Raw genomic sequence first — 171329 nt, forward strand, 5'->3', positions numbered from 1 at the left:
AACACAAAAAAACCGCAGAGTCCTAAAACGCAAAACCAACGCCAAACCCTAGGGATGGAGTCACGCGGCTGCCTTAGGCTTTGATCAGCGGGCTATTTGCCATCTTGGATCCATAACGCTCAACACTCACCTCTAAGTACAAGGTGCTACGCTCAGTCATTGCATATGCCAGACCCAAATTGATCGTCGCGCCCTTATATCCGCCGGGGGTAGTATAGGCTGCCAGCACGGTCGCTCCCGACAGTCCCATTCCTTGAAGACCTGCTACTGCCAAGCGGCACCCCGTGACTTTACCTGCTTACCGCGGCAAAAGTCGTTTCCCGCGCAACATCAAAAGACCGCAAATTACGCCCAGATAGATTAAAGGCTCCGCTTCCCAGACCTTTTGGATCAAAACGTAATGCACCCCGCCCAGCAGGATCGCCGGATAGGCCAGCTTATGCAGCCGTTGCCACCTCAGCGGCCCAAGCCTGCGGATCATTGCGTTGTTTGAAGTGATTGCCAAAGGGATCAGTGCCAACAGCGCAACCATGCCGATGGTAATATAGGGGCGCTTAAGAATGTCCGACCAAATCTCACCCCAGCGGAATTGCAGGTCCAGCCCCAGCCAGACGCCCAGATGCAAGACAACATAGAAGAAGGTCAAAAGCCCCAACGGGCGGCGGAACTTGATCAACTTCAACCGAAACCAATCGCGCAGCACTGATATCGCCATGGTAGCAATGAAGAACTGCAACGCCAACTCGCCCAGCCAATGCTCGATGGTTTTGGCCGGATCAATGCCAAGGCTTTTACCAAACAAGTCATACGTGCCGCTTAACGCCAGTGCCAATCCCAACATGATATAAAGCCCCGGCAAGGCCCCCACTATATAGACCAGCCATATCGGGATTGGCCGCAGCACCGCGTTGATCCGCTCGGATAGGGTCAGCGCGTGGGTCATACCTTGGATTGTGCCTGCCGGATAATGGCCGCGACCAAGATGCCGACAAAAACCAGCAGCATCGGGAACAACACGGCGTCCACCCATACAACATAGGCACCAAGGCCGATGGCCCCCATTGCCAGCGCGGCAACCGGGGTGAAGCAGCAGATTGCTGCAAAGATCGAGCCTGCAAGCCCGATCCTGAACCATTTATCCGTGAACATTAGAAGTTTTCCGCAAGGTCCATGCCGTCATATAGCGACGCCACTTCGTCACCGTAGCCATTGAACTTCAACGTCTCCACCCGTTTGGCGAAAAGCCCGCCGCCCACTTGCCGTTCCGAAGCCTGCGACCAGCGCGGGTGATCCACCTCTGGGTTCACGTTACTATAGAAGCCGTATTCGCGCCCATTGATGGTGTTCCAGCTGGTTTCGGGCTGCGTATCGGTCAGGGTGATCCTGACAATGGATTTGATCGACTTGAAGCCGTATTTCCACGGCACGACTAATCGCATCGGCGCGCCGTTTTGATTCGGGAGCGGTTTGCCATAGATGCCCGTCGCCATAATGGTCAGCGGGTGCATGGCCTCGTCCAGCCGCAACCCTTCACGGTAAGGCCACGGCACGAAGTTGCGCTTCTGGCCCCACATCTCCTCGGGGCGCAGCAATGTCTCGAACGATACATACTTAGCGCCCGACTGGACGCCCGCCATGTTCAACAGGTCCGCCAACTCAAAGCCGTTCCACGGGATAACCATCGACCACGCCTCGACACAACGGAAACGGTAGATGCGCTCCTCGATAGTCATCGCTGCCATGATGTCCTTAAATGAATACGCGCCGGGCTTGTCCACCAAGCCGTCGATCTGCACTTCCCACGGGTCGGTGGTCAAAGCGCTGGCATATTCAGCCGGATCGGTCTTGGCTGTCCCGAACTCGTAGAAGTTGTTGTACTGAGTAATCTCGTCCCACTCGTTAGGCGTTTCCTCAGTAGAGTACTGTGACGCCAGCGCAGGCCCCGCGATGCCGGTCATGGCCAAGGCCGACGCGCCAGCCATAAAGGCCCGGCGGTTCACAAATACGCTCTCAGGCGTGGCATCGCCCCATGTCAGATCAGATTTGTACCGATTGGCCATAGTATAAATATCCTCACTTTTGCTGACCCACGTATGACCTAGCCTCACGGCCTCGCAAAACTAAATAAGGTCTACTCACGAAACTGTGGGGTAGATGTTACCACATTCTAAAGCTCTCGCAGCATGCTCCTCAGGTCCGCAAAATGCATAACTGCAAATACCCTCTCTGCTCGTCACCTTTCACCAAGCAAAATCCATATCACAATCAAACAAATCAAACCGACACGCATATACATCCTGACCCAAGCGCCCGGTGGCACTAACATAGGTCAGAGCAAGGTCAGTCTAGAAACGGCTCAACCATGTGGCGGTTACCAAGGGTGAATGCATCAAGAACCAGTGTCATCGGCCTCAAATCAATGTCCGAGCCCCCGCACGTCACCAGCTCCGACATGCGCGCATAAAGACGCTGGTACTCCCCGCCTAGCGGGGCGGATTCATTGGCCAAATGACGCGTCCCTTCAATTTCCAACGTCGCGCCACCATCCGATAACTTCAAGCCGCCCTTGTCAGTCTCCACGTCTATCTCCCAAATCTGATCCCCCTCTTCGCGCCAGTCGAATACCGCAGAAATATCGGCTCCTTTCGGGTGAATGAACGACAGAGATGCTGCAATCGGGGTCGCTTTATTTAGCGGAAATAGCAACTCCGCCGCCCCAAGGTGGATCGGCTGATGCAGAATTTCAGTCAAAATGGACAGCGCATTAATGCCTGGATCAAAAACGCCCAACCCGCCAGCCTGCCATATCCATTCCTGTCCGGGATGCCAGCGCCGCACATCTTCCTTCCAAGTAATCGTGACGCGCTTTAGGTCTTTGTCAGCAAGCCAGTCCTTCGCCGCTGATACTTTTTCCGCCTCACGGGAGTGCCAAGTCGTGAACATGCTAACCCCCGCATCACGGGCAAGGTCTCGTAAAATATGGACCTCTGATAATGTAGCACCGGGGGGTTTTTCCAACATTAGATGCCGCCCAGCCGCGATGACGTCCTTTGCGTACTCGAACCGAGGCACTGGCGGAATGCACAGTGATACAACCGAAATGTCGGGCCGATTACGCAGCATTTGGTTTAGGTCCGTGTAGTTCTCCACCCCGTCAACAGATGCGTTACGAGAAACAGTCGCCGCGAGGTCCCATTCTGCGGACGCATTAATCGACGGGATGTGCTGATCAATCGCAATTTTTCCAATGCCAACGATGGCGATTTTAGTAGTCATCTGTGTCAATCCTTATCAGCCGCAGGGCCACGGCATCCTGTGAGAAAATCAAAGCAACTTTTCTGGGGAACCTGTCATGCCCCTACAAAACCGGAACTTGTTTGGCTTTGTTTTGTGCGGGAACTTCGTGCAATATGTTGCGTAAAGGCAGTCCAAAAATCGGGGACTGAACTTCGATCACATCACCAGGTTGGAGCATAGCGTCGTCAGAGGCAGGCATCGCTGCGCCTCCAAACAGATGCACATGCACATCACCGGGCTGGCAGGAATCTCTGCGCTTAAAGTGGTGATCCTCCAAGCTCGTTAAAGTGTGGGACATGCCCGTCTTGCCCGTGGCAAAGGGCTTCTCGCAAAAGACCTTACCTTCACGCAATATTCGCGAGGTCCCCCGTATATCAACAGGCAATTCCCCCACCAAAATCTCAGGGCCAAACATACCGGGTAGCTTGTTTCCCAGTGCGAATCCGACCCGAAACGGGGTGCCATCCTTTGAGATCACATAAACACCAGCAATTGCAGGGGGGGCCTGCGTTGCCCAAGTCAGATGCATATGGGCCGGATCAGGGTGGTGTATAGGCAAAAGAATGGTGCCGTCATTATACTCCTGAGGCAGATCAACAGGGGCACCAAATCCGTGTCGGACTAAACATGCAATGAGACTAATTCCACTCTCCATTGCTTCTTCAACCAAATCCAAAAGGCTGGCCGCGTCCTTCACAATATAGGCCTCTGGCCCATCTCGCGCTACGACTTCTATCGCCTCACCCCCACGGCTGATTTGAGAGACAAGCATCGCATTACCCCTGCTTGTTCTTGTTATAGACGTCAAAAATAACCGCCGCGAGCAAAACAAGACCCTTGATAACCTGCTGATAATCAATGCCAATCCCCATGATCGACATCCCGTTATTCATCACACCCATGATAAAGGCCCCGACAACGGCACCGATCACCTTGCCAACGCCGCCGGACATTGAGGCCCCGCCAATGAAGACCGCCGCGATCACATCTAACTCCACAGCGAAGCCCGCTTTAGGTGTGGCCGTGTTCAACCGAGCGGCGAAAATCAAGCCCGCCAAAGCTGCCAACATCCCCATATTCACGAAAGCAATAAACGTCAGGCGTTGGGTTTTAATGCCAGAAAGTTTGGCCGCTTTCTCGTTGCCGCCCACGGCATACATACGCCGCCCAATCGTGGTTTTTTCAGTCAGGAACGTGTACACGACCGTCAGTACAGCCATCGTAATCAGCACATTTGGCAGGCCGCGAAAGGCCGATAGTTTGTAGCAAACGAACAGCAACGCGCCGATCACCACAGCGTTGCGCCCAATGAAAAAAGCAAACGGCTCGCCTGAAATTCCATAACTCCGATCACGGGCACGGCCTTTCATACCCAGCCAAAAAATCACCGCAGACGCAATGATCCCCGTCGCCAATGCGCTGACATTGATCCTTCGCGCACCAAACATCTCGGCCAGTTTTTCACCAAGACCCGTGGGAAATAAGTCGGGTATAAAACCCGTGGATAGCGCTTGAAACTCTTTGGGAAACGGGCCAACCGATTGCCCTTCCAGCAGCCACAGCGACAGCCCCCGAAAGACCAGCATCCCGGCAAGGGTCACGATAAACGGCGGAATACTCCAATAGGCCACCCAATACCCCTGAGCCGCGCCAATCAGCGCGCCAGCAAGCAAACACAACGGAATCGCCTGCCATGTTGGCATGTCCCAGTTCACAATCATAACCGCCGCTAAGGCCCCGACAAACCCCATGACCGAACCAACAGACAGGTCAATATGCCCCGCTACAATGACCACCAACATACCCAGCGCCAAAACAATGATGTAACTGTTTTGCAAGAATAAATTGGTAATATTGACCGACTTCAGCAGCACGCCTCCGGTCATAATCTGAAAGAATGCCATGATGGCTAAAAGAGCCAGCAACAGCCCGTATTCGCGCATATGGCTTGCTAGATAGGCCCTGATTTCCTTGCTCATCCCACTCTCCTCTAATCGGTCACAATGAACGACATAATCCGTTCTTGGCTTGCATCTTGCGCGCTTAACTCGGCGACAATTTCACCCTCGTTCATCACGAAAATGCGGTCGCACATGCCCAACAGTTCCGGCATTTCTGACGAGATCATCAACACCCCGCGCCCTTGGGCAACAAGGTCGTTCATGATGCTGTAAATTTCAAATTTCGCACCGACGTCGATACCCCGTGTTGGCTCGTCCAAAATCAACACCTCGGGGTCTGCGAACAGCCATTTCGCCAGCACAACTTTCTGCTGGTTTCCCCCCGAAAGATTGACCACCTTTTGGAAAATACTAGGGGTCCGGATATTCATGGCTTCGCGGTATTTTTCCGCAACGGCTTGCTCTTCAACATCCGATATGATGCCATTCGTGGAAACCGCATCTAGGTTGGCCAACGTGGTATTTCGCGCAATTGTCTCGTCAAGAATAAGGCCCAGCTCCTTGCGGTCCTCGGTGCAATAGGCCAGCCCCGACGTGATCGCGCGGTCAACGGTACTTAGATCAAGAACCTCACCGCGCAGTCGCGCGTGGCCCGAAATATTGCGCCCGTAGCTTGCCCCAAACAGGCTCATAGCCAGCTCCGTGCGCCCCGACCCCATAAGGCCGGCAATCCCGACGATCTCCCCCTCGCGGATGTTGAAATTCGCGTTGCGGATCACCTGTCGGTCGCGATGCTCCGGATGCCAGACATTCCAGTCTGAAACCTCGAAAAGAGCGCCCCCGATATTGCGCTCCCGATCTGGATAGCGTTGTTCCATATCACGCCCAACCATGTCGCGAATGATGTCTTCTTCGCTGATCTCATCGGTACGGCAATCAAGGGTCGAAACGGAGGCGCCATCGCGGATAACAGTAATCCGGTCAGAAACCTGACGGACCTCATTCAACTTATGTGAAATCAAAATAGAGGTGATGCCCTCGCCCTGAAGTTCGGTAAGCAACGCCAACAGCTTTTGACTGTCGTTCTCCTGCAAGGCAGCGGTTGGCTCATCAAGGATCAAAAGCTTAACGTCTTTGGCAAGCGCCTTGGCGATCTCTACCAGTTGTTGCTTCCCCACCCCAAGCTTCCCGACAAGCGTGGAGGGGTCTTCCTCCAGCCCGACTTTGGCCAAAAGTTCCCCGGTTTTTTGGTACATCTCAGGCCAGTTTAAAACCCCGTTAGTCGCAACTTCATTCCCCAGAAACAAGTTCTCGGAAATGGAAAGTAACGGCACAAGCGCCAGCTCTTGATGAATAATAATGATCCCCAGATCTTCACTGTCAGAGATGCCTCCAAACTGGGTCACTTGATCTTCAACGACGATCTCACCGTCATAAGTACCCGCAGGGTAAACTCCGGAAAGCACCTTCATCAGCGTAGATTTGCCCGCGCCATTTTCGCCAACAAGCGCGTGCACTTCCCCTTTTTCGACACGCAGGCTTACGTTGTCTAGCGCCTTTACTCCGGGGAACGTCTTGGTAATCGCGCGCATTTCGAGAAGAGGTGTCATAAAGCAGCCTACAGCACAGAGCCCGCCCACGAACATGTGGGCGGGCTGGACACAATTGAGTTGGTTACTTGATTTGATCCATCGTGTAGTAACCCGATCCGATCAGCACATCTTCCCAGTTGGACACATCAACCGAAACCGGCTCCAACAGATACGATGGCACAACCTTGACGCCATTGTCATAGGTCGTCGTGTCGTTGATCTCCGGCTCGGTGCCGCCCAGCAAAGCTTTCACCATGCCAACAGTTACTCCGGCCAGCGTCCGCGTGTCTTTGAAGACGGTGGAATACTGCTCACCGGCAAGCATTGATTTAACCGATGGAACTTCCGCATCCTGACCCGAAACGATCGGCATCTTCACATCGCCAGACCCGTATCCAACACCCTTCAAGGAAGACAGGATACCAATGGACAAACCGTCATACGGGCTCAGAGCCGCATGCAGATCAACGTCGCCGTAATAGGCCGACAACAGGTTATCCATGCGAGACTGCGCAACCGCACCATCCCAACGAAGGGTCCCCACCTTGTCCATGCCAGTTTGCCCAGATTGGATAACAATAGTCCCGTCCGCAATCAGCGGATCAAGAACGGACATCGCCCCGTTGTAGAAGAAGAACGCATTATTATCGTCCGGTGAGCCGCCGAACAGCTCCACATTGTAAGGCCCGTCACCGAACCGCTCCTTAAGACCCGCAACCAGTGACGAGGCTTGCTGAACCCCCACTTTGAAGTTATCGAAAGTCGCATAGTAATTGACGTTGCCGCTTTCCCGGATCAGTCGATCATAGGCAATAACACTGATGCCAGCCGCAGCCGCATTTTCCAGCGCATTCGATAGGGTCGTCCCGTCAATCGCTGCAATCACCAAGACATCGACGCCTTTGGTGATCATGTTCTCGATCTGCGCTAACTGGTTCGGAATATCGTCCTCTGCATATTGCAGGTCCGTGTCAAACCCGGCCTCCTTAAACTGGGACACCATGGATTCGCCGTCCGATATCCAGCGTGCGGATGATTTTGTCGGCATCGCGATCCCAACGGTTTCAGCGGTCGCTTGACCTGCCAAAAATAGCGTCGCAGTCGCAAATACCGCGGCTGTCTTTTTCAATACGTTCATATTTCCCTCCCAGGAGTACCTTGTTTAGGCACGTTATGATCCATTTTTAAGCGGCAAAAAGATCCTCCGCAAAGTTTAAGATAGAAGGGGGGTCGCATTACCGTCAAATCATTATACAGTATGATACTATATCAATATTGGTATAGTAATGCTTTGTAAAACCGGCCATCCATCATGCACCCGCTAAAATCAGACAGCTTCCTCACCCGTGGCCTCAAACTAACGCACCTGCAATTGATCGTCGCTCTCGACGCCACCGGCGGGGTGCAATCCGCCGCGAACCAACTCGGAATATCACAACCTGCCGCGTCTCGACTGGCCGCTGAAATAGAGCGCATTGTCGGTCAGAAAATTCATCAGCGCGCCGGAAAAGGCGTAGTACTCACTCCGATAGGTCATGCTTTAGCAAAGCGCGCCACCCGTGCATTGCGCGAAATTGAAGACGCGCAAAGCGATATATCCCAGATCGCTAAAGGTCTGGTTGGCAATGTGCGCATCGGCTCGGTTACCGGTCCCGCCATCGAATATATTTTGCCACTTTTGCAAAAAGCGCGACTGGCGATGCCCAATGTGTCAATCTCGGTCGAAGTCTCAACAAGCGATGTGCTGGGCGGCCATTTGGCTCGTGGTGAGCTTGATTTTGTCTTGGGTCGATTGCCCGTGGGCTACCCACCCAGCTTATTTGAAGAACTCCCCATCGACATAGAGCCGCTAAGCTTTATCGCACGCACCGATCACGCCCTGCTGCGACGTGACTTCGTAGCCGCCGAGCAGTTGCTGGAATTCGACTGGGTGATGCCGTTCAAAGGCACCATTTTGCACCGCGCCGTTGAGGCCGCATTGCGCCAGCACAAATTGCCGACACCAACACGGACATATAACACCTCATCATTCTTGCTCACCCTTGCCTTGGTGCGGCAATCAAATGCGATTGCCCCGATTGCAACCTCGGTAATGAATGTTTTCGCTCCAGATAAAAACAGCAGCCCCCTGAAAGAAATCAACACCGACTTAAAGATTAATGTTGAAAAGTTCTCATTCCTGAAGCTGGCTGACAGCGTTTTCACCCCGGCAACCCAAACTGTTTTTGAGATGGCGCAGGAAATCGCAAAACGCTCTGCATCTGGTAAAAATTCTGCTTCAACAGCTTAGGCGGCAGCTTATTGCCCTTGCATTTAATGTTGCGGTTACGCGTCACCCCAAAGGGGCGCCCAAGCCGACCTTTAGGGTGCTCTCACGACAAACTTAACGCGCCGCCCCAAGGCGTCGCCACCGTGTTGCGCGTTGCTCGATCACACCGATAACGCCATATTCCAAGACCAACATCAGCGCGACAAAACTTAGCGCATAGGCCAGCACATATCCGGTCTCGAACAGCTGAAAATACAGATGTATTTGAAACCCGACACCGTCGCTACGCCCCAAAAACTCCACCACCAGAACAATCTTCCAGATAATCGCTAGCCCATTGCGCGTACTCGAAACCAAGTAAGGCCAGAGCTGCGGCAAAACCACATGGCGCAGACGGCTGGTAGCATTCATCCGGTAAGACTGCGCCATCTCCGCCAGTTTTGGGTCCAACGCATGCACCCCCTCGCGCACGGTCACGGCAACCATGGCCGTCTTGTTCAATGCAACGGCCGTAATCGCCGCCACCTCGTTCAACCCGATCCACAGATAGCACAGCACAATCACCACCAAGGCGGGCACATTCAACAGCACCACCAGCCACGCGCCAAACCAGCGGTTCAGGCCGGGCCACGATCCCAACGCTATCCCGATCACCACGCCCATGCTCAACGCCAAAGCAAACGCCAGGATCACTCGCCGCAAGGTCGCCAACATGTGGCGCGCCAACTCGCCCGACGCAGCCTCGCCCAATACAATTCCCCAAACGTCACGTGGGCTGGGCAGCACCGTCGGGTCCGCCCCCCACCACGCCACAACGGCCCATAGCGCGACCAATCCCATAAGAGAAATGACCACAATCGGGGCCTGTGTTTGGGGCAATGTCTGTCTCGAGGTTCGGGCCATGGTAGCAGACTGTCACGATAAACCCGCCGCACCCAAGCCAAATCCACCCGCTTGATACCTAAGTCGAATAGGGCCAATCTTTATGCGGGCCTAACCTGCCCCAATGTTGGGAGGCAAATCAGTCACCGCGCTTATCTGGGGTGCGATCCTTTGGGTCGCCTTAGCCCTGCCCAGCCTTGCGCAAACCTTGCCCCGAGACACCATCGCGCCCTATATCGTCGCCCCCATGGCCTTGGGCGAGCAAATCAACGATCAAGGCGTCTGGCAGTTGCTCAATTCCGGCGGGGCCGAGGCAGGTTACGTCTTCGAGACCACCCCGATGGCCCCCCTCCCCGGCTTTTCTGGCGCCCCTATCAACATGCTTGTCATCCTTGACCTTGAGGGGCGCTTTATCGACGTCAAACTGATCTCCCATAACGAACCGATTTTTGTCTCTGGCTTGGGCGAGGCCCCGTTTCACAAGTTTTTCGAGCAATATCGCGGGCATTCCATCGCCGACAGCCTTGTTGTCGGAACGCCCTATGGTGGCAGTAACGGAGGCTCCGCACTGGTCTATTTGGACGGTGTCACCAAGGCCACTGCCTCAGTGCGCATTGCCCATGAAAGCCTGCTTGCTGCGGCTCTTAAGGTGGCTCGTGAGAAAATGAGCGGCATATCAACCGGGCCACCCGCGTCCCCCATTCTCGACTATAAAGAAGCCCTCGACTGGGACACCCTCGTGGCCCAAGGCATCGCCAAACACAAACGTGTCACCAACGCTCAGGTTGATGCCGCCTTCGATGGCACCCTTTGGGAAGACGACGACCCAGAGGCCCAGAACAACCCCGACGCCCCCTATCTGGATTTGTGGGTGATTGACCTCGGGCCACCCTCGATCGCACAGGCGGTGTTGTCCAAAGACAGCCTCAACGAGTTGCGCGCTTTCATGGCGATCTCCACCACCGACGAGCCGATCTTGCTGATTGAAACCGCCCGCCACGGGCTGGTCACTGACGACTTCGTACGCAACACCTCTCCCGATTTAATCAGTGCCGCGCAGGGCGGCTTCCCCGTCGCCTTCCGCGACGCCGACATCTACGTCGAAGTAAACAGCAACCTGCCAGGCGCCCTCCAAAACGGTGCGGCTCTGATCTTGCGAACGGACCGCCGCCTTGGGTTTGATCCGAGCGCCGACTGGACCCTGCACCTCAAAGCCCTGCGCGCGCATGGGGTTTTTCAGCCACAAATTGGTGCCACCACACTAGAGGTCACACTGGCCACACCCGCCCGATTTTTCACGCACCCAGAGGCCATCAAACCCACGCCCCCATGGGTCGACGCCCTGCGCAATCGCGCATCCGATCTGATCGTGCTGGCGATCTTCCTCATCGGCCTCATCGCGCTGCTGGGCTTGCGTCTGAACCGTCTCGCCGCGCACCGCCACTTCACCCCGATCCGCCTCGCCATTTTGACCTTTGTCATTGGCTTTATAGGCTGGTGGGGCCAAGGTCAGCTATCCATCGCAACCCCGCTGGCAATCATTCGTACGCTCAAGGACGGCGGCACTTTTTCCTTCCTCCTCTACGACCCATTCTCCCTTGCCATCTGGGCCGCAAGCCTCATTGGCTTCCTTGCATGGGGCCGCGGCCTGTTTTGCGGCTGGCTCTGTCCATTCGGCGCAATGCAGGAACTTTTCCACCACGTAGGCCGCCTGCTACACCTCCCACAAATAGACCCTAATCCAGCGTGGGACCATAGATTGAAGTGGCTAAAATACCTTGTCCTTGCGGGCCTTGTCGCCATCATATTCACCGCCCCCGTCCGCCTAGACAAAGCCATCGAGGTGGAGCCCTTCAAGACTGCCATCACCACCTTTTTCCTGCGCGAATGGTATTACATCGCCTATGCAGTGGGTCTTTTGCTCACCTCCACGGTGCTGTTCAAAGGCTTCTGCCGCTACCTTTGCCCCCTAGGGGCCGTCATGGCAATTGGCGGGTTACTCCGAGGACGCGACTGGGTTGCGCGACGTGCAGAATGCGGCTCCCCATGCCAGCTTTGCCGCGTTAAATGCAGCTATGGTGCGATCAAGAAAACCGGCGAAATCGAATATTCCGAGTGCTTCCAATGCCTCGACTGCGTAACAATCCACGACGATGCAACCCAATGCGTCCCCCTGATCCTCGCCACAAAAGGGCGTAGAAATGAGCAGGCCCCACAATGATGCTAAACCGTCGCCGATTCCTCACCATTTGCGCAAGTCTCGCGGCTTTTCCGGCCCACTCGGGCACCCATAGTTGGCACGGTCGCGCGCTCGGGGCGCAGGTCAGCCTCACCATCCATGGCCCCCGCACCTTGGCCAGTGCTGCCTTGTCTGAAGCTCGTAAAACCATCCGCGAGATCGAGCAACTGTTCAGCCTTTACGACCCTAACTCTGCCCTATCGCGCCTTAATGCCACGGGTCAGCTCTCCCATCCAGATCCGCGCTTTTATGCACTGATGCAATCGGCAGACCACGCCTATAACTTGACCCACGGCCTGTTTGATCCAACCGTCCAGCCCCTCTGGCACGCCTTGGCAAACAACACGGATACGACACTCGCAAAAGCCGCCATCGGCTGGGACCGCGTTCAGTTTACCCCCGCAAAAATCACCCTCGACACAGGCCAATCCCTGACCTTCAACGGCATCGCTCAGGGTTTTGCAACTGACCTGATAATGAGCGCCCTTAGCACACGTGGCTTCACGGATATGCTGGTCAACATAGGTGAATACCGCGCCACTGGCGGCCCTTGGGTTTTAGGAATTTCAGACCCTAAATATGGCCATATGGGTACTCGAACCCTGACCAGCGGGGCCATTGCGACCTCCAGCCCTTCCGCATTAAGCTTGGGTGATCACACCCATATTCTACACCCCACGGCACGGCCAAAATGGTCAACCGTTTCGGTCGAGGCCCAAACTGCGACGCTGGCTGATAGCCTTTCCACCGCCCTGACACTGGCGGATCGCAGCATGGTGCGCACCATCGCCCGGCGCGCAAACCTGCGTAAAGTCACGCTGGTGGATATGGCGGGCGACCTTACCAGTCTCTAAATTGCACGCTCAACGAAAAAGGCCCCGCCAATGGCAGGGCCTCTTCCAGAATCTTAAGTCAATCTAAGCCGCAGCAGTTACCGCGCGACCTGTCATCACCCCGATGAGATGCGCACGGTACTCGGCAGAGCCGTGCAAATCCGAGATCAGATCATCCGCGCTTGCGCTCAACCCGTCCAGCGCACTGGCCGAGAAATTGTCAGCCAGTGCGGCTTCTGCCTCGCTCCAGCGGAACACGCCCTCGTTCGATGCACCGGTGACTGCGACGCGCACGCCGCTTGCCGATTTGGACACGAACACACCCACCAGCGAGAATCGCGATGCAGGCTGCACGAACTTCTGGTAGTTGGCCTTTTCCGGTACTGGGAACTTCACCGCAGTAACGATCTCGCCCTCTTCTAGGGCTGTTTCGAACATCCCCAAAAAGTAGTCATCCGCCGCTATTTCACGCGCGTTGGTCACGATCGTTGCCCCGGACCCCAACGCCGCCGCTGGATAGCAAGCCGCCGGATCGTTGTTGGCGATGGATCCGCCAATTGTGCCACGGTTGCGCACCGCCGGATCACCAATTTGCCCCGCCAGTGCGGACAAAGCCGCATAGTTTCCGTCGGCTTCCACTTCCGCGTGGGTTGTGCCCCCGCCAATGGTCAGCACACCGCCTGCCGATGAAATCCCTTTCATCTCGGCAATGCCACTTAGCGAGATCAGCTTTTCAGGGCTGGCGAGGCGTTGCTTTAGCGTTGGGATCAGGGTTTGCCCGCCCCCTAGCGCCTGCGCGTCCTCGTTGGTTAATGCCGCTACTGCCTCGGCCACGGTTGTCGGACGCTCTATGTCAAATGCATACATGTGCTCTCTCCTCTCAAGCGTTCTGCATGGCCGACCACACACGATGTGGGGTCACGGGCATGTCGATATGGGTGACATTCTTGCCCCCCGATTGCAGCGCGTCAATCACCGCGTTCACCACTGTCGGCGGCGATCCAATCGCCCCCGCCTCGCCGCACCCTTTCACACCCAACGGGTTGTGTGTGCACGGTGTGCCTTGACTGTGGTCGACCGTGTAGAACGGCAGATCGTCAGCGCGCGGCATGGTGTAGTCCATGTAGGACGCGCTTAGAAGTTGGCCGTCCTCATCATAGGTGGTGTTTTCCAACAGCGCCTGACCAATGCCCTGACCCAAACCGCCATGCACCTGACCAGTGACGATCATCGGATTGATAATGTTTCCGAAATCATCCACGGCAGTGAAGCGATCTACCCGTACTTTGCCTGTATCAGGGTCTACTTCGACCTCGCAACAGTAGGCACCAGACGGATAGGTAAAGTTGGCTGGGTCGTAAAACGCAGTCTCCTCCAGCCCCGGCTCGATGTCCTCAATCGGGAACTCATGCGGGATGTAGGCTTTCAGCGCGACATCACCGAAGGTCACGGATTTATCCGTCCCCGCAACCGAGAACACGCCATCCGTCAGCTCGATATCCGTGTCCGAGGCCTCCAACATATGGGCCGCGATCTTCTTGGCCTTGTTGATGATCTTCTCAGTGGCCCGCACCACGGCAGAGCCGCAAACCGCCAATGACCGAGACCCGTAAGTCCCCATCCCGAACGGAATTTTAGAGGTGTCACCATGCACGATGTCAATGGATTCAGGATCAATGCCCAGCATCTCCGCCACCACTTGCGGGAAAGCCGTCTCGTGGCCTTGCCCGTGACTGTGCGCCCCCACCATAACCGATAAATTGCCAGTGGCATTTACCCGAACAGTGGCCGCATCATACAGGCCGACACGAGAGCCTAAAACACCCACAAGGTTAGACGGTGCAATGCCGCAAGCCTCGATATAGGCATTCACGCCAAAGCCGCGCAGCAGGCCTTTGGCCTCGCTGTCTTTGCGACGTGCTTCAAAGCCCGCGATGTCCGCGACATCTTCCATTTTATCCATCAACGCATCGTAATTGCCTGAATCGTATTCCAACCCTGCCGCCGTGGCATAGGGGTACTGATCCGGCTTAATGAAGTTTTGGCGACGCAACTCAATCGGGTCACGGCCCAGCTCACGCGCGGCCATATCGATAACCCGCTCAATGGAATACGACGCCTCGGGGCGACCTGCCCCACGGTAGGCGTCAACTGGCGCGGTGTTGGTGAAGACCGCCTTCACGTTCACATAAATCAGCGGAACCGCATAGTTGCCGCCCATCAATGTGCCATGCAGGAAAGTCGGCGTCGCGGTCGAAAAGTTCGACAGATATGCGCCGACATTGGCCATGGTCTCAGTACGGAACGCTAAGAAATTCCCCGCCTCGTCCAGCGCCAATTCGATCTTAGTTACGTGATCGCGCCCATGAGCATCCGTCAAGAATGCCTCGGAGCGATCGGCAGTCCATTTCACCGGACGGCACAGCTTTTTAGCCGCCGCAAGCACCAAGGCTTCTTCGCCATAGTGATAGATTTTCGAGCCAAAGCCACCACCCACGTCGGGGGCAATCACCGTCAGTTTATTCTCTGGAATGCCCATCACAAATGCCGAGATCAGCAGCCGCGACAAGTGCGGGTTCTGGCTGGTTGTGTGCAGCACATAGGAGTCATTGGCGCGGTTATATTCGGCCATGGAACACCGTGGCTCCATCGCGTTCGGCACCAAACGGTTGTTAACTAAATCCAACGTGGTGACGTGATGCGCGCCTTTGATGGCCGCATCCGTGGCAGCGCGATTGTCCTCGATCCAACCCCAGTCAAAGCACTGGTTGGTCTCGATCTCATCATGCACATAATTGGTGCCGGCCAATGCGTCAGCCATGTTCACCACGGCAGGCAACTCTTCAATGTCGGCCTCAATAGCCTCCACCGCGTCTTTGGCTTGCTCGACAGTCTCCGCAATTACGGCCGCATAGGCGTCGCCTACGTGGCGCACTTTCCCATGCGCCAAAACGGGGCGCTTCGGCTCTTTCATCGGCTCGCCATCGCGCGAGTTGATCAGCCAGCCTGCGGGGTTGCCGCCGACCTCCACGAAGTCCTCTCCGGTGAAAATCGCCAACACACCGGGCATGGCGGCGGCAGCCGTCGTGTCGATGCTTTTGATCACCCCGTTTGCCACGGTCGAGCGTGCAAACACTGCCGCTGCCTGACCGTATACAGTTATATCATCGCAATACTGACCGGTGCCGGTCAGGAAGCGAACGTCTTCGCGGCGTCTTGTCGACGCGCCAATTCCACCATCTTTAGGCATGAAATTTCCTCCCTAATTCTACTATTCTGCGGCGATGGCGCTGACGTCCTGCCCGGACGCGGCCAAAATCGACTTGACGATATTGTGGTAGCCCGTGCAGCGGCAAATATTGCCCTCCAAGTGCTCTCGAACTTCCGTTTCGCTTGGCTTGGGGTTGTCTTTCAACAGGGCCGCCGTGGTCATCACCATGCCGGGGGTGCAAAAGCCGCATTGCAGCCCGTGGTGTTCTTGGAACGCCGCCTGGATGGTGTTCAACGTGCCGTCTTCGCTGGCTTGCCCCTCAATCGTGCCCACTTCCGCGCCGTCGGCTTCTACCGCAAACATGGTGCATGATTTCACCGCGCGCCCGTCCACATGCACGACGCAAGCGCCGCATTGCGAGGTGTCGCAGCCGATATGAGTGCCGGTCAATCGCAGGTCTTCGCGCAAGAAGGTGGACAGCAACGTGCGCCCCTCTACCTCTCCCGAGACCGACTTCCCGTTGATGGTCATGTTTACTTTCGTCATTCTACCCTCCCTTGGATATTCTTGTGCAGGTCACGGTCCCTCAGCTTACCAGCCGCTTGAACCACCCTTTTTTCTTTGTCTCGCCTTCTCCATCATCCGCCTCGCCGCCCTCAACAGGTGCGCCAACGGCATCTTGGAAATTGGTGAAAAACTGATCCGCCATCTTTTTGGCAAAACCGTCAATAATGCGCGAGCCAAGCTGTGCCAGCTTACCGCCAACCTTGGCCTCGACTTCGTAGTGCAAAACGGTGATGACGCCCTGCGCCTCTAGCCGCACATTCGCGCCGCCCTTGGCAAAGCCCGCAGCACCACCCTTGCCTTCGCCGGAAATCACCATGCTTTCCGGCTCGACCATATCGCTCATCTGAACTGCGCCCTTAAAGGTCGCTTTCACTGGCCCAACCTTCTGCACCACAGTGGCCTCAAACCCCTCAGCGGCGGAGCCAGCCATTTCCTTACACCCCGGCACGCAGGCCATAAGGACTTCTGGGTCCAATAACGCAGCCCAAACAGTGGCCACGTCAGCATTGATCTCACGACTGTCACTCAAATTCATGGCAGATTCTCTTCCCTTGTATTGGCTAACCTACGATCCGGCATTCCCGTCGCCTATGCGACTAAGGGTGTAAATGCAGGTGCAGCATTAGCGTGTCGGCGGCTGAAAACTCAGCCCGTAATTTTCGTATATCTTGGCGATACGCCCGTCTTGCACAGCACCATTCACCGCGTCGTCCACGGCATAAGATAAGGGCCGGTAGCGAAAATTAACCGCAACCCCCAATGTCCATTTACTCACCGCAAACCCGGCCAATGGCGGCTGGTGCACCTCTAAGCCATCCGATAGCCCAAATTCCAACTGCCCCAGCGGGCCCATGGCCGCCTTCACATCCCCCGCCTCTAGCGCCTCCATCGCGGCGCCCATATCTGGATAGTGACGCACACCCGCTGCAAGTTGGCCACCCGCAAATGACGACAAGTAGAAATCCGCAATCGAATCCGTTTCCACCGCAACTGCATCAAACCTAAAATAGGCTGGCACAGGTTTGTCATCAGGATAGCTGGCCTTGTCATAAGCAATCGCAATCGCCTCAGAGGCATATTGCCCCGTGAACACAACCTGCTCCACCCGACATTTGAACGCGCTGTCATATGGCACACGCATCATCACATTGGACACTCGACCGCTGACAATCGGCCCCTTCCAGATGTTATTCAGCAGATCTGCCTCTAGGTTTTCGCCCGCTACGACAAGGTTAAACCGTGCCTCAACGCCCAAATCCTGCGCAATCAGACGCGCAATATCAATGTCCACACCACGCGGCTTGCCGCCCTCTTGCCAGCTATAAGGCGGGTAATTCTCGTAAACCGCGAACAGCATGTGCCCCTGCTCTTGCAGCGTATCCAGCTCTTGCCCGACAATGTTGCGCCCAGTATTTTGCGGCCTCTCTTGTGGGATGTAATCCGCGCAAGGATCGCCTGCAAAGGCTTGCCCCGCCCAAAGAAAGCCTAGCATTAACCCAAGGTATCCAGCGCGCATCTGCATTTAGTGGGCAGCAGACAGGCCGATGGTCAGGGTCTCTGCCGCCGTCTTATAGGCCGCGGGGGTTCCGTCGATCACCTTGGCTGCCCGGTACGCCACTGAATCCGCCACCGGTGCACCCGATAACGTCTCTATTCCACCTGCAATTGCATTTAACTTCACCTTCAGCGCCTGCGCATCCGCCCCGCTGGCATCTGTGGCGTAGCCTGCCAACTCGTCGCGCAGCGCCTTCAATTCATCCGAAACCGCGTCCATTGCGTCACTGTCTGGGCGGGTCTCAATATAGGTTCGGATCGCCCAAGCTGCATCTTGCCCAAGCAACTCGCCAAAGGCCGGCATCTTGGTGATACCGTTTTGAGTATAGCCCGTTTGGAACCGTTCCACGAACCACTCATCGCCGTATTCTTCAGCTTCCAGGAAGCGCAAATCGGGGGCCAATCCGCCCGACACAACCTGAAGCCCGTGACATCGCGCGCAGTTTTGGTTGTACCCAGACGAGCCGATCTCAATCGCTTTCTCCCAGACCTCTTCGCCCGCAGCCGCAGCGCGATACGGGTTCTCGGTCAACCACTCCTCGCCGTTTTCCGGCAAGCCTGCGGTATCCACTGGTTGCGGGTTCACATCTCCATGCGCGTGAACCAATGTGGTCGCCGCAAATACGGCCCCAGCCGCCATGATCCCTTTGAACGATATGTGGTACATGCTTGTTCTCCCCTGAGCGCAATTTCGTGACGCCCTTCTAAGGCAGGGCTACGCATTGGCGATATTGTACTTTGGTTGTGGTCCAGTCCACTTCGAGACCAAAGTCCTATTCAATCAGCCCCGACCCGCTTGCTAGCCTCCACCGCATGGCCAACAAATTCCTAACCCTGATAACTGCCGCCGCTATTGCGCAGATAGCTCACGCAGATGTGGCCCTCAATGTGGCCTACCTCAGCGTGCAAACGCCCCAGCCGCCAACCCTGTCCAATCTGGATAAAGCCCCCGACAATCTCGGGCTCGCCGGGGCACAAACTGGCCTGAAGGACAACCAAACCACGGGTAAGTTCCTCGGCCATAGCTATACTCTCACGCATGCCGTCGCCCCGCATGGCACGGACCCGCTCACCGCAGCGCGCACACTGCTGGCAGACACCAAATACCTGATCCTTGATGCCCCGCCAAAGACCCTCACCGCCATCGCTGACCTCCCCGAAGCACAAGGCGCAATCTTGTTCAATACCTCCTCCGGCGAGTTAACCTTGCGCGATACCGAATGCCGCGCCAACTTGCTGCACAGCCTGCCCTCGGATGCCATGCGCACCGACGCGCTGGCACAAACCTTCGTGCAAAAACGCTGGCGTGATCTGGTGATGATCTCTGGCGCTCACCCGCGCGATGGCGCCTACGCACGCGCCATGCGCCGCTCCCTCATCAAATTCGGCCTAAAGCTGTCGAGCGAAAAAACATGGGACTTCACCGCCGACTTACGCCGCTCCGCCTCGCAGGAAATCCCCCTGTTTACCCAAAGCTTTGGCGATTACGACGCCCTGATCCTTGCCGACGAGGTGCACGATTTTGGCCGCTACGTCCTCTATAACACATGGGCCGCGCGCCCTGTTGCTGGCTCCGAAGGGCTGTCCGCCGTCACTTGGTCCCCGGTGATCGAGCAATGGGGTGCCGCGCAATTGCAAAGCCGCTTCACCGACCAACACACCCGCGACATGGCCCCACAAGATTACGCCGCCTGGGCCGCAATCCGCACCTTGGGCGAGGCCGTCACGCGCACAGGGTCCAACGCCCCCACCACCCTGCGCGCCTATATCCTATCCGATGCGTTCGAGTTGGCAGGTTTCAAAGGCCGCCCCCTAACCTACCGCGCATGGAACGGCCAATTGCGCCAACCCATCGCCATAACTCATCCCCGCGCGCTGGTCGCCTCCGCCCCGATCGAGGGCTTCCTGCACCAAACCAACGAGTTGGACTCCCTCGGCCTAGATGCCCCCGAATCCCAATGTAAGGCTTTCCAATGATCCGCCCCCTTTTTGCACTTCTCTTACTCACCACCCCGCTCTGCGCAGGTGAAGTTTGGGTAACAAACGAAAAAGACGATACCGTCTCTGTTATCTCCGAAGATACGCTGGAGGTCATTCACACCTACCCCACCGGAGAGCGTCCGCGCGGTATCACCTTCTCCAAGGACTTTTCCCGCGTCTACATCTGCGCCTCTGATAGCGACGCGGTGCAGGTCATGGACCCTAACACCGGCGAAATCCTGCACGACCTTCCCTCTGGCGAAGATCCGGAACAATTCGTGCTGCACCCTGATGACCGCCACCTCTATATCGCCAATGAAGACGACGCGATCACCACCGTGGTTGATACCCAAACCCACCGGGTCGTCGCGCAAATTGACGTCGGCGTGGAGCCAGAAGGCATGGCCATCTCTCCCGACGGAAAAGTCGCAATCACCACCTCCGAGACCACCAATATGGCCCATTGGATCGACACCGAAACCCAGCAGCTTTTCGCCAACACGCTGGTCGATAGCCGTCCCCGCCATGCCGAGTTTGTGCATGACGGCATGCAAATGTGGGTCAGCTCGGAAATCGGCGGCACCATCACCGTATTCGAGACAGCAACCCAAACCGAGAAAGCTAAAATCACCTTTGAGGTTCAGGGCGTCCACCCCGATCGCGTGCAGCCTGTTGGCTTTGAGTTCACCCAAGACGGTGCCTACGCCTTTGTGGCGCTCGGGCCCTCCAACCACCTTGCCGTGGTTAACACCCAAACTTACGAGGTCGAAGATTACATCCTCGTTGGGCGCCGCGTTTGGCACATGGCCTTCAACGCCGACCGCTCGCGGCTGTTCACCACAAATGGCATCTCAGGTGATGTGAGCGTCGTTGATGTTGCCTCTCGCAAAGCGCTCAAATCCATTAAAGTCGGGCGCTTCCCATGGGGTGCCGCCTACCGCCCGTCCCCCTAAAGGTACAAATCCATCACTATTCGGTACGTTCTGTACGCCTTGTACAAATTATCAAAGGAAACCTAATGCGCGCACTTCTTCTCTCTCTGATTTTCGCAACATCCGGTGCTCACGCCGAAGATTTTGGCCCTGCTGGGCTTTTGTCTGGCAAGAATAAGCAAGACCTTCCCCCGATCATGTTATCCGCAGTCGACCCTTTATCCAGCGCCCCTTGGGTGCTGAAATCCGGCACCTATTATGAGTTTGAAATTCAGGGAGATGGCTCTCAGGAATTAGGTTTGGTTGGGCCAGAGTTTTTCCACGCGATCTGGATCGACGAGATCGTGGTCGGAGGCTTGGAAATTCGCCCTCTCGGGCTTGATAGTATCGAGTTTGACGAAGCCGGAGAGATGGAAATAGGCTTCATTGCCCTTAAACCGGGCCGCTATTACATGAAAGTCCCTGGCACCACCGGAGAGACCCAACGCATTGAAATAACAATAGAATGAGCGGGTTGCGCATTTCCAACCTTAGCTACAATCATGGGTCAAAGACTGCCCTTGATGATATTAGCTTCGCGGTAGAGGCTGGGGAGTTCTGCGCCTTACTTGGCCCCAATGGCGCCGGTAAATCTACGCTGTTCAGCCTGCTGACACGCCTTTTGGTGTCGCCTGTTGGCAGCATTGAAATTGCCGGCTTCAACCTGCGTAAATCCCCCCGTTCGGCGCTGGCGAAACTCGGAATTGTTTTCCAACAAACCACCCTCGATCTTGACCTTACCGTGCGCCAAAATTTGCAATATTTTGCCGCCCTCCATGGCCTGTCTGGCCGTAATGCGACCCGGCGTATTGATGCTGCATTGGATAGGCTCAACATGCTGGATCGCGCCCACGAGAAAGCCCGCGCGCTGAACGGGGGCCACAAGCGTCGCACTGAAATTGCCCGTGCGTTGATCCATAACCCACTGGTTTTACTACTAGACGAGCCAACAGTCGGGCTGGACACTGCCACCCGCACTGCCATCACCGATCACGTTCACGACCTCGCCGCCGACGGCACCACCGTTTTATGGGCCACGCACCTGACCGATGAGGTCCGCGCCCACGACCACCTTGTGATCTTGCACCAAGCCCGCATCCTTGCCGATGGAAAAACCCACGAGGTTTGCGGTGATATATCGTTACAAAACAAATTCTTAGACCTGACATCGGGGACAGTATGAACCCCTATCTCACCTCTCTGCGCGCCATCACCACGCGCGAGGCTCTGCGCTTTATTCATCAGCGAGAGCGCTTTATCGCGGCCCTTATCCGCCCGCTTGTCTGGCTTTTGGTCTTTGCCGCTGGCTTTCGCGCAGCCCTTGGTCTCAGCATCATCCCCCCCTATCAAACTTACATCACCTACGAGACATATATCGTGCCGGGGTTGTGTGGAATGATATTACTTTTCAATGGGATGCAGTCTTCTCTGAGCCTTGTCTACGATCGCGAAGTGGGGTCGATGAAGCTGCTGTTAACCAGCCCTCTGCCCCGTTGGTGGTTGCTGTTTTGCAAGCTCATAGCCTCCACCACAATTTCGGTTCTGCAAGTCTATACCTTCCTCGCCATCGCCGCCGCATTTGGCATCACGATGCCCGCGCTTGGCTACATTACCGCCCTTCCCGCGCTCGTCGCATCGGGCCTTATGCTAGGTGCCCTCGGACTTTTACTATCAAGCCTTATCAAGCAACTGGAGAATTTTGCAGGCGTAATGAACTTCGTCATATTTCCAATGTTTTTCCTGTCTTCCGCCCTCTACCCCCTGTGGAAAATGGCGGAAAGCTCCGAGCTGTTGCATAGAATTTGCACACTCAACCCTTTCACTCACGCGGTGGAGTTGATCCGTTTCGCCCTCTACTCCAGCTTCAACCCCTCCGCCCTGCTCTGGACCCTGATAGCCACCACCGCGTTCACCGCCGCAGCCCTCTGGGGCTATGACCCATCACGGCCTCAAATGCGTCGCAAAGGCTGACCTTTTCTACGACCATAACACTGGTGAAATTGCGACCCACATCCGCTATAATCCTGCTATCAAACGGAGATACCCAAATGATTAAGCCCATTTTTATTGCCGCCTTCATGCTCGTCCCGGCCACCAATGTAACGGCCGAAGCAATCCCGCATACCGTCGACACCCTGCACGGCACCCTCAATCCACAAGACACAGGCATCAGCATGCTCAAGCGCAAGATTGAGCTAGGCATGACCGACACCGTTACCTGTGCGATGGGATATTATATCACCAAATCTGGCAGTCATGCTTTGGCTCGCAAGTTTTTCGAGCAATGCGCGGCGGCAGGGTATACTGGCGCGATGACGTGGATGAGTCAGCTCGAAAACAATGGCTTAGGTGGGGATTATAGCCCTGATGCCGCAGCGGAATGGGATAAACGCGCCGCAGATGCCGGTGACCCTATTGGCAAATTCAACTACGGGCTTGACCTAATGCGCGGCCATGGTGTGGCCAGTAATTCCGCGCTCGGGCGTGACTACGTGGACCAGGCCGCCCGCGAAGGCTTGGCAATCGCCAAACGATTGCAAGGCGCAGATTACGACTTGGACGAAGTAACACCGGACGCTGACAACTGGAAATATGCGCCTTTGTTCTGAGTATCACTAATCACTTGGGCGGGGCTCCCGCCCAAGGTCACAATGCGGCTTGCTAGTTTCTTCGCCTCGTCCTCAACATGCGTGACAAGGATCGTCGTGACACGGTGCGCCGCACGGAGTTGTGCAAACAAAGCCATCATTTCCTCGACCAATATAGGGTCCAGTGAGACAAACGGTTCATCCATCAACAGTAAGTCAGGCTTAACAACAAAGGCCCGCGCCAGAGACAAGCGCCGCTGCTGCCCCAATGACAGTTGCGACGGGAAATCATTCGCCCGCCCAGCAAGTCCAACGTCCTCAAGCACCTGTTGCGCCTGCCCCAGCGAAGCCCCGGTGGGAATTCGGATATTCTCGACCGCCGTGCGCCAAGGCAGCAAGGTAGGCTCTTGGAAGAGCATCGCAACCCGCCCCGTAATGGCGCACTGTCCTTGATATCCTTGCTCCAGCCCCGCGATGATACGAAGCACTGAAGTCTTACCCACCCCAGAGGGACCAATCAGAGCCAAGGTTTCGCCAAGCCCGACATTTAGCGCAAGTTTGCCAAGGATTGGCGCGTCGCCATAAGCCAAAGAGGTAATACGTAAATCTAAAGCCGAGCCTGATGTGTTGTTCAAACCTTAGCTTCCGCTTTGCAAGAATGTACCGCTTGGCAGTGTCGTTGCCTTGCCCAGCAATTCCTCGCCACCGAGTTCCACCATCAAGTGCAACATGCGCGCGGCGGCCTCTTCATCAACCGGACCCGGCGCGGGAATTCCTGCGCGAAAGCCAGCTTTCAGCGCCTCGAACTGCGCATCCGTCTTGACCTTCATATTGGGCCGCAATCGATTCCATTCAGCATTATCACCGGCCAGCATTTCCTTGGCTGCACGCGATGCCGCAGCCAACCCATTCACCAGATCAGGCATCTCGCGCAGCATTTCACCTTTGACGACGTAGCCCAACAACGGCGTCTCCGGATCTAGCCCTAAGTCGCGGGCCGCTTCCGATACATCAACCAGCTTTCGCATACCGGACGCTTCCATTTTCGCCATGAAGTGCCAAAAGTTTATCGCAGCACCTACCTCACCCGAGAGGGCGGATTTAAAGATCAGGGGCGGGGCGCCATAGACCTGCTCCGTCTCGTTTGCCAAGTCCACGCCATAGGTTTTTGCAGCATAGGCCTGCAAAATCAGCCAGCTCTTATCCAAAGGTCCGCCCGCGATGCCAATTTTAGCACCCTTCAAGTCCGCAAGTGATTGAGCAGGGCTATCCTTACCAACCATCATGCCACCTACGGCTTTGGAATAAGGGATAAAAACGTAATCCTTGCCCGCCGCACGTTGGCGTGCCACCCACAGCCAATCCGAGACAATCACATCCGCAGCCCCGCCTTGAAAGGCCACCTTAGCCGCGGCACCTCCGGCCATACCTTGGACTTCAAGGGTAAAGCCATTAGCCGCATCAAAACCATGATGCTTGATTGTGTTCAGTTCCCAATTCACCGTGCCGAACTTCAAAACTGCCGCGCGCAGAGTTGGCGTCTCGGCCCAACTGGCTGTCGTCAAAAGGGCCGCGATCACAGCGCGGCCAAGTAGTTTAATGAACATCCATGAACCTCCCAGTTTTGCTACAGACTAGCAATTTTAGGCCCCGCGAAAATACGACCAAAGGCCTGCCTTGGACCCGAAACCAAAGCGGGCCAACCCTTTGTCAAGCGCCTTAAGGTCGTACGACCAATGTTCAATATCTAGAATTCTCCTTTGTCAGAATACTCGCCCTCGGGTCGGGATGCGCCCTAATTTGGTGCGCGGCCTTAATGGAACGGCAAAGGGAGGAACCCAAATGAACAGGTTCATAATGGCCGTGACAGCTGCGGTTTTGGCAACAGGAGTTGCCCACGCAGAAGTCACCGAGGAAATGCTTCTTAACGACACGGCGTCCACAGGCGACGTGCTCACCAACGGCATGGGGCGTCATCTGCAACGCCACTCACCGCTGGAAACACTGAACAAAGAAAACGTCAAAAATCTGGTCCCCGCATGGGCGTTTTCGCTTGGCGGCGAAAAGCAGCGCGGACAGGAAACCCAGCCGCTGGTACATGACGGTGTGATGTATATCACTGGCTCCTACTCGCGCATGTATGCAATCGACGTGAAGACCGGAAAAGAGCTTTGGCAATATGACGCACGCCTGCCAGAAGGCATCTTGCCTTGCTGCGACGTGGTTAATCGCGGGGCCGCAATCTTTGGCGACAACATCTATTTCGGCACGCTCGACGCACGCATAGTAGCCTTGAATGCCAAAACGGGTGACGTTGTTTGGAACAAGAAAATTGCCGACTATAAGGCCGGTTACAGCTACACTGCCGCACCTTTGATCGTCAAAGGTTTGGTTATCACCGGCAACTCTGGTGGTGAATTTGGCATCGTTGGCGAAGTGCAAGCCCGCAATGCCGAAACGGGCGATCTGGTTTGGACCCGCCCAGTGATCGAGGGTCATATAGGCACGCTGAACGGCGAAGCCTCCACCATGACCGGAGAGCTGAACGCGACATGGCCCGGCGACATGTGGAAGACCGGCGGCGGGGCCACCTGGCTTGGCGGATCTTATGATGCAGACACCGATACTTTGGTGTTTGGCGCAGGCAACCCTGCACCTTGGAACAGCCACCTGCGCAACGCAGGCCAGCCAGTTGAGGGCAATAAAGGCGACAACCTCTATGCCGCCTCCCGCATCGGCATCGACCCTGCAAATGGCGAGATCAAGTGGCACTACCAGACCACGCCTCGCGAAGGTTGGGACTATGACGGCGTGAATGAAGTCGTGGCCTACACCGATCGCACAGGCAACAAGCGCTTCGCCACTGCGGACCGGAACGGCTTCTTTTATGTGTTGAACCGCGAAGATGGTAAGTTTGTCTCTGCGGTGCCTTTCGTGAAAGACATCACTTGGGCAGAAGGCATTGATGACACGGGCCGCCCGATCTTTAACGAGGCTGGCCGACCCGGTGATCCGTCCGCAGCAGCAGATGGCAAGAAAGGCGAAATTGTTTTCGCGTCGCCGTCCTTCTTGGGTGGTAAAAACTGGATGCCGATGGCGCACTCCCCCACCACTGGGTTGTTCTATGTCCCGTCCAACGAATGGGGCATGGACATCTGGAACGAGCCGATCACCTACAAAAAGGGCGCGGCATACTTGGGGTCCGGCTTCACGATCAAGCCAAACTACGAGGACCACATCGGCAGTCTGAAAGCCATCGACCCAGACACAGGCGAGACCAAATGGGAGTTCAAAAATGATGCTCCGCTTTGGGCTGGCGTGATGACAACTGCGGGTGGTTTGGTGTTCACTGGTACGCCTGAGGGCAAGTTCATCGCCTTTGACGATGAAACCGGCGAAGAACTTTGGTCCTTCCAGACCGGCTCCGGCATTGTCGGGCAACCCATCACTTGGGAACAAGATGGCGAGCAATACGTCACCGTGATTTCCGGCTGGGGTGGTGCTGTTCCACTTTGGGGCGGGGAAGTGGCCAAAAAAGTAAATTACCTTAACCAAGGCGGCCTGCTTTGGACATTCCGTTTACCTGCGCAAATGGCTTCTAATTAAGACATAACCTCCTCTCCAAGAAGCCTAAGGCGCCCCCAACTTCAGGGGCGCCTTTATTTTTAGCACTAAGACCTTTTGCCAAGTGACCATCAGCGCCTTCTCACGCTATCATCAGCCCATGACACCACATAAAATGCCCACACCTGACCTGACAAACCCGCATTTACCACAGGGCTGGGCGCTCATTATTGACGACCATCCGTTATTTTGCGACGCGCTAGAGTTGACGCTAAAATCCGTGGCAAGCTTTACCGAAGTAAGCACCGCAGACTGCCTTGAGGCCGCATTATTGCGGCTTGAGAACCAAACACCACCATCGTTGATCCTTCTTGACCTGAACCTACCTGATGTCAGTGGGTTGGACGGGCTTATCCGGCTCAAGCGGCGTGTCGAGAAGACGCCGATCATTATCGTATCTTCGATGACAGACAATTCGATCATCAATGCCGCAATCACAGCTGGCGCTTCGGGGTTTGTTCCCAAACACAGCCGCAGATCCGTTTTCAAAGAGGCTATCGCCCAAATCACAGAAGGCGGTGTCTTCAAGCCCTCCGGGTTCATTGAGGGGAATGCCAACACGCAAACCCACGAAACTATTTCCCGCCTGTCGTCTTTGACCAACCAGCAAGCGCGCATTTTGGAGTTGATCTGCGAAGGCAAGCTGAACAAGCAAATTGCCTATGACCTGTCGATTGCCGAGACAACCGTAAAGGCACATGTGACGGCGATCATGCGTAAGCTAGGTGTGCAAAGCCGAACCCAAGCGGTGCTGGTCGCACAGGACACAAAATTTGCAAGGGTCTTGCCAAGCTCTGAGTGAGCATCCTATCCTCACCGGCAGGGAGAAAAATTGACATGTCGGCGGATGGTGGGCTCGAAAAGTTAACCGCGCAAGCAAAACCTGTGCAGCCAGAAATTCTGCGCACAGCGCAAGTCTCGTGGGCAAACACCTCGCCCGTTGCGCAGCTTAAGAAAGACTTGGGGGACACTCCTCTGGAGCTGTTATCGTTATTCGTCACGCCCCGTGCTGATTTTACCGCAGTGGTTGCTGAGGCAAGCAAACTTTTCCCCGGCATTGACGTCTTAGCCTGCACCACTGCCGGAGAGATTGGCGGAGCAGGCTACGAGGAGGGGGTAATTGTTGCGATCGGCTTCCCATCCTCGGGATTTGCTACACACTCTCTATTGATTGAGAATGTGAATGATTTCAATCAACAACCCGTGGTTGACCGTATCGCGCTGGAGCGCGTCGCACTGCAAGACCTCAACCCGGATATGGATGACAGCTTTGCCTTTCTTGTCGTGGACGGGTTATCCCTAAGTGAAGATACCCTGGCCGCAACCATCGCCCCCGCGTTGCGTGACACGCCTATCTTTGGTGGCTCTGCTGGTGACGGCACGGACTTTCAACAAACCTTAGTGGCGCTGAACGGGCAGGTTGCTGAAAATGCTGCCGTGTTAACGCTGTTACGCAGCCATTATACCGTCCGCGTCTTCAATCTTGACCACCTTGTTCCAACCGAGCAACAAATGGTTGTCACCGGTGCTGATCCGGGTCGCCGCATTGTAAAATCAATCAACGCCGAACCCGCCGCCCGTGAATATGCACGCATTGTAGGCAAAGACCCCGAACAACTCGACCGGTTCACCTTTGCCTCCCATCCAGTTGTCGTGCGCATTGGCGGAACGCATCATGTCCGTGCCATACAGCAAGTGAATGACGCAGGTGAATTGGTGTTTTTCTCGGCCATTGACGAAGGCATGGTTCTGACCGTGGCAACTCCTCAGAATATGGCGGACCACTTGAGGACAGAAATGGCGAAACTATCTGAGGGTGCCGCCCCCGCCAACATCATTGGGTGTGATTGCATCTTGCGTCGCATTGAGGCCGAACAAACCCAGATGAGCCGGGAGTTATCCGATATCCTTTCAGAAAATAACGTGACCGGATTTTCTACTTATGGCGAGCAAATCGGCCCTCTGCATGTGAACCACACAATGAGCGGCGTGGCCTTCTATCACCCAAAACCGACTGACACGCGGTAGAAGATATGTCTCTAATTAACCCAGATGACACGATAGAGCGGCAGAACGAGAAACTGGTCCAAATCGCCCAGTCCCTTATGCGGCGGGTTGAACAAAAGACCGAGCAATCCGGCCTTGCTTACCAACAATTCGAGCGCGCAGCCTTGCTTGAGACCCAAGTCCGAGAGCGCACCCGAGAGCTAGAGCGTACATTGGACTTGTTGCAGGATTCGAACGCTCGCCTCGAGGTCGCCAATACCGAAACGGAAACCGCGCGCTCGAACCTGACCGAAGCCATTGAAACGATCAATGAAGGGTTCGCGCTGTTTGATACCAATGATCAACTGGTCTTATCCAATAGCCGGTTCTGCCGTGACTTATTGGACATCGAGGCAGGGCTGGTCGCAGGTCTATCCTTTGAGAACTACGTGACTTTGATTTCTGGCAGCCGGTTTTTGGCCCTCCCAGACACCACCAGCCCGCAGGACTGGGCAGCCCAACGCATGAAGCGGCACGGCGATGAGCACGTTGTTTTTAACGTGAGCCTTCTATGGGACCGGTGGCTTCAGGTCAGTGAGCATCGAACCGGGCAGGGTGGCACGGTAATTTTGCAAACAGATGTCACCGAGATCATTCGAATGGAGCGGCATGAACGCGACAAAATGCGCGACCAGCAGGCCAAAATATTGCAAGCAACATTGGACCATCTCAATCAGGGGGTTTGCATTTTTGATCACAATCAGACCCTTGTTGGCTGGAATAAAAAGATGGATGGGTTGCTCACTTTACCGCGGGGTCACGATGCGCTTGGCTTAAGCTTTTCAGCCCTCCTTGGCCGACTTCGTGATGAGTTGGTTTTCCACGATGGGTTTGATGCCGAACACCTTAGCAAATGGGCGGACCACTCGATCCAACGCCGCCCCATGGCCTTTGAGATTAGTCGTGATGGCGTGCAATTTTTCAGCGTTTTTGCTCAGGAAATGCCCGACCGGGGTTTTGTGATCAGCTTTACTGATGTCACCGCAGAGCGTGAATCCGCCCGCGCGCTTTACGAGATGAACGAGTTTCTAGAACGTCGCGTTCAAGACCGAACCAAAGAGCTTGGGGTGGCACTTGCAGAGGCCGAGCGTGCGAATGCGTCCAAGTCCCGGTTCGTGGCCGCAGCCAGCCATGATCTGCTGCAACCCCTATCTGCCGCAAAACTTTTCATCTCCTCACTGGCGGATAAAGTCCCCGACCCGGAGGCTCAAGAAGTTATCGCCAAAACCGAAACTGCCCTATTTGGCGTGGAGCAAATTATTGAGGCTTTGCTCGACATCTCAAAGCTGGATGCAGGCAAGGCCACGTTCAACACCCAGCCGTTGAAACTCTCTGATATCTTCTCCCCTTTGCGAAATGAATTGACCCCAATCGCCGCCAAAAAAGGGATCGAACTGCGCATTCTGTACAGCAGTCTATCGGTAAAAAGTGACCCCGGTTATTTGCGCCGGATCATCCAAAACCTGCTCTCCAATGCAATCCGCTACACCGATACTGGCCGCGTTATCTTAGGCGTGCGGCGTAGTGGAAAATCTGCGCGCATTGAAGTTTGGGACACAGGCTGCGGCATCGCGGAGAATGATCAGCAAACTGTATTCCAAGAGTTTGAGCGCATTAACCCTACCAATTCCGATGGCGGCTTGGGCTTGGGTTTGGCCATTGTGGAGCGGGCCTGCAAAGGGTTAGAGCATGAATTAGGGCTGTGGTCTGAACCGGGAGTGGGAAGCTGTTTTTCCCTCAATGTACCGATTAACACTGCTGCGCCACGCACCCCGAACAAGTCAAACGATGTTGCTCAACTAAGGCCCCCGACTTTAGAAAATCTACTCGTCATGTTGGTTGAAAATGACCCCCCTCTTGCGACAGCAATGACGATGATGATCGAGGGCTTTGGAGCCACCGTCATTCATGCCTACACCGCAGAAGAAGCCCTGACATTACTTGATGAAATTCAATTGGTGCCAGATGCATTTTTATTGGATTATCAGCTTGGTATTGGCGGTACAGGCACCGATCTTTATGCTGAAATACAAAAGATATATGGCTATGTTCCAGCCGCAATCGTGTCGGCCAATAGAACCAAAGAATTACGCAACAGCTGCAAAAAGCTGGCTCTGCCCCTTTTGGCTAAGCCGATTGATCGTGATCGGTTGCAAGAGTTTTTAGAAAGCACTTCAAAAGCGCATCAAAGTTAAGTCCCGTACCACCACCAATAGGCCGTGGTACGGGTGTCTTTACGCCAGCTTAGCGGACCACATAGACCGAGCATTTTGCGTGCCTGACAACACGCGCGGCATTGGGGCCAAGTAGGTAGTCAGTCAGGTCTGCTTTATGCGACCCGACCACAATCAAGGACGGCTTGGATTTCTCAGCAAGCTTGAGAACCTCCTCATAAGCACGTCCTGTCGCGATAACATGGCGGACCTTTTTATTTCGGTCCTCATCCAACGCAGCTACAACCAACTCATTGAGATGCAACTTTGCCTCGGCCACCATTTTATCATGGTGATCCTTGCCAAAGAAACTGCCCACCGTGCTCATTCCAAAGTCCGGAACAACGGCGACAACATCCAACCCTACCCCATCCAAATCCGCCAAACGGGCAGCGGCTTGGATGATTTTCAAGTCTTCTTGGCCATTGCTGACATCTACAGCACACAGAACCGGATTGGTCATGTAACAACTCCTTCACGTGAAATGCGGGCGCGTTGTATGAACGCAATGAACGCTAAGAAAAGCAGCGCGGGCAGGAAGATGATCTCCTTGGGCATTTGATCCGCCGGAGCTTGAACCGATGCGATTTGCACTGGTTCGTCACCGTAGAAATCAAAGCTTCCCAATGCGCCAGAGAACGGAGACCCAAAGGCAGGCTCGTCCATTTTCACAACGCCGTCTTCCTCCAGAAGCAACATGCCAAATTCGCTCAGACGTTCATCGCTGGTCCCTGCTCCTTTGATCGGCAACACCAAAGTCGTTTCCTTGGTTTCTCCGCTATCAAAGTCTGGGCCAGATACGATCATCCGTAACTCTTGACCATCAGCCGCATTTCCAAGGGCCGTTGTGAAGCCTGCGGGTTCAACCACCTCGAAAGGCGGCTGGATACGATCCATTACAAAGTCAGGACGGAACAGTGCAAAGGCGACCAGAACCAAAGCCACGCTCTCATAAATGCGGCTTTTGGTCAGGAAGTGCCCCATGGTGCCCGCTGTGAAGGCAAGGATCGCGATAGAGGCGGTTATGAACACCAATATCCCCTGTATCCATGTCACGTTAATCAGCAACAAGTCGGTGTTGAAGATGAACACAAACGGCAGTGCCACGGTGCGCAGGCTGTAGAAGAATGCCACGAAGCCTGTTTTGATTGCATCCCCACCAGAAACGGCGGCAGCGGCAAAACTTGCCAAACCAACGGGCGGTGTCACATCGGCCATGATGCCAAAGTAGAACACGAACAAGTGCACCGCGATCAGTGGCACGATCAAGCCGGACTGCGCGCCCAACTCTACCACAACGCCCGCCATCAATGACGACACCACGATATAGTTGGCCGTGGTTGGCAAGCCCATACCTAGCACAAGGCTAAGAAGCCCAACCATGACCAGCATCAAGATCAGATTACCGCCGGACAGAAGCTCCACCAGATCGGCCATAACTTGGCCCACACCCGTTAGGGTAACAGTGCCCACAATCACCCCGGCAGTTGCCGTGGCAAGACCGATACCGATCATGTTGCGTGCGCCGTCAATCAGCCCTTGGGTAAGATCAACCAGACCCTCTTTAAGCGTGTTGGCGTAGTCAGATTGGCCTCGAAAGATTGCCTTCAGCGGGCGCTGCGTCAGCAAGATCACAAACAATAGCATCGTGGCCCAGAACGCCGACAGACCGGGGGACTTTTGCTCAATCATCAAGAAGTACACAAGCACAATGATCGGCAGCAAAAAGTAGAGACCGGATTTGTAGATCTCGCCAACAACCGGCAACTCTACCTCTTCAGCATTCGGATCGTCTGGCTCTAGATCTTCCACGGTCGAGGCCAAATACAATAGACCAGCATAGGCCGCGAAAATCAGCAACGACATCACTATGGCAGAGGTCCCTTCCGGAACCATCGCAGCAACCCATCCGACAGGGTATTGAACCCCGTAACACAGAGCTGCAAAACCAGCGAAGAAAGCAGCCATACCGCCGACGGTTTTACCCATCGACACAACGCGGTTGCCCAGCGTCGGCATGTTGTTCTTCACCGCTTCCAGATGCACGATGTAGACCAGCGCGATGTAGGAAATGGTGGCTGGCAGGAAGGCGTGGGTGATCACTTCAACATAGGAAATGCCCACATATTCAACCATCAAGAAGGCCGCAGCCCCCATAACTGGCGGCATGATTTGACCGTTAACGGAGCTGGCCACTTCGACCGCGCCCGCTTTTTCGGCAGAGAAGCCAACACGTTTCATTAAGGGGATCGTGAACGTGCCGGTTGTCACCACATTGGCAATCGAGGAGCCAGAGATCAGACCGGTTGCGGCAGAGCCAACAACAGCAGCCTTTGCTGGCCCGCCCTTGAGATGGCCCAACGCGCCAAACGCCATTTTGATAAAGTAGTTCCCTGCGCCAGCTTTATCCAGCAAGGCGCCGAACAAAACGAACAGGAACACAAATTTAGTAGACACCCCAAGCGCGATGCCAAACACACCCTCGGATGTGATCCACATGTGGCTCATGGCTTTCTTCAGCGATGCGCCTTTCCAGCGAATAACGTCTGGAACCAACTCGGACGACCCGAAGAACACGTACCCTAAGAAGATCACCGCGATGATTGCCATTGCAGGGCCAAGCGCGCGACGTGCGCCCTCGAACAAGATCAGCAGGCCTGCAAGTGCGAACCATTTGTCCATGTCATCGGCCAAGCCGCCCGCATCAACGATCTTTTGGTAGAAGAAAAAGCCATACATGGCGATGAACGCGCCAAGCAGGCCAAGAACCCAATCCGCGATCGGGATGTATCCGCGTGGGCTGGATTTGAATGCAGGGTAGGCCATGAAAGCCAGGAAAACCGCGAAGGCCAAATGCACTTGGCGCGAGTTATTAATAACGTCGCCCGGCAATACGTAATTGGCCAAAGGGGACGCCAATAGCACCTGAAATAGGGACCAAACGACGGCGACGACGGCCAGCAAAGTGCCGACTGCCCCCACAGGATTTCGCGCGCCCGCGTCGGAAGATGCAACAAGATCTTGCAGCTCCTCCTCGCTTAGCGGTCGGTTTTCTGGTGAATTTTCAGCCATGATCTAGTCCCCTGAATTACAGAAATAACTGCTTATTATTGATTTTAAACGTAATGAGGAGGGACGGCAGGCGCCCCTCCTCCAAAAGTTTGACTGATTTTATTCGATCAGGCCAGCTTCTTTGTAATATTTCGCAGCACCGGGGTGCAGCGGAGCGGACAAACCGGCAGTTGCCATCTCTTTTGGCTCAAGGTGAGCGAAGGCTGGGTGCAGCTTGCGGAAATCTTCGATGTTTTCCATTACCGATTTCACAACTGTGTAAACCGCCTCGTCCGACACATCAGCCGACGTCACGAAAGTCGCGCCAACGCCAAACGTTGCGGTGTCACCATCATTGCCACGGTACATGCCACCGGGGATGTTTGCCGCGCGGTAGAACGGGTTGTCACCGATCAGGCTGTCAACTTCTGCGCCGCTAACCGTTACCAAAACGCTATCGCATGCGGTGGTTGCCTCTTGGATCGAGCCGGACGGGTGGCCAACGGTGTAGACCATTGCATCGATTTGGTTGTCACACAAAGCAGCGGACTGCTCGGCAGCTTTCAACTCTGTTGCCAGCGCGAAGTCATCAGTAGTCCAGCCTTTAGCCGCGAGCAGAACTTCCATCGTGCCGCGCTGACCGGAGCCAGGGTTACCGATGTTTACGCGCTTACCTTTGAGATCATCAAAGGTTGTAACACCCGCATCGGCACGCGCCACAACGGTGAACGGCTCTGGGTGTACGGAAAACACAGCGCGCAGGCCTTCAAATGCACCCGCTTCTTCGAACTTCGAAGTGCCGTGGAAGGCGTGGTGTTGCCAATCAGATTGAGCCACACCGAACTCCAATTCGCCTTCGCGAATGGTGTTGATGTTATAGACCGAACCGCCAGTGGATTCGACCGAGCAGCGGATACCGTGCTCTTTGCGGCCTTTGTTGACCAAACGGCAGATTGCGCCGCCCGTTGGGTAATAAACGCCAGTAACGCCGCCAGTACCGATGGTGATGAACTCCTCAGCGAACGCTGCTGGGGCCATCATTGCCCCCATTGCGAAGGCCGCGACGGACAGTTTCAAGTTTATGGACATCAATGTCTCCTTTGGTTGATGTTAGGTGGGTAACTCAGCCGTCCCAAACGTCATTGAGGCGGCGATTTCGGGTTTCGACCTCGGCGATGCGATCGCGAGCAGATGGCCCCGCGCGACCGGCTAACATGCCGATCATGATCTCACTGAGCACAAGAGTCGATGCATAAGACGAGAAGAAGTGTTGGCTCTCGGTTGGTACAGTAAAACTGGCAGAGGCATGTATCAGCGCCGGGCATGTATGGGTGTCGGTCAGCACGATAACAAAGGCCCCAGCCTCGCGGGCCTCGCGGGCGGCCAGTATCGACTTAGAGGCAAAGGGCGGCTTGGTGATGACGATCAAAACGTCTTGTTCGCCTAATCCAACCAGACCGCTTGCTAAAGATGCCCCCATCCGGCTTGCCATAGACCAGTTATCAGCGATGAAACTGGCCATATACGTAAGGTATTCCGCGACCCCAGTTGAGCCCAAGGCCCCAAGAACCAACACACGGCGGGCGCGGTGAAGGCGCTCAACGCAGCTCTCCATCAGATCGGCATCTATCACGTTGCCGAGGTCCTGCAAGTTGGCGGTGCAATCATGGATGTGGCGGGTCAGAAAGCTCTCGCGCCCCTCGTCATGACGCTGCTGCATGGCCTCGACACGATGCGAAAACGTATCTGCGCGGTGCTCCATCGCGTAACGCAGCACATCGCGCAGGTCTTCATAGTTGTCGTAACCCAAAGCCGCAGACATACGCGAGAACGTGGCAGGGGACAGCTTTGCATCCTTGGAGATCGTCCGCAGACTGCGCGTGGCAACATCAACCGGGTTCGACACAACAAAATCCGCCGCTTCTTTCAGCTTGGCACTAAGCAAGGCATATTTGCCTGATAGTTGCTGTTCAAACGACGGCTGCAAAATCTTCTCCCCCCAGAGGTATTTCAATCCGAGGACCGTTTCATTTGTTTCACACCTAGTCAACAAAAGAATCGTATGTTTCAGTGGGCCCGCAAATACTCACCACAGGAACAATGTAGTGTCACATATATTTCCAAGACATACCAAGGCGAACCTCCCTACAATCTCTAGGGGAAAAGGCGTTTATCTATATGATACTACTGGAAAAGAATACTTTGACGGCTCAGGTGGCGCAGCCGTTTCCTGCCTTGGGCACGGTGACGTGGACGTCACCAACGCAATTAAGGCCCAACTTGATAGCGTAGCCTTCGCACACACCAGTTTCTTCACATCCGATTCGGCAGAACGTCTCGCTGACAAGCTGATCCAACACGCCCCTGACGGAATTGATCGGGCATATCTCGTCTCCGGCGGATCCGAGGCAATGGAAGCCGCCTTGAAGTTAGCCCGGCAATATTTCGTCGAAATCGGCCAAGACCAACGGCGCCACGTCATTGCCCGCAAGCAAAGCTATCACGGCAATACGCTAGGCGTATTGGCAACCGGCGGCAATGAATGGCGACGTGCCCCCTTCAAGCCATTGATGGTCGAAACCACACATATATCACCATGTTTTGAATATCGCGGGAAGCGGGAAGAAGAGACCTCGATCGAATACGGCCTTCGGGTTGCGAACGAACTTGAAACAGAAATTCAACGGCTGGGGGAAGACACTGTTTTTGCCTTCGTGGCAGAACCAGTCGTCGGGGCAACCGCCGGGGCGGTTCCCGCAGTTGAGGGATATTTCAAACGTATTCGCGAGATCTGTGATCAATACGGTGTCTTACTTATCCTTGACGAGGTCATGTGTGGCATGGGTCGCACTGGCACATTATTCGCCAGTGAACAGGAAGGCATCTTTCCCGATATCGTCGCCGTCGCCAAAGGGTTGGGAGCCGGATACCAACCAATCGGGGCGATGCTGTGCTCGGATAAAATTTACGCCGCAATCGAAGCTGGGAGCGGATTTTTTCAACATGGCCACACCTATGTCGGCCATCCAACCGCAAGCGCCGCTGCCTTGGCCGTTTTGGAAAAGCTAACCGATGGAGGTTTGGTAGAGCGCTCCGCCCTTATGGGAGATCGCTTGCAAGCGGCCCTGATACAGGCCTTTGGCCAGCATCCCAATATCGGGGACATCCGGGGGCGCGGCCTGTTTCGCGGGTTAGAGTTCGTCGAAGATCGTGAAACCAAGCAGCCTTTTGCACCTGAACGCGCCCTTCACAAAACCCTGAAAAGAGAAGCCTTCGAGGCAGGGCTAATTTGCTATCCGATGGGGGGGACAATCGACGGCAGGCGGGGCGATCACATTCTGCTGGCACCACCGTTTATTCTTGATGACAACCACATCGACGAAATTATCACCAAACTCCAAACGGCCATAGGTCGGGCTTTGTAACCGCAGATACCCCCTCATGGCCGTGTATTTGACGCCACGCGCAAGACTGCCCTGAGCGGTCTGCCTACTGGTTTAAAATAGTCATGAGTTGATGAAACTTCTCACCTTGAACAGCCACATGCTGGCGCAAAATTTTTGCCGCCAGCTCTGCGTCGCCCTTAGCCAAGGCCTCAACTATGGTCTCATGTTCGGCCATGGATTGAGCCATGCGCCCGCGAAGCCGAAGCTGGACTTTACGGTAGGGCTTCAACCGATTTTGAAGGCGCAACGCCTCCTTCTCGAGGAATTTATTTGCTGCGCCTTTGTAAATCGTCTGATGGAAAGTTTCGTTCTCTGAATAATACTGACCAATGTCTTGACCTTCGACCGCCTCATGACATCGCAAGCTCGCGTTGCGGAGGTTTTGCAATCCCTCCTCGCTCATCCTTACCGCTGCAAACCGCCCGCACGCAGCCTCCAATTCGGCCATTGTCTCGAACATCTCCATTAACTCCACAGGGCCGGGCTGGCGTACGAATACACCACGGCGCGGAATTTGCTCGGCCATTCCCGACAAGACCAAGCGCTGCAATGCCTCCCGGATTGGGGTGCGAGACACACTAAACTGGTCAGCGAGCTTTATCTCGTCCAACCTCTGCCCATCCTTGTATTCCCCTGTGAATACAAACTCTTCCAGAGTATCGGCAATTTGTTCTGAGCGGCTTATTTCCATGGGTATAGCGTAATAAGGGGAAGTAATTTATGCAAGCATCTAGTTATTGTATACAAAAATATTGACCCGGCATGCAATCCATGGAACGATCCTCAAATTCGGCCAGAGGACTCTGAGCCGATACCTTAGGGAGGAAACTATGAAACTGAAGTTTTTAACGACGGCTGCTGCCGTTGCGATGATTGGCCTTTCCGCTACGGCCAATGCCACTGAATTACGCCTGTCACACCAATGGTCCAACAAAGACGTTCGCCATAAAGTGGCACAGATCGTTGCCGATGGCGTGGCTGAGGCTAATGTTGACCTAGATATCAAAATCTTCGGCTCAAAGTCTTTGTTTAAACCCCGTGAACAATACCGCCCCTTAAGCCGCGGACAATTGGACATGACCGTACTACCGCTAAGCTATGCGGGCGGCCAACAGCCAGCCTACAACCTGACACTTATGCCCGGCATGGTTAAGAACCACGATCACGCCGCCCGCCTCAGCGCATCCCCATTTATGAAGGCCTTGGAGGCCAAAATGGCCGAAGATGACGTGATGGTTCTGGTGCACGGTTACCTAGCAGGTGGGTTTGTCGGCAAGGACAAATGCATCACCAAACCCGAAGACGTCAAAGGTCTGCAAACACGCGCCGCTGGTAAGGCGTTTGAACAAATGCTGGCCGGAGCAGGCGCCTCTATCACCTCGATGGCGTCCTCGGAAATATACAACGCGATGCAAACCGGCATCCTGAACGCTGCCAACACCTCGTCATCATCCTTCGTATCCTACCGGATTTACGAGCAGGTAAAATGCTACACCCCCGCAGGCGACGTGGCGCTTTGGTTCATGTATCAACCATTGCTGATGAACAAATCTACGTTCGAGGGCCTGACCGCTGAGCAGCAAGCCGCACTGAAAGCGGCATCCGAGAAAGCCCAAGCCTTCTATCTGGAAGAAGCCAAAAAGCAAGACGCAGCATCCGCAGAGGTCTTCAAAGAAGCTGGCGTCGAGATCGCGGAAATGTCTGCCGAAGACTTCGAAGCATGGCGCGCTCTGGCGCAGGAAACTTCCTACAAAGCCTTTGTAGAAGAGGTTCCTGATGGGCAAGCTCTGCTCGATATGGCGCTTGCCGTAGAATAAGCACCACTGGCGGCAGCGTGTAACGCGCTGCTGCCCCCACTCTTTACACATGACTATTTTGAGGACGACCTAATATGGCTGGCCAAAGTTCAGCCGTTACATCACGCGCGGGAAATAACCCGTTTTTGCGTGGAGTGGCGGCCCTTTCTACTCTTGCTGGATGGTGCTCAGCCGCCATGATCGTGGCCGCTGTTGGCCTGACCTGCCAGATGATTTTTGTCCGTTTTGTCTTGAACGGATCAACCACATGGCAGACCGAAGCGGTGATTTATCTCGCCATCGGCTCCACACTCATCGGGCTGCCCTATGTCCAGAAACTACGCGGCCATGTAAACGTTGACCTGATCCCCTTGTTTCTACCCAAGCGGGCCCGCTTTGTGCTGTATCTGGTAACCATGTCGCTATCGATTACCATGGTGGCCGTGATGCTTTGGTACAGCTTTGAGCATTGGCACCTGACCTATGAGCGCAACTGGAAGTCCGACACCATCTGGGGTGTCCGGTTGTGGATACCCTACCTCGCTCTGCCCTTAGGATTTGGGTTGCTTCTTTTGCAATTAATCGCGGATCTCATTGCCGTTTTATTGAAAATTGATACGCCGTTCGGCTTGGAGGAGGTGTAATGGACCCGCTATTCTTAGGCGCAATTATCGCCATCTGCACAATCCTTATTCTCTTCTCGGGGGTCTCTGTCGCCATCGGTTTGCTGATCGTCTCGACAGGGTTTTTGTTGATTTTTGACGGGATGCGCTCTTTAGAATTGCTGCCTGAAATCTTCTTCGGCAAACTCGACAACTTCGCCCTGCTCTCCATCCCTATGTTCATCATCATGGGGTCATCCATTTCATCCACCCGTGCAGGCGCGGACCTCTATGAAGCGTTAGAGCGTTGGTTAACGCGTGTCCCCGGTGGCTTGGTAATCTCGAACCTTGGGGCCTGCGCCTTGTTTGCGGCCATGTCAGGATCCAGCCCCGCCACCTGTGCCGCCATCGGCAAAATGGGCATCCCGGAGATGCGCAAACGCGGCTACCCTGACGGGGTTGCAGCAGGCTCAATCGCGGCGGGCGGAACGCTGGGCATTCTTATCCCCCCATCTGTCACGATGATCGTCTATGGCATCGCAACCGAGACCTCTATCGGCCGGTTATTCCTCGCGGGTGTCATTCCCGGCTTGTTACTGGTGTTTTTGTTTATGGCATGGTCGTTGTATTCGACATGGAAATCCGGCGACAAGGAATTGCTGGCCTCAGGCAGCTACACTTGGAAAGAGCGCTTCGAAATTCTGCCCCGGGTCGTGCCCTTTTTGCTCATCATTTTGGGCGTATTATATGCCATGTATGGCGGCATCGCGACACCATCCGAGACCGCAGCCGTTGGCGCATTACTTTGCCTGATCATCGCGATGGTAATCTATAAACTCTGGCACCCGAAAGACTTGTGGGTCGTCTTGCGTGACAGCACCAAAGAAAGCGTGATGATCTTGTTCATCATCGCCGCTGCTGGCGTGTTCTCCTACATGCTTTCCAGCCTCTATATCACCCAATCCATAGCCGAGTGGATCGCCACGTTAGACGTCAACCGCTGGGTGCTCATGGGGGCCGTAAACATCTTCTTGCTGATCGCCGGATTTTTCTTACCGCCTGTCGCCGTTATCTTGATGGCTGCCCCGATTTTGCTGCCAATCATTATCACCGCAGGGTTTGATCCGATCTGGTTTGCAGTGGTTCTGACAATCAACATGGAGATCGGCCTGATCTCCCCGCCAGTGGGGCTAAACTTGTATGTCATCAACGGCATCGCGCCTGACATCTCTCTTAAAACCATCCTGACAGGCTCCTTACCTTTTGTCGCTTGCATGATCTTCGCCATCTTTTTGCTCTGCGTCTTTCCGGGCTTGGCAACATGGTTACCGGATGCTGTGATGGGGCGTGCGATATGAGCTTCTTTGGCGGGTTAATCTCCACCGTTTTTGAGCGGCGATACCAAGCGCAAACCACGAGTGATATCGACAACCGAACCACATCAGAGCTGTGCAGCGCCCTCCTTGGGAGCCATGGCGAGGTATCTGGTATAAGCTTGGCGCGGGTCATTTTGGACCGATATGTCGACATGAACCAAGCGCAAAAACAGGCGTTTTTTGCCTATTTAGCCCATGATCTGGAAATCATACCCGATGACGTAACGGCCACACTTCACGCCTATCGCGATACCCCGTCAAAGGCGTCTTACCAAGCTTTCGCCAGTGCTTGTGAGCCTGCGCGCCAAGAACTGGCACGCCGCCTAAACCAAGTCCCCGGCGCAACTGAACGTCTTGTCACCATGCGCAAAGATCTTCTGGAGCTGATGCAAGATGCACCTGAACTGGGGCCTCTCGACGTAGATTTCCGCCACCTCTTTGCATCTTGGTTTAACCGTGGATTTTTGGTCCTGAGGCCTATTAACTGGGATAGTCCGGCCAATATCTTAGAGAAGATCATTGCTTATGAAGCGGTTCATTCCATTGAGAGTTGGGATGACCTGCGCCTCAGATTGAAGCCCTCAGACCGGCGTTGTTATGCGTTTTTCCATCCTGCCATGCCGGACGAACCTCTTATCTTTGTTGAAGTCGCTCTAACCAAAGGTATACCTTCTTCGGTGCAAACCCTTCTGGCGAATGAACGCGACACAATCGACGCGCAGGACGCGGACACGGCAGTGTTTTATTCCATTTCCAACTGCCAAGCAGGCCTTGCTGGCATCTCTTTTGGCAACTCATTGATCAAGCAGGTCGTCTCAGACCTTGCGCGCGACCTGCCGAACCTGTCAAATTTCGTCACCCTATCGCCAATACCCGGCCTGACCCGATGGATGGCCCGCGACGACACGGGCGACTTCACTGGGGTTGAGCCAGATGCGCTTGCGGCCCATTACCTGCTAGAAGCCAAAAGAGGCGACGGCACGCCCGCAGATCCCGTAGCCCGATTTCACCTAGGGAATGGCGCGATGATCCACGCCGTTCACGCAGGCGCCGACCTGTCACCAAATGGGCTGAAACAATCGAACGGGGTTATGGTGAACTATTTATATGACCTGTCACAAATATCCACTAACCACGAAAATTTCGTATGTGAAAAGGCGGTGACCGCCTCTAAGGAAGTACGCACGCTTAGCGCAACAGTGACACCCAAAGGTTCCGGAGATTAACACAATGGCCAACCCACTCTACGACACTTTGTTTGCGCCACACCAAGGCAAAGATACACCCTTTCTGCAACTGGCCGACAGTACGACAATCACACATGGCGCCTTCCTAGAGCTTGCCGCCCGCTATGCCCATGTATTTTGCGCACTTGGATTGCAGCCCGGAAACCGCGTCGCGGTTCAAATCGCAAAATCGCCAGAGGCCCTTGCGATTTATGCTGCCTGCGTACAGGCTGGGTTGGTTTTCCTGCCGCTCAACACCGCATATACTCCTAACGAGGTATCCTATTTCGTAGAGAACAGCGGGGCCAAAATCATCCTGTGCGACAGCTCCAAGCTCGTGACGCTAACGCCCGTTATGCAAAGCCTCGGGACAACAGTGGAAACGCTGGACGCAGATGGCAGCGGAAGCATTTCGACCAAGGCGGCTGAAATGGCACCGACCTTCCCGACAGTTACTAGAACCAAGGATGACCTAGCGGCGTTCCTCTATACATCTGGCACCACGGGCCGCTCAAAAGGCGCGATGCTGACGCAGAAAAACTTGCTGTCCAACGCCGAGGTTCTGGCAAAGGAATGGCGTTTCACAAAGAGCGATGTGCTGCTGCACGCTTTGCCGATCTTTCACACCCATGGCCTGTTTGTAGCGTCGAACATCATGCTTCTCACCGGTGGCACAATGCTGTTCTTGCCTAAGTTCGACATCGACGAAGTGCTCGCCCTATTGCCAAAAGCCACAACAATGATGGGCGTTCCGACGTTCTATACCAGATTATTGGGCGACGACCGTTTCACCAAGGACCTAACACAAAACATGCGCCTGTTTGTTTCTGGCAGCGCACCACTTCTGGCCGACACGCATGTGCAGTTCGAGGCCCGAACTGGGCACCGAATTCTGGAACGCTACGGCATGACCGAGACCAATATGAACACCTCAAACCCCTATGAAGCCGAGCGACGTGCCGGCACCGTCGGCTTCCCGCTGCCCGGAGTTGAGGTGAAAATCACTGACAGCACCACCGGCGAAACTCTACCGCAAGGAGCCATCGGAGAAATCGAGGTCCGTGGTCCCAATGTCTTCAAAGGGTACTGGCAAATGCCAGAAAAAACCGCCGAGGAGCTGCGCAGTAACGGGTTCTTTATTACAGGTGATTTGGGGCAAATTGACGAAGACGGCTATCTGCATATCGTCGGCCGCAACAAAGACCTGATCATTTCTGGCGGGTACAATATCTATCCCAAAGAGATCGAGCTCCTGTTGGATGAAGAGGACGGCGTATTGGAAAGTGCCGTCATCGGCGTGCCTCACCCTGACTTTGGCGAAACCGTGGTGGGGGTTCTTGTAGAAACCGCGTCCGGCACCGCAAATATTGACGCGATCAAAGAGAATATCTCGCCCTCGCTTGCGCGATTTAAACAGCCTCAAAAGCTGATCATCCTTCCGTCACTTCCCAGAAACACAATGGGCAAAGTTCAAAAAAAGGCTTTGCGCGAACAATTCGGAGACCTCTTTACCGGCGACACTTAAAACCACCGACAGAGAGCCCTCAAAAGGGCTCCCTATTCTAAACTTATTGGATCACAGCATCCTCGGGCGGTGGCCTGTGTGACACACTCACGCGTCCCCCGACCAACAAGCCATCAGGCCCGGCGCTCACCTCTATGATGGCCCCGTCATTGACCTCGCCTGCAAGGATCATTTCAGCCAGCGGATCTTGGATCGCACGTTGAATAACCCGCTTTAGCGGCCTTGCACCAAACACCGGATCATAGCCCTCATCGGCCAGCCATGTCTTGGCGTCCTCGCCCAGTTGCAACGTGATTTTACGCCCTGCAAGACGTGCATCCAGCAGCCCAAGTTGAATGTCCACGATCCCGTCCATGTCATCGCGTGCCAAACGATCAAAGATGATCGTCTCGTCCAATCGGTTCAAGAACTCAGGCCGGAAATGCGCACGCACCGCGTCCATCACATCACGCTTAGCATCCCCCGCACTCGCGCCATCCGGCAACATGCTTAACGCCTGCGCCCCAAGGTTCGAGGTCAGGATAATCAGCGTCTGCTTGAAGTCCACCGTGCGGCCTTGGCCATCCGTCAGAACCCCGTCATCCAGCACTTGCAACAGCACATTGAACACATCGGGGTGCGCTTTTTCAACCTCGTCAAACAGCACCACCTGATAGGGTTTGCGCCGCACAGCCTCGGTCAAAACACCGCCCTCGTCATAGCCAACATAACCGGGGGGCGCACCGATCAGGCGCGACACCGCATGCTTCTCCATGAACTCCGACATATCGATGCGCACCATCGCGCTGTCATCATCAAACAAGAACTCCGCCACCGCTTTGGTCAGCTCGGTTTTACCTACGCCCGTTGGTCCAAGAAACAGAAAACTGCCCAATGGCCGGTTCTCGTCGTTCAGCCCAGCGCGCGCGCGGCGCACCGCGTTCGAGACAGCATGAACCGCACTATGTTGCCCAATAACACGACGCCCAATCTCGTCCTCCATGCGTAGCAACTTATCGCGCTCACCTTCCAGCATCTTAGAGGTCGGAATACCCGTCCACCGCTCAACAACGCTGGCAATTTGCTCAGGGCGCACAGCTTCTGCAACCATCGCCGTCTCGTCACGGCTCTCCGCATCCCCCAGCGCTTTTTCCAGCTCAGGGATCACGCCATAAGACAGCTCTCCAGCCTTGGCTAAGTTGCCGTCACGCTTGGCCATATCCAACTCAGCGCGCGCCTGCTCCAACTTCTCTTTCAGCCCGCGTGCGCCTTCCAACTTATCACGCTCTGCTTGCCAAGTTGCCGTCATCTCCGACGACTTCTCTTGCAAGTCACCCAGCTCTTTTTCCAAGGTCTCTAGCCGGTCTTTCGATGCTGCATCATCCTCTTTTTCCAAGGCAACAGCCTCGATCTGCAATTGCATAATCTGGCGGTCCAACGCATCCAACTCTTCTGGCTTGCTGTCCACTTCCATGCGCAACCGCGATGCGGCCTCGTCCATCAAATCAATGGCTTTATCTGGCAAAAACCGGTCGGTAATATAGCGGTGCGATAACGTCGCTGCCGCCACCAAAGCACTGTCCGATATCCGCACACCATGGTGCAATTCGTACTTTTCCTTGATGCCCCGCAAGATCGAAATCGTGTCCTCAACCGTTGGCTCCTCGACCAATACAGGCTGGAACCGCCGCGCCAAAGCCGCGTCTTTCTCAACATGTTTGCGGTACTCATCCAACGTAGTAGCACCCACGCAATGCAATTCACCGCGCGCCAAAGCTGGCTTCAACAGGTTCGACGCATCCATCGCCCCATCACCTTTGCCAGCCCCCACAAGCGTGTGCATCTCGTCGATAAACAAAATGATCTCGCCAGCCGCAGACGTCACTTCTGACAGCACCGATTTTAAGCGCTCCTCAAACTCACCACGGTACTTTGCCCCCGCAATCAGCGCGCCCATATCCAGCGACATCAGCTTCTTATTGCGCAGACTTTCGGGCACATCACCACTGATGATGCGCAACGCCAAGCCCTCAGCAATCGCAGTTTTACCCACACCCGGCTCCCCGATCAAAACCGGATTGTTCTTGGTGCGCCGCGATAGCACTTGCATCGTGCGCCGAATTTCCTCGTCTCGGCCAATAATAGGGTCTATTTTGCCCTCACGCGCGGCCTCAGTCAGATCTTGCGCGAACTTCTTCAGCGCCTCATATCCATCCTCTGCCGTCGCACTATCAGCCGTGCGCCCTTTGCGAATATCATTGATCGCAGCATTCAGTTTTTGCGCCGAGACAGCCCCCGCAACCAACGCATCCTTGGCCGGACTTTTCACCAACGCTAACGCACATAAAACCCGCTCCACAGGCACAAAACTATCGCCTGCTTTCTTCGCTAGCTTCTCAGCCTCATCCAACACTTTACCGGTTTGGCTATCCATATAAACTTGCTGGCCAGAGCCGGTGACTTTGGGAATTTTACCCATCGCCAAATCAACCGCTTCCAACACCAATTTAGGTGCGCCACCCGCACGCGAAATCAAGTTGGACGCAAGCCCCTGCTCGTCATCCATTATCGCTTTAAGCAAATGTTCAGGGGCAAGACGCTGGTGATCCTCGCGCATTGCAATCGTTTGTGCAGCTTGAATAAATCCGCGCGCACGCTCTGTAAATTTTTCCAAATCCATGGAGACATCCTTTCATTAAAGCCTTTGCCCGGTAAGCAGCCCGCGAGGCGGCACCACTCTTTGGCAAATCTCTATCTATAAATGGGGATCAGGGGGCCCGCTCTCAAGAGGCAGCCACACGATTTCGTGCACTTTAAAATTTCCACCCAAATGCCCCCGCAGCCCTTGCTGGCTTGACGGCACAGGGCTGGACGGGCAATGAAGTGCAACTCCACCCATGAAAGGCCGCCCCCCATGTCTGATGATCGCCTCATCGTTGCAATTGATCTGCCCAACGCACTTGAAGGAATGAAGCTCAGCCAGACCCTTGGTGACAGCGTCAACTTCTATAAAATCGGGCTTGGGATGCTGACAGGCGGCGGCTTAGCGCTGGCAAACGAGCTCAAGGACGAGCACGACAAACGCATCTTCCTAGACCTGAAACTGTTCGATATCGGTGCCACCGTCGATGCCGCCGTGCGGGGCTTGGCCCAGTTCGGCCATGACTTCCTAACCGTCCACGGTGACCCCCATGTCGTGCGCGCTGCCAAAGAAGGTGCATCAGGCAGCAAGATGAAAATCCTCGGCGTCACCGTGCTAACATCTCTGGATCGCGCCGACCTTGATGCAGGCTGTATCAAACCCGGCGATATCCACGAAATCACGCTAGAGCGCGCCGCTTTGGCCCTCGAAGCAGGTGCCGATGGCGTCATCGCCTCCCCGCAAGAGGCCGCCATGATCCGCGCCCTACCGCAAGCCACAGACCGCCTCATCGTCACCCCCGGCGTGCGCCCAACAGGGGCCGCACTAGGCGATCAAAAGCGCGTCGCCACGCCTGCCAACGCCATCAAAGACGGGGCCGACCACATCGTTGTCGGTCGCCCGATCTGGCAAACCAGTGACCCGCGCAAAGCAGCACAAGCGATCCTACGAGAGCTTCCCGATGCTTGACGCAAACGCTCTAAGGCGGGCCTCATAATCCGCCCGCTCACGATCAGCTACCAATCAAACGGCCCAAAAGAGAACGTGGCTTTTTCGCTGACGCTTCTGCGACTGGTGTGATTGGTGGCAGCGCTGATGCCTTTTGCGCCAACGGGGCTGTCCGCATCTCTTCAATAGCCGGAGCCGTGTTGTTCACAGGCTCAGGTTCGGCCGCGACTGGATCCTCACAGGGCTGGTCAGGGGCTTGCTGAGTTTCGGGCTCAATCGACGAAGAGCGCATCATAGGTGTTTGTGTAGCCGCCGAACCTTCCTCGGCAAGCAACTCCGAGATCGTTTTCATAGTAAAGGCGGTCTTCTCGCGGCCCGAGGCGCCTTTAATCGGTTTTAAACGTAGGTGTTCCATTTTCCTGGTCTCCAAATATTAAGCAAAATAGTTAAAATACATGCGATTTTTCTCCACATGGCTGGAACCATATGGGTCAAATATGGCAATATCGCGAAACTGACAGGGAAAATTGATGTGGCCTGCACTGCAAAAAACCCTTCAATTTAATATGACGGGCTCAACAAAAGATCATAGAGATATTACAAAAGCGGAAGCAGACGAGCGGACGGCAAGCAGGGAAACTCTATCGCCATGTGTCGTTTTCTTGATGAAACGGTAGGGTTGTGAAAATTTCAGACCTACGTTTGATCGCTTTATCCCCAGCAAGTTAGCACCGCTTTTATAACTTGGGAAAACCAACGTGACCTCGTTGGCTGCCGCGCAAATGTCTTGACTGGAAAATACCCGCTGAGGGGTTCCACGAGAAAATGACGGAAGAAATCCCACCCCTACCTTCGACCGCAACAAGAATAGCACTTCAAGTGTCGCTCACAATATTTCTTTGTCCGATGTCATCAACCATTCACCAAACGAAGCTCCGTTGGGAAATCGGCTCGGTCTTAATCGCCTTTCTTTGGCAAGTATGATGCTTCAACGAAGGGTCGTATTGGTATTTTCAAGCAAGGGCCGCAGCAATTTTTGAGGTAAGGTTTCCCAAACCAGTGCATCTAGTCTCTAAAGCGGTGCGGCAACACTGGAGGATTCAAGCGGCTCCAAGGGCACAGTAAAAGTGTTCGTTGCGTCATGTTACTTCGCAAAGATCACAGTACCTGCAGCGCGACCACGGGCATCAATCACCCTCACCGACACATATCCCCGCCCTCGAAGCATTAGTTGCGCTTGGCGATCCCAGCTATTTGTCAACACAGGAGTACCATCTTGCAACCATGTAAATGGTGCAATCCCATCGCGGATTTGCACTGTAATTGCACCATTTCGCCGCGCCACGCGCGCACCATCCGGTGGAAAGGCAACCTTGGGGTGATCTTGCTCTATCCCCTGTTGCTGCGCCCTGCTGATGAAGCGCCGCAATGGCTGCGGCAGACCCGCATTGCCTAACAGAAGTGCATCCCCGGGCGGGGCAGGCAACGGGTCAGATTGCGACTTCACGCGGCTGAACGCCTCAAACATCAGCGGCGCGGCCAACGCACCGCCAAACGCACCGGGGATCGGAGTTCCATCCGCACGCCCCATCCAAACCCCGATAACATGACGACCATCATACCCAATCGCCCATGCGTCACGGTGCCCGTAAGACGTCCCAGTTTTAAACGCCACATCGGAATTGGCGGCAGTTGATGGACGTGGAACACCCTTGAGAATATCCCCGACATACCAACTCGCACGCCGCGACAGAACTGGCGCAAGCGGCAGGATTTGACTTTGCATCGCCCCCAGAATTTTGGGGGCATTTGGTTGCGCCAGAACGCCATAAAGCTGAACCAATTCCTGAAGGCTAAGACCCAATCCACCAAGCGCTATCGCCAAACCGGGCTGCCCTCCGGGTATCTGTGGTGATGCCCCTGCTTGGCGAAGCTTAGTCACCAAGTTGGATGGCCCAAGCCTGTCCAACAAGCTAACTACTGGCAGGTTCAAAGATGCCTGCAAAGCTTCCCTCACCCGAAGATTACCACGAAATTGCCCGTCAAAGTTCTGCGGCGCGTAAGAACCAAACTGCATCGGGCGATCTGAAATCAGCGTTTCAGGGTGAATTAGACCCTGATCAAAGCCCATTCCATAGATCAATGGCTTCAACGTAGACCCCGGAGATCTGCGTGCCTGCGTCATATCAATAAAACCACCACGCCCGTCATTTTCGTAGTTCGCAGACCCAACAGACGCGATGATTTCCCCTGTATGGTAATCGGCGGCAAGAATGGCCACGGACATATGCTGCACATCCCGAACAACGGCTTCACGGGCAAGCCGTTCCATCCCAAGTTGCACATGAGCGTCAATTGTTGTCTCGATAACTTGCGCCTCATTGGCCGCGCGCAAACGATCGCTTAGATGCGGAGCCAGAGCAGGAAATTGACGCCTCTTTGCCTGCAAAGGTTGATCAGCCGTAGCCTCGCGCGGCAAATCCCCGGCCAGCACAAAGCGGCCGATAATCCTGTCGCGTGCTTTGTGAGCCTTGTCGGGAAATCGATCCGGTCTACGGGTCTCTGGGGCTTGCGGCAAAGCAATCAACAGAGCCGACTGCGACACCGTCAGCCGCCGTGGCTCGGTTCGATAGTAGGCAAGGCTTGCAGCCCGAAGCCCTTCCAGATTGCCGCCATAGGGGGCGCGCGCCAGATAAAGCGACAGGATTTGATCCTTACTTAAGCGCCGCTCTAACGCCAATGCCAACCTGATTTGGCGCAGCTTTCCACGCCAAGTGCCCGTGCCACTTTCCTCCATGAGGCGCGCCACTTGCATCGTCAAGGTAGAGCCACCAGACACCACCCGGCCACTCCAGGCCGCCTGCCCAATCGCGCGTACCATGGCCGTGAGATCAACGCCCGCATGCGAGTAGAACCGTTTATCCTCAAACCTAATCAATAAGCGCAAAAACTCCGGGTCCACATCCGCCACAGAGGTCTGCAAACGCCACCGATCGTCAGACGTTTGAAAGGCCCGCAGCAGATCGCCATTACGGTCTAAAACCTCGACGCTGGTCTCGATTGCCAAAACCGGCATCTTTGTATGGCTCACCCATGCGTCAAAACTGTCACGACCAAAGGCCGCCGCCCACAACGCAATGGTAAATACCCCAAAAATGCGAGCCCAATTCACGGTTGCACGACCCGTACACGTCCCTCACTTGTGCGCGCCCTAAAGAAGGGGCGGTACATGTCTTCAACACTGGCCGCTGGGTGGTGATAATCCCCCGGTGCCACTGCGCGAAGAATATAAGCAAGCTGGAATGACGCATTTCCATAGTGATCCACAGCCGCAAGGAACCGATCATCTCTGAACTCTGTGTTGCGCACATTCGCCTTAGTCTTCAGCCATGACAATGCCCGCACATCACCGCTGCGCAGCAGGTTGGGATTGTCGATCTCAAAGCCTGCGGGCAGAGGGTCGTTAACCATCAAACGGGCTTGGTGCTTGTCAAACGGAGTTACCGTTATCACCGCCACCAACCGCGTCCCGGATTCTACGGCACTGATATTCACGGAGTTCCCGTCCAAGTCATAGTAATCGCGCGTGATGCGGTAACCATTTCCGCCCGCCGCCACTGGCGCGTCAGACACACCAAAAGCAGTCAACGTAACCACTGTCTCCTCCACCGAGGTGTTCTCAATTCTCACAGGTTCCTGAGCGTCTTCCTCCAACACCTTTACCAAGGGTCCATCAACAGCTTGCCCATTCAAGGTCAGGCTGCTTCCCTCACGTTGCAACAAGGCGTTGGCAGCCAGCAATGTCCAAACAGATTCCTGTGTGGACCGCCCGATAACATCCCCAACCTGAGGCGCTATTTGTGCGCCCATTTTCGCGATATTAAGTACTTTAGAGCCTGATTCAACGGCCAAGGTCAGCACCGCAGCAGTATCTCGCAGATGTGATCCATAGTCAGAACGCCACCTTTTCTTGTCACTGTCAGCGCTTTTCAACTTCCTATCTGCGATCCTGAACATGGCATCCGCCCGAGTTGAATCCCCATAGAATGACAGCGCTGCGCCAAGCTGGGCAACGCCAAGCGCCGTGGCAAACTCATCGGCTTTCACGTCAGCATAGTAGCGCAAATCCCCAATTGAGGCCGCACCTTCCCGAGCCAAAACCAACATTGCATAGGCCAGTCCTTCGCCGCCTTCCTCAAAATCAGCGGCGCTATTTACCTGATTGCGCAGATTGTCCAATGCCTGCCTGAACGCGATTTGCGGCACCACATGACCCTGCGCACGGGCACGGCTCAGGAAATCTGTGACATAGGCATCCAGCCACAAATCGCCACGGCTTGGTCGCCACAATCCAAATGCTCCGTTCGAGGACTGGTTGGTCAGGACCAGCGAAATCGACTGGCTAATCCGCCCTGAAATCCCATCATGACTTTCCAAGCTCATCGCCTGTGCGACCTGATCAAGATACAGCAACGGCAACGCCTTCGACGTCACTTGCTCGGTACAGCCATAAGGGTAGCGATCAAGTGCGTTCAACAAACCCGGCGCATCGAAACGTGCCAGAGGCCCAGCGGCCAGCGTCACCGAAGCAGACCCCGACGCAAAGCCTGCGAAGGCATTTTCGTCCAGAGTAAAGGTACTGCCAGCCGCCAGTGCAAACTGACTTCGGCGCTGAATAACGGGATCATTGCGGCGTACATCTATGTGGTGTGTTTGAGTCAAAATCCGCCCATTTGGCAAGGTTAGAGCCACATCAATCGTAACAGATTCGCTACCGACCACTTCAAACGGCACGTTTAGGCGGACGGTTTCCTTATCCCCTAGAACAACAGAAGCAGGCGTTTTCCCAAGAAGCGCCGCACCCGTTGCCTTCACCGAAAGCGGCATAGTTCCGCTAGGACCATCAGCATGGACAATTTCTAGCAACAATTGGCTTTTATCCTTGGGCGCAAGGAACCTTGGCAAGGTCACAGTGGCGACCACCGGATCGCGGACTAATACTTCCGCGTCAGCCTCACCTACCCCATCCTTGGACCAAACCACTGCCATTAAGCGCACGGAACCATTGAAGGCGGGAAGCTTAAAATTTGCCTCCGCGATACCGTCAGCATCCACTTTAATCGGGCCGGCAACATAGGCCACTAAATCCTCGCGGGGTGGCGGAGATTTAGCGCGGAGTTGCGAGGTTGCATCGCCGCCCGAGCGAACCGTCCCCAACGCCCCAGATGTGCCATCAATAAGCCGCCCATAGACGTCGCGAATCGCGATGCCCAGCTTGCGCTGCCCGAAATAATGCTCTGACGCCTGAGGCGGTGTGAAGCCGGTTAGGTTCAAAATACCCTGATCTACCGCCGCAATCATCACATAAGTTTCCGTGCCGCCTGCGTTTTCTACCTTCAGGCGCGCATTCAGCGGGCCGCGCGGTGCCGCTTCGCCAGAAGTCATGAACGTCGCCACCAACTTGGCACTTCCGGGATCAATTTCAGCATGAGACAAGCCCAGCGCCCGTGCAGGGTTTTGACCACGCTCCGCATCCATCGGCCGAATAACAGAAGCGGAAACATATGCACCACTGCCCCATTCATCCGTCACAGGTAGGGTAATCAGGTTCTCACCCTCGGACACCTCCACCGCCTTCATATCAATCAGACGGTTCGACAACACAGTGACCAGCGCCGTACCCGCATAACGGGACACAATACGCAAAGTTGCCGTATCACCGGGTCGGTAGCGCGGTTTATCTAGTGACGCCTCTAACAAGTCAGGCGTTTGCGCCGTATCGGCGCTGGCGTACCAGCCTGCATAAAAAGACATGGAGGTGGCGACATATGGACCGTCCAAACGCTCCACCTTGATTTCATATTCGCCCCACTCAACCGGTGTGGAGACACGAAGCGGATCACCGACCGAAACCAAAGCCTCGTCGGACGCCACACGGGTGCGCGTCGTAATCGGATCCCAATGCCAGTTGCCGTAATCGGAATACCATTGATACTCGGTTCGAACACGGTTGATCGTCCAACGCACTTTCATCTCTTGGCGGGTCAGGTCAGGCGCAAGAGCGATAACCTGGAAGTCCGCATTACTGCCCTCAGATAGGGTATCCTTGAACCCCGGCTTCACCCCGATCAACGACGCTCCCAAAAGGAGGGACCGCTTGATCCGGCGCTCAATCGGGCGGTTAGAGCCTTCGCGAACCCGCACGATAATCTCAGCCTCGAGAGGCTGCATAACCTCAGTCAGGTCCGGCAGCTCCAGCGTGGCCTTTGCAGTTCCATCCACATTGGTCCGAATGCCAGAAGCCAGCCAACCCCGTTGAGTGCGAAACGGCTCGTCATAGCGGCCAAAACGATAACCATTGAAGCCCTTTAAAGAAGACGTAGCACGCAAGATCACGTCACCATCAACGGCCAAATCCGCACCGGGCGCACCGAAAAGATACCTCGCCTCAATGCCAAGGGATGGTGTCGCGCGGGCGGTCTCTATCGGGCCTTCAGGCAAGGTTAGGGTCGCATCAATACGTTCTGGTAAGAAATCTTCAACCAATATTCTCTGGGTTGACAAGGCAGGGGCATCAGGGTCGGCAAAGATAGCCAATGTCCAAGTTCCGCGGGAAACATCAGGGGATAGGGGCAGCGCAAACATGCGTCCACCAGCACCCGCGTCTTGTTGCGTTACACGAGAATATTCCACACCATCAGGCCGCCTGAGAGTCGCCGTAAGTGCAAGGTTTTCGATCGCTTTTGACGTGTTGCCACGAGCCAGCGCCAAGACATTAATCACCTCGCCGGGACGATATGCTCCACGCTCGGTCGTAACGAACAAGTCTACCGGTAAGGCAGGGGGGCGTCCTTCAACGCCACGATCCGACAAATCGAACTCTGGATCTCGCAGCGACAAGAAGGCAAAGTCTTCCCCCATTTGAGCGGTCAAAAGTCCCGGGGCCGCGGCACCAACTCCTCGCGTCAAACCGGGGGCAAATAGGGCATACCCGCGCGCGTCAGTCTCGATCGTTTCCAGAACCTCATTTGCACGAGAAATAAGGGACACAGATACCCCCTCACGCGCACCAACATCAGACAGGCCACGCACAAAAACATGCAAGCCATCCACCCCTTGCAGGCTGGTCAAACCCAAATCAGTGATCACGAACCATTGCGTGGCAGGCAGGCTTTCATCAGTATCAGCGCCTTTAACGGCGGCCTTCAGCGCATAAACGCCGGGGGTCATTTTGCCCACAATTTTTGCCATGGGCAGTCGCGTGGTAATGTCTTGATTAATCTCGGATTGGACCTCTCCGGTTCCTTTCCAAATCTCGACCCCAACAGAGCGGCGGAATTCCCGCTCTCCATAATAATTAAGTGGTTTGGAGAAAAAATCATTCTCCATAGTACGCAATATGTTGCGATCCGTGACTTTAAACAGCGTCAGATCCAGCGTGTCAGCATTTACCGCAATGACAGGCAGGGCTGCGTCCCCACTGCTTGGCAAAATATACGCCCGACCGGGAAACCTGACGGAGGGTGTGCGATCACGGACGTATTGGGTAATTTCGACAGGCTTGCGCAAAATCTCACCAGACGCGGCGGGCATCCCTTCTCTGAACGTAATGGAATAGCGTTCACCATGGTTCAGTCCGCCCACGCAAATCTGGCGCCCCTGCACCTCGATGCTTACCCCCTCAATCTGAGACTTCACATATGGGGCATAATCGGTGGTCTTGGACAAGGCCTCGGAAAAACTCACACAGATACGCGGCTCAAGGTTATCGCTTTGAACGTCTGTATCGGCCAAGTTGAACCCATACAAGCCAATCGCGCGATCAAGGCTTTTGGCAATATCATCTCGGGGATGAAGCAACTGAGCCAGCCGAAGCGGCGCAATCATTTCACGCCCGCGCCCATTCCTCTCGTAGGCGTCAGCAACAAGGCTTAATGCCGTTACCGACATCGGAGCGTTTGGTGCCCTTAGATAAGCGTTGATTGCCGCCTTGAGGTAAATCGCATTGAACGTACGGCGCTTGCTTTTGTCCTGTTTAGCGGTCGCTGCCGCGTCACGGGCAAACTGTGCCCATAAGTCCGAGCGGTCATCGACAGTAAGTGCAGCGCCAACAAACCGCATGGCTGTATCCGGCTTTTTATCATTTCGCGCATCAGTCGCAGCAACAACAAACTGATCAGCAGAGTAATCATTCGCGGCATAAGTTTTTGCCATCTTAGAAGCATACCTGAAGGCATCCAAAACATCAGAGTCGCGCAAGAAGTCGGCGTCAGCACGACGCACCTGTGCCTGCGCCAATACAGATTGCGCAACCTCTGTAACCTTCACCGAGGTTGCGCCCTCAAACGGCTCAGCCTTGGTGATCTTTGACTTGGGAAAGCAGGCATTGGATTTAGTGTTAAACGTAAAGGCCTTACATGAACTATTTGCCAAACAGGCCCGTGTACACGCATCAAAAGTGGTGTCGAAAATATTGGTCAGGTCGCTTCCATAGAAATCCATATCACGCGACATCGTCATTCGCCGCTCTGGGATCAAACCATCTGCAAAGGAAATGGAGGCGAAAGCCACAAGAACAAAGAATAGCGAAGCTGTGCGTAAAAACATTATGGAAACCTTTTCGTCTTAAATCATGATCAGGCTCGCACGGCTGACATGAGTCGGGCAAGCCAAAGGCGTTAAGCCTGTTTTCACATAGTTCCGTGATTCTGTAGCGCATATAGAAGCGATTCGAAGTTGGTGGGCCACGCGTTGAAAAATCAGGAACTGATTCAGGAAAGACGCGCTCGCCTCGCGGCGGAACGGCTTTTGGAGCAAAAGAAGACAGAACTGGTCGCCGCCAACCGCAAGCTATCCGCCCATGCTTTGGACTTGTCAGGGCAGATCGTTGATCAACGACGCACAGTGCAGGAACTTGAGGGGCACAACACCCGAGTGGTTAAAGACCTTGAGGTGGCTAACAATAAGGTCACTGTAGTTGAACGCCTGCTCTGGGACGCTATCGACACTATTCAGGACGGTTTTGCACTGTTCGATGCAAAGCAGAACTTAATCGCGGCCAACCCCCCATATTTGACAGTGTTTGAGGGCGCAGCAGGTGTCGGACCGGGAACCGGGTACGATACTATTTTGGATTTATGCATTGACGAAGGTATTGTTGATTTGCGCGGTCAATCCAGTGAAGAGTGGCTGGATATGATGCATGCGCGCTGGGACGGTGACCAAATAGAATCCGTGACACTCCGGTTCTGGAATGGCGTCTATGTCAAGATGGTCGACCGCCGAACCCTGGACGGTGGCATCGTGTCTTTAGTCCTCAATATCACTGAAGATATCCTGCGCGAAGAGGAGTTGCGGGATGCACGTGATAAGGCTCAGGCCGCTGATCGCGCCAAATCCGCGTTCCTTGCCAAGATGAGCCATGAGCTTCGCACGCCAATGAATGGCGTTGTTGGCATGGCCGACTTACTGCTTGAGAACAAGCTTGATGAGGAAAGCTTGCTTTATGCGCAGACGATCCGAAATTCCGGCGAAGCGCTGCTAGAGATCATCAATGACGTCCTCGATTTTTCCAAAATCGAAGCGAACAAGATTGAGCTCAAGCCACAGCCGTTCGATTTGGAAAAATTAGTGCAAGAAGTCGGGCTGATTGTTGAACCAACGGTTCAGCAAAAAGGCCTCGACCTCCAGATAGATTACGATCAGTTTTTACCGGCTGAATTTATCGGAGATTCCGGCCGTATCCGTCAAATATTGACTAACCTTGTCGGCAATGCCGTTAAGTTTACGGATGAAGGCCACGTTATGGTTCGGGTTGTCGGTATCGTCGACGACAGCTCTCAAACTTGCCAGTTACACTTCACCGTCGAGGATAGCGGCCTTGGTATTGACCCATCCATGGCTGAGCACGTCTTTGGCGAATTCAATCAGATCGAGGATGAAGCAAACCGTAAATATGAGGGCACAGGACTTGGCCTTGCGATCACGCGAAAACTAATTGAGCAGATGGGCGGGGAAGTATGGCTGAGCAGCGTTAAAGGCGAAGGGGCGTGTTTCGGCTTCCAAATTTCGCTTCCTCTGGTAGCGAAAGCTGAAGCCCCCTCAAACATGTTGCCCCCTGAGCTCCAGCAGGCCTTTGTTATCGAATCCAACGCCATGGATCTCGACATTTTTACCCGCCAGATGGAGCTATTAGGCTTGCCAGTTTCCGTTCTCACCAATGCGAATGACGCGCGGAATACTCAGCCACCAGACGTAATTTTTATCGGCCAGCACAGCGATGACACCTCTATCATAGACGCGGTGCGCGAAATTTTTCCCAACACACCGCTGGTTGCAATGGTTACACCTGCGGAGCAAACCTCTGTTCCTGCTGGCGTCGTAACACTAAAGAAACCGTTCCATCGACAAGATCTATTCGATGTCTTGTTGGCTGTGAGCAACGCCCCTGCACAGCCCAAGCCTATACGCCTACTTCGTATTTTGGCAGCCGAGGACAACAAGACCAATCAATTGGTGTTCAAAAAAATGTTGCGCGATGTCTCAATGGAGCTCACCTTAGCTATGAATGGCGTTGAGGCTGTCGATGCTTTCAAAAGTAATGAATTCGACCTTATATTTATGGATATTTCCATGCCTGTAATGGACGGGATGGAAGCAACCAAAACTATCCGGAAAGTGGAGCAGGAGCGGGGCTCTGAGCCAATCCCCATTATCGCAATGACCGCCCATGCCATGGATGGGGACGAAGAACGGATCAAAGAAGCCGGCCTTAGCCACTATCTGACCAAGCCCCTTAAAAAAGCAAAAATTCATCAGCTGATCGAGGAGTTGTCCCCCTCTGATACAGAGCCTTTCTCAAATCTGGATGAAACCGGGACTTAGGCGCATATGTCCTGTGTTAATCCCATTCCAGTTCCGAATCGGCCCATGCAACCGCTTAATCGCCATCGGATGAGTCGCATCAAGCACCCCGTATTTGACGAGCAGCCCCGCCATCGCGCATTCAGCCGCTCTGGTTCCTCCATCAGCAATCTTAATCGCCATGCCAAGACCCTGCTCTGGCAGAATGGCAACAAACACCGCCTCTGCCCCAGTTTTTATCACGACCTTACCGCCCATTGCGCGCATCAACTCTGTGCAAGCGCGCCCTTCACCGGCAACCAAATCGGGGTGTGTGCGCATTGCATCAACCAAACGGGTCGACGCTTTGGCGCGCGCGCCCGACCCAACCGGGGCCGCCATACGCGCCATGGCGCGTGCCAAGCCTGTCACTGAGGTTGAGTAATTTGGAGCCGAACACCCATCAATGCCATATCCGGCAGAAGTCTCTCCGGTCATTTCCTGAAACACGTCACGAGCTGCTATTTGAACCGGATGATCAACCTCGATATACTCCGGTCCACCGCTCAAATGCTTGTTTAACGTCAAGAATCCGCTGTGCTTGCCCGAGCAATTATTGTGAATTTGGCATGGGGTTTTACCCGCAATAATTAACGCTTCATGGGCATCCTTGTCAGAAGGTTTTTGCACCCCACAGCGGAAATCGGCAGGAGACAACCCAAGCTCTTTCAGCCAAACACTGACCCGATCTGTGTGAATGGCCGCGCCCTGATGCGAAGCACAAGACAGCGCCAACTGTTCAATACCAAGCCCATAAGCATCCGCCGCGCCACTTTCTATCAACGGCAAGGCCTGCAACATTTTGCATGAGGACCGCGGGTAGATCACCTTTTCGGCGTTTCCCCACGCTTCTATCACTTGCCCCGAGGCGTCGCAGACAACTGCATGTCCTAGATGTTGTGATTCCAGCAAGTCTCCCCGCCAGATTTCGACCATTGCGATGGGTTGTGTCATAGACGCCTCCTTAAAAGGCGAAAATCCGCCAATGGGCCTTCCCCAACACATGCATTTTAGGTTATCGTTTGGCAATCGAGATAATAAACGTTGTGCCGATATAAATCGAATCCGCAAAGGATCACTCGGCGCACAAGAGGCAAAGACAGCTGGAGCTGTAATTAATATGAATAAAATGCTGCAAAGCATGGCCGTGAGCGCGGCCTTAGTTCTGGCCGCTGGCCCCCTTATTGCCCAAGAGCAATCAACCAATCGCGTCGCGTCCAAGACCGACTGGAGCGTGTTCGTTGAGGATAACCCCACGCAGTGTTGGATCGTCTCCAGTCCAAAAGAGACCGTGAACACCAGGGACGGTCGCGTTGTAGCCGTAACCCGAAGCGAGACGCTAATGTTTGTCAGCTATTGGCCCGGAGCCAAGAAATTGGGCGAAGTTTCCTTCACTGGCGGCTATCCCTATCCTGACGGCGCAACCGTAAACCTGAAAATCGGTGATGGCGCTTATGAGTTGTTTACCAGCGGCGAAACCGCTTGGGCGCCGACACCCGGTGACGACAACAAAATAATCTCGGCTATGAAACGGGGCGCAAAGGCTGTGATCACGGGCACATCCAAGCTGGACACGACAACAAAAGACACATTTTCACTGACCGGCTTTACGGCCGCGCTGGAAGACGCCTCTAAGCGTTGCGGCGGATAATAAACAAAAATCTAGGTTAAGGGATCGGCTGCCAAGGTCCCTTAACTCCAACCACTAAGACCGGGATAACCCGGCCAACAGGCAGCATTATATGACCCTCTCTATACACAGCCCGATCAAACTACCCGCCCAAAAAACCACCGGAACTGTCAGACTTTCCCCTGCGGGCCTAAGCGTTGGCACCCCTGTTATGACCAATCTAGGCGAGCGTTTTATCGAGGAACTTAAGTCCGGCGATCGCGTATTAACCAAAGACTATGGAATGCAGACAATTAAATGTATCGCTTTCCGCGATGCAGACTTAACGCGGTCACCCGAAAAATCCCCTATCTATATTCCCGCAAACACCTTTGGATGTGATCGCCCCGGCACCGATCTCTATCTTGCTCCGACTCAACGCATTGCTCTGAAACACCAAATGTTCGACATGCTATTCGCTGCGCGTGAGGTCCTTGTCTCGGCCAAAGACTTAATTGGGATAGGTGATGTCCGCCGCGTTGAGGGCCTGCGCGCCGTGACTTACGTGTCACTAGGTTTCGTACAACACCACTTACTGTATTGTGGAAATCTTGCTGTGGACCTTGGCCCAAACAACAAAAGCACCAGCAGGCCATCACTCTCTACTGAGGAAGCACGCCTTGCGTGTAGTCTTGTACGGCCCCAAGTGCTGCCCACCCAAAAACCCATTGGTTTCCCTTTGCACTGATTTAGTGTATTCGGCGGCCTTCCGAACCCCTCGTGAGGCCCAGATGTCCGCTACTGCACCGATCACCCAAGACCTGATAACCATTCCTCGCAAGCTGCCCGACAGCGACCGAGTGAATTTGGTTGGCCTGACCCGCGATGGCCTGCGTATAGCTTTGGTTGAAGCTGGCACCCCTGAGAAGCAATCGAAAATGCGGATGGGGCAAATTTGGCAATGGATATACCAAAAAGGGGTGCGCGATTTTGAAAGCATGACCAATTTGGGCAAGGACTACCGTGCTCAACTAGCCGAGAAATTTGAAATCACGCTCCCCGAAGTCGTCACTCGTCAAGTCAGCACAGATGGCACGCGAAAATACCTGGTGCGGATCGCTGGCGGCCACGAAGTTGAGGTCGTCTACATCCCCGAAGAAGATCGCGGCACGCTTTGTATTTCCAGCCAAGTTGGCTGCACTTTAACCTGCTCATTTTGCCACACAGGAACCCAAAAACTGGTTCGGAACCTAACAGCAGGTGAGATTATCGGACAGGTTATGCTGGCCCGTGATGATTTAGGAGAATGGCCGGAACCGGGCCGCAATCCAAATGACGAGGCCCGCCGAAAACTGTCCAATATTGTGCTGATGGGCATGGGCGAGCCACTGTATAACTTCGACAATGTGCGTGACGCGATGAAAATTGCGATGGACCCCGAAGGCATTAGCCTGTCTCGACGACGCATTACCCTGTCCACATCTGGCGTCGTACCGGAAATTGCAAAAACCGCTGAGCAGATCGGCTGTCTTCTAGCGGTGTCTTTCCACGGCACCACAGATGAAATTCGAGACAAGCTGGTTCCGATTAACAAGCGTTGGAACATTGAAGAACTTTTAGGTGTGCTGCGCACTTACCCCAAGGTATCCAACAGCGAGCGGATCACGTTCGAATATGTGATGCTGAAAGACGTGAATGATAGCGACGAGGATGCGCGCCGGTTGGTGGAGCTGATCAAAGGTATCCCTGCCAAAATTAACCTGATCCCATTCAATGAATGGCCGGGTGCGCCATACCAGCGATCTTCAAACAACCGCATCAGAGCCTTCGCAGAGATCATATATCAGGCAGGCTATGCCTCACCGATACGCAAACCGCGTGGCGAAGATATCATGGCGGCTTGCGGCCAATTGAAATCCGCAACAGAGCGTGAGCGAAAATCTCGAAAGCAGATTGAAGCTGAGGCCGGCTTACCTAAAATCTAAAGCTTTAGCTAAACTACCAACACCCAAACGCAGAAAAGGCGGCCAATCGCTTGGCCGCCTTTTCCAAAATTCAATGTCGCTAAGACTTAGCTAGATGCAACTGCTGCGATCAGAACCAAAGCCAACAGTGGGACCAAGATGCCACCAGCTGAAGAAGAAGTCGCTGCTTCGATGATCGGCTCTTCGATGATCGGGTCAGACAGACCGCCAGCGAAAGCAGAAGAAGCGGCCAGCGTGAAAGCTGCGGCAAGTACGATTTTTTTCATCTTTATATATCCTTCCAAGATACGCCCGCTGAACCTAGACTATCTGGTCCATCCACGGACACCCAAGACAGTATCTCGTGGGACCGTATAACCAGCTATAGCCGCTCAACACAATGCCACGACCCTTGGGGTCGAAATCAACTGTTCAGAATGTCGTCAAATTAGCAACACTTGAGTGCCTATATTTGCCTTTGAGAACACCTCTGCGATGTGCTCATTGTACAAACCAATGCAGCCATTCGACGAACGGCGGCCAATTTTGCGCGTGTCGTGGGTCCCATGTATTCGGTAATAAGTCCAACCTAGATACAGCGCGTGTGTTCCCAAAGGGTTGTCAGGGCCAGCAGGCACGAAAGCCGGCCATTCCGGGTTGCGCTTTTTCATCGCAGGGGTCGGGCTCCATGTCGGGCCATCTACCTTGCGAACGATGCTAGTGCGCCCCCGGCGAGTCAGATCCTCAGACAGCGGCACAGAGGACGGATACAGCTTATAGCCACCGTCTTCGGTCCACATATGTAGGGCGCGGCTGTCTATATCGACCAAAATAGCGCCTTTATTAAGATTGCTGAAGTAAGGTTGCCATTCCAATGATCGGAAACTGGACACATTGCGACGGACCACTTCGGTCAGATCGCGCTCTACTTCAGTAGTCGCACCACTATTCTGCGCAATTGCTGGTGCAGCAAGGCCCGTGGCCGCAGCACCAGCGCTCAGCAGGAAGCAGCGGCGGTTCAAACCCGTAAAAATCTTATTGCTCATGGAACATTCCCTCCTTGAGTAAGTCATGGCCCCTTATTATGGTGAGAAAGCCTCAATCACAAACCAAACAATGATGTGATCGGCCATTTTTCACCAGCGTGTTTGAACAGCCTCACAGTTCTGGTTAAACAACTGTAAATTTTTAAGGAACAATTGGTATGGCCAGACTGCTTCTCATCTTGATCACCGCGCTGTTTGCGCTTTCAGCTTGTACACCTGTCGGCCCCCAGGTTGGCCCCGACGGTAGACCCCTTCCGAAAGTTTACCGGATCAAATCCGGTGACACCGCCAAAATCCAGTTCCGCATGTTGGATTCGGTTAACGCATTGCGCGTATCCGCTGGTAAAAACCCACTAGAGCTTGATGGTAAACTCACTGCCGCCGCCGCTACACACTCGCGGGATATGTCAGTGCAAAACCGCCCATGGCACTTTGGCTCTGACGGCTCCTCCCCGCTCGATCGCGTCGCGCGCTCTGGTTATATAGGTCAAATGGTTGGTGAGAACATCTCGGAAACCTATGAGAACGAGTCCGAGACTTTGGCCGCATGGATGCAAACCCCATCAACGCGTGAAGTCGTTCTGGCGCAACGCGCCCGCAAAATGGGTCTGTCTTGGTTTCAAGAACCAAACGGAAAAATCTGGTGGACCATGGTAACGGGCAGTTAGGGCTGCCCGCTTACGGGAAGACGTCAATGACAGTTCCGTTTTTCACCATCGCATAGATTTGACGTATTTCGCGATCCTTAACCGCGATGCAGCCCGCCGTCCAATCCGGCCCGTTACGTTTGCGCCCGATATTTGGCTGGCCGTGGATGAATATTTCACCGCCCGGAGACTTGCCTATTGATCGCGCATATGCGCGGTCAGCCGCATTAGGATAGGAAATGCCGATCGACAGGTAGAACGAGCTGTTAGGGTTTCGTCGGTCAATTGTGTATCGGCCCTCTGGCGTGCGGCCATCACCTTCAACTTGTTTATGGCCGCGCGGACCGAATCCCAAGTCAACTTTATAGGTCTTTAAAACCCGGTTGCCATGGAACAGTCGCAAAATGCGCTGGCCTTTGTGCAATTCAAGTTTGGTCACTTCCGGCCCGTTATAAGTTATGAATTTCGAAGAGCAGGCCGACAAGGCCAGCAAAGCGACCAAGAACAGACCACGCAAAAGCACTGTACGCATATTGTTTACCATTCCATTTTTTGGCAACTATAACGAAAAACCTATATCACCGGAATCTACTTATTTTATCGTCACAAATTTGTGTTTACTGGCTTCATCCGCCAAAAGGGCCTGCAATCCGGCTCGGTAATTTGGGTAGCGCAGCGTCACACCCAACTGATCTTTAATCCGGTCGTTTTTAACCCGCTTTGACTCAACGTAAAAACTACGAGCCATGAACGACATCTCCGCCGTTTCGAATTCTTCCGCCACCGGAAGGGGCAATCCCAACAACTCCGCAGCATAGCCAATCACATCTTGCGGAGGGGCGGCATCATCATCGCACAGGTTGTAAATCGCACCCGGGTTAGGTTGACGAATTGAAGCCTCTAATACTTGCGCAATATCTTCCACATGAATGCGGCTAAACACTTGATCTTTCTTAATGATACGCCGCGCGGTTCCACTTCTTACTTTAGCAAATGGACCTCGGCCCGGGCCATAAATTCCTGCAAGCCGGAAAATATGAAGCGGCAAGCCTACATCTGCCGCCAATCCCTGCCATTCCGCTTCGGCTTTGACCCGAAGCTGTCCACGTTTAGTAGATGGGGTAAGCGGCGTGGCTTCATCAACCCATCCGCCCTGATGATCCCCATAGACACCCGTCGTAGACAAATAGCCAACCCACTTTAGGCGATTGGAAACCTGTGAAATTTGTTCGAGAAATTCTGCTAGAACCGGATCGCCATCCTCTGTTGGCGCGGTTGAGATCAATAGATGTGTGGCACGCGATAAAGGTACGGTAATGTTTGGGCCAGACCAAATCAAAGGGTGAACGCCCTCATCGCTCAATTCTTTAGCCTTCTGCACTGATCGAACCGTTCCAGTTACGTTCCAACCCTTTGGCAACAACCGCTGACTTAAGGCGCGCGCCGAGTATCCATGACCGAAGCTTAATAAATGCGTCATATTCGCTCCAATGCCCACCGCGCAGCGTCTGCAATAGCATTATCCGGGGCATCCACGTGAGCGCGGGCCGCCTCAGCCAAAGATCGATCTGCTGAATTTCCAATGGCATAGAGAACATTACGGACAAAACGGTCCCGCCCGATGCGTTTTATTGGCGAGCCAGAAAACCTAGCACGAAAGGCGGTGTCATCAAGCGCAGCCAGCTCGGTTAATGAGGGCGCGCGTAAGTCGTCGCGTGCGGCATAGCGTAATTCTGTCGCATCTTGGGCAAACTTGTTCCAAGGGCAAACCGCAAGGCAATCATCGCACCCGTAAATTCGATTCCCCATGTTGGCACGTAAATCTTCATCAACAGGCCCTTTGTGTTCAATCGTCAGGTATGAAATGCAGCGACGTGCATCTAACTGAAACGGGGCCGGAAATGCCTTGGTTGGACAGATGTCCAAACATGCAGTGCAGGAGCCACAATTGTCAGTTTGGGCGGTGTCAGGCTCTAATTCAACGGTAGTAAAGATTGCACCGAGAAAAAACCAACTGCCCAAATCACGTGACAAAACGTTGGTGTGTTTTCCTTGCCATCCAAGCCCCGCAGCTTGTGCTAAAGGCTTTTCCATAACCGGTGCCGTGTCCACAAAAACCTTGATCTCAGTGCCCTCACCTTGATCAATCAACCAACGCCCAACCCGTTTCAGGCGCTTTTTAACCAAATCATGGTAATCTCGGTTTTGCGCGTAAACAGAGATCGCAGCCCGATCTCTCTGCTTTAGAGTCTCAAGCGGGTCATGGTCCGGCGTGTACACTTCCGCCAACATAATAACAGATTTTGCCTGCGCCCACAGCGCGGTCGGGTCTCCACGCCATACCATGCGCTCCGCCATCCATTCCATCTGCCCATGCCGCCCCTCATCAACATAGGTGGCCAAGCGCGCAGCGGCTTCAGGGATAGAATCGGGCCGGCAAATGCCCATTTTTGTGAACCCTTCTGCCAGCGCTTGCGCGCGCAAACGGTCCTTCAGATTCAAAAATCCAGATCCGCATAATGCGGCGGCTGAATAAAGCCCGGCACCTGATCTGCTAGGATTGAGCGAAAAGCGGGGCGCGATTTGATCTTGGCGTACCAATCTTTAACGTTCGCGTTGCGGTTCCAATCCACGTCACGGATATAATCAAGGCAGGAAAAATGCGCGGCAGCGGTAAAATCCGCCAAAGTCAGTTGATCACCAGCCAACCAGCGGCGCTGATCCAGCAACCACCCCATGTAATCAATGTGATACTTTATACTTTTCGCGCCCAGCTTTACGTTTCGACTTTCTGGATACCCTTGCCCCATAAGTTTCTTATTCACCCGCTCGTACAGCAGTTTTGATGTCACCTCTTGGTGAAACTTATCGTCAAACCAAAAAACCAAACGCCGAACCTCAGCGCGATCTTCTGGCTTTTTAGGCAGCAAAGGTGGGTCAGGCAGCACCTCTTCAAGATATTCGCAAATAGCCTGACTTTCACTCAAGGTTTGGCTATCAATTTTCAGGATTGGAACCTTACCTGCTGGATTTCGCTGCATGAAATCGGCATTTTTCTCCCAATACCGCTCCTCCACCAACTCAACTTCAACCTTCTTTTCTGCCAGCACTAGGCGCACCTTACGGCAAAATGGGGAAAGCGGGGCGTGATACAGTCGATTCATTGTGGCGTCCGATGGGTGAATTCTACCCACCTGTCATCGCAATGTTGAGCAGAATTTTCAACCATCGAAACACCCATTGCGCCCATCCGCGCGGATCGTAGCCGCACCGGATGCAATAGAGCGCGCGCGTTTTTGTATATATGCAGTGGGGCGCTTGGCGGATCGACCTTTGGGATTTGGCAGAACTGCCGCCAAAAGTGCCGCTTGGCGCGGGCTTATATCTTTGGCGTCCACACCAAAATACCAAGGGGCAGCAGCACCCACCCCAAAAATACCTTCATCAAACTCAGCCACATTCATATAGACCTCTAGGATACGGCGCTTAGTCCAGACCGCCTCCATCACTGGCGTTATCGCAGCCTCCAATGCCTTTCGAACCCAGTTACGCCCGTGCCAAAGAAACACATTCTTCACCGTTTGTTGTGAGATTGTCGAAGCCCCACGCCCGCCTCCATCCTCTAGTGCATCCCGGATAGCCGCCATGTCAAAACCCCAATGATTGCAAAAATTGGCGTCTTCTGCGGCGACAATTGCATGGGGCATATGCGGTGAAATAGACTCGAAATCACGCCACTCCCGGCGTGTCTCATCCAGCCGCCAAGTCTCTGATATAATGTAGATCGTGCTGGTTGGATTAACGACAGTATAGAGCACAACTATGAGCAGCACAAAAACTGCTGCCGCCGCCACCAAACGCCATGCCCAGCGCACCGCCATGTACGGCACAACACCAATCCACCAAAACACCGAGCGTTTGGGTTTTGCCGATCTGGTTTTCTTTGAAGATGTTTTTGCCGCTTTCGCCATTATGCGGTTCTACCCTGATTATGAGGGCTGGCAAAGGCTAGACATGAAAGATCTAAGCGGGATGCCCAAGGCCTAGTTTACCAAACATTAGCGACAAGTAATGCTGGAAATACGATTTGACGTGTCGATGTCGATGGTCAGCCGATCAGGGCTAAAATCCAAGGTAATCACGTCCTCAGGACGTAGCACACGCGCCGCGCGAGGTAACTTAACACCCTCTAGCGCCGACGCCTTCTTACCCAGCAGGTAAAAATAATCTTCCGCACCACAGCGTGGTTCGCCATCGTAATCATCAAGATTGGCAGGTTGGCCACCACAGGCAGACAGCACAAAAAGGCAGGGTAAAAGGAATCGCATAAGAGATGTTTAAGGAGTTGGCGTCGCTTGCGCAAATCTTTGGCAATTGATTTCACTGGTCCGATGCGCAAAGTTGGCCGCAACACCTTAGGAAGGAACACAATATGCGCACCACTGCTGCCGTCGCTCTTGAAGCAGGGAAACCTCTGGAAGTCATGGAGGTAAATTTGGACGGCCCACGCGCTGGCGAAGTTCTGGTCGAGATGAAGGCCACCGGAATTTGCCACACGGACCAATTCACCTTGTCAGGAGATGATCCAGAGGGCCTGTTCCCCGCAATTCTTGGTCATGAGGGTGCGGGCGTGGTGGTCGAGGTTGGGCTCGGAGTGACTTCTCTGGAAGTCGGAGACCACGTTATCCCGCTCTACACTCCTGAGTGTCGTGAATGTGAATATTGCCTTAACCCTAAGACGAACTTGTGCCAGTCGATCCGCACCACACAAGGGGCCGGGCTTATGCCGGATGGCACCTCGCGGTTTTCTATGCTCGATGGCACGCCTATTCTGCATTACATGGGGTGCTCCACCTTTGCCAACCATACTGTTCTGCCCGAGATAGCGCTGGCCAAAGTCCGCAAAGACGCGCCTTTCGACAAGATTTGCTACATCGGGTGTGGTGTCACAACCGGCATCGGAGCCGTTATCAACACCGCCAAGGTTGAGATAGGATCGCGCGCTATCGTGTTTGGTTTGGGCGGCATCGGCCTAAACGTCATCCAAGGGTTACGCCTTGCCGGCGCAGACCAAATCGTCGGCGTTGATTTGAACTCGTCCAAAATTGAAATGGCAACACGTTTCGGCATGACCGACTTTGTGAACCCCTCCGAGGTGGATGGGGATTTAGTGGCCTACTTGGTGGCCCTCACCAAAGGCGGCGCGGACTACACATTCGACGCCACCGGAAATACCTCCGTCATGCGCACCGCGCTTGAAGCTGCACATAAAGGATGGGGGGAATCGATCATCATTGGTGTTGCCTCCGCTGGTGCGGAAATCAGTACGCGTCCCTTCCAACTTGTCACTGGCCGAAGCTGGCGCGGCACTGCCTTTGGCGGTGCGCGTGGCCGGACTGATGTGCCAAAAATTGTGGATTGGTACATGGATGGCAAAATTGAGATCGACCCAATGATCACTCACACCATGGGCTTGGAGGACATCAACAAAGGGTTCGAGTTGATGCACGCAGGTAAGTCGATCAGATCCGTGGTTGTTTACTAAGGGCTAAACTCCGTAGCGAGCCAAAAACATATCGACTGCGCCGTCAACGACGCGGTTGATTTCTGCCGTTGTAGGCTTTTCGATCATGTTGAACACCAACTTGACGAAAACATCCGCCTTCAGCAGGGATTCAAACTGCTGGGCAGCAAGATTGATGTCCTCAATCTTTAACTCGCCACGCTCACACGCGTGAACAAAATACTTTGCAAGCTGCTCTTCCATCACTTGTGGCCCAGACGTGTAAAACTCGCGACCCAATTCCGGAAACCGCTCAGATTCAGCGACGCAAATACGGAAAATCCGCTGCGCAAAATCTGACGTCAGGATATCCATAATCTTATGCGACATATGCGTGAGCATCTCACGCGCAGGGGTGTCAGGCGCATCAATTTGAATGCCAAGGTCCGCTTGCTTTGCACACTCTTGCTTAGCAACCTCGATAAACAAAATCCGCTTGTCAGGAAAGTAGCTGTAAAGAGTGGCCTTGGATACGCCAGCTTCCCGCGCGATTAGATCTACGCTAGCCCCTTCAAATCCTTGCGCTAGGAAAACGCCTCGCGCACCCGCTACGACTTGTTCATATTTACGGCCACGCTTAATTTCAGGCGAATTTACGTTCAATTTGGAGTCCCCCAGCACTGCAACCGAGACTATAGACCATACAGTTCAGTTTCGGCAAGATTTTGCCGAGATGCAAAGGGCGAGCCGTTTAGGCTCGCCCTACACACGACATGATTAGGGGGAGCTAATCGTCGTGGGCCAACTTGCGTTTCACCAGCTCATCACGAGACAAAGTGCCACAAGTATTGGGTGGAACGCCTATAGAGCGCTCCAAAACGGTGCATTTAGCCGCAAGAGAACCTACAGCGGGGGTATCAGCCTTTGTCACTGGCTCTGCCTGAGACGGGAAAGTCAAATTCGGCAGGTACGGAAATGCCGGGACACCGCCAGCCAAGGCAGGGCTAGATGCAACAATAACGGCTACAATCAGCGCTGGTTTGAGAATGTTCATAGCTTTGATCCTTCAATGGTGAGCGACTCGGCTCTTACCTTTAACTAAACTGATCGGTTTAGTTATTCAAGTGCAAACTGAACCGATCAGTTCATTTATTTAATACTTGAATTACTGGCCATTTACACTAACTTAGAATCATTCTAATAAAGAGACTGTCATGCTCCCTACCGTCACCTTCCGTCGCCGCTTCTCGGACTTAACCGAGCAAGAAGTTCTCGCTCTAGCGATTTCTTCAGAGGAAGATGACGCCCGCATTTATCGCGGGTATGCGGAGCGACTACGCGAAGACTTCCCCGGCAGTGCCGAAATTTTTAAAACAATGGCCTCAGAAGAAGACACCCATCGGCAGCTACTAATCGAGTTGCACAAATCCCGCTTTGGCGACGTAATCCCGCTTTTACGCCGCGAACACGTTGCTGGCTTCTATGCGCGGTCACCCATTTGGCTAATCGAAAATCTGGGACTAGACAAAATCCGCCAACAAGCCGGCCAAATGGAGCGCGACGCCCAGCGCTTTTATGAGCTTGCCGCGAAACAAACGACAGATGCCAATACGCGCAAGTTACTTGGGGATCTTGCCGCCGCCGAAGCCGCCCACGAGCAAAAGGCCACTGACCTCACCGCAGCCCTCGACGGTAAAACTCTTGAGACTGAAGATTCAGAGGCCGATCGCCAGTTCTTATTAACATGGGTCCAGCCCGGCTTAGCGGGGCTTATGGATGGATCGGTCTCAACTCTGGCCCCCATTTTTGCCGCTGCTTTTGCAACCGGAGACACCTGGCAGACCTTCCTCGTTGGCCTTGCTGCATCCGTCGGGGCAGGCATATCCATGGGATTTACTGAAGCCGCATCGGATGACGGGCAGCTTTCCGGCCGAGGGTCCCCTTGGAAACGCGGATTTTCGTCCGGCATCATGACCACAATCGGTGGCTTGGGGCACGCACTGCCTTACCTGATCACCGACTTTTGGACCGCCACAAGCATCGCGGCTGTGGTGGTATTTATAGAACTCTGGGCCATTGCCTGGATCCAGAACCGCTTTATGGAGACCCCCTTTTTTCGAGCCGCCTTGCAAGTCGTATTTGGCGGGGCCCTTGTCTTAGCTGTCGGTATTCTGATCGGTAGTGGCTAAGTCACTGTCACAACCTCCGTCGCCGTGGTAACGGGGTTTGAAATGATAGAAATTTTTCTGAAAACCATTCCATTTTTCGCCATCATCGGTGTGGGATATGGCGCTGGGCGTACTAACTTCTTCTCCCCGGAAGCCACCAATTACCTCACCAAGTTCGTCTTCTACTTCGCGTTATCAGCCATGCTGTTTCGGTTCTCGGCCAACTTGTCACTGGCTGAAATTCTCGACTGGACCTACGTTCTTGCCTACTTTTGGGCTACTGCCATCATCTATTTGGTCGTCACGGCTGTCGCATTGCTACGCCGACGATCCATTGAGGAGGCCGCGATTGAGGCCCAATGCGGTGTCATCGGCAATGTCGGGTTTTTGGGCGTCCCCATGCTGGTTTTACTTTTGGGCGAACGTGCAATCGGGCCGGTCATGATGACCTTAGCCGTCGACTTGATCTTCTTTGGGAGCCTCGTAGTCATCTTAATCGTCGGTTCGCGCGATGGAAGAATGTCCGCCGGAGTTCTGAGAACCGTAGGGGTCGGATTGCTCAAAAACCCCATGATAGTCTCAATTGTTCTGGGTTTCGCATGGTCCGCATCAACCTTACCACTCCCCGAACCATTCAACGAATTCCTATCAATTCTGGGTGGGGCCGCAACACCCGGAGCAATGTTCGCCATCGGGGCCTCGCTCGCCTCCAAATCAGCGGAACGTCTTGAGGTTGCATCATGGTTAGCATTCTCGAAGCTAGTGCTTCATCCTGCCACCGTCGCGGTGTCAGCTTTATGGTTGTATCCGGTTGAGCCTTATGCCGCTTCGGTCATGATCGCCGCGGCTGCCCTTCCCGTTGCAGGCAATGTTTATATGATCGCACAGCATTATGGGGTTGCCCCGACCCGGGTATCCGCGAGTATCCTCATTTCAACTGCCGCCAGCATCTTAACCGTTTCGCTGGTCATCGGATGGATTAGTTAAAGGAGACCACATGGAAACGATTTCCCAAAACGCATGCTTTGGCGGAGTACAAGGTGTCTATTCTCACCGCTCTGACAGTTGTGATTGCGATATGACCTTTGGGCTTTTCCTGCCCGTCGAAGCGCAAGACGGCCCGGTTCCAGTCCTATGGTTCTTGTCAGGCCTGACCTGCACCCACGAAAACGCCATGGTCAAAGCAAATGCACAATCTTGGGCCTCCGAACAGGGCATTGCCTTGATCTTCCCAGACACTTCCCCGCGCGGTGAAGGCGTGGCAAATGACGAGGCCTTTGACCTTGGACAAGGCGCGGGCTTCTACGTGAATGCGACGCAAAGCCCTTGGGCCTCACACTTTCAGATGTATAACTACATCACAAAGGATTTAACCGATCTGGTGTTCTCAAATTTTGCGCTGGACCAATCGCGACAGGCCATCACAGGCCATTCCATGGGCGGGCATGGCGCACTCACCATTGCGATGCAAGAGGCTGGGCGCTTTGCCAGCGTTTCTGCCTTTGCACCTATTTGCAATCCGACCAAATCCGACTGGGGCCGCAAACAGTTCACCGCATATTTCGGCACCGATGAAGCAAAATGGGCCGAACATGATGCCAGCCAGTTAATGGCAGAGCGCGGTTTTGATGGGCCAATACTGATCGACACCGGGACGCAGGATCAATTCCTCGATCTATTAAAGCCAGAAGCACTAGCGCAGGCTGCAGCCGCGCGGCGGCAGCAAATCACCTTCCGAATGCAACCCGGATACGACCACTCATACTTCTTCATCTCAACCTTTATGGAAGACCATATCACCTTCCACGCGGAGGCCCTTTACGCATGATTAAGGCGGTAATTTTCGACATCGGCAATGTATTGATCGAGTGGCAACCCGAGCGGTTTTATGATCGCGCCATTGGCAAGGACCGTCGCCGCGCGATGTTCGCAGACGTCGACCTCCACGCCATGAATGACCTAGTTGATCTTGGCGGGCCATTCAAAGAAACGATCTATAAGGCGGCTGAATCCTACCCTGAATGGCGAGCCGAAATTGAAATGTGGCACGATCACTGGATCGAGATGGCCGCACCTACCATCGAGCACTCTGTCAAGTTACTGCGCACATTACGTGCCAAAGGCATACCTGTTTTCGCCCTGACCAATTTCGGCATCGAGAGCTTCGACTACGCAGAAACGATCTATAGCTATCTGGGCGAATTCGACCGACGCTACATCTCGGGCCATATGAAGGTCATTAAACCCGACCCCACGATCTACCAAATGGTCGAAGACGACTGCGGCTTAGCCCCCGAAACATTGCTTTTCGCCGATGACCGGCATGATAATATCGAAGTCGCACGCGCGCGCGGATGGAACGCTCACCTGTTTGAAAACCCACAGGGCTGGGCTGACTGCCTAGTATCCCATGGGCTCTTGACCGCCGAAGAAGCCGCCGCGTGACCATTGAGGTCATCAGCTATGACGAGGGCTCATCTGTCATAAGCTGGGACGGGTTAACGACTGCTCTTGCAAAGGGCCATTCCCTTCCCAAAGCCGAAATCGGTGACACTTTTCTGTACCGCGGCGCAGATACTTTACTGTCACGCTCTGCTTGGATCGATGGCTTGGGGCTGGCCGTCAAGTCAGCAACAATTTTCCCCAAGAACAAGGACAGTGGCAAACCTGCGGTCAATGGCTCTGTCTCATTATTCTCGGACACAACTGGCGAGCTGGAGGCCCTGATTGACTTCCACTTGGTCACTAAATGGAAAACCGCAGGCGACAGCCTTTATGCGGCAAAGTTGTTGGCTAACCCCGATCCCCAAGTCATCCTAATCATTGGAACAGGCACCGTCGCGGGCAACATGGTCGATGCATATCGCAGCGCCTTCCCCCACGCAAAGTTCCTTGTGTGGGGCAGAAATACCACCAATGCTGCCAACTTTGCTAAACTTCATCAGGCAACCCACGAGGACGACTTAGAGGCCGGAGTTGCACAGGCACAAATCATCTGCACCGCTACGATGGCGACCAACCCGATCTTGAAGGGAGAATGGTTGCAGCCGGGCCAACACCTTGACCTCATCGGGGCCTATCGGCCCGACATGCGCGAAGTAGATGACTTGGCGTTGCAGCGCTCCAAGCTATTTGTGGACAGCTTCGCCACGACCCTGAACCACATAGGCGAATTGAAGGCACCACTCGCTTCAGGCGCCATCTCCAAAGACCACGTGATTGCAGATTTCTATTCTCCAAACGCGTTTACACGTGCGCAAAATGACATCACTATTTGCAAGAATGGTGGTGGAGCGCATTTGGACTTAATGACTTGCCGCTATATTTTGGACCAATGGAGAACCCGATGATTACCGCTCAGCAAATTACAGATTTTCAGCGTGATGGGGCAGTTGTTGTCCGCTGCATCTTCAAGGATTGGGTCGCAATCATGGCCGAAGGCATCGAGCGCAATATGCGCGAACCGGGCAAGTACGCATCGGAAAATGCCGTAACCCAAGGGCGGTTCTTTGATGACTACTGCAATTGGCAGCGCATCCCAGAATTTGATAACGTTATCCGAAATAGCCCCGCAGCAGAACTTGCTGCACGCGCCATGGAGTCAAATACCGCCCAGATATTTCATGATCACGTTTTAGTCAAAGAACCGGGCACCCCAAAGCCCACGCCTTGGCATCAGGATGCACCTTACTATTTTGTTAAAGGATCGCAAACTGTTAGCCTTTGGATTCCATTGGATCCGGTTCGGGAGGCCAGCCTACAATTCATAGCAGGCTCCCACAAATGGGACCGATTGGTGCGGCCAGTTTCATGGGCCGACAACAGCGATTTTTACGCCTCGAATGACGAGTGGATGGACGTGCCAAGCCCGTCGGACAGTGAGGTTCTCGGGTGGCCCATGGAACCGGGTGACGCAGTGCTGTTCGACTACCGAACGGCCCATGGTGCACGCGGCAATGAAACAAACAACCGACGCCGCGCGCTATCACTGCGTTTTTTGGGGGATAATGCACGATATATGGAGCGACCCGGCCGAACCTCGCCGCCATTTCCCGGACACGGCATGTCTACAGGCGAAAAACTGCGCAAGGACTGGTTTCCAGTGGTCTATACTGGTTGAGCGGACCACGGTTTTTCCCGCACGGGAAGGTGTACAATCGCACTGAACGCGCCGACACCCACCCCAATCCACCACACCAAAGTGTAATTTCCTGTGAGGTCATAAAGCCGCCCACCAAGCCATACACCCAAGAACGACCCCAATTGATGAGAGAAAAATACGATCCCATAGAGCGTCCCCATATAGCGCAATCCATAAATATGGGCCACTAAACCTGACGTCAGGGGCACAGTTGCAAGCCATAGGCTGCCCATAGAAAGACTAAAAATGATGACCGTGGTCGGCGTCATTGGTACTAAAATAAACCATGCGGCAATTACCGTTCTGCCAGTATAGATTGCCGCTAGCAGATACTTTTTGGAATACCTCTTGCCCAAATAACCGGCCAAGACCGTGCCGCCTATGTTTGCCGCGCCAATCAGTGCGATGGATAATGCCCCCAAAGAAGAGGTCGAAGTAATACCCATTCCAGCCAGTAACCCGCCCGCAGAGATCGGGCCACATATCTCAGTAATGAAAGCTGGAAAATGAGCCGTAATGAAGGCTAGCTGGTATCCGCAGGAAAAGAATCCAAGGAAAATCATCGTGAAGGACGGATCTTTGAAAGCCCGTTTCAGGACGGTGCCTAAGCTTTCTTCTAGTCCTTCCCGCGACACGGTTGGGGCGCGCATAAAGGGCAATGCAAACAGCGACAACAACATAACAGCGGCAAAGATAAGAAACACTATTTGCCACGAAAAAACACCCAAGAGATATTCCGCGACGGGGGCACCAAACACCTGCCCCGCAGACCCGGCCGCGGTCGCAATACCTAGCGCCATAGAGCGGTTTTCATCCGAAGATGCGCGCCCAACCATCGCCAAAATAACTCCGAAACCCGTACCCGCAATCCCGAAACCCACCAGAATTTCATACAGTTGATGCGCCTCCGGTGTGATTGCAAAAGAGGACAGAACTAAGCCCGCTGCATAGAAAAGCGCGCCCAATACGATAGCTTTTCGATCCCCTAATTTCTCGGCGATTGCTCCAAATATCGGTTGCCCAATACCCCATGCCAGATTTTGTATCGCAATCGCCAAACTGAAATCTGCGCGCGGCCAGCCAAACTCTTCACCGATGGGGATTTGAAAAACCCCAAAACTTGCTCTGATCGAGAACCCCAGCATCATAATAATGCAGCCTACAACTAAAACCGGGGTGAATATTGGTGTGCGTGTGTGTGTCATTTTGCGAACTTCTGTGAATTTCCAGTTTGCGTCAATTCAAGAATATTGCGACATCAGGTAAGCAATAGTGATGAGACAGAATTTATGCTCCTGACGAAAGCCTACGAGGCAAAGATCAAAGCCGGCGAAATAACGTCAGACCCGGCCCAACAAGCTGTGTTGCCTTTGTTTGATGACATTGCGGAACGCATGGCACAAAGCACGGGCAAGAAAAAGCTGTTTGGATTGTTTGGGACTGATGAAGTCCCTGTAAAAGGCCTGTACATTTGGGGCGGTGTTGGCCGGGGCAAGTCCATGTTAATGGACCTTTTTTACGACTACGCGCCAGAGCCACGGAAGCGACGGGTTCATTTTCATGCGTTCATGCAGGAAGTCCACAACGCGATGCATGAAGCTCGCAAAGCTGGTGTGGATGACGCCATCAAACCAGTGGCAGAGGATATCGCGCGTAATGTGCGTTTGCTGTGTTTTGATGAGATGCAGATATCGGATATCACCGATGCGATGATCGTGGGGCGGTTGTTTCAAAATTTGTTTGCGAGCGATGTGGTGATCGTGACAACGTCGAACAGAGCGCCGGATGAATTGTACAAAAACGGGCTGAATCGCAACCTTTTTGTGCCATTTATTGAATTGATAAAAACTCGGTTAGACGTGCATGAATTAGCGTCCGAGAACGACTATCGCCAAGATAGACTAGCGGGTGAGCAAGTCTATTTCTCTCCTACAAATGCTGCTGCGAAGGCAAAAATTTCTAATATATGGCAAAGCCTTACTGGTGGAGAAGCCGAGCCGTTGGTGCTGCGCGTTAAGGGCCGGGATGTCTCCCTTCCGGCTTTTCGCAATGGCATAGCGCGGGCCAGTTTTTTTGACCTTTGCGGCCAACCTTTAGGGGCTGCGGACTACCTAGCTTTGGCCGACGCTGTGCGGGTTTTGGTACTAGAAGATATTCCCCGTCTGTCACGAGATAACTTCAACGAGGCCAAGCGTTTTGTGACGTTGATTGATGCCTTGTATGAAGGGAAAGTCCGGCTGATTTGCTCGGCTGCGGATACGCCAGAGCGGTTGTATTTAGAAGGCGAAGGGGTGTTTGAATTTGAACGGACCGCATCCCGTTTGCGCGAGATGCAGGACGTTGAATGGGGTGCCGAGTAGACGTCAGCTTTATGTCAGAAAAAATTAGCCGTTTTGACGCAGCACCCCACCCGCCAGATAAAGTGACCCGCAAATCAGAATGCGTGCGTTCGGGCCCTGCGAGGTAATGTGGTTAATCGCACTAAGGACAGTCTCTGCCTCAAACGCTTTCAGTCCCACATCACGCGCAGCGCTGGCGGTATCAGCGGCAGACAAAGTAGCCTGCTCTCCGGGAATTGGCACCGCGTGAAGTGTGGTGGCAACTTTCGCCAGTGGCGCCATGTAGCCGCGCACATCTTTAGTATTGAGCATCCCGCAAACCAAATGCGTCGGTTTTGGCGGCAAGGACTGGAGCAGTGCGCTTAGCGCCTTACCAGCGGCGGGATTATGCCCACCGTCAAGCCAAAGCTCTGCCGACACAGCGGCCTCAATCAATGGACCCGTTTTTAAACGCTGCATTCGAGCGGGCCACTCGGCGTTCAGCATGGCTCCCTCACAAGCCGTATCACCTATGTTCAAATGGCGTAGAACGGCCAAAGCGGCCCCAGAATTTTGGATTTGATGAGCACCAAGAAGCGTCGGTAATGGCAAGTCCATCAAGCCGCGTTCATCATGGAAAACCAGACGGCCTCGCTCCTCGTACACATGCCAATGTTGACCATAGGCCAGCAACGGCGCGCCAAGTTTCATAGCTTGAGCCTCGATCACATCCATGACTTCTTCAGGTTGCGGACCAACGACACATGGAACGCCGCGCTTGATAATTCCGGCCTTCTCGAACGCGATCTTTGCATGGGTGTCGCCCAAGAAAGATTCGTGGTCGATTGAGATAGGAGTGATGACGGATATGGCCGGATTACCAATCACATTGGTCGCATCTAATCGTCCGCCAAGGCCGACCTCTAGAAGAGTATAATCGGCTCTAACACGGCTGAAAGCCAGCATGGCAGCAACAGTTGTAATCTCGAAGTATGTGATCTGTTCGGGACCATTGGAAGTGTAGCATTCATCAAGTACTTCACTCAGATACTCCTCAGAAATCAGCTCTCCGGCTAAGCGAATACGCTCATGAAAGCGCGCCAGATGTGGCGATATATATGCATGGACGGACTTGCCAGAGGCTTCCAACCCAGCACGGATAAACGCCTGCGTAGAGCCTTTTCCATTGGTCCCTGCGATATGGATTACCGGCGGCAACTTTGCTTCCGGGTGGTCTAAAATTTCCAACAGCCGGATCATGCGGTCCAGCGTCAGGTCAATAATTTTAGGATGAAGCGCCATCATCCGGTCGAGGATGGCGTCGCTACTTTGGGTCAACCTGTGGTGTCCGCTGCTTTAGCGTCTGCTTCAGCCTCAGGTGCAGGCAAATCACCCTTCACCGCAGGGGCTTGGCCCATGAGCATACGAATGATGGTCACCAGCTCGTCTTTCATATCCTTGCGGTGGGTCACGCGATCCAACATGCCGTGATCCAATAGATATTCTGCGCGCTGGAAGCCCTCGGGCAGCTTTTCTCGGATGGTTTGTTCAATTACGCGCGCGCCTGCAAAGCCGATTAACGCGTTTGGCTCTGCAATTTGAACATCACCCAGCATCGCGTAGGAGGCCGTGACCCCGCCGGTTGTCGGGTGGGTCAAAACGACGATATAGGGCAAGCCCGCCTCTTTAAGCATTTCAACAGCAATCGTGGTGCGCGGCATTTGCATCAGGCCAAGAATACCTTCTTGCATGCGCGCGCCACCAGCGGCAGAAAACAGCACCAGCGGGCGGCCCAATACTACAGCGCGCTCGGCTGCGGCGATGATAGCGTTGCCAACATACATGCTCATGGACCCGCCCATGAAACTAAAGTCTTGAGCAGCGGCTACAATGGGCGTGCGAAAAATTTCACCCTCGGCCACCAACATGGCTTCTTTTTCGCCAGTCTTTTTGATCGCGGCCTTCATACGGTCAGGATATTTCTTTTGGTCACGGAATTGGAGCGGATCAGCAACTGGTTCTGGTACGTCCACCTCGGAGAAAATTCCGCCGTCGAACAGTGTTTTGAACCGATCCCGCGCGGTGATGGCCATGTGATGGTCGCAATTACTGCACACGTTCAGATTGTCGGACAGTTCCCGGTGAAACAGCATCGTGCCGCATTCATTGCATTTGGTCCAAAGGTTCTCTGGCACCTCGCGGCGTGAGAAAAGTGAATTAATGGTCGGCCGGACGTAGTTGGAAATCCAGTTCATGAGGGTCTGCTCCCGTTGCTTATGTCCAGTTAATCGTGGTGCGGCGGAAATGCAATCAACGTAGCGCGCGGCGGGCTATTAACCAAATGACAACAAGCACCACCGTGCCGATAACAACATGAGGTAGCATTTTGTCAGTATCATGTATCGAAATGCTTGAATGGAAGAGCGCCAGACCCGACATTTTATCAGGCGTAGCGACAATCAGCATGGCCACGAAGTTATTCGCAAAATGAAGTCCCATTGCGGCAGCCAAACTACCCGTTTGTCGGGTCAAGTCGACGGCAATGATTCCAAATATTACTGTTGAGAAAACCAAAGCTATGGCAAGAATAGGGTCTATTGAAGGGTCAAAATGGCCAAGGCCAAATATTACGGATGGCAGAACCATCCACCAAATTGGGCTTTTAAATCGCGATGCCAGCTGTTGGACCAAGAAGCCGCGAAACACCAACTCCTCTGCCGTGATTTGTATGAGCAGCAAGGGCACGACCCACGCCAAGTTCCAAGCCCATGTCGCCAACGGCAGATGGGGAGCCAGATCATCGGCCCCAAAGACCCTGACAAGGGCAAAATAAAGCATATTGAATGCTATTATAATCGCCGCCGCGATAACAAAATAGCGCAAGAAATTTTTCCGCGGGCCAAACAATGACATGGGAGAACGGCCATACAAAATGACCATCAACATCGCTGCACCCACCATGGGAATGAACGTCGCAAGGAGCATTGCCATTTGAAGCGGCGTTGCGCCCAACTCCACTCCCTCAACGATTCGCATCGTGTCAGGCAAACCATACCGGCCACCCAAAATCACTCCAACGCCAAACAGCAAGATCGCGCTCCAGAAAAGGTAGACCACAATCCCACCCAAGAAGGTGACACCCGTACGCCACAAAGCGAAATCGTCCTTAGCTGGGGAAATGAACGCGTTGAAAGCCTCGTTACGGTGCATCTGCTACTGCCTCTTTCGATTTTTGTGGAACGCTACCCCTCTCGTCAATCCTGCGCAATCGCGCTTGTACCTATGGGGCTTGGGTATTATTCCATTCGCAACGCTTTTGAGGGAGGCATCCATGCTGAAGAAACCCACCGACAAAACCAATCTGCCCAGCCGCCATGTAACTGAGGGGCCATCGCGCGCGCCGCACCGGTCGTATTTCTATGCGATGGGCCTTGGGGATGAGGAAATTCACCAACCGTTCGTGGGTGTCGCCACCTGCTGGAACGAGGCCGCACCTTGCAACATTTCACTGAACCGTCAGGCGCAGGCGGTAAAACTAGGCGTTAAACAAGGCAGCGGCACGCCGCGCGAGTTTACCACCATTACTGTGACCGACGGCATCGCAATGGGCCACGAAGGCATGCGGTCCTCATTGGCATCGCGCGAAGCGATTGCCGACACGGTTGAGTTGACCATGCGCGGCCACTGCTACGACGCGATTGTGGGTCTGGCTGGGTGCGACAAGTCACTGCCCGGCATGATGATGGCGATGATCCGCTTAAATACGCCGTCGGTGTTTATTTACGGCGGGTCGATCTTGCCGGGTCGGCTGAACGGCAAAGATGTGACTGTGCAAGATGTATTTGAGGCTGTGGGCGAACATCAGGCGGGCAATATGTCCGACGAGGCATTGCGCACTTTGGAACGCGTTGCCTGCCCGTCCGCTGGTGCGTGCGGTGGTCAGTTTACGGCCAACACCATGGCTTGTGTTTCCGAGGCTATCGGCTTGGCCTTGCCAAATTCCGCCGGTGCCCCTGCGCCATATGAAAGCCGCGACCACTACGCGATTGCGTCGGGTCAGGCCGTGATGAACCTGCTAGAGAAGAACATCCGTGCGCGTGATATCGTGACGCTGGAAAGCTTGCAAAATGCGGCGCGGGTTGTGGCGTGTACGGGTGGCTCGACCAATGCCGGTCTGCATCTTCCTGCAATGGCACATGAAGCTGGCATTGATTTTGATCTGGATGACGTATGCGAAATCTTCCGCGACACGCCATATTTTGTCGATCTGAAACCGGGTGGCCAATATGTGGCCAAAGACCTTTATGAAGCAGGAGGCGTTCCTGTGATCATGAAGGAGCTGCGTAAAGCGGGTCTAATCAACGAGGATTGCATGACCGCGACGGGCTATTCCATCGGCGAAGAAATCGACCGCGTGGAGCTGGAAGCTGACGGCAAGGTAATTTATTCCATCAGCGAGCCACTGTCTAAAACCGGCGGTGTTGTCGGCTTGAAGGGTAACCTTGCGCCAGAAGGCGCGATCGTGAAGGTCGCAGGCATGGAAGCTCAACACCAGATGTTCACCGGCCCTGCGCGGGTATTTGAATGCGAAGAAGAGGCTTTTGCAGCCGTTCAGAAGCGTGAATACAAAGAGGGTGAAGTGCTGGTTATCCGCAACGAGGGTCCCTCAGGCGGGCCAGGTATGCGCGAAATGCTAGCAACCACCGCAGCTTTGTCCGGTCAAGGCATGGGCAAAAAAGTTGCTTTGATCACCGACGGGCGTTTTTCCGGCGCAACACGCGGGTTTTGTGTCGGTCACGTGGGGCCAGAGGCGGCACACGGCGGGCCTATTGCCATGCTGCAAAATGGCGATGTCATCACGCTGAACGCCCTAACCGGCGAGATCAACGTCGCATTAACGGATGATGAATTAACTGCGCGTAAAGCCGATTGGAAAGGCCCACGCGAGACGATTTATGCTTCGGGTGCTTTGTGGAAATATGCACAACTGGTTGGCTCTGCCAAACTGGGCGCGTGTAGCCATCCCGGTGCCAAGATGGAAAAACACATCTACATGGATCTCTGAATATATGCCACTTCGGGGAATACTAACGGCACTGGTTTTGCTATGCGTTACGGCTTGCGGGGATGACCCGCTGGCCGGGTTTAGTGCAGGGAATGGTGTCTACAAATCGCAAAGCGAGATCATCGTAACATCGGACCGCGTTGTTTTACGCGGGCCAACCGGGTTTTGCGTTGACCCCAAATCATCCAAGCACCGCCCAAGCCAAGCCTTTGTAGTCTTCGGAAACTGTGCCGCAATCACCGGGGACAAGGAGCTGCCACAGCCCTTTGTCAACGCTATCGCCACCGCAACAGTGCTACCATCGGGGCGTCAGGTGCCCTCCATCGCAGACTCGGGTGTCGCGCTATCGACGTACTTTTCCTCTGACGCTGGCAAGGCTGCACTAAGCGCAACGGGGGATGCAAAAAGCATCGAAGTGCTAGACAGCTTTACTCGCAACGGAGCGTTCTTCATTCATGCCCGTGAGAAAGGGCAGCCAGTGCTACCTGGAACTGCGAACACATACTGGCGCGGCTACTTTGACGTGAAAAATTCAATGGTGGCACTGTCGGTGATTGGCCTGAAAGATGCCCCCCTGAGCAGCGCCGATGGGCTGCAAACCTTATACGACTTCGGTAAATCCATTTTGGAGGATCAAGCTCCAGAGCAAGACCCGAAAAAGGTCGACAACCCGAATGCTGTGTCTAACACGGGACTCTTGCGGCGTTTATTTGGTTGAAACCATTGTTTGCAATATAGAAACAATGGTAGCGCTGTAAGACGCAAAATTTAAGGCAGTTAAAGCACTCATGATGGATCGGTTGCGAGAATTCGTACGGAGGCGGCTACATCACCGCTCCTTGCGCCGATGGGAATCAGCCGTGCAAGATGCGGAAACTATTGACTTATCTCTACTTCGTCATTTGCGCACTCAGGCTCGTCAAATGCGCCGCCGCGTTGATCAGGTGACCCATGTGGCCGACGCGCGACTAACACTACCCCGAATCGGCTCAAACGCCATACGCAAGCCCGCCCAGTCAGATTGGGCCCACAGACCTGAACTGTGGCGCGGTCCAGTATCCCCAATCGGCATCGCTGCCGTAGAAAGTCGCACTCGAATTGGCAACGTGGCAACACTATACCATGACTGTCAGATATCTGAATTGACCCTTCGCCAAGTTCGTAACACCCGTGAAGGCGATTTGGCCCCGTTTGGATTGCGCATGGATGTTTTCAAGTTCGATGGAAGCTTTCTGAGCCTTGTTTTAGACTTGCCCGAAAGTGCCACCAACGGACTACGAAAAAACCACATTTTGCGTATGGAAACCGAAGTTGAAAGCGAAAAGCCGCTGGAGATTTTTGCACGCCTTAATATTAAATATGGCCCGAACGTGGAGCAGGTTGTACGTGAATTGCCGCTGGATGGATCCGAAATGGTGGTGGAATTCGATCTAGCCCATACTAAGCTTAGCGAGCGACGCTTAGAGCGCATATGGGTAGACCTAATTTTTGAAGGCCCGGAGATGAATGAAATCAACCTGCGTGACATCACTTTCAGTCGCCGCCCCCGCGCTGATTTCTAGGGAGCCAACCTGATGAGCAACGTAATCCTAACCAAAACCCGCATTCAAGCCGGCATTTATGAAGCCGTACTAAGTGCGGAGACGGAAGAAAATTACCATCCTGAGTTGGTAATCGTGCATCTGGAAAAAGAGCTAAGCGGGCTGTCAGTGACCGAAGACACAAGTCTCGGCAATACGTGGCATGTTCGTTTTCACATCCCCGCAGATATTTTAACTGATGGCGTGCAAACATTTCTAGTTGTGGAAAGCTCCACAGGCGCCACGTTGGACAGTTTTACTATTTTAACCGGTGAAGTTCTCTCCGACGATATCCGCGCCGAAATTGATCTGCTTCGTGCGGAACTGGATATGCTCAAAAAGGCCTTTCGGCGTCATTGCGTCGAAACTGGGTAAAATTTTTGCTCTCCTTTCGGGAGAATTCAATCAGATGGGACCGCATGACGTTGCGTTTTAGGTGACGTAGACACCTGCCTAGGTAAAGCTTCACTTAACTATGGAGAGTTTTATGACCCCCTACCCGCATCTGTTTACCCCCTTAGACCTTGGCTTCACCACGTTGAGAAATCGCGTCCTTATGGGATCAATGCACACTGGACTGGAGGAAACCAAAGACTGGAACCGCGTGGCAGAGTTCTATGCAGAGCGCGCGCGTGGTGGAGTATCCTTAATGGTCACAGGCGGCATGGCCCCAAACCGCGAAGGTGGCGTATTCCCCGGTGCGGCGGGGCTATTCACGGACGAAGACATTACCAATCACAAAATCGTGACAGACCGCGTTCACGACGCTGGTGGCAAGATTGCTATGCAAATCCTACATGCTGGTCGCTATGCCTATGGGCCGGAGTGTGTGAGCGCATCGGCCATCAAATCCCCGATCTCTCCGTTTCCCCCAAAGGAGCTGGATGAGGACGGTATCGAGAAACAAATCTCTGACATTGCCACCGCCGCCGCGCGCGCGCGCGAGGCCGGATATGATGGCGTCGAAATCATGGGGTCTGAGGGGTATTTTCTAAACCAGTTTCTAGTGACCCACACTAACAAACGCGAGGACCGTTGGGGTGGGTCCTATGAGAACCGGATGCGACTGCCGATTGAAGTGGTGAAACGAGTTCGCGCCTCTGTGGGTGACAATTTTATTGTTATTTTTCGGTTGAGCATGATTGATCTCATCCCGAATGGATCCAGCTGGGATGAAGTCGTGATACTTGCCCGCGAGGTCGAGAAAGCCGGTGCGACGATCATCAACACCGGCATTGGGTGGCATGAAGCGCGTATTCCCACCATTGCGACTTCCGTGCCGCGCCGCGCATTCACTTGGGTAACCAAGAAGTTGATGGGCGAGGTCTCAATCCCTGTAATCACCTCGAACCGGATCAACACCCCTGACGTAGCCGAAGCGGTTCTGGCGGATGGCTGCGCCGACATGGTGTCAATGGCGCGCCCCTTTTTGGCTGACCCACACTTTGTTGCGAAAGCCGAGGCAGGATGCGCCACCGAAATCGCACCCTGCATTGCCTGCAATCAAGCCTGCCTTGATCACACCTTTGGTGGGAAAATGAGCACCTGCCTCGTGAACCCTCGCGCCTGCTTTGAGACAGAGTTGCTGATTGAACCTGCGAAACCCATCAAAACTGTTGCTGTCGTCGGTGCAGGCCCCGCGGGGCTATCGACGGCCCTGGCAACGGCAGAGCGTGGCCATAAAGTGACTTTGTTCGATCGAGCCGATCAATTGGGTGGCCAGTTGAATATGGCCAAAAAAGTTCCCGGTAAGGAGGAATTTATCGGGTTAGTGGATTGGTACAAAACGATGGTCGCAAAAAGCACGATCAAAGTGCGCCTTGGGGTCGAAGCAACGCCAAAACTGCTAGACGGGTTTGATGAAGTTGTAATCGCCACGGGCGTCGCACCGCGTGATCCTCAAATCGACGGGCAAAATGGTCCAAATGTACTCTCCTATATAGATGTGCTGCGTGGAGGGGCCAAAGTTGGCCCACGAGTGGCTATTATTGGCGCGGGCGGTATTGGGTTTGATGTGGCCGAATTCTTAGTGACCGATGCCAGCCCCACCGTGGATCTTGATGCTTGGATGGAAGAATGGGGCGTGACCGATCCAGAAGTTAAACGGGGCGGCTTGGCGGAAGGCGGCCCTCAACCCGAAGCCCCCGTTCGCCATGTCACGTTGCTACAACGCAAGTCTGAAAAACTAGGCAAGCGGTTGGGTAAAACTACTGGCTGGATTCATCGCGCGACACTTCAGATGAAAAACGTGCAGATGATTGGCGGCGTGAACTACGATAAAATTGATATGCAGGGGCTGCATGTCTCGGACGGTGAAGCCCACGAAAACCCCCGCGTGATCGAGGTTGATACGATTGTTCTATGCGCAGGGCAGGTTCCACAGCGTGGGTTAGCGGATATATTAGAGCAAGCTGGAAAATCCCCCCATGTGATTGGCGGGGCGGATGTGGCTTCAGAATTGGATGCAAAACGAGCCATTAACCAAGGGACACGGCTTGCAGCATCCCTATAGGTAAAAAGTAACCAACTATTGGAAACGCTTGTTTCAGTGTTTCCATGCCATGAACGATCCTTATAGAAACCCCTGAATCGTCTCACCTACATCCCATTCTTGCCCCAATTGGACCCGATAACAGCTCAAACGTCATGAGTAGTTGAGGAATCCGAATGGACCGACTGACAGAAATGGAAGCATTCGCCACCGTGGTGGACCAAGGGGGCTTTACCGACGCTGCCCGTAAGATGGGGATCTCGAAATCCGCCGTCTCTAAGCACGTCTCATCCCTTGAATCCCGCCTTGGAGCACGATTGCTGAACCGCACAACACGGCGCGTCAGCCCAACCGAAATTGGCCTTGCCTATTACGACCGGGCTCGTCGCGTATTAAATGATGCCGGCGAAGCGGATGCGTTGGTGTCCTCCATGCAAAGTGCACCTACTGGCTTGTTGCGTATCTCTGTGGCGACAGATTTTGGTGTGAACCATATGTCCCCCATATTGGGCGACTTTCTGGCGGACTACCCTGATATTACCGTAAACATGGTACTCAATAACCGCTTTGTGGAATTGATCAGCGAAGGTTTCGATTTGGCCATTCGTATTGGCGAGATGGAAGACAGCTCGCTCCGAGCACGGAAACTAACTGAAACATCAAAACGCCTGATCGCGGCCCCCGGCTACTTCAAACAATTTGGCCGTCCCGAGAAGATTGACGACCTGAATGATCACAAGTTGCTACATTATTCCAACCAATCGGCTGGCAATGTATGGAAACTGACCGCCCCATCCGGCGAGAAGCGCCAAGTGCGCACCCAAGGTTGGTTGACGGTCAATGACGGTCAATCTTTGCTGAACGCCTGCGTGTCTGGCTTGGGCATCGCCTACTTGCCGAGCTTCCTTTACGCTGACGCCCTGCGCCAAGGCCTGGTTGAAGAGGCCATGCCAGAGCTACCTAAGGAAACACAAGGCATCTATGCGGTGTATCCTCCGGGGCGCTATACCCAGCCAAAGGTACGCACGTTCATCGACTTCCTTGTCGAAGCCTTCAAAGAAAAAGGCCCAGACACCTGGAGCAACTGAACGACATAATTTCCCCGATGCTTGGCAGCATCAACTTTGGGTCGAGGTGATTATCACCTCGACCCTTCGGTTTAAAGCACGGCCTTCCTTAGAAAGGTTGTTAGCGCGCGGTGCAAGGTAGCCAACACCATCCGCTTCAACCTGATTTTTGGGAATTCCGAACTCAGAAACTAGCCGCGCCGCAACAGATTTTGCCCGCTTGCGCGATAAGTTTATATTTCCTTGAAGCGAGCCTTCAGAATCGGTGTGCCCGACCAAGGCAATCCGAATTTCCGGGTTTTCTTTAAGGTATTTCGACAAATCCAAAAGAGACAGGAACTTACCGTCCCCCAATGCCGACGATCCCGTCTTAAACTGCAAGTCATCCAACACAGCACTACCATCATGGAGCAGCGTTTCAACAACGGATCCAAACGCGATATTAGGAATGGTTGGAGCAATCTGCGCCACTTTTCCACCAGACTTTGCCGTTAAATCTATATCATCCGGGCTGCCGACAAGTATCATTTGCACAAAGGCACTGTCAGCCCCACGGCTGACAAAAAGACTAACGTACTCTGGCAAAGTATTGCCTAACCTCTGCGCCGACAGGAAACGAAAGTCACCCAAATCAACGTGCATGACAGGCTCGGGTAGCACCACTGTTGTGAACCGGAAATCAAACCCACCACACACGTTCGTTGTACATTCATAAAGCAACTCGAACCCAGATGCCTCAAGTTGCTGGCGCAGGTTATCCATCACGAGCAATGACGTGCCTGCGCCAATATCAACACGCCAAGATTGGGTGATTTGCTGCCCCTCTGCCACCAACGTTTGCACGAATCCGTCCGCGTATGGGCCAATCGGCAGCTTGTAGCTGGCAAAACTTTCCGTCTTCGAGGAAGTCTGTGTTGCCGACCCCGGAAAGGTCAATTCCAGCTTTGCGAACGCTGGAATGGCAAGCGTAAGGCTCACCAAGCAAAGGGTGAGCGCAAACCTCATCTATGGGCCGCGTGATACTCTGGATTAGGCCGCATATCGATGGCCGAGGCCATACGGTTCGTCATATTAAAGAAGCTGGCGACCGCCGCAATGTCCCAGATGTCGGCGTCAGTAAACCCGACGATACGCAACTTCTCGCGGTCAGCTTCCTCAATGCGATAGCTGGCCTCGGTCATCTGCACCGAAAAGTCGAGCATCGCCCGCTGACGCACATCAATCGGAGCCACGCGGTAGTTCATCACCAACGCCTCGCCTAGCTCCGGAATACCAGAAAGCTCACGAACTGCCGCGCCGTGGGCCACCATGCAATAAAAACATTTGTTCACTGACGAGACTGCAACGGCAATCATCTCGCGCTCTAGCTTTGATAGGCTACTGTTACCCAGCATCAAGTCATTATACATGCCCGAAAAGGCGTTCAGTTTTTCAATGTCGAAAGCATAGGCCTGCAAAACATTTGGAATCATGCCCAGCTTTTCTTGGCAAATATCAAAGAACTTTTGCGTAGATTCTGGTAGCGGGTCGACCATCGGCAAATCAAGTGCGGTCACGGTTGGCTTTGTCACGGTGCAGGGCCTTTCATGGTTTCATTCGGTAATGATACCGCCCAACAACCGACAAGCCCAGAGAGCTGTACAGTGATTGGGCAGCTAAATTTTCTTCAGTCGTCACCAGCGAGAACTCCGTCGCACCTTGGGTCATTGCCCACCGCGCAGCTGCATGCATCATTTGGCGCGCCAAGCCTTTACGCCGATGATCCGCCAAGACTTCAACCGCATGAACCATGGCCGTGGCTCCGTGCATAGCGACAAACGCCACACCCGCGGCCCGGTCATCAACCCGCCCGAGGATAGCGGTTTTCGGCCCCTCAACACGGTCCATCACAGCAATACGTGCCGGACCGATGCCGCCCTCAGACCAAATATCTTTCATAATTTGCATAGGCGGCCAGATGTTAAATGCTGTTACCGGTGCAACCTCGGCATTGAAGATAGGTCCACGAAACAGAAGAGACGGGTCAAGCACTTCATAATTTTTTTGAGCCAAAATAGTGTCTAATATAGCATCTTCTGACTTTAGAGAGAACAATGCTGGTTGGCCAAGTTTCTCCATTTCAACAACAGCCAAGTCGATTTCATCTACAGCCGCGGGACCAGTTGGCGTTGCAGCAGAAACCCGCTTACCTCCACCCTGGCTGTCCCGAATTAGCCACGAACCGACTTGGTTAACTGACGCTGGGGGCCATGTAGCCTCAACCACTTCAAATGTATCAAACATTTTCAACACCCAGTGCCTTTGCCAATTCAACCACAACTTCAACCAACTGCCCTGCATCTACTCCGCGAACAACAAGGTTACTGCCGTAGACCCCGTTTTTTTGGAACGGATACGACCCGAAAGAAAGATCCGAATATTTCTGTGCCACCGCGGCAAGCGGGCCAGCGATATCTCCTTCGCCAATATGGACACGCAAGGTTCTGGATTGCAACGGCTCGCCACCCGTTAATGTTGCTAAAACTGTCTCCACCATTGCGTAAAATACCTTCGGCACCCCCGCCATAACATAAACATTCGCGATGCTAAAACCAGGCGCGATCGAAACTGGGTTATCAATGAGGGTCGCCCCATCAGGAATGCGAGCCATACGCTTTCGCGCATCGTTAAAGTCCATTCCTTGCTGCTTGTAGTGAGCCGCAAGCAGCGTTCTTGCGTCCGCACGCACATCGACATTTACACCGAAAGCGGCCCCGATGGCGTCGGCGGTGATATCGTCATGTGTTGGGCCAATACCACCTGAGGTAAACACATGGTCATAATCCCCACTCAGCATTTGGACGGCGGACACAATTTGATCGTGCTCATCCGAGACAACGCGCGCTTCTTTCAAATCAATGCCAATGTTGGTTAGTGCGCACGCCAAATGGTTGGTGTTGGTATCTTTCGTGCGTCCCGACAGAATTTCGTCCCCAATGACAAGCATGGCTGCGGTGGGATTGGACATCGGCGGCTCCTTGATTGATGGCTGCCTTTCGGTATAGGCCCAGCCCATGCGCTTTCAAACCCCGCTTATCCCCGCCCGGCTGATCCGCCGCTACAAACGCTTTTTGGCGGATGTAATATTGGAGGAAACCGGCCAAATAGTCACCGCCCATTGCCCTAACCCCGGAGCAATGTTGGGCTTCAATGCTGAAGGAATGCGAGTTTGGCTAGAGCCAAATGATGACCCAAAAAAGAAACTGAAATTTGGATGGCGCTTGGCTGAATTTAAAGACGGGCATTACGCCTGCATAGACACAAGTTTACCCAATCGAATCGTCAAAGAAGCTTTGATATCGGGACAAGTTTCGGAGGTATCAACTTACCGAGGGATAAGACCTGAGCTTCCTTACGGGGCCAACAGTAGAATTGATTTCATGCTCTCGCAGGACGGCTTTCCCGACGCATATGTTGAGGTAAAAAGTGTAACTTTACACAGAAACGATAACTGGGCCGAATTTCCTGACTGCGTTACCACGCGTGGTGCAAAACATCTGCATGAGTTGTCTGAGGTCGCGCAAGACAGTAAGCGGGCCATCATGCTGTATCTGGTTGGCCGCTCAGATTGTAATCGGATGAAGATTGCTAGTGATATAGACTCTAAATACGCCCAATCCTTTGATTTTGCCCGTGCCTGCGGGGTTGAAATATTATGTTACGGCACCCGTATTACGCCGGAGGGGATATGGCTCACAGACCCCCTCCTTGTTGACAATAAAAAGCAATGGCAAGGGACTGACAGGCTGGCATAACCCCAAATGCCGCACTATATATGCGAAAAGAGATTATCGGAGTAACCTGTGGAAGACTCAACGCACCAAGGCCGCATTACTAAACAAGGTATCCGTATCTATGATGATGCGGACTTTGCCGGGATGGCCAAGGCTGGGAAGCTGGCCGCACAAATACTTGATGACATCGCCGCAATGATCCTGCCCGGCGTCACCACAGAGGCAATCGACACCCGCATCACCAAGATGGTCGATGATGCCGGAGCCAAATCCGCCACTATTGGGTACAAAGGCTACCAGCACGCCAGCTGTATCAGCGTGAATCACGTTGTCTGCCACGGCATTCCAGCTGGCAAAGTGCTAAAAGAAGGCGATATTCTAAATGTCGACGTTACGGTTATTGTCGATGGTTGGTTTGGCGATACCAGCCGAATGTATGTTGCTGGCAAGCCAAACCGCAAGGCAGAGCGCTTGATCCAAGTAACCCATGACGCACTAATTAAGGGTATTGAGGCCGTGAAACCCGGCAATACCTTTGGTGATATTGGGAATGCCATCCAGAAATTCGTAGAAGGTCACCGCATGTCCGTGGTTCGCGATTTTTGCGGACATGGCTTGGGACGCGTCTTTCATGCGCCACCGAATGTTTTACACTACGGTCGCCCCGGCACTGGCCCGGTATTGGAAGAAGGCATGTTCTTCACGATCGAGCCAATGGTGAACCTAGGTCGCCCCGAAACCAAAGTATTGGCCGACGACTGGACAGCTGTGACACGGGATAAATCGTTATCGGCTCAGTTTGAACACTCCATTGGGGTAACCGCTGATGGGTGCCAAGTGTTCACTCTGTCACCAAGTGGAAAATTCCACCCGACTTCATAGAGGGGCTTTAACCAGCAATTAAGTCGAATCGTCTGAAACTGATTCCATGACACAGCTTCAGATAAATTCTCTTGGTGCTGCTTTACCGGGCTTCCTCCCTCAAAAAGCTTCCCCGCGCCCACCTTCAGAAACGCATCGGCACCGCCAAAAGGTTAGGAGCCGGTTTTTAATGCTTGGATCTGATTCAACTCCAGATGTTGAACTGCTGGAGCTTGTCTTATTTCGCGCTATTTCCCAACGCGATGCCCGCAGATTAGCTCACCGACTAATGAACACCTTTAGTGACTTCAACGCAGTTATTTCCGCCTCTCCCAATAGCTTAGCTGCAGTACAGGGTGTTGAAGACAGCGTCATTCAAGAGCTAAAGATAGTTGAAGCCGCTACTCAAGCAATGACTCGGGTGAAAATAATGCACCGAGATGTTCTGTCGTCATGGGAGGCCTTACTAGATTACTGCCGAACTAAGATGGCATATATGGAGCGCGAACAATTTCGCGTATTGTTTCTAGATCGAAGGAACTACCTTATTGCCGATGAGGCCTTACAAACGGGTACAGTAGATCATGTGTCAGTCTACCCGCGTGAGGTAATGAAACGAGCGCTGGAGCTGAACGCCTCTGCACTGATCTTAGTTCACAACCACCCATCAGGAGATGCTTCGCCCTCCAGTGAGGATATTTCGATGACTGAACAAGTCCGAAAGGGTGCTGAGGCGTTGAGCCTTACTTTGCACGACCACCTAATCATCGGATCAGGTGGCTGCTATTCTTTTCGCAGCCATGGAATTTTATGACACCAGTGCACAGATTATTTAACCCAAACTTCAACACGGCGGTTGATCGCACGACCCCAATCTGTGTCATCACAAGCCATTGGTAAAGCTTCACCAAAAGCATCAACTTGCAACTTAAAGCGTTTAAAGTTCGCTACTGGCGCCGCTTCATGCAAAAGGCGCTTCACCGTTTTAGCCCGCTTTTCAGAAAGGGCTAAATTTGGCGTAGCCAAGCCCTCACCATCAGAAAACCCAACGAGCAACAACTCACGACCATCAAAGACCCCCGCTTCCAGTGCATGTGCCAAGCGGATGATATTTTCTTGAGATTGCACATCAAGACGTGTCCCCCCCGTGAACCTGAATGTCGTCGATAACCGGTCCCGGTCCCGCAAGGCATTTACCATATTCTGCAAATCACCCAGCGTTATTTCTGGTCCTGCTTGAGAAATCGCATGCGCCAGTCGATCACCCTGATCATCAAAGCGAGTGGTTGTAATTGCTTGATCCACAAACCCCGCACGTCGGATCACAAAATCTGCTGTGGACCCTTGAGTGAAATCTAAAAACTCCCGCGCCATAAGTGGCAACCGCCGTGCCGGCGTATAAAGCATCAGCGGCAGGGTCAAAGGATAGTCCTCCGATCGCAGAGCCGCCAAGGTTGCGTTAGTCTCAAACCCGCAATTACCGGCTATTCGCAACGGTACAGCATTTCCAACCTCGCTCAATGTTGTCAGGCCAATAGCAAACGGATCCTCAGCCACCTCATCAGCCAAGGCCTCCAGTGAAGCATGACCTGTGAAGCCCGCCAAAATTTTCTTTTTTGCAGGCGCCAGAACTCGATCCTCAAACACCTCGACCAAACCCGACTCTGGCTCAGGAAGGTGCCTGACCAATGGAATATCCGCGCCCCCAATATCAGACCAGCGCTCGGCCTCACCCGCTACCGCAACTGCCATTTGATCTAAAGTCAGTTTATGAAGTGGCTGGCCCGGAGCAGCAATTACAACAACCCCATCTAGCGCAACCACACGGGCACGACGACCTTTCAACAAATCGCCCGACGCCGCAGAACGCGCCATCACCACTTCGCCCCTGTTGGGTTCACGAAGGACCAGTGCGATGTCAGCCTCCTCAGCGATTAAGTCCGCATAACCTTCGGCTGTGGTGCTTGAATGCAAAAAGAATCGACCATGTATCCGATCTTTATCTCGCAAAACAAATGTGGACCGCCAATCATCCGCAACCTCGCGCGTTACCGCGTAATCATTGCTTGTGGCATAAGCTTGGATCAGTGCTGGGATCAAGACTTCAGCCATGCGGTGCGACCCTGACAGCCTGATGTTCGCAACAAATGCATTAAGGTCTGGGCATCCAGGCCCGTTGCATGTGACGCCTTCACCATCCAATGTAAGCGGACCGTAGGTGGTTTCGACACGGTAGAACTCACCATCGTAGGTCAGTAGCGTTCCGTCGATTTGAATTGTGCCATCCCGAGACGTAAGGCGCACATCATCGCCCAGCGCAGCCAAAGTTGATGCGCAAAGCAAAAGTGTCGTCCAGAGGATGCGTCCGAAAGAAAACAAGTTATTACCCGTGTCAGTTCTGGTTAAGCTTCAGGTCTTGGAGAACATTATTCAACTCAAGAATTTGACCGACAGCCCCACAACCCGGTCCTGACATCGTGATATCATAGCTAGACAGCACCACACCTGAAACTATTTGGCGCACACGAGCGGCATGCCCTACACTGCAATTAGCCAGAGTGACCGGGGCTCTTAGCGACAAACGCACCACACCAGATGCCTGCAAATTATTTATTTTACTTGAGAAGACAGATAGTATCTTTCCGTTCCTATCGTTCGATTCACCAAGCTGGATGACCTTACCACTCAAAGACTTAGGAACCCGGGCAATAAGTGTGCCGGGATCTTTGCCATCCCACTGAAGGGCTACCCGAGCAAAGTGTCGAGTGTCTGGAACAAATACATCCGCTGACAATGTTGTACCATCAGACAGAGTAGCTTTAAGACGCGCCCTATCCGAGAGCGCCGGTAAGGTAAAAGACAGCTCTCCGGTCATTGTTAAAGGCGCCGTGAAAGCCATACTTTCATGCTCAAAATCAACAGTATCGTAGGGCAAGCACGGTGCGAAAATTTGCACATCAAGCATCGCATCATTTAGCACATTAACATCCATAGAGGGCTCGCAAGCCGTGCCGAAGTTTGAAATATTTGCTTGTCGCGCTACAATATCAATGAGGTCCGCAGTCTCTTCAATCACCTCGATACTGAGTGGTTTAAACGGAGCCGGCAGCTGCTTGTTCAGTGGAAAATCAGGCGTCTTCGAAGATGGAAAGGGAATAGGTGGGGTGATCACAGCCACCAACCCGTCTGCAAAACTTGAAGAGGGAATGCAAAAACACGCAGCCATCACCGCGTTCTTTAAAAAACTGCTCATTTACCTGCCTTGCCGAGTATTCTCGTTGCAATAGAGCTCTACCATAGCAGGAAATTTAGCACGAAGATACCGCGCTAAATATTGAGCCGTTACATAATCTCACCATGGCAATGTTTGAATTTTTTACCGGAGCCACAGGGGCATGAAGAATTGCGGCCAGGGGTCCCCCAGGTGCCTTTATCCTTCTCATCAAAGCCTTCCAAAACAACACCGGCTTGGTCCTCTTCAACCGCAAGCGGGGCCGCTTGCCCCCCATTTTGCTGAGCCATGAATTGCGCCAGCATTTGCTGTTGCTCTTCTTCACTCAGTGGGCGCACCTTGGACAGTTTTTCTGTCACATCGACGCGCAGACCATCCAGCATGCCTTCAAACAACTGGAAGCTTTCGGTTTTATATTCATTGAGCGGATCTCGCTGAGCATACCCGCGAAAACCAACAACAGAGCGCAGATGCTCCAGCTTCAAAAGATGGTCGCGCCATTTGCCGTCGATAGTTTGTAGCAACAATTGCTTCTCAATGTTGCGCATCTGGTCAGGGCCAAAATCAACGGCTTTCTTCGCCATAAACTTATCTGACGCATCGTAGAGGCGCTCACGCAGATCGCCATCATCAACACCTTCTTCTTCGGCCCACGCAATAACTGGCTCATCAATGCCCAGCGTTTCAAGAACGGCCACATACAGGCCTTGCGTGTCCCACTGATCCGCATAGCTTTTGGCTGGAATGTATTGATCCACCAAGTCGTCGATCACCTGATGACGCATATCTTGCGCAATTTCACCGATTTCTTGCGCTTCCATGATTTCCATACGTTGGCCAAAAATTGCCTTGCGCTGGTCGTTCATCACATCGTCAAATTTCAGCAATTGCTTGCGGATATCAAAGTTACGACCCTCAACTTTGGCCTGCGCTTTTTCCAGCGACTTGTTTACCCAAGGGTGCGCAATGGCTTCACCTTCTTTCATGCCCAACGTGGACAGCATTTTATCCAGACGCTCGGACCCAAAGATACGCATCAAATCGTCTTCCAGCGATAGAAAGAAGCTAGAGCGACCCGGATCACCTTGGCGGCCAGAGCGGCCACGCAACTGATTATCAATACGACGAGATTCATGGCGCTCAGTGGCTAAAACATAAAGACCACCAGCGGCTTTAACTTCATCCTCGGACTTAGATTGCTCTTCCTCAATACGCGCGCGAATAACCTCTGGATCACCTTCAGGGTCAGCCTCTAGAGCAGCCATGATTTTCATCTCAACATTGCCGCCAAGCTTAATGTCTGTACCGCGGCCAGCCATATTGGTCGCAATAGTCACTGCACCCAAAGTGCCTGCATTGCCGACAATCTCGGCTTCTCTCTCGTGCTGCCGCGCATTCAAAACATTGTGCGGCACATCTGCTTTTTGTAGCAATTCAGACAGGTATTCAGATTTTTCAATAGAGGTTGTACCGACCAAAACGGGCTGGCCAGTGGCATGAGCCACCTTGATTTCCTCAACGATAGCCTCGTATTTTTCCCTTGCTGTGCGGTAGATCGCATCATGCTCATCAATCCGAATGATGGGGCGGTTTGTGGGCATTTCCACAACGCCAAGCCCGTAGATTTCAGCAAACTCTTCTGCCTCGGTCACAGCCGTACCTGTCATGCCGCCAAGCTTATCATAGAGGCGAAAATAGTTCTGAAAGGTCACCGATGCCAACGTGATATTCTCAGGCTGAATAGCACAACCCTCTTTGGCCTCAATCGCTTGGTGCAGGCCGCCGGACAGCCGACGCCCCGCCATCATGCGGCCAGTAAATTCGTCAACAAGTACAACTTCATCGTTGCGGACCATATAGTCCTTGTCTTTGTGGAATGACTTATGAGCCTTCAACGCCTCGGTCACATGGTGGACAAGGGACGTGCTTTCCGGATCGTACAGTGATTGCTCTTCAGGCAGCAGCTCCATTTCACGCAGACGTTTCTCGATAAAGTCGTTGCCCTCATCCGTGATCGTAACCACACGGGTTTTCTCGTCGAGCTTGTAGTGCTCGTCGGTAATCTCAGGGATCAACTTATCGATGGTGGTGTACAACTCGGAACGATCATCAGACGGACCAGAAATAATCAACGGGGTCCGCGCCTCGTCGATCAGGATGCTGTCTACCTCATCTACAATCGCAAAGTTATGGCCGCGCTGGCCCATCTCTGACAGGTTGGAGCGCATATTGTCGCGCAAGTAGTCAAAGCCCAATTCATTATTGGTCGCATAGGTAATATCTGCCGCGTATGCGCCTTTTTTCTCGTCGTCTGGTTGCTGCGGATAAACCACGCCAGTCGTCAGCCCCAATGCCGAATAAACTTTGCCCATCCATTCAGCATCACGTTTAGCAAGGTAGTCATTCACAGTCACGATGTGCACGCCCTTGCCGGACAGCGCATTCAGATAGGCCGGGAAAGTCGCGACAAGGGTTTTTCCCTCGCCAGTTTTCATTTCCGCAATGTTGCCTTGGTGCAGAAAAATGCCGCCCATGATTTGCGTATCAAAGGCGCGAAGGCCCAACGCACGGCGTGCAGCTTCGCGCACATTGGCAAAGGCTTCTGGCAGCAGATCATCAAGGCTTTCACCCGATTGGGCACGCACCGAGAGCGCCTCTGTACGCTGTTTAATTTCCTCATCGCTAAGTGCTTCAAACTCTGGTTCAAGTGCATTCACTTCTTCGACCAGTGGACGGACAGCTTTCACTTTGCGGTCATTCGGCGTCCCGAAAACCTTTTTCGCAATAGTACCCAAACCCAGCATATTTCCGCGCCTTATGTGATGGCTAACAATTATGTGTGAAGGTTTACCTTGTCGTATAGGCCGTCGCATCTTATCTCGACAGCCAAGACGAGATGCGCCCTCAACCTCTTGGCGATGTAAGGGGCGCCTATGATAGTGTCAACGCCGCACCCACCCGCGGCCACTTTGGAGACTGGTATATTGGGCAAATTTTCAACACTTCTGCGTGCAACTGGCTTGGCGGTAACTGTCGCTATGCCCGCATTTGCACAAGACGCAACAACGGTTTTGGTCACAGTCAATGGCACCGACATCACTCTGGGACACATGATCGCGCTACAAGAGCGGTTACCTGAGCAGTACAAAAAACTCGAGGATAACGTATTGTTTGACGGAATTTTGGAACAATTGATCCAACAGACCGCCCTGAGCCAAGAAATGGAAAAAAACCTAACAAGTGCGGTTGAGTTAAGCAAAGAGAACGAAATACGAGCGTTTTTAGCTGCCGAATTACTTACAAAGATTGGCATGTCAGACGTAGAGCAAGCGCAGATTGAAGCGGTATACAAAGAGCGCTTTGCTGTCGGCGAGTCAGAAATGGAGTTCAACGCCTCCCACATTTTGGTGGAAACTGAAGAAGAGGCCAAAGAGCTGATTTCTACCCTAGAACTGGGCGCCGATTTTGCTGAGCTAGCAAAAGAGAAATCCACCGGCCCCAGCGGACCAGGCGGTGGATCACTTGGCTGGTTTGGCAAGGGGGCAATGGTCCCCGCCTTTGAAGAAGCCGTGATTAAGCTCAAAGACGGGGCCGTGGTGACGGAACCCGTTCAAACACAGTTTGGTTGGCATGTGCTTAAGCGCAACGACAGCCGCGTAAAAGAAGCCCCATCATTGGACGAAACCCGTGACGAAATTGAACGCGAATTGCGCGCCAAGACCATCGAAACAGAAATTACTCGCTTAACAGACAGCGCCGAAGTGGTGCGAAGCGAGGTTGAGGTTGATCCCGCCGCCATCCGCAATGTAGGCCTGTTGTCGAAATAAACGGCACAAAGGGCCTACATCATGGCTACGATTACCAAAGTATCCCCCCTTGCACCTAAGGGGGGCTTTCCCAAGCTACCCATGATTGACGGCGTACGATTTTGCGCCATCGCCGCCGGGGTTAAGTATGCTGGACGATCTGACGTCATGCTGGCTGAACTTGCTCCGGGCAGTGCAGTGGCCGGGGTGTTTACCCAATCCTCCACACGGTCTGCGCCGGTACTGGATTGCCAGTCCAAGATGGGCAGCGTTGAAGATAGCTCTAAGGGGTTCGCGTTTTTAGTAAACTCAGGTAATTCAAACGCCTTCACTGGACGGGCGGGGGTTGAAGCCGTTGAGGCCATTACCGAAGCAACCGCGGGTATACTGAAGATACCAGCAAGCCATATTTACACCGCATCAACCGGCGTAATTGGCGAGCCTTTGCCCTTTGCTAAAATTACCAGTGTATTAGACCAGCTTTCGGCAGGGCTAGACCCCAATTCCATTGAAGACGCCGCACGCGCAATCATGACAACGGACACCTTTGCAAAGGGCGCCGAGGCCACCTGTCTGGTTGATGGCATTGAGGTAAAGATTGCGGGTATCGCCAAAGGCTCCGGCATGATTGCACCAGATATGGCAACCATGTTGGTCTATATTTTTACTGATGCCGCTATCAGCCAGCCTGCGCTGCAAGCAATGGTCGCAGAGTTGAACAAGGGCACCTTTAATTCCATCACGGTGGACAGTGATACCTCAACTTCTGACAGTTTATTGGTTGCGGCAACTGGCGCCTCTGGCGCGCAGGTTGAAGACAACGAGACGTTCGAGCGCAGTTTGGCCGTTGTGATGAAAAGCCTTGCCCACCAAGTGGTGCGTGACGGTGAAGGCGCAACCAAATTTGTCGAAGTTCGTGTGGACGGAGCGGTGAGCGATGATGATGCCCGCAAGGTTGCAATGTCCATCGCCAACTCGCCCTTGGTCAAAACTGCGATTGCCGGTGAAGACCCCAACTGGGGTCGCGTTGTGATGGCTGTCGGAAAATCAGGCGCACAGGCTGACAGAGACAGGTTGTCGATCTGGTTTGGCAATGTGCTTGTTGCCGAAAATGGCTGGGTGTCGCCCAACTATCGGGAGGCTGACGCCGCCGAACATATGAAAGGCGAAGATCTTTTGATCCGCGTCGATCTTGGGGTTGGCCGATCAAGTACAACTGTTTGGACCTGCGACCTAACGCATGGGTACATCGAGATTAATGCGGATTACCGCTCGTGAAGATTGTTTTAGTGTCAGCTGTCGCACTGATTGATGTAGACGGCCGCGTACTTTTGGCCCAGCGCCCCGACGGCAAATCAATGGCAGGCCTGTGGGAGTTTCCGGGCGGAAAAGTAGAGGCGGGGGAGACCCCAGAGCACGCTTTGATCCGCGAATTAGAAGAAGAGTTGGGCATTAACACCTGGAAAAGCTGCCTTGCGCCGTTAACTTTTGCCAGCCATGCCTATGAAGATTTCCACCTGCTCATGCCACTGTTTGCCTGTCGTAAGTGGGACGGAATTCCAACGCCGCGTGAAGGGCAAACATTGGAATGGGTCCGACCAAATGCCTTGAAAAACTACCCAATACCACCCGCAGATATTCCGCTGATCCCAATTTTACGTGACTGGCTATAGGTTTAGAGAAACTTCATCCAGAGGGGATTTTTAGGTGGATTATCTGGTTACCTACCGTAAACTAAGGTCACATTACCTTGGGGGAGGTTACAATGCTTCGCACAGTCACCATCGGCAGCTGCGTGTCCATACAGGGCATTTTCGTTAAAGTTCTGGAAAACGGTCTAATTCGCATCAAAGTAGACGACCGCATTTTTGACGGCCACCCTATAACACCACGCCTAAACTAGACCCAGCCTTTTAGGTTTTCGTCAATGATCTGCGACAACGCATCAATATGCGCTGCGCTGTCGTTGAGGCACGGAATGTAGGTAAACTGCTCGCCGCCTGCATGCTCAAAGCTTTCTTTGATCTCTTCGTTGATTTCTTCCAGCGTCTCGATGCAATCCGCAGAAAACGCGGGCGCGATCACTGCGATCTTTGTTTTCCCATCTTCTTTGGGTAAGCGCGCAACCTCGTTAACAGTGTAGGGCTTCAACCACTCCTCAGGGCCAAAAACAGACTGGAAAGTGGTCGTGATATCCGTGTCATCCCACCCCAAACGGGCTTGCAAAAGGCGCGTCGTTTCACAGCATTGCAAGTAGTAAGGATCACCCTCTCTCAAGTACCGCTCTGGCATACCATGGTAGGAGCAGACTAAGATATCCGGGCGCTCTTTAATCTTCGCATAGGCATCCTCGACCGACTGAGCCAGCGCGCTGATGTAAGCGGGGTTCTCGAAATATGCGGGAACGATACGAGCAGATGGCTGCCACTTCTCTTCCATCAATGCCCGGAAAAACTCATCATTGGCCGTAGCAGAGGTAGCACCTGCATAATGCGGATATAGCGGAAAAAACACGATCTTATCGCAGCCTTTGGCAACCATCTCCTGCACCTTGGATTTGGTTGACGGATTTCCGTATCGCATACAAAAATCTACCTCAACATTATCGCCATATTTAGACGCCATCGCCCGCGCAATTGCCGCGGTTTGATCCTTCGTGATGGTGAGCAAGGGGCTTTCACCCTTATCATGGTTCCAAATGCTTTTATAAGCCGCGCCGGAAGCAAAGGGCCGCTTGGACAAGATAATAAGCTGTAGCAACGGCTGCCATTTCCAAGACGGGTAATCGACGACACGCTTATCGGACAAAAACTCGCTCAGATATCGGCGCATGGGCCAGTAGGTATAATCATCCGGCGTGCCAAGGTTGGCCAACAGCACACCTACTTTACCTAAAGTTGTAGGGTGATCAGTATTGGCATGCGGCAAGGAGTTTGAGTTCATCTCGTCCATCATTCGTTATCCTCGTCCCCAGTAGCGGATTTTACATCCTGCCCCAACTCGGTTGTGTTTAAGAAGTCTGCCAGCCGCGTCGTCGCTGATCCGGGCCGAAGGGGTTTTTGCTGCATATCGGAAGGCGCCCAACCTGTCAGGAAAATAAGTTCAAACGTCGCTGACACCCGGTCTGGGCCAGATGAATAGTGATCTTTGTATATTTCAGACATGCGCGAAAACAGCTCACGCGGAGGTGCCTTTTTGTACCGATCCGCCAGTGCATTTCCTTCGCCCATCGCACGAAGATCACGCAACAATGCCATAGGGGAGGAATAGCTCACGGTTCGCTTGGCACTGTCCGCAACTGGCAAAGCCAGCCCAGCGCGCTGTAACAAACCGCCAAGATCTCGAATTTCACCCATCGGAACAATACGCGGTGCAAGCCCACCGATTAATGAAACCTCCGCCTCCGACAGCGCAGCGCGCAACTCGACCAAAGTTTGCCCTCCAAGAGCTACAGCAAGTAACAACCCATCGGGTTTTAGCGCCCGACGGCACTGCACGAGCTGGCCAACCGGATCATTCGCCCAATGCAAGCACATGGCATGGATCACCAGGTCATGGGCCTCAGGTTTCAACGCCAAAATGTTCTCATCAGGCACAATCAGGGCATTTGGGAAGGCTTCCCGCCAAAAATCAGCATGCCCGGTGACAATCGCAACCGATGTAAACTCTCTGTTAACGTCAATCAGTCTTTCCTGAACCTCAAACACCGCTTCGTCATGCAAAAACATGGCAGCCCCTTGATGCTGCGCCCGCACGCGCTGGCGCAGCAAAGCTGTACGGTCGGTCAAAGGGCGTGGCTGTGGCAAAGGAAAACTCCTACGGCTGAGATGCCGTTACTTAGAGGAATGGCATGAAATTACAATCTGCACTTAAGCTGATCTACCCGTCACAGTGTCTCACCTGCGGTGCTGCGGTCGAGGATGATCTGTCCCTTTGCGGGGAATGTTGGCGCGAAGCGCACTTCATCCAAGGCTTAGCATGCCAGACCTGCGGCGTGCCCCTGCCGGGGGAAGACAGTTACGAAATACAGTGCGACGACTGCATCGCCATTGCCCGACCATGGCACAGAGGGCGAGCGGCGCTCATGTATCGCGGCAAAGGGCGCGAGCTTGTTTTACGCCTAAAACATGGGGACCGCACCGATCTGGCAAAACCTGCGGCGCTTTGGATGGCGCGTGTAGCCCCCGAGGTTGACCCTGACGCAGTAGTGGTGCCCGTGCCATTGCATTGGCTGCGTCTGTTGAAACGGCGCTATAATCAGTCAGCGCTCTTGGCAAAAGTCGTGGCAAAAGAGTTGGGGTTAAAGTACCTGCCCGACCCACTACATCGCCCACGCGCCACCGAGGTAATGGACGGTAAAACCCGCGACGCACGGTTTGCTTCACTGGAAGGTATGATCGTGCCACATCCCAAAAGAGGGGCCGCCTTAAAGGGACGCTCGGTTCTATTAATTGATGACGTGATGACATCCGGGGCCACCTTGGCGGCTTGTACTGAGGCTTGTGTTTCAGCCGGAGCACGGCAAGTTGACGTACTGGTTCTGGCAAGGGTGGCAAAAGATGACTAGATAGGGTGCAAACACAGACATGACCAAGGAGCCACCCCATGGCAAAAGTTGAAATCTACACCTCGTCGCTTTGCGGCTACTGCCACGCAGCCAAACGCCTGCTAACGTCTAAAGGTGCAAGTTTTAGCGAAACCGATGTAGGTCGCGATTCCAGCAAGAAATCCGAGATGATCCAGCGCGCCAATGGTGGCCGGACCGTGCCGCAAATTTTCATCGACGGCAAACACGTCGGCGGCAGCGACGAGCTACATGCGCTAGAACATGCTGGCAAACTTGACACGCTGCTCGCATGAAGATTGGCCTGCTCCAACTGAACGTCAGCGACGACCCTGCCGCCAATCTGGTGACCACCCTATCACTGATTGAAGACGCGGCGGTTGAGGGGGCAGAGTTCGTTTTGACGCCGGAAGTGACCAACTGCCTATCAAATAGCAAGCGCCACCAAGATACCGTCCTGTGCCGCCAAGACGACGACCCAACATTGGCGGCGCTTCAGCAAGCGGCCGCCAAGTTTGGCATCTGGCTACTTATTGGCTCTCTCGGGCTGAAAACAGATGATCCAGACGGGCGCTTTGCTAATCGGTGCTTCTTGATTAACCCCACTGGGGAAATCGTCGACTGGTATGATAAAATCCACATGTTCGATGTTAAAATATCCGAATCCGAATCTTATCAGGAAAGTGCTGGCTACCGTCCGGGCACCCGCGCTGTGGTTGCAGATGCAGGGTTTGCCAAGATTGGCATGACTATCTGCTACGACATGCGCTTTCCTGTGTTGTTTCGCGATTTGGCACAAGCTGGCGCGCAAATTATCACCACCCCCGCCGCCTTCTCGCCCGTTACCGGCGAGGCACATTGGGAAAGCCTACTTCGCGCCCGTGCGATTGAAACCGGCTGCTTCATCATTGCCCCTGCGCAAACAGGAACCCATGCTGCATTAACAGGCAAAGAGCGCTCTACTCATGGCCATTCGCTGGTTATCAGTCCTTGGGGCGAGGTTCTTCTGGACGCAGGGCGCGATCCGGGTATGGTCTGCCTCGAGATTGATATGGATGACGTTGCGAGGGCGCGACAGCGTGTCCCCTCTTTGAACCATAATCGTCCCTATACGCTGTGACTTATGTCCGAGATCGAAGATTCAATTGCCATATCGCTGTTTAGCGAGCTGTTTATGGTGGACCACCTTGCACGTAGCAAGCTGAGCAAAGCTTTGCCAAAAGGCATGGAGTTGTCACATTTTTCCGTGCTCAATCACCTGTATCAGCTAACCGAGCCGCGTACGCCCGCACAGCTGGCTAAGAGTTTCTCGCTTACCCGCGGGGCGCTGACCAATACGCTGTCCAAACTCGAGTGGGCCGGGCATATTCACATCTCGCCAGATTGGGATGATGCGCGCCGCAAACAAGTGGTAATCAGCCCTGCAGGCCGTCGTGCCCGTGACGCCGCGTTGGCGACTATTACGCCAATGATCAGCAATATTATTGAGCGTGTTGGCCACGAAAAAGTGTATGATACCGTGCCTGTATTGCGCGAATTACGTCTGGCCCTGATGAACGACTAGACCACTTTCACACTGGATGTGACATAGTTCACCGACAAGTCGCGATCGGACAAAGACCAGCTCCAAGCAATTGGGTTAAACACAAAGCCCTTGCGATCGACCGGCTGCAAACCTGCATTTGTGATCAACTCAAACAGCTCGTCTGGCGTGATAAACTTGGACCATTCATGAGTGCCTTTGGGCAGCCAGCGCATGATATGTTCCGCACCGACGATGGCGACCATAAAGCTTTTTGGATTGCGGTTTAGAGTTGAGCAGACCATCAACCCACCGGGTTTGAGCAATTGCCGACATGCGGTCAGATACGCCAACGGATCCGAGACATGCTCAACCACTTCCATGTTCAGCACGACATCGAACTTCTCACCCGCGTCGGCCATCACTTCGGCAGAGGTGTGGCGATAATCAATTGTCAGGCCGGACTGTTCTGCGTGAACTTGGGCAACAGGGATATTCCCGCCAGCCGCATCGGCACCTACAACATCCGCCCCCAGTCGCGCCATTGGTTCTGACAGCAATCCACCACCGCACCCAATATCGAGAATGCGCAGGCCGTTAAACGGGGCGGGCGCATCTAGGTCGCGATCAAATTCAGCGGCTATTTGGCTGGTGATGTAGTCCAACCGACAGGGGTTGAGCATATGCAGTGGCTTGAACTTGCCGTCCAAATCCCACCACTCAGCGGCCATGGCTTCGAACTTGGCAATCTCGGAGGGGTCAACGGTGGTGGTCATGGGCGTGCTCTTCTTTGATTTCGTCGTTTTCTGGCATGGTGCCTGACGATTAACAGATTATATAGGTCTCTATGGACAGATCGTCAGGACAAAACCGCGCGGTGTCGCACCTTTACCCGCCAATAGACCCCTTCGACCAGCGCATGTTGGATGTGGGCGACGGCCACCGCATCTATGTTGAGCAATGTGGCAACCCCAATGGCATTCCAGTTGTTGTATTGCATGGCGGCCCCGGCGGTGGGTGTTCGCCTACAATGCGGCGATATTTTGATCCTGCTGTTTATCGTATTTTCCTGTTCGACCAGCGCGGTTGTGGTCGCTCGCGGCCCCACGCCAGCATCGAGCATAATACGACTTGGGACCTGATTCGTGATATCGAGTTGATCCGCGAGAAATTCAACATCAGCCGTTGGATTGTGTTTGGCGGCAGTTGGGGCGCAACGCTGTCTTTATTGTACGCACAAAGCCATCCAGACCGGGCGGCACAACTTGTGCTTCGGGGCGTGTTTTTAATGACCCAAGCCGAACTGGACTGGTTCTATGGCGGCGGCGCTGGTCAGTTTTTTCCGGAACAATGGGCGCGGTTTTCAAGCCTAATACCGCAAGACGAGCAAGACGACATGATTGCGGCCTACCAAAAGCGCCTGTTTTCCGGCGATATTCCGATTGAAACCAAATATGCCCGCGCTTGGGCCGGTTGGGAGAATGCCCTAGCAGCTTTGACCGTCAGTGATATGCGCGGTGAAAGCCCTGCTGAATATGCCCGCGCCTTTGCGCGGCTTGAAAACCACTATTTCACCAACAAAGGCTTTCTAGAGCACGACGGTCAGATCATTAAAAACCGCAGTACAATCGAACATATTCCAGCGGCGATTATTCAAGGTCGCTATGACATGATCTGCCCCCCAATATCGGCCTATCAGTTGGCAGATGGCTGGGGAAAAGCCGACTTGCGCATGATCAAAGCGTCAGGGCATGCGTTGTCTGAGCCTGCAATTACCGCTGAACTTGTCCAAGTAATGGATGGATTGCGGGGAATCTTGCCGGCGTTAGGCTTGTAACACTCAGAAATTGATGAATTTACCCACGATGGGTTTACAGATAAGTTTCAGTCGTTACCTTCTGCCACTCTGGAAATTTCTGGGAGACATCTAAGCCTGTGGCCGGATTACTGCGAATCATTTTGCAACGACTGTTCCTTGGGCTTGTAACCTTACTCGCAGTTTCTGTTATTATCTTTATTGCGGTGAACGCGCTGCCGGGTGACTTCGCACAGGCAATTTTGGGGCAAGGAGCAACCCCAGAGGCGGTCGACGCCATCCGCGAGCAGCTAGGCCTAAATCAAAACAGTTTCACGCGATATTTTAACTGGTTAGCTGGGGCCGTGCGTGGAGACTTTGGCGTGCCTCTCAGCCAAGCACTATTTGCAGGCAATTTTGGCACAACTGCCGTTGGCACCGATGTCACCACCGTTGTGGATCAAATTGCGCCACGCCTAAAGAACACTTTGTTTCTTGCCAGCGTCAGCGCTGCGATCTCTGTTCCGCTGGCCGTGGGTCTTGGCATCTTGACTGCACTTTATCGCAACAGCGCCTTTGACAAAGTAATGAACGTCACCACGTTATCCGCAATTTCCAGCCCCGAGTTTTTTCTCGCCTATATCTTGATCTTATTCCTTGCCGTGCTGAACCCAGTCTTCCCATCACTCAGTAATATCTACCCTGATATGGCATTCAGCGACCGCCTCAGCAAAACCATGCTGCCTGCCCTGACTCTGACTTTGGCCGTCACCGCCCAAATGATGCGTATGACGCGCGCCGCAATCATCAACCTTCTGGCCTCGCCTTATATTGAGATGGCCCGCCTTAAAGGTCTCAGCCCGATGCGGGTAATCGTGAAGCACGCGTTGCCAAATGCGCTGGCTCCGATCATCACTGTCGTTGCCTTGAACCTTGCCTTTCTCATCACTGGCGTGGTGGTGGTCGAGGTTGTTTTTGTCTATCCGGGCATCGGTCAACTTTTTGTGGATAGTGTTAAAATTCGCGATATCCCTGTGGTGCAAGCCTGCTGCCTGATCTTTGCGGCTGTGTATATTTTGCTGAATCTGACCGCTGATATTCTATCTATCATATCCAATCCACGTCTGAGGCATCCGAAATGAACGCGCTTATCTGGATCTCCGGCGCGCTTATTGCCTTGTTGGGCCTGGGATGGGTTTTCCGTCTTGCCGCCCAAAAAATCACCAATAACAGGCCCTACTTTCGCGACATGTCCTTAGGTGTGGCTTTTGGTTATATGGTTGCTACCGCAGCTTTAATTTTTACGCTTTGGTACTACTTTCAATCCCAATATATTAACGATGTGCCACAGGCAGGTGTGATATTCTTCCGCTGGGCCGTTCAGGGTTTGTTAATGTTTTCTGCAGCGGCTTGGGTATTTCGCACCGCATTCCGCAATATAGGCAGCGAAACCACAAAGAAGTTGTTCAGATCTATGCCTCTGACTGCCGCTTTCGGGATCATGGTTATTCTTGCCTATGCAATCGTATCGATCTTCGCAGGTTTTATCGCGCCTTACGGGCAAGAAGAGGTCCTTGCCTCAGCCAATATTGTGGCGGGTGGAAACCCAGCGCTGGGTGGCGATCCAAAATATCCACTTGGCACCGATCAAATTGGCCGCGATCTGTTAAGTCGGCTGATCTATGGCGCACAAAACACCGTAGGTATTGCATTTCTCACAACCTGTTTAGCCTTCTTCATTGGCGGATCTTTGGGGTTTTTGGCCGCAACCTTGGGTGGTTGGTTGGACCAATTGCTAAGCCGAATGGTGGATGCGCTCATGGCAATTCCCGCGCTAATTTTCTCACTGCTGCTGATGACCATCGCAATGGCATGGGCCGGGAGCGAGAAATGGCAAGTCACCATCTACATGATCATCATTATCGCAATTATTGACTCTACGCGCGTTTTCCGCCTGACGCGCGCAGTGGGGCAAAGCATCGTGGTTATGGACTACATTGAAGCCGCAAAGCTTCGCGGCGAGGGTCTACCCTACCTGATCTTCCGCGAAATGCTGCCTAATGCTTACGCCCCTCTTTTGGCCGAGTTCGGGCTTCGGTTCTGCTTTGTATTCCTAACCATCGCGTCGCTGTCTTTCCTCGGTGTTGGCATCCAGCCACCGCTGGCCGATTGGGGTACGATGGTAAAAGACCTTGGCCAGTTCATCAACTACGCAGCCTTTGCGCCCAACGCAGCCGTTACACCTTTGCTGGCGGCAGGTGCCATCGCATTGTTGACCGTGGGCATCAATTTTGTGGTCGATTGGATGCTGCACAAATCATCGGGGCTGAAAGAATGACCGAGCCACTTCTAAAAATTCGCAACCTAACAATTGAAGGTCGCGCGGATGAAACTTGGAATCCGATCATCAATGGTGTGAGCCTTGATTTGAAGAAAGGTGAAGTTCTGGGGATGATCGGGGAATCCGGTGCCGGTAAATCTACCATTGGACTTGCCGCTATGGGCTACACCCGAGATGGCGTTCGGATATCCAAGGGCTCGGTTGAATTTGATGGCGTTGATCTGGTGACAGCCTCCGCCTCGGTTAAGCGCAGCTTACTGGGCAAACGGATTGCCTATGTGGCGCAGTCCGCCGCTGCCAGTTTCAATCCGGCGCATAAAATAATCAACCAACATACAGAGGGTCCGGTCCAGCATGGTGTTTCCAGTCGCCGCCAAAGCGAAGAAGACGGTGTAGAATTATACCGCCGCCTACGCTTACCAAACCCGGAAGAAATTGGTTTTCGATACCCCCATCAGGTCTCTGGCGGGCAATTGCAACGCGCCATGACAGCTATGGCCATGGCGTGTCGCCCCGATTTGATCATTTTTGACGAGCCAACTACCGCCTTGGATGTCACCACCCAAATCGAGGTTCTTGCCTCGATCCGCGACATCGTGGAGCAATTCAACACAGCCGCAATCTACATTACCCATGACCTCGCCGTTGTTGCGCAGATGGCTGATAAAATTAAAGTTCTACTTAAGGGCGATGAGATTGAGGAGGCCGATACCCGCACCATGCTGTCCTCTCCGAAAGAGGAATATACGAAGTCGCTTTGGGCGGTGCGCAGTTTCGAGCGCCCGGCAAAACCTGCAATCAATGTGCGGGCCACGCCAGTTGTTAGCGTCCAGAACGTGACCGCAGCCTATGGCAAAATCGACGTTTTGCATGACGTTAGTTTCGACATTCATGAGGGGCGCACAGTCGCCGTTGTTGGGGAATCCGGCTCGGGTAAATCCACCGCCGCGCGTTGCATCACGGGTCTTTTGCCGCCACGGATTGGGCATATTGAGTTTGGTGGTGAAATTCTTCCACTCGATTACAAAAAGCGCAACAAATCGCAGTTACGGCAAGCGCAGATGATCTACCAAATGGCTGACACCGCGCTGAACCCGCGCAAAAGCATCGGGGAGATCATCGGGCGCCCGGTTGAGTTTTATATGGGCCTAAAAGGTCGTGACAAACGCAAGCGTGTGGATGAACTTCTAGCCGAGATTGAGTTGGAGCCGACTGAGTATTTCAACCGCTTGCCCTCAGAGCTGTCCGGCGGTCAAAAACAGCGCATCGGCATCGCCCGTGCGCTGGCAGCTGAGCCGAAATTCATCATCTGCGACGAGGTGACCAGTGCGTTGGATCAACTTGTGGCCGAAGGTATTTTACGCCTGCTGGCCAAGCTTCAAGACGAGTTAGGCCTCAGCTATATGTTCATCACCCATGATCTGGCCACCGTGCGCTCTATCGCGGATGAGGTGGTTGTCATGAAGGACGGACAAGTCGTGGAGCAGGGCGGCAAGGTCGAAATGTTCCAGCCACCGCATCACCCATACACCGACCTTTTACTGTCCTCTGTACCAGAAATGGACCCAGACTGGCTAACAAATCTGCTAAAGAATCGCGGAGTTGATAACATCGGCGATGCTGCTGTTGATAAGATGTAACAAGATTCGCCCCATAAGGGCCGATATAATGGCGGATAAACCGCCTCAAATGAAACCAACTGGGAGACGATATATGTCACAAATTTCAAGACGCAGCCTACTCAAGACAGGTGTTGCCGCAGGTGTTCTATCCGCCACTGGCCTGCCCCTTCGCGCGCAAGCCAAAAAGGGCGGTCGCTTACGGTTAGGCCTTGCTGGCGCCAACACGTCCGACAGCTGGGATGGGCGGACGCATTCTGACAGCTACATGATCATGTGTGCCCATGGTGCCGTGTTTGATTGCCTGACTGAAGTGGGCGCAGATGGCCAGCTAAAGGGTGAGTTGGCTGAAAGCTGGGAAGCTTCTGCTGATGCCAAAACTTGGACTTTCAAGCTGCGCCAAGGCGTGACTTTCCACAATGGCAAAGCTTTTGGCGCTGACGATGTAATTGCCTCGCTGGAAATGCACACTGCCGAGGGGGCCAAATCTGCCGCTAAACCTATCGTGTCCGCGATCTCCGAGATGAAAAAGATCAACGATCACGAAATTGAAATGACATTGGCGGCTGGCAATGCCGACTTCCCGTTCCTGCTCTCAGATTACCACATCTTGATGTTCCCGGCCGGCCAAATTGACGAGGCCATCTCCAAAGGGATCGGTACGGGTCTCTACCAAGTTGAGTCCTTCGACCCCGGTGTTCGGTTTGTCGGCAAGCGCGTTGCAAGCCACTACAAAGGTGACGACGCAGGTCATTTCGACGAGATTGAAGTTATCGCGATTAACGATTCCTCTGCACGGATGAATGCGTTGATGACAGGTCAGGTTGACGCCGTTAATCGGGTTGATGTCAAAACCGAGGCGCTTCTAAAAGCCAATCCAATGGTTAATATTTTAGAAGTCACTGGCAACCAGCACTACACTTTTCCGATGCTGACTGGCACAGAGCCGTTCAATGATATGAACGTGCGCAAAGCCCTTAAGCACGGCATCAACCGCGAAGAACTTGTTGATAAAATCTTGCAAGGCCACGGCAAAGTTGCAAATGACCACCCGATCGGTCCAGCAAACCAATATTACGCCGCCGATCTGGAACAAAACTCCTACGATCCCGACAAGTCCAAATTCCACCTCAAAGAAGCAGGTCTCGATAGCTTGGACGTGGACCTTTCAGCCGCCAATGCTGCCTTCTCGGGCGCGATTGACGCATCACAGCTTTATCAGGCCTCGGCCAAAGCAGGTGGCATCAACATAAACGTGGTGCAGGAACCCGATGATGGCTACTGGTCCAATGTCTGGCTGAAAAAATCGTGGTGTGCTTGCTATTGGTCTGGCCGCGCAACTGAAGATTGGATGTTCTCCACCGCCTATGAATCCGGCGTTCCATGGAACGACAGTGGTTGGGAAAATGCACGCTTCCAAGAGCTGCTTTTGTCGGCTCGTGCAGAGTTGGATTCGGCAAAACGCAAAGAGCAATACTATGAAATGCAAATGCTGATGTCTTCCGAGGGCGGCACCGTCATTCCGATGTATGCCAACTACGTGGACGCGCATTCTAGCAAGCTGACCAATTCTGGCACCACGGGCAACGTGTTCCAAATGGACAGCTCACGCTTCATGGAGCGCTGGTGGTTCGCTTAAGCGGCACCCGCTAGAGAAACGAAAAACGCCCCGTCCAATTGGCGGGGCGTTTTTCATTCACGTTACGGTTTGCCTTATGCGGCAGCACGCTCCGCGTTGCGTTTTTTCCATGTGCGGTTCATCGCTACATACATAATTGCCACGCCACACAGAAATGCACCGCTGCTAACCGAGGCCACGAGACCCAAAGTATTCATATCCATTTTTTGCTCCATTCTTGAATTAACTAAGAACTGGTTAATTTCAGAATAGGGCCGTTTTTGGACCTGATTGCGGCTACTCTCAGTCACATGCCAATCATCTCTTGCAGACTCATCCACCTTCCCCTATATCCCCCTTAACAGCGGCGCGCTGGTCTCCACCCCCAGCGCCCACCGGGAAATACCAACGGGCCGCGCGCCCGTTTTTTTGTGCTTAAGGACCCTATGTCTGATCTAATCGCCAAAGCTGCTATCGACCGCCGTCTGGCCGAGATCGCCTTACCCGTTATTGAGGGTTTGGGTTATGAACTCGTGCGGATGCGTTTGTTAACTGGCAAGCAAGATATCGTGCAAGTCATGGCTGAAAAGCCTGAGGGTGGCATTGAGGTTGATGATTGCGCCAAGATTTCAACAGCTTTATCCGCGACCTTTGATGTCGAAGACCCAATTACAGGCGAGTACACCTTAGAAGTGTCTAGCCCAGGTATCGATCGGCCATTAACGCGTCTTAAAGACTTTGAGATGTGGGATGGCTATGAGGCTAAGATTGAGACTGAAGAGCTGATCGACGGCCGCCGCCGCTTCAAGGGCCAATTGGCCGGTGTTCAAGGTGAAGAAGTCCTGATCGTGATCGAAGAAGGCACGATTGGCCTGAAGTTTGAGTGGCTCACAGACGCCAAACTGGTGCTGACTGACGAGCTAATCCGCGACGTTTTAAAAAACCGCAAAGATGCGGGCGAAATTGACGAAACACAATTTGACGAAGTTCAACAAATCGTCGATGGCGAAGAATAACGCCCCTTTGGCGTGATGGTGAGGAGACCGAAGAAATGGCTATTACATCTGCCAACCAGCTAGAGCTGCTGCAAACCGCAGAAGCCGTAGCACGCGAAAAGATGATCGACCCCGGGTTGGTCATCGAGGCAATGGAAGAATCCCTCGCGCGTGCTGCGAAGTCTCGCTACGGGGCTGATCTGGATATTCGTGTCTCTATTGACCGTAAAACTGGCAAGGCAACCTTCACCCGCGTTCGCACTGTTGTCGAAGATGACATGATCGAGAATGACCGCGCCGAGTTGAATGTCGAAGATGCTAAAGACTATCTGGACGACCCAGCCGTTGGCGACACGATTGTTGACGAAGTGCCCCCGGTTGAGATGGGCCGCATCGCCGCGCAATCAGCTAAACAGGTTATCTTGCAAAAAATCCGCGAAGCTGAACGTGATCGCCAGTATGAGGAATTCAAAGACAAGGTTGGCACAATCATCAACGGTCAGGTTAAGCGCGAAGAATACGGCAACGTCATCGTTGATATTGGCCGTGGCGAAGCGATTCTGCGTCGCAACGAGAAAATTGGTCGCGAAAGCTATCGTCCGAATGACCGCATTCGCGTCTACATTAAAGATGTCAGCCGCGAAGTGCGCGGCCCACAAATTTCCCTATCTCGGACCGACCCCCAATTCATGGCGGAGCTGTTCAAAATGGAGGTGCCTGAGATTTATGACGGCATCATCGATATCAAAGCTGTTGCCCGTGATCCCGGATCGCGCGCGAAAATTGCCGTGATTTCTTATGATAACTCCATCGACCCCGTTGGTGCCTGCGTTGGTATGCGTGGCTCGCGTGTGCAGGCTGTTGTGAATGAACTTCAGGGCGAGAAAATCGACATCATTCCATGGAACGAAGACCAGCCAACTTTCTTGGTAAATGCACTTCAGCCCGCTGAAGTTTCCAAGGTTGTTCTTGACGAAGAAGCCGAGCGTATCGAGGTTGTTGTTCCCGAAGAGCAGCTCTCATTGGCAATTGGCCGCCGTGGTCAAAACGTACGTCTTGCATCACAGTTAACTGGCCTTGATATCGACATCATGACCGAGGAAGAAGAATCCGCACGTCGCCAAGCCGAGTTTGAAATCCGCACCAAGCTGTTCATGGACACGCTCGATCTGGATGAGTTCTTTGCGCAACTGCTGGTTTCCGAAGGCTTCACCTCTCTGGAAGAAGTTGCTTATGTCGAAGCCAACGAGTTGTTGGTAATCGAAGGTGTCGATGAAGATACCGCGTCTGAACTACAAGCTCGCGCCCGTGATTACCTGGAGGCGCAGGCCAAGAAAGCCTTGGACAACGCCCGCGAGATGGGTGTTCAAGACAGCCTTATCACATTCGAAGGTCTCACGCCCCAAATGGTAGAAGCCTTGGCAAAAGATGATGTGAAAACACTTGAAGACTTCGCAACCTGCGCTGACTGGGAACTGGCCGGTGGCTGGACGACTGTAGATGGCGAGCGCTCCAAGGATGATGGTGTATTAGAGCCCTTCGATATCACCCTTGAGGAGGCTCAAAACATGGTTATGACTGCGCGTATACAGTTGGGTTGGGTAGATCCTGCGGACTTGGTTTCTGATGAAGAAGACGATGCTGATGCGACTAAGGAGGCCGAGGCCTGATCTCAGGTCTCGGGTATTCCGGCATGAGCCGCGGTGGTCACCAAAAAGAACAAGACGGACTAGAGCGACGCTGCATCGCCACCGGAGAGTTGCGCGATCCTGCGTTGATGATCCGGTTTGTGGTAGGTCCAGAGGGTCAGGCTGTTGCGGATATCCGCAACAAATTGCCAGGTCGTGGTATCTGGGTGAGTGCGGACAAGGACGCATTGGCGAAAGCAATCAAAACGAAAGCCTTCTCCCGCTCGGCCAAAGAACAGGTAAGCATACCCGATGATTTGTTTGAGCTAACCGAGAAAATGTTAGCGCGGCGGCTGGTTGACCTGATTTCACTCGCACGCAAAGCGGGTCAGGCCGTCACCGGTTATGAGAAAGTAAAAAGTTTGCTTGAAACAGAGCGTGCAACGCTTCTGGTGCAAGCTAGTGACGGGTCGGAACGGGGCAAATCAAAGCTCCATTCACCACCCGGAAAAGACGTATTTATTGGCTGTTTGACATCTCAGGAATTGGGTTTGGCTTTCGGTCGGGAAAGTGTGATACATGGCGCCTTAACGGCCGGTGGACTCAGCAGACAAGTAAAAGCTGAAGGCATCAGGCTGAAAGGTGTCCGCGGACATAGCGGCGGAAAGAAATCCCGCCCGAAAGGAATAGACGACGCATGAGCGATAGTGACGGTAAAAAAACCCTTGGTCTTCGTGGTAGTGGCGCAGGTCGCCCCGGCAATGTGAAGCAAAGCTTCAGCCACGGTCGTACCAAGAACGTGGTCGTGGAAACCAAGCGTAAACGCGTAATGGTTCCCAAGCCCGGTGGTGTGAAGCCCTCAATTACTGGCTCACCTTCTGTTGGTGACCCTTCCAAGCGCCCTGCCGGTATCTCCGATGCCGAAATGGAGCGCCGTATGAAGGCGCTTCAGGCTGCCAAAGAGCAAGAAGCCTCTGATGTAGAGCGCCGTGCGCGCGAAGAGGCCGAAAGCACCGCGCGCCGCGAGCGGCGTCGTGCCGAAGCAGAAGCTAAAGAGCGCGAAGAAAAAGAACGTGAGGATGCTCTCAAGGCTAAAGCTGACGAGGAAGCACGCAAACTACGCGAGGCTGCTGAGGAAAAAACTCGTGCGGCCGCACCACCTGCACCTGCCGCGGCACCTGGTGAACCACAAGTTGCGACTCCATCAGGTCCTCGTGGCGGCGGAAAAGCAGCCCCGACACCTGTACGCCGTGAGCGTGAAGATCGCGGGAATAAAGCCAACAAAGGCCGCAATGATGATGCGCGCCGGTCTGGCAAGCTGACCTTAAACCAAGCCTTACGCGGCGGCGAAGGTCGTCATAAATCCATGGCCGCCATGAAGCGGAAGCAAGAGCGTGCGCGCCAAAAAGCTATGGGTGGTACTGTTGAGCGCGAAAAAGTTGTGCGTGATGTTCAGCTACCTGAGGCAATTGTTGTGTCCGAGCTTGCCAACCGTATGGCCGAACGTGTCTCTGACGTTGTGAAAGCCTTGATGACTAACGGTATTATGGCCACACAAACACAGTCGATCGACGCTGACACAGCCGAGCTGATCATCGAAGAGTTTGGGCATAAAGTTGTCCGCGTTTCCGATGCTGATGTTGAAGATGTGATCACGCAGATTGATGATGATCAGTCTGACCTCAAGCCTCGTGCGCCCGTCATCACAATCATGGGTCACGTTGACCATGGTAAAACATCCCTACTCGACTCCATTCGCAACGCCCGTGTAACCGCGGGTGAAGCTGGTGGTATCACGCAGCATATTGGGGCCTATCAAGTTGTCCAAGACGGGACAGAATTGACCTTCCTCGACACGCCCGGTCACGCCGCGTTTACATCAATGCGTGCTCGTGGTGCACAGGTGACAGACATCGTAGTTCTTGTTGTGGCTGCCGATGACGCTGTCATGCCTCAAACAATTGAGGCTATCGCCCACGCCAAGGCCGCAAATGTTCCAATGATTGTTGCCATCAACAAAGTCGATAAGCCTGACGCCAACCCAGACAAAGTTCGTACTGACCTACTTCAACACGAAGTTATCGTCGAGAAAATGTCTGGTGAGGTTCAAGACGTTGAAGTTTCTGCGACCACCGGCCAAGGCCTTGATACTCTACTGGAAGCCATTGCCCTTCAGTCGGAAATTTTGGAACTCAAAGCCAACCCTGATCGCGCAGCTTCTGGAGCTGTGATCGAAGCCCAACTGGATGTTGGTCGCGGACCTGTAGCAACAGTTTTGGTTCAAAACGGAACACTACGCCAAGGCGACATCTTTGTTGTTGGTGAGCAATACGGTCGCGTTCGCGCACTTATCAATGACCAAGGCGACCGCATCAAAGAAGCCGGCCCGTCCGTTCCTGTCGAGGTTCTTGGCCTTAACGGCACCCCGGAAGCTGGCGACGTCTTGAATGTTGTCGACACCGAAGCTCAAGCCCGTGAAATCGCTGAATATCGCGAAAAAGCTGGCAAAGACCGCCGCGCCGCCGCTGGTGCCGCCACAACCCTTGAGCAACTTATGGCCAAGGCCAAGGACGACGAAAGCCTTACAGAAATGCCTATCTTGGTGAAAACTGATGTGCAGGGTTCTGCCGAAGCTATCGTTCAGGCGATGGAGAAAATCGGCAACGATGAGGTTCGTGTTCGCGTATTGCACTCTGGCGTGGGCGCGATCACCGAATCTGATATCGGCTTGGCAGAAGCATCCGGCGCTCCGGTCTTTGGTTTCAATGTTCGGGCGAATGCATCGGCACGGAACACCGCCAACCAAAAAGGCGTGGAAATCCGGTACTACTCGGTTATTTACGACCTTGTTGATGATGTAAAACAGGCTGCTTCTGGGTTGCTCTCTGCTGAAATCAAAGAAAGTTTCATCGGTTATGCTGAAATCAAAGAGGTCTTTAAAGTTACTGGCGTGGGTAAAGTTGCTGGCTGTATCGTAACCGAAGGGGTCGCGCGCCGCTCTGCCGGAGTTCGCTTGCTACGTGACAACATCGTCATCCATGAAGGTACGCTGAAAACCCTCAAACGCTTTAAAGACGAAGTTCCAGAGGTACAGTCAGGTCAAGAATGCGGCATGGCGTTTGAAGCCTATGATGACATTCGCCCTGCGGACGTCATCGAGATCTTCACTCGCGAAGAAGTCGAACGCTCACTAGACTAAACCTGATACATATTTCTAGCAAAGGCCCCGACACTTAGTTTCGGGGCCTTTCTTGTTATACAAAGCATCTATCCGAGGCGGCTTTTACGGCTCACTGGCGTTCGGTAATTGGCGCGTATGCCCTTTGCGCAACGCCCTATCCATGCCTATATACTCTCAAATGACAAAAGGAGATTTCCATGTCTGAGGGAAAATTCCCCGGCTGGCACGGGACCACCATTATTGGTGTTCGCAAAGGTGGCAAAGTTGTCATTGCAGGTGACGGGCAAGTGTCTGTTGGGCAAACCGTCATGAAAGGCACTGCGCGCAAAGTTCGACGCCTCTCTCCGGGTGGGACAGATGTTATTGCGGGTTTCGCAGGCTCTACCGCTGATGCATTTACCCTGCTGGAGCGGTTGGAAGCCAAACTAGAAGCCACCCCTGGTCAACTATCTCGTGCTGCTGTTGAGTTAGCAAAAGATTGGCGCACCGATAAATACCTTAAGAACCTCGAGGCAATGCTGATCGTCACCGACGGCTCCGAGCTTTATGTTATCACAGGGGCCGGCGATGTGCTTGAACCCGAACATGACATAGCCGCCATTGGATCAGGCGGGAACTTTGCATTGGCCGCCGGGCGGGCTTTGATGGATACAGATAAAGACGCAGAGACTATCGCACGCGATGCAATGAAAATTGCTGCTGAAATTTGCGTTTACACCAACGGAAACCTAACCGTGGAGACCATCAATGCCTGAAGGCATCACCCGTGATGATCTACGTGCCGCCGTTTCATCTGGCGTTTTAGATGAAACGCAGGCCAGCAATCTAATGATCCTGTCTGACCAGCGCCAAGGTTATCGGGCGAACATGATCGGTGATGATGAGCCTTTTGAGTTGTTCAAGGGCTTCGCTGAAATCTTCATAACCGTAGGTTTAACCCTCCTCATGTCGGGCTTCCTTGGCCTATTCACCCTCTTAAGTGACCCTCTTTCCATCCCCTTTATTGCTATGCTCCTCTCAATTGGGTTCGCATTCTACTTTACCAAAAAGCGACGAATGTCTTTACCTTCCATCGCAATATGCATCTCATTTGCTACAGCACTTGGAGCTACATGCAGCTTGTTTTTATTAAGCTCCAATGGGGACTTAACCCCAACGTCCAGCTTGATTGTTGGGATTGTCGGCATACTTGGAATGACCGTTTACTTTCGAGTGTTTCGCCTGCCATTTGCCATGCTGGCCCTAGGTGTTTTTGGAATCTTAACCGTTTTCAGCGCTGTCGAAATACTGATCCCAAGCGGGTATTCATCCTCATCAAATCTGACTGATTACTTTGACCTACGCCAACAGCCCTACCTTGCTATCGGAACACTTGTCTTTGGGGTTTGTGCCTTTGTCGGCGCTCTTTGGTTCGATCTGCAAGATCCCCACCGTATAAGCCGAAAATCAGCCTCAGCTTTCTGGCTACATATCCTTGCAGCCCCTGCGCTGGTGAACACCTTGGTTATGTCAAACTATCAGCTTGGCGGCACTATTGGCACTGGATCAGCCATTGTTGTACTCGTGCTTTTCACACTGCTCGCCATCATTATCGACCGACGAAGCTTTCTTACGGCGGGGCTGATCTATATCGGCCTGATCACAGCCGCAGCAATAAGTGAAACCGGAACATTGTGGTCTCCAGTTCTAACACTGCTACTGCTTGGTGTTTTTGTTACTGCTCTTGGCACCTTTTGGACCCAAATTCGCGCACTGGTGTTAGGGCAACTGCCCAATTTTCCCGGAAAGCATCGCTTGCCCCCCTATGAAAATGGGCTATCAGCTTCAAAATAACTACAGCTTCGCAACGCCCAAAGGTACGTTGAGGTACTATCACGTTAACTTCTGGTTGAACGAAGGTCCCACCATTTGATGCTTTCATGTGACATCCGCTGGGACGGAGAAGCAATCTCGAATAGCCGAATGGATCGATATGTACTGTTGCAGGCTTCCTGATCGCCTAGCGTTTTCTCACTTTCGGAACGGTAGGGGCTGTTCTCGGCACCCTTATGTGACTGGTGTTCAACCTCGGGAGCAATTCTCGTTTGGCAGCGCCGTAGAATTGCCATTTGATAGTGCGGATAATAAAATTCGGTGATCGTATACCGTACTAACCCACAGAGAACTATATCATCTACAAAATAACGGCTGGTTAAATCTGCCTTGCACACTAAACTCACAATAGTGCCACCAACTTGACGATACCGCCATGCATTCTAATCCCAACTATAGGCAGGTCTCTGCCTCTCGAAACATCGAGTTTGCGCGTGAGCGGGGGTTCGGCACCTTAGCAATCAATGGGCCCAATGGCCCACTAACATCGCATGTTCCATTTCTGCTCTCAGAAGATGGAAAAATGGCAGAACTTCACCTTATACGCTCCAACCCCATCGCCCGGGCCTGCAATGACCCGCAACCTGCCGTCATCACGGTGACTGGCCCCGACAGCTATATCTCGCCCGATTGGTATGGCGTTGAAGATCAGGTTCCCACTTGGAATTACGTTGCCATCCAGATTCGCGGCACACTTACCAAATTGCCTCAAGGTAATTTGCTCCCACTGCTCGACCGCCTGTCGGCGCATTTTGAGCAACACCTGCTACCCAAGCCGCCTTGGACCAGCAGCAAAATGTCGGGTGATATGCTCGAGCGGATGCTACGCCAAATCCAGCCTTTCCAGTTCAACCCGACCGAGATCAACGGCACGTGGAAACTGAACCAAAACAAACCCGATGCAGTTCGCATCTCGGCTGCCGATCATGTAGCCGCCTATGGCATCGGGCAAGATACACCAATTCTTTCCGCCCTTATGCGGGGTATTCAATCAAAGGACGATATCAAATGAGACTCTATTCCAGCCCAACATCACCCTTTGCGCGCAAAGTTTTACTGATTCTACGCGAAACTGGTCAGGTTGATGATGTAGAAATTCTCACCGCAGGCGGCACCCCGATTGATCCCGGGACTATGCCGCGCGACCTAAATCCCTTAGGTAAAATTCCCGCGCTAGCCTTAGACAATGGCGCGCCTGTTTACGATAGCCGTGTTATCTGTCGCTTCTTTGATGAGCGCGCGAAAGCCGGGCTTTACGGGGCCGGTGATGCCACTTGGCAGCTCCTCACCCTCGAGGCCACCGCCGACGGCATCACCGACGCAGCAATCTTAATGGTGTACGAGGTCCGCGTGCGCCCCGAGGACAAGCAATACCCAGAATGGGTCGAGGCCCAATGGCTAAAAATCACCACCGCTCTGGACGCGATTGAAACATCTTGGATGAGTACCCTGACCTCCGACACCCTCAATATCGGTCAAATCGCGGTCGCCTGCGCATTGGGTTACGTTGATTTCCGCCACCCCGACCGTAACTGGCGCAATACCCGCCCGAATCTTGCAGCGTGGGAGGCCAAGTTTGCCAAAAACGCTGCCATGGCTGCGACGGCCCCCGTTGGATAAAGTTACCCGCACCGATGATATCGCCGCTTGCCAACACATCAGGCGGGTGGTGTTCATCGAGGGGCAAAATGTCTCCGAGGAGGAAGAGATGGATGGTAAAGAAGCACTTTGCCGCCATTATCTCGCTTATGCCAGCAACCTGCCCGCCGCAACTGCGCGCGTCATGCCGTTGGGTCCTCGCGCCAAAATTCAGCGCGTCGCGGTTCTGGACGCACAACGCGGTACAGGCCTGGGCGCGAGGCTGATGCAGTTCATTCTGGACGACTTACGCGATAAGTTTGATGAGGCCGTGCTCGGCTCCCAAACCCACGCTATCGGATTCTATGAAAAGTTGGGTTTTAAGGTTTTCGGGCCAGAGTTCGACGATGCAGGAATTCCGCATCGAGAGATGATTTTAAGCCTGAAACCCAATCAGGACTCATAAAAAAGGCGCGCCTTGTCAGGCGCGCCTTTTAAAATTTCAGCTAGAAAACCTTAGTCTTTGCGCTTGATCGGTGCCCAGATGCGTTTGTTGGTCAGGTACAGCAACGAGGTCAAAATGATCAAGAATAGCACCGCAATAAAGCCCGTGCGCTTACGTGCATTTTGATGTGGCTCTGCCGTCCAGCGCAAGAAGGCTGCAACGTCTTCGGCTTCGTGGTGCAATTCATTGGAGTGACCATCCGCAAAATCTACATCTTCCCCAAAAAGTGGCGGTGCCATCGAAATCCAGCCGCCCGGAAAAGCGGTGTTCTCATAGAACGTGGTGCCCGCTTCTTCTTTTTCTTCGCCAGTGTATCCAGTGAGGATCGAGGCGATGTATTCTGCGCCACCGATACCGTGTACCAACTGGTTGATCCCAGACCCATAAGGGCCATGGAACCCGGCGCGCGCCTTAGCCATCAACGACAGATCAGGTGCGCCCTGAGAGTTGTTCGCTGGGAACTTATCCGTTGGCTTTAGCGCACGTAGTTCTTCGGTTTCAGGATCGTACAAATGCTGATTTGCAGTTTCGTCATTGATCGAAAATTGCGCAACATAGGCCTTCATCTGGTCCTCGGGCAGCATGGGGCCGCCTTCGTCTGCCAGCGTACGCATCGGCACAAACTTCAAACCATGACAGCTTGAACAAACATCCGTGTAGATGTGCAAGCCACGTTGCAGCTGGTTCTGGTCATAAGTGCCAAACGGCCCCTCATAGGAGAATTCAGCATCATGTGTGTGGCCTGCGTCCCCGGACGCATAAGCGCCGGAAACAAGGCCTGCCGCCAAAGCGGTTGCGAGTGAGAGTTTCTTAAACATCGGTATCTTCCTCTTACTCTACAGAAGCTGCGACAGCGTCGGAGCCTTTGTCTTTGGCGGGGTAATGCGCGTCAAAATCTTCCTCGATCGTCGCTGGACGGGCCAGCGGCTTTTCGATGACGCCCAGAAGCGGCAAAATCACTAGGAAATAGCCGAACCAGTAGGCAGACGCGATCAGTGATATCGTGGCGTATGGTTCTTCGGTTGGCATAGCGCCGACCCACATCAGAACCAAGAAGTCGAAGACCAGCAAGCCAAACCACCACTTAAACATCGGGCGATAGCGGCCAGAGCGCACGGATGATGTATCCAACCATGGGGCGACAGCCATTACAGCAATTGCGCCAAACATGGCACCCACACCGAAGAACTTCGCGTCCACGATGCCACCAGTGATGAAGGATACAAACTGTACGACCCAAACATCAGCGGTGAAAGCTCGCAGAATGGCGTAGAAGGGCAAGAAGTACCATTCCGGCACGATGTGCGCAGGCGTGGCTAACGGGTTTGCCTCGATATAGTTATCGGGGTGGCCAAGGAAGTTGGGCATGAAGCCCACGATGCCCCAGAACACCACCATGATCACGGCCAGCGCAAACAAGTCCTTCATGACGAAGTAAGGCCAGAACGGCACAGTATCTTTCGCAGCTTCTTCCTTAGAGCCACGACGTACTTCAACACCAGTTGGGTTGGAGTTGCCTGTGGTGTGGAACGCCCAAATGTGAATGGCGACAAGGCCAACAATCACGAACGGCAACAGGTAGTGCAACGAGAAGAAGCGGTTTAGCGTGGCGTTGTCCACAGCAGGTCCGCCCAGCAGCCACGTCTGGATCATCTCACCAATACCGGGGATGGCACCAAACAGGCCCGTGATAACAGTCGCGCCCCAAAAAGACATCTGACCCCATGGCAACACATAGCCCATAAAGGCGGTGGCCATCATCGCAAGATAAATCATCATGCCGATGACCCACGTGATCTCGCGAGGTGCTTTGTAGGAGCCATAATACAGGCCGCGGAAGATGTGGGCATAAACGGCCACAAAGAACAGCGACGCGCCGTTGGCATGCAGATAACGCAGCATATAGCCGCCATTCACATCGCGCATGATATGCTCAACCGAGGCGAACGCCAGATCGACATGCGGGGTGTAATGCATCGCCAGCACAATGCCTGTGATGATTTGCAGCACCAGACAGAACGCCAGAACAATGCCCCAGATCCACATCCAGTTCAGGTTCTTCGGGGTCGGGATCATCAGCGTGTCATACGCCAAGCCAACAATTGGTAAACGAGAGTGAAGCCACTTCTCGCCGCCAGATTTGGGCTCATAATGGTCGTGTGGGATACCAGCCATATCGATTTCTCCCTTAACCGAGTTTGAGTACGTCAGGCGACGTGAATTTCGAGACAGGCACCAGCAAATTGCGCGGTGCCGGACCTTTACGGATGCGGCCAGCGGTGTCGTAGTGCGAACCGTGACACGGGCAGAACCAGCCGCCAAAGTCCCCAGCATCGCCCAAAGGCACACAGCCAAGGTGCGTACAAACGCCGATCATAACCAGCCATTCGCCGCTTTCATCCAACGAGCGGTTTTCATCCGCCGCATCAGCCTCTGGGCCAAGGTTTTTATTTTCTGCGCCAGTATCGGGCAAATCGGACATCTCAACCGCGCGGGCTGCTGTGATCTCTTCATCCGTACGACGACGGATGAAGACAGGCTTGCCCAGCCACTTAACGGTCAGTTGCGTGCCAGGCTCAATGCCGGACACGTCAACGTCAATGGAAGCAAGCGCTTTCACGTCCGCCGAGGGGTTCATTTGGTTCACCAAGGGCCAAACTGCGGCTCCTGCGGTAACGGCACCAACGCCAGCTGTGGCATAGTACAAAAAGTCGCGGCGGGTTGCGCCGTCATGGTCGTCTGCGTGGGACACGAGAACTTCTCCCTTGTCGGACCGCTTATGCGGCCGGTAAAATTGAAGAATCCGCACCGAAGCGCAGAATATCGGCGTTAGATATATTCTAAGGTACTACCACGTCCACCCATGAACGTCTTGTAAGGGAAGCCATTTGTCGCACCATGTCCAAATTGCCGCGTTTGAGCCTGATTTAGCCCCAAATTTAGGGTCACTCGTCCGATTAGGGGTGTGTTTTGACGCGCCCATCCACGTAATTGAACCCTGTGGCTTCCCTTTTTCGCTAAAATTGTTGCGAACCCGCGCCCTAGATTACGCCGAGAAAGCCGATGTGCGTCATCACGACAGTTGGAATGCGTTTCAGGCCTCTCAGCCGGGGCGGCTGGTCTTGCTTTCCACCAAAGGGGCCACAGACCTATGGGATTTCAAATTTCAGCCCGGGGATTGCATATTACTTGGCCGCGAAAGCGCGGGCGTGCCTAATCATGTGCATGATGCCGCTGCAGGGCGGGTGAAAATCGCCATGCCCGGCGGTGGGCGAAGCCTGAATGTGGCAATCTCAGCCGGGATTGCCATCGCCGAGGCACATCGCCAGTTGCGCCACACATAACATATAGCGGATTTTACACGCCCAGATAGTCGCGCAAAGCGTCGGGCGGATTGTCCAAAAATAGGCCCGTTGGCACAGGCGCATACGCCATGCCGTCCGCCACCAGTACCGTCATCCCATCTAGTTGCCGCGCATCTTTTGGATCATGCGTCACCATCAATACCGTCAATCCGCGCTCCCGCGCGATCTCATTCACCAACTCCAGCATTTCCACCCGCAGCGCAGGCCCAAGAGCCGCAAACGGCTCATCCAAAATCATCACCGGCTTATCGCGCAATAAAACGCGCGCCAACGCCACACGGCTTTGCTGCCCGCCCGACAATGCCGCAGGTTTACGCGCGCCGTAGCCGTCCAGCCCAACACGGCTCAACGCTTCCACCACGCGCTCGTGCTCCTGCGCGTCCAGTTTCAGGCTAGGCTTCAATCCTAACCCCACATTCTGCGCCACGCTCAAATGCGGAAATAAATTACTGTCTTGAAAAACCATCGCCAAGGGTCGCTCCGCTGGAGCCGCATGAGTAATGTCGCGCCCTTCCCATAAAATCCGCCCCTCTGTCACCAAAACAAAGCCCGCCAAGGCCGACAGCAACGTAGACTTCCCCGCCCCCGATGGTCCAATCACCGACACCTTATCACTTACGCCAATCGAAAAATCTGCCCGCAAGATGAACTCCCCTTGCGTGATTTTCACATTCTCAAAGGTCAGCATCCACGCGCCCTCCTCGGTCAAACAGCCAAAACAGTGTCAGGCTTAGCACCAACAGCACTAATGCGGCGGCAAAGGCTTGCTCCATCCGATACGCCGTCATCAAATTATACAACGCCAACGGCAACGTCGCGTGGTTCGGGTCCGCAAACAGTGTGATCACACCCAAATCCCCCATCGACAAAGCCGCCGCCAGCCCCGCACCAAACCCCAAAGGGCGGCGCAATCTGGGCAGCAGTAAAATCCGCATCCGCGCCCAACCAGACATCCCCAAAGAGGTCGCCAACCGCCCGTAGTCTTCCTCCACCTGCCGCAAAGCAGGCGACAAGGCGCGCAAGGTAAATGGCAAGCTCATCGCCGCGTTCACCACGATCGTCACCGGCAAGGCCAGCAATATCGGGTCGATCCAGCGGTAGGTCAAAATGAACAACCCTGTGCCAATCACTAATGGCGAGGCCGCGACGGATAGATAGCCCACCGCTTCGACCCAACGCCCCCATTTTAGCGCCAGCAAGGCCAAGCCCATAGCCATAGCAACCGTCAATCCGGCCGAAGCCACGGCAACCCAAACCGACCGCCAAGCAGCCCCTAAAATGCTGAATTGTAGCTCCGGCAGCCCGGCCACTCCCTTGGCTACGATCATCGCCAGCGGTGCGATCAAAAACAACGCTACAATCACAATCGCCATCGCATCAAACAGCTTTGATCCGTCATCGCGCGCCACCACACGGTCCAGCCCGCCGCCCTGACCGGACGGCACAGATATGCTCAGGGATGCTAGGGCCAAAATCGCACAAATCACGAATTGCACCAACCCCAATAATGCCGCTTTAGACAGATTGAAATCAAAGCGAAACGCCTGATAGATTGCCAACTCAATCGTCGTCGCCTTCGGCCCGCCACCCAGCGCCAATGCCACCGCAAAGCTGGTCGTACAAATCAGGAAAATTACCATCACGATGCCGGGTAAAACCTCGCGCAACATTGGCCATTCCAGATGCCGCGCAACATCGCGCGAGCTAAAGCCAAGGGACTGCGCTAACCGAAACCGCTCCGCCGGAATTGCCAGCCACCCTTGCAAGATAAGTCGCGTCGCCAATGGCAGGTTAAAGAACACATGCGCAAGAATTACCCCATGCGCACCATAGATAGAAAGAGGCTCTAATCCAGCCCAAACTAATGTATCAGATATAATACCGCTGCGTCCGTAGACCGCCAGCAATCCCAGCACGGCAACAATTACCGGCAAGATAAACGGCGCACCCAGAATAGTCAGAAGCAACGTCCGCCCGCGAAATTGGCGCCGCGCCAAAGCCCGCGCTACAGGGATCGCACAGATTACACTTAGCACCGCCGAGATCGCTGCTTGCCACAACGTGAATCTAACGGCGGACCAGTCATTCTTTGATAGCGCCGACACCTCTTCCGCCCGCCACGCAACCGCGCCCAGCGTCCCAAGTGTCAGCACCAATAGCAGGGCGACAATTGCCGCCCCGCCAATCGTGGACAGATTTATTGGCTGAACGCGCTCAGCCATTCTTCCAACACCGTATCACGCAATTCGGCTGCTTCATCTTCTGAGTAAAACAGCGCCTTTTCCGGCAATGCCAGCTTGGCAAACCCTTCAGGCAACTTCGCCGCATCCAGTTTCGCCGGAAAGGACCAGTTTGCCGTTGGGATCATCTCTTGAAAAGTCTCCGACAGCACAAAATCCATAAATTTTTGCGCTAATTCCGGCTGCTTAGTAGTCTTTATCTGTGCCACCAGCTCCGTCATGAAATAATGCCCTTCATCGAAAATTGCGGCCGTTTTGGTTAGGTCTTCTTCTGCAATGATGTGGTAGGCAGGCGATGTCGTGTAGCTCAGCACCATGTCGGCCTCGCCGTCAGTGAACATGCCGTAGCTTTCCGACCAACCTTTGGTCACGGTCAGCGTTTTCTTCGCCAACTTGTTGAACGCCTCTTGGCTTTCATCGCCGTAAACCGCTTTGACCCAAAGCATCAAAGCCAACCCCGAGATCGAGCTGCGCGGGTCTTGCAGCACAACCTTCACGCTCTCGTCCGCCAAAAATGCGTCAAACGTGGTTGGCGCGTTGGCCATCTTCTCGTTGTTGTAGATGAACGCCGTGTGGCCCCAGTTGAATGGTAAAAATACTTCATCTGTCCATTTTATCGGCATGGTCAGGTCGCTAGTATCTTGTCTATGGGGCAGGAATAGACCCGTTTTACGGGCCTTCTTTGTCACATCAGTGTTCAGCCCAATAACTACATCGGCCTTGGTTCGATCACCCTCCAGCAAAATGCGCGGCAGCACGTCGCCCGCCACATATTGCACGTCGCACTCGCAAGTAGCCTCAAACGCTGCTTCGATTTTAGGGCCGGGGCCCCACTCGCTGGTAAAGTAGTCAGGCGCGTAGATTGTCAGCACTGGTTTATCCTCGGCAAATGCCGTGGTGGCCAATGTGATCAGTCCTACGCTTAGAAGGGTCTTTTTCATCGTGGTTCCTCCAAACGCCGGACGGAGTGGGGAGTGAGACCATCTCAAACCTTCCCTCCGCCGGTCTTAACCGGTTCAGGTTCAACGGGTCAGCTTGCGCAATCTCAGCCTTGATGGCCCCCCGAGGTATCGTTGTATCTAAGCCCCAAGCGGCCCCCCAGCAAGCTGAAACCACTTGAGGGCTGCCTGCCTCGCCGCTAGACCGTAGGTGAAAAGGGAGACACCCCATGTCGATGAACAGTTTTGGCCATCTATTCCGCGTGACCACTTGGGGCGAAAGCCACGGGCCGGCGCTTGGCGCAACTGTCGACGGCTGCCCACCGGGCGTGCCCCTGACGGCAGAGATGATCCAGGTGTGGCTCGACAAGCGCAAACCTGGCACCAGCAAATATACCACTCAGCGCCGCGAGGCCGATGAGGTCCGCATTCTGTCCGGCGTGTTCGAGGGTGTTACAACCGGCACCCCAATTCAGTTGATGATCGAAAATACCGATCAGCGCTCCAAAGACTACGGCGACATCATCGAGAAATTCCGCCCCGGTCATGCCGACATCACTTATTGGACAAAATACGGCATCCGCGATTATCGCGGTGGCGGGCGCTCCTCTGCTCGTGAAACTGCCGCGCGGGTTGCCGCTGGCGGAGTTGCACGTGAGGCAATCAAAATGCTTGCGCCTGACCTGAAAATCACGGGCTTTATGGTGCAGATGGGCGAACACCGCACAGATGTGCGCGACATGGAGCAGATCAATCAAAACCCGTTTTGGGTGCCTGACGCCGATGCCGCCGTCACTTGGGCGGGCTATCTTGATGGTTTACGCAAAACTGGGAACTCTGTTGGTGCCATGATCGAGGTTATGGCTAAAAATGCCCCAGCAGGCCTTGGCGCGCCAGTTTATGCTAAGTTAGACACTGATTTATCTGCTGCCATGATGTCCATCAACGCCGTCAAAGGTGTGGAAATCGGGGCAGGGATGCAGGCCGCGATGCTCACCGGAGAAGCCAACGCGGATGAGATAACTATGGGTCCAGACGGCCCCGTTTTCAGCTCCAACCACGCCGGTGGCATTCTAGGCGGTATTTCCACGGGGCAAGACATTGTGGTGCGCTTCGCGGTCAAGCCGACCTCCTCGATCCTAAAGACCCGCAAGACCATCACCAAGTCGGGTGAGAACACGGAAATCATCACCAAGGGTCGCCATGACCCCTGCGTCGGCATCCGTGCCGTGCCCGTGGGCGAGGCGATGATGGCTTGTGTGATCCTTGATCATCTGCTGCTGCACCGCGGTCAAATCGGGTCTAACAGAGGAAAAATCGGCTAAGTTTTCTGCTTGGCCAGTTGCACGGCAAGAATGCCACCGGCAATGATCACCACGCCGACCACGTCCATTGCACCAATTTTCTCACCCAGCAACGCGGCTGCAATCGCCACGCCAAACACCGGGTTCAGGAAGTGAAACGTAGACGCTTTCACCGCGCCCACGCGCCCCACCAACATGAACCACACCCAGGTTGCCAACAGCCCCGGCACCAGCGTGGTGTAGACAAACGCGAAGATCCAAGTCGGTGACAGCGAAACCTCCCAAGTCTCCAGCGGGATGGCGAATGCAAACAGGCACGCGCTGCCCACCAACATTTGTAGCCCCACGATCATCAACACATTGCCGCCCGATGCTGCCCCTTTAACCACCAAGGTCGCATAGGTCAGCGCCATCGCACCGATTACGCAAAACGCCACCCCAAACGGATCCACGCCGCCATTCAGCCGTGTGCCCATGATCAGCACCACACCCGCGATGCCCGCGATCAATCCAACCACGCCCATTGCGGGAATTTTGTTGCGGTAAACCGCCCATCCCACCAATCCAACCATCAACGGCATGGTCGAGGCAACGATCGCCGCCAATGACGCTTCGATCCATTGCATGGCGACAAAATTTAGACCCAAATATAGCGCATTTTGGCAAATTCCGAATATCCACGTTGCCCGCCATTGTGCGCGGCTTAGGTTCCACGTTTGACCCAATGCTTTGGCAATCAAAATGCCCAACACCCCAGAGATCAAAAACCGCAAACTAAGCGAGAATAACGGCGGGGCGTCCGCCACGATAATGCGCGCCGAAGTGAACGCGCTGGACCACATCAAGGCGAATGCCAGTCCCATCAAGATTGCTTTGAAATCCACCGTTCAAATCCTAACTATTTCACCGCACCTTCACGTGAAACTAGGCAAAAGAAAAGGGCCGCCCGAAGGCGACCCTAAAATTCCGTCAGCGGTATCGGCGATTAGCCGTTAACGCTGTCTTTCAATGCTTTCGCGATGGTCATTTTGACCACTTTGTCAGCTTCTTTAGAAATCTGTTCGCCGGTGGCAGGGTTGCGCACCATTCGTGCCGGACGTTCGCGGCAGTAGATTTTGCCAACGCCGGGCAGGGTTACTGCGCCACCGCCGGACACTTCACGCGTGATGATTGCAATCAGACCGTCCAAGGAGGCAGCTGCGCCCTTTTTGTCGGTGCCTGCTTCTTCAGCCAATGCTGCGACCAATTGTGTCTTGGTCATAGGTTTCGTTGCCATGAGCTCTGCTCCCTCTCTTTATCCCAAGTTTTGGGGTGTTACCGGCGGAACGTAACTGAATATAGCGGGGCCGCACAACAATTAGTGTGTGAAAACCCCTATTTTTTACGTTTTTTATGGCTTTACCTAAGGTTAAAGGAACGCAGTCTCGGCAAAACTGCGTAATTTTCGGGAATGAAGCCGCTCCAGCGGCATTTCGCGCAGGTGTTCCATAGCTCGAATTCCGATCAACAAGTGCCGCGATACCTGTGTTTTATAGAAGTCAGACGCCATTCCGGGCAGTTTTAACTCACCATGCAGTGGCTTATCCGAGACACAAAGCAACGTGCCATAGGGCACCCGAAACCGAAATCCATTGGCTGCAATCGTCGCGCTTTCCATATCCAACGCCACGGCGCGCGACTGGCTCAACCGTTGCACAGGGCCGGATTGATCGCGCAATTCCCAGTTGCGATTATCAATCGTCGCAACTGTGCCAGTCCGCATGATTTTCTTCAAGTCATACCCTTCTAGCTGAGTGACCTCCGCCACGCTCTTTTCCAGTGCGATTTGGATCTCTGCTAAGGCCGGAACCGGCACCCAAACGGGCAGGTCGTCGTCCAACACATGATCCTCGCGAAGGTAGGCATGCGCCAACACAAAATCCCCTAGGCTTTGAGAGTTCCGTAGCCCCGCGCAATGCCCCACCATTAACCAAGCATGGGGTCGTAAAACTGCGATATGATCGGTCGCGGTTTTAGCATTTGATGGCCCAACCCCGATGTTTACCAATGTGATCCCCGACCCGTCTTTTCGAGTCAGATGATAGGTCGGCATTTGGGGCATTTTCGGGGTCGGAGGAATCATCCTTTTTGGATCGGTAAGCACATGATTTCCCGTGCTCACAAAACTGGTGTAGCCGCTCGTGGCGTCCGCTAACATTTCGCGCGCATACCCTTCGAATTCTTCGACGTAGAACTGGTAGTTGGTAAACAAGATATGGTTTTGAAAATGCTCAGGGTCCGTGGCAGTGTAGTGCGCTAGACGCGTCAGAGAATAGTCAACACGTTGCGCCGTGAATGGGGCCAGAGGGGCCGGAGCATTTGGCAATTCGGCCAACGTTCCATTCACAATATCATCATTTGTGGTCGCCAAGTCGGGCACATCGAACACGTCGCGCAAAGTGAATTCCAGTGCACCATCTTGCGGCACCGTCAAATCGGCCGCATTCGCCACGGCAAAATGCATGGGCATGGGCGTCGTCGATACGCCCACCTCGACCGACACCCCATGATTGTCCACCAGCAAGCCAATCTGCTGCTCCAGATAGTTTCGAAACAGATCGGGGCGTGTAACCGTCGTAGAATAACAGCCTGGCTGGGCGACATGACCAAAACTCAAACGGCTATCAATCTTCGCAAAACTCTGCGTTGTAATTCTTATCTCGGGATAATACGCGCGATACCGCTCAGCGGGCGGATTGCCTTCAAGGCTGTCACGGAAACGCTCAATCAAAAAATTCGCGGCGTCGCTGTACATCTCGCACAGGCGCTCGACAGCCTTTTTGGGGTCGCTAAATAGTTCTGTCTCGGGAACATCGGGGGTTCTAATAGGTAGGTTGGCGTCAAAGCCGATCATATAGTTTCCTCTATCAATTTGGTTAACTCGAAACGGGTCACATCCACCAACCCAAGGTCGGATATCCGAAGCGATGGGATGACCACCAGCGCCAACAAAGAATGTTGCATATACGCGTTGTTCAGGGTGCAACCGCAGGCTTCCATCGCCGCAACCATTTGGTCGGCTTTTGCCGCCATTTCTATCGCAGGCCTGTCAGACATCAGGCCAGCAATCGGCAACTCGACCAGAGCCAACTCCTGCCCGTCCTTCCAAACGGTGACGCCACCGCCAACTTCGGCCAACCGGTTCGCCGCCAACGCCATTTGTGCGCGGTCGGTGCCCACCACAATCATGTGGTGGCTGTCATGCGCCACGGTCGAGGCCATCGCCATGCGTCCTTCATACCCAAAGCCCTCGACCAGCGCGTTTACCACATCCCTAGTGCCGCGATGGCGTTCCACTAGGGCAATTTGACAGGTTGCTCCTTTCGGCTCAATAAGACCCTGTTCCACCGCAACTTTACGTATTAATGTCTCTGTTGGCGCTTGGTTTTCCACCACTCCGATGACCTTGGCAGTCACAGATGTAGCCCCATCAGGAGCCTTGATCTCGAAATTAGCGGCATCCAGTTCGCGCCCAAGGTGCACAGTTTGGCGCGCATCGTCAGGCCAGTCCAGATGCGGACAACTGACCAAAACCTTGCCGCCCTCAGCTACAATCCGCCCCCGCGCAATCACTTGCTCGATCGGCAGCTCACGCAAATCAGAGGTTACAATCAAATCGGCCCGGCGGCCCGGCGCAATAGAGCCAAGCTCCCGCTCCAACCCGAAGTGCGTCGCCGTGTTAATCGTCGCCATTTGCAACGCCACCAACGGCTCGCACCCGCATTTAATCGCATGCCGTAAAACCCGGTTCATATGCCCCTCATTTACCAAAGTGCCAGAATGGCAATCATCTGTGCACAGGATAAAATTCCGCGAATCCAGCCCTTTTTCTGTCACCGCCGTGATTTGCCTCTCCACGTCATACCACGCAGATCCCAACCGCATCATCGACCGCATCCCCTGGCGCACTCGCGCAATCGCATCGGCCTCACAGGTGCCCTCGTGATCGTCCGCTGGGCCACCCGCCGCATAGGCATGGAAATCCGGTCCCAAATCAGGCGAGGCATAATGCCCGCCCACAGTTTTCCCCGCATTTTGAGTCGCGGCAATCTCAGCCAGCATTTGCTGACTGCCGTTCACCACACCGGGAAAGTTCATCATCTCACCCAGTCCAATAATGCCCGGCCATGTCATCGCCTCAGCCACATCGTCGGGACCAATCTCATAACCCGTCGTCTCTAAGCCCGGTGCGGAAGGCGCACAGCTTGGCATCTGCGTATATATGGAAATAGGCTGGATTAGAGCCTCATCATGCATCAGTTTCACACCCCGCAATCCCAAAACATTGGCAATCTCATGGGGGTCAGTGAACATTGTCGTGGTGCCATGTGGGATCACCGCACTGGCAAATTCCGCAGGTGTCAGCATACCCGATTCAATATGCATATGCCCATCGCACAGGCCGGGGATTAGATATCGTCCACCCAACTCGATCACTTCCGTATCCGGCCCAATGCAATGCCCGGCATCAGGGCCAACATAGGCAAAACGCCCAGCGCTAATTGCAACCTGCCAGCCGTCCAATACTTCGCGGGTGTGGACGTTAACGACTTTGCCACCGCGCAGAACCATATCTGCAGGTGCGCGCCCAGCTGCCACCGCAACCAAAGTTGCAGCGCTGTCAGGCCAAGATTTAAGGGGTTGGTGTTCCATGTTCCAATTGTCCAGACTTTGAAGCTGGACGCAAGTTGCAAAATTACGAACATCAAACACGAGCAAGAACACATGAATATGGAGGCCCCATTATCGTCTGCCGCAATTTCGCAAACTATGCACCACATCAGACCGCAAATGCATCTAGCCTAGCGCAATAATAGGATCTAATTTGGTTGAAAAGAGGCCTTATGTTCCCTACGTTTCCTTGTCGCGCTGAAAAACCCAGTCATGCTCTGGATGATTTTTAAAACGCCATTTACGTAATGGCCCTGCCATTACATTTAAATAATATGACTCATACCCGTATGGTACACCACACGGGTGATGCCCCTTAGGAACCAATACAACATCATGATTAGACGCAGACACTGTTTCATCCAGATCACCGTCATCAGTAAACACACGTTGATGGATATAGCCCTGTTGCGGGTTTAGCCGATGATAATAGCTTTCCTCAAGATACGTCATTTCCGGGAAGTTATCTTCGTCATGTCGATGAGGGGGATACGATGACCAATTACCGCTTGGGGTAAAGACTTCTGTGACTAAAAGGCTATCTGCGATATCGCGTTCTTCCATCCCAATAGCATTGATATAGCGAGTGTTTGCACCTTTCCCGCGGGTCTCCAAAGAAATCCCGTGCGGTCCAATAACTTGCGCGTGGTGATTACCCTTTCCGGGAGCGGAACAAACTGCAAGTGTGCAATCCGTTGTCGCCGTGGCAGTCCAATCTGAATTGTTTGGCACATAGGCGCAATGTGGCGGTGTGCGTTCAAACACATTCATCCTATCTCCCATCTCACCAAAATCATTACCAGCAGCGCTGACAGTCGCCTTGCCTTCCACCAACACCAGAATAACCTCTGTATCGTGTGTAAATTCATGCGCAGTTTCGCCAGCAGATAGACGGTACAGACCAAATCCAACGTATTTCCAACCAGCAGTTTCAGGCGTCACATCGTGAACTTTACCTGTTGTGCCGTTCGGTTTCACAAGGAGCTTGCTCATAGTAAGTATCCTAACAAATGGGTTTAGGTTCAGTTTTTATCAAGGCCCACAGCACGCGCCATATCGCGCAAAGCGTTAAATCCAAGCGTTTGATATGTTAGCGGATCGCGTATTTTCGGGTCTTGCTCCGCTTCAATCACAAGCCACCCTGAATAATCATGATCAGCAGCTACTTTTAAGGTGGGCGCAAAATCTATACCGCCCTCTGCATCACCCGGAACCGTGAAAACTCCGCGCCGGACACCTTCAAGAAATGACAGCCCTTGCTCACGAACCTCGGCCATGACTTCAGGGCGCACATTTTTAGCGTGGATATGTCCAACACGAGACATGTGACGCGTCAAAACCTCAGCGGGATCACCGCCGCCAAAATAACAATGCCCCGTATCAAATAGCAGATGTGTCGCGGGGCCAGTGCTGTCCATGAACAAGTCTATTTCATCGGGTGTTTCGACAATAGTGCCCATATGGTGATGATACACGAGCGTGATGCCCTGATCGGCTGCAAACTGCGCTAGCGTTTCGACACCAGCCCCGAATTTTGACCATTCGCTAGGCTCTAAATTGGGCTTATTGCTAATAGGAGTATCGTCAGCACCGTGAATTGCATTGGATGTTTCGCAAGTAATAATCACCTTTGCGCCAACTCCGTTTAGGAAATCAAGAAACGGCTGCATTGCCGCTTTTTCATCCTCAATCGAATTGGTGAGTAAATTCAGCGAGTGCCAGCCCGAAATAAATCTTAAGCCGCGCTCCCCCAGCTCTTTTTCAACGCCAGCAACCGTCGTTGGCAATTTATGTCCCTTTTCAATGCCGTCAAAACCGATGCTCGCAGTCTGATCAAGGCATTGCTCAAGCGTGATGTGGGCGCCCAGCGTTTGATCGTCATCATTCGACCATGCAATAGGGTTGGTGCCATAAAAAATCATGCTCGGTCTTTCGTATTTTTCATATATTCAGCACGGGCATTGCTGACCTGCTTACGCGTACTAACTTCAGGCACCGGGACATCCCACCAATGGCCACCGTCTGGCGTGCTTGGATACGGGTCCGTATCAATCACCACGACAAAGGGGCCGGTGGCCTGCTTCGCTTGCGCGAGCGCATCTTCTAATGCGCCAATACTGTCGGCTTTAACCGCTGTCGCACCCAAGCTGGCAGCATGGGCAACAAAATCAATCTGGCTATTATCGCCATGAAGGCTATGCGCAAGAAGGTTATTAAACTCGGCGCCACCTGTACCCATTTGTAACCGGTTAATGCACCCATACCCGCGATTATCAGTTAAAACGACGGTAATTTTAATGCCCATCATAGCCGCCGTAGCCAGCTCGGAATTGGCCATCATGTAGCTACCATCACCAATCATGCAAACCACGTCACGCGCTGGTTGGGCCATTTTGATGCCCATAGCACCGGCAATCTCATACCCCATACAGGAGTAGCCATATTCCATATGATAGCTACCAGCGCGCGGCGCTTTCCACAGCTTATGCAGCTCTCCGGGCATAGTTCCGGCAGCGCTCATGATCACTGTATCGGGGCCGCTTGTACGTTGCACAGCACCAATAACTTGTTGATCAGTTGGTAGTTTATCCGTGTCGACTGGCGCATCTGTCAGCCTATCCACCATATTAAACCACGTTGATTTCAGTGTAGAGTCATGCAGCGCTATTTTAAACGTCCCCAAGGCCGCACTTAAGGCATTCAGCCCAACTTTTGCATCACAAACCAACGGAAGTGCGCCACGCTTAACAGCGTCATAAGCAGCGACATTTATACTAACCAACTGGCGTTCAGGGTTCTTAAATAATCCCCAGCTACCCGTTGTGAAATCCTGAAAGCGCGTCCCAACACCAAGCACTAGATCAGCGGTTTCGCATAAATCATTGGCAGGTTTGCACCCAGTCACACCAACAGGACCTAAATTCAAAGGATGATCCCATGGCAGCGCAGATTTGCCCGCCTGACTTTCAACCACAGGGATATTATGAGCCTCAGCGAAGCCTTGCAAAGCACCTGTGGCATCAGAATAATGCACACCACCACCAGCAATAATAACAGGGGATTGCGCGCTGTTGATAGCAGCCAGCACAACCTCAAACTCGTGTGGGTCAGGCTGTATGCGTCGCGTTGTCCAGGTTTTCGAGACAAAAAAGCTGACTGGATAGTCATAGGCTTCAGCCTGTACATCCTGACAAAAAGACAGCGTCACGGGGCCGCATTTCTCGGGGTCTGTCATCGTAGCAAACGCACGAGGCAAGGCTGTCAATAAGTGCTCGGGTCGCATAATGCGATCAAAGTACCGAGACACCGGGCGAAAGCAATCATTGGCACTGATAGTACCATCGTCAAAGTCTTCGATTTGTTGCAAAACGGGGTCTGGCGCACGGTTGGCAAACACGTCCCCCGGAATCAAAAGCAAAGGAAGCCTGTTTACATGCGCTAGCGCCGCAGCCGTTACCATGTTGGTCGCACCCGGACCAATTGAAGACGTCACAGCCATTGCCCGTTTCCGCCCTGACTGCTTCGCATAGGCAAGCGCGGCGTGACACATCGTCTGCTCATTATGACCACGATACGTCTGCAAGGTGTCGCGCACCCCGTGCAAGGCCTCGCCGATACCCGCAACATTCCCATGCCCAAAGATAGCCCAACACCCGGCGATGAAAGGCTCACCCTGATCATTCATTTGCGCACTGATATAGCGCATCATGGCCTGAGCCGCAGTTAGGCGAATGGTTTTCATGACTGTTCCTGATTTGCTTGGGCCCGCGCGCCATCCCAAATTTCACATAACCGCGTATACTTGTCGCTCATGATTTTGATTGCTTCGTGATCGGTAATGTCCCCCTGCATCCATGCAGCAGCAGCTTCGGCAAAAATTGTGCGCCCAACCGCGAAGCCCTTCACCAACGGGTAGCGTGCTGCAACAGAAAAACTACGCTCAAGCGCCTCTTGAGTTTCACCCAAGCCCAGAACCACGATCCCCCGTGAATGCGGGTCATTATGAATGACAGCATTGCAAGCGTTTTGCCATGCAGCATCACTTTGCATCGGCTCCAGTTTCCACCAATCCGGAAATACGCCAATGTCATAAAACCGTTGGATAGTTCTCGCTGTGGTGTCGTCGGTAATTGGACCTACTTTTGGCGAAATTACCTCGAGCAGAAACTCAAGCCGATTACGGCGGCTGGCTTGGAATAGACGTTGAATACTTGCCTCTTGAGTGGCCCGCATATCAGGAGTGTCGTCAGGGTGATAGAAGCACAAAACCTTAACCACGTGTGATAGCGGCCATTCTGACAACCCACCGCAATCTTCTCCGACCTCGCCTTCAAACTTCAAGGGTCGAGAGCCGGGGAGTTCAACTGGGCGCCCAATCCAAAGGCCCTGGTCAACCGCTTGGAACAACCCATCACGCCCCAAGCGCCCATCACATAGCAGCCCATAGCCATCACGACCATTGGCCACCTGCGTTGTCACTTGCACGCAAAGCTTTTTAAACGCACCAATTTTATCTGGGGTTGCCCCCGCGACACTTTCCAACTGCATCCTATGATCAAAAGCAAACACACGCATTTCCGGCCACTCACCTGAGCGGTTTGTTGACCAGTGCAATTGCTCCAACTCGGTATCTTTCCGCAAAGCCGGTGTCACAACGCCCCGCTTGAGGAAAAACTGTAATTCATCCCAGCTTGGGTAGGCAGGCGCGCAGCCATGGCGGCTAACGGCAAAAGCACCGCATGCGTTGGCGTAAGTTAACGCTTTCGGCCAGTCTTCACCGTCAAGCCAGCCCTTAAGCAAGCCAGACATAAACCCGTCACCAGCGCCCAACACATTGAACACTTCAATTGGAAAGCCAGGGCCGCTTTCGCCCTCATCTAAGCTATTAGGTATAGCGCCACTAAAGGCCGCAGCACCCATTGGCCCGCGCTTGCAGATCAGCGTCGCACTAGAAATCGCACGCACAGCGCGCAATGCCGCGATTGTATCTGTTGTGCCGCCTGCAATATGAAACTCCTCTTCTGTTCCAACAATTACATCGAATAAATGCAGCGATGATTGCAGCCTCTCGGTCACCGCGGGGGCCGCGATGAAGCGGTTCTCTCCGTCACCATGCCCAGAAAGCCCCCAAAGGTTAGGACGGTAATCAATATCAAGCGCAGTCTGCTGGCCGTTGTCACGCGCGATAGTCAACGCTTTTAACACCGCGGCTTCTGTATCTGGGTGGCTTAGATGTGTACCCGTTGCCACTATCGCACGCGCGCTTTTGATGAACTCCGGGTCAATGTCGGCTTCACATAAGGCCATGTCGGCGCAGTTTTCGCGATAGAAAACAAGCGGGAACTGCTTTTGGTCACGGATGCCTAGAATAACAAGTGCTGTAAGGCGACCCTTATCCGTAACAAGACCATCCGTATTCACACCTTCGCGCTGTAATTGTTCACGAATAAAGCGCCCCATATGTTCATCACCAACCCGTGAAATTAGCGCAGATTTGAGGCCAAGGCGCGCAGCGCCTGCTGCTATGTTGGTGGGTGATCCTCCAATATATTTCTCGAAGCTGGCCATGTCTTCAAGGCGCCCCCCGACTTGAGCACCATAAAGGTCAACAGATGAGCGACCGATAGTTATGACATCAAACTTCACACCGTACCCCCTAATGAGCCCTCGAGTGTTGCAATAGATTGACCGCCCGCCATCAAGTCTTGTAGCTCTTCGGCCGAAATTTCGCCCTTGGCGGCTGTTCCCAATGTTTTACCACGATTTAGCACTGTAAAGCGATCACCGACCGCCAACGCATGGCGCACATTATGGGTAATGAATACCACAGCGATACCTTGCTTGCGCACCTTGTCAATGTTGGCCAAGACATTGGCCGTTTGACGCACCCCAAGCGCAGAGGTGGGTTCATCAAGGATAAGAAGTTTTGCCCCAAAATACACAGCACGAGCGATAGCAACCGTCTGGCGTTCGCCACCAGATAGTGTGCCGACTGCTTGTGTGGGCTCACGCAAGTTAATACCCATTTTCTTCATTTCAGACATTGTAATCGAATTTGCCTTTTGGAAGTCCATCACAGAAAAAGGGCCAAATTTGCGTGTTGGCTCATTCCCCATCCAAAAATTGCGCGTCACCGACATCAATGGGATCATCGCAAGATCCTGATACACAGTGGCAATGCCTGCATTCATTGAATCACGCGGGCTGTTGAAGTTCATCTCCTCACCCTCAAATAAGATCGTACCTTTTGAAGGTTTGTGAACCCCTGACATTGTTTTGATAAACGTAGATTTACCCGCGCCATTGTCCCCCAACAAGCAATGGCATTCACCTGGGAGGACATCAAATGACACCCCACCCAAAGCAATCACTGGCCCAAAATGTTTTTCAATATTATTCATTTTAATCAATGGAGTAGTCACTAGCGTTCTCCCGTAATCATACGGCGGATATAGGTATTCAGGATCACCGCGAGGATAAGAATAGTCCCCAAGAAGACCCGGAACAGCGAGCTTTCAGCGCCCGAGAAAAACAGCCCTTGCTGTACAACACCAAAAATCAAAGCCCCAAGGGCAGCACCAACTACGGAGCCATATCCACCCGTCAGTAATGCCCCGCCAATAACCACACAAATGATGGCTTCGAATTCTTTTAATAGCCCACGGTCGGCAGCGGCCGAGCCGAATTCAATCACTTGTGCGGTGGCAAAAACACAGGCGCAAAAAGCAGTAAACATGAACATTAGCAGTTTCACGCGATTAACCGGCACGCCAACATAGCGCGCAGCTTGCGGATCACCGCCTGCCGCAAAAATCCAGTTCCCAAACTTGGTTTTCGTAAGCAACCACTGACCAAAGATTATCAGACCAACCGCCCAAACCACGAGCATTGGCACCCCTTCGACGACAGGCTGACCAATACGATTGCCACGGGTATATGTCTCGAGAAGGCCTATATCGGCAAACCATTGAAATAGGCCTCTAAATATTGTCCCGCCAAACAAAGGGGCGAGCCAATCACCCTCGGCAACCTGTTTAACGCCGCCAATAATTGTTTTTTTAGTAGTTAGAATGGATAACCAAATCGTAAGACCTCGCAGAATATAGAGGAACGCAAGTGTCACGATAAAGCTCGGTAGGCCGGTTTTAATTACCAAAAACCCGTTAAGCGCCCCAAGTGCGACGCAGATAATAAACGCTGTGATAATGGCGATCCAAACCGGCCAGCCCCATTGCACAGATAGAATAGCGATTACGATGCCCGCGAACCCAATCATCGACCCAATGGAGAGATCAAATTCACCTGTGATCATCAAAAGACAAGCGCCCACCGCGATAATAGCAAACTGTGCTGAAACGACTGTCCAGTTTTGGATGCCCTTTGGGCCAAACATACCGCTATCGCCAGCAATCATGAAAAAGAACAAAAATACAAGGATAGTCCCTGCGATAGCCCCCAGCTCTGGACGGATCATTGCCTGCCGAAATTTAGAGATTTGTTTGATACGTTCGTCGGCCATGTCGCCCCCCTAGATAAAAAGAGGGCAGCACAATTGCTTGCGCTGCCCCAAAGCTGTTTAGCGATATACGCCCGCATGTTGCTCCACGAATGAAATGCTGTCCTTGGTGATAAAGCCGGGACCAGAGTTCATGTGACCAGAAGGTAGAACGCCGTAGCGCGCCAAATTGGTCAGGATAACAACAGGCATGTAACCTTGTAAGTATGGCTGCTGATCAATTGCGAACGAGATCACATCGGCTTTAATCGCATCAGCAATTTCACCGGAAAGGTCAAATGTGCCAAAGAAGATTTCACCTGAAAGGCTTTCGGCTTCTAGCGCGGCCAAGGTGGGATGCGCAGATGTCGGCCCAAGCGTTAAAACAGCACCAGTATCTGGGTTCGCCGCCAGATAGGCGCTAACCTTGTTGCTGATTTCCGCCGGATCTTGGCCGGAGTCAATCATGCTTGCATTTACATCGGCGCCAATCGCATCGGCAAACCCAGAGCACCGCTCAACTGATGCGGGGTTGGTAATATAGTGGTTCACGCAAAGAAATGACGTAACGCCCTCGGCCGCGGCTCGCTTGCCAGCCCCGAAACCTGCATCGTACTCTGGCTGTCCAACATGCAGCAACGCACCAAGCTTTTCAGATTGTGCCTGCGTGCCAGAGTTAATTGTAATGACTGGAATACCTTGATCAACGGCATTGGTAACCGGGCCTTGCAGCACATCAAAATCGGCGATTGTAAGAATGATGCCATCTGGATTGCTGGCGATAGCCTGCTCAACAATGCGTGCCATATCAGCAAGATCTCCTGTTGGGGGATTTCGGTATTCAACCGTGACATCCATCTGATCACCAGCAACCGCAATTGCGTTTTTGATGGTGTTCCACCAGCTATCGCTATCTGGAGCATGGCTAATCAAAACAAAGCGCTCACCTTCGGCGAATGCGGCCGACCCCGTTGATACTGTGAATGCAGCAGCCGCTAAGGCTGCGGTAACAATCTTCTTCATTTAGTCTCTCCCTATTTGACTTTGTGGAGCGTTGAACGCCTACCAAGAGCCATTCAAACTATATCCACACCTCCGATATGTGGAATAAATATTCTAAAATAAGAAAAATGCAATAAATATTTTCTACTTTGCGGTTTTGCGCCGCGCCCCGACCGCAACGGCAAGGGTAATTGCAAGAGACAGTGGGGCTGCAAGTGCTCGAAATGCACCAACATCTTCCTCAGAAACGTGCAGCATCATCGCGCTTAGCCCAAGAAGTTCACTGCTTAACTCATCCGTAATCGCAACGACTTCATTCCCCTGATTGGCGGCATACTCCGCCAAATCAAGCGATTCTTTAGAGTAGGGCGCAAAGGTAATAACAATCAAAACATCATCAGCCCGGATCGCGTGGCGTTGTTGTAAGCTGCCGATCTTTCCATGCAAAATCGCTGGTACACCCATCTTCTCAAACGCATAGGCAAGGTAGGTCGCCACAGGGAATGCACGGCTGAGGCCCATGATATGAATCATCGGGGCCTTAGATAGCGTAGAGACAGCGCTTTCTAACGTTCGAGCGTCAATTGTACTTGCCAAACCTTCTAATGATATACGCCCGGCATCGACAAATTCTGCCAGCAGCGCGGAGGGAGATTCCTCGCCGCTCGCCCGAAGGTTTTCGAGGCGTGTTGAGTAATCTGGCCAACGCTGTACATGCGCCTCCCGAAAAAGGCGCTGCATTTCTGAATAGCCGGAAAAGCCCATAAGTGAGCAAAACCGCATAAATGCAGAGGGCTGAACACCGGCCGCAGCAGATAGCTCCGCGACGGTTGAAACCGCAATAATATCAGCGCTACGCCCAACAAAGTCTGCGCATTGACGTAGGCGCTTTGGCAACCCGTCAGATATCTCCAGTAGTTTAGCGTTGAACTCGGCAAGGGTGCTTGGCGCCACCGGCTTTGTCATTCAGTATCCTTTTTCGCTTGACAGATGGGCAGATCAAAATCATTCCACGGATTAGAATATATATTCTATTTCAGAATTAAAGGGGAGTGTATAGGGATGAAAACTGTTGGAATTGGGCTTATCGGAACAGGATTTATGGGGAAAACTCATGCGCTGGCTTTCAGATCAGCAAAGGCTGTTTTCGGCGATGTTCCAACGCCAAAACTAGCAGCTCTATGCGACTCGCCACTTGAAAAAGCCCAAAAAATGGCAGTTCAGTTTGGATTTGAGCGCGCCACAGATGACTGGCGCGAATTGGTTGCTGACCCCCAAGTTGATATCGTTTCGATCACAACGCCAAACCATCTACATTACGACATGGCGATGGCCGCCATTGCTGCCGGGAAGCACGTTTATTGCGAAAAACCATTGTCCCTCACGCTTGAAGCAGCACAAGAAATGGCGCGCGCCGCGGATATGGCTAATGTCAAAACGATGGTTGGTTACAACTACATTAAAAATCCCGCCTTCACCCACGCGCAAGCCCTGATCGCGGATAACACAATCGGAAATATTGTTCATTTTCGAGGATGGGTAGACGAAGACTACCAAGCCGATCCCGAATTAGAATGGACGTGGCGCGCCAAGATGGCCGATGCTGGCCTTGGCGCTTTGGGCGACTTAGGATGCCATTTGGTTTCAATGGCATTAGGGGTTGTGGGGCCAATCGAAAGCCTTATCGCGGACCTACAAACCATTCACAAAACCCGCCCACTATTAGATGGCAGCGGTAGCGCTGTAGTCGAAAATGAAGATACCGCGAGCGCAATCGTGCGGTTTAAAAATGGAGCGCATGGCTCTCTTTCAACATCGCGGTCCGCGTGGGGACGGAAAAACAGACTCGCGTGGGAAATCCACGGGACCAAAGGTATGATTTGCTTTGATCAAGAGCGAATGAACGAATTGCAAATTTACCGCAACTCCGGACCAAAAGCAGAGCAAGGATTCACAACTATCCTGTCAGGTCCCGAACACGCACCCTATGGCCATTTTTGCCCGGCGGCAGGTCATCAACTTGGATTTAATGACTTAAAAACCATCGAGGCAGCAACATTTCTGCGGGCTATAGCCGAAGGCAAGGCCGCTCACCCAAATTTCAACGATGCCGTTGAAATCGAACGCATAATCCATGCAATCGCACAATCCGCGACCTCTGAAACACGTATTAATCTTTGAGGATAACTCTATGACACTCCGATTTGCCCTTCTGGGTGCTGGCCGCATTGGGCACGTTCACGCGAAAGCAGTTACAAGCAACCCTGACGCTCGCCTTATTGCTGTTGCAGATGCGTTTCCGCAGGCAGCAACCGCGCTTATTGAAACCTATGGCGGCGAAATGCGCACAGTAGATGAAATCGCCGAGGCAACCGACATCGATGCCGTGCTGATCTGCACACCAACCGACACACACGCCGACCTAATTGAACAATTTGCCCGTGCGGGCAAAGCGATCTTTTGCGAAAAACCGATCGACCTGGGCATTACGCGAGTAAAGCAATGCCTTGATGTTGTGGCCAGCGAAAATGCGACGCTGATGATCGGCTTTAACCGTCGGTTCGATCCGCATTTCTGCGCAGTGAAGGCCGCGATTGATGAGGGGCGCATTGGAGCGGTCGAGATGGTTAATATCATCTCGCGCGACCCCGGTGCGCCCCCCGCCAGCTATATCAAAAGTTCTGGTGGCATTTTCAAAGATATGAGCATCCATGATTTTGATATGGCCCGCTTTTTGCTCAGCGAGGAGATCGAAACCGTCACAGCCACCGCTTCTGTGTTGGTTGACCCTGAAATTGGCAAGCTCGGAGATTACGACAGCGCAAATATAATCCTAACAACTGCGACAGGCAAACAGTGTGCCATTAGCAATTCTCGTCGCGCGAGTTACGGGTACGACCAGCGAATCGAGGTCCTTGGATCCCTAGGCATGGTTAATGCGGAAAACCAACGCGAGACAAGTATCGAAGTAGCAACGGCTGACGGCTACATGAAGCCCCCATTGTTTGACTTTTTCATGACCCGGTATCTTGCCGCATATGCCGCCGAAATCTCCGCGTTCATTACCCATTTTAACGAAACAGCCACAATCACGCCAAGCGGCAAAGACGGGCTAAAAGCTCTGACAATTGCCGAAGCAGCGTTGCTCTCGGTCAAAGAGGGACGAAGCGTAGCAATTAGCGAGGTTTCGTAGAAATACTAATGGTTCTGCCATTGAAAATGGCTGCATAGCTTCAATAGGCGCAGCCCCTTCCTACTTAGAAACCCTATGTGGCAGAACCCTTCCTTTTCAGTCGATCACCCAACATTACAGGCAGCCATTACCGCCATATTTAAAATGTCATTCGTCGTCGAAGTCGTTGAACAAATTTGGACCGGATGTTCTACCCCGCTTAAAATTGGACCAATCACCGTTGCGCCGCCCATTTCTTGCATCAATTTAACCGATATCGATGCAGAATGTCGCGCAGGAACGACCAACACATTAGCCGGCCCTGTCAAACGGCAGAACGGATATTGGGCCATAACCTCTGGATTCAACGCCACATCTACGTTCATTTCACCATCGTATTCAAAATCAACGCCACGAGCGTCTAGAACTTTAGGCGCTAAATGCATTTTCTCTGCTCGTTCACTGACCGGATAACCAAAGGTCGAGAAACTAACAAACGCCACCCGTGGCTCCAAACCAAGAGAGCGCGCCGTTGCCGCGCCGCGTTCCGCTATATCTGCCAAATTGTGTTCATCTGGCCATTCATGAACCAACGTATCGGCCATAAGCATAATCCGACCATTGCGCAAAAGCACAGTTACCCCAACCGCACCGTCATCAACCGACACATCAAGAACGTGGTTAAGCAAGCCTAGAACATGCGCAGATTTACGCGTTGCGCCAGTGATTAACCCATCACCATGACCGTGCTCCAACATCAAAGCCGAAAATACATGCCGATCGCGTGCCGCAAGCCGGTGAACATCTTGAGCATCATAGCCTTTGCGCTGCAAGCGCTCGTAAAGGAACGATCTATAAGTATCCAAATGTTCAGAGTTTCGGGCATTCACAATGCTTAATTCGCGATAAGCATCTCCTAGCCCAACCTCCTCAAGCTTCGCTTTTACGTCTTCCTCTCTGCCCACAACTAGGGCTTGGCCAAGTCCGGCACGCTGATACGACACGGCTGCACGCAACACTCGAATGTCATCACCCTCGGCAAAAATCATGCGGGCATTTTTTGCCTTCGCCCGATTATGAAGGCCATCTAGCATAGACGCTGTTGGGTCCATCCGTGCGCGCAAACTTGCGATGTATCCATCAAAATCCACGATTGGTTTTCGAGATACCCCTGTGTCCATTCCTGCCTGTGCTACAGCTGGTGGAATCGTATAGATCAACCGCGGATCAAATGGCGTTGGAATAATATAGTCCCGCCCAAATGACAGCTTTCGACCATATGCAATTGCCACCTCGTCGGGCACATCTTCGCGGGCAAGTTCGGCCAATGCTTTGGCGCAGGCAATCTTCATGGTGTCATTAATTGTACGAGCACGAATGTCCAACGCCCCGCGAAATAAGTATGGAAAGCACAAAACATTATTAATCTGGTTGGGATAATCAGACCGCCCTGTTGCAACAATCGCATCAGGCCGCACTTCATGGGCATCCTCCGGTGTGATCTCTGGATCTGGGTTGGCCATCGCAAAGATAACAGGGTTGTCCGCCATGGATTTAACCATATTTTGCGTAACGGCACCCTTTGCGGACACACCAAGGAAGACGTCAGCCCCAATCATCGCATCCTCTAAGGTGCGATCAGTAGTCTTTGCCGCATGAGCAGATTTCCACTGGTTCATCCCCTCCGTGCGACCTTGGTAAATGACTCCTTTCGTATCACACGCAATGCAGTTGTCATGTTTTGCGCCCATGGCCTTAATCAGCTCTATACAGGCAATGCCAGCAGCGCCCGCCCCATTAAGTACAATTTTGCAGTCCTCAATCTTCTTGCCAGTCAGGTACAACGCATTCAAAAGTCCCGCGGCACAAATCACTGCCGTACCATGCTGATCGTCATGAAAAACAGGGATATCCATCTCTTCTCGTAAGCGCTGCTCGATGATAAAACACTCAGGCGCCTTGATATCCTCTAGGTTAATGCCCCCAAAGCTAGGACCCATCAGCCGTACAGCATTGATAAACTCATCTGGGTCTTCTGTATCCAACTCAATGTCGATCGAGTTCACATCAGCAAACCGTTTAAAAAGAACCGACTTACCTTCCATCACTGGCTTGGAGGCCAAAGCACCAAGATTACCCAGCCCTAAAATAGCAGTCCCATTAGAAATCACTGCAACCATGTTCCCTTTGGTCGTGTAGTCATAAGCTGTCTCTGGGTTCGCCGCGATTGCCTCTACTGGCACAGCCACTCCGGGCGAATAGGCCAAACTTAAGTCGCGCTGCGTCGCCATTGGGGTGGAGGCATTAATCTCCAACTTACCTGGAGTTGGTTCAAGGTGGTAAGATAGTGCCTCTTCATCAGTAACGCGATTCTTATTGGACATGGGTATTCTCTCTCTTGGGCCGACGTCATTGATACCCAGCTTCCCCACTCACGACAACATCTCTTAAATTTCAGGCTTTCACCACCTAGTGAGGATCGGTAGAATTTAAGACAATACACTGGGGAGTGAGCCGTGAGCACCATCAATGCATCAGTAACGCCAATGATGGCGCAATTTCTGGAAATTAAGTCCCAGTACCCGGACGCACTACTATTCTATCGAATGGGTGACTTTTACGAGATGTTCTTCGATGACGCTGTCGCGGCCTCTGAGGCTCTGGACATTGCCCTTACAAAACGTGGCAAGCATTTGGGCACTGATATCCCCATGTGTGGCGTACCGGTTCATGCCGCAGAAAACTACTTTCTAACCCTAATTCGCAAAGGGTTTCGTGTTGCTGTGGCCGAACAACTAGAAAGCCCTGCGGAAGCGAAAAAGCGCGGAGCGAAGTCCGTGGTCAAACGTGATGTTGTTCGACTGGTAACACCAGGAACATTAACCGAAGATAGCCTCTTAGAGCCCCGCCGTCACAATTTCCTTGCTGCATATGCAGACATTCGCGGGGATGGCGCCATTGCTTGGGTCGACATTTCAACTGGTGAAATGCGTGCAGGCCCTTGTTCCCGCGTTCGCCTGTTGCCAGAGCTTGCACGCCTCGCCCCTAGTGAACTTCTGGTTTCCGACACAGCTTTTGATGAACTTTTACCGGTAATCGAAGAAACAGGATCAGCACTGACACCTCTCAGTCGGGGTAGTTTTGACAGCACTGCCGCTGAAAAACGCCTTATTAGTCTCTATTCTGTAGGGTCCTTAGATGCCTTCGGAGCCTTCTCGCGCGCTGAAATTGCAGCCTTAGGCGCCCTCGTTGACTATTTGGATATCACCCAAAAAGGCAAATTACCGCTACTACGTCCACCAATCCGCGAGCTTGCCAGCCAGCTAATGCAGATCGACGCCGCAACACGAAAAAACTTGGAATTAAGCCAAACCCTGAATGGCACACGTAAAGGGTCATTATTAGACACTATTGAGCGAACTTTAACGTCAGGCGGAGGTCGCCTGTTGGGTCGGCGACTTGCCAGCCCATCTACAAACTTAGATGAACTCCAATCAAGACTAGCGGCCGTGGACGCTTTTACTGCACACCAAGCCCTTAGAGGTGATGTACGCGAAATCCTCAGACGTGTCCCAGATATGGATCGCGCCCTATCAAGGATAGCAATGGCACGAGGTGGACCTCGTGACTTAGTATCCCTCCGATCTGGCCTAGAACAGTGCCTAACATTGCATAAATTGCTTGTAAATGAGGACCTCCCAGATGCTATTACATCGCAAAATCAGAGCCTCATAGGTCATGATAAAATCTCTGAATTTCTAGAAAAAACCCTAATTGCAGAGCCTCCGATTCTTACACGTGATGGTGGGTTTATTGCTAACGGCTTTCATGCCGAACTGGATGAAATGCGTAAACTGCGTGATGAAGGCCGCCAAATCATCGCCGAGTATCAAGCCGAATACGCCGCAGATACCAGCGTGAGTACTTTAAAAATAAAACACAATAACGTGCTGGGCTACTTTATCGAAACAACCGCCGCCCATGCTGAAAAAATGTTGCGCCCCCCGCTATCTGAGCGGTTTATCCACCGCCAAACAACCGCAAATGCAGTTCGGTTTACTACTCTCGAGCTATCGGAGCTTGAAACTAAGATTTTGAATGCCGGCGGGCGGGCCACCGAGATTGAACTTCAGATATTCCAGGACATCTGCTCCCAAGTACTAAACGTAAGTGCCGATCTGTTCGCGGCAGCCGCGTCTCTTGCGCAGCTAGATGTATTCGCAGCTTTGGCAGACTTGGCAATCTCAGAAGATTGGGTTCGCCCAATCATTGATGACTCTCGTGCCTTTGCCATCAAAGGTGGACGCCACCCCGTCGTTGAAATGGCACTAAAAGCACAAAACGGAACACCCTTTGTGGCCAACGAATGCAATCTATCCGCTAAGACTGGAAATTCCAGCATTTGGCTTCTTACCGGACCGAATATGGCAGGTAAGTCTACATTCCTGCGCCAAAACGCTATAATAGCACTTTTAGCCCAAATAGGGTCTTTTGTACCCGCAGATTCCGCCCACATCGGTCTCGTTTCACAACTATTCAGTCGTGTAGGTGCTTCTGATGATCTCGCGCGCGGACGTTCCACTTTTATGGTTGAAATGGTAGAAACCGCTGCCATCTTAAACCAAGCAGATGAACGTGCGCTGGTTATCCTTGATGAAATTGGACGCGGCACAGCAACTTATGACGGCCTATCCATTGCGTGGGCCACTTTAGAGCATTTGCATGGGGTTAATACTTGCCGCGCACTGTTCGCAACGCATTATCACGAGATGACAGCGCTAAGCGGAAAGCTTTCTGGGGTAGAAAATGCCACCGTTACCGTAAAGGAATGGGACGGCGACATAATCTTCTTACATGAAGTCAAACGAGGGGCCGCAGATCGATCTTACGGCGTTCAAGTCGCAAAACTCGCAGGTCTTCCCCCATCCGTCATTGAGCGTGCAAAAATAGTGTTGGAACAACTAGAAAAAGGAGAGCGAGAAGGCGGTGTTCGACAAAAGTCTCTCATAGACGATCTACCGCTATTTTCGACAATATCGACTCCAGCGCCGATTGCAAAAGTATCTGCCATCGATGAGCGCCTAAACCAAGTTTCGCCCGACGAATTAACGCCGCGCGAAGCTTTGCAATTACTTTACGAACTGAAAGACCTAACCCGGAGTTGATGAAACTCCAACTTGGGCCGGGCGCAACAAGCGATCATGCAGCAGAAACCCTTCAGCCAACACCTGAATGACATCACCAGCCTTAGTATCAGGCAGCGGCGCCTCAAACATTGCTTGATGCAATTGGGGGTCAAATTTTTCACCAATTTCCGGCATAATAGGCTCTATTTTATGCTTACCAAACACATGGATAAGCTCGCGCAATGTCAGCTCAACACCCTCCAACACAGCCTTCGCCGCTTCGCGTTGCGCATCATCAACCGCATCCACCGCGCGACGCAGGTTATCATAAACAGGCAGCATATCTTTTGCCAGTTTAGAGCCACCATAGCTTTCCGCTTCACGACGGTCTCGCTCACCACGTTTCCGCGTGTTCTCGATATCTGCCAGCGCTCGCAGAAGCCGGTCTTTGAGCATATCTCGCTCTTCAATTAAGGCCTCCATCTCAGCAGACTCTTCCGTGATATCCACGATCTCTTCGGCCATCGCCTCTAGATGATCCGTTTGAAAATCATCTTCTTTATTTACGTCAGACATTTGTAACCTCTACCCAGCGTCCGAAATCAGTTTGCCGACCATCTGCGCTGTATAATTCACAATAGGCACAATGCGCCCATAGTTCAGTCGGGTTGGTCCAATGACTCCCACAGCACCGATGATCTTTCGATCAGAGTTCATATAGGGAGAGACCACCAAAGAGGAACCCGAAAGTGAAAAGAGTTTGTTCTCAGACCCAATAAAAATGCGCACACCCTCTCCCTCATCCGTCAATTCAAGAAAATCCGCGATATCTCGCTTGCGCTCAAGGTCATCAAATAGCGCTCGAACCCGCTCCAGCGCTTCCGTATCCTCCGCACCTTCCAGAAGATTCGCACGACCCCGAACAATAAGCCGCTCTGTTTGCTCACCCTCATTTTCCCATACGGCCAACCCAGTTTCCACCAAATCTCTGGCAAGAACATCCAACTCTTGTCTCCGCAGACCAATTTCTTGCGAAATTCTTCCCCGAAGCTCCGAAATAGTCACCCCCACGGCCATCGCATTCAAAAAGTTAGCAGCCTCACGCATAGAAGATGGCGTTTGCCCGATTGGTGGCATGAAAACTCGATTTTCAACATGGCCATCTGCGAACACCAAAACCACAAGGGCGCGATCGGCGGCCAGACTAACAAATTCGATATGCTTAATCGGCGCTTCATGCTTCGGGGTTAGTACAAGGCTGGCCCCTTGAGTTACCCCCGACAGCGCCGATCCGATACGGTCCAACATCCCACCAACGTCGCGCTCGTTGCTACCCACCGTGGCAGACAGCTTTTCACGGTCCTGTGACGTAACCTCATCCATTTCCAGCAAGCCGTCGACAAACAACCGCAGACCAGCCTGCGTCGGAATGCGCCCCGCAGATACGTGTGGGCTATCAAGAAGCCCCAAAAACTCCAAATCCTGCATTACATTCCGAACCGTTGCCGCACTAACACTCTCAGACAAAGTTCGCGTCAGCGCCCGTGAGCCAACCGGATCACCACTGGTCAGGTACGATTCAACAATCCGCTGAAAGACCTCCCGGCTACGGTCATTCATCTGAGAAAATGGGTCGCCAGTCTTCATTGTGTGACTCTCTTCCTACTTAACTAACAAAGCGCGCTCTCAATGTGGCTTGCAACCACACCTATCACAAGGGTAACTGAGCACGTTCAACAGGAGAATTGATATGCGCCCTTCCGGCAGACAGCTCGACGAAATGAGATCCATCACAATCGAGACTAATGTCACACGTCATGCAGAGGGGTCTTGCCTGATAAAATGCGGCGATACTCATGTTCTTTGCACAGCCTCCATAGATGAGCGTGTACCTTCATTCCTGCGCAACTCCGGCTTAGGTTGGGTCACCGCTGAATATGGCATGCTGCCTCGCGCAACACATACCCGCATGAACCGCGAAGCAAAGCGTGGCCAATCTGGCCGGACACAAGAAATCCAACGCCTCATTGGACGCTCCCTGCGCGCAGGTGTTGATCGCGTCGCAATGGGTGAGCGCCAGATTGTTATCGACTGTGATGTTATTCAAGCCGACGGTGGAACGCGTTGTGCATCCATTACTGGTGGCTGGGTTGCGCTCCGCCTAGCGGTAAATGCGTTAATGAGGGCGGGGGACATCACGACTGACCCTCTTACAGATCACGTCGCCGCCATAAGCTGCGGTATCTATGCTGGTCAGCCCGTTCTAGATCTCGACTACCCAGAAGATAGCGACGCCGGCACCGATGCAAATTTTGTAATGACTGGCCGGCTTGGTCTGATTGAGGTTCAAGCCTCAGCCGAAGGAGCCACATTTAGCCGTGATGAACTTAACCAACTCATGGACCTTGCTGAAAAAGGGATTACAGAACTAACAGCCATTCAAAAAGCAGCAGTCGAAGGCTAGTTTATGCGTAAATTTACTGGTGATGCTTTACTTGTGGCGACCCATAACAAAGGTAAGCTAGAAGAGATTTCTGCCTTGTTAGAGCCTTTCCGTATCACGATTACCTCTGCCGCTGACCACAACCTTCCTGAACCCGATGAAACAGAATCTACATTTGTTGGAAATGCACGTATCAAGGCACATGCTGCGGCTCAAGCCACCGGGCTACCTGCTCTATCTGATGATAGCGGCATAGAGGTTGATTGCTTAAGTGGTGCCCCCGGCGTCTACACGGCGGATTGGTCGGAAACCCCTCAAGGCAGGGATTTCAATCTAGCAATGACGCGAACTCATAATGAAATTCTAAAGTCCGGCCATACAGCACCTTGGACCGCCCGGTTTTGCGCGACCTTAGTCCTCGCCTGGCCAGACGGTCATGACGAAGTTTTCCCCGGAACCATGGAGGGTCAAGTCGTTTGGCCCATGCGTGGTGAACAAGGCCATGGCTACGATCCAATTTTTCAGCCGGACGGATACAATATCACTTTCGGGGAAATGGATCGCTGGGAGAAAAATAAGATAAGCCACCGCGCAAATGCCATTGCCAAGCTGGTCAAAGCTTTTGAAAATTAAAAATTGGCAGCGTGCCGGGTTTGGGGCTTATGTGCACTGGCCCTTTTGTCAGGCCAAGTGTCCATACTGCGATTTTAACAGCCACGTATCGAAAGATATTGACCAATCCGCATGGCTTAAAGCCTATTTAAGTGAATTAGATCGCCTCCATAACCAGACACCCGAGCATATTGTCAGCACAATCTTCTTTGGAGGCGGAACTCCTAGCTTAATGCTGCCAGAAACAGTCAGTGCTATTATTGAGCGTATTCGGCAAAATTGGCGCTGCACCAACGACATTGAGATCACACTAGAAGCAAATCCCACGTCGGTTGAGGCCACTAGATTTTCTGGCTTTCATGAGGCAGGCGTGAACCGTATCTCTATGGGGATTCAAGCTCTCAATGACCATGATCTTAAAAAATTAGGGCGGCTTCATTCTGTAAGCGAAGCTCGGGAAGCCTTTGAAACCGCCCGTTCAATCTTTAACCGTGTCAGCTTCGACCTAATCTATGCTCGCCAAGACCAGACGGCCGCCGGATGGGAGGCAGAACTCACCGCTGCATTAGATATGGCCGTAGATCACCTTTCTCTTTACCAATTAACCGTTGAGGACGGCACTTCATTTGGGGACCGCCTTGCCCGTGGTGGCCTAAGAGGGCTACCAGAGGATGGCCTATCGGCTGATATGTTTGAAATTACACAAGATCTAACATCATCCCATGGGTTTCCTGCATATGAGGTCTCAAATCACTCCAGAAAAGGGGAGGAATCGCGTCATAATCTAATCTACTGGCGAGGCGGGGACTATATTGGTGTAGGCCCTGGCGCACATGGCCGCTTTGACGCAAAACCTGGGCGCAAAGCAACTGAAACTCACCTATTACCTGAAAAATGGCTAGATTCCGTAAAAATATCAGGCACAGGGGAAAGCCTTAGCTCTATCCTCTCAAGAGAAGAGCAGGCGCTTGAGTATTTGTTGATGTCTTTGCGTTTGGACGAAGGATGCAATCTAAATCATCTTCTCAAGCTTGATGCAAACTTAATTTCTAGAAGTAAAATCAATGAGTTAGTCGAATCCAATCATCTTACTCATGATAGCAATATACTTACCGTCACCCCGCATGCCAGAATATTACTAAACGCCATTCTAGCTAGACTAGTAACCTAACGCTGTACTGCTGCTAACAACCGGCAAATCTCATCCAGCTGCTCAAAGTCACCATACTTAACGGAAAGACGACCGCTCTCCGTGCCTTCAATATGCTCAATATTAACAGGCATCTTCAATGAAGCAGACAAATCCCCCTCCAATGCCTTGGTGTCCGCGTCTTTTTCACGCCGCTGAATGACCTTCTGTTTAGGCTTTACAAGTCCTTGCTTTGCAAGCCTTTCTGTCTCACGTACAGACAGGCCGTTTTTTACAACCAGTTTCGCTAATTGGACTGGGTTTTTCGTTGTTATCAATGCGCGCGCATGCCCACTTGTAAGCTCACCACAGCGCAACATTTCAACCACAGCCTCAGGAAGCCCAAGCAACCGAATTAAATTGGCTATATGGCTACGACTTTTACCTAAGGCAGTTGCCAGCTGCTCTTGAGTATGTCCGAATTTCTCCAAAAGCTGGCGATAACCTACCGCCTCCTCAACCGCGTTAAGGTCTGCACGTTGGATGTTCTCAATAATCGCAACCTCAAGAACCTCAATATCGCTCAAGTTTCGAACAACAACAGGTACTTGGTGGAGATTGGCAATCTGCGCCGCCCTCCAACGCCGTTCTCCCGCAACTATTTCAAATCGATCTTTCGTCCTTGGATGTGCACGAACAACAAGCGGCTGAATAACACCCTTTGCTTTAATCGAACTCGCTAGCTCTTCTAAGCTAGTTTTATCAAAATTTCGCCTTGGCTGATCTGGGTTTGGCTCAATTCGTTCAATCGGAACAACACGTTCACCCCTGCCCTCGACTGCATTTGCCTTAGGTTGATCTGACACATCAATATCTGCCATTAAGGCTGATAATCCACGCCCAAGCCCTCGCTTCTCCGCCATACTATATCCCATCCTGCTGCCTGTGCCGCGTAAGTATTTCTGTCGCAAGCGATTTATATGCAATCGCTCCAAGAGATCTTGGGTCGTAGTTAATCACTGGAAGACCATAAGATGGAGCCTCACTTAAGCGAACATTCCGCGGAATCATTGTTTTCAGAACCAAATCTTTCAGATTATCCCGAACATCAAGCTCCACCTGATGACACAAATTGTTGCGCTTATCATACATCGTCAGGACAACACCCTCTAAGCGAAGGTGCGAATTAGCTGTCTCTCGGATTTCACGAATTGATAACATCAGCTGAGAAAGTCCCTCTAAAGCAAAGAACTCTGCTTGAAGTGGAACTAAAACCGAATCTGAGGCAACCATTGCATTCAACGTCAAGAGGTTTAGCGACGGCGGACAATCTATTAATATGTAGTCTAAATCAAGCACTTCCACGTCCACTCCGCGCAAGGCGTCCCTTAGAAGAAACGCCCGTCGCGCTGTTGACGCCAGCTCTAAATCTGCAGAATTCAGATCTGCAGTCGCCGGTGAAATAAGTAGCCCCGGAACCGCCGTTTTCCTCAAGACCTCATTAAGGGAAAGGCCATTAAGTAGTAAATCATAGGTAGTTTGGGTTCGATCACTATGCTCCACACCCAAACCTGTCGAGGCATTTCCTTGGGGGTCCAGGTCAATTAGTCCAACTCGAAGTCCTTTCGCAGCTAGAGCCGCACCTAGGTTTATCGTTGTCGTTGTCTTCCCGACTCCACCTTTTTGGTTTGCCACAGAGATAACTCTTGGAGGGTTTCGCGCCATTTATTATTTCTGCCTTAGGTTTTTAATTATCAGCAGGGATGATCCCGGACTCGTCCAGCTTTTCTTCTTTTCAACATCAAAATCCCACATCGACATCGCCGTGTCTAGCTCTTCAAGATGCCTCAATCCCTTTAAAAACATTGCCTGCCCATCCTTACTCATGTGCATAAATGCCATTTGCAATAAATCTGACAATGGAGCCAGCGCCCTCGCCATAACGACTTCCGCGCGCGGTCCCTTCAGGTTTTCAACGCGCTCTGCACAAACTGTTACATTCAAATCCAGATCGCGTGCCACTGCACTCAAAAACGCAGCTTTTCGCAAGTCAGATTCAACCAGCTTAACCCTTAATAAGGGCATCTTTTCTTTTGCTAGGACTGAAACCACAAGGCCGGGGAAACCAGCTCCTGACCCAAAGTCATAAACCGTAGCAGCCTCTGCCGGTAACATTGAAAAAACCTGCGCCGAATCAAGAAAATGTCTCTCCCAAATATCATTGACAGTTGAGCGCGCAACTAAGTTAATCTTTAAGTTCCACTTTTTTAATGACGCCTCATAAGCCTCTAAGCGGCTCATTGTTTCACGTGAAACATCCAACTCGTCTTGTAATTTATTTTTAAATATCAACTCCTTACCTCGCACCTTTACTAGCAGCCTTCAATCTACCCAAAATCAACGTCAATGCCGCCGGAGTAATTCCATCAATCTTAGCCGCTTGTGAAATCGTGGCTGGTCGCGCTGAATTAAGTTTAGACTTCAGTTCGTTTGAGAGCCCCTTAAGTGCAAGAAAATCATAGTCATCGGGAATTACGATGGCCTCATCACGCCTCAATGCCTCAACGTCTTTCTTTTGTCGCCCAATATAATTTGAGTACAGCGCGTCTCTTGAAATTTGGACAGTTAATTCTGAAGGGACGCTAGATAAGCCCGGAACCAACATCTCCACCGATTCTATCGTCACATTAGGAAAGGACAGCAGCTCAAAAACTGATCTCATTCTGCCATCCTTGTTTACTTTTAATCCAGCCCGCTCAGCCTCCTGAGGGCTTACTCTAATTTCGTCCATTTTATCACGTAAAGCGTTCAGTTCAGTGCTTTTCTTTAAATACATCTTCGCACGCACATCGCCAACACAACCTACCTCAGCCCCACGTCTCGTAAGTCGCTGGTCAGCATTGTCTGCACGTAATGACATTCGAAACTCCGCCCGAGATGTGAACATTCGATAGGGCTCTTGAACGCCCCGCAACACTAAATCATCAATCATCACCCCTATATACGCTTCAGAGCGACTCAAAATAAAATCAGACGCCCCCAAAGAGCGGCGAGCCGCATTAATGCCTGCCATCAATCCCTGTGCCGCCGCCTCTTCATATCCTGTTGTCCCATTAATTTGCCCTGCCAGGAAAAAACCCGGTACATCACGAAGCTCAAGTGTTCGCCCAAGAGCGCGCGGATCAACGTAATCATACTCAATCGCATACCCTGGTTGTAATATTTTTGCCCCTTCAAGACCTTGAATTAATTTAACATATTTCTCTTGTACATCGACTGGTAGGGATGTGGAAATCCCATTTGGATAAACTGAATTACTAGTTAAGCCTTCCGGCTCAAGAAAGACCTGATGTGACGTCTTATCTGAAAACCGCACCACTTTATCTTCGATTGACGGGCAATATCTAGGACCAACTCCTTCAATTTTACCCCCATACATTGCAGACTTGCTTAAATTTTCTCGAATCAAGTCATGCATTTCTTCATTTGTATACGTAATTCCGCAGGACACCTGACGAACCAGCGGGCCGCCAGGAAGGAATGAAAATAACTCTGGGCTTACATCACCAGACTGCATTTCCAAAGCGGCCCAATCAATTGTATCGCTCGCAAGGCGAGGTGGGGTCCCCGTTTTTAAGCGTCCCATTGGAAGCTCAAAATCATCAAGCCTCTCCGCCAGCTTAATTACTGCAGCATCCCCAATTCGCCCGCCAGATCGAGAGACATCACCAATGTGCATCACACCCCGAAGGAAGGTCCCGGATGTCAAAACAACCGCCCGAGATGAAATCTCTGACCCATCCGCCAGAATAACCCCACACACAGCGCTCCCTTGCATGAGTAAATCGCTAACCTCTGCCTCAATCACCGTCAGGTTCGGCTGAGCGTAAATAAAGGATTGAATTGCCTTTAGGTACAAAGCTCGATCTGCTTGTGCTCGAGGCCCCTGCACCGCTGGGCCTTTGCGTCTATTCAATAGTCGAAATTGAATACCAGCCGCATCTGCCGCACGGCCCATAATTCCATCGAGCGCATCAATTTCTCGTACCAAGTGGCCCTTACCAAGGCCGCCAATTGCTGGATTACAGGACATAACTCCTATTGTTTTGGCATTCTGCGTCACCAACGCTGTTCGCACACCCATCCTCGCCGAAGCATGTGCTGCTTCGGTACCGGCATGACCCCCGCCAATCACAATTACATCAAATCCTGAATGTTTCACGTGAAACACTCCTACTTGCCCAAACAAAAACTTGCGAAAATCTCATCTAAAATAGATTCGATATCTACGCGACCTATCATACTTTCCAAAGCGCGCACAGCCACGCGGAGCTCTTCTGATGCTATCTCTGCGCGATCCATTCCATAGGTCATTTCCCCAACACAAGCTTCTAAAGCCTCTGAAGCCACACTCAGAGCAACCCGATGCCTCTCACGAATAGCCAAGCCAGCACCAGACGCCAAACCCGACAACACCTCATAAACTGAATCCAAAAGCTCCGGAATGCCCTCACCAGTCAAGCCAGACAACCCAGCACCAGTAATATCCGACTTTCCGTATACAACTATATCCTGTTCTTGCTTACCTACAGGCAGGGTAGCTCCATTATTTTCTATAAGGAATATGCGGATATCCGCTGTTTCAGCGCGCCTCACAGCCCGTGCAATCCCAATCGCCTCAACCCCATCAGTCGCATCCCTAAGTCCAGCTGTATCAAGGAGAGTTACGGGAAGCCCGTGCAAATCCATCCTAACTTCAATAATGTCGCGCGTTGTGCCTGCGACAGAAGAGGTAATCGCCGCATCTCGGCCAGCCAATACGTTCAATAGTGTTGATTTTCCAATGTTTGGGGGGCCAATAATGGCCACCTCAAACCCATCTCTTATCCTTTCAGCCATACCGACACCTGCAGCCATCTTATCAAGCTCTGCACGCACCCTATTAGTAAGCTCACAAACTTCAGGCGACACATCAACAGGAACATCTTCATCAACAAAGTCAATTGTAGCCTCCAAAAGAGCTGCAGCCCGAATTAAATCACGACGCCACCCTTCCGTCTTATCCCCTAACGCTCCACTAAAGACTTTTATTGCTTGTCGGCGCTGTGCTTCGGTTTCAGCATCGATAAGATCCGCTAACCCTTCAACCTGCGCTAAATCGAGACAGCCATTATCAAGCGCACGGCGGGTAAATTCACCAGGCTCCGCTATCCTTAATCCATCCATATCGCCCAAAAGGCCAAGAACTGCTGATACAATTGACGGGCTACCATGTAATTGAAATTCAATAACATCTTCGCCGGTAAAGCTTGCACCAGCAGAAAATCCAAGAATTAAAGCTTGGTCAATTAGCTCGCCTTGAGCGTCTCGTATTTCTGCCAGCGTAGGGCGTCGGGCCGCTATGTTACGCCCAGTTAAAAGCTTAGCGGCCACAAAAGATCGCTCACCAGACAGTCTAATGATAGAAACGCCTGCTTTACCCCTTGCAGTAGCAAGGGCGAATATCGTTTCCATTTTACATACCGCGCTGTTTTAAAACAGAAATTATGCGTTCATCGAATCAAAGAAATCCGAATTAGATTTGGTTTGCTTCAGCTTCCCAATAAGGAACTCAACCGCGTCTGTTGTTCCCATTGGATTCAGAATGCGTCGCAGAACAAACGTTTTCTGCAAATCGTTTTTATCTACTAGAAGTTCTTCTTTCCGCGTCCCGGATTTTAGAATGTCTATTGCCGGATAAACACGTTTATCTGCAATTTTCCGGTCCAGAACGATTTCGGAGTTACCCGTTCCTTTGAACTCTTCAAAGATAACCTCATCCATACGCGATCCAGTATCAATCAGAGCTGTAGCAATGATCGTCAGAGAGCCGCCTTCTTCAATGTTGCGCGCAGCCCCAAAGAAGCGCTTAGGGCGCTGTAGCGCGTTCGCATCGACACCACCGGTCAAAACTTTGCCAGATGATGGGACCACCGTATTAAATGCACGACCAAGTCGCGTAATGGAATCGAGTAAGATAACCACATCGCGTTTATGCTCGACCAAGCGTTTTGCTTTTTCGATAACCATCTCAGACACGCCAACGTGCCGTGTTGCTGGCTCATCAAAGGTTGAGCTAACAACTTCACCCTTAACGGAGCGCTGCATGTCAGTCACTTCTTCTGGCCGTTCATCAATCAGCAAAACAATCAAATAACATTCAGGATGGTTTTCTTCGATAGACCTAGCGATATTTTGCAAAAGTACTGTCTTACCTGTCCGCGGAGGCGCCACAATCAAGGACCGCTGGCCTTTTCCGATAGGCGCAACCAAGTCAATAATCCGCGCGGATCGATCTTTTACAGTCGGATCCTTCAATTCCATTGTCAGGCGCTCATCAGGATATAACGGCGTTAAATTATCAAAGGATACCTTGTGACGAACTTTTTCCGGATCTTCAAAGTTTATCAAAGCTACTGATATCGTTGCAAAATAACTCTCGCCTTCACCCGGAGCCTTCATAACACCATCAACCGTATCACCAGTACGAAGCGAATGTTTGCGGATCATTTCAGGAGATACATAAATATCATCAGGCCCAGGAAGGTAGTTAGCTTCCGGCGATCTTAGAAACCCAAACCCATCTTGTAAAACTTCCAGCACGCCATCGCCGGAAACTTCCCAACCTTCTTCCGCCCGTTCCTTCAGAATCGAGAACATAATATCCCCTTTGCGCATAGTGGACGCATTCTCGATTTCCAAATCCTCAGCCATAGCAACCAAATCAGCAGGGCTGATTTTTTTAAGATCAGCGAGATGTAGCTTGTCTTCAGACATAAGGGATCACCCAATTCAGGGGCACATGTGCCAAGTAGGAATATAATTAGTCAGGGATTCAACGCAGCCGGACGGCTGCTAAGGTCGGTAGGTATCAACCCATCAGTACCAAGTCAACATTAAGAGCTAAATCAAAATGGGCGCACAACTACAGAAATAACGATAACCATTAACAATACTGTTGGGAGCTCATTCATAAGTCGGTAGGTTCGCCCCTTTCGGGTGTTTGTACCAGCAATGAATTCTTTCCGTCTTTTACCAAGCCACATATGAAACCAAGTCATTACAAGAACCGATGCCGCTTTAGTCCATGGCCAGTACTGACCCCAATCGACGACGCCAGGGGTAATAACCAGTAAAAGACCAAACACCCAAGTACTGATCATTGCAGGATTCATAATGACCTTCAAAAGTTTCATTTCCATCATCTGGAATAGCTCATCGGTATCTGAATTCTTCGACACCTTCTCTGCATGATGGACGAAAAGCCTTGGTAAATAAAATAACCCAGCCATCCAAGCTATCACCGAGATGATATGTAAGCTTTTAACCCAAGGGTAAAGTTCTGCCAGAATATCTGTCATTTCACCTCTCTATCAGTCTCCCTTCTTAAATAATAATAAAAGAAAGAAAAGATGATGTTGATAGTAGGTACTGTGGATACTGTGGATCAAATAGTTATCCACGGAAAACCAATTGAGAGGTGTGAGAAATTCGAAGCATCTAAGAAATATTAAAAATCATTTAATTTCAATAAGATAAGATGTATAACAGCCCGAAATAGCCCTGAAAATTAGAACGCAACAAACAACGAGGTAAAGGTTATCCCGAGCCTGTGATCTTCTTATCCACAAAGGATAACTAGAGGTCTAAAAATTGAACAGTGTGGGTAAGACTGGCATCTTAAACAAACCCAGTGGATAAGTGGGGATATCCGCAATATATATACCTAACTTTCCCTCAGGGTTGTCCACATGGTCCGCGCCATTATTCTAGCTTCCGGTTCACAAGCCCGTCAGACTATGTTGCGTCAATCAGGCGTAGAATTCACTGCTATTGTGGCTCGAATAGATGAACGTAGCATTAAGGCTGCTTTGCTGTCTGAAGGAGCAAGTGCTCGTGATATAGCCGATACCTTAGCGGAATATAAAGCACGTCGAGTTGCCAGCCAGAACCCAGACGCGATAGTTCTTGGGTGTGATCAGGTTTTGGAATTTAACGGTAAAATCCTTTCAAAGCCAACAACACCAGAGGAGGCTGTTGCACAGATTTCAATGATGTCGGGGAAGCAGCATCAACTTTTGAGCGTTGTTGTTGTTTACCAAGGGTCAAAGCCGGTTTGGCGGACATTGGGGCAAGTTCAACTTACGATGCGCACCCTATCACCCAGCTATATTACCGAGTATGTTGAGCGGAATTGGAATGAAATTAAACACTGCGTTGGAGGTTATCAGTTAGAGGCTGAGGGCGCACGGTTATTCACGCGCATTGATGGAGACTACTTCACAGTGTTGGGGCTGCCGTTATTAGATGTATTAGGGTATCTTACCATGTCAGGAGCAATAGACGGATGACCAACTCGAAGCCTCTTTTGGCCGGCGTGATCGGACAGCCTATTGCTCAGAGCAAATCCCCTCAATTGCATGGCCACTGGTTAAGTCGATACGGTATTTCCGGGCACTATATTCCGATGGAGGTGTCGAGCGCAGATTTACCCCATGTATTGAATAACTTACCGAAGATGGGCTTTCGCGGGGTCAATGTTACGATACCACATAAGGAAAGCGTGTTGGATATGGCAGATGTCATTTCAGATCGCGCGGCCTTGATCGGTGCAGCCAATACATTAACCTTTCAAAGTGATGGCAAGCTGCATGCCGATAACACTGATGGTATTGGGTTTATTGCAAACCTTAAACAAGAAGCCCCTAGCTGGGACCCCACTTCAGGGCCGGCGCTAGTTCTTGGTGCGGGCGGTGCTTCGCGAGCAATTGTATCAGCACTTTTGCAAGAGAAGGTTCCTGAGGTTATTTTAGCCAATCGGACGCGCGCCCGTGCAGATTCACTTAAGGCGCATTTTGGCGGGAAGATTAAAGTTGTAGATTGGACGCAAGCTGGCAGCCAGCTTACCGAGGCAACAACTCTAGTGAACACGACGTCTCTTGGGATGACTGGTAAGGAAGAGCTTAAGCTAAACCTTGCAAGTCTAACCCCAAAAACACTGGTTACAGACATTGTTTATAACCCACTGACGACACCGCTACTTGCTTCAGCACAGGAGCGCGGATGCTTTACTGTCGATGGGCTTGGGATGCTACTCCACCAAGCAGTTCCCGGTTTTGAGCGCTGGTTTGGAAGGGCGCCAACGGTAGATGCAGATTTACGCCGTGCTGTATTAGAATGAAGCCAAGAAGCTATGTTCTTGGGCTAACTGGCTCAATAGGTATGGGGAAATCTACTACGGCCCAAATGTTTCGTGACCTTGGTGTTGCGGTTTGGGATGCTGATCAAGTGGTTGGAGATCTTTACTCTCTTGGTGGTAAGGCAATTCTTGGGCTGGCGAAGATTAACCCCACGTTTGTTGTGTCGGGCATGGCTGACCGTGAGGCGATGAAGCGGGCGATAGCCGAAGATCCTCAAATTTTAACTCAAGTGGAGGCGCTGGTTCACCCGATGGTGCAAGCAAGCCGGACTAAATTTCTTAATGAAAATAGTAAAAGTGATTTGGTCGTTCTAGATATACCGCTGCTTTATGAGACAAGATCCCAAAGCCAAATGGATGGGGTGTTGGTTGTCACAGCACCGGCACGGGTTCAGCGAGATCGAGTGTTAGGGCGCGGCTCAATGACAGTAGAAATGTTTGAGGCAATTTTGGCAAAGCAGATACCGGATGCTCAAAAGAGAAGTCGCGCGGACTATGTGATTGAGACGTTGACCCTTGAAGCCACCAAAGCCGCCGTGACATCTTTGGTCGAACAGCTGAGGGATAAATATGCGTGAGATTGTTTTAGATACGGAGACTACCGGCTTTGAGCCAGGTGAAGGCGATCGCATCGTTGAAATCGGCGCGGTGGAGCTGTTCAACCACATGCCAACAGGGCAGACCTATCACCAATACATCAACCCAGAGCGCTCGATGCCGCAAGGGGCGTTTGAGGTGCACGGCTTGGGCGATGAGTTTTTACGCGATAAGCCTGTATTTAAGAAGGTCGGGCAGGCGTTTCTAGACTTTGTTGGCGATTCTCGAATGGTCATTCATAACGCAGCCTTTGATATGAAATTCCTTAACGCAGAGCTGGGCTGGGCTGGGCTAAAACTGCTGCCGAAGGATCAGGCGCTAGATACTCTGGCAATTGCACGAAAGAGGTTTCCCGGATCGCCTGCGTCGCTTGACGCTTTATGTCGGCGATTTGGCATAGATAACTCTGCTCGAGAAAAGCACGGGGCGTTGCTAGATAGTGAAATCTTGGCAGAGGTTTACTTAGAGCTGGTCGGAGGGCGGCAGCCGGACTTAGTTCTCTCAAATTCTAAAGAGGCGCAGACCCAAGATTCAACAGATGAAATGTGGCGAGCACAGCCGCGGCCAGCAGCTTTGGCCGCTCAGATAACTGAGGAAGAACGCGCCGCCCATAAGGTCTTTGTCGACCAAATGGGCGATGCTGCTTTGTGGAAGCGGTAAGGCTAAGCGTCTGCGGTTTTGGAGGCGGCTTCTGCCTGTGCCCGGCGCGCAAGTTCATTGCGGTACAAGGCAAGAAAATCAATGTTTTCTAGGTTAAGCGGCGGGAAGCCACCATCACGCGTTACATCAGACACGATGCGGCGAAGGAAGGGGAACAGCATGCGCGGGCATTCGATCATCAAGAATGGGTGCAACTGTTCTTCTGGTACATTTTCAATGTGGAAGACGCCCGTATATTCCAGCTCTAGAAGAAAGATAGGCTTGCCATCGCCTTTGGTGTTCGCAGTCACTTCCAGCTTTGTGGTGACATCATATTGATCATCGCCGGTGCGCTTTTTAGCGTCGAGGTTAACTTGAACCTGAATATCCGGGGTTTGATCGCCTTCACCAAGGCCTTTTTGTGCAGCGATATTTTCAAAGGACATATCCTTGATAAACTGCGCTAAAATTTGCATGCGGGGCTGTTGGGGGGCGGCAGGTGCCGCGCCGTTTTCTTCGGCCATCTTTGGCGTCTCCTTGAAGCGAGAAATTAAGTTGCGATGTGCATAGCAGGTTGGAACAGCCGCCTCAACTCAATGTCGCGTCCAACCCGATGGCGGCTGATTTGTTGCCTTCGGTTCGTCCTCGTCAAGCTCTGAGAACTCGCCATCAATGATATCTGAATTTGCCGGATGCGGTTTTTGATGAGGGCTGTTGTGGGCAAAGCTTTGGACTCTAACCTTGCTGCGCAGCCATTGAAACAGCGTCAGACGAACCGGAGGGATTAGCAAGGCAAAGCCAACGGCATCCGTGAAAAACCCAGGTGTGAGCAGTAACAATCCTGAGGCTAAAATCATGGCGCCGTGAGCCAGTGATTCAGTGGGATCTTGAAACTTTTGCAGGTTTGTTTGGATTTGACCCATGGCGCTTAGTCCCTGTGCCCTCACCAAGATTGTGCCAAGAATGGCCGTCAGGATCACAATTGCCAGAGTGGGCCACAGGCCCAGCCATCCACCGACTTGAATGAATAGTGCGATCTCCACGATCGGAATTGAGACGAAGAGTAAGAATAACCACATGGTAAACCTATTTTCCAAGAGCAGGTCAGGTGGACTTGTGCCCGCCTAGCACCTACATAAGAGTTTGAATTACAATTTGCCAACTATCCGGCGCACAGAGGCTTTGATGAACAACGATATGATCCAACTTCTCGTCCTTGCAGGTATTGCTGTTTTTATTATTCTCAAGTTGAAATCGGTTCTTGGGACGCGAGAGGGCTTCGAGAAGCCACCGCTCCCCATGCCTAGCAGTGCGGACTCAACGTCAAAAGCGCGACAAAAATTTGAAGTTATCGAAGGCGGCGCCGACCGGGATATTACTGATCACGTAAAAGAGAACAGCACTGCGGCCAAGGCGTTGACTGCAATGAAGCGTGCTGATCCATCTTTTGGGGTAAGTGATTTCCTTGGTGGTGCGAGCGGTGCATATGAGATGATTTTAATGGCCTTTGAGCTGGGTGAAATTGACGAAATCGCCCCATTTCTGTCCGGTGATGTGCTTGAGGCTTTTGAGGGTGTGATTGAGCAGCGCAAGAAAGAAGGCCTTTTGGTTCAGGCCACCTTTGTTGGTGTTCGTGAAATGACTTTGGTGGATGCGGAATTCGACAACGATACCAAAGAGGGTGAGCTGAGGGTCCGATTTATCGGTGAACTAACCTCTGTTGTTCGCGATGCTGCGGGTGATGTTGTTGAGGGCGATCCGGATCAAATTAAACGGGTCAAAGATGTTTGGACTTTTGCACGGATTATGGGCAGCGACGACCCGAACTGGCAATTGGTCGCTACTGGAGAATGAAGCGTGGCCGGTGGGCATTGGCGTTTATTCTGGGGTTTGCAATGAGCTTTAGCGCGGCTGAGTCTGCACCATCCTACCAGATTTTAAAGTTTGAAGAGTTAAACGGCTGGGCTGAAGATGACCACTCTGCCGCCCTATCTGTCTTTCAGGAAACTTGCGCAGATATAAAGGATCCTGAGTGGTCTAACCTTTGCGCATTGGCATCTAGTCAGCCTTCGGCCCGTACTTTTTTCGAACTATTTTTCCGCCCGGTTGTGATCAACGCGGAGGAGCAAGCGCTGTTTACGGGCTACTTTGAGCCAGAGTTGAATGGGTCGCGAAGGCGTGGTGGCAGATATCAGTATCCGCTGCATAGTTTGCCGCCTGAATTAAAAAAGGGCGGCTTATGGCATTCACGCCGCGATATCGAGGAGCGAGGTCTTCTAGACGGCCGCGGACTAGAGCTTGTTTGGATTGATGACCCTGTAGAGAAATTTTTCCTGCAAATTCAAGGGTCTGGCCGTGTGAAGCTGGCAGAAGGCGGCGCAATGCGCGTTGGCTACGGTGGGAAAAATGGCCATGAATACAAGTCAATTGGTCGGGAGCTGATCCGACGCGGTGTTTACAAACCACATCAAGTTTCCGCTCAAGTTATTCAGCGCTGGGTTCAGCGAAACCCGATCGACGGCCCCGAGTTGTTGCGCCACAATCCGTCTTATGTATTTTTTCGAGAGGTGTCTGAGGTGCCATCGCACAAAGGGCCGCTTGGCGCGATGAATCGTTCAATTACACCTATGCGCTCAATTGCAGTGGACCCAAAATTTAACACGCTTGGGATGCCAGTTTGGGTCGAAAAGGGCGGTGCTGTACCGTTGAATAGGTTGATGATTGCACAAGACACTGGATCAGCAATTAAAGGTGCGCAGCGGGCTGATATTTATTATGGTACGGGAGATCAGGCGGGCAGGGCTGCGGGTCGAATTCGTGATCGCGGTAGATTGGTGACGCTTATGCCAATACAAATCGCTTATACGCTTGCTCCAGGTGATTAATTACCATGGTACGTCGGAAGCGCACTTTAAATCTGGATGAGCAAGAGCTTTGGAGATCTGTCACTGAGACAGCAATTCCAATGAAGGCGCGCCAAGTAGAAAAAATAGACACTAAACTAGCTAAAAAGCTAGTTTCTGACCCGATCTTACCGCGCTCGATCAGCTCTTTCAGGCTTGGAGAACAAGCGGCGCCAAAACCCGCGAGATATAATCTTACTCCTAGCTTGGACGATCAAATCTCAAAGGTCGCGGTAGCAATGGATAAAAAGACGTTCACACGCCTTAAACAGGGTAAGCTATCACCTGAGGGACGCCTTGATCTTCACGGGCTAACGCTCGACCAGGCTCACCCTCGGCTCACTCAGTTCATTTTGGATGCAAGCTCTCAAGGCAAAAGGCTTGTTCTTGTGATTACTGGCAAAGGTAAGGGTCGTGATGATGCTGGACCTATTCCAACGCGGTTTGGCGTTCTGCGACATCAGGTGCCGCAGTGGTTCCAGCAATATCCGCTAAAACCACTTATCCTTCAGATCACACAGGCGAGCTTGAAACACGGTGGATCCGGAGCTTACTATGTATACCTTAGGCGCAGTCGCTAGCGGCCAATATTGTGTAAACGCTGACGCCAGACACTCGTGAGATTATTGCCTACGCGGTTTGGGCGTACCATCGCTTCGCGCTGAGCG

The 171329-nt window shown here is 52.9% G+C and carries 163 protein-coding genes and 1 riboswitch; of the genes, 80 read left to right on the forward strand and 83 right to left on the reverse strand.

Going from position 1 to position 171329, the window contains the following annotated elements; all coding sequences use genetic code 11:
• Positions 1–73: 73 nt before the first annotated feature.
• The 9 genes from AC3Y7R_RS15610 to chvE all read right to left on the reverse strand — a co-directional run bounded on the left by AC3Y7R_RS15610 (position 74) and on the right by chvE (position 7928).
• Positions 74–250, reverse strand: a complete 177-nt coding sequence (locus AC3Y7R_RS15610; protein ID WP_490042993.1) for a MipA/OmpV family protein — start codon at positions 248–250, stop codon at positions 74–76.
• A 48-nt stretch (positions 251–298) separates the two neighbouring features.
• Positions 299–943 carry a protein-methionine-sulfoxide reductase heme-binding subunit MsrQ gene (msrQ, locus tag AC3Y7R_RS15615; RefSeq protein ID WP_490042994.1) on the reverse strand — a complete coding sequence of 215 codons (645 nt, stop codon included), beginning with the start codon at positions 941–943 and terminating at the stop codon, positions 299–301.
• Positions 940–1149: a mercury resistance system transport protein MerF gene (gene merF / locus AC3Y7R_RS15620; RefSeq protein ID WP_490042995.1), complete on the reverse strand. Its 210-nt coding sequence runs from the start codon at positions 1147–1149 to the stop codon at positions 940–942. The genes msrQ and merF overlap by 4 nt, the downstream gene beginning before the upstream one ends.
• Entirely contained in the window at positions 1149–2060 is a 912-nt protein-coding gene (gene msrP / locus AC3Y7R_RS15625) for a protein-methionine-sulfoxide reductase catalytic subunit MsrP (protein WP_490042996.1), read from the reverse strand. The genes merF and msrP overlap by 1 nt, the downstream gene beginning before the upstream one ends.
• Positions 2061–2340: 280 nt before the next feature.
• The gene (locus tag AC3Y7R_RS15630) at positions 2341–3276 is read right to left on the reverse strand and encodes a Gfo/Idh/MocA family protein (RefSeq protein ID WP_490042997.1); all 936 of its coding nucleotides are present in this window, start codon (positions 3274–3276) and stop codon (positions 2341–2343) included.
• Between the two features lie 82 nt (positions 3277–3358).
• Positions 3359–4069: a hypothetical protein gene (locus AC3Y7R_RS15635; protein WP_490042998.1), complete on the reverse strand. Its 711-nt coding sequence runs from the start codon at positions 4067–4069 to the stop codon at positions 3359–3361.
• A 4-nt stretch (positions 4070–4073) separates the two neighbouring features.
• Entirely contained in the window at positions 4074–5276 is a 1203-nt protein-coding gene (gene mmsB, locus AC3Y7R_RS15640; RefSeq protein WP_490042999.1) for a multiple monosaccharide ABC transporter permease, read from the reverse strand.
• Positions 5277–5287: 11 nt separating this feature from the next.
• Complete coding sequence (gene mmsA, locus AC3Y7R_RS15645; protein WP_490043000.1) at positions 5288–6808, reverse strand: multiple monosaccharide ABC transporter ATP-binding protein; 1521 nt, start codon at positions 6806–6808, stop codon at positions 5288–5290.
• 64 nt (positions 6809–6872) lie between these two features.
• Positions 6873–7928 carry a multiple monosaccharide ABC transporter substrate-binding protein gene (gene chvE / locus AC3Y7R_RS15650; RefSeq protein WP_490043001.1) on the reverse strand — a complete coding sequence of 352 codons (1056 nt, stop codon included), beginning with the start codon at positions 7926–7928 and terminating at the stop codon, positions 6873–6875.
• Between the two features lie 174 nt (positions 7929–8102).
• Between chvE and AC3Y7R_RS15655 the strand changes: the two genes are divergently transcribed.
• Positions 8103–9080 carry a LysR family transcriptional regulator gene (locus tag AC3Y7R_RS15655; RefSeq protein WP_490043002.1) on the forward strand — a complete coding sequence of 326 codons (978 nt, stop codon included), beginning with the start codon at positions 8103–8105 and terminating at the stop codon, positions 9078–9080.
• 93 nt (positions 9081–9173) lie between these two features.
• On the opposite strand, the gene AC3Y7R_RS15660 is transcribed toward AC3Y7R_RS15655, so the two are convergent.
• The gene (locus tag AC3Y7R_RS15660) at positions 9174–9938 is read right to left on the reverse strand and encodes an ABC transporter permease (RefSeq protein ID WP_490043003.1); all 765 of its coding nucleotides are present in this window, start codon (positions 9936–9938) and stop codon (positions 9174–9176) included.
• Positions 9939–10065: 127 nt separating this feature from the next.
• Here AC3Y7R_RS15660 and AC3Y7R_RS15665 point away from each other — a divergent pair, with 127 nt between their 5' ends.
• Together AC3Y7R_RS15665 and AC3Y7R_RS15670 are read left to right on the forward strand one after the other, a co-directional pair.
• Positions 10066–12162 carry a 4Fe-4S binding protein gene (locus AC3Y7R_RS15665; RefSeq protein ID WP_490043004.1) on the forward strand — a complete coding sequence of 699 codons (2097 nt, stop codon included), beginning with the start codon at positions 10066–10068 and terminating at the stop codon, positions 12160–12162.
• Positions 12159–13034 (forward strand): FAD:protein FMN transferase, encoded by an 876-nt coding sequence (locus tag AC3Y7R_RS15670; RefSeq protein ID WP_490043005.1) that lies wholly within the window; start codon positions 12159–12161, stop codon positions 13032–13034. The genes AC3Y7R_RS15665 and AC3Y7R_RS15670 overlap by 4 nt, the downstream gene beginning before the upstream one ends.
• 63 nt (positions 13035–13097) lie before the next feature.
• On the opposite strand, the gene AC3Y7R_RS15675 is transcribed toward AC3Y7R_RS15670, so the two are convergent.
• The 6 genes from AC3Y7R_RS15675 to pedF all read right to left on the reverse strand — a co-directional run bounded on the left by AC3Y7R_RS15675 (position 13098) and on the right by pedF (position 19012).
• Positions 13098–13880 carry an FAD binding domain-containing protein gene (locus tag AC3Y7R_RS15675; RefSeq protein ID WP_490043006.1) on the reverse strand — a complete coding sequence of 261 codons (783 nt, stop codon included), beginning with the start codon at positions 13878–13880 and terminating at the stop codon, positions 13098–13100.
• Positions 13881–13893: 13 nt separating this feature from the next.
• Positions 13894–16263, reverse strand: a complete 2370-nt coding sequence (locus AC3Y7R_RS15680) for a xanthine dehydrogenase family protein molybdopterin-binding subunit (RefSeq protein WP_490043007.1) — start codon at positions 16261–16263, stop codon at positions 13894–13896.
• 21 nt (positions 16264–16284) lie between these two features.
• Positions 16285–16770: a (2Fe-2S)-binding protein gene (locus AC3Y7R_RS15685; RefSeq protein WP_490043008.1), complete on the reverse strand. Its 486-nt coding sequence runs from the start codon at positions 16768–16770 to the stop codon at positions 16285–16287.
• 40 nt (positions 16771–16810) lie between these two features.
• Positions 16811–17326: an SRPBCC family protein gene (locus AC3Y7R_RS15690; RefSeq protein WP_490043009.1), complete on the reverse strand. Its 516-nt coding sequence runs from the start codon at positions 17324–17326 to the stop codon at positions 16811–16813.
• 87 nt (positions 17327–17413) lie between these two features.
• Positions 17414–18283: a substrate-binding periplasmic protein gene (locus AC3Y7R_RS15695; RefSeq protein ID WP_490043010.1), complete on the reverse strand. Its 870-nt coding sequence runs from the start codon at positions 18281–18283 to the stop codon at positions 17414–17416.
• Positions 18284–18313: 30 nt separating this feature from the next.
• A complete protein-coding gene (pedF, locus tag AC3Y7R_RS15700) occupies positions 18314–19012 on the reverse strand; it encodes a cytochrome c-550 PedF (protein ID WP_490043011.1) in 699 nt (232 codons plus the stop codon).
• A gap of 146 nt (positions 19013–19158) precedes the next feature.
• Here pedF and AC3Y7R_RS15705 point away from each other — a divergent pair, with 146 nt between their 5' ends.
• From AC3Y7R_RS15705 to AC3Y7R_RS15730, 6 genes are all read left to right on the forward strand, one after another.
• Positions 19159–20322 (forward strand): ABC transporter substrate-binding protein, encoded by a 1164-nt coding sequence (locus AC3Y7R_RS15705; RefSeq protein WP_490043012.1) that lies wholly within the window; start codon positions 19159–19161, stop codon positions 20320–20322.
• Positions 20319–21278, forward strand: a complete 960-nt coding sequence (locus AC3Y7R_RS15710) for a YVTN family beta-propeller repeat protein (protein ID WP_490043013.1) — start codon at positions 20319–20321, stop codon at positions 21276–21278. The genes AC3Y7R_RS15705 and AC3Y7R_RS15710 overlap by 4 nt, the downstream gene beginning before the upstream one ends.
• Before the next feature lie 65 nt (positions 21279–21343).
• Complete coding sequence (locus AC3Y7R_RS15715; protein ID WP_490043014.1) at positions 21344–21766, forward strand: cupredoxin domain-containing protein; 423 nt, start codon at positions 21344–21346, stop codon at positions 21764–21766.
• Positions 21763–22479: an ABC transporter ATP-binding protein gene (locus AC3Y7R_RS15720; protein WP_490043015.1), complete on the forward strand. Its 717-nt coding sequence runs from the start codon at positions 21763–21765 to the stop codon at positions 22477–22479. Before AC3Y7R_RS15715 ends, AC3Y7R_RS15720 begins: the two co-directional genes overlap by 4 nt.
• Positions 22476–23267: an ABC transporter permease gene (locus tag AC3Y7R_RS15725; protein ID WP_490043016.1), complete on the forward strand. Its 792-nt coding sequence runs from the start codon at positions 22476–22478 to the stop codon at positions 23265–23267. The genes AC3Y7R_RS15720 and AC3Y7R_RS15725 overlap by 4 nt, the downstream gene beginning before the upstream one ends.
• A 77-nt stretch (positions 23268–23344) precedes the next feature.
• Entirely contained in the window at positions 23345–23905 is a 561-nt protein-coding gene (locus tag AC3Y7R_RS15730) for a tetratricopeptide repeat protein (protein WP_490043017.1), read from the forward strand.
• On the opposite strand, the gene AC3Y7R_RS15735 is transcribed toward AC3Y7R_RS15730, so the two are convergent.
• Positions 23845–24519, reverse strand: a complete 675-nt coding sequence (locus AC3Y7R_RS15735; protein ID WP_490043018.1) for an ABC transporter ATP-binding protein — start codon at positions 24517–24519, stop codon at positions 23845–23847. The two genes, AC3Y7R_RS15730 and AC3Y7R_RS15735, sit on opposite strands and share 61 nt — an antisense overlap.
• A gap of 3 nt (positions 24520–24522) precedes the next feature.
• On the reverse strand, positions 24523–25491 hold the full coding sequence (locus AC3Y7R_RS15740; RefSeq protein ID WP_490043019.1) for an ABC transporter substrate-binding protein: 969 nt from the start codon (positions 25489–25491) through the stop codon (positions 24523–24525).
• 235 nt (positions 25492–25726) lie between these two features.
• Here AC3Y7R_RS15740 and AC3Y7R_RS15745 point away from each other — a divergent pair, with 235 nt between their 5' ends.
• The 4 genes from AC3Y7R_RS15745 (at position 25727) to AC3Y7R_RS15760 (ending at position 31749) form a co-directional block, all read left to right on the forward strand.
• On the forward strand, positions 25727–27490 hold the full coding sequence (locus tag AC3Y7R_RS15745) for a PQQ-dependent methanol/ethanol family dehydrogenase (RefSeq protein WP_490043020.1): 1764 nt from the start codon (positions 25727–25729) through the stop codon (positions 27488–27490).
• Between the two features lie 118 nt (positions 27491–27608).
• Positions 27609–28310, forward strand: coding sequence for a response regulator (locus AC3Y7R_RS15750; protein WP_490043021.1), 702 nt, complete (start codon positions 27609–27611; stop codon positions 28308–28310).
• Positions 28311–28345: 35 nt separating this feature from the next.
• Positions 28346–29536 (forward strand): FIST N-terminal domain-containing protein, encoded by a 1191-nt coding sequence (locus AC3Y7R_RS15755; protein ID WP_490043022.1) that lies wholly within the window; start codon positions 28346–28348, stop codon positions 29534–29536.
• A gap of 5 nt (positions 29537–29541) precedes the next feature.
• On the forward strand, positions 29542–31749 hold the full coding sequence (locus tag AC3Y7R_RS15760; protein WP_490043023.1) for a hybrid sensor histidine kinase/response regulator: 2208 nt from the start codon (positions 29542–29544) through the stop codon (positions 31747–31749).
• Positions 31750–31798: 49 nt separating this feature from the next.
• Here the strand turns inward: AC3Y7R_RS15760 and AC3Y7R_RS15765 are convergent, their stop codons facing one another.
• The 4 genes from AC3Y7R_RS15765 to AC3Y7R_RS15780 all read right to left on the reverse strand — a co-directional run bounded on the left by AC3Y7R_RS15765 (position 31799) and on the right by AC3Y7R_RS15780 (position 36832).
• A complete protein-coding gene (locus AC3Y7R_RS15765) occupies positions 31799–32230 on the reverse strand; it encodes a universal stress protein (RefSeq protein WP_490043024.1) in 432 nt (143 codons plus the stop codon).
• The gene (locus AC3Y7R_RS15770) at positions 32227–34839 is read right to left on the reverse strand and encodes a TRAP transporter permease (protein ID WP_490043025.1); all 2613 of its coding nucleotides are present in this window, start codon (positions 34837–34839) and stop codon (positions 32227–32229) included. The genes AC3Y7R_RS15765 and AC3Y7R_RS15770 overlap by 4 nt, the downstream gene beginning before the upstream one ends.
• A 99-nt stretch (positions 34840–34938) precedes the next feature.
• Positions 34939–35907, reverse strand: a complete 969-nt coding sequence (locus AC3Y7R_RS15775; RefSeq protein ID WP_490043026.1) for a TAXI family TRAP transporter solute-binding subunit — start codon at positions 35905–35907, stop codon at positions 34939–34941.
• A gap of 34 nt (positions 35908–35941) precedes the next feature.
• A complete protein-coding gene (locus tag AC3Y7R_RS15780; RefSeq protein ID WP_490043027.1) occupies positions 35942–36832 on the reverse strand; it encodes a MurR/RpiR family transcriptional regulator in 891 nt (296 codons plus the stop codon).
• A gap of 91 nt (positions 36833–36923) precedes the next feature.
• Here AC3Y7R_RS15780 and AC3Y7R_RS15785 point away from each other — a divergent pair, with 91 nt between their 5' ends.
• Entirely contained in the window at positions 36924–38243 is a 1320-nt protein-coding gene (locus AC3Y7R_RS15785) for an aspartate aminotransferase family protein (RefSeq protein WP_490043028.1), read from the forward strand.
• 64 nt (positions 38244–38307) lie between these two features.
• On the opposite strand, the gene AC3Y7R_RS15790 is transcribed toward AC3Y7R_RS15785, so the two are convergent.
• Positions 38308–38955, reverse strand: a complete 648-nt coding sequence (locus AC3Y7R_RS15790; protein WP_490043029.1) for a GntR family transcriptional regulator — start codon at positions 38953–38955, stop codon at positions 38308–38310.
• 139 nt (positions 38956–39094) lie between these two features.
• On the opposite strand from AC3Y7R_RS15790, the gene dctP reads away from it, so the two are divergent.
• From dctP to AC3Y7R_RS15815, 5 genes are all read left to right on the forward strand, one after another.
• A complete protein-coding gene (dctP, locus tag AC3Y7R_RS15795; protein ID WP_490043030.1) occupies positions 39095–40081 on the forward strand; it encodes a TRAP transporter substrate-binding protein DctP in 987 nt (328 codons plus the stop codon).
• Positions 40082–40155: 74 nt separating this feature from the next.
• Positions 40156–40704 carry a TRAP transporter small permease gene (locus AC3Y7R_RS15800; RefSeq protein WP_490043031.1) on the forward strand — a complete coding sequence of 183 codons (549 nt, stop codon included), beginning with the start codon at positions 40156–40158 and terminating at the stop codon, positions 40702–40704.
• Complete coding sequence (locus AC3Y7R_RS15805) at positions 40704–42020, forward strand: TRAP transporter large permease (protein WP_490043032.1); 1317 nt, start codon at positions 40704–40706, stop codon at positions 42018–42020. The genes AC3Y7R_RS15800 and AC3Y7R_RS15805 overlap by 1 nt, the downstream gene beginning before the upstream one ends.
• Complete coding sequence (locus tag AC3Y7R_RS15810) at positions 42017–43264, forward strand: malonyl-CoA decarboxylase (RefSeq protein ID WP_490043033.1); 1248 nt, start codon at positions 42017–42019, stop codon at positions 43262–43264. The genes AC3Y7R_RS15805 and AC3Y7R_RS15810 overlap by 4 nt, the downstream gene beginning before the upstream one ends.
• Before the next feature lie 4 nt (positions 43265–43268).
• A complete protein-coding gene (locus AC3Y7R_RS15815) occupies positions 43269–44789 on the forward strand; it encodes a malonate--CoA ligase (RefSeq protein ID WP_490043034.1) in 1521 nt (506 codons plus the stop codon).
• Between the two features lie 43 nt (positions 44790–44832).
• Here AC3Y7R_RS15815 and clpB read toward each other — a convergent pair whose 3' ends face one another.
• Complete coding sequence (gene clpB / locus AC3Y7R_RS15820) at positions 44833–47448, reverse strand: ATP-dependent chaperone ClpB (protein WP_490043035.1); 2616 nt, start codon at positions 47446–47448, stop codon at positions 44833–44835.
• 234 nt (positions 47449–47682) lie between these two features.
• On the opposite strand from clpB, the gene pyrF reads away from it, so the two are divergent.
• A complete protein-coding gene (gene pyrF / locus AC3Y7R_RS15825; protein WP_490043036.1) occupies positions 47683–48378 on the forward strand; it encodes an orotidine-5'-phosphate decarboxylase in 696 nt (231 codons plus the stop codon).
• A 43-nt stretch (positions 48379–48421) separates the two neighbouring features.
• Here pyrF and AC3Y7R_RS15830 read toward each other — a convergent pair whose 3' ends face one another.
• The 3 genes from AC3Y7R_RS15830 to AC3Y7R_RS15840 form a co-directional block, all read right to left on the reverse strand.
• The gene (locus AC3Y7R_RS15830) at positions 48422–48772 is read right to left on the reverse strand and encodes a hypothetical protein (protein ID WP_490043037.1); all 351 of its coding nucleotides are present in this window, start codon (positions 48770–48772) and stop codon (positions 48422–48424) included.
• Between the two features lie 729 nt (positions 48773–49501).
• Positions 49502–51529: a penicillin-binding protein 1C gene (pbpC, locus tag AC3Y7R_RS15835; RefSeq protein ID WP_490043038.1), complete on the reverse strand. Its 2028-nt coding sequence runs from the start codon at positions 51527–51529 to the stop codon at positions 49502–49504.
• Positions 51526–56964: an alpha-2-macroglobulin family protein gene (locus tag AC3Y7R_RS15840; protein WP_490043039.1), complete on the reverse strand. Its 5439-nt coding sequence runs from the start codon at positions 56962–56964 to the stop codon at positions 51526–51528. Before AC3Y7R_RS15840 ends, pbpC begins: the two co-directional genes overlap by 4 nt.
• A gap of 264 nt (positions 56965–57228) precedes the next feature.
• On the opposite strand from AC3Y7R_RS15840, the gene AC3Y7R_RS15845 reads away from it, so the two are divergent.
• Positions 57229–59241 carry an ATP-binding protein gene (locus tag AC3Y7R_RS15845; protein ID WP_490043040.1) on the forward strand — a complete coding sequence of 671 codons (2013 nt, stop codon included), beginning with the start codon at positions 57229–57231 and terminating at the stop codon, positions 59239–59241.
• Here the strand turns inward: AC3Y7R_RS15845 and AC3Y7R_RS15850 are convergent.
• Complete coding sequence (locus AC3Y7R_RS15850) at positions 59215–60213, reverse strand: asparaginase (RefSeq protein WP_490043041.1); 999 nt, start codon at positions 60211–60213, stop codon at positions 59215–59217. The genes AC3Y7R_RS15845 and AC3Y7R_RS15850 overlap by 27 nt on opposite strands.
• Positions 60214–60388: 175 nt before the next feature.
• On the opposite strand from AC3Y7R_RS15850, the gene AC3Y7R_RS15855 reads away from it, so the two are divergent.
• The 3 genes from AC3Y7R_RS15855 to rlmN all read left to right on the forward strand — a co-directional run bounded on the left by AC3Y7R_RS15855 (position 60389) and on the right by rlmN (position 62853).
• Positions 60389–60910: an invasion associated locus B family protein gene (locus AC3Y7R_RS15855; RefSeq protein ID WP_490043150.1), complete on the forward strand. Its 522-nt coding sequence runs from the start codon at positions 60389–60391 to the stop codon at positions 60908–60910.
• A 91-nt stretch (positions 60911–61001) separates the two neighbouring features.
• Positions 61002–61616, forward strand: a complete 615-nt coding sequence (locus AC3Y7R_RS15860) for a Hint domain-containing protein (protein WP_490043042.1) — start codon at positions 61002–61004, stop codon at positions 61614–61616.
• 43 nt (positions 61617–61659) lie between these two features.
• A complete protein-coding gene (rlmN, locus tag AC3Y7R_RS15865) occupies positions 61660–62853 on the forward strand; it encodes a dual-specificity RNA methyltransferase RlmN (RefSeq protein ID WP_490043043.1) in 1194 nt (397 codons plus the stop codon).
• A gap of 86 nt (positions 62854–62939) precedes the next feature.
• On the opposite strand, the gene AC3Y7R_RS15870 is transcribed toward rlmN, so the two are convergent.
• The gene (locus AC3Y7R_RS15870) at positions 62940–63119 is read right to left on the reverse strand and encodes a hypothetical protein (protein ID WP_490043044.1); all 180 of its coding nucleotides are present in this window, start codon (positions 63117–63119) and stop codon (positions 62940–62942) included.
• Between the two features lie 156 nt (positions 63120–63275).
• Complete coding sequence (locus AC3Y7R_RS15875; protein ID WP_490043045.1) at positions 63276–63878, reverse strand: L,D-transpeptidase; 603 nt, start codon at positions 63876–63878, stop codon at positions 63276–63278.
• Positions 63879–64036: 158 nt separating this feature from the next.
• On the opposite strand from AC3Y7R_RS15875, the gene dalA reads away from it, so the two are divergent.
• Positions 64037–64546: a divisome-associated lipoprotein DalA gene (dalA, locus tag AC3Y7R_RS15880; protein WP_490043046.1), complete on the forward strand. Its 510-nt coding sequence runs from the start codon at positions 64037–64039 to the stop codon at positions 64544–64546.
• A 10-nt stretch (positions 64547–64556) separates the two neighbouring features.
• Here dalA and AC3Y7R_RS15885 read toward each other — a convergent pair whose 3' ends face one another.
• From AC3Y7R_RS15885 to mtgA, 5 genes are read right to left on the reverse strand one after another with little or no spacing between them, the layout of a single operon-like run.
• Entirely contained in the window at positions 64557–65057 is a 501-nt protein-coding gene (locus AC3Y7R_RS15885; RefSeq protein WP_490043047.1) for a L,D-transpeptidase family protein, read from the reverse strand.
• Positions 65058–65117: 60 nt separating this feature from the next.
• Positions 65118–66005: an SDR family oxidoreductase gene (locus AC3Y7R_RS15890; protein WP_490043048.1), complete on the reverse strand. Its 888-nt coding sequence runs from the start codon at positions 66003–66005 to the stop codon at positions 65118–65120.
• The gene (queG, locus tag AC3Y7R_RS15895; RefSeq protein ID WP_490043151.1) at positions 66002–67021 is read right to left on the reverse strand and encodes a tRNA epoxyqueuosine(34) reductase QueG; all 1020 of its coding nucleotides are present in this window, start codon (positions 67019–67021) and stop codon (positions 66002–66004) included. The genes AC3Y7R_RS15890 and queG overlap by 4 nt, the downstream gene beginning before the upstream one ends.
• A gap of 2 nt (positions 67022–67023) precedes the next feature.
• A complete protein-coding gene (fzlA, locus tag AC3Y7R_RS15900) occupies positions 67024–67689 on the reverse strand; it encodes an FtsZ-binding protein FzlA (RefSeq protein WP_490043049.1) in 666 nt (221 codons plus the stop codon).
• 57 nt (positions 67690–67746) lie between these two features.
• Entirely contained in the window at positions 67747–68358 is a 612-nt protein-coding gene (gene mtgA, locus AC3Y7R_RS15905; protein ID WP_490043050.1) for a monofunctional biosynthetic peptidoglycan transglycosylase, read from the reverse strand.
• Between mtgA and AC3Y7R_RS15910 the strand changes: the two genes are divergently transcribed.
• Complete coding sequence (locus tag AC3Y7R_RS15910; protein ID WP_490043051.1) at positions 68348–68572, forward strand: hypothetical protein; 225 nt, start codon at positions 68348–68350, stop codon at positions 68570–68572. The genes mtgA and AC3Y7R_RS15910 overlap by 11 nt on opposite strands.
• An 11-nt stretch (positions 68573–68583) precedes the next feature.
• On the opposite strand, the gene AC3Y7R_RS15915 is transcribed toward AC3Y7R_RS15910, so the two are convergent.
• Entirely contained in the window at positions 68584–68853 is a 270-nt protein-coding gene (locus tag AC3Y7R_RS15915) for an I78 family peptidase inhibitor (RefSeq protein WP_490043052.1), read from the reverse strand.
• A gap of 104 nt (positions 68854–68957) precedes the next feature.
• Here AC3Y7R_RS15915 and AC3Y7R_RS15920 point away from each other — a divergent pair, with 104 nt between their 5' ends.
• On the forward strand, positions 68958–70070 hold the full coding sequence (locus AC3Y7R_RS15920; protein ID WP_490043053.1) for an S-(hydroxymethyl)glutathione dehydrogenase/class III alcohol dehydrogenase: 1113 nt from the start codon (positions 68958–68960) through the stop codon (positions 70068–70070).
• Between the two features lie 3 nt (positions 70071–70073).
• Here AC3Y7R_RS15920 and AC3Y7R_RS15925 read toward each other — a convergent pair whose 3' ends face one another.
• Together AC3Y7R_RS15925 and AC3Y7R_RS15930 are read right to left on the reverse strand one after the other, a co-directional pair.
• A complete protein-coding gene (locus tag AC3Y7R_RS15925; protein ID WP_490043054.1) occupies positions 70074–70691 on the reverse strand; it encodes a TetR/AcrR family transcriptional regulator in 618 nt (205 codons plus the stop codon).
• 124 nt (positions 70692–70815) lie between these two features.
• Positions 70816–71082 (reverse strand): hypothetical protein, encoded by a 267-nt coding sequence (locus tag AC3Y7R_RS15930; protein WP_490043055.1) that lies wholly within the window; start codon positions 71080–71082, stop codon positions 70816–70818.
• Between the two features lie 160 nt (positions 71083–71242).
• Here AC3Y7R_RS15930 and mbfA point away from each other — a divergent pair, with 160 nt between their 5' ends.
• From mbfA to AC3Y7R_RS15960, 6 genes are read left to right on the forward strand one after another with little or no spacing between them, the layout of a single operon-like run.
• A complete protein-coding gene (gene mbfA / locus AC3Y7R_RS15935; protein WP_490043056.1) occupies positions 71243–72217 on the forward strand; it encodes an iron exporter MbfA in 975 nt (324 codons plus the stop codon).
• 42 nt (positions 72218–72259) lie between these two features.
• Complete coding sequence (locus AC3Y7R_RS15940) at positions 72260–73183, forward strand: AEC family transporter (RefSeq protein WP_490043057.1); 924 nt, start codon at positions 72260–72262, stop codon at positions 73181–73183.
• Positions 73184–73193: 10 nt separating this feature from the next.
• The gene (fghA, locus tag AC3Y7R_RS15945) at positions 73194–74024 is read left to right on the forward strand and encodes an S-formylglutathione hydrolase (protein ID WP_490043058.1); all 831 of its coding nucleotides are present in this window, start codon (positions 73194–73196) and stop codon (positions 74022–74024) included.
• Entirely contained in the window at positions 74021–74641 is a 621-nt protein-coding gene (locus AC3Y7R_RS15950; RefSeq protein WP_490043059.1) for an HAD family hydrolase, read from the forward strand. Before fghA ends, AC3Y7R_RS15950 begins: the two co-directional genes overlap by 4 nt.
• Positions 74638–75546, forward strand: coding sequence for an ornithine cyclodeaminase family protein (locus AC3Y7R_RS15955; RefSeq protein WP_490043060.1), 909 nt, complete (start codon positions 74638–74640; stop codon positions 75544–75546). Before AC3Y7R_RS15950 ends, AC3Y7R_RS15955 begins: the two co-directional genes overlap by 4 nt.
• Positions 75531–76316 carry a phytanoyl-CoA dioxygenase family protein gene (locus AC3Y7R_RS15960; protein WP_490043061.1) on the forward strand — a complete coding sequence of 262 codons (786 nt, stop codon included), beginning with the start codon at positions 75531–75533 and terminating at the stop codon, positions 76314–76316. The genes AC3Y7R_RS15955 and AC3Y7R_RS15960 overlap by 16 nt, the downstream gene beginning before the upstream one ends.
• Here the strand turns inward: AC3Y7R_RS15960 and AC3Y7R_RS15965 are convergent.
• A complete protein-coding gene (locus tag AC3Y7R_RS15965; protein WP_490043062.1) occupies positions 76304–77542 on the reverse strand; it encodes an MFS transporter in 1239 nt (412 codons plus the stop codon). The genes AC3Y7R_RS15960 and AC3Y7R_RS15965 overlap by 13 nt on opposite strands.
• A gap of 84 nt (positions 77543–77626) precedes the next feature.
• Between AC3Y7R_RS15965 and zapE the strand changes: the two genes are divergently transcribed.
• Positions 77627–78697 (forward strand): cell division protein ZapE, encoded by a 1071-nt coding sequence (zapE, locus tag AC3Y7R_RS15970; RefSeq protein ID WP_490043063.1) that lies wholly within the window; start codon positions 77627–77629, stop codon positions 78695–78697.
• A 24-nt stretch (positions 78698–78721) separates the two neighbouring features.
• Here the strand turns inward: zapE and AC3Y7R_RS15975 are convergent, their stop codons facing one another.
• From AC3Y7R_RS15975 to AC3Y7R_RS15985, 3 genes are read right to left on the reverse strand one after another with little or no spacing between them, the layout of a single operon-like run.
• Complete coding sequence (locus AC3Y7R_RS15975; protein ID WP_490043064.1) at positions 78722–79993, reverse strand: bifunctional folylpolyglutamate synthase/dihydrofolate synthase; 1272 nt, start codon at positions 79991–79993, stop codon at positions 78722–78724.
• Complete coding sequence (gene accD / locus AC3Y7R_RS15980) at positions 79990–80910, reverse strand: acetyl-CoA carboxylase, carboxyltransferase subunit beta (protein ID WP_490043065.1); 921 nt, start codon at positions 80908–80910, stop codon at positions 79990–79992. Before accD ends, AC3Y7R_RS15975 begins: the two co-directional genes overlap by 4 nt.
• A gap of 55 nt (positions 80911–80965) precedes the next feature.
• On the reverse strand, positions 80966–81865 hold the full coding sequence (locus AC3Y7R_RS15985) for a CPBP family intramembrane glutamic endopeptidase (RefSeq protein ID WP_490043066.1): 900 nt from the start codon (positions 81863–81865) through the stop codon (positions 80966–80968).
• Between the two features lie 121 nt (positions 81866–81986).
• Between AC3Y7R_RS15985 and ilvD the strand changes: the two genes are divergently transcribed.
• The 6 genes from ilvD (at position 81987) to AC3Y7R_RS16015 (ending at position 88879) form a co-directional block, all read left to right on the forward strand.
• Positions 81987–83720, forward strand: coding sequence for a dihydroxy-acid dehydratase (gene ilvD, locus AC3Y7R_RS15990; RefSeq protein WP_490043067.1), 1734 nt, complete (start codon positions 81987–81989; stop codon positions 83718–83720).
• A gap of 4 nt (positions 83721–83724) precedes the next feature.
• Positions 83725–84438, forward strand: coding sequence for a hypothetical protein (locus tag AC3Y7R_RS15995; RefSeq protein ID WP_490043068.1), 714 nt, complete (start codon positions 83725–83727; stop codon positions 84436–84438).
• A 70-nt stretch (positions 84439–84508) separates the two neighbouring features.
• A complete protein-coding gene (locus tag AC3Y7R_RS16000) occupies positions 84509–85282 on the forward strand; it encodes a DUF6478 family protein (RefSeq protein WP_490043069.1) in 774 nt (257 codons plus the stop codon).
• A gap of 12 nt (positions 85283–85294) precedes the next feature.
• Complete coding sequence (locus AC3Y7R_RS16005) at positions 85295–85675, forward strand: hypothetical protein (protein WP_490043070.1); 381 nt, start codon at positions 85295–85297, stop codon at positions 85673–85675.
• A 112-nt stretch (positions 85676–85787) separates the two neighbouring features.
• Complete coding sequence (locus AC3Y7R_RS16010; RefSeq protein WP_490043071.1) at positions 85788–87812, forward strand: FAD-dependent oxidoreductase; 2025 nt, start codon at positions 85788–85790, stop codon at positions 87810–87812.
• A 155-nt stretch (positions 87813–87967) separates the two neighbouring features.
• A complete protein-coding gene (locus tag AC3Y7R_RS16015) occupies positions 87968–88879 on the forward strand; it encodes a LysR family transcriptional regulator (protein WP_490043072.1) in 912 nt (303 codons plus the stop codon).
• Positions 88880–88909: 30 nt separating this feature from the next.
• Here the strand turns inward: AC3Y7R_RS16015 and AC3Y7R_RS16020 are convergent, their stop codons facing one another.
• Genes AC3Y7R_RS16020 through AC3Y7R_RS16035 form a run of 4 tightly spaced genes read right to left on the reverse strand, consistent with a single transcriptional unit; the run spans position 88910 to position 91865 of the window.
• Positions 88910–89863 (reverse strand): OmpA family protein, encoded by a 954-nt coding sequence (locus AC3Y7R_RS16020; RefSeq protein WP_490043073.1) that lies wholly within the window; start codon positions 89861–89863, stop codon positions 88910–88912.
• Complete coding sequence (locus tag AC3Y7R_RS16025) at positions 89860–90429, reverse strand: peroxidase-related enzyme (protein ID WP_490043074.1); 570 nt, start codon at positions 90427–90429, stop codon at positions 89860–89862. Before AC3Y7R_RS16025 ends, AC3Y7R_RS16020 begins: the two co-directional genes overlap by 4 nt.
• Before the next feature lie 13 nt (positions 90430–90442).
• Positions 90443–91141, reverse strand: a complete 699-nt coding sequence (locus AC3Y7R_RS16030) for a GNAT family N-acetyltransferase (RefSeq protein ID WP_490043075.1) — start codon at positions 91139–91141, stop codon at positions 90443–90445.
• Complete coding sequence (locus AC3Y7R_RS16035) at positions 91134–91865, reverse strand: competence/damage-inducible protein A (protein ID WP_490043076.1); 732 nt, start codon at positions 91863–91865, stop codon at positions 91134–91136. Before AC3Y7R_RS16035 ends, AC3Y7R_RS16030 begins: the two co-directional genes overlap by 8 nt.
• A gap of 46 nt (positions 91866–91911) precedes the next feature.
• Here AC3Y7R_RS16035 and sfsA point away from each other — a divergent pair, with 46 nt between their 5' ends.
• Genes sfsA through radC form a run of 3 tightly spaced genes read left to right on the forward strand, consistent with a single transcriptional unit; the run spans position 91912 to position 94306 of the window.
• A complete protein-coding gene (sfsA, locus tag AC3Y7R_RS16040) occupies positions 91912–92652 on the forward strand; it encodes a DNA/RNA nuclease SfsA (RefSeq protein WP_490043077.1) in 741 nt (246 codons plus the stop codon).
• 48 nt (positions 92653–92700) lie between these two features.
• Positions 92701–93513 (forward strand): type I methionyl aminopeptidase, encoded by an 813-nt coding sequence (map, locus tag AC3Y7R_RS16045; protein ID WP_490043078.1) that lies wholly within the window; start codon positions 92701–92703, stop codon positions 93511–93513.
• A 46-nt stretch (positions 93514–93559) separates the two neighbouring features.
• Positions 93560–94306, forward strand: coding sequence for a RadC family protein (gene radC, locus AC3Y7R_RS16050; protein ID WP_490043079.1), 747 nt, complete (start codon positions 93560–93562; stop codon positions 94304–94306).
• A gap of 14 nt (positions 94307–94320) precedes the next feature.
• On the opposite strand, the gene AC3Y7R_RS16055 is transcribed toward radC, so the two are convergent.
• The 3 genes from AC3Y7R_RS16055 to secA form a co-directional block, all read right to left on the reverse strand.
• Positions 94321–95871, reverse strand: coding sequence for a phosphate ABC transporter substrate-binding/OmpA family protein (locus AC3Y7R_RS16055; protein ID WP_490043080.1), 1551 nt, complete (start codon positions 95869–95871; stop codon positions 94321–94323).
• Between the two features lie 13 nt (positions 95872–95884).
• A complete protein-coding gene (locus AC3Y7R_RS16060) occupies positions 95885–96745 on the reverse strand; it encodes a hypothetical protein (RefSeq protein ID WP_490043081.1) in 861 nt (286 codons plus the stop codon).
• A gap of 89 nt (positions 96746–96834) precedes the next feature.
• Positions 96835–99528, reverse strand: a complete 2694-nt coding sequence (gene secA, locus AC3Y7R_RS16065) for a preprotein translocase subunit SecA (RefSeq protein WP_490043082.1) — start codon at positions 99526–99528, stop codon at positions 96835–96837.
• Between the two features lie 306 nt (positions 99529–99834).
• Between secA and AC3Y7R_RS16070 the strand changes: the two genes are divergently transcribed.
• The 4 genes from AC3Y7R_RS16070 to AC3Y7R_RS16085 all read left to right on the forward strand — a co-directional run bounded on the left by AC3Y7R_RS16070 (position 99835) and on the right by AC3Y7R_RS16085 (position 102433).
• Positions 99835–100551 (forward strand): peptidylprolyl isomerase, encoded by a 717-nt coding sequence (locus AC3Y7R_RS16070; RefSeq protein ID WP_490043083.1) that lies wholly within the window; start codon positions 99835–99837, stop codon positions 100549–100551.
• Between the two features lie 21 nt (positions 100552–100572).
• Complete coding sequence (argJ, locus tag AC3Y7R_RS16075; protein WP_490043084.1) at positions 100573–101808, forward strand: bifunctional glutamate N-acetyltransferase/amino-acid acetyltransferase ArgJ; 1236 nt, start codon at positions 100573–100575, stop codon at positions 101806–101808.
• Complete coding sequence (gene mutT, locus AC3Y7R_RS16080) at positions 101805–102203, forward strand: 8-oxo-dGTP diphosphatase MutT (RefSeq protein WP_490043085.1); 399 nt, start codon at positions 101805–101807, stop codon at positions 102201–102203. The genes argJ and mutT overlap by 4 nt, the downstream gene beginning before the upstream one ends.
• Before the next feature lie 92 nt (positions 102204–102295).
• Positions 102296–102433, forward strand: coding sequence for a hypothetical protein (locus AC3Y7R_RS16085; RefSeq protein ID WP_490043086.1), 138 nt, complete (start codon positions 102296–102298; stop codon positions 102431–102433).
• On the opposite strand, the gene hemH is transcribed toward AC3Y7R_RS16085, so the two are convergent.
• Together hemH and AC3Y7R_RS16095 are read right to left on the reverse strand one after the other, a co-directional pair.
• The gene (hemH, locus tag AC3Y7R_RS16090; RefSeq protein ID WP_490043087.1) at positions 102430–103482 is read right to left on the reverse strand and encodes a ferrochelatase; all 1053 of its coding nucleotides are present in this window, start codon (positions 103480–103482) and stop codon (positions 102430–102432) included. The genes AC3Y7R_RS16085 and hemH overlap by 4 nt on opposite strands.
• Entirely contained in the window at positions 103482–104336 is an 855-nt protein-coding gene (locus AC3Y7R_RS16095; RefSeq protein ID WP_490043088.1) for a methyltransferase domain-containing protein, read from the reverse strand. Before AC3Y7R_RS16095 ends, hemH begins: the two co-directional genes overlap by 1 nt.
• Before the next feature lie 44 nt (positions 104337–104380).
• Between AC3Y7R_RS16095 and AC3Y7R_RS16100 the strand changes: the two genes are divergently transcribed.
• From AC3Y7R_RS16100 to AC3Y7R_RS16115, 4 genes are read left to right on the forward strand one after another with little or no spacing between them, the layout of a single operon-like run.
• A complete protein-coding gene (locus AC3Y7R_RS16100; RefSeq protein WP_490043089.1) occupies positions 104381–105097 on the forward strand; it encodes a ComF family protein in 717 nt (238 codons plus the stop codon).
• Between the two features lie 38 nt (positions 105098–105135).
• The gene (gene grxC / locus AC3Y7R_RS16105; RefSeq protein WP_490043090.1) at positions 105136–105390 is read left to right on the forward strand and encodes a glutaredoxin 3; all 255 of its coding nucleotides are present in this window, start codon (positions 105136–105138) and stop codon (positions 105388–105390) included.
• A complete protein-coding gene (locus AC3Y7R_RS16110) occupies positions 105387–106214 on the forward strand; it encodes a carbon-nitrogen hydrolase family protein (RefSeq protein ID WP_490043091.1) in 828 nt (275 codons plus the stop codon). Before grxC ends, AC3Y7R_RS16110 begins: the two co-directional genes overlap by 4 nt.
• A 3-nt stretch (positions 106215–106217) precedes the next feature.
• Positions 106218–106658, forward strand: a complete 441-nt coding sequence (locus tag AC3Y7R_RS16115) for a MarR family winged helix-turn-helix transcriptional regulator (RefSeq protein WP_490043092.1) — start codon at positions 106218–106220, stop codon at positions 106656–106658.
• Here the strand turns inward: AC3Y7R_RS16115 and ubiG are convergent.
• Positions 106655–107392, reverse strand: a complete 738-nt coding sequence (gene ubiG / locus AC3Y7R_RS16120; protein WP_490043093.1) for a bifunctional 2-polyprenyl-6-hydroxyphenol methylase/3-demethylubiquinol 3-O-methyltransferase UbiG — start codon at positions 107390–107392, stop codon at positions 106655–106657. The genes AC3Y7R_RS16115 and ubiG overlap by 4 nt on opposite strands.
• A 71-nt stretch (positions 107393–107463) precedes the next feature.
• Here ubiG and pip point away from each other — a divergent pair, with 71 nt between their 5' ends.
• From pip to AC3Y7R_RS16145, 5 genes are all read left to right on the forward strand, one after another.
• Complete coding sequence (gene pip, locus AC3Y7R_RS16125; protein ID WP_490043094.1) at positions 107464–108453, forward strand: prolyl aminopeptidase; 990 nt, start codon at positions 107464–107466, stop codon at positions 108451–108453.
• A 98-nt stretch (positions 108454–108551) separates the two neighbouring features.
• Positions 108552–109553, forward strand: coding sequence for an ABC transporter permease (locus AC3Y7R_RS16130; RefSeq protein ID WP_490043095.1), 1002 nt, complete (start codon positions 108552–108554; stop codon positions 109551–109553).
• On the forward strand, positions 109550–110749 hold the full coding sequence (locus tag AC3Y7R_RS16135; RefSeq protein ID WP_490043096.1) for an ABC transporter permease: 1200 nt from the start codon (positions 109550–109552) through the stop codon (positions 110747–110749). The genes AC3Y7R_RS16130 and AC3Y7R_RS16135 overlap by 4 nt, the downstream gene beginning before the upstream one ends.
• On the forward strand, positions 110746–112392 hold the full coding sequence (locus AC3Y7R_RS16140) for an ABC transporter ATP-binding protein (protein ID WP_490043097.1): 1647 nt from the start codon (positions 110746–110748) through the stop codon (positions 112390–112392). Before AC3Y7R_RS16135 ends, AC3Y7R_RS16140 begins: the two co-directional genes overlap by 4 nt.
• Positions 112393–112465: 73 nt before the next feature.
• A complete protein-coding gene (locus tag AC3Y7R_RS16145; protein ID WP_490043098.1) occupies positions 112466–114010 on the forward strand; it encodes an ABC transporter substrate-binding protein in 1545 nt (514 codons plus the stop codon).
• 74 nt (positions 114011–114084) lie between these two features.
• Here AC3Y7R_RS16145 and AC3Y7R_RS16150 read toward each other — a convergent pair whose 3' ends face one another.
• Positions 114085–114213 carry a hypothetical protein gene (locus AC3Y7R_RS16150; RefSeq protein ID WP_490043099.1) on the reverse strand — a complete coding sequence of 43 codons (129 nt, stop codon included), beginning with the start codon at positions 114211–114213 and terminating at the stop codon, positions 114085–114087.
• A 222-nt stretch (positions 114214–114435) separates the two neighbouring features.
• Between AC3Y7R_RS16150 and rimP the strand changes: the two genes are divergently transcribed.
• The 9 genes from rimP (at position 114436) to AC3Y7R_RS16195 (ending at position 123709) form a co-directional block, all read left to right on the forward strand.
• The gene (gene rimP / locus AC3Y7R_RS16155) at positions 114436–115005 is read left to right on the forward strand and encodes a ribosome maturation factor RimP (RefSeq protein ID WP_490043100.1); all 570 of its coding nucleotides are present in this window, start codon (positions 114436–114438) and stop codon (positions 115003–115005) included.
• A 35-nt stretch (positions 115006–115040) separates the two neighbouring features.
• The gene (nusA, locus tag AC3Y7R_RS16160; protein WP_490043101.1) at positions 115041–116654 is read left to right on the forward strand and encodes a transcription termination factor NusA; all 1614 of its coding nucleotides are present in this window, start codon (positions 115041–115043) and stop codon (positions 116652–116654) included.
• A gap of 23 nt (positions 116655–116677) precedes the next feature.
• On the forward strand, positions 116678–117313 hold the full coding sequence (locus tag AC3Y7R_RS16165) for an RNA-binding protein (RefSeq protein WP_490043102.1): 636 nt from the start codon (positions 116678–116680) through the stop codon (positions 117311–117313).
• Positions 117310–119811: a translation initiation factor IF-2 gene (gene infB / locus AC3Y7R_RS16170; RefSeq protein WP_490043103.1), complete on the forward strand. Its 2502-nt coding sequence runs from the start codon at positions 117310–117312 to the stop codon at positions 119809–119811. The genes AC3Y7R_RS16165 and infB overlap by 4 nt, the downstream gene beginning before the upstream one ends.
• 179 nt (positions 119812–119990) lie before the next feature.
• Positions 119991–120548 carry an ATP-dependent protease subunit HslV gene (gene hslV, locus AC3Y7R_RS16175; RefSeq protein WP_490043104.1) on the forward strand — a complete coding sequence of 186 codons (558 nt, stop codon included), beginning with the start codon at positions 119991–119993 and terminating at the stop codon, positions 120546–120548.
• Complete coding sequence (locus AC3Y7R_RS16180; protein WP_490043105.1) at positions 120541–121626, forward strand: hypothetical protein; 1086 nt, start codon at positions 120541–120543, stop codon at positions 121624–121626. Before hslV ends, AC3Y7R_RS16180 begins: the two co-directional genes overlap by 8 nt.
• 415 nt (positions 121627–122041) lie before the next feature.
• Positions 122042–122677 (forward strand): FMN-binding negative transcriptional regulator, encoded by a 636-nt coding sequence (locus tag AC3Y7R_RS16185; protein ID WP_490043106.1) that lies wholly within the window; start codon positions 122042–122044, stop codon positions 122675–122677.
• Complete coding sequence (locus AC3Y7R_RS16190; RefSeq protein WP_490043107.1) at positions 122674–123285, forward strand: glutathione S-transferase; 612 nt, start codon at positions 122674–122676, stop codon at positions 123283–123285. The genes AC3Y7R_RS16185 and AC3Y7R_RS16190 overlap by 4 nt, the downstream gene beginning before the upstream one ends.
• On the forward strand, positions 123278–123709 hold the full coding sequence (locus AC3Y7R_RS16195) for a GNAT family N-acetyltransferase (RefSeq protein ID WP_490043108.1): 432 nt from the start codon (positions 123278–123280) through the stop codon (positions 123707–123709). Before AC3Y7R_RS16190 ends, AC3Y7R_RS16195 begins: the two co-directional genes overlap by 8 nt.
• A 50-nt stretch (positions 123710–123759) precedes the next feature.
• Here the strand turns inward: AC3Y7R_RS16195 and AC3Y7R_RS16200 are convergent, their stop codons facing one another.
• From AC3Y7R_RS16200 to petA, 3 genes are read right to left on the reverse strand one after another with little or no spacing between them, the layout of a single operon-like run.
• Positions 123760–124566, reverse strand: a complete 807-nt coding sequence (locus AC3Y7R_RS16200; protein ID WP_490043109.1) for a cytochrome c1 — start codon at positions 124564–124566, stop codon at positions 123760–123762.
• Positions 124567–124579: 13 nt separating this feature from the next.
• Positions 124580–125923 carry a cytochrome b gene (gene petB / locus AC3Y7R_RS16205; RefSeq protein WP_490043110.1) on the reverse strand — a complete coding sequence of 448 codons (1344 nt, stop codon included), beginning with the start codon at positions 125921–125923 and terminating at the stop codon, positions 124580–124582.
• A gap of 13 nt (positions 125924–125936) precedes the next feature.
• Entirely contained in the window at positions 125937–126500 is a 564-nt protein-coding gene (gene petA / locus AC3Y7R_RS16210; protein WP_490043111.1) for a ubiquinol-cytochrome c reductase iron-sulfur subunit, read from the reverse strand.
• A 136-nt stretch (positions 126501–126636) separates the two neighbouring features.
• Here petA and AC3Y7R_RS16215 point away from each other — a divergent pair, with 136 nt between their 5' ends.
• Positions 126637–127092 carry a TrmH family RNA methyltransferase gene (locus AC3Y7R_RS16215; RefSeq protein ID WP_490043112.1) on the forward strand — a complete coding sequence of 152 codons (456 nt, stop codon included), beginning with the start codon at positions 126637–126639 and terminating at the stop codon, positions 127090–127092.
• Between the two features lie 13 nt (positions 127093–127105).
• On the opposite strand, the gene AC3Y7R_RS16220 is transcribed toward AC3Y7R_RS16215, so the two are convergent.
• Genes AC3Y7R_RS16220 through thiB form a run of 3 tightly spaced genes read right to left on the reverse strand, consistent with a single transcriptional unit; the run spans position 127106 to position 130294 of the window.
• A complete protein-coding gene (locus AC3Y7R_RS16220) occupies positions 127106–127801 on the reverse strand; it encodes a thiamine ABC transporter ATP-binding protein (protein ID WP_490043113.1) in 696 nt (231 codons plus the stop codon).
• Positions 127788–129335, reverse strand: a complete 1548-nt coding sequence (locus AC3Y7R_RS16225; RefSeq protein WP_490043114.1) for a thiamine/thiamine pyrophosphate ABC transporter permease ThiP — start codon at positions 129333–129335, stop codon at positions 127788–127790. Before AC3Y7R_RS16225 ends, AC3Y7R_RS16220 begins: the two co-directional genes overlap by 14 nt.
• Complete coding sequence (gene thiB, locus AC3Y7R_RS16230; RefSeq protein ID WP_490043115.1) at positions 129311–130294, reverse strand: thiamine ABC transporter substrate binding subunit; 984 nt, start codon at positions 130292–130294, stop codon at positions 129311–129313. The genes AC3Y7R_RS16225 and thiB overlap by 25 nt, the downstream gene beginning before the upstream one ends.
• Positions 130295–130329: 35 nt before the next feature.
• Positions 130330–130428, reverse strand: a riboswitch (TPP riboswitch).
• A gap of 93 nt (positions 130429–130521) precedes the next feature.
• On the opposite strand from thiB, the gene aroC reads away from it, so the two are divergent.
• A complete protein-coding gene (gene aroC, locus AC3Y7R_RS16235) occupies positions 130522–131616 on the forward strand; it encodes a chorismate synthase (RefSeq protein WP_490043116.1) in 1095 nt (364 codons plus the stop codon).
• On the opposite strand, the gene AC3Y7R_RS16240 is transcribed toward aroC, so the two are convergent.
• From AC3Y7R_RS16240 to AC3Y7R_RS16295, 12 genes are all read right to left on the reverse strand, one after another.
• Positions 131613–132479: a DMT family transporter gene (locus AC3Y7R_RS16240; RefSeq protein WP_490043117.1), complete on the reverse strand. Its 867-nt coding sequence runs from the start codon at positions 132477–132479 to the stop codon at positions 131613–131615. The two genes, aroC and AC3Y7R_RS16240, sit on opposite strands and share 4 nt — an antisense overlap.
• A 101-nt stretch (positions 132480–132580) precedes the next feature.
• Positions 132581–132871, reverse strand: a complete 291-nt coding sequence (locus AC3Y7R_RS16245; protein ID WP_298259566.1) for an HU family DNA-binding protein — start codon at positions 132869–132871, stop codon at positions 132581–132583.
• A 132-nt stretch (positions 132872–133003) separates the two neighbouring features.
• On the reverse strand, positions 133004–134488 hold the full coding sequence (locus tag AC3Y7R_RS16250; protein ID WP_490043118.1) for an AMP nucleosidase: 1485 nt from the start codon (positions 134486–134488) through the stop codon (positions 133004–133006).
• Positions 134485–136287, reverse strand: a complete 1803-nt coding sequence (gene ade, locus AC3Y7R_RS16255; RefSeq protein WP_490043119.1) for an adenine deaminase — start codon at positions 136285–136287, stop codon at positions 134485–134487. The genes AC3Y7R_RS16250 and ade overlap by 4 nt, the downstream gene beginning before the upstream one ends.
• A gap of 198 nt (positions 136288–136485) precedes the next feature.
• Entirely contained in the window at positions 136486–137298 is an 813-nt protein-coding gene (iolB, locus tag AC3Y7R_RS16260; protein WP_490043120.1) for a 5-deoxy-glucuronate isomerase, read from the reverse strand.
• A 29-nt stretch (positions 137299–137327) separates the two neighbouring features.
• The gene (gene iolE, locus AC3Y7R_RS16265) at positions 137328–138227 is read right to left on the reverse strand and encodes a myo-inosose-2 dehydratase (protein WP_490043121.1); all 900 of its coding nucleotides are present in this window, start codon (positions 138225–138227) and stop codon (positions 137328–137330) included.
• Complete coding sequence (gene iolD, locus AC3Y7R_RS16270) at positions 138224–140047, reverse strand: 3D-(3,5/4)-trihydroxycyclohexane-1,2-dione acylhydrolase (decyclizing) (RefSeq protein WP_490043122.1); 1824 nt, start codon at positions 140045–140047, stop codon at positions 138224–138226. The genes iolE and iolD overlap by 4 nt, the downstream gene beginning before the upstream one ends.
• Positions 140044–141951, reverse strand: a complete 1908-nt coding sequence (locus tag AC3Y7R_RS16275; RefSeq protein ID WP_490043123.1) for a bifunctional 5-dehydro-2-deoxygluconokinase/5-dehydro-2-deoxyphosphogluconate aldolase — start codon at positions 141949–141951, stop codon at positions 140044–140046. The genes iolD and AC3Y7R_RS16275 overlap by 4 nt, the downstream gene beginning before the upstream one ends.
• Positions 141948–142706: an ATP-binding cassette domain-containing protein gene (locus AC3Y7R_RS16280; protein ID WP_490043152.1), complete on the reverse strand. Its 759-nt coding sequence runs from the start codon at positions 142704–142706 to the stop codon at positions 141948–141950. Before AC3Y7R_RS16280 ends, AC3Y7R_RS16275 begins: the two co-directional genes overlap by 4 nt.
• Positions 142707–142726: 20 nt before the next feature.
• Complete coding sequence (locus AC3Y7R_RS16285; RefSeq protein WP_490043124.1) at positions 142727–143824, reverse strand: ABC transporter permease; 1098 nt, start codon at positions 143822–143824, stop codon at positions 142727–142729.
• Positions 143825–143881: 57 nt separating this feature from the next.
• Entirely contained in the window at positions 143882–144823 is a 942-nt protein-coding gene (locus tag AC3Y7R_RS16290; RefSeq protein WP_490043125.1) for a sugar ABC transporter substrate-binding protein, read from the reverse strand.
• A 123-nt stretch (positions 144824–144946) separates the two neighbouring features.
• On the reverse strand, positions 144947–145768 hold the full coding sequence (locus tag AC3Y7R_RS16295) for a MurR/RpiR family transcriptional regulator (protein ID WP_490043126.1): 822 nt from the start codon (positions 145766–145768) through the stop codon (positions 144947–144949).
• A 96-nt stretch (positions 145769–145864) separates the two neighbouring features.
• Between AC3Y7R_RS16295 and AC3Y7R_RS16300 the strand changes: the two genes are divergently transcribed.
• The gene (locus AC3Y7R_RS16300) at positions 145865–146983 is read left to right on the forward strand and encodes a Gfo/Idh/MocA family protein (protein ID WP_490043127.1); all 1119 of its coding nucleotides are present in this window, start codon (positions 145865–145867) and stop codon (positions 146981–146983) included.
• Positions 146984–146993: 10 nt separating this feature from the next.
• A complete protein-coding gene (gene iolG, locus AC3Y7R_RS16305) occupies positions 146994–147995 on the forward strand; it encodes an inositol 2-dehydrogenase (protein WP_490043128.1) in 1002 nt (333 codons plus the stop codon).
• A 104-nt stretch (positions 147996–148099) separates the two neighbouring features.
• Here iolG and AC3Y7R_RS16310 read toward each other — a convergent pair whose 3' ends face one another.
• The gene (locus tag AC3Y7R_RS16310; protein ID WP_490043129.1) at positions 148100–150358 is read right to left on the reverse strand and encodes an NADP-dependent malic enzyme; all 2259 of its coding nucleotides are present in this window, start codon (positions 150356–150358) and stop codon (positions 148100–148102) included.
• A gap of 162 nt (positions 150359–150520) precedes the next feature.
• On the opposite strand from AC3Y7R_RS16310, the gene mutS reads away from it, so the two are divergent.
• A complete protein-coding gene (mutS, locus tag AC3Y7R_RS16315) occupies positions 150521–153139 on the forward strand; it encodes a DNA mismatch repair protein MutS (RefSeq protein WP_490043153.1) in 2619 nt (872 codons plus the stop codon).
• Here mutS and AC3Y7R_RS16320 read toward each other — a convergent pair.
• Positions 153125–153676, reverse strand: coding sequence for a nucleotide exchange factor GrpE (locus AC3Y7R_RS16320; protein WP_490043130.1), 552 nt, complete (start codon positions 153674–153676; stop codon positions 153125–153127). The genes mutS and AC3Y7R_RS16320 overlap by 15 nt on opposite strands.
• A 9-nt stretch (positions 153677–153685) precedes the next feature.
• Positions 153686–154747, reverse strand: a complete 1062-nt coding sequence (hrcA, locus tag AC3Y7R_RS16325) for a heat-inducible transcriptional repressor HrcA (protein WP_490043131.1) — start codon at positions 154745–154747, stop codon at positions 153686–153688.
• 103 nt (positions 154748–154850) lie between these two features.
• Here hrcA and rph point away from each other — a divergent pair, with 103 nt between their 5' ends.
• From rph to hemW, 3 genes are read left to right on the forward strand one after another with little or no spacing between them, the layout of a single operon-like run.
• Positions 154851–155564, forward strand: a complete 714-nt coding sequence (gene rph, locus AC3Y7R_RS16330) for a ribonuclease PH (RefSeq protein ID WP_490043132.1) — start codon at positions 154851–154853, stop codon at positions 155562–155564.
• 3 nt (positions 155565–155567) lie between these two features.
• Positions 155568–156176, forward strand: coding sequence for an RdgB/HAM1 family non-canonical purine NTP pyrophosphatase (rdgB, locus tag AC3Y7R_RS16335; RefSeq protein ID WP_490043133.1), 609 nt, complete (start codon positions 155568–155570; stop codon positions 156174–156176).
• On the forward strand, positions 156172–157326 hold the full coding sequence (hemW, locus tag AC3Y7R_RS16340; RefSeq protein WP_490043154.1) for a radical SAM family heme chaperone HemW: 1155 nt from the start codon (positions 156172–156174) through the stop codon (positions 157324–157326). Before rdgB ends, hemW begins: the two co-directional genes overlap by 5 nt.
• Here hemW and AC3Y7R_RS16345 read toward each other — a convergent pair.
• The 7 genes from AC3Y7R_RS16345 to hemJ form a co-directional block, all read right to left on the reverse strand.
• Positions 157323–158207: a ParB/RepB/Spo0J family partition protein gene (locus tag AC3Y7R_RS16345; RefSeq protein ID WP_490043134.1), complete on the reverse strand. Its 885-nt coding sequence runs from the start codon at positions 158205–158207 to the stop codon at positions 157323–157325. The two genes, hemW and AC3Y7R_RS16345, sit on opposite strands and share 4 nt — an antisense overlap.
• A 1-nt stretch (position 158208) precedes the next feature.
• Positions 158209–159009 (reverse strand): ParA family protein, encoded by an 801-nt coding sequence (locus tag AC3Y7R_RS16350; protein ID WP_490043135.1) that lies wholly within the window; start codon positions 159007–159009, stop codon positions 158209–158211.
• Between the two features lie 3 nt (positions 159010–159012).
• Positions 159013–159636, reverse strand: a complete 624-nt coding sequence (gene rsmG, locus AC3Y7R_RS16355) for a 16S rRNA (guanine(527)-N(7))-methyltransferase RsmG (RefSeq protein WP_490043136.1) — start codon at positions 159634–159636, stop codon at positions 159013–159015.
• A 4-nt stretch (positions 159637–159640) separates the two neighbouring features.
• Positions 159641–161506 carry a tRNA uridine-5-carboxymethylaminomethyl(34) synthesis enzyme MnmG gene (mnmG, locus tag AC3Y7R_RS16360; protein ID WP_490043137.1) on the reverse strand — a complete coding sequence of 622 codons (1866 nt, stop codon included), beginning with the start codon at positions 161504–161506 and terminating at the stop codon, positions 159641–159643.
• Between the two features lie 11 nt (positions 161507–161517).
• Entirely contained in the window at positions 161518–162798 is a 1281-nt protein-coding gene (gene mnmE, locus AC3Y7R_RS16365; protein WP_490043138.1) for a tRNA uridine-5-carboxymethylaminomethyl(34) synthesis GTPase MnmE, read from the reverse strand.
• Between the two features lie 30 nt (positions 162799–162828).
• A complete protein-coding gene (gene rho / locus AC3Y7R_RS16370; protein ID WP_490043139.1) occupies positions 162829–164100 on the reverse strand; it encodes a transcription termination factor Rho in 1272 nt (423 codons plus the stop codon).
• A gap of 131 nt (positions 164101–164231) precedes the next feature.
• Complete coding sequence (gene hemJ / locus AC3Y7R_RS16375) at positions 164232–164684, reverse strand: protoporphyrinogen oxidase HemJ (RefSeq protein ID WP_490043140.1); 453 nt, start codon at positions 164682–164684, stop codon at positions 164232–164234.
• Between the two features lie 390 nt (positions 164685–165074).
• Here hemJ and AC3Y7R_RS16380 point away from each other — a divergent pair, with 390 nt between their 5' ends.
• The 4 genes from AC3Y7R_RS16380 to dnaQ are packed head-to-tail and all read left to right on the forward strand — an operon-like array spanning position 165075 to position 167779.
• Entirely contained in the window at positions 165075–165674 is a 600-nt protein-coding gene (locus AC3Y7R_RS16380) for a Maf family protein (protein ID WP_490043141.1), read from the forward strand.
• Complete coding sequence (locus AC3Y7R_RS16385; RefSeq protein ID WP_490043142.1) at positions 165671–166504, forward strand: shikimate dehydrogenase; 834 nt, start codon at positions 165671–165673, stop codon at positions 166502–166504. Before AC3Y7R_RS16380 ends, AC3Y7R_RS16385 begins: the two co-directional genes overlap by 4 nt.
• A complete protein-coding gene (gene coaE, locus AC3Y7R_RS16390; protein WP_490043143.1) occupies positions 166501–167100 on the forward strand; it encodes a dephospho-CoA kinase in 600 nt (199 codons plus the stop codon). The genes AC3Y7R_RS16385 and coaE overlap by 4 nt, the downstream gene beginning before the upstream one ends.
• On the forward strand, positions 167093–167779 hold the full coding sequence (dnaQ, locus tag AC3Y7R_RS16395) for a DNA polymerase III subunit epsilon (protein ID WP_490043144.1): 687 nt from the start codon (positions 167093–167095) through the stop codon (positions 167777–167779). The genes coaE and dnaQ overlap by 8 nt, the downstream gene beginning before the upstream one ends.
• A 2-nt stretch (positions 167780–167781) precedes the next feature.
• Here the strand turns inward: dnaQ and secB are convergent, their stop codons facing one another.
• Both secB and AC3Y7R_RS16405 read right to left on the reverse strand, forming a co-directional pair.
• The gene (secB, locus tag AC3Y7R_RS16400) at positions 167782–168282 is read right to left on the reverse strand and encodes a protein-export chaperone SecB (protein ID WP_490043145.1); all 501 of its coding nucleotides are present in this window, start codon (positions 168280–168282) and stop codon (positions 167782–167784) included.
• A gap of 69 nt (positions 168283–168351) precedes the next feature.
• Positions 168352–168837, reverse strand: coding sequence for an FxsA family protein (locus tag AC3Y7R_RS16405; protein ID WP_490043146.1), 486 nt, complete (start codon positions 168835–168837; stop codon positions 168352–168354).
• A 106-nt stretch (positions 168838–168943) separates the two neighbouring features.
• Between AC3Y7R_RS16405 and AC3Y7R_RS16410 the strand changes: the two genes are divergently transcribed.
• Genes AC3Y7R_RS16410 through AC3Y7R_RS16420 form a run of 3 tightly spaced genes read left to right on the forward strand, consistent with a single transcriptional unit; the run spans position 168944 to position 171242 of the window.
• Entirely contained in the window at positions 168944–169612 is a 669-nt protein-coding gene (locus AC3Y7R_RS16410) for a Tim44/TimA family putative adaptor protein (protein ID WP_490043147.1), read from the forward strand.
• Positions 169609–170643 carry a murein transglycosylase A gene (mltA, locus tag AC3Y7R_RS16415; protein ID WP_490043148.1) on the forward strand — a complete coding sequence of 345 codons (1035 nt, stop codon included), beginning with the start codon at positions 169609–169611 and terminating at the stop codon, positions 170641–170643. The genes AC3Y7R_RS16410 and mltA overlap by 4 nt, the downstream gene beginning before the upstream one ends.
• 5 nt (positions 170644–170648) lie before the next feature.
• Positions 170649–171242: a Smr/MutS family protein gene (locus AC3Y7R_RS16420; RefSeq protein ID WP_490043149.1), complete on the forward strand. Its 594-nt coding sequence runs from the start codon at positions 170649–170651 to the stop codon at positions 171240–171242.
• Positions 171243–171329 lie beyond the last annotated feature (87 nt).

The organism is Litoreibacter sp. (assembly GCF_058136045.1).

Bases quoted from the DNA above. Each gene is read 5' to 3' on its own strand.
- secB (WP_490043145.1), bottom strand. From the start codon at position 168,282: ATGGCCGAAGAAAACGGCGCGGCACCTGCCGCCCCCCAACAGCCCCGC.
- aroC (WP_490043116.1), top strand. From the start codon at position 130,522: ATGTCGATGAACAGTTTTGGCCATCTATTCCGCGTGACCACTTGGGGC.
- AC3Y7R_RS16250 (WP_490043118.1), bottom strand. From the start codon at position 134,488: ATGATCGGCTTTGACGCCAACCTACCTATTAGAACCCCCGATGTTCCC.
- clpB (WP_490043035.1), bottom strand. From the start codon at position 47,448: ATGGATTTGGAAAAATTTACAGAGCGTGCGCGCGGATTTATTCAAGCT.
- AC3Y7R_RS16320 (WP_490043130.1), bottom strand. From the start codon at position 153,676: ATGTCTGACGTAAATAAAGAAGATGATTTTCAAACGGATCATCTAGAG.
- ilvD (WP_490043067.1), top strand. From the start codon at position 81,987: ATGCTGAAGAAACCCACCGACAAAACCAATCTGCCCAGCCGCCATGTA.
- AC3Y7R_RS16085 (WP_490043086.1), top strand. From the start codon at position 102,296: ATGCTTCGCACAGTCACCATCGGCAGCTGCGTGTCCATACAGGGCATT.
- coaE (WP_490043143.1), top strand. From the start codon at position 166,501: ATGAAGCCAAGAAGCTATGTTCTTGGGCTAACTGGCTCAATAGGTATG.
- AC3Y7R_RS16020 (WP_490043073.1), bottom strand. From the start codon at position 89,863: ATGAGGTTTGCGCTCACCCTTTGCTTGGTGAGCCTTACGCTTGCCATT.
- AC3Y7R_RS16000 (WP_490043069.1), top strand. From the start codon at position 84,509: ATGATGGATCGGTTGCGAGAATTCGTACGGAGGCGGCTACATCACCGC.
- hemJ (WP_490043140.1), bottom strand. From the start codon at position 164,684: ATGACAGATATTCTGGCAGAACTTTACCCTTGGGTTAAAAGCTTACAT.
- iolE (WP_490043121.1), bottom strand. From the start codon at position 138,227: ATGATTTTTTATGGCACCAACCCTATTGCATGGTCGAATGATGACGAT.
- thiB (WP_490043115.1), bottom strand. From the start codon at position 130,294: ATGAAAAAGACCCTTCTAAGCGTAGGACTGATCACATTGGCCACCACG.
- AC3Y7R_RS15800 (WP_490043031.1), top strand. From the start codon at position 40,156: ATGGCTGGCCAAAGTTCAGCCGTTACATCACGCGCGGGAAATAACCCG.
- AC3Y7R_RS15695 (WP_490043010.1), bottom strand. From the start codon at position 18,283: ATGCTAGGCTTTCTTTGGGCGGGGCAAGCCTTTGCAGGCGATCCTTGC.
- AC3Y7R_RS16145 (WP_490043098.1), top strand. From the start codon at position 112,466: ATGTCACAAATTTCAAGACGCAGCCTACTCAAGACAGGTGTTGCCGCA.
- ade (WP_490043119.1), bottom strand. From the start codon at position 136,287: ATGGAACACCAACCCCTTAAATCTTGGCCTGACAGCGCTGCAACTTTG.
- rdgB (WP_490043133.1), top strand. From the start codon at position 155,568: ATGCGTAAATTTACTGGTGATGCTTTACTTGTGGCGACCCATAACAAA.
- AC3Y7R_RS16385 (WP_490043142.1), top strand. From the start codon at position 165,671: ATGACCAACTCGAAGCCTCTTTTGGCCGGCGTGATCGGACAGCCTATT.
- AC3Y7R_RS16285 (WP_490043124.1), bottom strand. From the start codon at position 143,824: ATGGCCGACGAACGTATCAAACAAATCTCTAAATTTCGGCAGGCAATG.
- AC3Y7R_RS15610 (WP_490042993.1), bottom strand. From the start codon at position 250: ATGGGACTGTCGGGAGCGACCGTGCTGGCAGCCTATACTACCCCCGGC.
- AC3Y7R_RS15755 (WP_490043022.1), top strand. From the start codon at position 28,346: ATGTCGGCGGATGGTGGGCTCGAAAAGTTAACCGCGCAAGCAAAACCT.
- AC3Y7R_RS15745 (WP_490043020.1), top strand. From the start codon at position 25,727: ATGAACAGGTTCATAATGGCCGTGACAGCTGCGGTTTTGGCAACAGGA.
- sfsA (WP_490043077.1), top strand. From the start codon at position 91,912: ATGCGCTTTCAAACCCCGCTTATCCCCGCCCGGCTGATCCGCCGCTAC.
- chvE (WP_490043001.1), bottom strand. From the start codon at position 7,928: ATGAACGTATTGAAAAAGACAGCCGCGGTATTTGCGACTGCGACGCTA.
- AC3Y7R_RS15790 (WP_490043029.1), bottom strand. From the start codon at position 38,955: ATGGAAATAAGCCGCTCAGAACAAATTGCCGATACTCTGGAAGAGTTT.
- AC3Y7R_RS15705 (WP_490043012.1), top strand. From the start codon at position 19,159: ATGGCCAACAAATTCCTAACCCTGATAACTGCCGCCGCTATTGCGCAG.
- AC3Y7R_RS15920 (WP_490043053.1), top strand. From the start codon at position 68,958: ATGCGCACCACTGCTGCCGTCGCTCTTGAAGCAGGGAAACCTCTGGAA.
- AC3Y7R_RS16165 (WP_490043102.1), top strand. From the start codon at position 116,678: ATGAGCCGCGGTGGTCACCAAAAAGAACAAGACGGACTAGAGCGACGC.
- msrQ (WP_490042994.1), bottom strand. From the start codon at position 943: ATGACCCACGCGCTGACCCTATCCGAGCGGATCAACGCGGTGCTGCGG.
- AC3Y7R_RS15840 (WP_490043039.1), bottom strand. From the start codon at position 56,964: ATGTTTTTACGCACAGCTTCGCTATTCTTTGTTCTTGTGGCTTTCGCC.
- AC3Y7R_RS15670 (WP_490043005.1), top strand. From the start codon at position 12,159: ATGATGCTAAACCGTCGCCGATTCCTCACCATTTGCGCAAGTCTCGCG.
- AC3Y7R_RS16310 (WP_490043129.1), bottom strand. From the start codon at position 150,358: ATGTCCAATAAGAATCGCGTTACTGATGAAGAGGCACTATCTTACCAC.
- mutS (WP_490043153.1), top strand. From the start codon at position 150,521: ATGATGGCGCAATTTCTGGAAATTAAGTCCCAGTACCCGGACGCACTA.
- AC3Y7R_RS15730 (WP_490043017.1), top strand. From the start codon at position 23,345: ATGATTAAGCCCATTTTTATTGCCGCCTTCATGCTCGTCCCGGCCACC.
- rph (WP_490043132.1), top strand. From the start codon at position 154,851: ATGCGCCCTTCCGGCAGACAGCTCGACGAAATGAGATCCATCACAATC.
- AC3Y7R_RS15995 (WP_490043068.1), top strand. From the start codon at position 83,725: ATGCCACTTCGGGGAATACTAACGGCACTGGTTTTGCTATGCGTTACG.
- iolD (WP_490043122.1), bottom strand. From the start codon at position 140,047: ATGAAAACCATTCGCCTAACTGCGGCTCAGGCCATGATGCGCTATATC.
- AC3Y7R_RS15885 (WP_490043047.1), bottom strand. From the start codon at position 65,057: ATGCGTACAGTGCTTTTGCGTGGTCTGTTCTTGGTCGCTTTGCTGGCC.
- AC3Y7R_RS15830 (WP_490043037.1), bottom strand. From the start codon at position 48,772: ATGGAACACCTACGTTTAAAACCGATTAAAGGCGCCTCGGGCCGCGAG.
- mmsB (WP_490042999.1), bottom strand. From the start codon at position 5,276: ATGAGCAAGGAAATCAGGGCCTATCTAGCAAGCCATATGCGCGAATAC.
- AC3Y7R_RS15685 (WP_490043008.1), bottom strand. From the start codon at position 16,770: ATGACGAAAGTAAACATGACCATCAACGGGAAGTCGGTCTCGGGAGAG.
- AC3Y7R_RS16005 (WP_490043070.1), top strand. From the start codon at position 85,295: ATGAGCAACGTAATCCTAACCAAAACCCGCATTCAAGCCGGCATTTAT.
- AC3Y7R_RS15665 (WP_490043004.1), top strand. From the start codon at position 10,066: ATGTTGGGAGGCAAATCAGTCACCGCGCTTATCTGGGGTGCGATCCTT.
- AC3Y7R_RS15655 (WP_490043002.1), top strand. From the start codon at position 8,103: ATGCACCCGCTAAAATCAGACAGCTTCCTCACCCGTGGCCTCAAACTA.
- AC3Y7R_RS15950 (WP_490043059.1), top strand. From the start codon at position 74,021: ATGATTAAGGCGGTAATTTTCGACATCGGCAATGTATTGATCGAGTGG.
- radC (WP_490043079.1), top strand. From the start codon at position 93,560: ATGACACAGCTTCAGATAAATTCTCTTGGTGCTGCTTTACCGGGCTTC.
- AC3Y7R_RS15960 (WP_490043061.1), top strand. From the start codon at position 75,531: ATGGAGAACCCGATGATTACCGCTCAGCAAATTACAGATTTTCAGCGT.
- argJ (WP_490043084.1), top strand. From the start codon at position 100,573: ATGGCTACGATTACCAAAGTATCCCCCCTTGCACCTAAGGGGGGCTTT.
- hemH (WP_490043087.1), bottom strand. From the start codon at position 103,482: ATGGACGAGATGAACTCAAACTCCTTGCCGCATGCCAATACTGATCAC.
- AC3Y7R_RS15765 (WP_490043024.1), bottom strand. From the start codon at position 32,230: ATGACCAATCCGGTTCTGTGTGCTGTAGATGTCAGCAATGGCCAAGAA.
- nusA (WP_490043101.1), top strand. From the start codon at position 115,041: ATGGCTATTACATCTGCCAACCAGCTAGAGCTGCTGCAAACCGCAGAA.
- AC3Y7R_RS15810 (WP_490043033.1), top strand. From the start codon at position 42,017: ATGAGCTTCTTTGGCGGGTTAATCTCCACCGTTTTTGAGCGGCGATAC.
- dalA (WP_490043046.1), top strand. From the start codon at position 64,037: ATGGCCAGACTGCTTCTCATCTTGATCACCGCGCTGTTTGCGCTTTCA.
- AC3Y7R_RS15770 (WP_490043025.1), bottom strand. From the start codon at position 34,839: ATGGCTGAAAATTCACCAGAAAACCGACCGCTAAGCGAGGAGGAGCTG.
- AC3Y7R_RS16035 (WP_490043076.1), bottom strand. From the start codon at position 91,865: ATGTCCAATCCCACCGCAGCCATGCTTGTCATTGGGGACGAAATTCTG.
- AC3Y7R_RS16015 (WP_490043072.1), top strand. From the start codon at position 87,968: ATGGACCGACTGACAGAAATGGAAGCATTCGCCACCGTGGTGGACCAA.
- dctP (WP_490043030.1), top strand. From the start codon at position 39,095: ATGAAACTGAAGTTTTTAACGACGGCTGCTGCCGTTGCGATGATTGGC.
- AC3Y7R_RS15715 (WP_490043014.1), top strand. From the start codon at position 21,344: ATGCGCGCACTTCTTCTCTCTCTGATTTTCGCAACATCCGGTGCTCAC.
- pedF (WP_490043011.1), bottom strand. From the start codon at position 19,012: ATGTACCACATATCGTTCAAAGGGATCATGGCGGCTGGGGCCGTATTT.
- zapE (WP_490043063.1), top strand. From the start codon at position 77,627: ATGCTCCTGACGAAAGCCTACGAGGCAAAGATCAAAGCCGGCGAAATA.
- mbfA (WP_490043056.1), top strand. From the start codon at position 71,243: ATGCTCCCTACCGTCACCTTCCGTCGCCGCTTCTCGGACTTAACCGAG.
- pip (WP_490043094.1), top strand. From the start codon at position 107,464: ATGGACAGATCGTCAGGACAAAACCGCGCGGTGTCGCACCTTTACCCG.
- AC3Y7R_RS15940 (WP_490043057.1), top strand. From the start codon at position 72,260: ATGATAGAAATTTTTCTGAAAACCATTCCATTTTTCGCCATCATCGGT.
- AC3Y7R_RS15760 (WP_490043023.1), top strand. From the start codon at position 29,542: ATGTCTCTAATTAACCCAGATGACACGATAGAGCGGCAGAACGAGAAA.
- AC3Y7R_RS15750 (WP_490043021.1), top strand. From the start codon at position 27,609: ATGACACCACATAAAATGCCCACACCTGACCTGACAAACCCGCATTTA.
- AC3Y7R_RS16115 (WP_490043092.1), top strand. From the start codon at position 106,218: ATGTCCGAGATCGAAGATTCAATTGCCATATCGCTGTTTAGCGAGCTG.
- rimP (WP_490043100.1), top strand. From the start codon at position 114,436: ATGTCTGATCTAATCGCCAAAGCTGCTATCGACCGCCGTCTGGCCGAG.
- AC3Y7R_RS15740 (WP_490043019.1), bottom strand. From the start codon at position 25,491: ATGTTCATTAAACTACTTGGCCGCGCTGTGATCGCGGCCCTTTTGACG.
- AC3Y7R_RS15680 (WP_490043007.1), bottom strand. From the start codon at position 16,263: ATGCCTAAAGATGGTGGAATTGGCGCGTCGACAAGACGCCGCGAAGAC.
- hslV (WP_490043104.1), top strand. From the start codon at position 119,991: ATGTCTGAGGGAAAATTCCCCGGCTGGCACGGGACCACCATTATTGGT.
- AC3Y7R_RS16060 (WP_490043081.1), bottom strand. From the start codon at position 96,745: ATGAGCAGTTTTTTAAAGAACGCGGTGATGGCTGCGTGTTTTTGCATT.
- mnmE (WP_490043138.1), bottom strand. From the start codon at position 162,798: ATGGAAACGATATTCGCCCTTGCTACTGCAAGGGGTAAAGCAGGCGTT.
- AC3Y7R_RS16100 (WP_490043089.1), top strand. From the start codon at position 104,381: ATGAAATTACAATCTGCACTTAAGCTGATCTACCCGTCACAGTGTCTC.
- dnaQ (WP_490043144.1), top strand. From the start codon at position 167,093: ATGCGTGAGATTGTTTTAGATACGGAGACTACCGGCTTTGAGCCAGGT.
- AC3Y7R_RS15985 (WP_490043066.1), bottom strand. From the start codon at position 81,865: ATGCACCGTAACGAGGCTTTCAACGCGTTCATTTCCCCAGCTAAGGAC.
- AC3Y7R_RS15775 (WP_490043026.1), bottom strand. From the start codon at position 35,907: ATGTCCATAAACTTGAAACTGTCCGTCGCGGCCTTCGCAATGGGGGCA.
- fghA (WP_490043058.1), top strand. From the start codon at position 73,194: ATGGAAACGATTTCCCAAAACGCATGCTTTGGCGGAGTACAAGGTGTC.
- AC3Y7R_RS15860 (WP_490043042.1), top strand. From the start codon at position 61,002: ATGACCCTCTCTATACACAGCCCGATCAAACTACCCGCCCAAAAAACC.
- AC3Y7R_RS16010 (WP_490043071.1), top strand. From the start codon at position 85,788: ATGACCCCCTACCCGCATCTGTTTACCCCCTTAGACCTTGGCTTCACC.
- AC3Y7R_RS15635 (WP_490042998.1), bottom strand. From the start codon at position 4,069: ATGCTTGTCTCTCAAATCAGCCGTGGGGGTGAGGCGATAGAAGTCGTA.
- AC3Y7R_RS15720 (WP_490043015.1), top strand. From the start codon at position 21,763: ATGAGCGGGTTGCGCATTTCCAACCTTAGCTACAATCATGGGTCAAAG.
- rho (WP_490043139.1), bottom strand. From the start codon at position 164,100: ATGTCTGAAGACAAGCTACATCTCGCTGATCTTAAAAAAATCAGCCCT.
- AC3Y7R_RS15910 (WP_490043051.1), top strand. From the start codon at position 68,348: ATGAGCAGCACAAAAACTGCTGCCGCCGCCACCAAACGCCATGCCCAG.
- AC3Y7R_RS16280 (WP_490043152.1), bottom strand. From the start codon at position 142,706: ATGAATAATATTGAAAAACATTTTGGGCCAGTGATTGCTTTGGGTGGG.
- AC3Y7R_RS16420 (WP_490043149.1), top strand. From the start codon at position 170,649: ATGGTACGTCGGAAGCGCACTTTAAATCTGGATGAGCAAGAGCTTTGG.
- AC3Y7R_RS15965 (WP_490043062.1), bottom strand. From the start codon at position 77,542: ATGACACACACACGCACACCAATATTCACCCCGGTTTTAGTTGTAGGC.
- petB (WP_490043110.1), bottom strand. From the start codon at position 125,923: ATGGCTGGTATCCCACACGACCATTATGAGCCCAAATCTGGCGGCGAG.
- AC3Y7R_RS15805 (WP_490043032.1), top strand. From the start codon at position 40,704: ATGGACCCGCTATTCTTAGGCGCAATTATCGCCATCTGCACAATCCTT.
- AC3Y7R_RS16150 (WP_490043099.1), bottom strand. From the start codon at position 114,213: ATGGATATGAATACTTTGGGTCTCGTGGCCTCGGTTAGCAGCGGTGCA.
- AC3Y7R_RS15875 (WP_490043045.1), bottom strand. From the start codon at position 63,878: ATGAGCAATAAGATTTTTACGGGTTTGAACCGCCGCTGCTTCCTGCTG.
- AC3Y7R_RS15930 (WP_490043055.1), bottom strand. From the start codon at position 71,082: ATGAACATTCTCAAACCAGCGCTGATTGTAGCCGTTATTGTTGCATCT.
- infB (WP_490043103.1), top strand. From the start codon at position 117,310: ATGAGCGATAGTGACGGTAAAAAAACCCTTGGTCTTCGTGGTAGTGGC.
- iolB (WP_490043120.1), bottom strand. From the start codon at position 137,298: ATGAGCAAGCTCCTTGTGAAACCGAACGGCACAACAGGTAAAGTTCAC.
- pyrF (WP_490043036.1), top strand. From the start codon at position 47,683: ATGTCTGATGATCGCCTCATCGTTGCAATTGATCTGCCCAACGCACTT.
- AC3Y7R_RS15890 (WP_490043048.1), bottom strand. From the start codon at position 66,005: ATGACGCATTTATTAAGCTTCGGTCATGGATACTCGGCGCGCGCCTTA.
- AC3Y7R_RS16180 (WP_490043105.1), top strand. From the start codon at position 120,541: ATGCCTGAAGGCATCACCCGTGATGATCTACGTGCCGCCGTTTCATCT.
- AC3Y7R_RS16245 (WP_298259566.1), bottom strand. From the start codon at position 132,871: ATGGCAACGAAACCTATGACCAAGACACAATTGGTCGCAGCATTGGCT.
- AC3Y7R_RS16225 (WP_490043114.1), bottom strand. From the start codon at position 129,335: ATGGCTGAGCGCGTTCAGCCAATAAATCTGTCCACGATTGGCGGGGCG.
- AC3Y7R_RS16135 (WP_490043096.1), top strand. From the start codon at position 109,550: ATGAACGCGCTTATCTGGATCTCCGGCGCGCTTATTGCCTTGTTGGGC.
- AC3Y7R_RS16295 (WP_490043126.1), bottom strand. From the start codon at position 145,768: ATGACAAAGCCGGTGGCGCCAAGCACCCTTGCCGAGTTCAACGCTAAA.
- msrP (WP_490042996.1), bottom strand. From the start codon at position 2,060: ATGGCCAATCGGTACAAATCTGATCTGACATGGGGCGATGCCACGCCT.
- ubiG (WP_490043093.1), bottom strand. From the start codon at position 107,392: ATGACCACCACCGTTGACCCCTCCGAGATTGCCAAGTTCGAAGCCATG.
- merF (WP_490042995.1), bottom strand. From the start codon at position 1,149: ATGTTCACGGATAAATGGTTCAGGATCGGGCTTGCAGGCTCGATCTTT.
- AC3Y7R_RS16200 (WP_490043109.1), bottom strand. From the start codon at position 124,566: ATGTTTAAGAAACTCTCACTCGCAACCGCTTTGGCGGCAGGCCTTGTT.
- rlmN (WP_490043043.1), top strand. From the start codon at position 61,660: ATGTCCGCTACTGCACCGATCACCCAAGACCTGATAACCATTCCTCGC.
- AC3Y7R_RS16140 (WP_490043097.1), top strand. From the start codon at position 110,746: ATGACCGAGCCACTTCTAAAAATTCGCAACCTAACAATTGAAGGTCGC.
- hrcA (WP_490043131.1), bottom strand. From the start codon at position 154,747: ATGAAGACTGGCGACCCATTTTCTCAGATGAATGACCGTAGCCGGGAG.
- fzlA (WP_490043049.1), bottom strand. From the start codon at position 67,689: ATGAATCGACTGTATCACGCCCCGCTTTCCCCATTTTGCCGTAAGGTG.
- AC3Y7R_RS15915 (WP_490043052.1), bottom strand. From the start codon at position 68,853: ATGCGATTCCTTTTACCCTGCCTTTTTGTGCTGTCTGCCTGTGGTGGC.
- AC3Y7R_RS15675 (WP_490043006.1), bottom strand. From the start codon at position 13,880: ATGTATGCATTTGACATAGAGCGTCCGACAACCGTGGCCGAGGCAGTA.
- mltA (WP_490043148.1), top strand. From the start codon at position 169,609: ATGAAGCGTGGCCGGTGGGCATTGGCGTTTATTCTGGGGTTTGCAATG.
- AC3Y7R_RS15710 (WP_490043013.1), top strand. From the start codon at position 20,319: ATGATCCGCCCCCTTTTTGCACTTCTCTTACTCACCACCCCGCTCTGC.
- mmsA (WP_490043000.1), bottom strand. From the start codon at position 6,808: ATGACACCTCTTCTCGAAATGCGCGCGATTACCAAGACGTTCCCCGGA.
- AC3Y7R_RS16190 (WP_490043107.1), top strand. From the start codon at position 122,674: ATGAGACTCTATTCCAGCCCAACATCACCCTTTGCGCGCAAAGTTTTA.
- AC3Y7R_RS16185 (WP_490043106.1), top strand. From the start codon at position 122,042: ATGCATTCTAATCCCAACTATAGGCAGGTCTCTGCCTCTCGAAACATC.
- AC3Y7R_RS16110 (WP_490043091.1), top strand. From the start codon at position 105,387: ATGAAGATTGGCCTGCTCCAACTGAACGTCAGCGACGACCCTGCCGCC.
- secA (WP_490043082.1), bottom strand. From the start codon at position 99,528: ATGCTGGGTTTGGGTACTATTGCGAAAAAGGTTTTCGGGACGCCGAAT.
- AC3Y7R_RS15815 (WP_490043034.1), top strand. From the start codon at position 43,269: ATGGCCAACCCACTCTACGACACTTTGTTTGCGCCACACCAAGGCAAA.
- AC3Y7R_RS16220 (WP_490043113.1), bottom strand. From the start codon at position 127,801: ATGCTGACCTTTGAGAATGTGAAAATCACGCAAGGGGAGTTCATCTTG.
- accD (WP_490043065.1), bottom strand. From the start codon at position 80,910: ATGAACTGGATTTCCAACTACGTCCGGCCGACCATTAATTCACTTTTC.
- AC3Y7R_RS16410 (WP_490043147.1), top strand. From the start codon at position 168,944: ATGAACAACGATATGATCCAACTTCTCGTCCTTGCAGGTATTGCTGTT.
- iolG (WP_490043128.1), top strand. From the start codon at position 146,994: ATGACACTCCGATTTGCCCTTCTGGGTGCTGGCCGCATTGGGCACGTT.
- AC3Y7R_RS16300 (WP_490043127.1), top strand. From the start codon at position 145,865: ATGAAAACTGTTGGAATTGGGCTTATCGGAACAGGATTTATGGGGAAA.
- AC3Y7R_RS16290 (WP_490043125.1), bottom strand. From the start codon at position 144,823: ATGAAGAAGATTGTTACCGCAGCCTTAGCGGCTGCTGCATTCACAGTA.
- AC3Y7R_RS16380 (WP_490043141.1), top strand. From the start codon at position 165,075: ATGGTCCGCGCCATTATTCTAGCTTCCGGTTCACAAGCCCGTCAGACT.
- AC3Y7R_RS16070 (WP_490043083.1), top strand. From the start codon at position 99,835: ATGATCGCGCTACAAGAGCGGTTACCTGAGCAGTACAAAAAACTCGAG.
- AC3Y7R_RS16405 (WP_490043146.1), bottom strand. From the start codon at position 168,837: ATGTGGTTATTCTTACTCTTCGTCTCAATTCCGATCGTGGAGATCGCA.
- AC3Y7R_RS15725 (WP_490043016.1), top strand. From the start codon at position 22,476: ATGAACCCCTATCTCACCTCTCTGCGCGCCATCACCACGCGCGAGGCT.
- AC3Y7R_RS16350 (WP_490043135.1), bottom strand. From the start codon at position 159,009: ATGGCGCGAAACCCTCCAAGAGTTATCTCTGTGGCAAACCAAAAAGGT.
- AC3Y7R_RS16030 (WP_490043075.1), bottom strand. From the start codon at position 91,141: ATGTTTGATACATTTGAAGTGGTTGAGGCTACATGGCCCCCAGCGTCA.
- AC3Y7R_RS15630 (WP_490042997.1), bottom strand. From the start codon at position 3,276: ATGACTACTAAAATCGCCATCGTTGGCATTGGAAAAATTGCGATTGAT.
- AC3Y7R_RS15690 (WP_490043009.1), bottom strand. From the start codon at position 17,326: ATGAATTTGAGTGACAGTCGTGAGATCAATGCTGACGTGGCCACTGTT.
- AC3Y7R_RS15850 (WP_490043041.1), bottom strand. From the start codon at position 60,213: ATGACACAACCCATCGCAATGGTCGAAATCTGGCGGGGAGACTTGCTG.
- AC3Y7R_RS16345 (WP_490043134.1), bottom strand. From the start codon at position 158,207: ATGGCGGAGAAGCGAGGGCTTGGGCGTGGATTATCAGCCTTAATGGCA.
- grxC (WP_490043090.1), top strand. From the start codon at position 105,136: ATGGCAAAAGTTGAAATCTACACCTCGTCGCTTTGCGGCTACTGCCAC.
- AC3Y7R_RS15855 (WP_490043150.1), top strand. From the start codon at position 60,389: ATGCTGCAAAGCATGGCCGTGAGCGCGGCCTTAGTTCTGGCCGCTGGC.
- AC3Y7R_RS15870 (WP_490043044.1), bottom strand. From the start codon at position 63,119: ATGAAAAAAATCGTACTTGCCGCAGCTTTCACGCTGGCCGCTTCTTCT.